The following is a 229,524-nucleotide window of genomic DNA, read 5'->3' as shown; positions in this document are numbered from 1 at the left end:
GTTCCGCGGTGCCGGCCCCCGCTGCCTCCGCGTCCCCCGCTGCGGCCGCGCTCTCCGCCACCGCGTTCCCCACCGCGGCGGGGGGAGGACGCTGCGGCAGCGCGGCGAAGGCCGCGCTGCCGATCCCGGCGATGTGCGCGCACGCGGCGCGCTCGTCCTCGAGCCGATCGGTCAGCACGGCCACGACGCACTCGGGTTCCTCCCTGCCGAGCAGGGCCACGTCGTGGCGGTGGCCGGCGATCTCGCCGGTCTTGTTCCAGCTGCGGGCGCACTCCGGCAGCTCGGCGGGCAGCCGGTCGCGCACGTGCTGGCGCGACAGCGTGCGCAGGGCGTGGCGGGAGGCTTCCGGACCGAGGGCCGCACCGGTGGCCACGCGGTCGAGCACGCGCGCCTGGTCGAGCGCGGTCGTTTCCAGCACGCCCGGTTCGTCGGTGGCCATCAGGTGCCGCTGCACGCGCGTGCCGGTGCAGCCGAGTTCGCGGGCGAGCTCGTCGACGGCGGTGAAGCCGACGAGGTCGAGCACGGCGTTGGCCGCCGTGTTGTCGCTGATCGCGATCATGAGCGTGAGCAGGTCGTCCAACGGCAGCCGCCGGCAGCGAAGGTCCTTGAGCACGCCGGAACCGCCGACGCGCGCGGTGGGCACGGGCATGTCGGCGGCCAGGTCGAGCTCGCCGCGCTCGACCGCGCGCAGCGCGGCGATCAGCGGCAGCACTTTGATCGTCGAGGCCGCGTGCACCGCCCGGTGCGCGTCCACCAGCACCGGTTCGCGCTCGTGCAGGTGCCAGGCCGCCAACGCGAGGTTGCCGGGGAACTCCCGCCACGGCGCCCGCCGCACCAGTGCTTCCGCGAAAGTCACGACGTACTCCGATGCTCGACTGCTCGTACGCGCCGCGGGGAGCACGTGTTTTACACGAACGAGTGACACCCGGTGGTGGGTATTCCCGCGCGACCGGCGCCCGCGCTCCGCCCGCGGCGGCACCCCGCGTGGCGGGAACGCGAAATCATGCTTCTGGTGCTCCGCGTAGGCGCCCGAAAGGCTATACGGTTCCCACGAGGAGACGCGCGAGGAGGCCGTCCCACGTTCGACAGGAAGAATGAGGTGCCCAGGTGCAGTCGACAGTACGCTCCGTGATCGGTGCCGAGCCGCCCGCCACCGGGCCGGTCGACCGCTACGTCTCGTACAACCCGGCGAACCTGCAGGACGCGGTGGCCGAAGTGCACCTGGACGGCCCCGCGGAGTTCGCCCGGGCCACCGAGGTCGCGCAGCGGGCGCAGCGCGACTGGGCGCGCACCCCCGCTCCTGTGCGCGGCCGCGCCATCGCCGCGTTCGGCCGGCTCGTGGAGTCCAACAAGCAGGCCCTGGCCGCCATCGTCACCCGCGAGATCGGCAAGCCCCGCACCGAGGCGCTCGGCGAGGTGCAGGAGATCATCGACACCTGCGACTTCTTCGTCGGCGAGGGCCGCCGGCTCTACGGCCACACCGTCCCCTCCGAAATGCCGGACAAGCAGCTGTTCACCTTCCGCACCCCGGTCGGCGTGGCCGCGGTGATCACCGCGGGCAACTTCCCCGTCGCGGTGCCGTCCTGGTACCTGGTGCCCGCGCTGCTGTCCGGCAACGCCGTGGTGTGGAAACCGGCGGAGTACGCCGCGGCGATCGCGCGGGCCCTGGCCGAGCTCGCCTGGCGCGCGGGCATCCCGCACGGTGCGCTGAACCTGGTCTACGCCGCGGGCCACGACGCCTACGAGGGCCTCGAGCAGGCGCTGCAGGCCGGCCACGTGCACAAGGTCGGCTTCACCGGTTCGACCGCGGTGGGCGCGCAGATCGGCGAGCTGTGCGGGCGCCACCTGCAGAGCCCGTGCCTGGAGCTCGGCGGGAAGAACCCCATGGTGGTGGCCCCGGACGCGGACGTCGACCTCGCGGTGCAGGGCGCGCTGTTCTCCGGCTGGGGCACCGCGGGCCAGCGCTGCACCTCGCTGGGCAACCTGATCGTGCACCGCGACGTCCACGACGAGTTCCTGGGCAAGCTGGACGCCGCCCTGCGCGCGTCGACGCTGGGCGATCCCACCGGCGACGTGCTCTACGGGCCGCTGCTGGAGCGCAAGTTCGCCGAGCGCTTCGAGAAGACGCTCGAGACCCTGGGCGAGCACCACGCGGTGCTCGGCTCGGAGTTCACCGGACGGATCACCGCCGAGGCCCCGCGCGCCGGGTTCCTCGGGGACCCCGCCGCCGGGCTGTACTACCACCCGGTGCTGCTGTCCGGGATGCGCACCTCCGATCCCGTCTTCCGGCAGGAGACCTTCGGACCGATCGTGGGCGCGATCAGCTACACCACGCTCGACGAGGCGATCGAGCTGGGCAACGCTCCCGGCTACGGGCTGTCGGCGGCCGTCTACACCAACGACCCGACCACCGTGTTCCGCTTCCGGGAGGGCATCAGCGCCGGGATGGTCAGCGTGAACAACTCGACCTCCGGCGCGGAGGTGCACCTGCCGTTCGGCGGCAACGGCGCCTCCGGCAACGGCAGCCGGCTGTCCGGCACGTGGGTGCTCGACCAGTTCACCCGGTGGCAGTCGCTGAACTGGGACTTCTCCGGCAAGCTGCAGAAGGCGCAGATGGACGTCTCCACCGTGGAACCGGAGTGGGACTACGAACTGCCCGCAGACTTCGGAGGTGCGCGATGATCCCGGCCAGGCGAGGAACCACTCCCCCGCTGCCCGAGCGGACCGATGTCGTGGTGATCGGCGGCGGCGTGGTGGGCGTGAGCGCCGCCTTCCACCTCGCCGAGGCCGGTGTCGGCGTCGTGCTGGTGGAACGCGACGAGCTCGGCGGCGGCAGCTCGAGCAAGGCCGCCGGCGGGGTGCGCGCGCAGTTCTCCGACCCGGTCAACATCGAGCTGGGCAGGCGCAGCCTGCACGCCTTCGAGCAGTTCCACCAGCGCCCCGGCGCGGAGATCGACCTGAAGCAGCCGGGGTACCTGTTCCTGCTGTCCACGGCCTCCGACACCGCCGCGTTCGAGCGCAACGTCCGGCTGCAGAACGAGTGCGGCGTGCCCAGCCGCATGCTCTCGGTGACCGAGGCCTGCGAGCTGTCGCCGTACATCTCCGCGGACGGGCTGCAGGCGGCGGCGTACTCGCCCACCGACGGGCACTGCACCCCGGAGGCGGTCGTGCAGGGCTACGCCCGCGGCGCCCGCGCGCACGGGGCGGTGCTGCTGCAGCGCTGCGCCGCCACCGGCATCGAACTGCACGGCGCGGAGATCACCGGAGTGCACACCGAGCACGGCACCGTCCGCACCTCCACGGTGGTCTGCGCCGCCGGCGCGTGGTCGGCCCGGGTGGGCGACTGGGTCGGCATCGACATCCCGGTCCGGCCGCTGCGGCGCCAAGTGCTGGTGAGCGAACCGATCCCCGAGCTGCCGGCGGACCTGCCGTTCACCGTCGACTTCGCCACGAGCTTCTACTTCCACGAGGAGGGCCGCGGGCTGCTGATCGGCATGTCCGATCCCACCGAGGAGTTCGGGTACAACGTGGACACCGACGACGGGTGGCTGACCGGGCTGTCCGCAGTGGTGTCCCATCGCGCACCGCTGCTGGCCGAGGTGGGCGTGGCGCACGGCTGGGCGGGCCTGTACGAGGTCACCCCGGACAACAACGCCGTGCTCGGCCGCTCGCCCGCGATCCACGGGTTCTGCTACGCCACCGGGTTCTCCGGGCACGGGTTCCTGCAGGCACCCGCCGTCGGCGAGGTCGTGCGCGACCTCGCCCTCGACCGCACCCCGGTGGTCGACGTCACCGGCTTCGACCTCAAGCGCTTCGACACCGCCGAGATCCGGCCCGAGCACAACCTCGTCTGAGCGGCACCGGCGGCGACCGCCCCGCCGCCGCGCCCCTCCGAGCGCGGTGGTCACACGGGCGGGCCGAAGACCTTGCCCGGGTTGAGCACGCCGTGCGGGTCGAGGGCGCTCTTCACCGCCTCGTGCATGTTCACGACCGGTTCGCTCAGCTCGGAGTGCACGCCCTTGAGCTTGAGCAGGCCGACCCCGTGCTCGCCGGTGACCGTGCCGCCGAGGTCGAGCGCACCGGCCACGATCTCGTCGAAGGCGCGCTGCGCGCGCTGCCGGGCGGGCTCGTCGTCGGGCGGGGCGATGATCAGCGGGTGGAGGTTGCCGTCCCCGGCGTGCGCGATGTTCGCGATCGTCGTCTCGTGCCGCCGGGCCGAGCTCTGGATCCGCCCGAGCATCTCCGGCACGGCCGCCCGCGGCACGCACACGTCCTCGGTGAGCACCGGGCCGAGGCGCTCCAGCGCCGGATACGCCAGGCGCCGGGCGGAGAACAGCATCTCGGACTCGTGCTCGTCGGTGGAACGGGTGGTCCAGGTGGCGCCGCCCGCACCGAAGCAGTCGAGCAGCGCCTGCGCCTCCGACTCCCCGGTCTCCCCCGGTGAATCGGTCCGCCCGAGCAGCAGCACCTCCGCCTCGTCGGAGAGCCCCATGTTCTTCCAGCCGTCGACCGCGCGCAGGCAGTGCCGGTCGAGCATCTCCAGGGCCGAGGGCACGATGCCGGCCGCGGCCACCTCGGCCACCGCGCGCCCGGCGTCCACGAGCGAGTCGAAGTAGCCGACGACGGTGCGCTCGGCGGCGCGCTCACCCGGCAGCAGCTTGACGGTGATCTCGGTGATCACGCCGAGCGTTCCCTCGGAACCGACGAGCAGCCCGCACAGGTCGTAGCCGGCCACGCCCTTGGCGGTGCGGCGGCCGAGCCGCACGATCTCGCCGGTTCCGGTCACCGCCTGCACCTCGAGCACGTAGTCGCGGGTGACGCCGTACTTGACGCAGCACACCCCGCCCGCGTTGGTGGCGGTGTTGCCGCCGATGGTCGACCAGGGCGAGCTGGCCGGATCCGGCGGGTACCACAGGCCGTGCTCGCGGCACGCCGCGCGGAGCTCGTCGTTGACGACCCCGGGCTGCACCACGGCCAGCTGCTCGCGCGGGTTGATCTCGAGGACGGAGTTCATCCGCTCGAACGACAGCACGACGCACCCGTCGAGCGCGTTCGCCCCGCCGGACAGGCCGGTGCCCGCGCCGCGCGGCACGACGGGTGCGCCGGCGCCGACCGCCGCCCGCACCACCTCGGCGACCTCCTCGGCCGTGGTGGGACGCACCACCGCGGCGGGGGTGCCGTGCGGGGCCCACTCGGCGTCGTCGTGGGCGTAGCGGGACGTCGAGTCGGGGTCGGTCAGCAACGCCGCGGCGTCCAGCCCCTCTTCGAGTGCTGCCAGCAACCCGGTGGATCCCGGCATCGCGCCCCTCCCGTCCGCGGTCTTCCCGGCGCCGCTCTTCCCCGACACCGTATCCCACGATCGGAGGCGTCCCGCTTCCCGCGCTCGCGCCGCCCGGACACCGCGAGCGGTTCCCCGGCGCGGCTCGCGCACGCGCTCCGCGGGCAGCGGGGGCGGCCGGATGCGGCTGAGCTGTCAGCCCTTCGCGAAGACGCCGTCGACCAGGCCGAGGTTGCCCACCACCTCCAACGTGGCGCGCGAGCGGTTGAGGCTGTGGAAGTGCAGGGCGGGCGCGCCTTCCGCGATCAGCTGCTCGCACAGCCGCGTGGCGATCTCGATGCCCGCTGCGCGGAAGTCCTCCGGCTGGTCGCGCAGCGGGTCGAGCCGGTCGGCCACCTCGGGCGGGATCGGCACCCCGGCGAGCCGGGTGAACGTGTCCAGCACGCGCGGTGTGGTGATCGGCATGATCCCGGGCAGGATCGGCACGTGGCAGCCGCGCTGGGCCAGCCGGTCGCGCAGGCGCAGGAAGTACTCCGGCTGCAGGAACAGCTGCGCCACGGCGTAGTCCGCCCCGGAGCGGATCTTGTCCAGGGTGCGCCGCGTCTCCGTCTCCACGTCCGGCGAGTCCGGGTGCACGTGCGGGGTCGCGGCCACGCCCGTGGAGAAGTCCCCGCACCCGCGCACGAGCCGCACGAGCTCGTCGGCGTGGCGCAGGCCGCCCGGGGTGGAGACCCACTCGGCCCCGGGTCCGCCGGGCGGGTCGCCGCGGACGGCGAGCAGGTTGTGCAGGCCTTCGGCGGCGAACGAGCCGAGCACGTGGCGCAGTTCGGCGACGGAGTGCCCCGCCGCCGTCAGGTGCGCCACCGGCAGCAGCGTCGTCTCCCGCGCGATGCGGCCGGTCGTGCGCAGCGTGCGCTCGCGGCCGTAGGCCTCGGAGGGGTAGGTCACCGACACGTAGGCCGGGTCGAGCGGTTCGAGCTCGCGGATGGCCCGCCACAGTCCGCTCTCCTCGACCGCGCTGCGCGGCGGGGAGAACTCGACCGCGAACGCGGTGCGTTCCGGGGTGAGCCGGTCGATCACGTTCGTCATGTGCGCTCCTCGACGCTGTCGTCGGCACGCGGTGCGGCGCCCCCGCCCGCGCACGGAGCGGCCGCCCGCACCCGCGTCCGCCGTGGCGGCTGCAGGGCACGAGCGGCCGGGAACGGGCGGGCGCGCCGCGGCGGGACCGCCGGGCGCCGCGGGAGCGCGGCTGCCGCAACGACCCCGCCGCCGGCACGCCGCACCGGCGCGTCGCGGCGAGCGCGCATCACTCGGCGGAGTGCGGGGACCAGTAGTCCAGCATCTCCGCGAAGGTGTCGAACGCCGGCTTGGAATAACCGTACGGCGCTTCCAGGTGCAGGCTCATGCCGAAGCCGAGTCCGTGCACGCCGTCGACGACCCGCTTGTACAGGTCGACCAGCTTCTTCTTGCGGTCCTCGAAGGACAGCTCGGCGAGCTCGGCGACGAACCGCTGCTCGGCCTCCACCGCGGGGTTGCCCGGGTCCTGGATGAGCCAGTCGATGAGCTTCTTGTTGGACTCGAAGCTCGGGACGAACCCGAACGAGAGCAGCACGTCCGGCCGGTGGTCGGTGTTCTTGGCGAACTCCTGCAGGAAGTCGACGATGGCTTCCGAGTACAGCAGCTGGGTCATGCCGAACGTGGCCCCGCTGTCGCACTTGAAGTTGAACCGCCCCTGTTCCCCCTCCCGGGTGGGGATGAGGATGCAGCCGCGGTTCGGCACCGTCTCGCGGTAGCGGCCGAGCGCGTCCGTGGGCGCGACGAGGCCTTCACCGTCCTGCATGGTGCGCGGCACACCGACGAAGATGATTCCTTCCATTCCGGCCGCGCGGAGGTTCCGCACGCGCTCGTCGAGCTGCTGCTCGTTGTGGAACGGGGTCACCTGCGTGCACAGCGCCCGCACGTCCCCGATTTCCGGCTGCACCGTGCGCCAGAAATCGATCACGTCCATTTTCTGCTTGATGTCGACCGGGCGGTCGTCGTCCTCCGGAATGATTCCGGGCATCATCAGGTGGTCGATCTGGCCCGCGAGACCAGCGGCAGCGCTGTTCTCGGCGACCTTGCGGCCTTCCTCCACGGCCCGCTGCGGACCGCCATCCAAATCAGGCGGAACCAATTCGAGTGCGATCGTGTCCATGTCGGCCTCAGGTTTTCCTTTTGTCGACGTCGGTCACTTCATGCAGGGACCGTCTTGCTCTCCCGCCCGGAATGGCCGCGCGGTCCGCGGCGGGCGGGATTCCTGCCAGTTGCGAAGAAAAAGTGCTTTCGAATGATTCTACCGGGAGCTCCCGGTGCGCTTCGAGCGCCGGTGGACGCGTTCCGCGTCGTGGGCTCGCCGTGGCGAGCGGGAGGTGGAGGGCCGTGGCCGCCGCCGGTGCGCCCGGGGCGGCCACGGCCACCGCTCGAGCACGCCGCTGAGGGGATCAGCAGCGCACGCGATCAGTAGCGGTAGTGCTCCGGCTTGTACGGGCCTTCCACGTCCACGCCGATGTACTCGGCCTGCTCCTTGGTGAGCTTGGTGAGGTTGACACCCAGGGCGTCGAGGTGCAGCCGCGCGACCTTCTCGTCGAGGATCTTCGGCAGCATGTAGACGTCCTTGCCGTACTCCCCGGGCTTGTTGAACAGCTCGATCTGGGCGATCGTCTGGTTCGTGAAGGAGTTCGACATCACGAAGCTCGGGTGGCCCGTGGCGTTGCCGAGGTTGAGCAGCCGGCCCTCGGACAGCACCAGGATGGAGTGACCGTCCGGGAAGGTGTACTCGTGGACCTGCGGTTTGATCTCCAACTTCTTGACGCCGGGGATCGCCTCGAGGCCGGCCATGTCGATCTCGTTGTCGAAGTGGCCGATGTTGCCCACGATGGCCTGGTGCTTCATGCGCTTCATGTGCTCAGCGGTGAAGACATCGAAGTTGCCGGTCGTGGTGATGAAGATGTCGGCGAAGTCGACGACCTCCTCCATCGTCTTGACCTCGTAGCCCTCCATCACGGCCTGCAGGGCGTTGATCGGGTCGATCTCGGTGACGATGACCCGGCAGCCCTGACCGCGCAGCGACTCGGCCGAACCCTTGCCGACGTCGCCGAAGCCGGCGACCACGGCGGTCTTGCCGCCGATGAGCACGTCGGTGGCGCGGTTGATGCCGTCGATGAGCGAGTGGCGGCAGCCGTACTTGTTGTCGAACTTCGACTTGGTGACCGAGTCGTTGACGTTGATCGCCGGGAAGAGCATGTCCCCGCTGCGCACCAGCTCGTAGAGCTTGTGCACACCGGTGGTGGTCTCCTCGCTGACGCCCTTGATCTCCTTGGCCGCCTTGGTGAACCGCTGCTTGTCGTTGGCCAGGCTCTGGCGCAGGGTCTCCAGCACGACCTTGAACTCGGCCGGGTCGTCCGCGGTCGGCTGCGGGACGGCGCCCGCGGCCTCGAACTCGACGCCCTTGTGCACCAGCATGGTGGCGTCGCCGCCGTCGTCCAGGATCATGTTCGCGCCCTGGCCACCGGAGAAGCCCTGGAACAGCTGGTTGGTGCACCACCAGTAGTCCTCGAGGGTCTCGCCCTTCCACGCGAACACGGACACGCCCTGCGGCTTCTCCGGGGTGCCGTTCGGGCCGACGACCACGGCGGCCGCGGCCTCGTCCTGCGTGGAGAAGATGTTGCAGGAAACCCAGCGCACCTCGGCACCGAGCGCCACGAGGGTTTCGATGAGCACCGCGGTCTGCACGGTCATGTGCAGCGAACCGGCGATCCGGGCACCCTTGAGGGGCTGCGACGCGGCGTACTCCTTGCGGGTTGCCATGAGGCCGGGCATCTCGTGTTCGGCCAGCCGGATCTGGTGCCGGCCCTGTTCGGCCAGGTTCAGGTCGGCGATGGCGAACTCGAGGCCGTTCACCTGTTGCAGCTTCGCGGTCATGATTTCCTTTCTCTGTTTCCCCAACCGCTTCTCGGCGATCTCGCGTCCTGGGAGGAAGGTGCGAGCGGTTTCGGTCAGGTGTTGAAGTACTTCGCCTCGGGGTGGTGCAGCACGAGCGCGTCCGTGGACTGCTCGGGGTGCAGCTGGAGCTCCTCGGACAGCTCGACGCCGATGCGCTCCGGCTCCAGCAGGTCGATGAACTTCTGCCGGTCCTCCAAGTTCGGGCACGCGCCGTAGCCCAGCGAGAACCGGGCACCGCGGTAACCGAGCTTGAAGTACTCCTCGACGTCGTCCGGGTCCTCCGCGGCCACCGACTGACCGGAGGAGAACTGCAGGTCCTGGCGGATGCGGCGGTGCCAGTACTCCGCCAGCGCCTCGGTCAGCTGCACGCTGAGGCCGTGGATCTCCAAGTAGTCGCGGTAGTTGTTGTTGGCGAACAGCGAATCGGCGTAGTCGGCGATCGGCTGTCCCATCGTCACCAGCTGCAGGGGCAGGACGTCGACCTGGCCGGTCTCCTCCGCCCTCTCCCGCGAGCTGAAGAAGTCGGCCAGGCACAGCCGCCGCTCCCGCTTCTGCCGCGGGAACAGGAACCGGGTCCGCTCCTGCGCGTCGGGCTCGTCCTTGTCGAGCACGATCAGGGAGTTGCCCTCGGAGACGACCGGGAAGTAGCCGTACACCAGGGCCGCGTGCTGCAGGATGCCCTTCGTGGACAGTTCGTCCATCCACGCGCGCAGCCGGGGACGCCCGTCGGACTCGACCAGCTCTTCGTAGGTCGGCCCGTCGCCCTTCTTGGTGCCGCGCAGGCCCCACTGGCCGAAGAAGGTCGCCCGCTCGTCCAGCAGCTGCAGGTAGTCGTTCGCCGACAGGCCCTTGACGACCTTCGAACCCCAGAACGGCGGGATCGGTGTCGGCAGGTCCGCGGCGACGTCCGAGCGGACGCTCTCGTCGTAGAGGTCCGGCTCCGGCCCCTGCTCGGCCTTGCGCTGCTCGGCGATGCGCTCGGAGCGCTTGCGCCGCTCCTTGCGCGCCTGCTTCTTCTCCTGCTCCTTCTCGGACTCCTCGACCGCCTCACCGCGCTTGATGGCCATCACCTGGTCCATCAAGGTCAGCCCCTCGAAGGCGTCCTTCGCGTAGCGGACGTCGCCCTGGTAGACCTCGTCGAGGTCGTTCTCCACGTAGGACCGGGTGAGCGCGGCACCGCCGAGCAGGACGGGGTACTTCTCGGAGATCCCCTTGGAGTTCATCTCCTCGAGGTTCTCCTTCATGATCACAGTGGACTTGACCAGCAGGCCGGACATGCCGATCGCGTCCACCTCGTTCTCCTCGGCGGCTTCGAGGATGTCGTTGATCGGCTGCTTGATGCCGATGTTGACGACGTCGTAGCCGTTGTTGGAGACGATGATGTCGACGAGGTTCTTGCCGATGTCGTGCACGTCGCCCTTGACCGTGGCCAGCAGCAGCTTGCCCTTGCCGCCGGAGTCGTCCTTCTCCATGTACGGCTCGAGGTGGGCCACCGCGGTCTTCATGATCTCGGCCGACTGGAGCACGAACGGCAGCTGCATCTGCCCCGACCCGAACAGGTCGCCGACGACCTTCATGCCCGCGAGCAGGTGGTCGTTGACGATCGTCAACGGCTTCTTCTCCTGCATCGCCTCGTCGAGGTCGGTCTCCAGACCGTTGCGGGCGCCGTCAACGATGCGCTTCTCCAGGCGCTCGAACAGCGGCAGCTGCGCCAGCTCCTCCTCGAGCGAAGCGCCCGAGGACGCGGCCGACTTGCCCTCGAACATGGTCATGAGCTTCTGCAGCGGGTCGTACTCCTCACCCCGCCGGTCGTAGACCACGTCGAGCGCCACCTGGCGCTGCTCCTCGTCGATCTTGTTCATCGGCAGGATCTTCGAGGAGTTCAGGATCGCCGAGTCCAGGCCCGCCTGCCGGCACTCGTTGAGGAACACCGAGTTGAGCACCTGGCGCGCGGCCGGGTTGAGGCCGAAGGAGACGTTGGACAGCCCCAGCGTGGTCTGCACGTCCGGGTGCCGGCGCTTGAGCTCGCGGATCGCCTCGATCGTCTCGATGCCGTCCTGGCGGACCTCCTCCTGACCCGTGGTGATCGGGAAGACGAGGCAGTCGATGATGATCGCCGACTCGTCCAGGCCCCACTTCTCGGTGACGTCGGAGATGATCCGCTCGGCCACCCGCAGCTTCCAGTCGCGGGTGCGGGCCTGGCCCTCCTCGTCGATGCACAGGCCGACGACGGTGGCGCCGTGCTCGGCGACCAGGTCCATCACCTGCTGGAAGCGCGAGCCCTCGCCGTCACCGTCCTCGTAGTTGATCGAGTTGACCGCGCAGCGCCCGCCGAGGTGCTCCAACCCGACCCGGAGCACGTCGTACTCGGTGGAGTCGACCATGACCGGCAGCGTCGACGAGGTCGCCAGCCGGCTGGCCAGCTCCCGCATGTCCGCGGTGCCGTCGCGCCCCACGTAGTCGACGCACAGGTCGATCAGGTGCGCGCCCTCGCGGGTCTGCGCCTTGGCGATCTCGACGCAGTCCTCGTAGCGCTCCTCGATCATCGCCTCGCGGAACGCCTTGGACCCGTTGGTGTTCGTCCGCTCGCCGACGTTGAGGACCGTGTTCTCCTGCTGGAACGGCACGGCCTGGTACATCGACGACACGGAGGGGACGACCTCCGGCTCGCGCTGCTTCGGCGGAAGCGCGGACACCGCCTCGACCGTCGCGCTGACGTGCTCCGGCGTGGTGCCGCAGCAGCCGCCGACCAGCCGGGCGCCGTAGCTGTTGACGAACCCGGCCAGGGCCTCGGCGAGCTCGCCCGCCTGCAGCGGGTACCAGGCGCCGTTCGGGCCCAGCTGCGGCAGGCCCGCGTTCGGCATGACCGAGATCGGCACGGTGGCGTGGTCGGCGAGCACGCGCAGGTGCTCGTGCATCTCGTCCGGACCCGTCGCGCAGTTCATGCCGATCATGTCGATGCCGAGCGGCTCGAGCGCGGTCAGCGCGGCGCCGATCTCGGAACCGACCAGCATGGTGCCGGTCTGCTCGACCGTCACCTGCGCGATGATCGGCAGGTGGCGACCGGTCTGCTCCATCGCCCGCTTCGCGGCGACGATCGAGGCCTTGGTCTGCAGCAGGTCCTGCGAGGTCTCGACCAGGAGGACGTCGGCACCGCCCTCGATCAGCCCGACCGAGGCCAGCTGGTACGCGTCGCGCAGGTCGGCGTAGGGCGCGTGGCCGAGCGTCGGCAGCTTCGTGCCGGGTCCCATCGAGCCGAGCACGAACCGGGGCTTGTCCGGCGTCGAGTACTCGTCCGCCTCCTCGCGCGCCAGCGCGGCGCCCTTGTGGGCGAGGTCCTGGATGCGGTCCTCGATGCCGTACTCGCCCAGGTTCGGCAGGTTCGTGCCGAAGGTGTTCGACTCGATCGCGTCCGAGCCCGCCTCGAGGAACCCGCGGTAGACCCCGCGCACCACGTCCGGACGAGTCTCGTTGAGGATCTCGTTGCAGCCTTCGAGCTGGTTGAAGTCGTCCAGCGACAGGTCGTAGGACTGCAAGGCCGTCCCCATGCCGCCGTCGGCGACAAGGACACGTTCGTCGAGCGCCTCGAGGAATCCGCTCGGATCGTTGTTCCGGTCTTTGTTGACCATGACGCTGTTTGCTCTCCCGTCTCAACGAAGCTTCGACTCGACCTCGGCCGCTGCCGCGTCGCCGTAGGCCTCGGCGAAGCGCGCCACGAACGACCCGCTCTCGACCTCGTACTCCTGCGGCCCGTCGGTCTCCAGCGAGACCGTGGCGAGGGTGCAGCCCAGCTGCAGCGAGCGCTCCAGGCCGAGCTCGTGGTGCAGACCGGCCAGGAAACCGGCGCGCAGCGCGTCGCCGACACCGGTCGGGTCGCCCTTCTGCTTCTCCTTCGGCGGCTGCACGCGGACCGTCCCGCTGGTCTTGGACTCCACCTGCACGCCCTCCGGGCCGAGGGAGGTCACCCAGATGCCGACGCGGTCGAGGACCTCGGCCTCGGACCAGCCGGTCTTCTGCAGCAGCAAGCTCCGCTCGTACTCGTTGGTGAACAGGTACCGGGCATCGTCCACCAGTTTACGGATGTTTTCGCCGTCCATGATCGCCAACTGCTGGCCCGGGTCGGCGAGGAACGGGTAGTTGCGCTGACGCGCTTCCTCGGTGTACTGGACCATCGCGCCCGGGTCGTTGGCGGAGACGACCACCAGGTCGACCCCACCGAGGCGCTCGGCGACCGTCTTCAGCTCGATCTGCGCGGCCTCGCTCATGGCACCCGGGTAGAACGAGGCGATCTGGTTGTTGTCCTGGTCGGTGGTGCACACGAAGCGCGCGGTGTGCTTGCGCTCGGACCAGTGCACCGACCCGGTGTCCACGCCGTGGCTCTCGAGCCACTTGCCGTAGTCGGCGAAGTCGCGGCCGACGGCGCCGACCAAGGTTCCGGAGATCCCCAGTTGCCCCAGGCCAAAGGTGATGTTGCCGGCAATTCCGCCTCGACGGACTTCCAGCTCGTCCACCAGGAACGACAGCGACACCGAGTCCAGCTGGTCGGCGAGGATCTCGTCCTTGATCCTGCCGGAGTAGGACATCAGGTGGTCGGTGGCGATCGAACCGGTCACCGCAATCCGCACTGTTCGACTCCTTCACATGGGGCGGGCGGCCTGCTCGGCGGCCCGTCGCGACCGCGCGAGGCGCGTGTGGCACTTCGCACGGGCCGTCCCCGCCGCGGTACTGGGTTGGTCTGCGTTGTCACATTGTCGGCGGCGGCGCCGGCCCAGGCCAGAGGGGCCGGGGCCGGCACCGCCCGCCGGCGTCGGGGCGTTACGTGCGGATCAGAGGCCCGCGGCGCTCTTCAGCGCGGCCACGCGGTCGGTGCGCTCCCACGGCAGGTCCACGTCGTCGCGGCCGAAGTGGCCGTAGGCGGCCGTCGACCGGTACAGCGGGCGCAGCAGGTCCAGGTCGCGCACGATCGCGGCCGGGCGCAGGTCGAAGACCTCGTTGATCGCGGCCTGGATCTTGACCGGGTCCACGTTCTCCGTGCCGAACGTCTCCACGAACAGCCCCACCGGCGCGGCCTTGCCGATCGCGTAGGCCACCTGCACCTCGATGCGGTCGGCCAGCCCCGCCGCCACGGCGTTCTTGGCCACCCAGCGCATCGCGTACGCCGCCGAGCGGTCCACCTTCGACGGGTCCTTGCCCGAGAAGGCACCGCCACCGTGCCGGGCCATACCGCCGTAGGTGTCCACGATGATCTTGCGGCCCGTGATGCCGCAGTCACCCATCGGACCACCCACGACGAAGCGACCGGTCGGGTTGACCAGGACGTTCATGTCGCCGTTGTCCAGGCCGACGCGGTCGAGCTCGGGGTTGATGACCTTCTCGCGGATGTCCTTGGCGAGCATGGTGTCGAGGTCGACGTCCTCGGCGTGCTGCGTGGACAGCACCACCGTGTCCAGGCGCACGGCCTGGTCACCGGCGTACTCGACGGTGACCTGGGTCTTGCCGTCCGGGCGCAGGTACGGCAGCACGCCGTCCTTGCGCACGTTGGTCAGCCGGCGGGACAGCCGGTGCGACAGGGCCAGCGGCAGCGGCATGAGCTCGTCGGTGTCGTTGCAGGCGTAGCCGAACATCAGGCCCTGGTCGCCCGCGCCCTGCTTCTCGATCTCGTCCTCGGAGCCCTCGACGCGCTGCTCGTGCGCCTCATCCACGCCCTGGGCGATGTCCGGCGACTGGGCGTCGATGGCCACGTTCACACCGCAGGAGTTGCCGTCGAAGCCCTTGCCGGAGGAGTCGTACCCGATCTCCAGGACGGTGTCGCGGACGATCTGCTGGAAGTCCACGTAGGCCTCGGTCGTGATCTCACCGGCGATCTGCACCTGGCCGGTGGTGATCATGGTCTCGGCAGCGACGCGGGACTTGGGGTCCTTGGCGAGCAGCGCGTCCAGGATGGAGTCGCTGATCGCGTCCGACATCTTGTCCGGGTGACCCTCGGTCACCGACTCGCTGGTGAACAGCCTACGGTTGATCTCACTCACGCCTACTCCTCATCTCGCAGCTGATTGCTGCTTCGATCCTTGCGTTCACGAACGTCCGTGTCGTTGCGGGTCGGCCGGTCCGGTCCCGCGGACCTCCCGGCCAGGTCCGGCACCCGGGTTCAGGCGCGGCCGTGGATGACGCCCCAGGCGAGGCTTCCGCTCTTGCCGCCGTCGACCCAGTTGCGCAGACCGACCTTCATCCGACTGCGATAGTCCTCCCCGATGCGGTCCGCGAGTTCGTCCTCGCGCTTCTCCAGCTCCTGCAGCACTCGGCCGTAGTGGAGGGTCAAGTAGTCCGTCAAGTCCTCGAACTCGACGTCGGTGAGTCCGAGCTTGGACAGCTCCCGCTTGTAGAAACCGGGCGAACCGAGGCTGTCCAGGTGCAGCCGGTCCAGGATCGGCTGCAGCGCCTTCGACCCCGCGGCGCCGTCCGCCGCCATCGGGTCGGTGAAGACGAAGTCGCCCTTCGGCTGCAGCACGCGGGTCACTTCCTCCAGCACGCGCTCGCGCTCGCCGCTGTGCAGGATCGCGTCCTGCGACCAGACGAGGTCGAAGGCGTTGTCCTGGAACGGGAGGTTCTCGAAGGAACCCTCGTGGACCTCGATCAGTTCGTCGAGCCCCTCCTGCCGGTTGAACTCCCGGTTGCGGTCGTTCTCGACCTCGCTGAGGTTCAGGCAGGTGACCTTGCACCCGTAGGTGCGGGCCAGGTGCCGAGCGGCACCACCATACCCGGCGCCGATGTCGAGCACACGGGTGTCCGGCGTGATCTTCGCCTTGCTCGCCATGTGCTCCACGGTGCGCTGCGACGCGACGTTGATCTCCTCGTCCTGCGTCTTGTACAGGCCCACGTGGAAGTGGTTGCCGCCCCACACGTGGAAGTAGAAGTTGTCCGCGTCCTCGGAGTTGTAGTAGTCGCGGGCGGTGTGCACCGCGCCCGAGTACATGCTGGACAGTTCATCGTCCGGTGTGTACTTCTTCTCCGCGATGTGGATGAAGAAGTCCGGCTCGTCGTCGGAGTAGGTCTCCTGGAAGTCCCCGTAGGTGTCGATGCGCTGGAAGCCCACCTCGCGCAGCAGCCGCCGCGTGTAGTTCTTCCGGAGCGGGAACATGTTCAGGTAGTACTCGGACTTGTCCGGGAACACGTACTTGAACCGCGCGAGGCCGTCGTCGATGTGGTCCGGGTCGGCGGACACGTCCTCGCCCGCGTAGTAGTACGTGTGCTTGCTGGAGAAGCCGGAGTCCAGGATGGAGTCGTAGTTGCGCTGGTCGATGATCAGCACACCGTCGTGGTTCAGCATCGCGTAGAACTCCGCGAGCGCCTTGCGCCGGTCCCGCTCCGAGAAGAGGTGGGTAAACGAGTTACCCAGGCAGATGATCGCGTCGTACGTGCCGTGGACGTCGCGGTTGAGCCAGCGCCAGTCCGCGTTCACGACGCGCAGGATGTGCCCGCCGTAGGAGAGCCCGTTGCTGAACGCCTGGGCCAGCATCTGCGGGCTGCCGTCCGCACTGACCGTCTCGAAGCCTTCCTCCAGGAGCCGCACGGAGTGGAAACCGGTACCGGTCGCCGCGTCCAGGACGGACTTCACCCCGCGGGCTTTGAGCTGGTCAATGAAGAAGCGGCCTTCGCTCTCAGTGCGCGCCTTCCAGTCGATCAGGTCGTCCCACTTGTCGACGAACCCGCCGACGTACTCGTGCGTGTAGTGATCCGACTCGCGCACTTCCAACGGGTTGTCGCCGAAGACCTGCTCCTCGCGATGCATCGGGTCGACGTCCGACCCAGTCTGATCACTCTGGGCAAGGTCGTTCACGCTCTTGGCCATGCTTCACTCCCACCACTCGCGTTGGTCATGCGCCTCCGCACAACTCGGGTTCGCACGATTCAGTGCCCGAGCTCGACTCGTGGCCGTGCGGGTCGCCGCTGCGAAATAAGGGCAACTCTCGACCGACCTGGGCGGCCCGAATCAACGGCCGCGCACCAAAGTCGATCCCCGTGCGGTCAGCTTCGTTGCCGACCTCGACGCGAAATCTGTGCGTCGAGTACCCAAACTAGATGAAAAAGTTCCTGAAGCAACCTTTTCCGCTTGTGACCCTGATCACAACGCTCCGGTGATTGCATGATTCGGATGGGCCGCCCCGGCGAAAAAACGCCCCACCACCTGCGAATTTCCGGAGCCTTTCCCCGCGGCGCAACGATCGCGTAAGTGCGCTTCGTAGCCATCCTGTGTACACGCGCGCGCACTTCTTAGCACATTGCGCGGGAGGGAATCAACCGCGCACCCGAGTGATTCTTCGCAGGCCCAACCCCGGTGCACCCCGCCGAACGGCGGGGATCTTCCCTGCTCACCCGGTACATCGCCGCGGGCGGCCGCGGCGTTACGGCTCCGCGACCCGCCGTTCGCGGCGATCGGGAGCACGGCTCCCCCTCGACAGTACTGAATCGCTTCATCCCAGCGCACGCACAATCGCGGGCGAAATTCAGCGCCGCGTCCGGGCCGCGCCGAACGCACGGGCGGACACCTCGCTCACCGCATCCCGCCGTGATCTAGTCGAACGGCTGTTGACACCGCTGTCAACCCCCGAAAATCCCACACGATTTCTGCGCGCCGCCCGGCGCCACGTCGGGTTGTCGACAAAACAACAAGGCTGGAATCCCGTCAGCAGAATCCTGAATACCGCGAAGATTCTCGTTATGCGGAAGGCATTCGCGGTGCCGACGCGGCGCGTTGCGCGATAGGCAAATCGCGCAGGAGGTGCCGCCCGCGCATTCGCCGGAATTCGGCGCGGCGGGGCGCTGCGGTGGGTACCGCCGTCCGACCCGTTGCGCGGCAAGTTACCCCGCTCGGCGCACCGGACGTCGACGTTTGATGTTGGACACGCCACGCTCGACCCGTCCGGCCCGCCGGTCAACCACTTCCCGGGGTGCCGCTGCTCACACTTCCCGCCCCCGCTGCCCGCGGGACCGCTCGTCCTGGCCACCCCCGCTCCCGGGTCTCCCTCCGCGCAACGGGCGCAACGCCCGTGCTGTGCAGCTAGGCTGAGCGCATGATCGATGAGCTCTCCCTCACCACCGGGGCCGGCGTCTTCGACGCCCGAGCGGCCGGCCCGCACGACGGGCGCGCGGTTCTGCTGCTGCACGGGTTCCCGGAGACCTCGCTGCAGTGGAGCGCGCAGCTCGAGGTCCTCGGCGGCGCTGCCGGGTGCCGCGCCGTCGCGCCCGACCAGCGCGGCTACTCCCCCGGCGCCCGCCCGGAGGAGGTGCGGGAGTACCGGCGCGAGGAACTCGTGGCCGACGTGTTCTCCCTGGCCGACGTCCTGGGGTGGGACCGCTTCGACCTCGTCGGCCACGACTGGGGCGCGATCGTCGCCTGGGCGTCGGCCGCGGCGCGCCCGGAGCGCGTGCGCACGTTGACCGCGGTGTCGGTGCCGCATCCCGATCCGTTCGCGGAGGCGATGCGCCACGACGAGGACCAGCAGCGGCGCTCGGCCTACATCAGCGACTTCCGCTCGGCCGGGGCCGAGCGGCGCCTGCTCGAGCAGGGCGCCCGGGCGCTGCGCCGCGTCTACGGCAGCGTCGTGCCCTCCGAGCACGTCGCCGAGTACGTCCGCCGCTTCGGCGAGGAGGGCGCGCTCACCGCGGCGCTGAACTGGTACCGGGCGATGCCCCGGGACGACGGGGCGGTCGGACCGGTCGCGGTGCCGACGCTGTACGCGTGGGGCACCGAGGACGTGGCCGTCGGCCCGACGGCGGCGCTGGCCACCGCCGAGCACGTCACCGGACCGTACCGCTTCGAGATGTTGCAGGACGTCTCGCACTGGGTCCCGGAGGAGGTCCCCGACGAGCTCAACCGCCTGCTGCTGCAGCACCTGCGCGCTCACCCGGAGTGACGGCTGCCGCGCGACCGCCGCTGCTGCCGCGTCAGCGCGGCAGGTGCGCGTCGAGGAAGCGCACCATGTCCGCGCCGACCACATTGAACACACTGCCGTCGTGCCCGCCGGGCAGGACCGAGAACACCGGCGTGTTGCGGTGTTCGGCGCGAAGTCGTCGCGCCCCGGGGAAGAACGCGTCCTCGTCGCCCACCCAGATGCCGACCGGGACCCGTTCGCCCAGCATGTGCATCCGCCCGATCGGTTCGGTCCGGCGCCACTCCTGCTCCGTCACGAACGCGTGCTTCTCCCGCATGTGCGCCCATGTCGTGGGAACCGCCGGTGACAGCGCCGCGAGCGCGCTCACCGGGTTCCCGCGCACGCTCCGGTCGATCGTGTAGTTGAAAGCTCCGAACCCACCGGTGGAAATCCCTGCGACAGCGGAAGGTTCGCCGAATCGACCACCGAGTCCACGGTGGACCATCCATTGCGGCAGCTCTTCGCGCAGCATGCTCGCGAGACGGCCGTTCGCCGAGTTGTCGCACCAGTACGCGTTGTACCCGCCGCCGGCGGAGACCAGACCGAACGGGGAGATCTCCCCGCTGCGCGCGAGGCTCCCCAGGGAGGACAGCGTGTCCCCCGGCACGGGACTGGGATTGATCCCGTCCCTGCCGTGCAGGTACAGCACCCACGGCAGCTCCCCCAGGTCCTTTTCATCCACAGTGGATGGGTGTGCCGTCCAGAGCTGGACGTTCGTGTGCCGGTACTCCGAGTACACCTCCTCGGTCCGCACCACCACGCCGTCCGCGGACTCCTGCTCCTGCGGCGCCTGCGAGGTCGCCCCGCCCGGCTCCGGTGGCGGCGCGGGCGTCGAGTCCGCCTCGGAGGTGCACCCGGCCGCCGCGGCCCCCGCCGCCAGCAGCCCCGCGTACCGCAGCAACCGCCGCCGATCGAGGAACCCGTCACGCATCTCGTCACCGAAAGTAGTCGTGGTCAGTGCCCGGGCAGGCGGCCCGCCCCACCGCAGCCGCACTGCCGGCCGACCACACTACCCACCCCCGTCCCCGCCCCGCGCGCAGGCCGTCCCGAACCCGGGGAACACCGGTGCGGTGCTTGCCCGGGCCCCCCGCACCCGGGAGCATGGGAGCGTTCCGCGCTGATCCCCTCGCGCAAAGGAGCGGCACGTGAAAGGTTCCGAGGCCCTGCTGGCGACGGCGCACGCGTCCGGTGTGCGCGCGTGCTTCGCCAATCCGGGAACGACGGAGATCCCCCTGGTCGAAGCCTTCGACGAATCCCCCGGTGTGCGCCCGGTCCTGGCCTTGGCGGAAGGAGTCGCCACCGGCGCCGCCGACGGGTACGCGCGGATGGCCGAGGCACCGGCGCTGACCCTGCTGCACCTCGGCCCGGGCCTCGCCAACGGGATCGCGAACCTGCACAACGCCCGCCGCGGCCTCTCCCCGGTGATCAACGTCATCGGCGAGCACGCCAGCTGGCACCTGGCCGCGGACCCGCCGCTGGCCAGCGACATCGACTCGCTCGCCGCCCCCGTTTCCGGCTGGGTGGGACGCACCTCCTCCCCCGCCGGGACCGCACGCGCCTTCCTGACCGCCCGCGAGCGGGCGCTGCGGCTGCGCCTCCCCGCCACCCTGATCGCCGCGGCCGACCACATGGCCGGCGAGGGCGGTGCCGTGCCGGACGTGCCGGCTCCACCCGTTCGCCCGGCGGTGGACGACGAGCGGATCACCGAGGTCGCCAAGCGGCTCACCGGAAACGGCGAAACCCGCCCGGCTCTGCTGCTCGGCGGTTCCGCTCTGCACCCCGCTGCGCTGACCGCCGCCGGGCGGATCGCGGCCGCGTGCGGCGGCGCCGTGTTCACCGAACGCGGCTCGGCGCGCGTCGACCGGACACCGAACCTCCCGGTCACCAGGGAACTGCCCTACTTCCCCGAAGACGTGCTCGCCGCGCTCGACGGCTGCACCGACCTCGTGCTCGTCGGGGCGCGCACCCCGGTGTCGTTCTTCGGGTACCAGGGGCAGCCGAGCTACCCGCTGCCGCCGGAGACGCGGATCCACACGTTGGCCGAGCCGACCGAGGACGCCACCGCGGCGGTGCACGGGCTGGCCGCCGCGACCGGCAGCGAGTCCACCGCTCCGGTGCGCGCCGACGCCCCGGAGCTCACCCCGCCGGAGGGGACGCTCACCGCCCAGGACGTGGCACGCGCGATCGCGTGCACGCAGCCGGAGAACGCGATCGTCGTCAACGAAGGGGTCTCGGGTGCCGCGGCCTACCCCGCCGTCGCCGCCTCCGCCCCGCCGCACACCGAACTGGGCCTCACCGGCGGTGCGATCGGCGGCGGTCCCCCGCTGGCGACGGGGGCAGCCGTGGCCTGCCCCGAGCGCCCGGTGATCACGTTCCAGGCCGACGGCAGCGCCGCCTACAGCGTCCAGGCACTGTGGACGCAGGCCCGGGAGGGGCTCAACGTCACCACGGTGGTGCTGGCCAACTCGCGCTACCGCATCCTGGAGACCGAACTCCACCGCCACGGGGTCGCCGAACCGGGTGCTTCGGCCCGCGATCTGACCGACCTCACCGGTCCCGCCGCGGACTGGACGAACGTGGCGCGCGGTTTCGGCGTCCCGGCCGTGCGCGTGACCACCGGTGCGGAACTGGTCGCCGAGCTGCGCAACGCGCAGCTCGGCGCCGGGCCGCGGCTGATCGAGGCCGTGCTGCGGTGACCTGCCGGTCCGCACGCGGGCGGGGCCGCGTCAGCGCGGACGCGGCCCCGCTGCGGTCGGGCCTTGCTCAGATGCTCCAGGTGTCGTTGCCGGTGAGCAGCTTCTGCAGGTCGGCCTGCTTGTTCTGCTTCGCCTCGGCCACCTGGGCGCGCGCCATGTCGTCGTAGGTATCGCGCGGCACGTTGCGGAAGATCCCGGTGACGGTCGGGTTGAGGTCCTGCCCGCCCAGCCGGGACAGCGCGAACGCGTACGACGGGTCGGGGTTGGCCGCGTCGTGCACCACGACCTCGTTCTCATCCACTTCGGACAGCTTGGCCACGCGGAGGCCGCCGGCACCGTCGGGGACGACGCCGCGGCGCTCGTCCTCCGGTCCGAAGACGACGGGTTCCCCCTGCCGCAGCGGGATGATCCGCCGCTGCTTCTCGTCGCCGTCCTTGAGCACGTCGAACGCACCGTCGTTGAAGATCGGGCAGTTCTGGTAGATCTCGACCAGGGAACTGCCGCGGTACTCGGCGGCGGCGCGGAGCGTCTCGGTCAGGTTCTGCCGGTCCGAGTCGATGACGCGGCCCACGAAACCGGCCTCGGCCCCCAGCGCCACGGACACCGGGTTGAACGGCTGATCCAGCGAACCGACCGGTGTGGACTTGGTGACCTTGCCGACCTCGCTCGTCGGCGAGTACTGGCCCTTGGTGAGCCCGTAGATCTGGTTGTTGAACAGCAGGATCGTCAGGTTCACGTTGCGCCGCAGCGCGTGGATGAGGTGGTTGCCGCCGATGGACAGCGCGTCGCCGTCACCGGTGACCACCCACACCGACAGGTCCGGGCGGCTGGTGGCCAGGCCGGTGGCGATGGCCGGCGCGCGGCCGTGGATGGAGTGCATCCCGTAGGTGTTCATGTAGTACGGGAACCGGGAGGAGCAGCCGATCCCCGAGACGAACACCATGTTCTCGCGCTTGAGGCCCAGCGACGGCAGGAAGCTCTGCACCGCGTTGAGCACGACGTAGTCGCCGCACCCGGGGCACCAGCGGACCTCCTGGTCGGACTTGAAGTCCTTCGCGGACTGCTTCTCGTCGGTGGTCGGAACCTCGGCCAGGCCGCCGAGCTCCGGCATTCCCAGATCCGTGGTAGTCACGCGGAAACCCCCTGCACGACATCGGTGAGCACGTTCTGCAGCTCCTCCGCCTGGAACGGCAGACCGGCCACCTTGGTGTAGGACTGCACGTCCACGAGGTAGCGCGAACGCAGCAGCATTGCCAACTGGCCGAGGTTCATCTCCGGCACCACGACCTTGTCGTAGGCGCGGAGGACCTCGCCCAGGTTGTCCGGCATCGGATTGAGGTAGCGCAGGTGCGCCTGGGCCACGGACATGCCCGCACCGCGCACGCGGCGGCAGGCCGCACCGATCGGACCGTACGAGGACCCCCAGCCCAGCACGAGCACGCGGGCCTGGCCGCTCGGATCGTCCACCTCGATGTCGGGCACCGCGACGCCGTCGGTCTTGTCCTGCCGCAACCTGACCATCCGGTCGTGGTTGTCCGGGTCGTAGGAGATGCTGCCCTTGCCGTCGGCCTTCTCCAGACCGCCGACCCGGTGCTCCAGGCCGGGCGTGCCCGGGATCGCCCACTCCCGCGCGAGCGTCTCGGGGTCGCGCTGGTAGGGCCAGAACTCCCCGGAGCCGTCGGAGGCGTTCGGTTCGGCGGCGAAGTCGACCCGCAGGTCGGGCAGCTCGTCCACGTCCGGGATCAGCCACGGCTCGGAGCCGTTGGCGACCGCGCCGTCGGACAGCAGCAGCACCGGCGTGCGGTAGGCCAGCGCGATCCGCGCCGCGTCCAGCGCGATGTCGAAGCAGTCGGCCGGCGAGCACGGCGCGATCACCGGCACCGGCGATTCACCGTTGCGGCCGTACAGCGCCTGCAGCAGGTCGGCCTGCTCGGTCTTCGTGGGCAGCCCGGTGGAGGGGCCGCCGCGCTGGATGTCGCACACCAGCAGCGGCAGTTCCAGCGCCACGGCCAGCCCGATCGTTTCGGACTTCAGCGCCAGGCCGGGCCCGGAGGTCGTGGTCACGCCCAGCGATCCGCCGAAGGAGGCGCCCAGCGCCGCGCCGATGCCGGCGATCTCGTCCTCGGCCTGGAAGGTGGTGACGCCGAAGTTCTTGTGCTTGGCGAGCTCGTGCAGCACGTCCGAGGCCGGTGTGATCGGGTAGCTGCCGAGGAACACCGGCAGTTCACTGCGCTGCCCCGCGGAGACGATGCCGCAGGCCAGCGCGGCGTTGCCGGTGATCTGCCGGTAGGTGCCCTGCGGCAGCTGCGCCGGGGCCACCTCGTAGGACACGGCGAAGGACTCGGTGGTCTCGCCGTAGTTCCAGCCCGCGTGGAAGGCGAGGAGGTTCGCCTCGGCGATCTCGGGCTTGTTGGCGAACTTCTCGCGCAGGAACTGCTCGGTGCTCTCGGTGGGCCGGTTGTACATCCAGGACAGCAGTCCCAGCGCGAACATGTTCTTGCACCGCGCCGCGTCCTTCTTGCCCAGCGAGGTCTCGGCCAGCGCCCCCTGGGTGAGGGTGTTCATCGCGACCTGGTGGACCGTGTACGGCTCCAGTTCCTCGGTCTCGAGGGGGCTCTGCTCGTAACCGACCTTCGACAGGTTGCGCTTGCCGAACTCGTCGATGTTGACGATGAGCGTCCCCCCGCGCGGCAGGTCGCCGATGTTCGCCTTCAGCGCCGCGGGGTTCATCGCCACCAGCACGTCCGGCCGGTCGCCCGGTGTGAGGATGTCGTAGTCGGCGAAGTGCAGCTGGAAGCTCGACACCCCGGGCAGCGTGCCCGCGGGAGCGCGGATCTCGGCGGGGAAGTTCGGCAGCGTCGCCAGGTCGTTGCCGAAGGAGGCCGCCTCGGAGGTGAACCGGTCACCCGTCAGCTGCATGCCGTCACCGGAGTCACCGGCGAACCGGATGACCACCCGGTTGAGCTGGCGGACCCCGTCCTGCGGGCCGTCACCCCGGTTCGTGGCCGTCGCTGTGGCCGGTGAGCCCGAGTCCGCAGCTGCGGACCGGTGCCCATTCGTCGTGCCCACGTTGCTCCGTTCCCTTTCCCTGCAGGTGTGTGCGTCCCACGGCGTACGATACTCCGCCTCGCGGTCGTTCTTACCCACAGTAGGGTTCGGGATCAACCGCTTCTTCGCCCCGCACACGGCCGCGTGCGCCCCGCTGGCGCCGCTGCCCGGTCGCACCTGCGCCCGCGGACACCGCTCGCGAATCGCCCGATCGCCCCAGGTCAGACGGGGCACGTGCGGTGAAAACCGGCGAACGGGCGGCGCGGTGCCGCACGGCCGCACCGCGCTCGGCGCCCCCGGGGAGCACCGGCGCCGGGGCACGGGTGCGCTACGACACATCCCAGCATGCGAGAGATCCCCGACCGGGTGAGGATCAGCGCTGCCGCTTCCGCTCGTACATGTCGAGGTCCGCGCTGTGCAGCAGCTCGGTGGCCGACCGCTGCGGATCGCGGGTGGTGGCCAGCCCCACGCTGGCGCAGGCCTCCATCACCTCTCCGGCGATGATCAGCTCCGTGTCCAGGTACGAGGCCACCCGTTCGCGCAGCGCCCCGGCGGCCTCCTCGTCGGGCACCAGGCTCAGCACCACGAACTCGTCCCCGCCGAGCCGCGCGACCGTGTCCCCGGAGCGCACCGCGCGCTGCAGCTGCTGCGCGGCGGTCATGAGCAACCGGTCCCCGTGCGCGTGGCCGTAGCGGTCGTTGATCGGTTTGAGCCGGTCCAGATCGGCGAGGAGCACGCCGAGCACCGCGCAGCCGCTGCCGATCTGCTTGAGGTACTGCTCCATGCGGTCCTCGAGCAGCACCCGGTTCGCCAGACCGGTCAGCGGGTCGTGCAGCGCCAGGTGCGCCAGGTGCGCGTCCACCAGGCGCCGCTCCCCGATGCTCTCGTACTGGCTGATGATGAAGGCCGGCGAGCCGTCGGCGTCGGGCACCGTCGTGGCGCGGAGGAACACCCAGATGGGGCGGCCGTTCTTGCGCCGGAAGCGCTTCTCGACCGTCACGGTGTCGGTCTGCCCCTTGACGAGCTCGTGGAACTCGTCGCGGCCGCGCTCGTCGTCGAGCTCGTAGGTGAGGTCCCAGACCGACTTGCCGAGCAGTTCCTCGCGCTCGTAGCCGAGGGTCGCGGCGAGTTCCTCGTTGACCGCGCTCCACCGCCCGTCCAGGTCGAGCACGGCCATGCCGATGGGGGCGTTGGCGAAGCTGCGCCGCCACTGCTCCTCCAGCTCGCGGCGCTCGGTGATGTCCTGGATCTGCGAGAGCAGGTGCGTCACCGTTCCGGTGGAGTCGCGGATGTAGGCGCGGGAGACCAGCGTCCAGATCACCGAGCCGTCGCTGCGGACGTAGCGCTTCTCCAGCGGCTCGTCCGCGGCGCGCGGACCACCCAAGTCGATGTCATCCGGATGGGTGACATCGCGGTAGTCGCGTCCGCACAGCTGCTCGGCCGGGTAGCCCAGCAGCTCGCACAGGGCCGGGTTGACGTACTCGTACCGGCCCTGCATGTCGATGATCGCCAGCGGAGCGGAGGCCTGGTCGAACACCTGGCGCCAGAACCCGTCCTCCACCGACATCCCCTCGGCCGCGGACATGGGAGGCCCAGAATAGCGCTGGCGCGTCCGCGCTCGCATCGCGCCACGCGCAGCACGCCCGCCGGAGGCCCGCGCCGGCGCACCGGTCGGCGGGCACCCACCGCCCCTTCCGGTGACGTTGGGCACACCGCGCTGGGCCGTCCGCGCGCGGAGCACCGAGGATTGCCGTTCATCCGCGATCACCCGCCGTCCCGCGGCGGCGTTGCCTGCGAGGAGGCCTCTTGACCACCGAACCCCGAGTCCGCTGCACCGTCGAGGACCACATCGCCGAGGTCCGGCTGGACCGGCCGGACAAGCTCAACGCCCTCGACGTGGACATGTTCCACGAGCTCCTGCGCACCGGGCGGGAGATCGCCGCGGAGCCCGCGGTGCGCGCCGTGGTGCTGCACGGCGGCGGACGCGGGTTCTGCGCCGGTCTCGACTTCGCCGAGTTCGCCCGGATGGCTGACCCCTCCGGCGGGGAGGACAACCGCCTCGCCGCCGCGGACGCGGAACCGGTCGGACCGGCGCGCGCGCTGGCCCAGCAGGTCGTGTGGGTGTGGGCGGCGCTGCAGGTGCCGGTGATCGCGGCGGTGCACGGCGTCGCCTTCGGCGGCGGGCTGCAACTGGCCCTGGGGGCCGACATCCGGTTCGCCACCGCGGACGCGCGCCTGTCGGTCATGGAGATCAACTGGGGCATCATCCCGGACATGACGGGAACGCAGGTGCTGCCCGAGCTCGTCGGCCGGGACGTGGCCAAGGAGCTCACGTTCACCGGCCGCGAGGTCACCGGTTCCGAGGCGGACGAGCTGGGACTGGTCACCCGCGTGAGCACCGACCCGCTCGCCGAGGCCCGCCGGGTGGCCGGTGAGATCGCGGGCAGGTCCCCGGACGCCGTCCGCCGCGCGAAGCGGCTGCTCGAGTTGGCAGGGCGCACCGACCTCGAGGAGGGTTTCGCCGCCGAGCAGCGCGCGATCGGCGAGCTCGTGGGCGGCGCCAACCAGCTCGAGGCCGTGTCCGCCAACTTCGCCGAGCGCGCGCCGCGGTTCAGCGATCCGGAGCGGCCCAGCGACCGGTGAACTCCGGTTCGGTGCCGCTGGTGAACGCCTCGCGCGCGTTGGCGGCGTCCTCGGTGGCGAAGTTGACCGCCTGCGCGCGCGCCTCACCGCCCAGAGCTTCGCCGAAGCTCTGCTGCGCTGCGGTGTGCAGCAGGTCCTTCGCCTGCGCCACGGCGGCCGGCGGCTTCCGGGCCAGCGACTCGGCGGTGGAGGCGGCGAACGCGTCGAGCTCGTCGTCCTCGCGCACCCAGGTCACCAGGCCGAGGTCCGCCGCCTCGGACGCGCCGACGAACTCGCCGAGCATCACCAGGCGCTTCGCCTGCTGCATGCCGACGATCCGCGGCAGCAGCCAGGACCCGCCGAAATCGGGCGAAAGCCCGCGGTTCGCGAAGATCTGGCTGAACCGCGCGTTCTCGGACGCGGCGACGACGTCGCAGCACAGCGCCAGGTTCCAGCCCGCTCCGACGCACGCGCCGCGCACTCGGGCCAGCACGGGCTTGGGCAGGTGGAACACCGCCTCGGCGACCGAGTTGACCAGCTCCATGCGGCGCAGCGGGTGCTGCCGGTCGGTCATCGCCGTCAGGTCGGCCCCGGCGCAGAAGTCACCGCCCGCACCGGTCAGCACGACGGCGCGCACCGCGTCGTCGGACGCGGCGCCGCGGAAGGCCTCCCGCAGCAGCCGCCACGCGTCCGGATCGAGCGCGTTCTTCTTCCGCGGGCGGTTGAGCGTCACGGTGAGCACGTTCCCGGAAAGCCGCGCGAGAACGGGGTCCTCGCCGGACCTCTCGCCCATTTCCTCCGTTGTGGACATCGTTGTTCCTCCTCCTGCACGGTGGCTTCCGCCACGGGGCGCCGTCCGGCCGCCGACGCGCCGACCGCTGGGGCGCCCCCGGTGGCACGCGGGAAGTGCTGGGCAGGGCGCTGCTGCGCCGCGGGTAGATTGGTGACGGGGTTCGCGCGCCGCCCCTGCAGTCCGCCCCGCCCGCGAGGAGAGCGAGCACGATGACCGAGTACCGCCAGGCCCGGTTCACCCTGCCGAGCGGAGCGACCGACCTGCTGCTCGTGCGGCACGGAGAGTCGGAACCCGCCCGCGCGGGCACGCCGTTCCCCCTGATCGACGGCCAGAGCGACCCCGCGTTGGCGGAGGCCGGGCACGAGCAGGCCGAACTGGTGGGGGCCCGGCTGGCCGGGCAGCACCCCGACGCGGTCTACGTGACACCGCTGCGGCGCACGAGCATGACGGCGCTTCCGCTGCTCACCCGCACGGGGCTGAGCTCGCAGGCGGAACCGGAGCTGCGGGAGGTGCACCTCGGCGACTGGGAAGGCGGGGTGTTCCGCCGCAAGGTCGCCGAGGACGACCCCGTGCTGCACCGGATGTACGCCGAGCAGCGCTGGGACGTGATCCCCGGTGCCGAATCGCCGGAGACCTTCGCCGAGCGGGTGCGGGCGGCGATCTCGCGGATCGCCGCGAAGCACCCGGACCAGCGGGTCGTCGCGTTCACCCACGGCGGCGTCATCGCCGAGGTGATGCGCCAGACCGCGGACGCGCGACCGCTGGCGTTCCTCGGCGCGGACAACGGCTCCGTCTCGCAGGTCGTCGTCGACGGCTCGTCGTGGATCCTCCGGCGCTTCAACGACACCGCGCACCTGCACTCCGCATCGGACCCCTCCGCGGCCCCGCTGAGCTGATCCGCCCGCGGCGCCGCGGCGCTGCCTCGCGGTCAGCGCCGCCCCAGCGCGCGCACCGCAGAGCTCGGATCGCCCGGGGCGATCAGCGCGATGACCGGCGTGGTCACACCGTTGTCCACATAGGACTGAATGCGCTCGCGGCAGTGCTCCGCCGGACCGTGGACCACGAGGTCGTCGACGACGCGGTCCGGGATCGCCTCCAGGGCGCCCCTGCGGTCCCCCCGCTCCCACGCCTGCCACATCGGCGCGAGCTCCTCGCGGCCGAGCCACTCGTGGAACTTCCGGTACACGGGCACGTTCAGGTACGCGGCCAGGTGGCGCTTGGCGATCCCGCGCGCCGTGTCCGCATCGGTGTCCGGCACGATGAAGATGCGGGCCACGATCTCCTTGTCCGCCCCGCCTTCGCGCACGTACGGCGCCACCGTGCGCACGTCCGCGGGGGAGAGCCAGTTCAGGATCGCACCGTCGCCCTCCCGGCCGGCCAGCCGCAGCATGCCGGGCCGCAGCGCAGCCACGAGCATCGGCGGCGGGACGTCCGGGACGAGGCCCGGGCGGAAGCCGTCGACGCCGAACGTGTCGTACTGCTCGGTGACCTTCTCCCCGGTGAACGCCGTGCGCAGGAAGCGCAGCGTGTCCCGCACCCGCTTGAACGGCTCGGTGAAGGCCATGTCGTTCCAGGACTGCACGATGACGTCCGAGGACGTGCCCATCCCGAGCGCGAACCGCCCCGGTGCGGCGGCGGCCATCGTCGCCGCGCTCATCGCCAGCGTCGCCGGCCCGCGCGTGAACACCGGGACGATCGCCGTGCCCAACCGCAGGCTCGGCGCCCACGTGGACGCGAGGGCCAGCGGCGTGAACGCGTCGGCCCCGTTGGCCTCCGCGGACCACACGTCGGTGTAGCCGAGGTCGGGCAACTCTGCGATGAGACTCCGCTGCTCCGCCAGCGGGATCTCGGCGAACGGCACGGTGATGCCCCAGCGTCGTGTCACGGGTACCTCTCCTCCTCATCGGGGGACTGCTTCGTCGGGGAACGCGGGCTGCGGCGTCACGACCGCTCGGCGTAGCGCTGCCGCAGCTGCTCGCGCAGGAGCTTGCCCGTGGGGGTGCGCGGCACCTCCTGCGCGAAATCGACGCCGCGGGGCGCTTTGTAGTGCGCCACGCGGGTGCGCACGTGGTCGATGACGTCGCGCTCCAGCTCCGGGCCGGCACGCTCCTGCGCCACCGGGGAGACCACCGCCCGCACGGACTCGCCCATCTCCGGGTCGGGGACACCGAACACGGCGGCGTCGAGCACCTCGGGGTGTCCGAGCAGGACGTTCTCCACCTCCTGCGGGTAGATGTTCACCCCGCCCGAGATGATCATGTTCCCCGCGCGGTCGGTGAGGTAGAGGAAGCCCTCCTCGTCGAGGTAGCCGAGATCGCCCACCGTGGCCCAGTTCCCGTGCTCCGGGTGCCTGCTCGCGCGGGTCTTCTCCGGATCCCCGAGGTACTCGAACGGGACCTCGTCCCGTTCGAAGTACACCGCGCCGATCTCGCCCGTTGCGAGCTCGGTGCCGTCCTCGTCGCACACGTGCGGCTCGCCCACGACCGCGCGCCCCACCGACCCGGGTCTGGCCAGCCACTGCTCGCTGTCGATGAGCGTCATCCCGATCGCCTCGGTCGAGGAGTAGTACTCGTGCAGGATCGGCCCCCACCAGTCGATCATGGCGCGTTTGACGTCGGGCGGGCACGGCGCGGCCGCGTGGATCGCCACCCGGTGCGCGGACAGGTCGTAGCGCTCGCGCACCCGCCGGTCGAGCCGGAGCATGCGCACGAACATCGTCGGCACCCACTGGCTGTGCGTGACGCCGTGGCGCTCGATCGAGGCCAGCGCCGCCTCCGCGTCGAACCGGTGCATGAGCACCACGGTCCCGCCGAGGGAGTGCACCGCCGTGCTGTAGCGCAGCGGCGCGGCGTGGTAGAAGGGCGCGGGCGAGAGGTAGACGCTCGAGGAGTCCACCCCGTACACGCCGCTGAGCAGATCCAGCAGCGCATCCGCGGCCTCCCCGAGCGCGCAGCCCGGCAGGGGCGGCTTGATGCCCTTGGGCAGCCCGGTCGTGCCGGAGGAGTACAGCAGCGCGGCCCCCTGCGGTTCGCGTTCGGGCCTGCGCGGCGAGACCTCCGCCAGGGCCTCGTCGAGGGGGCGGTACCCGGCGACCTCGCCGCCGTAGCTCAACAGCGCGGTCACCGCGGGCAACCGGTCGGCGACCGCTTCGGCCACCTCGCGCAGAGCCGCGGACACGACGAGCACGCGCGCCTGCGCGTCGTCGACCACGTAGGCGACCTCGTCCGCGGTCAGGTGGCTGTTCACCGCGCACACGTACAGCCCGGCGCGCACGCCGGCCCAGTACACCTCGTAACCGCGCGGATCGTTGTCGGTGAGCACGGCGACGGCGTCGCCCTCGACGAGGCCGCGCTCGCCAAAGACGTTGGCCAACCGGGCGGAGCGCTCCTCCAGTTCGCCGTAGGTGAGGACCGCCCCGGTCTCCGCCGCGACCACGGCGGGGCGTTCGGGGGTTTCGGCTGCGTGGACTCCTGGGTGCATCACGACCTCCGCGTCATCGCCGAGTTGGGACGTGCCGCCGGGCACGACCGGTTTCACCGGCCCGCGCGCCCCCTCCTCGGATCGCGGTCGGCGCCGAACAGCCGGCGGTTCTGCTCGGCGCTGGGGACGACGAACCTCCCCTCCGCCCGCACCGCGACCGTCCCCGGATCGGCCTCGGTCGCGATCGTCGCGGTCGACCGGGTCCAGCGCCCGCCTTCGTCCTCCTCGACCTCCCCGGTGAGGACGAGGGGTTCGCGCAGCGGGACCGGCCTGCGGTAGCGCAGCGAGAGCTGCACGGTCATGCCGGGTCGCCCGCGGGCCGCGTGGGCGTGCCCGAGGACCTGGTCCAGCAGCAGGGCGCTGACGCCGCCGTGCGCGTACCCCGGCGGTCCTTCGTGCATCGGGCCCAGGGTGCACCGCCCGACGGCGCGCCCGTCGACGATCTCCACCCGCAGCGGTGGGGCGAACGGGTTCCCCGGGCCGACCGCGGGGTTGAACGCGCGCGGTCGCTCGCCGTCCTCCGCGCTCCCCCGCTGCCCCGGATCGCGCGTGCGCGCCCGCAACCGCGCGGTGTGCTCGCGGACGTCCTCGGCCACGGCGCGCAGCTCGGCTTCGGTCACCTCGGTGGACACCGCAGCCGTGTTGAGCTCGCGCAGGGCCTCGCCCAGCACGCGCACGGCCTCGTGGCGTCGGCGCTCGCCGCTCATTCGCCCCGCCAGACCGGCGCGCGCTTCTCGGCGAAAGCGCGAGCGCCCTCCTGGGCGTCGGCGGAGGCGAACACGGGAGCGACGACGTCCCGCTGGCGGGAGAACGCCTCCGCGTCGGTCCACTGCACCGCGTCGGCGACGACGCGCTTGGTGGCGCGCACGGCCAGCGGTCCGTTGCTCGCGATGCGCGCGGCCAGGTCCTGCGCCTCCGACAAGGCCTCGCCGGATTCCGCCAGCGCGGCGACGAGACCGTGCTCCGCGGCGAACGGGGCGGTGAACGACTCCCCGGTCAGCGCGATGCGCATGGCCAGCTGGTACGGCAGCGCCTTCGGCAGCCGCAGCAGTCCGCCCGCGGCGGCGACGAGACCGCGCGCCACCTCGGGCAGGCCGAACCGGGCGTCGCGGGCGGCGACGACGAGGTCGCAGGCCAGGGCCATCTCGCAGCCGCCGGCGAGCGCCCAGCCCTCCACAGCGGCGATGAGCGGTTTCCCCGGCGGACGTTCGGTCAGGCCGCCGAAACCGCGCCCCGGCAGCGAGGGCCGCTCCCCGTCGCGGCTGAAGGCCTTGAGATCCATGCCCGCGCTGAACGTGCCGCCCGCGCCGGTGAGCACGCCCACGACCGCCTCCGGATCGGCGTCGAACGCGTCGAGCGCTGCGGCCAGCTCCTCGGCGGTGGTGCGGTCGACGGCGTTGCGGGCACGCGGGCGGTCGATGGTGATCACCGCGACGCCGGCGCTCGTCGTCGTGCGCACGTTCCCCGCTGCGTCCTGGGTCCGCCCCGCCTCGTCCACATCCCCTCCTCGGCCGGATCCCGATGCGGACCGGGCGAAGGCGGGCTCCCTGGCCGACCACCCGGACCGGACAGACCGACCGTCCGGTCTGTCGGTGTCAGCGTGCCACGCGGCCGCGGTGCGGTACAACACATCCCGCCGATCGACGAGCGCGCCGCGCCACCGCGCTGCCGGCGCGGGCGGGCGGAGAGCTCCCCCGCGGCACCCGGGCCGGGCGGGGCGCTGCGGCGAGCGCGGCCCGCGCACCGCGGGCCGGAGGGACCTGCGCGCGAAAACGGGTGCGCCGGAAGGAATCCGACGCACCCGGTGCGCTCACCGCGGGGAGCGCCTCACGTCAGCGGGCGGTCCGCCGGCCCGATGGGCGCCGGCAGCACGTCCCGACCGGTGAGGTAGCGGTCCACACCCGCCGCCGCCGCGCGCCCCTCGGAGATCGCCCACACGATCAGCGACTGGCCGCGACCCATGTCCCCGGCGCTGAACACGCCGTCGACCGAGGTCATGAACTGCTCGCTGCGCGCCACGTTGCCGCGCTCGTCCAGGTCCACGCCGAGCTCGTCGACCAGCCCCGCCCGCTCCGGGCCGGTGAAGCCCATCGCCAGCAGGGCCAGCTGCGCCGGCAGCTCGCGTTCCGTGCCCGGCACGGGCTGGAAACCGCCGTCGGCCCACTCCACGTCGACGACGCTCAAGCCCCGCAGACCGCCCCGCTCGTCACCCAGGAACCGCTGGGTGTTGATCGAGTACAGGCGCTGCCCGCCCTCCTCGTGCGCCGAGGAGACGCGGTAGACCATCGGGTAGGTCGGCCACGGCTGGCCGTCGGGGCGCGACGCCGGCGGCGTGGACATGATCTCCAGCTGGGTCACCGAGTTCGCCCCTTGGCGGTGCGCCGTGCCGAGGCAGTCCGCGCCGGTGTCACCGCCGCCGATGATGACCACGTCCTTGCCCGCGGCGCTGAGCGGCGGTTCGGCGAGATCGCCCTCCTGCACCCGGTTGGCCAGCGGGAGGAACTCCATCGCCTGGTGCACCCCGTCGAGCTCCCGCCCGGGCAGCGGGAGCTCGCGCGCCTGCGCGGCGCCGCCGGCGAGCACGACCGCGTCGTAGTCGGCCTCGAGCTGCTCGACGGTCACGTCCACCCCGACCTCGACGCCGGTGCGGAACTCGGTCCCCTCCGCGCGCATCTGCCCGAGCCGGCGGTCCAGCCGCCGCTTCTCCATCTTGAACTCGGGGATGCCGTAGCGCAGCAGACCGCCGATGCGGTCGGCCCGCTCGTACACCACGACGGTGTGCCCCGCGCGGGTGAGCTGCTGCGCGGCCGCCAGGCCGGCGGGCCCGGAGCCGATGACCGCCACCGACCTGCCGGTGCGCGTGCGCGGCAGCTGCGGGCGCACCCAGCCCTCCTGCCACGCGCGGTCGATGATCTCGATCTCGACCTGCTTGATCGACACCGGATCGTCGTTGATGCCGACGACGCAGGCCGCCTCGCACGGCGCGGGGCACAACGTCCCGGTGAACTCGGGGAAGTTGTTCGTGGCGTGCAGCCGTTCCGCCGCGGCGGCCCAGTCCTCGCGCCAGACGAGGTCGTTCCACTCCGGGATCAGGTTCCCGAGCGGGCAGCCCTGGTGGCAGAACGGGATGCCGCAGTCCATGCAGCGCCCCGCCTGCTTGGTGAGCTCGGAACCGTCGAGCTCGAGGTAGACCTCCCGCCAGTCCTTGATCCGCACGTCGACGGGCCGGCGCTGCGGGGTCCTGCGGGGAGTGGTGAGAAAGCCCTTGGGGTCAGCCATGTGCGGCCTCCATGATCGCCTCGTTGACGTCGCGGCCGTCGCGTTCGGCCTGCTGGCGCGCGGTCAGCACGCGCTTGAAGTCGCGCGGCATGATCTTGCCGAAGCGTTCGACCGCGAGGTCCCAGTCCGCCAGCAGCTCGCGGGCCACCGCGGACTCGGTCTGCTCGAAGTGGCGTCGAACCGCGTCGTGCAGGAACTCCCGGTCCGACCCGTCCAGCGGATCGATGTCCACCATGGCCGTGTTGACCCGGAACGGGTCCAGGTCGAGCACGTAAGCGGTCCCCCCGGACATGCCGGCGGCGAAGTTCCGCCCGATCTCGCCGAGCACGACGGCGCGCCCACCCGTCATGTACTCGCACCCGTGGTCGCCGACGCCCTCGACGACCGCTGTCGCGCCGGAGTTGCGCACGCAGAACCGCTCGCCGACCGTGCCGCGGACGAACAGCTCCCCGCCGGTGGCGCCGTAGAGGAGCACGTTGCCCGCGATCGTGTTGCGCTCCGCCGCGAACGCGGCGTTGTCGTCGGGCCGCACGACCAGCCGCCCGCCGGAGAGCCCCTTGCCGACGTAGTCGTTGGCATCGCCCTGCAGGCGCAGCGTGACGCCCGCCGGCAGGAACGCGCCGAACGACTGCCCGGCCGCACCGCTGAACGTCACGTCGATCGTGTCGTCCGGCAGGCCGGAACCGCCCCAGCAGCGGGTCACCTCGGCACCGAGCATGGTGCCCACGGTGCGGTTGACGTTGTGGATCGGCATGTCCAGCCGCACCGGGGTGCCGTCGCGCAGCGCCCCCTCGCACAGCTGGATGAGCGTGTTGTCCAGCGCGTGCCGCAGGCCGTGGTCCTGCTCGGTGGTGCGGTGCAGCGACGCGCCCTCCGGCAGTTCCGGCATGCGCGTGATCGCGCCGAGGTCGAGCCCCTCGGTCTTCCAGTGCCGCACCGCTTCGGAGGTGTCCAGCAGCTCGGAGCGGCCGATCGCCTCGTCCAGGGTCCGGAAACCCAGCTGCGCCAGGTACTCCCGCACCTCCTGGGCGATGAACTCGAAGAAGTTCACCACGTAGTCGGCCTTGCCGCTGAACTTCTCCCGCAGCTGCGGGTTCTGCGTGGCCACGCCCACCGGGCAGGTGTCCAGGTGGCACACCCGCATCATCACGCAGCCGGAGACCACCAGCGGCGCCGTGGCGAAGCCGTACTCCTCGGCGCCGAGCAGCGCGGCGACGACCACGTCGCGACCGGTCTTGAGCTGCCCGTCGGTCTGCACGGTGATCCGGTCGCGGAGCTGGTTGGCCAGCAGCGTCTGCTGCGTCTCGGCCAGACCCAGCTCCCACGGCGCGCCCGCGTGCTTGATCGAGGACAGCGGGGAGGCCCCGGTGCCGCCGTCGTGGCCGGAGACGAGCACCACGTCCGCGTGCGCCTTCGACACACCGGCCGCCACCGTGCCCACGCCCAACTCGCTGACGAGCTTGACGTGCACCCGCGCCCGATCGTTGGCGTTCTTCAGGTCGTGGACGAGCTGCGCCAGGTCCTCGATCGAGTAGATGTCGTGGTGCGGCGGCGGCGAGATCAACCCCACCCCCGGCGTGGAGTGCCGCGTCCCCGCGATCCACGGGTAGACCTTGCCCCCCGGCAACTGACCGCCCTCGCCCGGCTTGGCCCCCTGCGCCATCTTGATCTGCAGGTCATCGGCGTTGACCAGGTACTCGCTGGTCACCCCGAACCGCCCAGAAGCCACCTGCTTGATCGCCGAGCGGCGGGAGTCGCCGTTGCTGTCCGGGGTGAACCGGTCCGCGTCCTCACCGCCCTCGCCGGTGTTGGACTTGCCCCCGATGCGGTTCATCGCCACGGCCAGCACCTCGTGCATCTCCTGCGAGATCGAACCGTAGGAGATGGCGCCGGTGGCGAACCGCTGCACGATCGACGAGACCGGTTCGACCTCCTCGACCGGGACGGGCTCGCGCTCGCCGGTGCGGAAGCGGAACAACCCGCGCAGCGTCATCAGCTCGCGCGACTGCTCGTCGACGGCCCCGGTGTACTCCTTGAACGTCTCGTAGCGGCCGGCGCGGGTGGAGTGCTGCAGCTTGAACACCGTCTTCGGGTTGAACAAGTGCGGCTCGCCCTCGCGCCGCCACTGGTACTCCCCGCCGTCCGGCAGTTCGCGGTGCGGCGCCGCGACGCCGTCCTGCGGGTAGGCCAGCCGGTGCCGCTGGGCGACCTCCTCGGCGAGCACGTCGAAGTCCACACCGCCGAGCCGCGAGGTCGTTCCGGTGAAGCACCGCTGGACGACCTCCTCGCCCAGACCGACGGCCTCGAAGATCTGCGCCCCGGTGTAGGAGGACACCGTGGACACGCCCATCTTGGACATCGTCTTGCGGACACCCTTGCCCAGGGCCTTGATGAGGTTGCCCGTGGCCTGCTGCGCGTCCGGGCCGCGCAGCACGCCGTTGTTGACCCGGTCCTCGACCGCGGCCATCGCCAGGTACGGGTTGACCGCCGCCGCGCCGTAGCCCAGCAGCACCGCGACGTGATGCACCTCGCGGACGTCACCGGCCCGCACGACCAGCCCCATCCTGGTGCGCTTCTTCTCCCGCACCAGGTGGTGGTGCACCGCGCCGGTGGCCAGCAGCGAGGGGATCGGGGCCCGCTGCTCGTCGGCGCCCTCGTCGGACAGCACGAGGATCCGCGCGCCCTCCTCGACCGCGGCCGAGACCTCCTCGGCGATCTGGTCCAACCGGCTGCGCAGCGCCGCTCCCCCGCCGGCGACGGGATAGGTGATGTCCACGACGGCCGAGCGCAGGTGCGGGTACCGCTCGTCGTCGCGCAGCGCGGTGACCTTGGCCAGCTGGTCGTTGTCCAGCACCGGGTAGGGCAGCACGAGCTGCTGGCAGGACTCCGGCCGCTCGTCGAGCAGGTTGTGCTCCGGCCCGACGTGGGTCTGCAGCGAGGTCACCAGCTCTTCCCGGATGGCGTCCAGCGGCGGGTTCGTGACCTGCGCGAACAACTGCGTGAAGTAGTCGAACAGGGCACGCGGGCGCTGCGCGTAGCCGGCGAGCGGCACGTCGTTGCCCATCGACCCGACCGGTTCGGCCGCGTCGCGGGCCATCGGGTCGAGCAGCACCCCGAGCTCCTCCTGCGTGTAGCCGAACAGCTGCTGCCGCCGCACCAGCGAGTCGTGGCGCACCGGCTCGTGCTCCGGCTCGGGCAGCTCCTCCAGCCGCACCAGCCCGTCGTCCAGCCACCGCTGGTACGGCGCTTCGTCGGCGAGCCCGCCCTTGATCTCGTCGTCGTCGACGACGCGGCCCTGCTCGGTGTCGACCAGGAACATGCGGCCGGGCTGGAGCCTCCCCTTGCGGGCCACCCGCTCGGGCGCGATGTCCAGCACGCCGACCTCGCTGGCGAGCACCACCAGGCCGTCCTCGGTGATCCAGTACCGGCCCGGCCGCAGGCCGTTGCGGTCGAGCACGGCGCCGATCTGGGTGCCGTCGGTGAACGCGACCAGCGCCGGTCCGTCCCACGGCTCCATCAAGTAGTTGTGGTACTCGTAGAACGCCCGGCGGTGCGGATCCATCTCGTCGTGGTTCTCCCACGCCTCCGGGATCATCATGAGCACCGAGTGCGGCAGGCTGCGCCCGCCGAGGTGCAGCAGCTCGAGCACCTCGTCGAACGTCGCCGAGTCGCTGCCGCCCGGCGTGGCCACCGGGCAGACGCGCTGCAGGTCACCGGGGATGAGATCGGTGTCGAGCAGGCTCTCCCGCGCCCGCATCCAGTTGCGGTTGCCGCCCAGGGTGTTGATCTCGCCGTTGTGCGCGACGAACCGGTACGGGTGCGCCAGCGGCCACGACGGGAACGTGTTCGTGGAGAACCGCGAGTGCACCAGGCCGATGGCGCTGGTGAACCGCTCGTCGGTCAGGTCGGGGTAGAAGTCGGGCAGCTGCTGCTCGGTGAGCATGCCCTTGTAGACCAGCGTCCGCGCCGACAGGCTCGGGAAGTACACGTCGAGTTCGTGCTCGGCGCGTTTGCGGACGCAGAAGGCGCGCCGGTCGAGTTCCAGCGCGGTGCGGGGGAGCTCCCCCGCCTGCTCGTCGGCGCCGAGGAACAGTTGCCGGAAGCGCGGCATGGCACCGCGCGCCAGCTGCCCGGCGCGGTCCGCGCGGACCGGCAGCTCCCGCCAACCGAGGACGCGCATCCCCTCCTCGGCCGCGATGCGCTCCACGCCCGCGACCGCGCTGTCGGCTGCGTGCGCATCGTCCGGCAGGAACGCCGTGCCCACCGCGTACGACCCGGTGGGCGGCAGGGGGAAGTCGACGACGTCGCGGAGGAACGCGTCCGGGATCTGCGTCAGCAGACCCACGCCGTCACCGGTCCCCGGATCCGCGCCCTTGGCACCCCGGTGCTCCAGGTTCCGCAGGGCGGTCAGGGCTTGCTCGACGAGCTCGTGGCTGTGCCGTCCGCGCAGGTCAGCGACGAACGCGACACCGCACGCGTCGTGCTCCTGCCGGGGGTCGTGGAGACCTCCGGACGTGCGGGGGCGCACCGCGTGCTCCGAATGCTGCGAGTGGGGCATCGAACCTCCCGTAGTCAGGCCGTGCCGCGCGCGCTCGTAGCGCGCGGCAGCGAAATCCAAAGGGGGGCACTGACAAAAGGATGCGCCGTTGCACTCTTGGCCAGTTCCGGGAACTGTACAGATCACGTGCGGCGAACACTACGGGTCGCCGAGCTCCGAAAGGCCCAGCGCCGGATGCGCCCGATGCCGCCAAGACCCCGCCATCACCCGCTATGACCTGCGATTTCGGCCCACATGGCGGGGAACGCCGAAGCGCGGGCGCGCACGTGGGCTACGTCACCGTCCGGTGCGCCGCCTTCTCCCCGCGCAAAACCGCGCCGAATTCGCGCGGGACGCAATTCTTCCGCCGCGTTTCCGCACCGGCAACATCGGTTGTTCCTGCACCGACCCGCGGGGCAAAACAAATCCGGCCGCGCCGGAGATCCGCGCGGCGGGAACACCACGCGCAGTCGTCCGGCGCGGCCGGTCGGCAGCCGAACCGCGGACCGCTCAGGACACCTGGGCCTCCGCGGAGACCGAACTCCGCGGAGCCGCGGGGCCGCGGGAGCGCGGACCGGCGAACCAGGCCCGCAGCCCCAGCAGCGCCACCAGCACCGCCCCCCAGAGGAAGTAGGGGTTGCCCACCAGGTGCTGGGTCTTCGTCCACGGGTCCGTGAACGGGACGTACGTGAACGTCGCGGTCACCGTCACCGCCAGGGTGATCGCGGCGACCACCGACCAGCCGGCGCTGCGTCCGCGCACCGCGTGGCCGATCATGACCAGCAGCGCGGGAGCGCACCAGACCCAGTGGTCCGACCACGACGTCGGCGAGATCAGCAACGCCAGCAACCCCGTGGCCAGCACGCCCAGCACCGGATCGAGGCGGTGCACGGCGAAGGCGACGATCGCGACGCACACGATGCAGGCAGCGCCCCACAGCAGCAGCTCGGTGCTCTCCGGCATGCCGAGGCGGGCCAGCGCGCCGCGGATGGACTGGTTGGTGTGGAACGCCGAACCGTTCACACCGCTGGCCGGACCCGCGCCGAACCAGTACGCGACCGCGGCCTTCCAGTGCACGGCGAACCCGGCCAACGTACCGGCGGCGGCGGTCACCACGGTCACGACGGCGGCCCGGTAGCGCCGGTTGATCACGAAGAACAGCAGGAACGCCGCCGGGGTGAGCTTGATCGCCGCGGCGATGCCGACGAGCAGCCCGCGGGGCCAGCGGGGCGAGCGGGCGAGGCAGTCGACCGCGACCAGCCCCATGAGGACGATGTTGACCTGCCCCAGGCCGAACGAGGAGTAGACCGGCTCCAGGAAAGGGGTCAGCGACAGGGCGCTCATCGCCACGGCCGCGGCACCGCGCGCGCCGACGCTCGGCCACATGTGCCGGGTCACCAGGTACAGGGTGCTGCCGATCGCCAGCAGGTCGACGAGGAACAGCGCGGTGATGCCGGCCTCGAACGGCAGCAGCGCGAACGGGGCCAACGGCAGCAGCGCGAACGGCGGGTACACCCACGGCAGGGGTTGCCCCGTGCTCACCACGGGGGCGTTGCCCACGAGCTCCCCGCCGGACACCCAGGTCCCCACGGCCCACCGGTACACCTGGTAGTCGATCGCGTAGTCCTCGGAGATCCCGGCGCGCCCCCACGCCATCATGACGGCCATCGACCCCAGCAACACCGGGATGCTGGCGATGATGAGAGCGTTCGCGTACCGCGTCACGAATCCGCGAAGCCGGGTCCGAGCCCCGCCCCCGGGTTCGGGGACCGCGCGGCTCGGCTTGACGTCCACCGTGGCCACCTGTGTCGTCCTCTCGGTCGTCCGCCCGTCCAGGGACGTGAATCCGTTCTGGTTCATCGACCGGCGGGCCCTGGTCATCACCCGTAGAAGCCGACAAACTCTATCCCACGGGACGCCCGCGGACGCATCCGACCTGCCGCGTGTCCGCGCCGTTCCCGCGACCGGGCGGGACCGGCGCCGCCGTGCTCGGGCACGATCGGCCGCGGGCGCGGGTGAGCGGCGGGACCGCACCGGTCCCCGCCCGAGTGGCGGTGCTCACGTGGCGGCGCTCGTCCCCGGCCTGATCGTCCCGGGGCAGCGGTCACCAGGGGTCGACGGCGACCCGCGCGTGCGGATTGACCCACCCGGTGCGCGCGACCGCAGGCAGTGCGGACAGGACCCAGCTGCGCGTCTCGGCCGGGTCGACGACCTCGTCGATCTCCAGGTGCGTCGCCGCGTTCAACGCCCCGCCGAGCTCGTACAGCTCGGCGACGAGCTGGTCGTGGCGGCGCTGCCGCGCGTCCGGGTCGGCGATGGCCTCGAGCTCGCGGCGGTAGCCCAGGCGCACCGCGCCCTCCAGGCCCATCCCGCCGAACTCGCCGCTCGGCCACGAGACGGTCGCCGCGGGGTTCGCCAGCGACCCCCCGGCCATCGCCATGGCGCCCAGCCCGTAGCTCTTCCGCAGCACCACCGCGAGCACGGGCACGGTCAGCCGCGCCCCGCGGACGAACAGGCGTCCGAACCGGCGCACGGTGGCCTCCTCCTCGGAGCGCGGTCCGACCATGAACCCCGGGGTGTCGCACAGCGACACGATCGGCAGCCCGAAGACCTCGCACAGCTGCATCAGCCGCGCGATCTTGTCCGCCCCGTCCCCGTCGATCGCCCCGCCGGCGACCGCCGGGTTGTTGGCGAGCACCCCGACCGGCCGGCCGCCGATCCGGGCCAGTGCGGTGACCACGCACGGGCCGTAGTCCGGCCGCAGCGGCAGCACCGATCCGGTGTCGCACAGCAGGTCCACCGCCGCGCGCACGTCGTAGGCGCGGGTGCGGTCCTCCGGCACCACGTGCCGCAGGCGGCGCTGGTCCGGCTCGGCGAACTCCGCCAGCTCCCCCTGGAAGTAGGCGAGGTAGCGCCGGGCGGCCTCGGCCGCTTCGGCCTCGTCCTCGACCGCGATGTCGACCACGCCGTTGCGTTTCTGCACCCCGATCGGGCCGATCTCCTCCGGGGAGAAGGTGCCCAGCCCCGCCCCTTCGATCATGGCGGGACCGCTCATCCCGATGCTGGCGCCGCGCGTGGCGATCACGGTGTCGCACGTGCCCAGCAGCGCCGCGTTCCCGGCGAAGCAGCGCCCGGCGGCGATGCCCACCGTCGGCACGCGTCCGCTCAGCTCCCCCAGCGCGCTGAACGACCTCGTGTCGAGACCGGCCACTCCTGGTGCGTCCACATCACCCGGCCGGCCACCACCGCCCTCGGCGAACAGCACCACGGGAGTCCCGCGCCGCCGTGCGAGGTCGAGCACCCGGTCGGTCTTGCGGTGGTTGGCGTAGCCCTGGGTGCCGGCCAGCACGGTGTAGTCGTAGGCGAGCACGGCGCACGTGCTCGCACCGGCGCCGAACCACGCGCCGTTGACCTCGCCGAAGCCGGTCACCATCCCGTCGGCGGGGGTGTTGGCGACGAGGTCGTCGGTGTCGCGCCGGCTGCGCTGCGTCGCCACGGCGAAGCCGCCGAACTCCCGGAACGTGCCGCGGTCGACGAGGGCGTCGATGTTCTCCCGCGCCGTGCGCATGCCGCGGGCGTGCCGCTTGCCCGCAGCCTGCGGACGGGCCTCGTCGAACCGCAGGGCCCGCCGGTCGAGCACGCGGCGGAGGTCGCCGCGGACGTGCTCGGGGTCGGGCTCGTCGTCGACGGCGCCGTCCGCGGCCACCTCCCCGGTCGGCTCGAGCACCAGCAGCGGCTGACCGGTCTGCACGACGTCCCCGGGAGCGCACCGCAGCTCGGAGACCACGCCCGCGCGGTCGGCGGGCACGCCGTGGCGCATCTTCATCGCCTCGAGCGTGACGAGCTCCTGACCGGCTCGGACCTGATCGCCCGGCTGCACGGCGAGCGCGACCACCGATCCGCTCAGCGGTGCCGCGACCGCGTCCGGGAGATCCTCGTGCGCGGTGTTCCCGGCCGGACCGGGGCCCCCTGCCGGGGCGGTCCTCCCGACCTCCGCCTGTTCCTCGGCCGCCTGTTCCCCGGCCGCGTGCTCCTCGGCATCGGCGAGCAGCTGCGCGAGCTCGGAGTCGACGAAGTCCGTGCGGCACTCCCGCTGCCGGAACGCGCTGCTGCGCAGGATCGCGCGCTGCAGCGCGAGGTTGCACCCGATGCCGCTCACCGCGGTGTCCGCCAGCGCCCGCTGCGCCGACCGGACGGCCGCGTCGAACCCGGCCGGGTCGTGCACGACGACCTTGGCCAGCAGCGAGTCGAACCGCGGGTTGGTGCGCTGCCCGGTGCGCACCCCCGATTCCACGCGCACGCCCCGCCCGCTGGGCAGGCACAACCCGGTCAGCGTTCCCACCTGGACGGTCACACCGCCGTCGGGGTGCGGCGTCTCCCCGTTGATCCGCACCTGCAGCGCCGTCCCGCGCGGCTGGGGCGGCCCCGCGGCGTAGCCGAGCTCGTCCAGGCCCGCACCGCCGGCGAGGTCGAACTGGTGGCGCACGAGGTCGATGCCGAGGACCTCCTCGGTGACGGTGTGCTCGACCTGCAACCGCGGGTTGACCTCGCAGAAGACGAACCGCTCACCGGAGACGAGGAACTCGACCGTGGCCACGCCGCGCAGGCCGGCGTGCCGGGCCAGCCGGGTGGCGGCGTCGAACATCGCCTCCCGCACCTGTCCGGACAGGTGGTCGGCCGGCGCGGTCTCGAGCAGCTTCTGCTGCCGCCGCTGCACGCTGCAGTCCCGGTCCCACAGGTGGACGGCCTGCGCGCCGTCGCCGAGGACCTGCACTTCGACGTGCCGCGCGTCCGGCACGAGCCGTTCGGCGTAGAGCTGCGCGGAGCCGAACGCGGCCTGCGCCTCCGAGCGGCACGCGGTGAAGGCCGCGTCCACCTCCTCGGCGGAGGTGAGCACGCGCATGCCGCGCCCGCCCCCACCGGAGACCGCTTTGAGCATCGCGCCCGCCGGCGAACCCGCGACGAACTCCCGCAACTGCTCCGGTGAGACCGGTGCGGCCGTCCCCTCCGGCGTCGGAATTCCCAGTTCCGCCGCGATCTCGCGCGCGGCGGACTTGTCCCCGAACAGGTCGAGCACATCCGCGGAGGGGCCGATGAACACCAGCCCCCGCTTGCCGCACTCGCGGGCGAACTCCGCGCTCTCCGAGAGGAACCCGTAGCCGGGGTGGACCGCGTCGGCACCGCTGCTGACCGCCGCGTCGAGCAGCCCCGGGATGTCCAGGTACGCGCCCGGCCCGGCCTGCGGCAGCGCCGCGGAACCGTCACCGCTGCGCACGTGCGGAGCGTGGGCATCATCGGTGGAGTGCACGGTCACGGTCTCCAGCCCGGCGACCTCGGCCGCCCGGGCGATGCGCCGTGCCACCTCGCCGCGGTTGGCGATGAGCACCCGGCTGAACGTCTCCCCGGACATCGCGTCCCTCCTCGCGTCCCCGCGCACGTCACTCGCCCTCCGGTGCGGAGCGCTGCGTGCCCGACCGCTCGGCGCGCTCGAGCAGCTGCCCCTTCTTGATCTTCCCGGTCGCCGTCATGGGCAGCTCGGCCACGAGCTCGACGCGCGGCACTTTGTAGGCCGCCATGTTCTCCCCCGCCCATTCCGCCAACGCGGCAGCGCTGGTGGCGGAGTCCTGCCCGAGCTGGACGAACGCCACGGGCACCTGCCCGCAGCGGGGGTCCGGCGCGGGCACGACGGCCACGCCGAGCACGTCGGGGTGGCGGGCCACGAGGGTCTCCACTTCGGACGGGAAGACACTCATCCCGTTGACCTTGATCATCTCCTTGTTCCGGCCGAGGAAGTGCAGGCAGCCGTCCTCGTCGACCATGCCGATGTCCCCGGTGTGCAACCACCCGTCCCGCAGCACCTCCGCGGTGGCTTCCGGCCGGCCCCAGTACCCGGTCAGCAACGAGGGGGTGCGGATCGCGATCTCCCCGCGGCTGCCCAGCGGAAGCGGCTCGCCACCGGACGGGTCGACCACCATGAAGTCGGTGCCGGGAACCGGAAGCCCGCAGAACACCGGTTCGCTGTTGAGGTCGGCGTCCCCGCCCTGGAACCCGTGCGTGATGGTGTCGGCGGTGTGGGTCTCGGTCATGCCGTACGAGGCCTCGCGCAGCACGCTGTGCTCCCCCACGGCCTCCCGCCACTGGCGCCGCAGGTCCGGGGTCAGCTTCCGCACGAACGACATGGCCCGCGGGCAGTCGAGACTGGACAGGTCGTGCTCGGCGAACCGGGGGTGCCGCATCAGCTCGACGTAGTTGTCCGCGGTGCCGATCATGTCCGTGACGCGGTGGTGCTGCACCGCGGCCAGCACCGCGTCGGCGTCCCAGCGCGCGAACAGCACCACGGTGTGCCCGTGCACGAGGGGGACGAGGATGCCCAGGTCCTCCCCCGCGATCCAGAAGACGGGCACGTACACGGCGCAGACGTCCGGGCCGCTGTGCCGCCGCGGCGGGCGGGCGGCACCGGCCGTGGCCGCCGTGTAGAGCATGTTCCGCTGGGTGTGCACGCACCCCTTCGGCGTCCCGGTCGTGCCGCCGGTGTAGTTCAGCGCGGCGGGCGCGTCCAGGTCCACCCGCACCGGTTCGGCGCGCGGGGACCGGTGCACCCGCCACCACTCGTCCGCGCGGCCGTGCTCCGCCTCCTGGTTCCGCAGCGATGCCGGGACCGGCAAGTCCGGTCGTCCCGGCAGGAACGCACCCGGATCGGTCGGCAGGATCGTGCGCACGCTCGTGGCCCCCGCGACCTGCTCCACCGGACCGAGGCGGTCGAGCGCCGCGACGAGCACCGCCGCCGCGGAGTCGGCGAGTTCGTGCTCGAGCTCGTGGTGCTGGAACATGGGGTTGACCGGCACGTGCACCGCGCCGATCTTCAACGTCGCCACCATCGCGATGGTGAACTGCGGGCAGTTCGGCAGCAGGACCGCGACGCGGTCGCCGGAACGCACCCCCACCGAGCTCAGCCACGCGGCGAACCGGTCGGACAGCTCGTCGAGTTCCGCGTAGTCGATCGTCCTGCCGTAGAAGGTGATCGCCGCGCGGTCCGGGGCGTGCGCGGCCCAGTGGCGGAGGTGGTCCGGGAGCGAGACCTCACCGAGCGGGTAGTGCACCTGCTGCGGGATGTCCGGCGGCCAGACCCGGCGTTGCCGCGCGCGGACCTCGTCGAGATAGGCGGAAACGTCCATGCCACCCCTCCGCTTCATACCGACCAGTCGGTCGAGGCACAGCCTGCACACCGCGTCACGACGTGTCAACAACGCGTTCACCGGCAGAAGGGCCGCGTGGAGGGGGAGAACTGCTGCGCGCCACCGGAGCACCGCACCCGCCGCGGGTATGCTGCCCCCATGTCGACGAGCAGGCACCGGGCGCGGTCGTGATCGAGAAAGTGCTGCCGCCCGCCGTCGCGGCGGCCGAGACCACCACCGACGCCGACGAGGTGCACCTGTTCCCGGAGGAGGAAGCGCTCATCACCCGCGCCGTCGCGAAGCGGCGCCGCGAGTTCAGCACCGGCCGCTGGTGCGCCCGGCGGGCCATGGCGCGCCTGGGGCTCGCACCGCGCCCCGTGCCGCGCGGCGACCGGGGGATGCCGGTCTGGCCGGAGGGCGTGCTCGGCAGCATCACGCACTGCACCGGTTACCGGGCCGCGGTCGCCGCCCGCGGCGAGCAGCTCCCCGGCGTCCTCGGCCTCGGCATCGACGCCGAGCCGCACGAGCCCCTCCCCGACGGCGTGCTCGAGGTCATCACCACCGAACGCGACCGCTCCGCCCTGCACGAACTGTCCGCACAGGACGGATCCGTGCACTGGGGACGGGTGCTGTTCTGCGCCAAGGAGGCCGTCTTCAAGGCCTGGTACCCGGCGACGCACCGCTGGCTCGACTTCGAGGACGCCGACATCACCTTCCGCGGGGAGGAGTTCGCGGCGCACCTGCCGCGCGCACCGGAGGCCCCGGAGCACAGCACCCGGCTGGCTGGCCGGTGGCTGGTCGAGGACGGCCTCGTCCTCGCCGCGCTGCTGCTCCCCCGCACCGCGCTGCCCCCTCCGCGCGGCCGGGGACGTCCCGCTGAGGAGGCCTGAACACGCGCTCACCGCGCAGGAGCAACACCGCGGGGATCACCGGCGCAGGGCTCGGGCGGCGGCCGACGCTCCCAGGACGAGCACGAGCGTGGTCATCACCCACCGCCGCTTCTCCGTCAGCTCCTCCGCCTCGGAAGTGGAGTCCCGTTCCGGCGGTGGCAGCAGCGGCGCACCGGATACGGGAGGGACCGGCGGAACGGGGGATTCCGGAGCGGGGGGTCGGGAGCTCGCGGAAGCGCCGGGCGAAGCGGGAGCCGGGGCCGTGCTCGGCGGAGGACCCACCGGTTCGCCCGCAGGTCGATCCGGGGGCTCCGGGGGCTCAGGGGGAGCCGGTTCGCCCGGTTCCGTCGGTTCGGGCGGTGCCGGCGGTTCGGGGGGCTCGGGTGGTGCCGGGGGGTCGGGAGGAGCTGGGAGCTCGGGTGTTTCCGGCGGTGCCGGGGGCTGCGGTACCGGTGGTCTCGGTGGCGCCACCGGCGTCGACGGGCTCGGCGGCTCCGGCGTGCACGGCGCGGGCACCGGGAACTGCGGGTGCGACTCATGGGCAGCACGCGCGGGCGCGCTGACGTGCGCCTGCTCGGAGGCCTGCGCGACGGGGTCCGGACCGGTGGCCCCGAGCGCGCCGAGCACCGCGGCCAGGGCGGAGGCGGTGCGCGCGGGACCCATCACGCGGTTCCCAGCCGACCCAGCGCCCACCGGAAGGCCTCCGGCGGGATGCGGCTCCCGCCGAAGGGGTTCTGCAGCTGGAAGATGGCGAACAGCAGCAACGCCATGACACCGGCCAGTGTGGACACCAAGAGCACGTGCGGACCCAGGCGCGTTCCGCCGAAGAGGTTTGGCAGCAGCACGCATGCGAAGCTCCCCCCGATGAGCACGAACCACATCACCGCGACGACATCGCGGTCGGCGGCCCGGGTGATGCGCTGCTGCCGCTCCTCGTACACCGACGCGAGCCGGCCGGCCGCCTCACCTCGCCTGTTCGCCGCCCACTCCCCTTCGGCCGCCACCCGTCCCAGTGCGCGCCGGATCGCGTCGAGCTGCTGCCAGCCCCGATCACCGAGCGGCTCACCGGCGCGCATCCGGGGCCATTCCTCGTCGAGCACCGTTCTGGCATATTCCGCACTGCGCGTGCGGACTTCCGCACCGACGCCCGGGGACAGCGGTTCCACGGCCCACGACACCGCGACGAGGTTCTGCGCCTCGCGGTAAGCGCCCTGGCGGGCGTCATCGGCGGTGTCGAACAGGGTGACGAGGATGAAACCGAGCACCACCGCCTGCAGACCGCTCACGATGGTGAACACCTGTCCCGCGGCCTCGTTGTTGTTGAGCCGCCCCTCCTCGTTCCCCAGCCTGCGCACGAAGTAGGCGCAGAGCGCGCCGAACCCCGCGGCCGCGAGAACCCACACCACACCGATCACATAGGACTGCAACGCGCTCCTCCGTGCTCGCTCCGAGCGGACGGTGAACGGCGCGCGCCGGACGGACGCTTCCCGGCGCGCACTTCCCCGGAAACCGTTACCGAAACCGCGAAGGCACGACAAGGCCGCGTCACCGCACATTCGCAGAATTTCCCCGCGTGGAGCATTCCCCACACGGTCCAACTTCGCGAATTTCCCCGGCAGTACTGCACTCGAGGGAATCAACAGCAGTGGTAGCCAATGGCGAAGACCGAGCACAACCCCGACACGGGTGAAGCCTTCCGCATTCTGCTCCACTTTCGTGGGACTGTTGATTCCCGTTTCCCCGCTGCTAGCTTCTCCTCCGGCGCCGCACCACGGCGTTCCCCTTTTCCGCAGCGAATCGCAGCGATGCTGCGGCGTTCTCCACTGCGCACGTTCGACTGGAAAGGACGAGTGCCATGACCGCTGCCGGATCCGGCGACTCCCCGGACCCCTCCGCTCCGGAATCCTCCCAGCCCAGCAGTCTCACCACCACCGCGGCCCGAAACCTCGCCAGCACCACCAAGACACCACCGCAGATGCAGGGCATCACCTCGCGCTGGCTGCTGCGCGTGCTGCCCTGGGTGCACACCTCGGGCGGCGTGTACCGCGTGAACCGCCGCCTGACCTACACCGTCGGCGACGGCCGCATCACCTTCACCAACACCGGACGCGACGTGCGGATCATCCCGCAGGAACTGCGCGAACTGCCGCTGCTGCGCGACTTCGACGACGAGTCCGCGCTGTCGGCACTGGCCGATCGGTTCACGCAACGGGAGTTCTCCCCGGGGCAGATCATCGTCCAATCCGGGCAGTCGGCTGATCAGGTCGTGCTCATCGCCCACGGCAAGGTCACCGAGATCGGCACGGGCGAGTACGGCGACGAGTCGACCAACCGAGTGCTCGCCGACGGGCAGCACTTCGGCGCCGAGGTACTCGGCGGGAACGCCGGGGCGTGGCAGCACACCTACAAGGCCACCACCCCCTGCACGGTGCTCACGCTCACCACGCGTGATTTCGAGGCGATGGGCGAGCGCTCCGAAGCCCTGCGCGAGCACATCCGCGGCGCGCTGCAGCGCCGCGCGGAGCAGCGGAGCAACCAGCACGGCGAGGCCGAGATCGCCGTCGCCTCCGGACACCACGGCGAACCACCACTCCCCCACACCTACGTCGACTACGAAACACACCCCCGCGAATACGAACTCTCCCCCGCCCAAACCGTCCTCCACCTCCACACCCGCGTCGCCGACCTCTACAACAACCCCCACAACCAACTCCACCAACAACTCACCCTCACCATCCAAGCCCTCCGCGAACGCCAAGAACACGAACTCGTCAACAACCCCACCTTCGGACTCCTCAACAACACCGACCTCACCCAACGCACCCACACCCGCACCGGACCACCCACCCCCGACGACCTCGACGACCTGCTGTCCCTCGTGTGGAAGGACCCGGGCTACGTCCTCGCCCACCCCAAGGCGATCGCAGCCTTCGGCCACGAGTGCAACCGGCGCGGGCTCAGCCCGGACACCGTCGAGCTGCACGGCCACCACGTCCCCGCCTGGCGCGGTGTGCCGATCCTGCCGTGCAACAAGCTCGGCGTCAGCGATTCCGGGACGACCTCGATGATGGTGCTGCGCACCGGCGAGGAGAACCAGGGCGTGATCGGGCTGCACCAGACGGGGCTGCCCGACGAGTACGAACCCGGTCTGTCCGTGCGCTTCATGGGCATCAACGACCAGGCCGTCACCTCCTACCTCGTCACCACCTACTACTCCGCCGCCGTCCTCGTCCCCGACGCCGTGGGCCTGCTCGAGCACGTCGAGCTGGGGCGGGACGGGTGAGGTCGCGGCCGAGCGCCCTCCGGTCGCCGCGATCGGCTCCGGCGGAGCGCGCTCGGTCCGCCGCAGGAACCGTTCCCGCGGGACAACCGGCGAGTTGTTCCCCCCGCGCGAGGAGCTTTCGTGACGAGCACCGACGATGTCCGACTGCAGCAGAGCCTCGGCACCGGGGCGGCGCGCCGCCTGGCGTCCACGACGAAGACGACCCCGCACGTGCAGGGGCGGAGCCCGCGGTGGCTCATGCACGTGCTGCCGTGGGTCGACGTCTCCGGGGCGAGTTACCGCGTGAACCGCCGCCTGACCTACACCGTCGGCGACGGCCGCATCACCTTCACCAACACCGGAAGCGACGTGCGGATCATCCCGCAGGAGCTGCGGGAGATCGGCGTGTTGCGGGATTTCGAGGACGAGGAGGTGCTCCGCGCGCTCGCGGACCGCTTCGTCCAGCACGAGTACGCCCCCGGCGATCCCATCACCCGCGAGGGGGCGCCGATCGACCGCCTCGTGCTCGTCGCGCACGGCAAGATCGCCGCGACGGGGACCGGTGAGCACGGCGACGAGGTGGTGCGCCGGGTCCTCGCCGACGGCGAGCACTTCGGGGCCGACGTCCTCGGCGAGGAACCGGGGACCTGGCGGCACACGCACAGGGCGCGCACCGCCTGCACCGCGCTGGTGCTCGACCGCAACGACGCGGCAGCGCTCCGCCGCGGCTCGGAACGCCTCAGCGCGCACCTCGACGCCGTCGCCGGCACTCCGCCACCGCCGCGCAACAAGCACGGCGAGGCCGAGATCGCCGTCGCCTCCGGACACCACGGCGAACCACCACTCCCCCACACCTACGTCGACTACGAAACACACCCCCGCGAATACGAACTCTCCCCCGCCCAAACCGTCCTCCACCTCCACACCCGCGTCGCCGACCTCTACAACAACCCCCACAACCAACTCCACCAACAACTCACCCTCACCATCCAAGCCCTCCGCGAACGCCAAGAACACGAACTCGTCAACAACCCCACCTTCGGACTCCTCAACAACACCGACCTCACCCAACGCACCCACACCCGCACCGGACCACCCACCCCCGACGACCTCGACGACCTGCTGGCGCGCCGCCGCCGCACGGAGCTGTTCCTGGCGCATCCGCGCGCGATCGCCGCGTTCGGCCGGGAGTGCAACCACCGCGGCACCTACCCGCGTCCGACCGAAGTGGACGGGAAGCGGATGTGGGCCTGGCGCGGTGTGCCGATCCTCCCCTGCGACAAGATCCCCGTCACCGCGCGCGGCACGAGCTCGATCCTGGCGATGCGCACCGGGGAGGAGGCCGAAGGCGTCGTCGGCCTGCACCGGACGGGGCTGCCCGACGAGTACGAACCCGGCCTGTCCGTGCGCTTCACGGGCATCAACGACCAGGCCGTCACCACCTACCTCGTCACCACCTACTACTCCGCCGCCGTCCTCGTCCCCGACGCCGTCGGCCTGCTCGAGCACGTCGAAGTCGCGCGTTGAGAAAGGATCAGCATGTCCGCACCTTCAGCTTCCGGGATCACCACAGCCGAGGACGTGCTCGCCCGGAACCGCGACCTGGTACGCCCCTCGCTGCGCGACGCGGTGGACCGCATGCCGGCGACGATGCGGCACATCACCGGCTACCACCTGGGGTGGTGGGACGAGAGCGGTGGCACCGCCGCGCACGACCAGGGCAAAACCCTGCGCTCCACCCTCGTGCTGCTCAGCGCCACCGCCGTCGGCGGGTCCCCGGCAGCGGCCATGCCCGGTGCCGTGGCCGTGGAGCTCGCGCACAACTTCTCGCTGCTGCACGACGACGTCATGGACGGCGACACGACCCGCCGCCACCGGCCGACCGCGTGGCGGGTCTTCGGCACGGGGGCGGCGATCCTGGCCGGCGACGCGCTGCTCACGCGGGCGTCCCAAGTGCTCGGCGACAGCACCAACCCGGCCGCCGGCCGGGCGCTCGACGCGCTGCACGAAGCCGTCACCGGCCTGATCGACGGGCAGACGGCCGACCTCTCCTTCGAGGAGCGGATGGACGTCACGGTGGACGAATGCGTCGACATGGCGATGAAGAAGACGGCGGGACTCGCCGGGGCCGCCTGCGCGATCGGCGCCGTCCTCGGCGGCGCGAGCACGGAGCGGATCGCGCGCCTGGAGCGGTTCGGCCACCGCGTGGGTCTCGCCTTCCAGCACGTCGACGACCTGCTGGGCGTGTGGGGCGACCCCTCGGTCACCGGCAAACCCGTCTACTCGGACCTGCGCACGCGGAAGAAGACGCTGCCCGTCGTCGCCGCGCTGCGCTCGGAGCACCCGGCGGGTCGCCGGCTGCTCGAGCTGTACCGGGACCCGCAACCGCTCACGGGGGCGGATCTGGCGCACGCCGCTGACCTGATCACGCGGGCCGGCGGCCGGGCGTGGAGCCAGCGGCAGGCCGCGGAACTGCTCGGCGCGGCGCTGCGGGAACTGGACGCGGCGCGCCCCGAGGCCGAACCCGCGCGCGATCTGGGCGCGCTCGCGCGCCTGCTGGCCGATCGCCAGAGGTAACCGCCCCGCGCACCGGACGTGCCCCGCGGTGCGCGATCGGCCCGCCCGCGGCGAGATCGCTCGTCGCGGGCGGGCCGTTCCGCCGTCCGGGCCGACCCGCTCAGGCCGACCCGCTCAGGCCCGCAGCCGCACCACGTCGGCCATCCGCGCTTGCGACACGCCCGCCTCGACGAACTTCTCGCGGATCGCGCGGGCGATCTCCACGGCGTTGGGGCGGTCGCCGTGCAGGCAGATGGTGTCCGCGCTGACCGGGATGCTCGTCCCGTTGACCGAAGTCACCGTGCCGCTGAGGACGTCGAGCGCCTGCTGGGCGCACCGCTCGGCCGACTTCGGTTCCGGAACCGGTTCGATGATGATCTTGCCCGAGTCGTCGTAGTCCAGGTCGGCGAAGGCCTCCCGGATCACGGGGAATCCGCGCCCGGCCACGTGCTCGGCCGTGTCACCGGCGAGGAGGACGACGGGCACGTCCGGGGCCGCCGCCGCGAGCTCCTCCGCGATCGCGTCGGCCACCGAGTTGTCCCGGAGCGTGAGCCCGTAGAACGCGCCGTGCGGTTTCAGGTGCGTCAGCTCCACCCCGAGGCTGTTGGCGATCGTCCGCAGGGCGCCGAACTGGTACAGGCACGCGTCGGCCGCCTCCCGCGGTGTCATCGCCAGTGCCCGGCGTCCGAAACCGACCAGGTCCGGAAATCCGGGGTGCGCGCCGACGGCGACACCGGCGTCGCGGGCCAGCTCCACCGAGCGCCGCATCGTCGCCGGGTCACCCGCGTGCCACCCGCAGGCGACGTTGACGGAGTTCACCAACGGGATGAGGTTCGCGTCGTCCCCGAGTTTCCACCGACCGAAGCTCTCGCCCGCATCCGCGTTGAGATCAACCACTGTCTGCAACTCCGACACCTCCTGCTAGACGCACCTCTGCGATTGTCATCCTCCCGCCCCGGGCTTATGATCACACGACGTATTCCGAGTTCGAAGACTTTTCGTGGCATCCTGACTCGATAGGGCGGTTTCCGAGGCGCAGCTCCGACGCAATCCTGCGGTTCTCCGCCACACAGCGCATCCTCAGAAGGGGTACACCCACATTGCCGAGGAGGTCGACATGGCGGAATCGACGGTCGGGCTCCCTCCAGCGCGGTACACCTACGGGGGCGACGAGTTCGTCTCCGTCGAGTTGGACCAGGAAATGAGCCTGGAGGCCAATTTCAAAGCGATGGCGATCACCGGCGCGCTGCGCGAGCAGAATATCGACGGGCTGATCGACATCTGCCCGTCGAACGCGTCGTACATGGTCCGATTGGACCCGGATCGCCTCCATCCGGCGGAACTGGTCGAGGAGCTGCGCCGGTTGGAGGAGTCCGTAGGCGAACTGCCGCAGGACTACGTGATCTCCACGCGCATCGTCGACGTCCCCGTGCTGTTCCGGGACGACTGGACGCACGAGACGCTCATGCGCTTCCGCGACCGCCACCAGGACCCGGAAGCCAGCGATCTCGAGTACGCCGCCCGCATCAACGGGTTCTCCAGCGTGCAGGCGCTGGTCGACTCGATCGGATCGGCGCCGTTCATCGTCACCATGCTCGGATTCGTCGCGGGACTGCCGTTCTGCTACCAGATGGTGCCGCGGGAACAGCAGATCGAGGTGCCGAAGTACGTGCGCCCGCGCACCGACACGCCCGAACGCGCGTTCGGCTTCGGCGGAGCGTTCGCCGTGGTCTACCCGGTGCGCGGCGCCGGGGGTTACCAGCTGTTCGGGATCGCGCCCGCACCCGTGTTCGACGCCGGGCAGTCGCTGCCCGACTTCGCCGACGGCATCGCCTTCCCGAAACCGAGCGACATCCTGCGCTACCGGCCGATCGACCGCGGCGAGTACGACGCGGTGCGCGAGCAGGTGGAGGCCGGTACGTTCCGGTACCACCAGCGCCCGGTCGAGTTCTCGCCCACCCGGTTCCTGGCCGATCCGCACGGCACGAACCGCGAGCTGCTGGAGGTGTTGTACCGATGACCGACCTGATCGTGCGCTCCGGCGGCCTGTCCACGACGGTGCAGGATTCCGGGCGCCACGGCCACTACGCGATCGGCATGCCGCCGTCGGGCGCGATGGACGGGTTCGCCCGCGCCGTGGCGAACATGCTCGTCGGCAACGCGGACGGGGCGGCCGTGCTCGAAGCCACCTACCTGGGCCCGACGCTGGAGTTCACCGACTCCCGCGCGGTGGCGGTCACGGGGGCGCGCTGCACCCCGACGCTCAACGGCGAACCCGCCTCCCCGTGGGAAACCCTGCACGTGGAGGCCGGCGACGTGCTCGGGTTCGGCCCGCTGCAGGACGGAGCGCGTCCCTACATCGCGGTCAGCGGCGGGATCGCCGTACCCGAGTACCTCGGCTCCCGGTCGACCTACATGCTCACCGGCATCGGCGGTTTCGGCGGCCGCGCGATCACCGAGGGCGACCGCGTGCCGCTGGGCACCGCGCCCGGCGCCGCTCCCCCGCGGGGCACGGCCGTGCCCGAGGAGCTCCTTCCCGATTTCCCCGAGGTCACCGAACTGCGCGTGGTCGTCGGGCTGTGCTCCTACCGGATGACCGAACGCTCCCTGGAGGCGTTCTTCGACACCACGTGGAAGGTCACCAAGGACGCCGACCGCGTCGGCTACCGCCTGCGCGGCGGGGAGATCGAGTTCATCGAGCGGGAGCAGCCGTTCGGCGCGGGCAGCAACCCCGCCAACGTCGTGGATCTCGGCTACCCCGTCGGATCCATCCAGATCCCCGGCGGGGACGAGCCCATCATCCTGCTCAACGACGCCGTCACCGGAGGCGGGTACGCCACGATCGGCACCGTCATCTCGGTCGACCACGACCGCGTCGCGCAGACCCGCACCGGCAGCCACGTGTCGTTCCGTCCCGTCGACATCGAAACCGCGCTCACCGCCCGGCGGGAGCACCGCGACCGCATCCGGCGCGCCCGCGAAGCGCTGTCCGTCCAGCACGCGTGAGGAGGACGCTCATGTCCACAGTGAACTCCGAACTGCCCGGTCTGTTCTACCGGCGCCCCGCCCCCGACAAGGATCCCTACATCGAGGAGGGAACCGTGGTCGAGCCGGGGCAGACGCTCGCGCTGATCGAGGTCATGAAGACCTTCAACGAGGTCAGGGCGGACCGCTCGGGCCGCATCGCCAAGATCCTGCTCGAGGACGGGGCCGAAGTGGAAGCGGGTCAGGAGATGTTCGAGGTCGAGGAACTATGACGGAACTGCGTCGCGTGCTCATCGCCAACCGCGGCGAGATCGCTGTGCGGATCATCCGCGCCTGCCACCTGGCGGGGCTGGAAACGGTCGCCGTCTACTCCGACGCCGACAAGAACGCCCAGTGGGTGCGCATCGCCGACCACGCGGAGCACATCGGCAAATCACCGGCTGCCAAGTCCTACCTGGACCGCGAAGCGATCATCACGGCGGCGAAGGAGTCCGGTGCCGACGCGGTGCACCCGGGGTACGGCTTCCTGTCCGAGGACGCCGCCTTCGCCCGGGCCGTGACCGACGCCGGGTTCGCCTTCGTGGGACCTCCCGCCGAGGCGATCGAGCTCATGGGCGACAAGGCGCGAGCGCGCACCGCCGCCGACGAGGCGGGGGTGCCCGTGGTCCCCGGCAGCTACGCGGTGACCGGTCTGGAGGACGCGGAAAGCGCCGCGGCCGAGGTGGGTTACCCGATCCTCATCAAGGCGGCGGCGGGCGGCGGCGGCCGCGGCATCCGCCCGGTGCAGGACCGCGCGGAACTGGCCGAGGCGCTGCCGGCCGCGCAGGCGGAAGCGCGGTCGGCGTTCGGGGACGGCACCGCCTACATCGAACGCGCGATCCCCCGGGCGCGGCACATCGAGGTCCAGGTCCTGGCCGACGACCGGGGCAACGTGGTGCACCTGTTCGAGCGCGACTGCTCGATGCAGCGGCGGCGGCAGAAGCTGATCGAGGAAGCCCCCGCTCCCGGGTTGAAGCGCTCGACGCGGGCCGCGCTGAACGACGCCGCGGTGCGGTTGACCCGGCACGTCGGATACCGCAACGCGGGCACGGTCGAGTTCCTCGTCGACCTCGACGAGAACTTCTACTTCATCGAGATGAACACCCGGGTGCAGGTGGAACACCCGATCACCGAGGCGATCACGGGTGTGGACATCGTGGCCGAGCAGCTGCGGGTGGCCGCCGGCCGGCCGCTGTCGATCGCCCAGGACGACGTGGTGCCCGTGGGGGCGGCCGTCGAGCTGCGCATCAACGCCGAGGACCCCGCCAACGGCTTCGCCCCGACTCCGGGCGAAGTCGCGCGGTTCGACCTGCCCGGAGGTCCGGGTGTCCGGGTGGACACCTGGCTCACGCACGGGGACCGCATCACGCCGTTCTACGACTCCCTCGTGGCGAAACTCGTGTGCTGGGGCGCCGACCGGGCGCAGGCGTACGCCCGGGCGCGCCAGGCGTTGCGGGAGTTCCACGTGGAGGGGGTCGCCAGCACGGCACCGCTGCACCGCGAGCTCACCGACGACGCGGAACTGCTCGCCGGACCCGTGCACACCACGTGGCTGGAGCAGCGCCTCGGCTGACGCGGTGCCGGGCGGGCGCTCCCGCAGGACGAAAGGACCATCCGCCCGGCGCCCGAGCCGCGGTTCGCCGCCCCGCGGCTCGACATCCCCTCCGCGGCGCGGGCACGCGGTGCACTGGAGTCCGCAGTAGAACAGAACACCTCGCGCGCGGCTCCCGCCGAACGCTGCGGGAAGCAGCCGATTCCCGCCGGCGAGCCCCGCGCAGCGGTCCTTTCGACGCCGTCCTTCCGGCACACCGGGGACGGCGGTCGTGGCACGAAGAGATCATGGTGCCCCTCGCGCGCAGCGGCCTACCTTTCTCACTGAAAGCGACACCGCTCCACGCGAGGAGGTACACGGCATGTCGGCCCAGCCGACCCCACGCTGTGCCAGCACCGAACTCGGACACGGTCCCACGACTGCCATACCTGCCCAAGGCTGGGGCTCGGCTGCGACGCTCGGATTCATCCGCGACCACCTGCGCCACGACGTTCCGCCGGACCGCAATCTGGCCACGTTCCTGTCCACCTCGTTCGACGCCGAGACCCGGCAGCTCTACCAGGACTTCCTGGAGCACAACCTCGTCGACCGCGACCAGTACCCGGGCATCAGCGAGCTCGAGGAGAACTGCCTGCGGATCATCGCCGACCTCTGGAACGCCGACCCGCGCTCGGCCGTCGGTGACGCGACCACGGGCTCCAGCGAGGCCGCCCTGCTCGCCGGCGCGGCGATGCTGCGGAACTGGCTGCACCACCGCGGCCGCGGGGAGCCCGCCGATCGCCCCAACCTGGTCCTCGGATCCGACGCCCACGTCTGCTGGCGCAAGTTCTGCCGGTACTGGCAGGTCGAACCGCGGGTCGTGCCGGCGACCCCGGGGCGCATCGGGCTCACCCCGGACTCCGCCGCGCAGGAGTGCGACGAGAACACCATCGGCGTCGTGGCGATCCTCGGATCCACCATCGACGGCACCTACGATCCCGTCCACGACATCGCGGCGGCGCTGGACGCGGTGGCGCAGCGCCGCGGCATCGACGTACCGCTGCACGTGGACGCGGCCTCCGGCGGGTTCATCGCACCGTTCCTCGACCCCGAGCTGCCGTGGGACTTCCGGGTCCCGCGCGTGCGCTCGATCAACGCCTCGGGGCACAAGTACGGGCTCGTACCCCCGGGACTGGGCTGGGTGCTCTGGCGCGACCAGGGCGCGCGCACCGGATGGCTGCACTTCGACACGAACTACCTCGGACGCACCCGCACGCACCACGAGCTGAGCTTCTCCCGGTCCGCAGCCCCCGTCGTGGTGCAGTTCTACAACTTCCTGCGCCTCGGGTTCGACGGCTTCCGGCACAAGCACCGCGCCACCAGGGACAAGGCGATGCACCTGGCGCGCGAGCTGCGCGCCACGCACGCGTTCGAACTGCTCGGCGACGGCAGCCAGTTACCCGTGCTGGCCCTGACCCCGCGCGACGGGAGCAAGCTGCACGAGCTCTCGCTGCACCTGGCCGAGCGCGGCTGGTCGGTGCCGGTGTACACGCTGCCACCGGACTTGGAGGAGACCGAGGTCCTCCGCGTCGTGGTGCGCGAGGACATGACGTGGGACGACGTCGAGGCCTTCGTCCGCGCGGTGCGCGAGTTCACCGGCGTCGTCCGGTGACACGGCGTCGTCCGGTGACCGCTCGCCCAGTAGCAGGGCGCCCGGTGGCACCGGGCGAGGCCCCGACCGACCCGGCGCGGTGCGCGGGAGCTCCAGCCCCGGACCGCGCACCGCCCGAGAAACGCGGCGCACGAGCCGCGACCGGGAGCACGCATCACCGAATCCGCAACACCTGGGAGATGTCCATGCAACCTGTCCGCATCACCACCAACATCACGCGCCCCGCCCCGCCCGCGTCCGGATCGGGGGTGCGCCTGGCGCTGTTCCAGGCCGAGAACCCGGCGGGCACGGAGGAGGCCGTGCGGCACAACCTCGCGCGCATGCGCGAGGCCGTGCGCCTCGCCGCCCGGTACTCCAGCCACGTCTGCGCGTTCCCCGAGTGCTACAACACCGGTTACTCGCTCGGCCCCGCCGAGTGCCAGGAGCTGGCGGAGACCACCGACGGCCCCACAGTGCGAGCGGCCCGGGAGGCCTCCCGGGACCACGGGACGGCCATCGTGCTGCCCTACGTCGAACGCGACACCGAGCTGGCGACGGTGCACGACTCGATCGCGTTCGTCGTGGACGGCGAGCTCGTCGCGAACTACCGCAAGACCCACCTGTACGGCTCCGCCGAGCGGAAGAACTTCACCCCGGGTGACGCGCTGCCGCCGGTGGTCGACGTCAACGACTTCCCGGTGGGGATCCTGAACTGCTACGAGTGCGAGTTCCCGCCGCTGTACCAGAACCTGGTGCAGCGCGGTGCGCAGCTGATCATCGGACCGACGGCCGCCGATCACCACTTCGTCCTGCCCGACGGCAGCCCCACGACGGTCCCCTACCCGGACGCCACCGAGCACATCATCCCCGCCATGGCCGCGGTGTGGCGGACGTTCGTGGCCTACGCGAACCGCCGCGGCTGGGAGGTCTCCGAGCGCGGGCAGTGGGAGTACCGCGCCAACTCGGGCGTGTGGGGCCCGGACGGGCGGGCCGTGGTCCGCGCGGGCGAGGCGGAGCGCACCGCGGACAGCCTGCTGATCGGCGACTGCGTTCCGGAGCGCTCCGCACCGTTCAGCCCGGAGGGCAACCACCTCGCGGACCTGCGGCTGCGGCTGGACACCAGCGCGCTGGCGGGCTGACCCCCGCTCCGGTGCCGGCGCTCCTACCGGCACCGGAGCCCCCTCGCTGCGCGGCGCCCGCCTCCGCTGCGGGTGCTCCGGTGCCGCGGCACGCGGGAGCTGCGGACCGCCGCGGGTGCCGGCCGGTTCAGCTCGCGGGTTCGACGATGCCGTTGATGCGACGGACCAGCGCGAGGTCGCCCTCGGTCACGCCGCCGGCGTCGTGGGTGGTCGTCGTGACCGTCACCCGGTTGTAGTCGTGCACGGTGATGTCCGGGTGGTGGTTGAGCTCGTTCGCCGCGAAGGCGACGACGTTGGCCACCTGCACCGCCCCGTTGAATCCCTTGCGCTGCCAGGTGCGGGTCAGGCTCGAGCCCGTGTACTGCCACTCGCCCAGGTCGGCGAGGGCGCTGTGGATGGCGTCGGTGGACAGCAGCTCGGCCATCGTCTCCTCACAGTTCCGCGTCGGAGTCCTCTCCCCGCGAATCTACCTCCCGGCCGCGCGCACCGCGGCCGGTCGGCGTCCAGGAGCGCGGGCGCTCGCGGTCTCGGCTCGCTTCCGCCGACCCGGCGTGATCGATCCTTGACAGTGCGCGCGCACCGCGGCCTAGAGTAGGCGCTCGGAGCCCGCCGGGCAGGCAGGGACTCCAGGCACGCGACGAAGGAGCGGACGTGACCAGTTCGCCGTTGCAGCGGCTGCGGGACCGGATCGCCCGGGAGGACCGCCTCGTGGTGGCCTTCTCCGGCGGAGTCGACTCCGCGCTGCTGGCTGCCGTGACGCACGAGGTCCTGGGTTCGCGGATGCTGGCGGTCACGGCGGTGTCCCCGAGCCTGGCCACCTCCGAGCAGCGCCGGGCGCGCGCGTTCGCGCGCGACCGGGGGATGCCGCACGTCGAGGTGTGCACCGACGAGGCCGAGCGGCCGGAGTACCGGGCCAACGACGGCTCCCGCTGCTACCACTGCAAGACGGCGCTGTTCGACGCGCTCGAACCGCTGCTGAACGCGTTCGGCGACGCGCGCGTGGCCATGGGCACGAACAGCGACGACTTGGGCGACCACCGCCCCGGGCAGCAGGCGGCCGCCGAGCGCGGGGCCTGCACTCCGCTGGTCGACGCCGGCTTCTCCAAGCTCCTCGTGCGCGAGGCGAGCACCGAACTCGGTCTCTCCACTGCGGACGAACCCGCGGCGGCGTGCCTGGCTTCCCGGGTCGCCTACGGCGACCCGGTGACGCCCGAGCTGCTGGCGCGCGTCGAGCGGGCGGAATCGGCGGTGCGCGAGCTCGGTTTCCGCGAGTCCCGGGTGCGGGCGCACGCGCAGGGCACCGTCGCGCGCGTCGAGGTCCCCGAATCCGAGATCCCCCGCGCCGCCGCCGTGCACTCCGAACTGGACAGCGCGGTGCGCGCCGCCGGGTTCCGGTTCTGCTCGCTGGACATGGGCGGTTTCGCCAGCGGCCGGATGAACGTGCTGCTGGAGTTGTCCCCGTCCCGGACCGCCTCGTGACCGGCTACACCGACCTGGGGTACGCCCGGGTGGACACCGACCGGGAGGAGCGGCAGGGGCTCGCCGAGGTCATCTACGCCCCGGGCAAGCAGGACGAGGAGGTCGCCGGCATCGCCGCGCGGCTGCTGTCCGAGAGCAGCGGTCCGGTGCTGGCCACGCGCGTGCCGCGGGCGAGCGCGCAGCACGTGCTGCGCGAGGTCCCGGGCGGGGCCTACGACGAGGAGGCGGGACTGCTGGTGTGGCGTCCGCGCGCGGCGGCGGACTTCCGGGTGCTGGTGGTGACGGCCGGTACGGCCGACGGACCGGTGGCCGCCGAAGCGGCCGCGGTCTCCGGCGCGATCGGTCTGTCCACTGAGGTCGTCCGCGACGTGGGGGTGGCGGGGTTGCACCGGCTGCTCGCCGAGCGCGGGCGCTTGGAGGCGGCCGATGCCGTCATCGTCGTCGCCGGCATGGAGGGCGCGTTGGCCAGCGCCGTCGGCGGGCTCGTGCCCTGCCCGGTCGTCGCGGTGCCCACCTCGACCGGTTACGGGGCCGCGCTGGAGGGTGTCACGGCGCTGCTGGCGATGCTGTCCTCGTGCGCGTCGGGGGTCACGGTGGTCAACATCGACTCCGGTTTCGGCGCGGCGATGGCCGCGCAGCGCTTGGCCCACAGCCGCGGCCGGGAGTGAGCGGTGCTGCTGTGGCTCAACCCCACCACCGGCGTGTCGGGCGACATGCTGCTCGGGGCGCTGCTCGGCCTCGGAGCCCGGCTCGACGCGGTGCGCGCGGCCATCGCCTCGACGGGGCTCCCCGGCTGGCAGCTGGAGCACACGACCGCGGAAGTCGGCGGTTTCCTGGCCGACCGGGCCGCGGTCCACCTCGGGGAGGCCGGGCACGTCGGGGAGGCCGGGCACGTCCGGGAGGACGACACCGCGCGGACGGCCGCGGAGCTGGTGGAGCTCGTCCGCCGTGCCCGCCCCGAGCCGGTCGCCGACCTGGCCGCGCGGGCGGTGTCCGAACTCGGCCGGGCGGAGGCCCACCTGCACGGACGGCCGTTCGACGAGGTCCACCTGCACGAGGTCGGCGGCGCGGACACCGTCGTCGACGCGGTCGGCGTGGCCGCCGCGGTGCACGACCTCGGCGTCACCGCCGTGCACTCCGCCCCGATCGCCCTGGGCACCGGCACCGTGGAGTGCGAGCACGGAGTGCTGCCCGCCCCCGCTCCCGCGACGACGCGGCTGCTGCGGCAGGCCGCCGTGGTGGGCACCGATCTGCCCGGGGAGACGGTGACCCCGACGGGAGCGGCGCTGCTGGCGGCGATGGAGGCGGACTACCGGCCGCCACCGGCGATGACGCTGCGCGCCACGGCCTACGGCGCGGGCTCGCGCCGCTTCGCGCAGCGCCCCAACATGCTGCAGGCGAGCCTGGCCGCGCCGCTGCGCGGCACCCCCGAGCCGCCCGGCGGTGCGGTACCGCACACCCCCTCCGCGCAGCGCACGCCGTCACCCGCCGTCGCGGCGCACGAGGGTCCCTGCGCGGCGGGCGCTCCGGCACCCGCGGCGCAGCACGCCACCGCGGCGGAATCGGGCGCGGAGCCGATGGTGCTGCTCGAGTGCACGGTGGACGACGTCACCGGTGAGACGCTGGGGCACGTGCTGCAGCGCAGCCTCGATCACGGGGCCGCCGACGCGTGGGTCACCCCGGCGGTGATGAAGAAGACCCGCCCCGGGCACGTGCTCCACGTGCTGTGCGCTCCGGAGCACGAGGACGCTCTCGGCGAGCTGGTGCTGGCCGAGACGGGCAGCCTCGGGATGCGGCGCGTTCCGGTGCAGCGCCGGGCGGCACCGCGCGAAGTCGTCACCGTCACGCTCGAGGGGCACCCGGTTCGGGTGAAACGAGGTCCGTGGCAGGCGAAACCGGAGCACAGCGATCTCGTCACCGCGGCGGGCGCGCTCGGCCTCCCGGTCCGCACCGCCGCCCGCCGCGCGATGGCGCAGTTCGAGGCCGAGCACGGGGGCGACGACGGCTGAACGCCGACCGGACGTCCGAGCCCCCGTGCGCAACCGGCCCCGCGCCGGGCGGAACGCTCCGGCGGTGCCCCGCTATGGCCAGTCGCTCCCGGTCCCGCCGCCCGGCAGCTGGTCGGGCTCGGCCTCCGCGTCCGGATCGTCCGCCGCGGAGCGGCCGACGCGCTCGGCGTAGTCCTCCGGTGCGAGCTCCTCGGGCGATCCGGACATCTCCGCCTCGGCGCCGGCGGGCGCGTCCGGTCGTTCCTCGGCGAGCTCCTCGTCGAGGCTCTCCCCTTCCCGATCCGAGCGGGTCGTCGGGCGGTGGGCGGTGACGACCGTCCAGTCCTCGGGCGGGTCCACGCCCTCTTCGACGGGGTCGCCGCCGAGCTCGTCGGTGTCGAGGTCCTCCGCGGACTGCAGGTTCGCGGGGTCCTGCGGGGACTCGGGCGCAGCGCCCGTTTCGTCCGATGTCGGGGTGGTGGCGTCGGGATCGGTCATCGTGACTCCTTCCGGTGTCCTCCCTTCCGGGATGCGCGCGCGCGTTTCCTTCCCGATTCCGCGCTTACCCCACAGTCTCGGGGGAGAAACAGCATGCCGCGCCGGGTCCGACGCGTCGTCGCCGGACGATCTCTTGACTCCACCGTGGAGACTGCTAGGGGACGGTACGTACACGGTTTCCGCGGCTTTATTCATCCGATCGCGTGAAAGCTGGAACCGCGTCCTCTTCCTCGGAGTCACATCGGCAACGGACCGAAACGAACCTGGAGAGCAACGCCATGCAGCACCACGTGCACGTCGAACTCATCGGTGGCCCCGAGGACGGGCGCACCTTCGTCATGCCGACCGCCCCGGGCGGTGCCGGCGAGCAGCAAGGCCCCTTACCGTTCGCGACGTTCACCCTGCCCGGCCCGGTCCCCGACGAGGACTGCCCCGCCGTGCGCTACGACCTGGGAGAGTGCCGCCCGGACGGGGTGTGGTGCTACGACTTCGTCGGCGAGCAGCTCGCGGCCCGCACCGAGCGCTGAACCACGCGGCGCGGCGCCGCCTGGCGCGTGATCCCGCGGCGAACGGGTATGCCAGGCTGTCCGCATGCGGATCGCCACGTGGAACGTCAACTCGGTCAGCGCCCGCCTGCCACGGCTCGTGGACTGGCTGTCGACGCGCGAGCCGAACGTGCTCTGCTTGCAGGAGACCAAGTGCGCCGCGGATTCCTTCCCGGTCGACGAGATCTCCGAGCTCGGCTACGAGGTCGCCGCCCACGGGACGGGGCGCTGGAACGGGGTGGCGATCCTGTCCAACGTGGGGCTGGTGGACGTCCGGCGCGGCCTGCGGGACGAGCCCGGGTTCCAGGCGGACGACGCGCTGGTGCCCGCGACCGAGTCCCGGGCGATCGGCGCCACCTGCGGCCCGCTGCGCGTGTGGTCGGTGTACGTCCCGAACGGCCGTGAAGTCGGTCACGCGCACTACGACTACAAGCTCGAGTGGTTGCGCGCGCTGGGCGCGACCGCCGGGCACGAACTGGTGCCGGACGCGCCGCTGTCCGTGCTCGGCGACTTCAACGTCGCCCCCGCCGACGAGGACGTGTGGGACATCTCCGAGTTCGACGGCTACACGCACGTCACCCAGGACGAGCGGGACGCGCTGCGCTCCCTCGGCGAAGCGGGGTTGTCCGAGGTCTACCCGCGACCGCTGAAGTACGACGTGCCCTTCACCTACTGGGACTACCGCGGTGGCGCGTTCCCGCGCAACATGGGCATGCGCATCGATCTCGTCTACGGCAACGCGCCGTTCACCGGAGCCAGCAGCGACGCCTACGTGGACCGGGAGGCCCGCAAGGGCAAGGGCCCGTCCGACCACGCCCCGGTCGTCGTCGACCTCGACCTGTGACCTCCCCCCGGTGCGCCGGGTACCTCCCCGGCGCACCTCGCGGTCGCCTCAGGCGCTGAACACGTCCGGCAGCGACCGCCGCGCCGTGGCCTGCTCGGGAATGCCGGAGCGCGGGTAGCCCAGGCGCAGCAGGACCTGCGGCTCGCCCGCCAGCCCGAGCGCCCCGCGCAGCCCGTCGCGCACCTCGGACAGCCGCAGCGGCTGCGTCATCACCGAGCCGACCAGGCCCAACCGCGTGGCCTCGAGCCACACGCGCTGCAGCGCCTCACCCGCCTGGAAGTGCTCGCGGGGGCCGTCCCCCGGCGTGCTGAACACGAGCACGGTCTCCCGGCGCAGCCGGTCGACCAGCTGCTCCTCCGCGGGCACCGGGACCCCGCGGGTGGCCAGACCGGCGGCCGCCACGCCACCGGTGCCCAGCGCGCACCGCGGCATGCCCTCGACGGGAGCCCGGTCGGTGCGCGCGGAGATCCAGGTGGTGAGCTCCTGCTGGTACCGCGGATCGGTGCGGTGCTCGCGCGCAGCGCGCGCGAGCAGCGAGGCCGCGTTCTCGCGCGCGGCGTCGCCGACGCGCGCGACCGGCACCGTGGCGGCGGCGAGGAGCGACGAGCGGGTGGACTCCGGGACCGGCCGGTCGGCGAACTCGGCCCGGTGGCTGCTGCGGTGCGTGATCGCCCGCCACCGCCCTCCGTCCGCGCTGCTCGCGCGCTGCCGGTGCGTGGCGAACACGGTCGCCCCCGCGTCGGGTTGGTCCTCGTCGACGGACCAGCGCACGTCCGGCACCCACCCCATCCCGCGCATCGCGATCGCGAGGTTCGCCACCGCCGCCCCGCAGGAGATCCGCCGGTCGCGCCCGTGCGGGTCGTGCTCGGGCACGCGCACGGTCAACCGCTGGCGCAGCGAGACGCTGCGCGTGCGCACCCGGATCGTCCACGGCTGCGAGTTGTGCACCGACGGCGCGCGGCGGACGGCTTCGGCCAGCACGGCCGCCTCGTCCGGGGACCACGGCGGCTGGGTGGCCCAGCTGTGGGCGGATCGGAGCAGGGGGAACCACGTCATCGGCACACCTTTCGCTGGGAGCGGGTCGATGCTCCCGAGCGTGCCGAGCTCCCGGCATGCAGCGCAGAGGATTAAGTCCCAGTGTGAGCCGGTAGGTGGAGGTTGCGTTGCTCCCGAGCAGGCACTGGCGCAGCGGCCGGGGCCGGCGGTGCGCACGAGGAGGTTGCGATGTCGGAGGATCGGCAGGACGGCACGGCGCTGTGGCACCCGTTCGCGGACATGTTCGCCGTCGAGCAGGACCGGATGACCCTGGAGCGCGGCGAGGGCGTGTGGGTCCACGACGATCGCGGGCGGCGCTACCTCGACGGCACCGCGAGCCTGTGGTACTGCAACGTGGGGCACGGCAGGCAGGAGATCGTCGACGCCGTGGCGGAGCAGATGCGGCGGCTCGAGGCCTACAGCACGTTCGGCGACCTCACCAACGCACCGGCCGAGCGGCTGGCGCACCGCCTCGCCGAGCTGGCTCCGATGGACGGCGCGAAGATCTTCCTCACCTCGGGCGGCGGCGAGGCGATCGACACCGCGGCGAAGCTGGCGCGCCGGTACTGGGTGCAGCGCGGCGCGCCCGGGCGCACCCACCTGCTCAGCCGCGGTCAGGCCTACCACGGCACGAACGGGTTCGGCACCGCGCTGGGCGGCATCGCCCCGAACCGCGAGGGCTTCGGCGAGCTGATCCCCGGCGCCGAGCCGGTGGTCTTCGACGACGCCGCGGAGCTGCGGGCGGCGGTCGCCCGCATCGGCCCGGAGAACATCGCCGCGTTCTTCGCGGAACCGGTCATCGGCGCGGGCGGGGTGCACCCGCCCCCGGCCGGGTTCCTGGAGTCGGCGGCCGCGATCTGCCGGGAGAACGGCATCCTGTTCATCGCCGATGCGGTGATCTGCGGGTTCGGCCGCGTGGGCGACTGGTTCGGTGTCGAGAGGTGGGGCCTGCGACCGGACATGATCACGTTCGCGAAGGGGGTCACCAGCGGTTACCTGCCGCTCGGCGGGGTGGCGATCGCGGGCGAGGTCGCCGAACCGTTCTTCAGCCGGCCGGGGGTCGTGTTCCGGCACGGGCCGACCTACGCGGGGCACCCGGCCGCCGCGGCGGCCGCCCTGGCCAATGTGGACATCCTGCGGCGCGAGCAGCTGCCCGCGCGGGTGAAGGACCTCGAGGCGCCGCTGCACGAGATGCTCCGCGCGCTGCAGTCGCACCCCGCTGTGCGCGAGGTCCGCGGTGGCACGGGGCTGCTCGGGGCGGTGGAGTTGCAGCCCGACCTGCTCACCGCGGATTCCGCCGCGGTGAGCAGGCTGGTCCGGGCGGTGCGCGCGGAGGGCGTCCTCGTGCGCGGCCTGGGCAGCGGTGCGGCGGTGTCCCCGCCGCTGACCATCGACTCCGCGCAGATCGAGCTGATCGGCAGCGCGCTGCGCACCGGCCTGGACGCGCTCGGTAACTGAGAACCCGTTCCTCGAGCCGCTGCGTCGAGTGGAATTCCTCGCCCCCGGGGCGACACGCGGCGCTGTGCTTGACAGGATACGGGCCTCGAAGGCGAGAGCGGCCACGGACGGAGGACGAACCAGTTGAACACGAGCACCGCCCAGGTGGACGACCTGCGACTCATCGCGCTGCCGAGTGCCGTGAACTGCACGGACATGTTCGTACGGTTCTCGCTGTCCGAGTGGTCGCTGCCCTCCCTGTACGAAACGGCCACCCAGTTGGCGAGCCAGCTCGTCACCGCCGCGGTGGACAGCGCCGACCCGAAGAGCCCGGGTCTGATCACGGTCCGGCTGCAGCTCAGCGGTGAAGCGCTGCGGATCGAGGTGGAGGACGAGCAGGCGGCGGAACCGCCCGCGATGTCCCCCGAGCTGGCGGGCGGCCGGTGCGGTTCCCGGGTGCGCGACGAGGGCGGTTGCGTGGCCTGGTGCGAACTCGACCTGCCGACGGGGCTCTCGGCGAACTCCGTCCCCCTGCCCCGCCGCAACCCGAAGCGCTCCGACCAGGCCGAAACACCCGCCGAGGAGACCGCCGAGATCGACCCGGAGGTCATCCAGCGCCTGCTCACCGGCTTGAGCAAGTTCGACGGCTGATCGCCGGCGCGGCGCCGCTGCGCCGCACCGGGCGCACCGCTCGGCGCAGCCCGGGCCGGTGGCGTTCGAGAGCGCTGCCGCGGCAGCGGGTTTGGAACCCTGCCGGCCTGGGCACCACCGGACCATGGACCGCACACACTTCCGAAGCGAACTGGCCCAGCAGCTCCGGGTCGATTCCGTCCGGGCGGCCGCGGCGGCGGGGTCCGGCCACCCCACCTCGTCCATGTCCGCCGCGGACCTCATGGCCGGACTGCTCGACGGCCACCTGCGCATGGACTTCACGCGCGCCGAGGATCCGCGCAACGACCACCTGGTCTTCTCCAAGGGGCACGCCTCCCCGCTGCTGTACTCGTGCTTCAAGGCGGTCGGCGCGATCGACGACGAGGAACTGCTGACCTACCGCTCCTTCGGCAGTCGCCTCGAAGGGCACCCGACACCGGCCCTGCCCTGGGTGGACGTGGCGACGGGATCGCTGGGGCAGGGCCTGCCGACGGGCGTGGGGCTGGCCCTGGCCGCACGCGAGCTCGACCGGCTGCCCAGCCGGGTGTGGGTGCTCTGCGGCGACAGCGAACTCGCCGAGGGCTCGATCTGGGAAGCGCTCGAGCACGCCGGGCACGAGCAGCTGGACAACCTGATCGCGCTGCTCGACATCAACCGCCTGGGGCAGACGGGCGAGACCATGCACGGCTGGGACCTGGAGTCCTACGCCGCGCGCGCCCGCGCGGCCGGGTGGCGCGTGGAGACCATCGACGGCCACGACCCCGAGCAGGTGGAGAACGCGCTGGCCCTGGCGGGCCGGACGGACGGGAGGCCGCTGGCGGTCGTCGCGCGGACGAAGAAGGGCCGCGGGGTGAGCGCGGTCGAGGACCAGCTGGGCGCGCACGGCAAGCCGCTGCCGGACCGCGACGAGGCGGTCGAGGAGCTCGGCGGTCTGCGCGATCTGCACGTCAAGCCCTCCTCGCCCGAGGGCAACGGCACGCGGCACGCGTTCGAGGCCCCCGGCGCCGAGCTGCCCCGGTTCACCACGGGCGAGGAGGTGGCCACGCGGAAGGCCTACGGCCAGGCGCTGAGCGCCCTGGGCAGCAGTCGCGGCGACGTGGTCGCGCTGGACGGCGAGGTGTCCAACTCGACGTTCTCCGAGGTGTTCCGCACCGACCACCCGGACCGGTACTTCGAGATGTTCATCGCCGAGCAGCAGATGCTGGCGGCCGCGGTGGGCATGCAGGCGCGGGGGTGGGTCCCGTTCGCCTCGACGTTCGCCGCCTTCTTCACCCGCGCGTACGACTTCATCCGGATGGCGGCGGTCGGCCGGGCGGACCTGCGCCTGATGGGCTCGCACGCCGGTGTCGCGATCGGTGAGGACGGGCCCTCGCAGATGGGGCTGGAGGACCTGGCCATGATGCGCGCCGTGCACGGCAGCACCGTGCTCTACCCGTCCGACGCCAACCAGACCGCCGCGCTCGTGCGGCTCATGGCCGACCGCCCGGGCATCTGCTACATGCGGACCTCGCGCGGGGCCGCACCGGTGCGCTACGAACCCGGTGAGGAGTTCACCATCGGCGGCTCCCGCGTGGTGCGCGAGGGCGACGACGTGACGCTCGTGGGCGCGGGCGTGACCCTGACCGAGTCGGTCCGCGCCGCCGAGCGGCTCGCCGAGGACGGCATCTCGGCCCGCGTGATCGACCTGTACTCGATCAAGCCGCTGGACACGGGCACCGTGGCGAAGGCGGCGACGGAGACCCGCGCCCTGGTCACCGCCGAGGACCACTGGCCCGCCGGGGGGCTCGGCGAAGCCGTGCTGGCCGCGCTCGCCGACCGCGGCGTGTCGACGCGGACGCGCCGCCTCGCCGTCACCGGGATGCCGGGCTCGGGCAAGCCGGCGGAGCTGCTGCACGAGGCCGGCATCGACGCCGATGCCATCGCGGCCGCGGCCAAGGAGGTCCTCGGCAGCTGAGGTCCGCCGGTCGCCGCCGGGGCGACCGCCGATCCACCGGCCGGTCGGGTCACCGGTCGCCCGGGTCACCGGCCGCGGCCGGTGGTGAGGACACCGGTCAGCGCCACCGCCGCGGCCAGCACCCCGACGGGAACGGCGACCACGGCCATCCCCGCGACGAGGCTGGACAGGCTCAGCACGACGAGCACGGCGACGAGTCCGAACAGGACGGGGCGGCCGAGCGGCTCGCCCGCTTCCTCGCCGCGGAAGGTTTCGAAGCGTTCCACGAGATCCGGGTCCTCGGCCTGCAGGGCGGACTCGATCTCGGCCAGCCGTTCCCACTCGCGTCGACTCAACATAGGGCCGCTCCGTCGCGTCCTCGGGAATGGCTCCCTAGATTGGCATGCACGACGGCGGGAGCACGTACGTCAATTCGGGCGAAATCGAAACTACGGAACGTGTTGGCAGGTGGATCCCGCCCAGGCCGGACCCCTCAGGCCGGCGCGCAGTGCCGCACGCCGTCGATCACCTCGCAGAGGACCCGCTGCTGGTGGTGCAGCACGTCCAGGTGCGCCTGCGTCTCCAGCACGGCGAGCATCTGGTTGAACGGGTCGAGATCGTCGACCGCGTACTCGTGCCGGGTCCAGGTCAGCGCCCGCGCCGCCTCGTACGGCGTGTCGGCGCCGCGCTCGACGGCCGCGGCCGTGGCGCGCAACCGGTCGTCGTGGTGGTCGAGCAGCTCGTCGACGCGCCGGTGCGCGCTGTCGGCGACCGGGCCGTGCGCGGGCAGCAGCCGCATGTCGGGCATGGCGCGCACCCGCCGCAGCGAGGCGAGGTAGTCGCGCAGCGGCGACTCGCTCGGGGCCTGCTCCAGCCCGAGCGAGGGAGTGATGTGCGGCAGCACGTGGTCGCCGGCGAACAGCAGCCCGTTGCGGTCGTCGCAGAACACGAGGTGGCCGGTGGTGTGCCCGGGCGTGGACACCGCGCGCAGCGGGCGCTCGGCCGGGCCGACCTCGGCACCGTGCTCGATCCAGGCGTCCGGGTGCTCCCAGCCGGGCCGGGGGGCCTCGTCGTCGTACAGCGCCGCGAGCGCTTCGACGACCGGTTTGGCACCGCACTCGCGGAGCAGCTCGACCTGCCGCGCCAGCGGGACGTGGTCCGGGTCGGTGAGCCGCTGGACCGTCTCCCGCTCGCCCTCGCCGAGCAGGACGCTGCTGCCGAACTCGCGCCGGAGCGCCACGGCCTGGGTGTAGTGGTCCCGGTGCACGTGGGTGACGAGGAAGCGGCGGATGTCGCCGAGACCGGCGCCGAGCTCGCCGAGCGCCGCGGCGAGCGTCTCGCGCGATTCCTCGAGCGCCCAACCGCCGTCGATCAGCGTCAGCCCCGGCCCGTCGACGAGCGCGTACACGTTCACCGCGCGCAGCCCGTCGTTGGGCAGCGGCAGCGGGATCCGGTACACCCCGGCGCCGACTTCCTGGGCCCCAGGTCGCATCCACTCACGACGCGCGTCGCCCATGCTCACCTCCGTGACGTCTCGAATCAGCCCTACCACACGGGAGGGCCCGGCGTGCTGTGTTCCGCCGCACACCGGCCGGTCGGTCCCGTCGCCGTTGACCCGGCGCGGCGGACCCCCTAATCTCAAGACATCAGACGTCTGATGTCGAATGAGGTACCGATGCCCCTGTCCGCGGACCTGGCCGAGCGGCTCCTCGGCGCCGTCATCGACGGCACCCACCCGCCCGGCGCCGCCCTGCCGCCGGAGGCCGAGCTCGCCGAGCAGCACGGCGTCAGCCGGTTGACGGTGCGCGAGGCGGTCAGCTCCCTGCGGGCGCAGAACATCGTGCACATCCGGCGCGGCCTCGGCACCTACGTCAACGAGCCCGGCACCTGGACGGCGCTGGACCCGGTGATCCGCGCCGCCAACGCCGGACCCGCGCACGGCGCGCTGTCCGAGAGCCTGCTCGAGGCCCGGCGAGTGCTGGAGGAAGGCGCCGCCGAGCTCGCCGCGGCCAAGCGCACCGAGGAGGACCTCGCCCGGCTGCGCGAGCACCTCGCCGCGATGCGCGCCGCCCACGAGCAGTCCGATGTGGACGCCTTCGTGCGGGCGGACCTCGCCTTCCACGACGCGCTCGTGCGCGCCAGCGGCAACATCTTCGTCCCGCTGATGTTCGCCCCGTTCGGGAGGCTGCTGCCCGAGGGGCGGCACGAGACCTCCGCGGTCGCCGCCATCCGGGAGAACGCCACCGCCCAGCACGAGCACATCGTGCGGGCGCTCGAGTCCGGCGACCCCGCCCGCGCGCGCTCGGCGATGGCCGCGCACATGACGCAGACCGGCGAGGACCTGCGCCGCCACGTGCTGGGTCCGGCCGACGCCGGACCCCCCTGACCCCGCCCGCACCCCCGGACGACACGTCACCGGCCGTCGCGAAGGAGCACCATGCCACCGCACCCCGCGGACACCGCCGAGGCCGTGCCCACGGACAGGTTGCTCGCGGACCTGCCCGCTGACCGCGCCGTCGACCCGGACGAGCTCGCCGCCGCGATCGCCGGTGGGCCGCGCGTCGTCGCCCTCGACGACGACCCGACCGGATCGCAGACCATCGCCGACCTCCCGGTGCTGACCACGTGGTCCGTCGACGACCTGCGCTGGGCGCTGCGCGCCTCCGAGACCGGATTCTTCGTGCTGACGAACACCCGCAGCCTCGCCCCGGACGACGCGGCCGCGCGCAACCGCGAGGTCACCGCCGCCCTGCGCACCGCAGCCGCGGCCGAAGGCGTGCGCTGCTCGCTGGTCAGCCGCAGCGACTCCACGCTGCGGGGGCACTTCCCGCTGGAGACCGACGTGCTCGCGGACAGCGCCGCGCGGCAGGGCCACCCGGTCGACGGCGTGGTCCTCGTCCCGGCCTTCCCCGACGCCGGCCGGATCACCGTCGACGCGGTGCACTGGACCCGGAGCGCACCGGGGATGGTGCTGCCGGTCGGACGCACCGAGTTCGCCCGCGACGCCACGTTCGGCTTCAGCAGCTCCGACCTCCGCTCGTGGGTCGCCGAGAAGACCGGCGGCCGCCACGCCCCGGAGCAGGTCCGCGCGATCACCCTGACCGACCTGCGCACCGGCGGGGCCGACCACGTCGCCGACGTCCTCGCCGGGCTGCGCGACGGCGAGCCGGCGGTCGTCGACGCCGTGCACGACGAGGACCTGCGAGTGCTGGCGCTGGCCTCGCTGCGCGCCGAGGCCCGCGGCAGCCACCTGCTCTACCGCGCGGGTCCGTCGTTCATGCGCGCCCGCACCGGCCAGGCGAAGCAGCCGCCGCTGCCGACCGCGCGACTGGCCGAGCTCACCGGTCCCGGGCACGGTCTCGTCGCCATCGGCTCGCACGTCGGCCTGACGACCGCGCAGCTGGCGGAACTCCGCGCTCTCGGCGGGATCGAGGAGCACGAACTGCACGTGCCCAGCCTGCTCGACGACACCGTGCGGGACGAGCACGTCCGGCAGGTCGCCGAGCGGGCCGCCGCCGCGATGGCCGACCGCGACGTCGTCATCACCACCAGCCGCGACCTCGTCACCGGGGCCGGTGCGGACGAGAGCCTGGCCATCGCCCGCGCTGTCTCCGCCGGGCTCGTCGACGCCGTGCGCACCGCCGTCCGCGCCCGCCGCCCGGCGTTCGTCGTCGCCAAGGGCGGCATCACCTCCAGCGACGTCGCCACCGGCGGTCTCGACATCCGACGCGCGGTGGTCCGCGGTCAGATGCTGCCGGGCATCATCTCGCTGTGGGAACCGGTCTCCGGGCAGTTCTCCGGCGTCCCGTACGTGGTGTTCCCCGGCAACGTCGGCGACGCCGAGGCGCTGGCGCACGTGGTCGGCAACCTCCGCACCTGAACGTCCCCTCACCCCACGGAGTTGGCACATGGTCGAGAACCACCCGACGGTCGCGGTGATCGGGCTCGGCGCGATGGGCATGCCCATGGCGCGCCACCTGTCCGCCTCCTTCCCGGTCGCCGCGTTCGACGTCGCCGCCGACCTGCGCGCGCAGGCCGGCGAGTTCGCCGAGACCACCGCCACCAGCCCTGCCGGGGCGGTGCGCGGGGCCGACGTGGTCGTGCTGGCGGTGCGCGACCGCCAGCACGTCGACGCCGCCCTGTTCGGCGCCGACGGTCTCGCCGCAACGGCGCGCCGGGGCACCCCGGTCGTGCTCACCTCCACCGTCGGACCGGACGTCGTGCGCAGCGCGGCCGAGCGGCTGGCCGGACACGGACTAGCCACTGTGGACGCTCCGGTCAGCGGCGGGCCGGCGCGCGCGGGCACGGGAGAGCTGCTCGTCCTCGTCGGTGCCGAGGACGCGGCGCTGTCCACCGCCCGCCCCGTTCTCGACGCGCTGGCCTCCACGCTCACGGTCGTGGGGCCGAACCCGGGTGACGGTCAGGCGCTCAAGGCGATCAACCAGCTGCTCGCCGGTGTGCACATCGCCGCCGCCGGGGAGGCGGTCGCGCTCGCCCGCGAGCTCGGCCTCGACCCGGCCGTGGTGGTGGATGCGCTCGGCGACGGCGCCGCCGGGTCCTTCATGCTGCGCGACCGCGGACCGCGCATGCTCGAGTCCTACGCCGAGGAGGGAGCGCCGGTGCGGTCCCGCATGGACATCTTCGTCAAGGACATGGGCATCGTCACCGAACTCGCCCGGGACAACCGCGTTCCGGCACCGCTGTCGGCCGCCGCCCACCAGTTGTACCTGCTGGGCGAGCGCTCCGGCATGGGAGCTCGCGACGACTCGGAGGTCGTGCGCCTGCTGTCCCCGCGGAGTTCCGCGGAACGGGACGAGGGCTGAAGAACGGGGCGGGGGACGGGCCGCGCGCCGCTGCGCCGCGCGGACCCCCGCTCGTCCGTCCCGGGCAGGGGTTCACCGGCAGGGGTCACCGGCAGGGGGTCACGCGCCCCTGTCCGGAACCGCGCCGTTGAGCGCGCCCTCGTCGAGGATCTTGATCACGGCCGAGGTGCGGTCGGATACCCCCAGTTTGACGAAAACGGCGCGGAGGTGGTTCTTCACCGTCCGCTCGGTGATTCCCATCTGCCGCGCGATCTGCCGATTGGGCTTTCCGCTGAGCAGCAACGACAGGACCTGCCGCTCGCGTTCGGTCAGATCGGTGAAGCGCTCCTTCGGGATCGTGCGCGCGCCGGTCCCGAGCGCCTGCCCCGTTCCGGAGCGCGCCTCCGCACGCGCCGCACCGGCGCGCTCCGCGCCGGAATGCGTCGCATCGGAATGCACCTTCCTGGAATAAACCGAATCGTCACCGTCCTCGGCGTCCGCGCGGAGAAGACGCTCCACTTCGTCGAGCAACCGGTTCGCCCGGCACGTCTGATCGGCGGCCTCCCTGATCAGGGTGCGGATGACGGCCCGCACGGCCTCGTTCTCCGCCCGCTCATCATCGTTCATTCGTTCTCCGAATTTCGGTTGCGCCGCTTCTTGCGCACGAACACCGAGCAGCACCGACATCCTAGTCCACGAACGGCACCATTGGCCGCTGACCGCTCGATATTCCGCCATCCAGCCCACTCCGCGAAAGGAGAAAGCCCCGACGGGCGGACGGCCCGCGTCGCCGATCGAATGATCGGCAGGTGGAATTCCGCCCGCTTCCCGGCCGTTCGACGACGTCCGCCTCCGAGCCGGCCGGAGCCCTCGGCGGGCGCGGCCGACGCCGACGAGCGCACGGCCGGGGCCGCAGCGCTGTGCGACCCCGGCCGTGCAGCTCCTCCGTCACCCCCGTTCCTCGGAGGCCAGCAGCGGGATGAGCCCGCCGTACCGCACCGCGCGGACCTGGCGCGGCGACAGCGAGTGCCGCAGCGCGCAGTCCTCACCGCGGGTGAGGTTGTGCAGGGTCAGTTCCCGCCCCGCGTCGAGCGCCGCACCTGGCCGGTCGAGCGCGAGCACGTCGTCGCGCCGGATCCGGTCGTAGGCGCCCGGATCGGCGAACTCGAGCGCGAGGATGCCGAAGTTCGCCAGGTTCTGCCAGTGGATCCGGGCGAAGGACTTCGCCACGACCGCGCGCAGCCCCAAGTAGCGCGGGGTGATCGCGGCGTGCTCCCGCGAGGAGCCCTGCCCGTAGTTCTCGCCGCCGATGACGATGTGTCCGCTGCCGCCTTGGTGCTCCTTCGCCCGCGCGGGGTAGTCCGGGTCGAGACGGGTGAAGGTGAACTCCGCCAGCTGCGGGATGTTCGACCGGTACGGCAGGGCGCGCGCCCCCGCTGGGGAGATCTCGTCGGTGGAGACGTGGTCCCCGACCTTCAGCAGCACGGGCGCTTCGACGCGTTCCGGCAGCGGCGGGAAGTCCGGCAGCGCCGAGATGTTCGGGCCGCGCTCCAGCTGCTGCTGCCGCGCCTGCTCGTGCGGCAGCGGTTCGACGAGCATGGCGGTGTTGATCGAGGCCTTCTCCGGCAGCTGCGGGCGCGGCGCGCTCATGCCGTGGCTGTTCGCCAGGTCCCGCGGATCGGTGATCACCCCCGTCAGGGCCGAGGCGGCCGCGGTCTCCGGCGAGCACAACCACACCGAGTCCTCCTCGGTGCCCGAGCGGCCGGGGAAGTTGCGCGGGAAGGTCCGCAGCGAGTTGTGCCCCACCGCGGGGGCCTGCCCCATGCCGATGCAGCCCATGCACCCGGACTGGTGAATCCGCGCGCCCGCGGCGATCAGGTCGAACGTCGCGCCCATCCGGGTCATGTCCTCGAGGATCTCCCGCGAGGTGGGGTTGACGTCGAAGCTGACCGCGTCGTCGGTCTGCCGCCCCCGCACGACCTCCGCGGTGGCGGCGAAATCGCGCAGGCCCGGGTTCGCCGAGGAGCCCACGACGACCTGGCTGACCGGTTCTCCCGCCACCTCGCGCACCGGCACCACCTTGTCCGGCGCCGAGGGCTCGGCGATCAGCGGTTCCAGCGCGGACAGGTCGATCTCGTCGGTGACGTCGAAGGTGGCGTCCGGATCGGCGTGCAGCTCGGTGAAGTCCGCGGGCCTGCCCTGGGCCTCGAGGAACTCGCGCACCGCCTCGTCGGCCGGGAAGACCGTGGTGGTCGCCCCGAGCTCCGCCCCCATGTTGGCGATCACGTGCCGGTCCATCGCGGTGAGCTCGTCCAGGCCGGGACCGGAGTACTCGATGATGCGGTTGACGCCGCCCTGCACCGTGTGCCGGCGCAGCATCTCGAGCACGACGTCCTTGGCCGAGACCCAGTCGGGCAGCCGCCCGGTCAGCCGCACTCCCCAGATCTGCGGCATCCGGATGTGCAGCGGCCTCCCCGCGATGGCGACGGCGACTTCGAGCCCGCCGACGCCGATGGCCAGCATGCCCAGCGAGCCGGCCGCGCAGGTGTGCGAGTCGGAGCCCACCATCGTCCTGCCCGGTTTGCCGAAGCGCTGCATGTGCGTCGGGTGGGACACGCCGTTTCCGGGCTTGGAGTACCAGATCCCGTAGCGCTGCGCTGCCGTGCGCAGGAACTGGTGGTCCTCGGCGTTCTTCTCGTCGGCCTGCAGCAGGTTGTGGTCGACGTACTGGACGCTCACCTCGGCCCGCGTGCGGTCCAGCCCCAGGGCCTCGAGCTCCTGCATCACCAGGGTTCCCGTGGCGTCCTGGGTGAGCGTGTGGTCCACCGCCAGCCCGATCTCCGAGCCGGGAGTCATCTCCCCTTCGACCAGGTGATCGGCGATGAGCTTCTGAGCCACGGTGCGCGCCATGTCCACCTCCAGGAGATCGGCGTTCGCGCGGCCTGCCGCACGGCCGCTCCACCGCACTACCCCGCCGCGGGGGCGGCGAAACGATCAGCGGCCGGAACCCGCCGCCCCGGCCGGGGCCGCGACCGGCGGTGCATGCCCGCCCCTCCGGGCGGGTAGGCCGCGGGCGGATCGGCCCACCGCCCACCGCTGCGCACGACGAGGAACGATGAGCACCGCGACGATCAGCCGGCACACCGACTGGCGCAGCTACGTGCTGTGGTGCGAGGGTGCGCTGCTCGTGCTGCTCGCGGGTGCGGGGCTGGTCGCCAACGGCCTCGTGCCGCTGCTCGGCCGCCCCGAGCAGGTGGTCCTCGGCTTCCACGTCAACGGGCTGCACGGGCTGCTGCTGCTCGCCACCGGGCTGGGCGCCCTGAGCTGCTCGTCCCGCAGGTGGGGGCAGCGCCGCTTCCTCGGCGGGCAGGCCGTCGTCTACATCGTCGTGTTCCTGTTCACAGCCTCCCACATGGGGCCGTCCGCGGCCGAGACGATCGGGCTGAGCGTCCACGACGTGTTCCTGCACGCGGCGCTGGCCACCGCCGGGGCGGTGCTGTGGCTGTCGCTGTCGCTGGCGCCGCAGGGCGGGCAGGAGCGCAGCTGAACCGCCACCGCCCGCAGCTGCCGGCGCCGCGGACGTGGGCGGTTCCCCCGACGCACCGAGATCACTAGGATCACGACGTGGTTCGGGTCCAGGTGCAGGGGAGCTCGCGGATGACGGAAGACGCCCTGCCGGTGCGCCGGGTGGGTGCGGCCACCAGCGAACTGCCCCTCGACCCGGCGCGGCTGCCCCTCTTCCGCGGCGGCCGGCCCCGCAAGCTGTGGAGCTACCTCGGGGTGTTCGCACCCGGTGTCCGGCTGTGCGCGGGCGTGGTCCGCATCGCCGGGGCCGTCCAGTCGTTCTGGGCGGTGCACCTGCCCGAGCAGGGGGTCTTCCGCGAACGCACCGCGCTGCGCACCGCCGTCGCGTTCACCGACACCCGCGTGCGGTTCGACGGCCGCGGCGTGCGCGCCCGGCTCGGCCTCGTGCCGTGCGGCGACCGCGTGGACGTGGTCTCCCGCCACGGCCGGCACCCGGTGTGGACCCGCAAGACGCCGCTGCACGTGCGCGGCGCGGTGTCCGTCGACGGCGCGTCGGTGCCCGTCGACGCACCCGGCCTGCGCGACGACTCGGGAGGGCACCACGCCCGCACCACCCGCTGGTTCTGGTCGGCCGGGTGCGGTGTGTCGGCCGAGGACCGCGCCGTGACGTGGAACCTCGTGGACGGGTTGCACGACGACCCGGCCGCCTCCGAGCGCACTGTGTGGATCGACGGGGCCGCCCAGCACGTCGACCCCGTCACCTTCGCCCCGGACCTCACCGCGGTGCACCACGCGCGGGGCGCGCTCTCGCTGCAGCACGAGGCCGAGCGCTCCCGGCACGACCGGCTGGTCGTGCTCGACAGCCACTACCGCCAGCCCTTCGGCGCGGCCGGCGGTTCGCTGCCCGACGGCACCGCGCTGCGCCACGGGGACGGCGTCGTGGAGTGGCACGCCGCCCGCTGGTGAACCCGCCGCGGCGGGCGGGTTCCGCGGGCTCAACGCGGCGGCCGCGCGCCGAGCAGCGCGGCGCAGACGACCACCAGCGCGAGCAGCACGAGCACCGTCACGGCGAGTTCGACGAGGAGGCCCGCCACGACGCTCATTCCCTCGACACCGCGCTGCTGCGCTGGGTGCGGAAGCTGACCAGCGTGACCACGCCGAGCACGAGCACGATCACGCCCAGCGACAGCGGGGTCGGAACATCGGGCACGGCGGGCCACATCTCGTGCGCCCAGTGCAGCACCAGCTTGGCGCCGATGAACGCCAGGATGATGGCCAGGCCGTGGTTGAGGTAGGTCAGCTTGGCCAGGGCCGCGTGCAGGACGAAGTACAGCGCCCGCAGCCCCAGCAGGGCGAACGCGTTCGTGGTGAACACCAGGTACGGATCGGCGGTGATGCCGTACACCGCGGGCACCGAGTCGACGGCGAAGACCACGTCCGCGCCGAAGACCGCGACCACGACCACCGCCAGTGGGGTCAGCGCGCGCCGGCCGCCCTCGCGCACGGTCATCCGCGCGCCGCGGTACTCCTCGGTCACCGGCATGAGGCGGCGCACCAGCCGCACCGACCGCATCTGCGAAACGTCCTTCTCGAACGACTCGCCGCTGATCGCCTCCCGCAGGATCTTCACCGCGGTGACGAACAGGATCGCGCCGAACACGAGGAATGCCCACGTGCCCGCCTGCAGCAGCGCAGCGCCCGCCGCGATGAACGCGCCGCGGAGCACGAGCGCGCCGATGATGCCGTACAGCAGCACGCGCTGCTGCAGCGCCGCCGGCACGGCGAAGGCCGTGAGCAGCAGCATGAACACGAACAGGTTGTCCACCGACAGCGACTTCTCCACCAGGAAGCCGGTGGTGAACTCGAGAGCCTCGGCTCCGCCGTAGGTCGGCCACAGCCACAGGGCGAACAGCAGCGGCAGCGCCAGGTAGAACACGGACCAGCCCACGGCCTCGCGCAGCGACACCTCGTGCGGTCGGTGCGTCACCGCGAAATCCGCGGCGAGCAGCGCGACGAGCACGAGGATGCTGATCGCCCACAGCCAGGGCGTTCCGATCGACTCCGTTCCCGCGGCCGCGGTGAGCGGGGTGCTGAGCACGGTTCTCCTCCTCAAGCAGCGAACTGTCTTGAGGTCTCCTTCACCGCGGCGGGCGGCCGTCCGGGGACGTCGCGGGACGTCCGTACTGACCGGGGCGGCCTCGAGAAGTACTCCCCTCGCGGGGAGTATCTCCGATCAGCGCGCTCGCGGCAACCTCCGATCAGCCACGCCCCGCCACCAGCAGTCCGAGGTCGGAATCGGGAACCACCGCCCCTTCCCGCCACGCGCCGACCGGCTCGCAGTGCGCGCGATGCTCGGGGAGCGCCTCCTCACGCGCCGGCGCGCAGGTCCTCCTCCGCGCGCGCCGCCGCCGCGTGCAGCTCGGCGGCCCACTCCGGCACGCGCGCCGCTTCGAACCGCACGGCGGGGGCGGACACGGAGATCGCTCCCGCACCCGCACCGGACTCGTCGTGCACCGGCACGCCTATGGCGCACACGCCGGTTTCGCTGACCTCCCGGTTGAGCGCGTACCCCTGCTCGCGCACCGCGCGCAGCTCCCGCAGCAGGTTCCGCCACCGCTCCTCGTCGAGCGAGTGGCCCCGACCCTCGCGCCGGTACAGCTGCTCCAAGCGGTGGGTTTCCAGCTCCGCGAGCAGCGCCTTGCCGCCGGAGCAGGCGTGCGCGGGCAGGATCGTTCCGCGGCGGTCGCCCACCTGCAGCACCTGGGGCGATTCGACGCTGGCGAGGAACCGGCACTGGGTGCCCATGCGCACCATGAGGTTCGTCGTCTCCCCCACCCGTTCGCACAGCGCTTCGAGGTGCGGCTGCAGCACCTTGCGCAGGTGCTGGTTCGCCGGTCCGCCCAGTCGGCTCGCGGCCAGCGCCGGACCGGGCACGTAGTTGCGGTTGCCGTCCTGCACCGCGAAGTCCCGGTAGACGAGCATCGCCAGCAAGCGGTGTGCGGTGGAACGCGCGATGCCCAGCTCCTCGGCCGCGTCGGCCACGCGCACTCCCCCGTGGTCCCGCAGCATCTGCAGCAGCAGGAGCGCGTTGTCGACCGAGCTCAGCGCGTACGGGGGCTTGTTCTTCACCGCGGGATCCTGTTCTCCTCCGCCGAATCCTCCCCCACTCTCGCGCCCGCCCCGGTGGCACCGCAACGGGCGGAGCCGAGCGCAGCGGCACGCGGGTCCCCGCACCCGGAGGGCAAGCGGCGAACGCCTTACAACCACCCGGCGGTGAGGCCGTATCCTCGAAGGGTCCTGCCGACGTCGCGCACGGCGGGCGTGCTGCCGCCCGGACGTCGGACCTACCGCGTGTCCAGAGAGGTGGAGTGCATGCCCGCGCAGCCGTGTGTGCTGCTCAAGCACGGAGAGCTCGCGATCAAGGGCCGCAACCGCGGCGTCTTCGAGCGGCACCTGCTGCGGAACCTGGAGTGGGCGCTCGGCGAGGTCGACCCCCGAGCCCGCGTGGAACGGCGCGCGGGGGTGCTGGTGGTGACCTCCCCGAACGCGCAGGACCCGCAGCGGCAGGCCGCGCTGGTCGAGCGCGCCCGGGAAGTGGTCGGCATCAGCGTCGTGCAGCCCGGGGTGCGCACGTCGAAGGACCCGGAGGCGACCGCGCAGTCCGCGCTCGAGCTGCTGCGGCAGCAGCTGGGCGCGGCACCGCGCACGTTCGCCGTGCGGGCCCGCCGACGGGACAAGAACTTCCGCATGTCGTCCTCGGAGATGGCCGCCTACTTGGGCCAGCGCGTGGTCGACGAGCTGGGCTGGCCGGTGGACCTGGACAACCCGGATACCGAGATCACCGTCGAGGTGGACTGGCGCGAGACGTTCGTGTCCGTCCAGCACCTGCGCGGCCAAGGCGGCCTGCCGGTGGGCTCCAGCGGCAGGGCCCTGTCGCTGCTGTCGGGCGGGTACGACTCGCCGGTCGCGGCGTACCGGATGATGCGACGCGGGCTGCGCTGCGACTTCCTGCACTTCACCGGCGCCCCCTACACGGGACCGTCGTCGACGTACAAGGCCTACGCGCTGGTGCGGCAGCTCAACCGGTTCCAGGGCGGTTCGCGCCTGCACGTGGTGCCGATCGGCAAGGCGCAGCGCGCGCTGGCCACCGCCGGCGCCGGGGAGCTGCAGATCGTGGCCCAGCGGCGGCTCATCGTGCGCGTGGGCACCGCGCTGGCGCAGCGGCTCGGCGGCGAAGCCCTGGTGACCGGCGACAGCCTCGGCCAGGTCTCCAGTCAGACGCTGAGCAACATGGCCACCACCGAGCAGGCGGCGGGCCTGCCGGTGATGCGGCCGCTGCTGGCCTGGGACAAGCAGGAGATCATGGGCGAGGCCGCGAGCATCGGCACGGCCGACATCTCCAAGCTGCCGGACGAGGACTGCTGCAGCCTGATCATGCCGCCGAACGTGGCCACGCACAGCCAGGACACCCAGTTGAACAAGGTCGAGAACCGCGTCGGGTTCGACGACCTGATCGAGGAGGTCCTGGAGAACATCCAGGTGCTGGAGGTCGAGGGCGAGCGCGCCGCGAGCGCCAGCTGCGAGGCCGACGGTGCCGCGGCCGACCGGGCCCCGGCCGCCACGGTCTGACCGGCGCGGTGCCGGCGGGGCGCCGCCCGCACCCTCACCGCCGCCCGGTCGCGGCGGTGCTCGTCCCGCCGCACGCCGCGCGCGGCGTGCCGTAGGCTCGGCGCGAACGCCATCGAGAGCGCCAGGAGGTCGCGTGTCCACCACGGCCCCGGAGAGCATGCCCGCGGAACTGCTCGCCCGCGCCGAGAGCACCCCCGGCTTCATGCCGGTCGACGAGGGGCTCGCGCTGCACCGGGCGGCGATCGGACATCTCGGCGCGGGCACGGCGGTGGAGATCGGCACCTACTGCGGCAAGTCCACGCTGTACCTGGCCGCCGCCGCGCGGCACACCGGCGGCGTCGTCGTCACGGTGGACCACCACAGGGGCTCGGAGGAGCACCAGCCCGGCTGGGAGTACCACGACCCGGACCTGGTCGATCCGGAAGTGGGCCGGCTGGACACGCTCGGCGCGTTCCGCCGCACCGTGGCCACCGCGGGCCTGGAGGAGCACGTGCTGGCCGTCGTCGGCGACTCGGCCGGCATGGCGGCCCGCTGGAACACCCCGCTGGGCCTGCTGTTCCTCGACGGCGGGCACACCGAGCAGGCCGCGCGGACCGACTTCGACGGCTGGGCGCACTGGGTCGTGCCCGGTGGCGCGCTCGTCATCCACGACGTCTTCCCCGATCCCCGCGACGGGGGGCAGGCCCCCTACAACGTGTACCGGCGCGCGGTGGACTCCGGGCAGTTCCGGGAGGTTTCGGTGACGGGTTCGCTGCGGGTGCTGGAACGCGTCGCGGGCGAAGCGGGCGCCCGCATCGACACCGCATGACCGTCCGCGCAAGGGACTCCGCGGAGTGGCCGGCGCAGGCGGGGTGGCCGACGCAGGCGGGCGGCCGGGGCCAGTCGGGAAGGACCCGCACAGCGCGAGCGCCCGGACGAGAACGTCCACAGCGGACTCCCCGTGCCGGAACCCAGCGCTGCGCGGACGCGCGGACCGGGCGGCTCCGTCACCCCGCCACCGCGGCGACCCGCGCGCGCACCGGGCGCGCCGCTGCGGTGCCACCGCGGAAGATCCCGTTCGCCGGCGTGGTGCGCGACAGCGCGTCGGCGGCGAGGATCACCGCGGCCGACGTCCACGTGGTCCGCTCCCACGGCCACCGCTTGCCGTCGGCGAAGACGTGGCCGGTCCAGTACGACCCGTCCTCGTCGCGCAGGTGCTGCATCGCGGCGAACAGCTTGTGCGCCCACGCGCTCTCCCCGAGCGCGTCCAGGCTCAGCACGAGCTCGCAGGTCTCGGCTCCGGTCACCCACGGATGGTCGGTGACGCACCGCACGCCCAGACCGTCCACGACGAACTCGTCCCAGCGGGAGCGCAGCAGCGCCGCCGCCGCGGTGCCGCGCACCGCCCCGCCCAGAACCGGGTAGTACCAGTCCATCGAATAGCGGGGCTTCGGCGCGAACGCGCCCGGTTCCGCGCGCACCACCGCGCCCAGCCGGTCGGCCGCCTCCCGCCAGTGCGGCTGCGGACTGCCCACGTGCTCGGCCAGGGCGAGCGCGCACCGCAGGCTGTGGTGGATGCTGGAACAGCCGGACAGCAGCGCCTCGTCGAGCGGGACGCCGCGCGGGTCCACCGCCCAGCTGATCTGCCCGCGCTCGCGCTGGGCGCCGAGGACGAACTCGACGGCCGCGCGCACCGCGGGCCACATCTCGGCGGCGAAGTCCGCGTCCCCGGTCAGCAGCACGTGGTGCCACACGCCGACCGCGGGGTAGGCGCAGAAGTTCGTGTCCGCGGCGGCGTCCTCGACGCGTCCGGCGCGCACGCGCAGCGGCCAGGACCCGTCGGGGCGCTGCGTCGCGCGCAACCACCGGTAGGCGCGGGCGGCGCGGTCCCGCTCGCCCGCCGCTGCCAGTCCCATCGCGGCTTCCACGTGGTCCCACGGGTCCACGTGCCCGCCCGGATACCAGGGGATCGCCCCGGAGTCGAGCTGCACCATGCCGATCGTGCGCGCGGTGCGGCGCACCTGCTCGGCGGTGATGGTGCCGGGCACCGCCGGGACCTCAGGCGGCACCTGGCGCCCCCGGTTTGCCGAAGTAGGCGACCACGCTCTTGCCGAGCACCGGGTCGAGCAGCCGTTCGGCCGCGCGCGTGACCCGCGGGCGCCGCATCAGGTCCCACACGAGCATCCGGTGGTACGCCCGCACGGCCGGGTGCTCGTCGTCGTCCGGCCCCACCGCGCACTTCAGCCACCAGTACGGCGAGTGCAGCGCGTGCGCGTGGTGGTGGAACGCCGGCCGCAGCCCCGCCTCGCGGAGTTTGGCCTGCAGCTCCTCGGTGCGGTAGATGCGCACGTGCCCGCCTTCGACCTGGTGGTACTCGTCGGAGAAGGCCCAGCACACGCGTTCGGGGAACCAACGCGGCACGGTGACGACGACCCGCCCGCCGGGCTTGACCACGCGGACCAGCTCGTGCATCGCCTTCTCGTCCTCGGGCAGGTGCTCCAGGATCTCCGAGGCGATGACCCGGTCGAAGTGCTCGTCGGGGAACGGCAGCGACAGCGCGTCCCCGGCGACCGTGGTGGCGCTGGCCGCGGCGGGGACCTCGTCCCCCGCCTCCATCGCGGCGAACATCGTCGCCACGTTCTCCAGTTCGGCGGCGTCGTGGTCGAAGGCGACGACCTCCGCCCCGCGGCGGTACAGCTCGAAGGCGTGCCGCCCGGCGCCGCACCCCAGGTCGAGCGCGCGCATGCCCGGTGCCACGCCGAGCTTGTCGAAGTCCACCGTCAGCACCGGGCCGCTCCCTTCCGCGCCGCCTGCCGGCGCGTTCGCTCGATCGCTTCCGCGTAGCAGTCGACCGTGGCGGCGGCCACGGAAGTCCAGCTGTAGCGCTCCACCACCCGGCGCCGGCCGGCCTCGCCGAGCCGGTGCCGGTAGTCCGGGGAGTCCAGCACCGCGCCCAGCGCCGCCGCGAGCTCCTCGGCGTCGCCGGGGCGGACGAGTTCCACGGTTTCGCCGTGCTCGCCCGCGACCTCCGGGATGGCGCCGGCGCGGCTGGCCACCAGCGGGGTGCCGCAGGCCATGGCCTCCACCGTGGGCAGCGAGAAGCCCTCGTACAGCGAGGGGACGCAGGCCACCTCGGCCGAACCGAGCAGCTCGGCGATCCCGTCGTCGCTGAGCCCGCTCGCGGTGCGCACCACGTCGCCGATGGCGAGGTCCTCGATGCGGCGCTCGGTGGGCCCGCCGGGGATCGGTTGGGAGACGAGCACCAGTTCCACGTCGCGTTCGGTGCGCAGCTTCGCGACGGCCTCCAGCAGCGTGCCCACGCCTTTCATGGGGGTGTCGGCGCTGGCCATGGCGACGATCCGGCCGGGGACGCGCGGGGCTCGCGGCGGGTGGAACACCGCCGGGTCCACGCCGAGGGGGACGACGTTGAGCTGGTCGCGGCGCACGCCGAAGTCGCGCCGGATGTCGGCGGCGGAGGACTCGGACACGGTCATCAGGTGCGGGATGCGCCGGGCCACGCGGGCCTGCATCCGCAGGAAGCCGTACCAGCGGCGGAGGGTGATCCGCCGCCGCCCCCGCGCGTTCGCGAGGTCGACGCGGCGGTCGTGCGTGATCGGGTGGTGGATGGTCGCCGTCACCGGCAGCCCCGCCGCGGGCAGGCGGAGCAGGCCGTAGCCGAGGCTCTGGTTGTCGTGCACCACGTCGAACTCGTGCGCGCGGGCGCGCAGTTCCCCGGCCGCGCGCAGGGTGAACGTCAGCGGCTCGGGGAATCCCGCGGTCCACATGGTGCCGAGCTCGAGCAGGTCGACCCAGTCCCGGAGCTCGCGCCAGTGGGGCGTGCGGAAGGGGTCGGGATCGCGGTACAGGTCCAGGCTGGGCACGCGGGTGAGCCGCACCTCCGGGTCCAGCTCCGGGTAGGGCTGCCCGGAGAAGACCTCCACGTGGTGGCCGAGCTCGGCCAGACCCCGGCTGAGATGGCGCACGTACACACCTTGGCCGCCGCTGTGCGGCTTGCTGCGGTAGGACAGCAGCGCGATTCGCACGGGTTCACCTCGCAGGCCGGTCGCCCCCCGACCGGATCTGGAACCGGGTCGTTCCGGCCGGGCCTGAGCGATCACCTTAACCCGACCCGGCGAGCGGCGATCCCGTCAGGTGGTGTCCACCACGACACCGCAACCCCCGCTCGCCCCGGACAGGCACGTGGGCCGCCCGCGTGCGCGGACGGCCCACGTGCCGGAGGGGCGCCGCACCCCGCGCCGGGGGCTGCGGCGTTGTCGCACTGCTCGGGGCGGAGCCCCGGATCAGCGGGCCAGCTGCTCCAGCCGGGCCTGGCCCTCGCGGAACAGGTTGATGTCGGTGCTGCCGCTGATGCCGGGCACCGTGCCCTCGTCCGTGTACTGCCAGAAGTCCCAGTTGTCGAAGCCGGCGGGCACCGAGGGCTGATCGACCTCGTAGGCGGCGAGCCACAGCGGGTGGTCGTTGTAGCTGTCCGTGCCGCCCATGCACTGCTGCCAGAACGACGGGTTGGCGTAGATGATCGGTTTTTCGCCGGTGCGTTCCTTGACGGTGTTGTTGAAGCCGTCCACCCACTGGTGCATCTGGTCGACGGACTTGCCGTAGCAACCGCCGCTGTTCGGGTCGACCTCCAGGTCCAGCACGGGCGGCAGCGACTTGCCGTCCTGCTGGTAGTCGGCCACGTCGAGGAAGCGGTTGGCCTGCTCCTCCGGACCGGAGGATCCGGGGCGGGCGAAGTGGTAGGCGCCGGCGATCATCCCGGCGTCCTTGGCGCCGTGGTACTGCTGCGAGTACGTCGGGCTGGTGAAGCTCGTTCCATCCGTGGCCAGCACGAACGTGAACTTCTTGCCGGATCCGGCGACCTGCTTCCAGTCGATGGAGCCGTTGTGGTTGGACACGTCGATGCCCTCCACCGGCGGCCCGACCGGAGCGGGGGCCTCCTGCTCCTCGGCCTGCTGCCCGCCTGCCTGCTGCTGCGGGGAGTCCTCGGCCTTGGCCATCATCCGCTCGGCCGTCCCGGGCGACATCTCGCCGGTCTGGGCCGCTTCCTGCACGTCGCGCTGCTGCGTGCCGGGGCCGGCGAGGCTGGCGATGACGATGCCGACGAGGCCGACCGCGGCCACGGCACCTCCGGCCTGCATGGCCCGGGCGCGCGTCGGCACGCCCTCACCGCCGGGCAGGTTGGCCGACAGCCGGCTGAACAGCAGCGCCACCCTCTCCCGGAAGCGCTGCACGGCCGGGGCCTCCCATCCGCGCCGGAGCGTCGGCAGGACGGCGGCGACCGCGCGGTGCACCGCCGGTCGCACGCGATCCACGCCGGAGCGCAGCGTCGTGTCGACCGAGTGCGCGGCCGAGCGGACCGTGGACCACTGGCCGCGTGCCCCATCGTTCGGGTCCGACGGGGCACCGTTGACGTCTGAATCGGGGGATCGTGTTGCGTCGGGGTCTTCATGTGTCACGAGACCCCACACTCCAGCGCGGAGCGTAGCCGTGCATCACGGTTTCTACGGGGTTCGGTACCTAGATTGACCCCTCGGGGTGTACTTGCGTGCAGCTGCAAACACGCATCGTGGCGAATCTCCGGGAAAACCTCGCATCCCGGACCGCTGCGCGCCAGCCGCCCCTCCCCGGGTCCGCCGAGCACCGGGAGCAGCCCCTCCCGACCGCTCGCAGGTGCGCTCCGCACGGCCCCGCGGCGCACTGGACGCGCACCCTACGGGACGCCCGCGGCGCCGGGAGCACCCCGTCCCGCTGGCGGGCCGCACCAGCCCCGCCCGACACGCCGCCGCGACTGGCGCGCGAGCCGCGCGGAGCGTTCCGGCACAATGCGAGCGGAGTCAGCGGAGATCGCGAAAGCACAGCGTAGGAAGCAGGCAGCGAGGCATCGTGACCACAGCCGTTCACCAGAAGATCGCCGAGGAACTCGGAGTCCAGCAGCGCCAGGTCGAAGCCGTGGTCGAGCTGCTCGACGACGGCGCCACCGTGCCGTTCGTGGCTCGCTACCGCAAGGAGGTCACCGGCGGGCTCGACGACACCCAGCTGCGCACGCTCGAGGAGCGGCTGCAGTACCTGCGGGAGCTCGAGCAGCGCCGCGAGGCCGTCCTGGAGTCCGTCCGCTCCCAGGGCAAGCTCGACGAAGAGCTCGAAGCGCGCATCCGGGCCGCCGAGACCAAGGCCCGCCTGGAGGACATCTACCTCCCGTTCAAACCCAAGCGCCGCACGAAGGCGCAGATCGCGATCGAGTCCGGCCTGGAGCCGCTCGCGGACCGGTTGCTGACCGACCCGGCGCTCGACCCGGACACCACCGCCGCCGAGTACGTCGACCCCGACAACGGGGTGGCCGATGCCGACGCGGCGCTGACCGGTGCCCGCGCGATCCTGGTGGAGCGCTTCGCCGAGGACGCCGACCTCGTCGGCGAACTGCGCGAGCGGATGTGGCAGCGCGGCCGCCTCGTCTCCCGCGTGCGCGAGGGCAAGCAGGAGGAAGGCGCCAAGTACTCCGACTACTTCGAGTTCGACGAGGCCTTCACCGCGCTGCCAGCGCACCGCGTGCTCGCGCTGTTCCGCGGGGAGAAGGAGGAGGTGCTCGAGCTCACCCTCGAGGCCGACTCCGACGCGGAAGCCACGGGCGCGGACTACCAGCGGATCATCGCCGCGCACGTCGGGATCGCCGACGAGGGCCGCCCGGCCGACGAGTGGCTCGGCGGGGTGGTCCGGTGGGCCTGGCGCACCCGCGTGTTCACCCGCCTGTCGGTGGACCTGCGCACGCGGCTGCGGCAGCAGGCCGAGGACGAGGCCGTGCGGGTGTTCGCCGCGAACCTGCGCGACCTGCTGCTGGCCGCCCCCGCCGGGACCCGGCCGACGATCGGCCTCGACCCGGGGTACCGCACCGGCGTCAAGGTCGCCGTCGTCGACGGCACCGGCAAGCTCGTCGCCACCGACACGATCCACCCGCACAAACCGCAGCAGCGCTGGGACGCCGCGCGCGAGCGGCTGGCCGGGCTGGCGCGCGAGCACGGGGTCGGGCTCGTCGCGATCGGCAACGGCACCGCCTCCCGCGAGACCGAACGGCTCGCGGACGAGATCATCAAGACCCACCCGGACCTCGGGCTGACGAAGCTGACCGTCTCGGAGGCCGGTGCGTCGGTGTACTCGGCTTCCGAGTACGCCGCCCGGGAGCTGCCGGACCTGGACGTGTCGCTGCGCGGCGCCGTGTCCATCGCGCGGCGGCTGCAGGACCCGCTGGCCGAGCTGGTCAAGATCGACCCGAAGTCGATCGGCGTCGGCCAGTACCAGCACGACATGTCCGAGGCGAAGCTCTCCCGCTCGCTCGACGCGGTCGTCGAGGACTGCGTGAACGCGGTCGGTGTCGACGTGAACACCGCGTCGGTGCCGCTGCTCGCCCGCGTGTCCGGCATCGGGGCGGGGCTGGCCGACAACATCGTCCGCCACCGCGACGACCACGGCGCGTTCCACGACCGCGAGGCGCTCAAGGAGGTCACCCGGCTCGGCCCGAAGGCCTTCGAGCAGTGCGCCGGGTTCCTCCGCGTCCCGGACGGCGAGAACCCGCTGGACTCCTCGGCCGTGCACCCCGAGTCCTACCCGGTGGTGCGGCGCATCGCCGAGAGCACCAGCAGCGACCTGAGCACGCTCGTCGGCAACGAAGCGCTGCTGCACCAGCTGCGCCCGCAGGACTTCGTCGACGACGCCGTCGGCCTGCCCACGGTGACCGACATCCTGTCCGAACTGGAGAAACCCGGGCGGGATCCGCGCGGCGAGTTCCGCACCGCGAACTTCGCCGAAGGTGTGGAAACCCTGGCGGACCTGCGCTCCGGGATGCAGCTGGAAGGCGTGGTCACCAACGTCGCCGCGTTCGGCGCGTTCGTCGACGTCGGGGTGCACCAGGACGGCTTGGTGCACGTCTCGGCGATGTCGAAGAACTACGTCAGCGATCCCCGCGACGTCGCCAAACCCGGTGACGTGGTCCGGGTGAAGGTGCTCGACGTGGACGAGGAGCGCAAGCGCATCTCGCTGACGCTGCGGCTCGACGACGAGCCCGGTCGTGCGCAGGGCAAGCGCGAGTCCGCAGGCGGCGGCCGCCCGTCCGGCGGCAAGGGCAAGGACAACGGCGGCAAGAGCGGCGGCGGCAAGGGCGGCGGCAAGCGCCCCCGCGGCGGTCGTCAGCAGCAGGACGCGCCGAGCGGCGCGCTGGCCGACGCGCTGCGGCGCGCCGGCTTCTCCGGGTGAGCGCACGACGACGGAGCGCGGCCACCGGCCCCGCGCTGCAGGGGCCGGTGGCCGCGCTCCCGCTCGACCCGTTGCACCGGCGCCACCCGCGCCGATCCCCGCGCGGCGAGAGCACCGGCACTGCCGCGGAATCCACGGGTGAACGCGATGGCGTCAGCTGGGCGGCGGCGTCAGCGACGGAGCTCCCAGCGAGTTCCCAGCAGGCTCCCAGAGCGCATGAAGCCGACAAAGCCGGGGTTGGTAACGTACTTCGCGTGTCCGAGCAGACCACTCTGAACACCCGCACGTCCTCGGGCAAGAGCACGCGAAAGATCAGCTGGGACGTGGTGCGCACCGCGTGCGTGACGCTGGTGATGCTCTACCACGGCACCCACCTGAGCGTTCAGCTGCACCCCGAACTGGCGCCCCGCACCTTCGAGTTCCCGTTCCAGGTGGGGGCCAGCATGCTGCTGGTGATCTCCGCCTACTTCGCGTGCGTGACGATCGGCCGCGGAGCGGTCTCCCGGTACTGGTGGAACCGGGTGGCGCGGCTGTTCCCGCCGTTCGTCGGCGCGGTGCTCGTCATCTACTTCGCCATGCGCCTGGTGCCGATCGAGGGGTGGTTCTTCCCCGGACCGCAGCACCTCGTCGAGAACCTGCTCATGCTGTGGCACTGGGACGACGACGTGTTCTTCCTCGACGGCTCGCACTGGACCGTTCCGCTGCAGCTCATGGGCTTCACCGCGGCGGCGGTGCTGTACCGGGCGCGCCTCGGGCACGGACGTGCCGTCGTCGGGCTGCTGTGGGTTCTGGTCTTCCTCCCGATCGCGCAGTGGCCGCTGCGCGTGTCCGGTCCGCCGGAGGTGTACCGGGTGCTCGTCGACGGCCTCGGCGCGCACCGCTGGCACCTGTTCGTCGCCGGCATCGCGATCTGGCTGTGGTCGCAGCGGCGCATCGGGAACCGGCACTTCACCGCGCTGCTGGCCTCGTGCATGTTCGCCCAGGCCCTGCACAACCACGCGGTGATGCCGGACGGTTCGCTCGAAGCCGACTGGGGCTCGACGATCGCGGTGTGCATCGGGCTGGTCGTGATCGCGGCGACCGCCAACGGCCCGGACTGGAACCGGTTCGTCCCCGACTGGCTGGGGCGCCGGTTCACCTGGTTCGCCGGCATCTCCTACGGCGTGTTCCTCATGCACCAGACCCTCGGCTACGTCGTCTCCCGCAAGCTCCAGGACGCCGGGTTCGGGCCGACGACGCAGACGCTGGCGATGCTGATCACCGGCGTGCTGCTCGGGTGGGCGCTGACGCACGTCGTCGAGCGGCCGATCCACCGCACGCTCATGCGCGGCTACGACCGGTGGGCCCAGCGCCGCGGGCGGGCACCGGTCCTCCCCTGAGCGCGCGCTGCCCCTGACCACCCGCTGCGCGGTGCCGGCTCGCGGGCCGGCACCGCGCAGCGGGCGGCGTGCGGCACCCCGCCGGGTCGTGCTCAGCCGGGCGAGCGGGCGGGAGCTTCGGCCTCCGCCGCGGGGTCCCCGGCAGCCTCCTCCTGCTCGGCGTCGGCCTCCGGGGAGGTCTCGACGTGCCGGCCGGACTCGGCACCTGATCCCGGTTCCAGCGACGGCTCGGCGTCGCGCTGCCGCGGCACGCGCACCCGCTCGGAGGGCACCTGCCGGCCCGCGGCGACGTGCTGCACGTAGTTGTCGGCCTGCCCGCACTCGGCTCCGCTCTCCGTCGCGGCGAGGAACGGTTCCGCGCTGTCGAGCACGGCCTGGGCCGCGCGGACCTGCTCGCCGAGGTCGCGGCGCAACCGCAGCATCGTGTCCGCGTACTCGTCGGCGCGGCGGATGCGGCGCTGCGCCTCGTCCGTGGCCTCGCGCACCAGGCGCTCCGCCTCGGCACGGCTGGTGCGTTCCCGCTCGTCCAGCGCGCGCATCTCCTCGTCGCGGCGGGCGGCCATGGAGACCTCGAAGTCGTGCTCGACCTGACTGCGCCGCTGTTCGGCCTCGGCGTCGAGCCGGCGCCGGTGCTGCTCGGCCTCGTCGGCCATGCGCTGCACTTCCTCGCGGGTCCGCTGCAGCATCTCGGTGCGCTGCTGCTCCGACTGCCGCCGCCACTCGTCGGCCTCGGCGACGAGCTGCTCGTAGCGGTTGCGTAATTCCGCGGCGGACTGCTCCGAGCGGGCCCACTCGTGCTCGGCCGCGGCGCGGGCGGAGGCGGTGATCTCCTCGGCCTCGTCCTTGGCCAGTCGGACCATCCGGCGCAGCCGGTCGGACAGGGCGGTCTCGTCGACCGGCGTCCGGGCCTGCTCGTCGAGCTGCCGCTGCAGGGAGTCGATGTCGGCGCGTGCCTGCTCCAACTGCTGCGACAGGTCGGCGACCTGGCCCAGCGCCGAGTCCCGGTCCTCGGCGAGCATCCGGATCTCGTTCTCGGCTTGCTGGATGTAGAACTTGACCTGGGAACGCCGGTATCCCCACCAGACGGTGTCGAAATCCGCTTGCAGCGGCACGAGTTCGCGATCCTCTTGCTGGCCCACGGTCTCACCTCGCTCGGGACGGGCTGTCATTGCGCTTCGAGCGAAGCCGCACCCGGCGGCACATTCCGTTCTACGCCACGGACCGGCGTGAACGAATCACTCCGGGCGACTGAACCGGATAACACGCGCACCAGCGCCACCCGATCAGTCGAGCCATTGGCGCGGCGGGTCACTCTGTTGATCGATTCTCCGAGCGGGCGTTAGCCGATATCAACAGTCGTGATGCGATGTGCATCAACCTGCAACCCGGGCGCCGGCGCGACGCCACCGCCCGGCCTCCTCCGCATCCGGGCGCCTGCGGCGCCGCAGGGGACCACCGAGGCAGTGCTCCCCGGACCGCACCTCGGGCGCGGAGCCCCTCAGACCGAACGGACCGCGCCGGCGGAGTCGGCAGGCGCCTCCCCCGCTCCTCCGGGGCGGAGGATCCGCTGGAAGGTCGTGAGGATGTCGGCGCGCTCCGGCAGCGTCTCCCGCACGATCCCCTGCAGCAGCAGACCGCAGAACGCGACCGACAGGGCTCGGCCCGTGGTCGGGTCGGTGTAGCCGGCGAACAGCTCGGCCAGCGTCGAGTCCCACTCCTGGCTCACGTGCCGCAGCGCGGGCCGGTGCAGCGCCGCGATGTAGAGCTCGTGCTCCACGGCGGTACGGGTGCGCTCCGGCCCGAGGTAGTGCAGGACGAGCTCGGTCAGCGCTTCGGCCAGGTCCTGCTGCGGCTGCCGCGTCCGCGCCCACTCGCGCAGCTGCACGACGTCGTCGGCGGCCGCCTGCCGCAGCGCTTCGGCGAGGAGGTCGTCGAGCGTGGAGAAGTAGTAGGTCGTCGACCCCAGGGGCACGTTCGCCTGCGCGGCGACCGCCCGGTGCGTGAGCTTCTCCACGCCCCGCTCGGCCACGACGGCGATCGCGGCGCGCGCGATGCGCTCGCGCCGGTCCGGATCCTTCGCGCGCCGCTTGGCCGCACCGGTGGTCTCGGCGGTTCCCGTGATCGACATCCCGTTCGACACCACCCCTCGTGTCGGCTGCCACAGCCCTTCGCGCCCACCGGCAGCTCGACGCCCGGCGGGTGTTTGATCAGCGTCCGCCCAGCCTGCCACACGCGGCGGGGGCGGCGATGCGATCCAACTCACGAGCACCGCATCTCCGCAGTTCAACGGCATCATTCTACGCCGCGCGGACGCGCTTCTCGCGATCGTTCGCAGGGCCCCCGCACAGCGTCATGTACATCTGTACACACACGCTGCTAGGCTCAGTCCCGTTCGATTGCAGACGCCGAACTCGACGCGCACGGCAACCGCGGCGCGAACAACGACTACGGGAAATCACGCATGTCGCAAGCGGAAAACACGAACGCCACGCTGTTCATCGACGGCGTGTGGACGAACGCCGCGCAAGGCGGTAGCCGGGAGATCCGGTGCCCCGCCGACGGCGGTCTCGTCACCACCGTGGACGAGGCCGACCGCACCGACGCGGAACGCGCGATCGCCGCCGCGCGACGCGCCTTCGACACCGGCGACTGGCCCCGCACCCCCGCGTGGGAACGCGGTGACCTGCTGCTGAGGGTCAGCGACATCCTGGTGCGCGACACCGAGGAGTTCGCGATCGCCGAGTCGCGCGACACCGGCAAGCGGCTCGAGGAGAGCCGCATCGACATGGCCGACATCGCCGCGTGCTTCCGGTACTACGGCAAGATCGCCGGTACCGAGGCCGGGCGGGTCGTCGACACCGGCTCCGCCGACGCCATCAGCAGGGTGCAGCACGAACCGGTCGGCGTGTGCGGCCTGATCACGCCGTGGAACTACCCGCTGCTGCAGGTCGCGTGGAAGGTCGCCCCCGCGCTGGCCGCGGGCAACACCTTCGTGCTCAAGCCGAGCGAGCTCACCCCGAGCACCGCCGTGCTGCTCGTGCGCGCGCTCACCGAGGCCGGCCTGCCGGCAGGTGTGGGCAACCTCGTGCTGGGCACGGGCGCCGAGGCCGGTTCGGTGCTGTCCGAGCACGCCGACGTGGACCTGGTGTCGTTCACCGGCGGGCTGCACACCGGCCGGAAGATCGCCGCCGCGGCGGCCGGCACGGTGAAGAAGGTCGCGCTCGAACTCGGCGGCAAGAACCCCAACGTCGTCTTCGCCGACGCCGACTTCGACACCGCGGTCGACTACGCCATGCTCGCGATCTTCCTGCACTCCGGGCAGGTGTGCTCGGCCGGTGCCCGGCTGGTCGTGCAGGACGAGCTGCACGACGCGCTCGTCGACGAGATCGTGCGCCGCGCGCAGCGCATCCGCATCGGTGGCCCGTTCGACGAGGACGCCGAGACCGGCCCGCTGATCTCCGCGGAGCAGCTGCGCAAGGTCGAGGACTACGTGTCCAAGTCCCTCGGTGAGGGAGCTGTCCTGCGCACCGGCGGTGCCCGCCCGGAGGGCGAGCGCTACGCCTCCGGTCACTACTACCTGCCCACCGTGCTCGACGAGGTCCAGCAGGGCTCGTACGCGGTGACCGAGGAGTCGTTCGGCCCGGTGCTCACCGTCGAGCGGTTCACCGACGAGGACGATGCGGTCCGCATCGCCAACGACACGCACTACGGCCTCGCCGGCGCGGTGTTCACCTCCGACCCGGCGAAGGCGCAGCGGGTCGCCAACCGGATGCGGCACGGCACCATCTGGATCAACGACTTCCACCCGTACCTGCCGCAGGCGGAATGGGGTGGCATGAAGCAGTCCGGTGTGGGGCGTGAACTCGGCCGCGCCGGACTCGGCGAGTACCAGGAAACCAAGCACGTCTACCAGAACCTGCAGCCGCAGCCGCTGAACTGGCTGTTCACCGGGGAATAGCCCCCTGCAGAGCGCGTCCGCCCGCCGGTGGTCCGGCTCCGGCCGCCAGCAGCCGTGCCGCTGCCGGTGGGCGACCGCGCAGCACATCGCCGGCCGCGCCGGGCGGAGAGCCGCGCACGCGGCAGTACAGCGCCGTGCGCCGCGATTCCCCCGCATTCACGCACGGGGGCGCGTGTGTCCGCCCGGCGGTGGTCCGCGGAAAAACCGGAACGCCGCAACGAAGCGCACGAAACCACCCGGCCCGGGCCCTTTTTGCGAGGCGCGGGCGGGAAAGGAGTTGTCGGGGCATGAGTGCGCCCACGGGCGATACCGAGCTATCCGAGTTCGGATACACCAACAAGTTAAAAAGAACTCTCGGCGGATTCAGCACGTTCGCCGCGGGAATCAGCTACATCTCGGTGCTCACCGGCACCTTCCAACTGTCCTACTTCGGACTGTCCCACGGCGGGCCCGCCTACTGGTGGTCCTGGCCGATGGTCTTCCTCGGGCAGTTGCTCGTGGCGTTGAGTTTCGCCGAGTTGGCCTCCCGCTACCCGATCGCCGGATCCGTCTACAACTGGGCCAAGAAACTCGGCGGCCAGCACGTCGGCTGGCTCGCGGGATGGATGATGCTGGTCGCTTCCGTCGTGTCCATCGCGGCGACCGCACTGGCCTACCAGAACACGCTGCCGCAGATCTGGAGCGGTTTCCAGGTCGTCGGCGACGGCTCCACCCCCGCTGAGCACGCCGTCAACGGGATCCTGCTGGCCACGGCGCTCATCGTGTTCACCACGCTGGTCAACGCCTTCGGCGTCAAGCTGATGGCGCGGATCAACAGCATCGGCGTGTTCATCGAGCTGGCCGCCGCGGTGCTGCTGATCGTGGCACTGGCCGCCGTCGCGGTGCACAGTCCCTCCGTGGTGCTGCAGACGAACGACAGCGGTGCGGACAACCCGGCCGGCTACCTCGGCGCGTTCCTCGTGGCCGGCATCGCCTCCTCGTACGTGATGTACGGCTTCGACACGGCCGCCTCGCTCGGTGAGGAGTCGGTGGACCCGCACCGCAACGCCCCGCGGGCGATCCTGCGGGCGTTGCTCGCCTCGTTCCTGCTCGGCGGGCTGATCATCCTGTTCGGCCTCATGGCCGCGCGGGACCTGAGCGCACCGGCGCTGCTCAACGGCGGTCTGCAGTTCGTCCTCAACGACTCGCTCGGCCCGGTCGTCGGCCGGCTGTTCCTGCTGTCGATCTTCGTGGCGATCACGGTGTGCGTGCTCGCGGTGCACACGGCGGCGATCCGCATCGCCTTCGCCATGGCCCGGGACAACGCGCTGCCCGCGGGCTCGAAACTGGCCCGGGTGAGCCCGCGGTTCCAGACCCCGGTCGTGCCCGCCGTCGTCATCGGCGCGCTGGCGTTGGCGCTGCTGCTGGTCAACATCAACCAGCCGCAGATCTTCACCGCGGTCACCAGCCTGGCGATCATCCTGATCTACATCTCCTACCTGCTGGTGACCGTGCCGATGCTCGTGGCACGGCTGCGCGGCACGTGGTCCTCGGCCGAGCAGCGGGGCCGCTTCAGCCTGGGCAGGTTCGGCCTGCCGATCAACATCCTGGCCGTGCTGTGGGGCCTGGCCATGACGACCAACCTGGCCTGGCCGCGCCGGGCGGTGTACAACGCCGACCCGCCGTACCACTGGTACCTGCAGTACAGCTCGCTGCTGTTCATCGGACTCGCGGGCGCGGGCGGATTCGCCTACTACTGGTTCGTGCAGCGCCGCAAGATCGGCGTGCTGAGCGAACACGCCTCCGCCGCCGACACCGCCGAGGCCGGCACCGGGGCCGAGAGCAGTGCCGAGACCGGCAGCAGCTCGGAATCCGCACCGCGGGAACACGCGACGAGCACCCCTGTTTCCTGACCAGAAACGGAGAACACTGCCATGACCGACCAGTTCGACTACGTCGTCGTGGGTGGCGGCAGCGCCGGCGCCGCGGTCGCCGCCCGCCTGTCCGAGGACCCGGACGTGACGGTGTGCCTGCTGGAAGCCGGCCCGTCCGACGTCGGCGACAAGAACGTCCTGGAACTCGACCGCTGGATGGAACTGCTGGAGTCCGGCTACGACTGGGACTACCTCATCGAGCCGCAGGAGAACGGCAACTCGTTCATGCGGCACGCGCGCGCCCGCGTGCTCGGCGGCTGCTCCTCGCACAACTCCTGCATCGCGTTCTGGGCCCCGGCCGAGGACCTCGACGAGTGGGAGTCCCTCGGCGCCACCGGCTGGGGCTCCGCGGACATCTTCCCGCTGTACAAGCGGCTGGAGACCAACGACGCGCCGGGTGAGCACCACGGCCGCAGCGGCCCGGTGAACATCCGCACCGTCCAGCCGAACGACCCGTGCGGTTCGGCGCTGCTGGACGCCTGCGAGCAGGCGGGGGTTCCGCGGACCCAGTTCAACTCGGGCACGACCGTCACCAACGGGGCGAACTGGTTCCAGATTAACGCCCGCGAGGACAACACCCGCTCCTCCTCCTCGGTGTCCTACCTGCACCCGATCATGGGCGACCGCCCCAACCTCGAGGTGCGCACCGAGGTGCGGGCCAAGCAGGTCACCTTCGACGGCACGCGCGCCACGGGTGTGCAGTACCTGGACTCCGACCAGCTGCACACGCGCGCCGTGCGGGCCCGGCGGGAGGTCGTGCTGTCCACCGGTGCGATCGACACGCCGAAGCTGCTGATGCTGTCCGGCATCGGCCCGGCCGAGCACCTGCGCGAGGTCGGGGTCGACGTCCTCGTCGACTCCCCCGGCGTGGGCTCCACGCTGCAGGACCACCCGGAGGGCGTCATCAGCTGGGACGCCAAGCAGCCGATGGTCGGCGAGTCGACCCAGTGGTGGGAGATCGGCATCTTCCACACCACGCAGCCGGGGCTGGACCGCCCGGACCTGATGTTCCACTACGGCTCGGTGCCGTTCGACATGCACACCGTGCGGCAGGGCTACCCCACCTCGGAGAACAGCTTCTGCCTGACGCCGAACGTCACGCGCGCCCGCTCCTCGGGCACGGTGCGGCTGCAGAGCCGCGACTTCCGGGACAAGCCGAAGGTCGACCCGCAGTACTTCACCGACCCGCACGACATCCGGGTGATGACCGAGGGCATCAAGCTGGCGCGGCGCATCGTCGAGCAGCCCGCGATGCAGGAGTGGGCCGGCGCCGAGCTCTTCCCCGGGCCGGACGTGCGCACCGACGACGAGATCGCGGACTACCTCAAGCGCACGCACAACACCGTCTACCACCCGGCTGCCTCGGTGCCGATGGGCGCCGAGGAGGACCCGAGCACGCCGCTGGACCCGCGGCTGCGCGTCAAGGGCGTGCAGGGGCTGCGCGTGGCGGACGGTTCGGCGATGCCGTTCCTCGTGGCGGTCAACCCGAACATCACCACGATGGCCATCGGCGAGAAGTGCTCGGACATGCTCGCCGAGGACCACCGCTGACGACGGCGTTCTCCGACAACACAACAACGGCCCCGGCCGCCCCGGTACCGCTGCTCCCCGGCGGTACCGGGCGGCACGTCGGTGAACACCGCGTTGGCGCGGCGCGGGCGGAAACGGCGCTCCTCCCCCGGGCGCCGGGCGGAGGTGGTCCCTCCGCCGCTCCCCGACCGCCCGCCGTGCGATGTCGGCCCCCTCCGCACCCCGATGGCGGAGGGGGCCGACGCGTCAGCGCCGGTGCTCCCCCACCGCGGGCCGGAAAGGAATGCGCGTGCGCATCTTTCGCAACACCATGCTGCTCGTCTCCGCGCTGGCGGTCGTGGCGTTCACGACCGCGGTGACGCGCACCGGCGGGCACGCCGCGCCGGGACTGGCGGGATGGCCCGACGACCGGGGCGACCGCGTGGCCCGGGCCGCCGACGCGGCCGAGGAGGGCGACTACGCCGTCTTCGACGCGGACAACACGCTCTGGGAGCACGACCTCGAGGAAGCGCTGCTGCCGTACCTGGAGATGCGCGGGGTGCTCTCGCCGGAGCGACTCGACCCCTCGCTGCGGTTGATCCCCTTCCGGGACGGCGAGAGCCTGTACTCGTACTACCTGCGCCTGTGCGAGATCGACGACAAGGTCTGCTACCCCTGGATCGCCCAGGCGTTCTCCGGGCTGCGGCTCGGCGAGCTCAAGGGCCACGTCGACGACCTGCTCGCGCGGGACGAGCCGGTCCCGGTGACCTACTACGAGGGCGGGGAGCTCGTCCGCGGCGCAGTGGAGCCGCCGCGGATCTTCCCCGCGCAGCGCGAACTCCTCGACGCGCTGCGCGGCGAGGGCGTGCGGGTGTACGTGGTCAGCGCCGCGGCCGAGGAGCTGGTCCGCATGGTGGCCTCCGACCCGCGTTACGGGCTGGACGTCCCGCCGGAGCGGGTCATCGGTGCTTCCATGCTGCTCGAGGACCCGCAGACGGAGCGGTTGGGCACGGCGCGGCAGCGCATCGCCGCGGGCGGACGGGTCGGCGCCGACTACTCCCCGCGCGGGCGCGGGAGGTGGGAGCTCACGCCGTACCTGTGGGCCCCGCAGACGTGGTACGAGGGCAAGCCCGCCGCGATCCGCGACTACATCGACCCGCAGCGGCCCCCTGTGCTCGTCGCGGGCGACTCGGAGAGCGACTGGGCCATGCTGTTCCGCGCGGACGTCGCCTCCGGCGGGGTGCGCATCTGGGTCGACCGCGACGCGGAGACCACCGCGGAGCTGCACGGGGAAGCGGCTTCGCGGGCCGCTGCGGGCGACGAGGACGCCGACCGCGGCTGGGTGTCGGTCGCGCCGGAGCAGTTGCGCGGCTGAGCCGCGGGCGTCGTGCCGCCGCAGGTGCTCGGCGGCACGACGCCCCGGCCGGTCAGCCCCCGCCGAACCGGGTTCCGGTCGCGGAGGCCCGGTACAGGTCGCGCAGCAGGAGCACCTCGGCTCCGTGGTGGAACAGCTCGCGGTTGATGTGCAGCACGAGCGCCAGGTAGGAGCGCTCGGCGTAGGGGCCTTCGGCCGCGCCGACGGGGCTCAGCCAGCCGTCCTCGTCGAGCCCGCCGATGCCCTCCCGCCACAGCCGGTGCTGCTCGTCGAGGTAGTCCAGCGCCGCAGCCGCACTGCCCGGGTACGCGTCCGCGTCGATGCGGAATTCGCCACCGCCGAAGTGGCCGCTCACCCGCATGCCGAACAGGTGCGCCGCGATGTGCGACAGACGCCAGGCCAGCGTTGTGAACGGTGGTGGAACCGGCTCGGGGTGCTCGAAGTCCATCCGCCACCCTTCCGGCACGGGCCGGATCGACCAGCAGCCGTCGACGGGTTCCCAGAAGTACTCCGCGTCGGTGAGGCCGTCGAGCCGCGGCCGCCACCGCTGCCAGTAGAAGTCCAGTTGGTCCAGGGCTTCGTCGCGCCACACGCTCATGCCCGGAGAGTACGCGGCACCTCCCACGCGGGAGCGGAGCGCACCGCGAGCCACCTCCGTCGGGTGCACGTCCCGTGCCGTGCCGGCTGGAAGCGGCGCCCGCGCACCCTGGTCAACATACCGTCTAGTCGGTACGGTGCCGCGTATGAACGGTGGCGACACGGTGGCCGGCACCACGATCCGCGCGGTCGTGTTCGACTACGGCGGAGTGCTCACGACGCCGGGCCGCTCCGCGATCGCGGAGTGGACCGAGCACGAGCGCATCGACCCCGGTACGTTCTCCACCACGTTGAAAGCCTGGCTGTCCCGCAGCGCTCCCGCCGGTACACCCATCCACCGGCTGGAGACGGGCGAACTCGGCCTGGCGGAGTTCAACCGGGAGCTCGCCGCGCAGCTGCGCACCGTCGACGGCGGTCCGGTCCCACCCGAGGGGCTCATCGAGCGCATGTTCGCGCGCATGCGCCCCGTCCCCGCCATGCACGAGCTGGTCCGCGCCCTCCCGCGCTGCGGCGTCCGCACCGCGCTGCTGTCCAACAGCTGGGGAAACCGCTACCCGGAGGAGCTGCGGGAACTGTTCGAGGTGGCCGTCATCTCCGGCGAGGTCGGCCTGCGCAAGCCCGAGCCGGAGATCTACCACCGCACGCTGGAGCGGTTGGCGCTGCGCCCCGAGCGCACCGTCTTCGTCGACGACGCCGAGCCGAACACCGCAACGGCCCGGCAGCTCGGCATGCACACCATCACCCACGCCGACGCGGACGTCACGCGGCGCGAACTCGCCGAGTTCGTGCCGGAGATCGCCGACGCCACGTCGCCGGTGCCGCGGGAGCACCCACAGGAAACGGAGATCCGATGACCGAGGCGACCTCGCACCGGCTTCCCGGGCTCGACCTGGAGCGGCTGCGCGAGTACCTGGACGAGACGTGTCCCGGCCTCGTGCGGGGTCCGTTGAGCGGGAGCCTCGTCCAGGGTGGCCGGTCCAACCTGACCTACGTCGTCGACGACGGCGCCTGCCGGTACGTCGTCCGGCGCCCGCCGCTGGGCCACGTGCTGGCCACCGCGCACGACATGGGCCGCGAGCACCGCGTGCTCAGCGCGCTGGCCGGCACCGCCGTGCCCGTGCCGCGCACGCACGTGCTGTGCCAGGACGAGGAGGTCCTCGGCGCCCCCTTCTACGTCATGGAGCACGTCGACGGCACCGTCTACCGCTCCGAGGCGGAGACCACGCAGCTGTCCACGCCCCAACGCGCCGACCTCGCCCACCGGCTCGTGGACGTGCTCGCCGAGCTGCACGGCATCGAGCCCGCCTCCGTGGGGCTCGAGGACTTCGGTCGCCCGGAAGGCTTCCTGCAGCGGCAGCTGCGGCGCTGGAACAAGCAGCTCGCCGCCTCCCGCGACCGGGACATCCGCGGCATCGACGAGCTGTCCGGGAAGCTGGCCGACCGCGTGCCGCAGAGCGCGAACGCGGCGATCGTGCACGGCGACTACCGGCTGGACAACGTGCTCGTCGACGACGACCTGCGCATCAACGCCGTGCTGGACTGGGAGATGGCCACGCTCGGCGATCCGCTGACCGACCTCGGCCTGCTCGTCGTGTACTGGGAGGGGTTCAGCGGCCTCGAGGGGGAGCCGATCACCAAGGGCATCGGCCCGGACTACGGGTTCCCCGGCGCGCGCGAGCTGCTCGACCGCTACGCGGAGCGCAGTGCGCTCGACCTGACCGCGTTGGACTGGTACATCGCGTTCGGGTTCTTCAAGATCGCGGTGATCCTGGAAGGCATCCACTACCGCTACACGAACAACCAGACCGTCGGCGAAGGCTTCGAGCACGTCGGGGCCCAGGTCGAACCGCTCGTGGCGCAGGGACTCGCCACACTCGAGGAGGGCTGACATGGACTTCGCGCACGACGAGCGCACCGAGCACGTGCGCTCCGAGCTCACCCGGTTCCTGGACGAGTGCGTCCACCCGGCCGAGCCGGAGTACACCGCGTGGCTCGCCGACAACGACGACCCGTGGGCCCGGCCGCCCGTGCTGGAGGACCTCAAGGCCGAGGCCCGCCGCCGCGGCCTGTGGAACCTGTTCCTGCCGGGCGAGCACGGGGGCGGGTTGACCAACCTGCAGTACGCCCCGCTGGCCGAGCTCATGGGCCGGACGGGCCGGCTCGCCTCGGAGGCGACCAACTGCGCCGCGCCGGACACCGGGAACATGGAAGTGCTCGCCATGTTCGGCTCGCAGCAGCAGCAGCGGCAGTGGCTGACGCCCCTGCTGGAGGGCCGCATCCGCTCCGCGTTCTGCATGACCGAACCGGAGGTGGCCTCTTCGGACGCCACCAACATCGAAACCCGCATCGAGCGCGACGGCGACCACTACGTCATCAACGGCCGCAAGTGGTTCTCCTCCGGTGCGATGAGCCCGCAGTGCGCGGTCCTCGTCGTCATGGGCAAGACCGACCCGGACGCCGAGAGGCACCGGCAGCAGAGCCAGATCCTCGTCCCCTCCGACACCCCCGGTGTCGAGGTCAAGCGCAGCATGCGCATCTTCGGCTACACCGACGGCGACGAGGGGGGCCACGCCGAAGTCGTGTTCAACAACGTGCGCGTGCCCGCCGAGAACATCATCAGCGGGGAGGGCGAAGGATTCGCGATCGCGCAGGCCCGCCTCGGACCGGGCCGGGTGCACCACTGCATGCGCGCGATCGGCATGGCCGAGCGCGCGCTGGAGCTGATGTGCCGGCGCACCGAGGACCGCGTCGCGTTCGGACAGCCGCTGGCCGAGCAGGGCGTCGTCCAGAACTGGATCGCGCAGGCCCGCGTGCGCATCGAGCAGGCGCGCCTGCTCGTGCTCAAGACGGCCTGGCTGATGGACACGGTCGGCAACAAGGGCGCGCACACGGAGATCCAGGCGATCAAGGTGGCCGTGCCGGAGATGGCCACGTGGGTCATCGACCGCGCCATCCAGGCCCACGGCGGTGCGGGCGTCAGCCAGGACACACCGCTGGCCGCGCTGTACGCGCACGCGCGCACGCTGCACATCGTGGACGGACCGGACGAGGTCCACCTGCGTTCCCTCGCGCGGCGCGAGCTGAAGGAGTACCGCACCCGCTGATGCGGGATCACCAAGCTTTCCACCAGGTTTCGCCCAGCACGCAACGAGGAGGAGGCAACGGCATGGTCGAGAAGAGGACCGCGGTCGTCACCGGGGCGGCCCGCGGGATCGGAGCGGCGACGGCGCAGCGGCTCGCGGAGGACGGCTTCGACGTCGCCGTCGTGGACGTCGACGCCGACCAGTGCGCCGGCACCGTCGCCGCGATCGAGGAGGCGGGCGGCAAGGGCGTGGCCGTCGGCGCCGACGTCAGCGACTCCGCGCAGGTGGACGCGGCGGTCGAACGCGTGGCGAGCGAGCTCGGACCACCGGTCGTCCTGGTCAACAACGCCGGCGTCCTCCGGGACAACATGCTGTTCAAGATGTCCGAAGAGGACTGGGACACCGTGATGAACGTGCACCTGCGCGGTTCGTTCCTGATGAGCCGCGCGGTGCAGAAGCACATGGTGGACCAGGGGTGGGGCCGGATCGTGAGCCTGTCCAGCACCTCGGCGCTGGGCAACCGCGGCCAGGCGAACTACTCCACCGCCAAGGCGGGGCTGCAGGGCCTGACCAAGACCCTGTCGGTCGAGCTCGGCAAGTTCGGCGTCACCGCCAACGCCATCGCCCCCGGGTTCATCGCCACGGACATGACCAAGGCCACGGCCGAACGCGTCGGCATGTCCTTCGAGGACTTCCGCGACGCGGCCGTGTCGAGCATCCCGGTCGGCCGGGCCGGCGATCCCGCGGACATCGCCAACGCGGTGTCGTTCTTCGTCGACGAGCGCTCCGGTTTCGTCAACGGCCAGGTCATCTACGTCGCCGGCGGACCGAAGACCTGATCTCGGATTGGACGTGTGCCCATGGACACCGCACGGTTGACCGAACTCGTCACCGAGTTCCTCGCCGAGCACGACCCGGCGGCGGAGGAACCGCGGGAGTTCCTCCGCGCGCGCTTCGACGCGGGGCTGGCAGCGGTGCACCACCCTCCCGGCCTGGGCGGGCTGGACGCGCCGCAGGAGCTGCAGGAGCACGTCGACGCGCTGTTCGCGCAGGCGGGCGCGCCGGACAACGACTCGCGGCTGAACACGATCGGCCTCGGCATGGCCGCCCCGACGGTCCTGCAGTTCGGCGACGAGGAGCAGCGCAGTCGCTACCTCCGTCCGCTGTGGACCGGCGAGGAGATCTGGTGCCAGCTGTTCAGCGAGCCCGGAGCGGGATCGGACCTCGCGGCGGTCGCCACGCGGGCCACCCGCGACGGCGACGACTGGATCGTGGAGGGCCAGAAGGTGTGGACCTCGCTGGCCCACCACGCCCGGTGGGCGCTGCTGCTGGCCCGCACCGACCCGGACCGGCCCAAGCACGAGGGGCTTACCTACTTCATCTGCGACATGACCGCGCCGGAAGTGGACGTGCGCCCGCTGCGCCAGATCACCGGTGAGGCGGAGTTCAACGAGATCTTCCTCAACCGGGTGCGCATCCCCGATGCGCAGCGGATCGGCGAGGTCGGCCAGGGCTGGCAGGTCGCCCTCGGCACGCTGATGAACGAACGCGTCGCGATCGGCGGCAGCAACCACGAGCGCGAGTCCGGCATGATCGGCGCGCTTGCCGGGCTGTGGCGCGCGGATCCGGGCGTGCGCGGTGCGGCGCGGCAGGACCGGCTGCTGCGGTTGTGGGTCGAGGCCGAAGCCGCGCGGCTGACGAGCCAGCGGCTGCGGCAGCAGATCGCGGTCGGCGCACCCGGGCCGGAGGGATCGGCGGCGAAGCTCACCTTCGCTCGGCTGAACCAGGAGATCTCCGGCATGGAGGTGGAGATCCGGGGAGCGGACGGGTTGCACTACGACGACTGGACGTTCCGCCGGCCCGACCGCACCACGTTCACCGACCGTGGCCCCGGTTACCGGTACCTGCGGGCCAAGGGCAATTCCATCGAGGGCGGCACGTCCGAAGTGCTGCGCAACATCATCGCCGAACGCGTCCTCGGACTGCCCGGGGAGCAGCGCGTCGACAAGGACGTGCCGTGGAAGGAGCTGCCGCGATGAGCACTCCCGACCTGCTGTACACCGAGACCGAGGAGGACCTGCGCTCCGCCGTGCGCGGGCTGCTCGAGAAGCGGTGCGACTGGACCGACGTGCTCGCCCGCTGCGAGGGCGAGGAGCCCTACGACCTCGGCCTGTGGCGCACCCTCGCCGGCGAGCTCGGCCTGGCCGGACTGCTCGTCGACGAGGAGCACGGCGGTGCCGGGGCGGGGCCGCGGGAGCTCGGCGTGCTGGCCGAGGAGATCGGCCGGCACGTGGCCCCCGTTCCGTTCCTCGGGTCGGTGCTCACCACGGCACTGCTGCGCGAGCGCACCGGCGACGCACGCGTGCGCGAGCTCCTCGGCGAGATCTCCGCGGGCACGCGGTGCGCCACCCTGGCCGTCGGCATGGCCCGCTCGCCGTACGCGGAGTTCCCGCGGGACGTGACCGCCGAGGGCGGTGAGCTCTCCGGCCGCGTGCGGACCGTGGTGGACGTCGAGGTGGCCGACACCGTGGTCGTGCCGGCGGTCGAGAGCGGACGGCCCGCGCTGTACCTCGTGGACACCGCCGCAGCGGGGGTGGGCCGCGAGGCCGCGACCCCGCTGGACCTGACCAGGAGGTTCGGCACGCTGCGGCTCGACCGCGCTGCGGCCTCCCCGATCGGTTCCGGGGACGATGCGGCGGCGCTGCTGCGGCGCGCTCTGGTCGTGGCGGCGGGCGCCGTGGCCTGCGAACAGGTCGGTCTGGCGCAGCGCTGCCTCGACGCGACCGTGGAGTACGCCCTGACGCGGTACCAGTTCGGCCGCCCCATCGGTTCCTTCCAGGCGGTCAAGCACCGGCTCGCGGACCTGTGGACCACCGTGAGCAACGGGCGGGCCGTGGCGCGCAACGCCGTCGACGGCCTGGCCGGCGGTGCCGAACCGGAGCTGTCCGTGGCACTGGCGCGGAGCCACTGCTCGGACATGGTCGTGCTCGCCGCGGAGGAGCACCTGCAGCTGCACGGCGGTATCGGCATGACCTGGGAGCACCCCGCGCACCTGTACCTGGGGCGGGCGAAGTCCGGCCAGCTCACGCTCGGTTCGGGCGAGCAGCACCGGGCGCGCATCGGCGCTGCGGTCGACCTCCCACCGCAGTAGCGGTTTCCCGCAGCACCGCACCGAAGAGGAACCGGACACGGGACGTACTGCTCCGCACGACGGGACGGATGTCGAAAGGTGTTGTCATGCGCGTGTTCTCCGACAAGTCCGAGCTCATCGCCGCGGAGGGCGAGGAGCTCGGCCGCAGCGACTGGCTGACGATCAGCCAGGAGCAGGTGAACCAGTTCGCCGATGCGACGCTGGACCACCAGTGGATCCACGTGGACGTGGAACGCGCCGAGCAGGGGCCGTTCGGCGGCCCCGTGGCGCACGGGTACCTGACGTTGAGCCTGCTGCCCAAGCTCAACGCGGAGACCTACAGCGTGCAGGGCGCGCGCATGGGCATCAACTACGGCCTGGAGAAGGTGCGCTTCCCCAGCCCGGTGCTCGTGGGCTCGCGGGTGCGCGCGCGCACGGAACTCACCGGGGTGACCGAGATCAGCGGTGGCCTGCAGCTGGCGATCACCGCGACGATCGAGATCGAGGGCGACGACAAGCCCGCCTGCGTGGCCGAGACCCTCTCCCGCGTGATGTTCTGAGCCGCGCCCGGCCGCCGCGCAGCGCCGTTGCCCGCGCTGCGCGGTGGCCGCAGGGACCCGGCGCAGCTCCTCGGGAGCGGCGCCGCGGCCCCTCGCCCGCCGCGCTGCCTCCCTCCCGCGGGGCGCTGCGCGTTCGCCGGGTGCGCACCGGCACGTGGGGCCGCGCGATCAGACCGCTCCGGTCGGTTCTCACGGCCCCACGTGGATGCCCATACCGGGGCCGAGCGGCAGATCGGCGGCGTAGAACGCGGTCATGATCACCGCCCAGGTCAACCAGAACGGCACGACGAACGGTGTCATCCGGGACACCAGCGTGCCGATGCCGGCGCTCGGCTCGTACCGCCGCAGGTAGCCGAGGATGATGATCATGTAGGGGTTGAGCGGCGTCATGATCTGCGTGGCGGAGTCGCCCACGCGGAACACCGCCTGCGCGAAGCCCGGTTCGAATCCCAGCAGCAGGAACATCGGGACGAACACCGAGGCCATCAGCGTCCACAGGCTCGACCCGGAGATGATGACCAGGTTGAGCAGCGAGGCGAGCACCATGAACCCGACGAACGCCGGGTAGCCCGTCAGCCCCGCGGTGCGCAGCGCTTCGGCCCCGCCCACGGCCAGCGCCGTGCCCAGGTTCGTCCAGTCGAACAGGGCGATGAACTGCCCCAGCATGAACGCCAGCACGAGGAACCCGGTGAGGTTGCGCAGCGCCTCGCCCATCAGGCGCGGCACGTCGGAGGGCCGCGCGATCGTCGCCGCCCCGGTGCCGTAGGCGATGCCGGGGACCGCGAAAGCCAGCAGGATCAGCGTCGTCACCGAATCCAGCAGCGGCGATTCGGGCAGGAACGCGCCCTGCTCGTTGCGCAGCGGGGACTCCGGCCACAGCACCGCGGTCAGCACCGCGGCCGCGAGTGCGCCCAGGGCGATCCCCGCCCGCGCGAGGCCGCGGCGCTCCTCGGCGGCCAGGGCGATCCCCTCGGCCGAGAAGTCCTCCTCCACCGGCCGGCGCGGCACCTGCAGCCGGCGCATCCGCGGTTCGAGGACGCGGTCGATGAGCAGCCCCGCCAGCAGCCCGAGCACGAGCGCGGAGGTGAGGTTGAAGTAGTAGTTCGACACCGGTGTGACGGTGGTGGCCTGCTGCGGCAACGACTGCACGACGGAGTTGCTCACACCGGCGAACAGACCGTCCAAACTGGTCACCAGCGGCGAGGTGGAATACCCCGCACCGGTGGCGGCGAACGCGCCGAGCAGCCCGGCCACCGGGTGCCGCCCGGCGGCTTGGAACACCAGCGCCGCCAGCGGTGGGACGATGATCATCGACGAGTCGGCCATGACGCTGGCGGTGACCCCGACCAGCCCCACCGCGTACGGCAGGACCCAGCGCGGCGCGCTGCCGAAGGCGGCGCGGATCAGCGCGGTGAGCAGACCGCTGCGCTCGGCGAGACCGACGCCGAGCATGATGGTGATCACGGTGGTCAGCGGCGGGAAGCCGAGGAAGTTCTCCGGGATCGAGGTGAGCAGGAACTCCAGCCCCGGACCGCTGAGCACCGCCCGCACCGGGGTCTCGGCCTCGGCGCCGGGAACCTGCACGGTCACCCCGAACAGCGCGACCACTGTGGAGACCGCGGCGACGGCGGCCACGAGGAACCCGAAGAGGAGGAAGGGTTCCGGAAGCCGGTTCCCGACGCGCTCGATCAGGTCGAGCACCCGGTCGGTCCGCGTGCTCCCGGACGTCTCGCTCTCGCGCATCCCTGCTCCCCGCCGCCGTCGTTCCCCACCGCTGGTGCCGTGCCGCTCGCTGCGGTGCCCAGCCCCCGCTGCTTTCCCGGCCCCTGCCGCGGTTCTGGCCGCCGGTGCCCTCCACCGCTACCGCTTCGACCGCGCCCAGGACACCGCGTCCGCGGCCCGGAACACAACCATCGACGGGGCGACCCCCGCGGCACCCGGAACCGGACCCCCGCTCCTCCGGAGGACGCTCCGCACACCCTCGATGACCTGGTGTTGGAACATTCCTCGAGAAATGTTCAACCCCCTGGGGCATGCGCGGAGGTGTCGCTCAGCGCGGTGGCGCAGGGCGGAGCGCGCGGATCAGGCCGGGCGCAGCGCGGCGAGCAGCAGGTCGGCGAAGTGCTCCCCGACCTCCTCACCGGTGAGTTCGCCGTCCTGGCGGAACCACGTGCCCAGGTGGTGCACCGCGCCGAAGTAGAAGTCCACGACGAGTTCCGCGGGCTTGTCCCGCACGAACACGCCCGCGTCCTGCCCCTCGGCGATGAGTTCGCGCACGCGCTCGTGGTAGCGGCGGCGTTCCGCCCGCACTTCCGCCTGCTTGTCGGCGCTGAGCAGGTGCATGGAGCGGAAGAAGATGACGGTGTCGTCCAGGTTCGCCACCGTGGTGGCGACCACGTCCGCGGCGACCTGGTGCAACCGCTGGTCGATGGGCAGGTCGCTGTCCACGGCCTGCTCCATCCGCGCGGTCTGCACGCGGAGCACCCGGGCGTAGATCTCGTAGAGCAGGTCGTCCTTGGAACCGAAGTAGTGGTACATGGCCCCCTTGGTCACGCCCGCTGCGTCGACGATCTGCTGCACCGAGGTCGTCTCGAAGCCCTGCTCGGCGAAAAGCCGCGTGGCGACGGTCAGCAGCCGGCGGGGAACCGACTCCGCGTCCGAGCCGGCCGCTGCCGCGTCGTGATCACCCGTGCGATTTCCCGCGGCCCGCACCATGTCCACCTCCGTCGTCGGTCCACACTGGCGCCCGCGTCCGGTCCGCGCCAGGTGCTCGGAAACCTGCCGCGGCCGCGCGTGCCGTGCGCCCGCGCGACCGCGACTCACGATATCGACCGGGAGGGTTGCGCCCTGTGCGGCCGGTCGGCGCATCCACCGGCGTGGTCAATCGACTTCGCTGCGCAGTGCGCGTTGCAGTTTCCGCATCCCACTCTGCCACCGCTGGGGCTCGGTGGCGCGCCGCGCGTAGTAGTCGGCCACCTCCGGATGGGGCAGGACCAGGAACCGCCCGTCGTCGAGCGCCTCCACCACCTCGGCCGCCACCTGGTCGGGTTCGACCGCGTCCGCGGCCAGCAGGCGGTGCGCCTCCGAACTGGAATCGCCGAGCATGGACGTGCGCACGCCCTGCGGGCACAGCGCCTGCACGGTGATGCCCTGGTCGGCGTAGGTGATCGACAGCCACTCGGCGAAGGCCAGCGACGCGTGCTTGGTCACCGAGTACGGCGCCGAGCCGAGCATCGTCAGCAGCCCGGCCGCGGACACGGTCGCGAGGAAGTGCCCCCGCCCCCGGGACAACCAGTGCGGCAGCACGGCGCGCGCGGCGCGCACGTGGGCCATCACGTTGATCTCCCAGGAGCGCTCCCACAGCCACTCGTCGGCCTCGGGGCCGCCGGAATCGGCGACGCCGGCGTTCGCGCAGAACAGGTCGATGCGCCCGTGCTCGGTCAGCGCGCGGTCGACGAGCTGCTGCGCGCCGTCCACCGCGGCGACGTCGCCGACCACGGCAGTGCCGCCGATCTCGTCGGCCACCTGCCGCACCGCCGGCTCGTCCACGTCGCCGAGGACGACGCGGGTTCCGCGCGCGGCCAGCGCGCGGCTCAGCGCGGCACCGATGCCGTTTCCCGCACCAGTGACGATCGCGACCGTGCCCGTCCGGTCCATGTCACACCCCTCCGGTCAACGTTCCGCCGCCGTCGAGCACGAGCACCTGCCCGGTGACCCAGGAGGCGTCCGAGGACAGCAGGTAGGCCGCGGCACTGCCGATGTCACCGGGATCGCCGAGCCGCTTCATCGGGTACTGCTCGGCCACGTCCGACTCGTTGCCCTCGAACAGCGCGGTGGCGAACTGGGTCTTGACCACGGCCGGGGCGACCGCGTTGACCCGCACCGACGGCGCGAGCTCCACGGCCAGTTCCCGGGTGAGGTGGGTCAGCGCGGCCTTGGTCGTGCCGTAGAAGCCGATCCCCGGCGCGGGCCGCTCACCGGCCACTGAGGACACGTTGAGCACGGTGCCGCCGTTGTCGGACATCCACAGGCGGTGCACCTGCTGGGTCCAGGAGAGCGCGCCGAGCACGTTGACGTCGAAGATCTTCCGCGCGGCACCGAGGTCCAGGTCCACGAGATCGCCGTAGACGGGGTTGATGCCGGTGTTGTTGACCAGCACGTCCACCCTCCCCCACTGCCGCAGCACGCGGTCGACGGTGTCCGCGTGGTGCTCGGGGTCGTCGCCCTTGCCCGCCGCGGACATCGCGTGCTCCGGGCCGCCGAGCCCCTCGACCGCCTCGTCGAGCGCCTCCTGCTTGCGGGCCGTGACGCACACTTTCGCGCCCTCGGCCACGAGGCGTTCCGCGATGGCGTAGCCGATTCCCCGGCTGGCGCCGGTCACCAGTGCGACCTGTCCTTCGAAGCGCTTGCTCATCGGCGTTTCCCTTCCCGCGTTCAGCGTGTCGTCGCCGCACCGCTGCGGGCCTCGTCCCGCAGCTGCCGGCGCAGTATCTTGCCGGTGGCGGTCTTCGGCAGTTCGCCGACGACCACGACGGACCGGGGGTACTTGTAGGCGGCGAGGCGCTGCCGGCAGTGGTCGACGAGGTCCTGCTCGGCCACCTCGTGCCCGTCCCGCAGGGACACGTACGCCCGCACCGTCTCACCGCGGTACTCGTCGGGGACGCCGACGACGGCCACCTCCCGCACCGCTGGATGGCCGTAGAGGACGTCCTCGACCTCGCGCGGCCAGACCTTGAAGCCGGAGGCGCTGATCATGTCCTTCTTCCGGTCGACGACGTAGAACCAGCCCTGCTGGTCCATGAACCCGACGTCGCCGGTGTGCAACCGCCCCTGCGGGATCCCCCGGGCCGTTTCGTCCGGCTTGTTCCAGTACTGCGGCACCACCATGGGGCCTTCGATGACGATCTCGCCGACCTCCCCCGCGGGCAGGTCGGCACCGTCGTCGCCGACGATGCGCAGCACGCTGCTGAACGTCGGGATGCCGACGCTGAGCGTGCCGGAGGACTCGTCGACGGGCGCTTCCAGGTGCGCGGGCACCGAGGTGGCGGTGGCCGTGGTCTCGGTGAGCCCGTAGCCGTTGCGGATGTAGTGGCCGAAGCGCGCGCGGAAGTCCTCCACCACGGCCGAGGGAAGCGGAGCTCCTCCCGAGAAGAGCTGTTCGAGCGAGGAGAAGTGCTCGGCGCCGGCCTCGGGGTGGTTCATCAGCGCGACGTAGGCGGTCGAGGGGCCGATCATGTACTGCGGTCGGTGCTCGGCGAGCGCGTCGAGCACGACCCCCGGTTCGAAGCGGCGGACGAGGTCGAGCCTGCCTCCCACGGCGATCGCCGCGCCGAGCTGGCAGACCATGCCGGTGATGTGGAACAGCGGGGCGAGGCCGAAGATCCCGCACCCCTCGGAGAGCCGCTGCTGGATGCCGGCGGCGTTGAAGGCGAAGTTGCCGTGGGTGGTCGTCGCGCCCTTCGGCACGCCGCTGGTTCCCGAGGTGTACACCAGCAGCGCGGTGTCCGAGGCGCTGGGCCGCGGCCCCGCCGGCCGGCGGCCCGCGCGCTGCCGGGCGAGGGCGAGCAGGTCGGCGTCGGCGGGCGCGCGCTCGGCGGTGGAACCGCCGAACACCCGCTCGTCGTCGCGGCCCTGCAGGTCCTGCTCGCAGGTGGTCACCACGCGGCGGACACCGGCCGGGCCGACCAGTTCGGAGAGCACCTCGCGGTGACCGCGCTCGGAGCTGACGACCACGGCGGGTTCGCTGTCGGCCAGGATCGTCGTCAGCTCGTGGCTGCGGTACATCGGGTTGAGCGGAACGACGACCGCACCGGCCTTCCACCCGCCCAGCAGGGCGATGACGAACTGCGGTGTGTTCTGCAGGTACAGCGCGATCCGGGCGCCGGGCTCGACGCCCTGCTCGACGAGGTAGTCGGCGAACCCGTCGCTGAGCTCGTCGAGCTCGCGGTAGGTGAGGCGGCCGTCGAAGTAGGTGACCGCCACGCGGTCCGGACAGGTCCGGACGGCGAGGTCGAACATCTCGGTCACGGTGCCGTGCTCCGGCTCCAGCTCCGCCGGTGCGCCCTCCTCGTACAACGCCAGCCACGGGCGCTCGTCGTACACGCTGCCCACGTCACACCTCCTCGTGCCCCGACCACTGCGTCGACCGACCAGTCGGTACGCATCAGTCAACGTGCCACCGGCGGATCACGTCAAGAGCACCGGACGCGAACCCGGCACCGCCGCGACCGGGCGGCAGAACCCCGCGCACGCTGACGCACACCACGCCGCTTTCCGCGTTATGCTCAGACCATGACAGCCGCCCTGGAGACCGTGCTCGCGCGCGCCGGCCTGCGGATCACCGCCACCGAGTTCCTCTCCCTGGTCGAGGACGCCGCCAAGCGGCTCACCACCCCCCGGGCCGACCCCGCGGCGCACTTCACCGACGGCGAGCGCGCCGCGCTCGCCGAGGCGGGCCTCGACCTGGACCCGCTCGGCGAGGCGGAACCCGACCCGCGCGCCCGCACCGTGGCCGAGCAGGCGGTCCTGCGCGACACCGCCCTGTCGGTCGGCCAGGCCGCCGAACGCATCGGCGTCGACACCAGCCGCATCCGCCACCGCATCGCGGAGCACCGGCTGATCGGCTGGAAGGACCGCGGGGGCTGGCGGCTGCCCGCCTGGCAGTTCGGCGACCGCGACGTGCTGCCCGGGCTGGAGACCGTGCTCGCCGCGATGCCGCTGGACCAGCCCGCCCTCGTGCTGGCCAACTTCATGACCACCCCGCAGCAGGACCTCGAGCTGGGCGAGGCACCGGTGAGCCCGCACGAGTGGCTGCTCGCCGGCGGGGACCCGCGACCGGTGGCCGCGCTCGCCGCGCACCTGGGCCAGCCCGCCTGACGCCCCCGCAGCGATCCCGGACACGACGCCATGGCTCGGCTCCCCCAGCCGCCCCCGCCTGCCGCGTTGCAGGCCATGCTCCGCCGCACCGAAGACGTCATCGCCGTTCCCGCCGGTACGCGGCTGGTCCGCGTGTTCACGGCCACCGGCAACCACCCGCAGCAGTGGAACAGCTTCCGCTACGCGGGGCCGCTGCCGCACGCGCGGTTCGACCCGCACCAACCGGCCGCCCGCGGCGACCGCCCCGTAACCCGGGAGCACGGGGTGCTCTACTTCTCGCTGGCCGTGCGCACGTGCATCGCCGAAGTGTTCCAGGCGACCTCGACGGTGGACCGGCGCACGCGCGAACCGCACCTGGTGCTGTTCCGCCCGCGCCGCACGCTGCGGCTGCTCGACCTGTCCGGGCTCTGGCCCACGCGCGTCGGCGCGTCCCAGGCCATCAGCAACGGCCCCAAGGAGCGCGCGCAGGCCTGGGCCCGCGCGATCCGCGCGGCCTACCCGGAACTGGACGGCCTCTGGTACCGCTCGTCGATGGACGCGGGAAACCCGTCGATGTGCCTGTGGGACCCGCCCGCCGCGAACGCCGTGCCGGAGTCGCCGGACGTGCTGCTGCCGCTGAGCCACCCCGGTCTCGACGTGCCGCTCGGACGGGTGTGCTCCGAGCTCAGCTACACGCTGCTCGACTGAGCAGCGCTGCCCGGTGCTGCTGGCGCTGCTCGAACGGGGCGCCGTCCCGCCTCAGTGCTGGTGCTGCTGCTCGCGCTGCGCGTCGCGGCTCGACTTGGCCAGGCTCGCCCAGGTCGTCACGGCCAGCACGACCACGATGACCCCCAGGGACATCCAGTTCTGGATCTCCAGCCACGTCGGCACGAGGTGGTACTCGTGCAGCGCGTGGATGACGAGCTTGACACCGATGAAGGCGAGGATGACCGCCAGGCCGGTGGACAGGTAGACGAGCTTGCTCACCAGGCCGCCGACGAGGAAGTACAGCTGCCGCAGCCCCATCAGGGCGAAGGCGTTGGCGGCGAACACGAGGAACGGGTCCTGGGTGATGCCGAAGATCGCGGGGATCGAGTCGACGGCGAACAGCAGGTCGGCGCTGCCGATGGCCACGATGACCACGAACATCGGCGTCAGGTAGCGCTTGCCCTCGAGCCTCACGGTGGACTTGGCACCGTGGTACTCGGAGGTGATGGGAAAGACCTTCCGCGTCCAGCGGACGAGGGCGTTCTCCTTGTACTGCTCGTCCTCGTCCTTGTTGCGCAGCATGCTCGCCGCCGTCCACAGCAGGAAGGCGCCGAAGACGAAGAACACCCAGACGAACTTCGCGATCAGCGCGGCGCCGACGGCGATGAAGGCGCCGCGCATGATCAGCGCGAGCAGGATGCCGATGAGCAGCACGCGGTGCTGGTGGACGGAGGGCACCGCGAAGCTCGCCATGATGATCATGAAGATGAACAGGTTGTCCACGCTCAGCGAGTACTCGGTGATGTAGCCCGTGAAGTACTCGAGCGCGAAGTGCCCGCCGCCGAAGAACCAGACGCCGAGGCCGAAGGCGACCGCGCACGCGACGTAGAAGGCGACCCACTTGGCCGCTTCCCCGGTGCTGACCTCGTGCGGCTTGCGGTCGACGATGACGAGGTCGAGCAGCAGCAGCACGGCGAGCCCGCCGAGCGTCGCCAGCCAGACCCACCACGGCACGTGCATCGTGTCGTCACCAGCCGCCCGCTGCGCGAGCAGGCCCACTTCGGCACTCATCCAGAAACCTCCGGCTCAAGGGCGCACGCCAGCAACCGGAGGTCTCTTCCACCGACGCGGGTCGGCCGAGGGCGCCGGGCCCGCGCACGCACCCGCCCGCCGAGCACGGCGGTAGGCGGGTCGAGGACGAGCGGGTCCGTGATGACGACGCCGTCGCGAAAGGAATACTCCCCTCCACAGTCCGGGCGGGATTATCGCCGATCCAGGCTAGTCGCCGCCACATGACGTGACGATCAGCACCCGCGCGCTGCACGCGGCGTGCACCCCGGCGGCGGTGCGGATGCCTCAGGTCACAGCACCGCGCCGCGCGGATTGCTGTTTGGTCTCCGCTTCATAGCGTCTTCATTGTCTCCGGGCGGTGACGGCAACCCGGCGCGATCACGTCGCTTAGTGTCGGGCGCGTGTCCTCTCCCCGCGAGCCCCTCCGGTCCCGTCCGCGCTCCCGCAGCGACCGGCGCGCCCCGCGCCGGCGCCGCGCGGGTACCGGAGTGATCGCGCTCGCCCTGGTGGCGATCGTCGTGCTCGCCGCGTTCTGGTGGGCGGAGGAGGACCCGCGGCCCGCCGAGCTGCCGGCGCCGCGCGAGGCCCGGGTGGACGTGCTCGACGGGCCGGAGCGCGAGAACCGCGTGCAGCTCGACGTCACGCTCCACGCCCCCGCCGAGACGCCCGCCCCCGCCGTCCTGCTCGCGCACGGTTTCGGCGCGGACAAGACCAGCGTCGCGGACCAGGCCCGGGAGCTGGCCCGGCGCGGCTTCACCGTGCTCACCTACTCCGCGCGCGGGTTCGGCGCCAGCACCGGCAGGATCGCGCTGAACCACCCGGACTACGAGGTCGCCGACGCGCGCCAGCTCGTGGACTGGCTCGCCCGGCAGCCCGAAGTGCTCCGCGACGACGACAACGACCCGCGCATCGGCGTCACCGGCACCTCCTACGGCGGCGCGCTCGCGCTGTCGCTGGCGGGCACCGACCCGCGAGTGGACGCGCTGGCCCCGGTGATGGCCTACAACGACCTCGCCGCGGCGCTGCTGCCCAACCGCGCCTCGGCCGCCCCGCTGGACCGCAGCACCCCGGCCGCGGCCAGCGGGACCAGTACGCCCGGAGTGCTCAAGCAGGCGTGGGCGGGTCTGCTGTTCTCCGCAGGGGGCGAGCCCACGCCGCAGTCGCGCTCCGGCGGGGCCGGCGGTCCCGCCGGACAGCGCAGCAGCGCGCTGACCTGCGGCCGCCTCGCCCCCGCCGTGTGCCGCGCGTACACCCGCATCGCGCGCACCGGCGAGGCCGACCCGGCCGCCCGCGCCCTGCTGGAGCGCGCCTCACCGAAGCGGTTCACCGATCGCATCCACGCACCGACGCTGCTGGTCCAGGGCGAGCAGGACACGCTGTTCGGCCTGGACCAGGCCGACGCGAACGCGCGCCAAATCGCGCGCGCCGGCGGCGAGGTGCGCGTGCTCTGGTACGCGGGCGGGCACGGCGGAGGTGCTCCCGACGCCGAGGTGCGCCGCCGGATCGGCGACTGGTTCGCCGCACGGCTCGGCGGTGTGGACCCGCCCGAGGAACCGATCCCGGCCTTCCGCTACGACCTGGCCGGACGCCCCCAGCGCGACGGCCACCGCGCCGAGCGCACGGTGGTCGCCCCCGAGTACCCGGGGATGCGCGAGGGGCGCACGGCCCGCTTCGACATCGGGCTGCGCGGTGAACCGGCCCGCGTGGTCAACCCGCCCGGGGGAACACCGGCGGCGACCAGCACGCTGCCCGGCACCCGCGGAGCGCGCACCCCGGCGCGCGACCTGCCCGAGCAGACGGCCGTGTTCCGCTCAGAACCGCTGCGCAAGCCGCTGCTGATCTCCGGTGTGCCGCAGACGCGGCTGTCGGTGTCCGCCGTGCCCGGCCAGCCCGGCGGGGACGAGGCGGTGCTGTTCGCCAAGCTCTACGACGTCGGCCCCGGCGGGGAGCGCACCATGGTCGGCGACGCGGTGGCACCGCTGCGGATCACCGGACTGCCGCAGGACGGCAGCCCCGTCGACGTGCACGTGGCCCTGCCGGGCGTGGTGCACTCGGTGGAGCCGGGGCACCGCCTGGAGCTGGCGGTGACCACCACGGACAGGGCCTTCACCACCTCCCGGGAGCCGGCAGTGCACCGCGTCGGCCTGGCAGGCGGGGGCGCGTTGTCCGCGCCGTCGGTGCGCGGGACGGACCTCTCGGCAGGCAGCGTGCCGGTCGCCCCGCTCACCGGGATCGGAGTGATCATCGCGGCCGCCGCGCTGGTCTGGGGGGTTTCCCGGATCCGGCGCCGCGGCGACGGCGCGGTCGCCGAGCTGACCGACACGCCGCTGGCGATCGACCGGCTGTCCAAGTCGCACGCGGGCACCGCGGGCGGGGTGCGCGAGCTCTCGCTGCGCGTGGAGCGCGGGCAGATCGTCGGGCTGCTCGGACCGAACGGCGCGGGGAAGACGACCACGCTGCGCATGCTGCTCGGCCTGGTCCACCCCGACGCGGGCACCGTCCGGATCTTCGGCCACCTCGCGCGCCCGGGTGCGCCGGTGCTCTCGCGCGTGGGGGCGCTGGTGGAGAACCCGGGATTCCTGCCCCACCTGTCGGGCATCGACAACCTGCGCTCGTACTGGGCGGCCACGAGCAGGCCGATCCTGCAGGCGCGCTTCGACGAGGTGCTGCGCATCGCGGGCCTGGACGAGATCGCGCACAGCCCGGTGCGCACCTACAGCCAGGGCATGCGGCAGCGGCTGGCGATCGCCCAGGCGATGCTCGGCCTGCCGGACCTGCTGGTGCTGGACGAACCGGTGAACGGGCTCGACCCGCCGCAGATCCAGCAGCTGCGGGAGATGCTGCACCGCTACGCCGCCACCGGCCGGTCGGTGCTCATCTCCAGCCACCTGCTGTCCGAAGTGGAGCGCACCTGCACCCACGTGGTGGTGATGCACCAGGGGCGGCTGGTCACCTCGGGCGGAGTCGCCGAGGTGGTGGGCTCCGGCGATGAGCTGAGCATCCGGGTGGACGACCCGGCCGCGGCGGCCGAGGCGCTGCGCGCGATCACCGGGATCGGCCTGGTCCGCCGCGACACCGCCGACGGGCAGGTGCACGTGGACCTCGGGTCGGTCTCGGCCGGGATCGTGGTCAACGCGCTCGTCGCGGCCGAGGTGGCGGTGCACCAGGTCGGGCCGCGTCGCCGGCTGGAGGACGCCTTCCTCCAGCTCGTCGGAGAGGAACAGTGATGGTCGAGGAAGCGGACGTGCCCGAGCTCGCCGTGGTGCGATCGACGCAGCCGGCCCAACCGGACGGCGCCGCCGAGGGGTACCGGGCGCGGCGCACGCTGCCCGTGCGGGTGGAGTTCGCCCGGCAGCTGCGGCGGCGCCGCACGCGGATCACGCTCGGCGTCCTGGCAGCCACCCCGCTGGTGCTGCTGCTCGGGTTCGCCCTCAGCGGCGGCACCGGCCCGCCGGACGGGCCGACGTTGGCGGACAACGCCACCGGCGGCGGGTTGAACTTCACCGCGTTCACCCTGTTCGCCGCGACGAACCTGCTGCTGGTCGTGGTCGTCGCGCTGTTCTTCGGCGACACCGTCGCCAGCGAAGCCGTCTGGTCGAGCCTGCGGTACCTGCTGGCAGCACCGGTTCCGCGCACGCGGCTGCTGCGGCAGAAGGCCCTGGTCGCGGCACTGCTGTCGCTGCTCGCGCTCGCCCTGCTGCTGGTCGTGTCGCTGGCGGTGGGACTCGTCGCCTACGGGGCCGGTGAGATGATCACCCCGACCGGGGAGACCGTGCCGTTCACGGCGGGACTGCTCAGCCTGGTGCTGTCGGGGCTGTACCTGGCGCTGCACCTGTCGTGGATCGCCGGGCTGGCGCTGTGGCTGAGCGTGAGCACCGACGCCCCGCTGGGGGCCGTCGGCGGTGCGGTGCTCGTGTCGATCCTGTCGCAGATCCTCGACCGCACCCCCGTGCTGGGCGGCCTGCGCAGCTACCTGCCGACGCACCACTCCACCGCCTACGTCGACCTGCTGCGGGTCGAGCTGGACTGGTCGACGGTGCCCTACGGCGTGTTCTCCGGGCTCGCCTACGCAGCGGTGTTCTGCGCGCTGGCGGTGCACCAGTTCCGGCGCAAGGACATCACGAGCTGACCCCACCCGCGCGGGCCCGGTGTTCGGCCGCTGACTCCGCGGCTGCCGCCTCGATCACACCGCCGCAGGTGATCGGCGTGCCGCGGCGAGCGCGCGGCGTAGGCTCGCCGCCGATGGAGACGTTCCACCTGCGGTACTTCGTCGCGGTCGCGGAGAACCTGAGCTTCTCCCGGGCGGCTCGGCAGCTGCACATGGCCACCTCCCCGCTGAGCCGCCGCGTCCGGGACCTGGAGCACGAGCTGGACGTGACGCTGTTCGACCGGGATCCGCACCACGTGCAGCTGACCGGGGCGGGCAGCGCGCTGCTGCCGCTGGCCAAGGACGTGCTGAGCCGCTTCGACGACCTGCCGTGGCAGCTGCACCAGCAGCTCGGCGCGGTACCGCGCACGGCCTACGCCGGTGTCGCTCCGGGACTGCACCCGCAGCTGCGGGAGGCGTTGCGAACCGCCGAGCGGAGCTGCCCCGCCGGGGTGGAGCTCAAGCGCTGGCCGGGCAGCAGCGCGGACCTGCTCGCGGCGGTGCAGCGCGGCGAGCTCGCCGCGGCCCTGGTGCACCTGCCGGTGCACGCCGAGGGGATCGAGGTGCGGGAGGTGTTCCGGGAACCGCTCGGCGCCGTGGTGCCGGCGGCGGAGTTCGGGGGACGCTCCGCGGTGCGGTTGTCGGAACTCGTCGACCACACCTACGTGCGCCTGCCGGCGGGGATGCAGCCCACGTACTTCGAACAGGTCCAGGTCCGGCTGCAGGCCGCGGGAATTCACCGGAAAATTACCGCCAGCAGCGGCGATTACGGCGCCGTCGGGGAAATCGTCGCGAACGGATCTGCGTTCTCGCTCACTTTCCTCGACCCGAAAAGCGACATGGCCAAGCACCGCGGGGAGAACCTGGCGGTACTGCCGTTCGAGGACTTCGACCCGGAACTGACGACAGGTCTGATCTGGCACCGCGACCGCGCGGAGAACAACAGCGGCCTGCGTGAACTGGTAGAACACGTCGAGCGCACCCTGCTCGACGTGCTGGGCGAGCCTCCGCGAGCGGAGTGATCACCCCGGCCGCCGCGACGGGGAACGGCGTGACCGCTGCGGTCGCGCCAGTTTTCGCGAATCGGTTCCGCTGATCGTTTGCCCCTCCTCCTGCGCCCGCCCTAGCCTGAAACCAGAAAGCTAGTTAGCCAGACGAATTTCTCTGGTTCCGGCGCACTCGCACGGAGCGAAGGATGACCGCAACGACTCCCAACCGAACGGATGCGCACGACCCGACCGGCCCGCTCGCCGGAGTGCGCGTCATCGACCTGTCCACCGTCGTCATGGGCCCCTACGCCGCGCAGGTCCTCGGCGACCTCGGCGCCGACGTGGTCAAGATCGAGAACCCCCACGACACCGCCCGGCGCGGGACCGCCGCGCGCACGCCCGGCATGACCCCGCTGCACATGAACGTCAACCGCAACAAGCGCAGCGTCGACCTCAACCTCAAGGACCCCGACGACCGGCAGCGCGCCCTGCAGCTCATCCACGGCGCCGACATCGTCATCACGAACATGCGCATCGCCGCGCTGCAGCGCCTCGGGCTGGACCACGAGAGCCTGGCCGCCGACAACCCGCACCTCATCTACGCGCACGCCCAGGGCTTCCGCCCCGACTCCGAGCGCGCCGAGCTCGCCGCCTACGACGAGACGGTGCAGGCCGCCTCCGGACTGCTGGACATCGCCGAGCGCGCGGGCGACATCGGTTCCCCCGTGGTGCTGCCCAGCATCCTCGCCGACAAGGTCGCCGCACTGACCATCACCTACTCGGTGCTGGCCGCGCTGGTGCACCAGCGCTCCACCGGCCGGGGCCAGCTCGTCGAGGTCCCCATGGCCGACACGCTGCTGTCGTTCAACCTCGTCGAACACCTGCAGGGAAGGACGTTCGAGCCGCCGATCGGCGAGACCGGGTTCACCCTGTCCATGAACCGGGGGCACCGGGCCCGACCCACCAAGGACGGCCTGGTCATGATCATGCCCTACACGCCGAAGAACTGCCGGGACGTCTTCCAGGCCGCCGGACGCCCCGACCTGGCCGAAGACCCCCGCTTCAACGACGACGCCCTCGACAGCAAGCACGACGGCGAGACCATCGCCCAGCTCATCGAAGAGGTCACCCCGAACCTGACCACCGCCGAGTGGATCGAGGTGTGCACGAAGAACAGCGTGCCCGTCGGCCCCGTGCTGCGCCTCGACGAAGCCGACGAGGATCCCTACGTCCGCGACGGCGGGCTGCTCGAGCTCGAGCAGCACCCCACCGAAGGCCCCTACCGCGTGGTCGGCGTCCCGGTGAACTTCTCCGCGACGCCCCCGTCGGTCCGGCGGCACGCCGCGATCCCCGGCACGCACACCGACGAGGTCCTCGCCGAGCTGGACCGCTCCGACGAGGAGGAGAACTGATGTCCACACCGGACACCGCTGTGCACACCGAAAAGCACGGCGCCGCACAGCTGATCACGATCAACCGCCCGGACAGCCGCAACGCGGTCAACTCCGCCGTCGCCAACGGCATCGCCGCCGCGCTCGAAGAGCTGCACGGCGACGAGGACCTGCGCGTCGGTGTGATCACCGGCGCGGGCGGCACGTTCTCGGCCGGGATGGACCTCAAGGCCGCCGCGGCCGGCGAATCCGCCGCGGTCGCCGACGGCGGATTCGCCGGCATCACCGAGGCGCGCAACGACAAGCCGCTCATCGCGGCCGTGGAGGGCTACGCCCTCGGCGGCGGGTTCGAGATCGCGCTGTCCTGCGACCTCATCGTCGCCGCCGACGGCGCCACCTTCGCCCTGCCCGAGGTCAAGCGCGGCCTCATCGCCGGCGGTGGTGGCACCGTGCGGCTGCCGCGGCGCATCCCGCACCACCTGGCGATGGAACTGCTGCTCACCGGTGAGGCCATCCCCGCCCGGCACGCGGCCGAGATCGGCCTGGTCAACCGGGTCGTTCCGGACGGCTCGACCGCGTCCACCGCCCTCGAGCTCGCCGAGCGGATCGGGGCGAACGCCCCGCTGGCGCTGGCGGCGGTGAAGTCCGTGCTGCGCGCCGGGGACGGCGCACCCGAGCACACCGCGCTCACCGCCCAGCGCGAGGCGGTCGAACACCTCCGCAACTCCGCGGACTTCGCCGAAGGAGCACGCGCGTTCGCGGAGAAGCGCGCTCCGGAGTGGAGGGGCCGGTGACGCGCGACGAGGTCCTGCAGGCGGTCACCACACCGCTGACCGCACCCGCCTACCCGCCGGTCCGCCCCCGGTTCACCGACCGGGAGTACCTCAACATCGTCTACCGCACCGATCCGGACGCGCTGCGCGCCGCCGTGCCCGAACCGCTCGAGATCGACGAACCGCTGGTGCGCTTCGAGATCATGAAGATGGGCGATGTCACCGCGTTCGGGCCCTACGTCGAAGCGGGCCAGGCGATCCCGGTGCGCCTCGGCGAGGAGCGCGGCGAGTACCTGCACGCGATGTACCTGGACGACTTCGGCGCCACCGCCTCCGGGCGGGAGGTCAGCGCCTACCCCAAGGCGCTGGGCAGCCCGGCGCTGTACCCCGACCGCGGTGCGCTGGTGGGCACGCTCGACTACGGCGCGGTCCGGGTGGCCACGGCCACCATGGGCTACAAGCACGCGCCGCTGGACCCGGACGAGGCGCAGGCGCAGATCACCACGCCGGCGTTCATGCTCAAGATCGTCCCGGACTACGACGGCTCGCACCGGGTCTGCGAGCTGGTCCGCAGCCAGATCACCGACGTGGCGGTCAAGGAAGCGCACACCGGGCCGGCCCGGCTGGAGTTGCACGAGCACGTGCTCGCTCCGCTGGCCGACCTGCCCGTGCGGCGGGTGGTCTCGGCCAGCCACGTCCTGACCGACCTCACGCTCGCACCGGCCGCCCCCGTGCACGACTACCTCGCTTGAGCGGGAGGATCCGATGTCCCCGCAGAACGATCCGCAGTGGACGGAAGTGGCGGTGGTGGGAGCCGGCACCATCGGACTGTCCTGGGCTGCGCTGTACGCCGCGCGAGGAATGGCGGTGCGCCTGTCCGATCCCCGCGACGACCTGCAGCAGCAGCTCGACGAAGCCCTGCCCCAGCTCGCCGAGGGCCTGCCCGGTATCGAGACCGCGCAGTTGCGCGAACGGATCACCACCACCTCCGAGCTGTCCGAGGCCGTGTCCGGGGTCGACCTGGTGCAGGAGAACGGCCCGGAGCGGCTGCGGACGAAGCGGGAGCTGTTCGCCCAGCTCGTCGAGCTCGCACCGCCCGGGGCCGTGCTCGCCTCCTCCAGCTCCGGCCTGGTCGCCTCCGACATCGCCGCGGAACTGGCGGATCCGGCGGCGAGCCGCGTGCTCATCGCCCACCCGTTCAACCCGCCGCACGTGGTGCCACTGGTGGAGCTCGTCCCCGGAAGCGCGACCGCCGAGTCCACGGTGGCCGCGATGCAGGAGTTCTACGGCCGCATCGGCAAGGCACCGATCCGCGTGCACGGGGAAGTCCCCGGATTCGTCGCCAACCGGCTGCAGAGCAGCATCATGCGCGAGGCGATCTCGCTGGTGCTCGACGGTGTCGTCGACGTCGGTGAGCTCGACGCGGTGATGAAGAACTCGCTCGGCCAGCGCTACGCCACCGTCGGGCCGTTCGAGAGCTTCCACCTCGGCGGCGGCCCCGGCGGCATCCGGCACATGATGGAGCACCTCGGCGCAGGCATGGCCGAGCAGTGGGAGGAACTCGGCCGTCCGGAGATGAACGACGCCGCGGTCGCCGCGATCTCCGAGCAGACGGAGAACGCCTACGGGTCCGGCCCTGAGGAGCACCGGCGCCGCAGCGCCCTGCGCGACCGCAAGCACCTCGCACTCGACGCGGCGCTGCACAGCGCCGCGCAACGCTGAAACCAGGAGGAGACGATGCCCAAGCAGGCCAACACGACCCCGGACTTCTTCGGCTACGCCGAACACCTCGACGAGTCCGAGCGCGCCGAGCTCGCCGAACTGCGCGAGTACCTGGAGCGCGAGATCAAGCCGATCGCCGCGCGCGCCTGGGAGAACGCGCAGTTCCCCTTCGAGGTCGTCGAGAAGTTCGCCCACCTGCAGCTGGCCCGCTACCAGTACCCCGAGTACGGCGACGGCCGCAAGCGCAGTTCGCTGTTCAGCGGGTTCCTCAACCTCGAGCTCAACCGCATCGACCCCTCCCTGGCGGTGTTCTCGGGTGTCCACACCGGACTCGCCATGGGCAGCATCTACGGCGGCGGGGACCAGGAGCAGCGCGACCGGTGGATGCCGGACATGGTCGAGATGAACCGCATCGGCGCCTTCGCCCTGACCGAGCCCGAAGGCGGCTCGGACGTCGCCGGCGGCATGCGCACCACCGCGCGCCGCGAAGGGGACGAGTGGGTGCTCAACGGCGCGAAGCGGTGGATCGGCAACGGCACGTTCGCCGACCTCGTCGTCGTGTGGGCCCACGACGAGGCCGACGGGCAGATCAAGGGCTTCGTCGTGGAGAAGGGCACGCCCGGTTTCAGCGCCAGCAAGATCGAGGGCAAGATCGCCCTGCGCGCTGTGGAGAACGCCGACATCACGCTGGACGACGTGCGCGTGCCGGAGCACAACCGGCTGCAGAACATCAACAGCTTCCGCGACACGGCCAAGGTGCTCGCCTCCACGCGCGGCGGCGTGGCCTGGCAAGCCCTGGGCGTGGCCGTGCGCGCCTACGAGCTGGCTCGCGACTACGCGGTCGGGCGCCAGCAGTTCGGCAAACCCATCGGCTCGTTCCAGATGATCCAGGACCTGCTGGTGAAGATGCTCGGCAACATCACCAGCGTGTTCGGCATCGTCGTCCGGCTCAACGAGCTCACCGAGCAGAACCGCGCCGGGGCCGACCAGGCCGCGCTGGCCAAGGCCGTGGCCACCACGCGGATGCGCGAGGTCGTCGCCTGGGCCCGCGAGCTGTTCGGCGGCAACGGCATCGTCCTCGACTACGAGGTGGCGAAGCTGTTCGCCGACGCCGAGGCGATCTACTCCTTCGAGGGCTCGCGGGAGATGAACACCCTCATCGTCGGCAAGTCCGTGACCGGCCTGAGCGCCTTCGCCTGACACCGGGGGCCGCCGCGTCCCCGCGGCGGCCCCCGGCGACCGCCCCGCGACGGTCCCGTCGGCGCTGCAGCGTTCCCGCGACACGCTTCCGGAGGCACCCGACTCGCCGGGCGCTGTATCAGGTGCGCTCCCCCGAAATCCCCGGTGACCTGCAAATTCCTCTTTTGAACGATTCCAGTGTGCGCAATTTTCATGAAAATTGCGCACACTGGAACGAATCCAATGTGGCTGCGGATCACGCCGACCGGGCAGGCTGCGGAGCTTCGCCCCACCGCATCACTGCACGCAGAACTCGTTGCCCTCGGGATCGGTCATGACGACGCAGTACCCGTGCGGTTGGTCGTTCTCGTAGAGCACCGCGGCGCCCAGCTCCTCCAACGCTGTCACGTGCTCGCTGATGCGAGCCCGCGCCGCGGCGGCGTCGGACGGGGGCGAGCCGCGCCTGCTGATGTTGACGTCGAGGTGCATCCGGTTCTTCGCGCTCTTGCCCTCCGTAACGCGCTGGAAGAACACGCGCGGACCGGCACCGTCCGGGTCGACCACCGCGGAGAAGGCGTCCCACTGCTCCCGGGGCAGACCGAGGTGCTCACCGACCTGCTCCCACGAGGAGAAACCGGGCGGTGGTGGCTCGACCTCGTAGCCGAGCGCCGCCGCCCAGAACCCCGCCAACCGCGCCGGATCGTGCGCGTCGAACGTGACCTGCACCCCGATGCCCACCGCACTCCTCCTGATGACCACCCGTACCGACTGCTCGCGGCGAGGGCTCAGCCGGGAGGGGACCTCCGGCAGAGCCCAGCTGAGCCACGACCGCTACTGGATCCCGGCCTCGTCCATGCCGCGCAGCTCCTTCTTCAGGTCCTCGATCTCGTCGCGCAGCCGCGCGGCCAGCTCGAACTGCAGCTCGCGGGCCGCGTTCATCATCTGGTCGTTGAGCTGCTGGATCAGGTCGGCCAGCTCGGCGCGGGGCATCTGCTTGGGATCGCGGTCGGACACCAGCCCGGAGCTGGTGGCCACGTTCTCCCCGCTGGGCTTCTTCCCGCGCGACTGGTTGCGCCCGGAACCGCCGACCTCGACGCTCTCCTCGGTGTCCTCGGCCTCCTTGTAGACCCGGTCGAGGATGTCGTCGACCTCCTTGCGCAGCGGCTGCGGGTCGATGCCGTGCTCTTCGTTGTAGGCCATCTGCTTGGCGCGCCGCCGGTTGGTCTCGTCGATGGCGTTGCGCATCGAGTCGGTGATCTCGTCGGCGTACATGTGCACCTGGCCGGACACGCTGCGCGCCGCGCGGCCGATCGTCTGGATGAGGCTGGTCTCCGAGCGCAGGAATCCCTCCTTGTCGGCGTCCAGGATGGACACCAGCGAGACCTCCGGCAGGTCCAGCCCCTCGCGCAGCAGGTTGATGCCGACGAGCACGTCGTAGTCGCCGAGCCGCAGCTGCCGCAGCAGCTCCACCCGCCGCAACGTGTCCACCTCCGAGTGCAAGTAGCGCACGCGGATGCCGAGCTCCAGCAGGTAGTCGGTGAGGTCCTCGGCCATCTTCTTCGTCAGCGTGGTCACCAGCACCCGCTCGTCGGCCTCGGCGCGCCGGCGCACCTCGTGCACGAGGTCGTCGATCTGCCCCTCGGTCGGCTTGACCACGACCTCCGGGTCGACCAGGCCGGTCGGGCGGATCACCTGCTCGACGAACTCGCCACCGCTGCGCGCCATCTCGTACGGGCCGGGCGTGGCCGACATGTGCACCGCCTGGCCGATCCGATCGCTGAACTCCTCCCAAGTCAGCGGGCGGTTGTCCATGGCGCTGGGCAGGCGGAAACCGTGCTCGACGAGCGTGCGCTTGCGCGAGGCGTCGCCCTCGTACATGCCGCCGATCTGCGGCACGGTCACGTGCGACTCGTCGATGACGAGCAGGAAGTCCTCCGGGAAGTAGTCCAGCAGCGTCGCCGGCGCGGAGCCCGCCTCGCGGCCGTCGATGTGCCGCGAGTAGTTCTCGATGCCCGAGCAGAACCCGACCTGGCGCATCATCTCCACGTCGTACTGCGTGCGCATGCGCAGCCGCTGCGCCTCGAGCAGCTTGTTCTGCTGCTCGAGCGTGGACAGCCGCTCCTGCAGCTCCTCCTCGATGCCGCGGATGGCCTGCTCCATCCGCTCCGGGCTGGCCACGTAGTGCGTCGCGGGGAAGATGCGCAGGTCGGAGACCTCGCGGACCACGTCGCCGGTGAGCGGGTGCAGGTAGTGCAGCTTCTCCACCTCGTCGCCGAAGAACTCCACGCGCACGGCCAGCTCCTCGTAGGCGGGGATCACCTCGACCGTGTCGCCGCGCACGCGGAACGTGCCGCGCTGGAAGGCCACGTCGTTGCGCTGGTACTGCACGTCCACGAGCGCGCGGAGGAACACGTCGCGGTCGACCTCCGCTCCGGCCTCGAGGAAGATCGACCGGTCGAGGTACGACTGCGGCGTGCCCAGGCCGTAGATGCAGGACACGGAGGAGACGACCACGCAGTCGCGCCGGCTGAGCAGGTTGGACGTGGCCGAGTGCCGCAGCCGCTCCACGTCCTCGTTGACCGAGGAGTCCTTCTCGATGTAGGTGTCGGTCTGCGGGACGTAGGCCTCGGGCTGGTAGTAGTCGTAGTAGCTGACGAAGTACTCGACCGCGTTCTTCGGGAAGAACCCGCGCAGCTCGTTGGCGATCTGCGCGGCCAGGGTCTTGTTCGGTTCGAGCACGAGCGTGGGCCGCTGGACCCGCTCGATCAGCCAGGCCGCCGTCGCGGACTTGCCGGTGCCCGTGGCCCCGAGCAGCACCACGTTGGTCTCCCCGGTGTTGATCCGCCGTTCCAGGTCGTCGATCGCCTGGGGCTGGTCACCGGCGGGCTGGTAGTCGCTGACGACCTCGAAGGTCCCCCCGGACCGCGGGATGTCGCTGACCGGGCGGAACTCGGAGTGCGCCAGTACGGGGTGCTCAGTCGCGAATGCCACGGTTCCCAGCCTACGAGGTCGCACCGACATCGTGCGCCGCGCGGGCTCCCGCACGCCTGCGACACGCCGAGCGGCGGACCCGGTGGCGGCAGCACCTCCCCGTGATTCCGGAACCGGTCGTTTCCCCTCGTCGCACGCCTGCTCCCCAGCGCAGCGGAGCTGCTTACCGGCCCCGCCGCCGGGCGTCAAGGACTGCCCTGCGCAGGGTGCTGCGCCTACAGTTGTTGCCGTGACCACTCAGCGCGCGATCAGCGACCGGCCGGGCCCGGCCGTGCACCCGCCGAAGGTCGAGGTGTTCGACCTGCCCGCCCGGACCAACACCGATCCGAAACGGCAGGTGCGGCGGGTCCACGAGTACCGCCGCACCCCGTTCGGGCTGTACCTGGCCCGTTCCATGCCCGGGCACCCGCGGCTGGCCGGGCTGCGGTCCTGGCTGCTGCCCGATCTCGGGCTGCGGGTGACCCGCTGGTCCTGGCGTCCCGGGCACGAGCGGGACCTGGACTTCTACCTGGACGTGGTCGGCATCGAAACCGGTGAGATCCGGTGGCGCAGCACCGACTACTACCTGGACATCGAGGTCCGCCACCGCAGCGACGCGCAGGTGCTCGACTACGACGAGTTCGTCCTGGCGGTGCAGTCCGGCCTGCTGGACACGGAGACGGCGCAGCGCGCGCTGCACATCGCCTGCACCACGGTCGACGGGCTGGCCCGGTACGACTACGACCTGCCGCGCTGGTTGCAGGACCAGGGCATCGAGCTGTCCTGGCCGGAACAACCCACCGAGGCTTCCGTGTCACGCAAACCGCTGATACCGCCATCACGGTAGTCACGGATGGTGACACGGAATTGAGACCACCGGGCCGCGGAATGGTTATCGGAATGCAGGCTCGACGCCACCCGTACCACGTTCGAGAGCGTTACAGTCGCGTACTGTGACACCGCCGATTTCCCCTGAACTCGTGGAAGTGATCGACGTCCGCGACGCCCGGCGGCGGCACGCCAGCGGCGTCGACAGCCTGCAGCAGTGCCGCGTCGAGCAGTGGGGCTTGGAGGTCGAGTACGACACGCCCCACGCCAGCGAACACGCGGGCGAGCACGTCTGGCTGCTGCCCGAGGCCGGTGTCCGCCTGACCCGCTTCCGCCCGCGGCGGCGCCACTCGCGGCCGAGCGCCAGCCTGCTCACCGCCGCCCACATCGAAGCGGACACCTCCTCGTGGGCCTGCGCCGACCTGCTGCTCGGACTCGAACTGCCGGACCAGCGCCGCCCCCGGATCGTGCGCTCGGAGGAGTTCGGCAGCGCCGTGGCGAGCGGCAGGATCCGGCGGCACGAAGCCGACACCGCCCTGCGCACGATGCATCGCACCCTCACCGAGCTCGGCGCGCACGGCGGCCTGGACGGCTGGCTGGCCGCGCACGGCCTCGACGGGTCCGCAGCGCTGCCCGCTCCCCGCAGGCCGCTGGAGTCGCAGGCGCACCGCGTGCACCGGTGAGCGCCGTGCGGGGTCGGGCGCACCGGTCGCCGCACCCGGCGCACCCGCGGTGTGGGCCGTCCGATCGCTCCGGGTCAGCCGGTCACGTCGGACCAGCCGGTCATTCCGGGGCCGGCACGTCCCGCCCGGTCTCGGCCGTCCACCGTCGGACTTTGACCAAGGTCTCCGCGAACCAGGACTCCTTCGCCGCGGCGTAGCGCTCACCGTCGGCATCGGCGGCGTAGCGCTCGGCCAGCCGGCGCTTCAGCGCCGCGTACTGGGCGCGCTCGTCCGGGAACGCGCGCAGCCACTCCGGCAGCAGCAGCGCGAACCACCACTGCTCCGCGCCCCGAACTGCCACCCGCAGGTGCACCGGGCGCTGCGGGTCCGCGGCCGCGTGCAGGCGCGCGCCCGCGCCGGCCGCACCGACCGGCGGGAAGCCGGCGGCGGCCAAGGGATCGGCGAGCCGTTCGGCCTGCTCCGGCGAGCCCGCGGTCAGCTGCAGGTCGAGCACGTCCCGGGCGGGCAGCTCGCCGACCGGGGTGGAACCGACGTGGTCGACGCGCAGCGCGAGCTCCCCCGCGGCCTTCCGGATGCGGGCCGCCAGGCGCCGGGCCTGCTGCGGCCACGCGGGGTCCGGCTCCACCAGCCGCGGCGGGCCGGGGGCCGCACCGCGGTGCAGCCGCACGTTCCGCTCGAACGGCCGCAGCCGGTGCTCGTGCACCTCGTCGGCGGCGGTCCGGAGCTCCTCGGCGGTGCCCGTGTTGTCCAGCCACACGTCCGCGGCGGCGCGGCGCTGCTCGGTGGTGGCCTGCGCGCGGATGCGGGCCCGCGCGTCCGCGGCGTCCAGGCCGCGCTCGACCAGCCGCTGCACGCGCGTGCCCTCCGGCGCGTCCACGACGACCACGAGGTGGTAGTCCGCTTCGGTTCCGGATTCCACGAGCAGCGGCATGTCGTGCACCACCACGGCGTCGTCCGGGGCCTCGGCCATCCGCTGCCGGGTCAGCTCGCCGATGCGCGGATGGGTGATCGCGTTGAGGTCCGCCCGGGCCTCTTCGTCCCGGAAGGCCCTGGCGGCCAGCGCGGAGCGGTTCAGCGCCCCGCTGTCGTCGAGGACCTCCTCGCCGAACCGCTGCACGAGCGCCGCGAGCCCGTCGGTGCCCGGTGCGACCACCTCCCGGGCGAGCGCATCCGCGTCGATGACCACCGCACCGTGCTCGGCGAGCCGCCGCGCCACCGTCGACTTGCCCGAGCCGATGCCTCCGCTGAGTCCCACGCGCAACACGGCGATCATCCTGCCAGGGGTCGGGCGCACCGCGCGGAGCAGGGCGAGCGACCCAGAGCCGCTGATCCCGCGCCGCGGGCGGACGCGGCCCGTGCTGCGCGCACTCCCCGGAACCCGCCCGAGACGCAACGGGGCCCGTGTCCGAATCGCTCGAACACGGGCCCCGTGCAACCGTGCGGACCGTCAACCCACCGCGATGCGGAGGCTGCCACGACCGCTCAGCGGCTCACGCACCGCCGGAGAGCTTCTCCCGCAGCGCGGCCAGCTGGGCGTCGCTGGCCAGCGAACCGGAGGTGTCCTGCTGCTGGCCGCCACCACTCTGCTGCTGCTCCTCGGAGGCCGAGGAGTAGTCGCCGGAGGCCTGCTCCTCGTCGGCTTCCTCGGAAGCCGCGGCAGCACCGCCGCCGGCGGCCTCGGCGGCCGCCGCCTCGGCGTCGGCCTGGCGGGCCTTGGCCACCTGCGCCATGTGCTTCTCGTAGCGGGTGTAGGCCTCCGAGTACTGGCGCTCCCACTCCTCGCGGGCCTTCTCGTAGCCCGGCTTCCACTCGCCGGCCTCCGGGTCGAAGCCCTCGGGGTAGATGTAGTTGCCCTCGTTGTCGTACTCGGCCTCCATGCCGTACAGGCTCGGGTCGAAGTCCGAGTCCGGCACGAAGCCCTCGTTGGCCTGCTTCAGCGACAGCGAGATGCGGCGGCGCTCCAGGTCGATGTCGATGACCTTGATCATCACCTCGTCGCCGACCTGGACGACCTGCTCCGGGATCTCCACGTGGCGCTCGGCCAGCTCGGAGATGTGCACCAGGCCCTCGATGCCCTCGTCGACGCGGACGAACGCGCCGAACGGCACCAGCTTGGTGACGCGGCCCGGGACGATCTGGCCGATCGCGTGGGTCCGCGCGAACTGCCGCCAGGGGTCCTCCTGCGTGGCCTTCAGCGACAGCGAGACCCGCTCGCGGTCCATGTCCACGTCGAGCACCTCGACGGTGACCTCCTGGCCGACCTCGACGACCTCGCTCGGGTGGTCGATGTGCTTCCAGGAGAGCTCGGAGACGTGCACCAGTCCGTCAACGCCACCGAGGTCCACGAACGCACCGAAGTTGACGATGGAGGACACGACGCCCTTGCGGACCTGGCCCTTCTGCAGCTGGTTGAGGAACTCGCTGCGGACCTCGGACTGGGTCTGCTCCAGCCAGGCGCGGCGGGACAGCACCACGTTGTTGCGGTTCTTGTCCAGCTCGATGATCTTCGCCTCGAGCTCCCGGCCCACGTAGGGCTGCAGGTCGCGCACGCGGCGCATCTCCACCAGCGAGGCGGGGAGGAAGCCGCGCAGGCCGATGTCGAGGATGAGGCCGCCCTTGACGACCTCGATGACGGTGCCGCGCACCGGCTCGTCCTTCTCCTTGAGGTCCTCGATGGTGCCCCAGGCGCGCTCGTACTGCGCGCGCTTCTTGGACAGGATCAGGCGGCCTTCCTTGTCCTCCTTCTGCAGGACAAGGGCTTCGATGAAGTCGCCGACGGCGACGACTTCGGCGGGATCGACGTCGTGCTTGATCGACAGCTCGCGCGAGGGGATGACGCCCTCGGTCTTGTAGCCGATGTCAAGCAGCACCTCGTCGCGGTCGACCTTGACGATGGTGCCCTCCACGATGTCGCCATCGTTGAAGTACTTGATGGTCTGGTCGACGGCGGCGAGGAAGTCCTCCTCCGTCCCGACGTCGTTCACTGCGACCTGAGGGGCCTGGGCGGTTGCAGTCGGGACGGTGGTGGTGTCGGTGGACATCAGGTGGGTTGCTCCGGTACGGATAGGTTGGTCGCTGGTTTACAATTCCTTGCTCTGCGCTGGGCTTTCCGGTGGTGAGCACGGTACGTGCCCACCTCGCGGCGACCAGCAGTGCCGCGGGCCGCAGACCGCGGAGGTGAACCACTGGAGGATTTCCCACCCGGCGGCATCCGATGCGGAAGGAGCCCCAGGGGGATACCGAAAGGACCCGCGAAAGACCCATGGCGCGGCCGGTATAGTACGCGTCCCTCGATCGCCGGGCAAACCGCGGTCCACCCGACCACCAGTGCTTCTGCGCGTCCACGATACTCCACGAGGACCTGGTACCAACAATCGGTGGAGGACATCCGTGCCAGACCCCAGCGAGCGGGCCGCGGAGCGCGCGCTCGGCACCGCCGGCGTGGCCCAACGCACCGCCAGCGCGGCCGAGTCCCGCGCGGCGAACAAGCTGTGGTGGGACGCCGATGCGGACGAGTACCAGGCCGAGCACGGCGAGTTCCTCGGCAGCCGCGACTTCCTCTGGTGCCCGGAGGGCCTCCGCGAGCAGGACGCCGGGCTGCTCGGCGAGATCCGCGGCGAGCGCGTGCTCGAGATCGGGTGCGGCGCGGCCGCGTGCTCGCGCTGGCTGGCCGAGCGGGGGGCGCGTCCGGTGGGGATCGACATCTCCGCGGGCATGCTGCGGCACGCCGCCGCCGGCGCGGTGAGCACGGGCACAGCGGTGCCGCTGGTGCAGGCGAGCGCCGACTGCCTGCCGTTCGCCGCGGACTCCTTCGACGCGGCCTGCTCCGCCTTCGGCGGGGTGCCGTTCGTGGCCGACTCCGGTGCCGTGATGCGCGAGGTGGCCCGGGTGCTGCGCCCGCGCGGTCGCTGGGTGTTCGCCGTGACGCACCCGATGCGGTGGATCTTCCCGGACGACCCCGGACCGGTGGGGCTGACGGCGACGCAGTCCTATTTCGACCGCACGCCCTACGTCGAGGTGGACGCCGAGGACCGGCCGACGTACGTGGAGCACCACCGCACCCTCGGCGACTACGTGCGCCAGCTGCACGAGGCCGAGTTCGACCTGCTCGACCTCGTCGAGCCGGAGTGGCCCGAGGGCCACACCGAGGTGTGGGGGCAGTGGAGCCCGCTGCGCGGGAGGCTGTTCCCGGGCACGGCCATCTTCGTGTGCCGCCGCAAGGCTTAGGCTCGCCCCATCGCCAGCGGGGGCCGCGGCGGCCCGGCGCGGCGGATTCCCGGTGCTGTACAACGAAGCCCTGCCCCGGGCCGCACCACACCGCCGCGGGCGCGGCGGATCCCGCACGACCGTCCGCTCCCCGCACGCGGGAGCCCGGCCCGGTGAACCGCCAGCCGTCGACCGGAAAGGCATGTCGTTGAGCAGTGCGCGCGAGCTGTGGGACGCCCAGTGCCGGCGCTTCGCCGAGCTGGACCGGGCGCTGCCCGACCGCTACCTGCTGCCGGAGGGCGAGCCGCTGCTCGCGCGCACTCCGTCCGGTCGGGACGTGGCGGGCACGCTCACGCGCACCCTCAACGAGCCGGGTTCGTTCCGCAGCCTGTGGCAGGCCCGCGAGGTCTTCGAGCTGTACCCGCTCGTCGGCCGCGCCCCCCGGGAGGGGATGGACACGCTGCTGCGCGCCTGGCGGGAGCGCCTGTCCGAGCGGGAGCACATCGATCCGGATTCGGCCTGCGTCATCGCGTGGCCGTGCCGGGACATCGCCGCGACCAGGGCCTTCCTCGACCACGGGTGCACACCGCTGACGCAGGTGGCGATCCGCGTCACGGACCCCGCACGAGATACGGAACCAAGTGGTACCGTAAAAATGCGTCGGGCCGGCCCCGCCGATCTCGACGCCGTGGTCGACCTCGGACTCACCGAACTCGCCTACGCCGCGCTGGTCGGCGCCTCGGTGTACCGCCCGAACGCTCCGCACCTGAAGCGGGCCGCCGCGCAGATGCGGCTGCGCTCAGCCGACCCCGTCTGGCTCGCGGAGCGGGAGGACGGCACGCCGCTGGGGCTCGCCGAGTGCGGCTGGGTCGACGCCGCCACCTCGCCCGCGGGCAACCGGCTCCGCCCGGGCACCTGGGGCTACGTCAACTGCGTGGCGGTGCGCGAAACAGCCCGGGAGTCCGGCATCGGCCGGGAGCTGATGGCCGCGGCGCACGCGGAGTTCGCCCGCGCCGGGGCCGTCGGCAGCTTCCTGCACTACAACCCAGCCAATCCGCTGTCCTCGGTGTTCTGGCCCCGGCAGGGGTACCGCCCACTGTGGACGATATGGGAGGTGCGCCCGGCTTCCGCGTTGCGGTGACCACGCGCGGCCGGCGCACCCGGGGAAGGAGCCGGCGTGGAAATCGTCGCGGAGGGGGTCGGGGTCGTCGGGGCGCACGGCCCGCTGCTCGCCCCCACCTCGCTGCGCGTCCAGGAGGGGGAGCCGCTGCTGATCGCGGGGGACTCCGCCACCGCGCGCACCGCACTCGCCCTGGCGCTGTCCGGGCGGATCAAACCCGCCCGGGGAACCGTGCGCCTAGACGGGGCGCTCGACGCCCGCGCCCTGCGCCGCCGGGTGGACGTCGTGGACGCCCCCGGGATCACCGCGCCCGAGGAGGCGGTGCCCGTCCGGCAGGTAACCGCCGAAGGCCTCAGCCTCGCCGGCCGCAGGTCCGGGCGCCGGGCCGTCCGCGCCTGGCTCGCCGAGCACGATCTGCACGGGCACGCCGAGGAGCGCTTCGAGAACCTGCCCGGCGCGCACCGCACGCGACTGCTCGCCGAGCTCGCCCGCGCCGGGCGCCGGACCCGGGCGCTCCTCTTCGACGCGCCCGACCGGCACGGCGGCCCGCCCGAGCGCTGGTACGCGCTCGCCCGCGAGATGGCCGGGCGCGGGCTGACCGTCGCGGTGCTGTGCGCCCCGCACTCCGCGGAGAAGCTCGCTGCCCCCACCGCGTTCCTCGGCACCGACAACCGCACCACCACACCGTCCACTTCGGAAACCGGGGAAGGTACCGAATGAGCACGCTGCGCATCGCCGCGACCGAGCTGCGACGGCTGACCTCGGGCAAGCTGCCCACACTCGCCCTCGTGGCGGTCACGCTCGTCCCCCTGCTGTACGGCGCGCTGTACATCTACGCCAACTGGGACCCGTACGGGCGCCTGGACGGCGTGCCCGCCGCCGTCGTCATCAACGACGCCGGCGCGCAGCGCGACGACGGCAGCCGACTGCAAGCCGGGCAGAAGGTCTACGACGAGCTGACCTCCTCCGACGCGTTCAGCTGGGAGAAGACCACCGAGCAGCGGGCGCGCAACGGCGTCGCGCACGGCGACTACTCGTTCGCCCTCGTCGTGCCGCACGACTTCTCCGCGGCGCTGCTCTCCCCCGGCGATTTCGAACCGCGCCGGGCCCAGCTCGGCGTGATCACCAACGACGCCAACAACTACCTCGTCGGCACCATCGCCGATCGCGTCGCCTCCCAGGTGCAGCGCGCCGTCGCCACCGACGCGGGCAGCGAGGCCGCCGAGCAGCTGCTCATGGGCTTCGGCACCGTGCACGACAAGACCGCCCAGGCCGCCGGCGGCGCGGGGCAGCTCGCCGACGGCGCCCACCAGCTCGACGACGGCATCGACCAGGCGCGCCAGGGCTCCGGGGAGCTCTCCAGCGGTGCGCACGAACTGCTCGACGGGCAGCAGCAGCTCGCCGGCGGCGCCGACCAGCTCGCCGACGGCAGCGCCGAGCTGCACACCGGCCTCGGACAGCTGGCCGAGCGCACCTCCTCGCTGCCGCAGCAGACCCAGCAGCTCGCCGAGGGGTCGGAGAAGGTCGCCGAGGGGAACGAGGAGCTCGCCGCGCGCGCCGAGGAGCTCGGCTCCGCGTCGCAGCAGCTCGCCGCGCACACCGACGAGGTGCAGCAGCGCACGGCCGAGACGCTGCGCGAGGCCGGCGTGGACGAGGAGCAGGTCCAGCGCATCATCGCCGACCTCGACGACAACCCCGTGTCCAACGCCAACGACGAGGTGCAGCAGCAGGTCTCCCGGGTCCGCGCGCTCGCCGACGGCTCCCGGCAGGTCGCCGACGGCAACCAGGCCCTCGCCGAGGCCGCCCCGCAGATGACCAGCGCCATCCAGCAGGCCCACCGAGGAGCGGGACGGCTCGCCGACGGGGCGCAGGAACTGCAGCGGGGACAGCACGAGGCGCTGTCCGGAACGCGGGAGCTCGCCTCCGGCGCGGACCAGCTCCACAGCGGCGCCGGTCAGCTGGACGCCGGTTCCGACCGCCTCGTCGACGGATCCGACGAGCTCGCCTCGCAACTGCGCTCCGGCGTCGACGACATCCCCAACCCCGACGCGCGGACCCGAACCGCCACGGCGGACACGATCGGCGACCCGGTCGGCATCGACGAAGCGGCGCAGACCGAGGCGGGCACCTACGGGGCCGGGCTCGCGCCCTACTTCCTCGGGCTGGCGCTGTGGATCGGCGGGTTCGTGCTGTTCCTGCTGATGCGCCCGCTGTCGCAGCGCGCCCTCGCCGCGGGCACCCCCGCCTGGCGGGTCGCGCTCGGCGGCTGGCTGCCGGCGGCGGTCGTCGGCGTGGTGCAGGCGGTGCTGCTGTACGTCGTCGTGGCCCACGGGATCGGGGTCACCCCCGCACACCCCTGGTGGACGCTCGGCTTCCTGCTGCTGACCTCGTTCGCGTTCACCGCGGTGGTGCACGCGCTCAACGCCGCCTTCGGCCCCAAGGGCAAGTTCATCGCGCTGGTGGTCCTCGTGCTGCAGCTGGTCACCGCGGGCGGGACCTTCCCGTGGCAGACCACGCCGGAGGTGCTGCACCCGCTGCACGCGGTGCTGCCGCTGGGCTACGTCGTCGACGCGCTGCGGCAGCTGATCTACGGCGGGGTGCTGGGAGAAGCGGGCACCGCCGCACTCGTGCTCGGCGGGTACCTCGTCGCCGGGCTGCTGCTGAGCACCGTCGCCGCCTGGCGGCAGCGGGTGTGGAGCCCCCAGCGGCTCAAACCCGAGCTGGCCCTGTGAGGCGGCAGCACCGGGCGGGCTCGCGGGCGCGCACGGGCCCCGCCCGGCACGCGCAGCTGAACGCGCGGGATCCGCGCGGAACCGCCTGCGCCCGGGCCGCACGCCCCGCGGAACAGCGCCCGGCGGGACGAAACCGGCCGTGGCCCCGGACGACGTGCAGTCGTTCGTCCGGGACCACGGCCGCCGACGGCCCGCGCGGGCCGTGCTCTCCGCAGGAGCGCGGGGCGCTCACTCCGCCGGCTCGTCGTAGCGGGCGATCTCGAGCAGGTTCCCGTCCGGGTCGCGCACGTACAACGACGTGATGACACCGCGCGCGCCGATGCGGCTGACCGGCCCCTCCTCGATGCGCACGTCGTTGTTGCGCAGGTGCTCCTGCACCTCGCTGAGGGCGTTGGTGGTGATGAAGCACAGGTTCGCCGAGCCCGGCACGGGATGCGTCGCCGTCGGCGCCACCAACTCGTTGGCCGCGTGCAGCTTGATGGTCTGCTCACCGAAGCTCACGCCGCGCCGGCCCTCGGGGAAGCTCACCGGCGTCATCCCGAGCATCCGCTCGTAGAACTCGATCGCCCGATCGACATCCGCGACGGTGAGGACCAGATGGTCCACTCTGTCGATACTGATCATGCTCCTCCTCCGCGGGTCGCCCGGGCAGGCTATCCGGCGTCGTCCGCACCGGATCAGGCGGTCCGCAGTTCCGGGCCCCGCCCGGAACCGTTGTCGCCGGAACCGCTCAGTGCGCGGCGCTGTCCCAGGAACGCCCCACGCCGACGGAGACCTCCAGCGGCACGTCCAGCTCGTGGGCCGCGGCCATCTTCTCCCGCACGAGCCGCTCGACGTCCTCCCGCTCGCCCTCGGCGAGCTCGATGATGAGCTCGTCGTGCACCTGCAGCAGCATCCGCGAGCGGAAACCGCCCTCGCCCAGGGCGCGGTGCACCTCGAGCATCGCCACCTTGATGATGTCGGCGGCACTGCCCTGGATGGGCGCGTTCAGCGCCATGCGCTCGGCCATCTCCCGCCGCTGGCGGTTGTCGCTGAGCAGGTCGGGCAAGTACCGGCGCCGCCCGAGGATCGTCGAGGTGTAACCGTCCTTGCGCGCCCGGTCGACCACCTCCTCCAGGTAGTCCCGCACCCGGCCGAACCGCGCGAAGTAGGCGTCCATGTGCTCGCGCGCCTCCTCCGCGGAGATGCGCAGCTGCTGGCTCAGCCCGTAGGCCGACAACCCGTAGGCAAGCCCGTAGGACATCGCCTTGACGCGGCGGCGCAGCTCGTGCTCCACCTCCTCCATCGGCACGCCGAAGGCCTGCGAGGCCACGAAGTTGTGCAGGTCCTCACCGGACCGGAAGGCCTCGATCAGCCCGCTGTCACCGGAGAGGTGGGCCATGATCCGCATCTCGATCTGGCTGTAGTCGGCGGTCATCAGCTCCGCGTAGCCCCCGCCGACGACGAAGGCCTCGCGGATGCGCCGCCCCTCCTCCGTGCGGATCGGGATGTTCTGCAGGTTCGGCTCGGTCGAGGACAGCCGACCGGTGGCGGCGATCGTCTGGTTCAGCGTGGTGTGGATCCGGCCGTCATCGGCGATCTCCTTGATCAGCCCGTCCACAGTGGTCTTCAGCCGCGCGGCGTCGCGGTGTTCCAGCAGGTGCTGCAGGAACGGGTGCTCGGTCTTCTCGTACAGCGTCTGCAGCGCCTCGGCGTCGGTGGTGTAGCCGGTCTTGGTGCGCTTCGTCTTCGGCATGCCCAGCTTGTCGAACAGCACCGTCTGCAGCTGCTTGGGCGAACCGAGGTTGACCGCGCCCACCTCGGCACCGGCCTCGTCGAGCACCCGGTGCGCGTCCTGCTCGGCCTGCTTCACCCGCGCGGCGAAGTCGCCGCTGAGCTCGTCCAGCTGCGCGGTGTCCACCGCGATGCCGGCCTCCTCCAGTTCCCCGAGGACCTGCAGCAGCGGAAGCTCGAGATCGGTGAGCAGCCCGCGGGACTCCATCCGGTCGAGCTCGGCGTCCAAAGTGTCCGCCAGCTCGGCGATAGCCCGCGCCCGCACGATCTCGCCGTCGGCGATCCGCTCGCGCTCGGCGGAGGCGTCCTCCAGCAGCGACATCTGCCCGTCCCCGCCGGAGTCGTCCGAGCGCAGTTCCCGCTGCAGGTAGCGCACCACGAGGTCGGGCAGCGCGAAGGAGCGCTGCCCCGGCCGCACCAGGTAGGCCGCCAGGGCCGTGTCGCTGCTCAGGCCGGCGACGCTCCATCCGCGGTGGCGGATCGCGTGCAGCGGCCCCTTCACGTCGTGACCGGCCTTGAACACCTCGGGGTCGGCCAACCACCGGGCCAACGCCGCGTCGTCGTCCTCGGTCAGCTCCGCGACGTCGATATACACGCCCGTGCCGTCAGCGGTGGACAGCGCGATGCTCTGCAGGTCACCGCCGTGGCTGCTCCACCGGCCGGCGCAGGCCAGGCCGAGGCGACTGCCCGCGGGGGCGTTGCGGGTCAGCCAGTCGGCCAGCGCGCCCGGCTGCAGCGCGCCGCCGGAGACGCCGAACCCCGACTCCACCTCGGGCTCGGCGGTGGACAGCGACGCGAACAACCGGTCGCGCAGCACCCGGAACTCCAGGTCGTCGAACACCCGGTGCACCGCGTCCCGGTCCCACTGCTGCATCTCGAGCTGCTCCGGCTCCGCGTCCAGCGGGACGTCGCGGACCAGCTCGGTGAGCCGGCGGTTGGTCAGCACCTGCGAGATGTGGTCGCGCAGCGCGGCACCGGCCTTGCCCTTGACCTCGTCGGCGCGGTCGACCAGCTCCCCCAGCGAGCCGAACTGGCGGATCCACTTGGTCGCCGTCTTCTCCCCCACACCGTCGATCTTGGGCAGGTTGTCCGAGGGGTCGCCCCGGATGGCGGCGAAGTCCGGGTACTGCTCGGGCGTGAGACCGTACTTCTCCTCCACCGCTTCCGGCGTGAACCGCGTGAGCTCCGACACGCCCCTCGTGGGGTAGAGCACGGTGACGGCGCTGTTGACCAGCTGCAGCGCGTCGCGGTCGCCGGTGCAGATCGACACGGCGAAGTCCCGCTGCCGGGCCTGCGCGGCCAGCGTGGCGATCACGTCGTCGGCCTCGTAGCCCTCCACGCTGAGCACCGGGACGTTCAGCGCGCCGAGGATCTCCTGGATGAGGCTGACCTGCCCGCGGAACTCCTCCGGGGTCTCGCTGCGGTTGGCCTTGTACTCCGGGAAGGCCTCGCTGCGGAACGTCTGCCGGGAGACGTCGAAGGCCACGGCGAGATGTGTAGGTTGTTCATCGCGAAGAAGGTTGATCAGCATCGACGTGAAGCCGTACACGGCGTTCGTGTGCTGGCCCGTCGCCGTCTGGAAGTTCTCCCTCGGCAGGGCGTAGAACGCGCGGTAGGCCATCGAGTGGCCGTCGATGAGCAAGAGACGTCGCTGCGCGGAGTCCATCACGCGGTGAGTCTAGGCTGAACGTCCGACGGTGCGTGAACAGGTACGAAGGAGGAGCCACAGTGGCCGATACGACCTCGGAGGAAGTCATGCCCAGCGAAGAGGACTCGCTCAACCGGGTGCTGGCCTCCGCTGAGGAGCAGCTGAGCGACCGCCTGGGCATCACGCTCACCGAGTGGTCACCCGAACGTGTGGTGGGAACCATGCCCGTGGCGGGGAACCGCCAGCCGTACGGCCTGCTGCACGGCGGGGCCAACGCGGCGCTCGCGGAATCCCTCGGATCGATCGCGGCGGCCCTGCACGCCGGCAACGACCGGATCGCCGTCGGGCTGGAGCTGTCCTGCACCCACCACCGCGCGGCCACGGAGGGGAAGGTCACCGGCGTGGCCACCCCGGTGCACCGCGGGCGACGCACGGCGACCTACGAGATCGAGATCGTCGACGAGAACGACCGCCGCACCTGCACGGCGCGGCTGACGTGCCTCCTCCGCGACGCCCCACCCGCGTGACGGCCACCGCGCCGGCGCCCCGGCGGCCGCGCGCGGCGCCGTGCTCCACGGCAGCGCCGGCGCGGCCCGCGGGCGTTCGCGACGCCCGCGGTGGTCACTCCTGCGGCAGGTTGTCCAGCACCGCCTGGGCGACCTCCTTCATCGTGGTGCGCCGGTCCATGGCCGTGCGCTGCAGCCAGCGGAACGATTCCGGCTCGCTCATGTCGTGGTTCGTCATGAGCAGCCCCTTGGCCCGCTCGATCGTCTTGCGCGCTTCCAGCCGCTCGTTGAGGTCGGCGACCTCCGATTCCAGCGCCTGGACCTCGGTGAACCGGGAGACGGCCAGTTCGATGGCCGGCACCAGGTCGCGCTTGGCGAACGGCTTGACCAGGTAGGCCATCGCACCCGCGTCGCGGGCGCGCTCGACCAGGTCGCGCTGGCTGAACGCCGTGAGGATCACCACCGGGGCGATCCGCTCCCCCGCGATGTTGGACGCCGCCTCGATGCCGTCCATCTTCGGCATCTTCACGTCGAGGATCACCAGATCGGGGCGCAGCTCCTCGGCCTGCCGGACCGCTTCTTGGCCATCCCCGACCTCACCGACGACCTCGTAGCCTTCCTCCCGGAGCATCTCCACCAGATCAAGCCTGATCAACGCCTCGTCCTCGGCGACGAGGACGCGACGTTGCGTGGCCTGGGCCTCCTGTGGCTGGTCGGCAGCCGGCGTCGTCACCGGATTCCTCCTGGTCGGTCTCGGGGCTTCCCGATGTGTTTCTAGCACCGGAAACCGCAGCTTACCGTGCCTGCCCCGGCGTTGACCCGGACCGTGCACGTGACCGTGACGACATCGATCACGCCCGGGCGACACCGCGCGTCCGGATCGCCCCCGCTCGGCGGAGATGATCACGGATGTCGTACGATAGAAGCAGAGCCAGCCCACGTAGCCCAAATGGCAGAGGCAGCGGACTCAAAATCCGTACAGTGTGCGTTCGAATCGCACCGTGGGCACCCACGGTCAGCGCCCCCTCACCAGGCAAAATACGGCGAGGGGGCGTGCTGCGTCTACCCGGCCGCGGGCGGGTGTGTGCGGGTGTTCACGGCAAATACACGGCAAAGATCCGCCGGGGCCGCTCCCGTCAGCCCTCCCCGAGGAACTCCGCCACCCGCGAGCGAGCGGCCTCCTCCTGCCCGGCGCAGCGTAGATGAGCTTGCAGCCCAGTCTGCCTTCCCAAGCTGCGAGTTAAGGGTACTCGCGTGCCTCCTCACGGGACCCACCTGAACGATCGTGCCGCAACGCCATCATGCCGACCGTCACTCCCGCGGCGTTCAGCAACGCACCAGCCCAGTTATTGGTGCTTCGGGGCGATCGCAGGGCGGCGGCCAGGTGGTTGACCCCGAATAGTGTCGACAAGACCGCGAACCCCCGGGCCTGGGCCCGCTCCGCTTCCGCGCCAGAACTCGTGAGCCCGATCGCGGTGACCAGCGTTCCCAAGTTCCACACAGCGATCTCGCGTTGCCAACCGCCGTTGAATCCCCACTCAGTGCCTTCCCCGAATCGGCGCCTGAACACCCCCTGCGTAACCAACGCCACAACAAACCCCACCAGCCAAGCACGGACAGCACCTCGAACCGTGGGAACACGCATCACGTCCACCACCTCTTGCAAGAGTTCTCAGGTCTGGACCACTCAACCAACCGGATCATGCACCACCCAAGACATCCGCGATGCGGGAGCGGGCTGCCCCCTCCTGCCCGGCGAGGCACTCGGCGTAGGTCTGCAGCAGCACCTGCACGCTGTGCCCGGCCCACTCCGCCACCTGCGTCGCCGGCACCCCAGCCGACAGCCACCCCGACACCGCCGCGTGCCGCAAGTCGTAGGGCCGCTTCGCCAAGGGCGAGTCGACCTCCTCGGCGGTGAGCACCGCCCGAGGGGCCCGGTCCCAGGTGTGCACGTACGTGCTCTGCGACAGCTCGGTCCGACGCATGCTGTAGAACACCCGCCCGCTGCCCAGCGGGCGAAAGGTCCTGAGGTGTTCGCGCAGGATCCGCACCAGCGGCGGGGGCACGGCACCGGACGCGTATCCCCTTGCCCTCGGTGCTTGAGCTGCCTGCGGTCCCGTACTCGACCACCGGGACCCGGTCCCCGGAGCCGAGCCCGACAGCAGGAGTTCACCCAGGCGCCCTCGGGTTCGACCCACTCCCCCGCCTCGGCGTCCCACTGCAGCGGCGGCAGCGTGATGTCACCGCGGCGCCGAGGGCTGCACCGTTGGAAGCAAGCTGCCCTCCGCCCGAGAGCTGGCCGCCACGTTCGAAGCCGCGCAGAACACCGTCGCGGAGGCGCTCCACCTCCTCGCTGCCGAGGGACTTCTGCCGGTGCAGGACAAGGAGCGCGCCCTCGTTCGCCTCCCCGGTGGAGGCGCCACCGCCCCCGAAGAGCACTTGAACCGCCACGGCGCGGGCGAGGACTTGTGGCTCGACGTTCCCTCGGTGTCACCGTTGCCCCTTCAGGTGGCTTCTTCGCGACACCAAGAACTGCCCAACAACCACCGGGCGAAGCACGAACAACTGCGGGTCGTGCAACCCGCAGTTGTATCCGTCGCGATGTCAGGCGAGCAGTGCGGAGCGGTGCGTGCCGGCCAGGCCGAGCAGCGCAGCACCGGCGGCCTGCATCGGCTGGTGCCGGGCGAAGTGCTCGATCGTCGTTGAGTCGAAGGGGCGTGGTGGGAGGACGTGTCCCTCTTCGTTGTCGGTGACGAGATCGCCGAAGAGCTGGTCGAACAGCGGTGCATCGAAGACGACGGCCGTGAGCAGGTCCGTGGCCAGCGTCAGCGGATCCACGCCGAGGCCGAGGCAGTACGCCCGCACCGTTCCGGAGCCGAATCCTTCGTTGAGGGTGCGTGCGAACGGCCAGGCATCGTAGTCGATCGGCGCGGTCTCGCTGCCGTGGTCCTCGTCGACGCCGCGGAATTCCTCGGCGAACTCCCGGACCACGTTGCGCCACAGCGAGAAATCGTTGGACTCGTTCCACCGCGCCGCACCCGAGGGCTGGAAGATGCCCACCGGTAGCACTTGGAACAGGCCGCCGGCGTGGCCGACCTTGGCCGGGTCGCGCCAGTGCAACCAGAACGTGGCCTCGCCAGTGGCGCGGTCGTGGCGGATGGTCAGAGTGGAGATGGCGAGGTTCACCGGGCGTCGACTCGGAACGCACGGGTCCCCGATCGCCCTTCGCAGCGGACCCACGCCCTGCGCCACGTATTCGTGCGCACAGGCCTCACCGGTGTCGGTGCCGTCGAAGTACGTGCCACGGCCGAACACCAAGCGGCCGGTGGCCGCGGACAGCTCCGCCTCCACCAAGCGGTAAGTGGGCCGGTCCTCGAAGACCCGCGGTGCAGCGAGCTCTCCGACGACCTCGGAATAGCGCTCGTAGCGCGTGCCGTCCTGCCGTCGAGGCAGAGCGGAGGAGGCCGCCGGCTCGGTGCCGCTGATCCCGGAGAACCCCGCACCGGGGTCGAAGGCGAGCTCGACGTTCTCCAACGACAGCGGGCGCTCCAGTGCCCACGCAGAGGTCGACAACAACGGCTGGCCGGCCAACTTCGGTGTGTCCGGGTAGTCCTCCGCCGCGGAGAAGGACAGCTCGTAGCGGCGCTCGCGGAGCGCGTCCCTGACGCGGAGCCATTCCTGTTCGTCGCCGCTCAGTTCGCGCTCTGGCGCCATGCCCATGTTCCCTCCACCAGCACCCCGGCACGTGCTCCCGATGCTGCCACGCCAGCGAGGGGCAAGCCGCCCCCGGAGACGCCAGTGGTTCGCTCTCCAGGAGCCGATCGACCGACTCGACGGTGAACGGAACACCGTCAGCGGCCCGGACATCTCCGAGGCCGACGATCCCGCCTTCGTCGTTGTACTGCACGGTTTCGCCGAACACGTCGTCGTCGATGACCACGACCACGAGGAGCGTCGCGGCCAGACTCAGCGCATCCACCCTCGATCCCCAGCAGGAGCGGCGTGACCGCTCCCTCCGACTGAGCTTGCTCCAAGGCCTGGTGAGATCCCAGTGCTCGTAGTCGATCGGTCCGGGTGCCGTCGTGCTCGGGCGTCCCGAGCAGTTCCTCGGAGTACTCCGAACCGCGTTGCGCCAGATGTCGAAGTCGTTCCGCCGGTCCCGCAGAGCCACGCTCGACGGTTGGAACTCACCAGCGGGAACGACGTCGTAGATCCCCGCAGCGGTGGCGACCTTCGCGGGGTCGCGCCAGTGCAGGAGGAACGTCGGTGGCTGCGGATACCGGCGCAGCCGGATCGCAAGCGTCGTGATGGCCGGGGTGATCGCGCGCTGCTCCGGATCGAGCGGGTCCCCGATGGCGTCCCGGAACGGCAACTTGCCCGCCAGCTCCTTCGGTGACTCGGGCACGCCACCCGGAGCATCCATGCAGGTCAGCGCCATCTCATGCCCCAGCGCCTCGGACACGTCGAGCTTGTCGAAGTAGGCGACCAAGCCGAGGCGCAACGAACGGTCCGCGAATGAAGCGTCCAACAGCCGATAGCTGGGCCGGGATTCGAACAGCCTCGGCGGGTCCAGGTGCTTGATCGCCGCGGTGTAGGAGTCGTAGCGCGTTCCTGCCGTGCGCAGAGGGGATGTGGGAGCTGTGGCCTCCTCCTCGCCCGTGACCGCGTTGTTCTGCGGTTGCTCGTCCAGCTCCAGCGACAGCGACCGCAGGTCCACCGGCTCGCCGCGGAACCAGTCAGGCCGGGCGATCAGCGGTGTCCGCGGCACCCGGTACTCCTCCGGGGACAACTGCACCGCCAGTTCCGCCAGCTCGGGGCGGTAGGCATTCAGCCAGTTCCGCTGCGCACGCCACCGTCCCCGGCTCGCCGCGACTTCGGCATCCGCATCTCCGCCGCGGGGCACCCCCGGCCCGCGCTGGGCGAGCCCCGGGGTCTCCGGCGGAATGCTGAGAGCCTGGCTGGCTTGCGCCGCGGCTCGTGCGAGACCTGCTTCTTCCCTTCTCGATCTGGCTCAAGCGCTGCTGCGTCACCCCGACCGCTGCGGCGACCGGACCCTGCGTCTGCCCGCTTGCAAGTCTGTGCTCACGGATAACGCCACCGATCCCGGCGGCCCACTACCCGCACCGGCTTGCCTCGGCTTCGGCTCGGACATGTCCTCGCCGCTCACAGCGCACCTCCCGATCGCAGTCCGCGATCAGCACGGGAGCGACGTTCGCAGCGGTGGAAGATGGGCTCGCGAAAGACGCGCGCCGTCGACCGAGTGGGAGGTCCACTGATGCCACGCTGGCACACCGGCAACGCCGCCGAGGACGGTGCGGACTACCGCGGCTGGCTCCTCGGCCACTTCATCGAACCCGCCGATGATGTGCGGAACACGAAGGACGTCGAGGTCAAGTGGGGTGTGCACCCGGCCGGGCAAACGCGCGACCAGTGGGCCCCGGACTACGCCCGCACCACCCTCGTCATCCTCATCCACGGACGGTTCCGCATCGACCTCGCCGACGACAGCGCCCTGCTGACATCCGAAGGTGATTACCTCGTCTGGGGCCCGGGAGCCGAGCACCGCTGGGAGGCCGAGGAGGACTCGACCGTCATCACGGTCCGGTGGCCGTCGCCGCCGGCGCAGTGACGACGCGACGAAGCCTGCATGCAGCCGTCGTGGGCGCTCAGTGGAACCGCGAGGCGCGGTTTCGCAGTCCTCGGCGACTCCCTCTAGTGCAGCGAAACCACGCCGCTGCGGCCGCATGCGGCTGCGCGAACGCCACGCACGTTCGTCGCTGAGAGCTTCGCAGAGCGGCGATTGGACGGGTAGCCGGGACAACCCCCTCCAGCGAGGAACACCCGGACCGGCTGCGAGTGGATCACCGCCTGCTTTTGCGCGACTGGCCAACAACTGCGGCCAGCCCTTCTACCCGTCTCAGTCGGTGCTGGTGGTGCCTTGACCGGGGATGTCGCCGGGGTCGGCAACGTCATCGGCACGCCGACGGGCCCAGCCCACGAGAGAGGCAGCCACGCGCACCTCCACGTCGGGACGGACGTGGGCGAGTACGGCGGCGTCAGTGCGGTCCCAGACCACGTACAGCACGTCGTCGACGTGGCGGTGCTCGTTTGCGGCGAGCCACTGCTCGACGTCGACGATGTGCTGGGTGGCGCGGCGGTAGTACGGAGCCAGTGCGTTGGCCACGAGTTTGAGCTCGGCGGTGCGGTCGGTGCGGTGGCGGCTCATGAGATCACCTCGCCGGCCAGCACACCGCAGGTGATCACCAGTGGCGTACCGATGATCGGGTGCCAAGCCGCCGCCAGCCGGGTGTGATGCGACTGGCCTGCCGAGTCGGGACGAGATGAGGCCGCGCCCGCGGGGTGTTCACGGCAAATGCACGGCAAAGATCTGCCGGGGCCGCTCCCGCCAGCCCTCCGCGAGGAACTCCGCCACCGCGAGCGCGGCCTCCTCCTGCCCGGCGAGGCACTCGGCGTAGATCCGCAGCAGCACCTGCACGCTGCAGAACACCCGACCGTTCGCCAGCGGCGGGGAGCAGTTGTCAATACCTGCGGATCAAGCTTGTCCAAGCAGCTGCGGGGAGCGGGCTCGTCGGGTCGTTCGACGATCTGTCCGGCTTCGAAGCGGGCGCCGGCGCTGGTCATGACCTCCCGTGGCCGGCGCGGCCTCGTCGACCAACCCGGCCACCGGATTCCGCCCCTCGGCATCGCGGAGTGATCCGCCCTCGAACGGCCCCGCCGCGCTGCGCGCATGCGCCCGGACGCGGGCGTGGGTAAGTCGTTCGTCGACTCGCCGACGTCGAAAACTGGCCGCGATGTTCCCGACGCCTTGGATGATCGCCGCTGTGACTACGACATCGCTCGGCCCGCGGCCCGTGCGCTCTTGGCGCACGCACTACGGGATCGTGTTCCTGCTGACCGTCCTGACAGCGACGCTCACACCTCCCAGCGCGGCAGCGCCCGCACCGCTGCCGCTCGGCGATCCCGACCTCGCGGAGTCCCGCACCACCAAGACCCTGACGACCGGGGTCACCCTCACCGAGATCGTCCGCGGCAGCGAACCGGCGGCTCCCGAGGAGATCGGCACGACGAGCCGGGGCCCCTGGCGCGTGCACGTGTTGAGCATCGATCCCCGGGCCGCGCGCGGGCACTTGCGGGCGACGTACGGCCCCGACCTCGGCCAGACGGAGAAGACCACCGAGCTGGTCGGGTCCAGCGGTGCGCTGGCCGGCGTCAACGCGTCGTTCTTCACGTTCACCGACGACCGCCGCTACCCCGGCGACCCCGTCGGGCTCGGCGTCCACTCCGGACACCTGTTGAGCGAACCCACCGGAAGTCCGGCCGAGGCGAACTTCCTCGTCGACAGCGCCAGCGGCGAGGTCCTCATGGGCAGGCTCGAGTGGTCCGGCGTCGTCCGCAACCGGCACACCGGTCAGCGCCTCACCCCGGATCACATCAACCATCCGCCTGCGGTCCCCGAGGACTGCGGGGGGTCCTGCGACAAGCCTGGTGACCTCGTGCTGTTCACCCCCGAGTTCAGCAGCAGCACACCGGAGGGCAGGGGCATCGAGGTCGTCCTCGACCACCGTGGCTGCCCCCAGCGCACCCTGCCCGCACGTGGCACCGCCCTGGCCGAGGGTGAAACCTCCCTGCAGGCCACCGGCGCCAACGCGGCGAAGCTGCGGGCGGCAGCGGAGCAGGGCTGCTTCACCAGGCACTCTTCGCTGACCGACCAGGACGGCGACACGGTTCCGCTGCGCCGGAGCCTGTTCGGCGTGACCGGGCGCTACCGCCTCGTCGAGGGCGGCGAGATCGTCGTCCCCGACGGCGAGGACGGCGGCTTGTTCGCGCGCAACCCGCGCACCCTCGGGGGCACCACCGCCGACGGCACGATCAAGCTGGTCACCATCGACGGCAGGCAGACCACCAGCGTGGGCACCACGATGGACGAGACCGCCGCGGTGGCGCACGCGCTCGGGCTGACCGACGCCGTGAACCTGGACGGCGGTGGATCCACGAGCATGTCCACGGACAGAGGCCTGGTCAACCAGCCGAGCGGCAGTGCGGAGCGCGCCGTCGGCGACGCACTCGTCTACCGCGACACCCCGTTCCACCCCGAAACGCCCTGAGTCACCCGGCGGGATGTCCGTGTCGGCCGGCGAGGGGTGGTGCAGACAACGGTGCGGCCGGTGCCGAGCTCGTCGCGGCGTGGTGTCACCGCCGGGCTCCAGAGTTCACGGCGGCCGGGCCTGGTGCCGGGCATCCGTGCGTGCGGCGTGCCAGCGCTGGCTGGCCTGGAGCGGTGCCGTCCCGCCCTCGGCGACGAATCTCGCCGGTCAACTCGTGCTCGGCCAGCCGGGCACGGGTTCCACCGGAGTCGTACCAGGAAACGAGAGGCACCGTGATGACCTCCGGCAGTGGTTCGAGGGCCTCGAGCCCGTCACAGCCAACCCGCGCGGGAACTGAGAACTACGCCTACTGGCGCCGCTCACCGCCCCCGGATCCGGTCGATCCGTCCTGCTGCTCACCGCCCCCGGATCCGGTCGATCCGTCCTGCTGCTCGCTGCCCTGCTGCTCCCCGCTTTGCTCGCCCTGGGCGTCCACGTAACCGTGCGCCTTCTCGCTGAATTGGTTGATCTTGTCGCTGTACTTGCCGCCGGTCTTCTGGTCGGCGAACGACGCGGCCTTGTCGATCCCCTGCTTGGCCTTGTCCGGGCTCTTGCCGAGGAAGCCCTTCAGCTTGTCCATCATGCTCATGCCGTTCCTCCTCCCACGATGGTACGCCACCATTGTGGTACGCAGCTCGCTCATCGTGCAGGCAGGAACAACGGAGGTGGACCCGTCTGAGCCGGGCAGCCACGGGCCGCCAGCGCGGTTACCAGAGCAGCGATGCTTGTCCGCGCCGTTGCGCCCACCTCGGTCCTTGGGCCTCCCCTGTCGGCCGGACACGCGCCCCGGGGTAGTTCCTGCTGTTCCCACTGCTCGGGGCTGGCACTCGGGGGCGGCTCGTTCACCGGACGGCCCTTCGCGCTCCCGCGCTATTCGGACGGCGCTGCGGTCCGGGACGTGTCCGCACCGGTCTCCGCCGCGCCCCGGTCCACCCGGGAGAAGTGGCGCACCGTCGGGACGAAACCGGCCGCGGCCGGCACGAGGAAGCAGACCGAGGCGCGCCCTGCTGCGGAGCCAGGAGTGCAGCAGGTACCCGACCGTGGTCGCGGCCAACCACGGCGCGGTGCCCGGGAACCACAGCACCAGGAACGACCCGAGCACGAGCGAGTCGCGGAGGACTCGCCGGCGTCGTGCGCTCACCGCCTCGCTCAGCACCGTCGCCGGCTCGACGCCCGGCGAGGGCGGCACTGCTCGTCGCCTCTCGGACAGGCACTCCTCGAGCACCTCGTCGGCGAAGTCCTCATCGACGTGGACAGCGGCCGCGAGGTGCCGCGTCGTGTCATCGCCGGCGGCGGTGCTGCGCCGAGCCGCAGCATCCTCCGGGGACGGTGTCGTCACCGCCCGATCTCTCCCTCCACGAGAGACAACCACTGTTGCGCGGAGCGTCCAGTATCGGGAACGGGCGCGGACGGCGCGGCGTTTTGCGCATGATTAGCTCGAATGGAGCACGCACATGCTCGGCGCGGATCACTCCAGCGGGAGGGTGGCGGTGGGAGCGTCAGCCGCACCCGCGGCGACCTCCTCGAACTCGGAGATGTTGTCGATGTTGGTGCCCATCGAGATGTTCGTGACGCGCTCGAGGACCACCTCGACGACCACCGGGAGCTGGTGTTCGGCTGCCAACTTCCGGGCCTCGTCGAAAGCCAGCGGCAGGTCATCGGGCTCGTGCACCCGGAGGGCCTTGCACCCCAGCCCCTCGGCCACCTTGACGTGGTCCACCCCGTACCCGCCGATCCCGGGGGCGTTGACGTTGTCGAAGGAGAGCTGCACGCAGTAGTCCATGTCGAAACCGCGCTGGGCCTGGCGGATCAAGCCGAGGTACGAGTTGTTCACCACGACGTGGACGTAGGGCAGGTTGAACTGCGCCCCCGCGGCGAGCTCTTCGAGCATGAACTGGAAGTCGTAGTCGCCGGAGAGGGCGACCACGTTCGCGTCCGGATCCGCCACGCGCACGCCCAGGGCAGCGGGCACGGTCCAGCCGAGCGGGCCGGCCTGGCCGCAGTTGATCCAGTGCCGCGGACGGTAGACGTGCAGGAACTGGCCACCGGCGATCTGCGAGAGACCGATGGTGCTCACGTACCGGGTCTCCGGACCGAAAGCTCGGTTCATCTCCTCGTAGACGCGCTGGGGCTTCATCGGGACGTCGTCGAAGTGGGTGCGTCGCTGCATCGTCCGCTTGCGCGTCTGGCACGCCGAAACCCATTCGGAGCGGTCCGGGAACTTCCCGGCGGTCCGCCGCTCGCGGGCGGCCTCGGTGAAGAGTTCCAGCGCTGGTTTCGCGTCGGAGACGATCCCGTAGTCGGGGGTGAAGACCCGGCCGATCTGCGTGGGTTCGATGTCCACGTGGACGAAGGTGCGGTCCTGGATGTAGGTCTCCAGCCCACCGGTGTGGCGGTTCGCCCAGCGGTTGCCGATGCCCAGCACGAAATCGGACTCGAGCAGCGTCGCGTTGCCGTAGCGGTGCGCTGTCTGCAGGCCGACCATGCCCGCCATGAGCGGGTGGTCGTCGGGGATGGAGCCCCAGCCCATCAGCGTCGGGACCACGGGGACGTCGGTCAGTTCCGCGAACTCGACGAGCAGCTCGGCCGCGCCGGCGTTGATGACCCCTCCCCCGGCCACGAGCAGCGGGCGCTCGGCGGCGGAGAGCATCTCCAGCGCCTTGTCGATCTGCGCCCTGGTCGCCGCGGGTTTGTGCACGGGCAGGGGCTCGTAGGTGTCCGGATCGAACTCGATCTCGGCCTGCTGCACGTCGAGCGGCAGGTCGATGAGCACCGGGCCGGGACGGCCGGAGCGCATGAGGTGGAACGCCTGCTGGAAAGCACCCGGCACCTGCGCGGGTTCGAGGACCGTCATGGCCATCTTCGTGACCGGCTCGGCGATGTCGGCGATGTTCACCGCCTGGAAGTCCTCTTTGTGCAGACGCGCGACCGGCGCCTGGCCGGTGACGCACAGGATCGGGATGGAGTCCGCCGAGGCCGAGTACAGACCGGTGATCATGTCCGTGCCCGCCGGCCCCGAGGTGCCGATGCACACGCCGATGTTGTCCTGGCCGGTCCGCGTGTAGCCCTCGGCCATGTGCGATGCGCCCTCGACGTGGCGGGCGAGCGTGTGGTTGATCTCCCCGCTGGTGCGCAGGGCGGCGTAGAACGGGTTGATCGCCGCACCGGGGACGCCGAACGCTTCGGCCACCCCCTCGCGTCGCAGAACTTCGACGGCAGCTTCGGCAGCGGTCATGCGCGGCATGGGAGCTCCTCCAGGGATGGCACGGATCGGGGCGCCACGGATCAGCACCGCCGGGTGCTTCCGCAATACGAAATTTTGATTTCACTATATGAATAAATCATGCTCCTGCTTCGACGTGCCGTCAAGACGCGCACGCGACACCCCCGAGCTGGCGCGGCCCGCCGACGCGGACGAGGGCCGCCCCGCTGCGCCGCGCACGACGCGTCGACCTCTTCCGCCTCCCACCAGATAACGTCTCGATAACCTGTCTAGTCCACTGTTCCGGCCTTGTTCACCGCGAGTTGATCTCGGGGGAACAGCACATTCCCTCGGTTCGGTGACCGTGAACGTCGTGCGAACAGTGGTAGTGGGCGGCGGCGTGCTCGGCACCATGCACGCCTGGAAAGCCCTCAGCAGCGGTCACGACGTGGTGCACCTGGAACGGGAGACCGAGGCCCGCGGCGCCTCGGTCCGCAACTTCGGCCTGGTCTGGGTCAGCGGCCGCGCCGCGGGCGAGGACCTGCGGACCGCGCTGCGCGCGCGGCGCTCGTGGGAGCGCCTGGCGCAGGAGGTCCCGGGACTGGGCTTTCGCGCGAACGGTTCGCTCACCGTGCTGCGCACGGAAGCGGAGCTGGCTGTGGCCGAGGAACTGCTCGCGCAGCCCGAGACCGCCGAACGCGGCACGAAACTGCTCTCCCCGAACGAGGTGCGGGAACTCAACCCCGCCCTCCGCGGACGGATGCGCGGGGCGCTGTGGTGCGAGCAGGACGCCGCGGTGGAACCGCGCACTGCGCAACCGGCGATCCGGGAACACCTGACCGCGACCGGGCGCTACACCTGGCTGCCCGGCCGCGAGGTCCGGGAGGTCGCCGAGGGGGAGGTCCGCGACGACACCGGCGAGCGCCACGGCGCCGACGCCGTCGTCCTGTGCACGGGGGCCGCGCTCGGCGGGCTGGTGCGCGAGCTGGCCCCCGAAGCGCCGGTGCGCCGCGTGCGGCTGCAGATGATGCAGACCGAGCCCCTGGGCGAGTCGCTGCCGACCTCCGTGGCCGATGCCGACAGCCTGCGCTACTACCCGGCCTACCGGGGCAGTGCGCTGGACGCGCTCAACCGCGACGAGCCCCAGCCCCCGGTGGCCGGGGACAACGGGATGCAACTGCTGATGGTGCAGCGCGCCGACGGCGGGCTGACGATCGGCGACACCCACGGTTACGCCGAACCGTTCCCCTTCGACGTGCACGAGGCCCCGTACGAGCACCTGCGCGGGCGGGTCGAGGAGCTGCTCGACCGACCGCTGCCGCGCGTCGTGCGCCGGTGGGCGGGCGTCTACGCCCAGTGCACGGATTCAGCGACCGTCGTGCACCGCGAGCAGGTCCTGCCCGGGGTGTGGCTGGTCACCGGACCGGGCGGGCGGGGCATGACCGGCTCGCCCGCCATCGCCGAGGACACCGCCCGCGAGATCGGTTGGGAGGAGCGCTCGTGAAACCCGACATCCGACTGGCCGTGCTGGACATGGCCGGCACGACCGTGGCCGACGGCGGACTGGTGGAGCAGGCCTTCACCGCAGCCATCGCCGAGGTCGGCGTCACCGAGTCCGACGAGGCCTACCCCCGCATGCTGGACCACGTCCGCCGCACGATGGGCGAGTCCAAGATCACCGTTTTCCGCGCACTGCTCGACGGCGAGGAGGACCGGGCGCAGCGGGCCAACCGCGCGTTCGAGAACACCTACGGAGAGCTGGTCTCCGGCGGGCGCTGCGCCGGCATCGACGGCGCGGCCGAAGCCGTTGAGCAGCTGCGCAGCTCCGGCGTGCAGGTGGCGCTGACCACCGGCTTCGCCGCGACGACCCAGCAGCGGCTCCTCGATGCCCTCGGGTGGGGAGAACTCCCCGACCTCGCGCTCACCCCGGAACACGCCGGCCGCGGGCGGCCGTACCCGGACATGGTCCTCACCGCCCTGCTGCGGCTGGGCGTCGACGACGTGCGCCGGGTCGCCGTGGTCGGCGACACCAGCTACGACGTCCTCACCGGACTGCGCGCCGGCGCGGGAGTCGCGGCCGGCGTGCTCACCGGGGCGCACGACCGCCGCGCCCTCGTCGACGCCGGTGCCACCCACGTCCTCGAATCCGTCCGTGAACTCCCCGAACTCGTCCGGTCCTGATCGGACGGACTCGCCCTGAAGGAGAGTTGCGCCCGTCATGCTCACCAGGAACAGACGTACCGCGGGCCTCGCCGCCGCGGTGGCCGCGTTCGCGCTGCTGCTGTCGGCCTGCGGCCCCAGCGCCGCTGACCGGGGCGGAGGCTCCCCCGACGAGCTCGTTTTCGCCGCGGTGCCTTCGGAGGACTCGGCGAACCTGCAGCAGGACTACGCTCCCGTGATCAAGATGCTGGAGGAGGAAACCGGCAAGAAGGTCCGCTTCCAGCAGGCCACCGACTACGCGGCCATCATCGAGGGCCAGCGCGCCGGCAAGATCGACATCGCCAAGTACGGCCCGTTCTCCTACATGCTGGCCCGCAAGAAGGGAGTCGATGCCGAGGCGGTCGCCGCCCAGACCGAGCAGAAGGGCAAGGAGCCCGGCTACCGGTCCTACGGCATCACCCGGCCGGACACCGGGATCGACTCGTTGGCCGACTTCCGCGGCAAGAAGGTCTGCTTCGTCGACCCCACCTCCACCTCCGGCTACCTCTACCCCACGTCCGGGCTCATCGAGGCCGGCGTGAACCCGAAGACCGGCGTCCGGCCGATCATGGCCGGTGGTCACGACGCCGCAGCGCTGGGCGTGGCGAGCGGGCAGTGCGCGGCCGGGTTCGCCTTCGACACCATGGTCGACCGCCAGCTGATCCAGCAGGGCGAGCTCCGCCCCGGCCAGCTCAAAACCGTGTGGCGTTCCGAGGTCATCCCGGGCGACCCGGCTGCGGTCTCCACCGACCTCAGCCCCGAGCTGCGCGAGTCCATCACCCGGGCGCTGCGCACCAAGGCCAACAGCGACTACCTGCGCGACCACGGCTACTGCAGCGGGAAGTGCCGGGTCGGTGACACCGGCGGCTGGGGATTCACCGAGGTGACCGACGCCAAGTACGACAGCATCCGCCGCGTCTGCGAAACCACGAGGAACGAGCAATGCGAGTAGAGCACGGCGAGACCGTCGTGGACTTCGATGGCGTGAGCAAGTGTTTCGACGGCACGACCGCAGCCCTCGACGACGTCTCGCTGCAGGTGACCGCCGGCGAGTTCACCGTCCTGCTGGGACAGTCCGGATCGGGCAAGTCCACGCTGCTGCGCCACATCGACGGGCTGCAGCGCCCCACCGCGGGCACGGTCACCGTGCTGGGCAGCGACCTCGGCCGGGTGCGCGGGCGGGCGCTGCGGCAGCTGCGCCGCCGGATCGGGTTCGTGTTCCAGCAGTTCCACCTCGCCGGGGCGCTGACCGTGCTGGAGAACGTGTGCACCGGGGCGGTGGGCGGCCTGCGGGGTCCGCGCCTGGGGCTGGCCACGTACCCCAGGAGCGTCCGGCACGACGCGATGGACCAGCTCGACCGCGTCGGGCTGGCCGAGCAGGCCCTGCAACGGGCCGACACGCTCTCCGGCGGGCAGCAGCAGCGGGCCGCCATCGCCCGCGCGCTGCTGCAGCGACCGGACGTCCTGCTCGCCGACGAGCCGGTCGCCTCCCTGGACCCGGACTCGTCGGAACAGGTGATGAGCCTGCTCGCGGAGATCAGCCGGCAGGACCGGCTGACCGTGGTGTGCAGCCTGCACCAGCTGGAACTGGCCATGAGCTGGGGCGAGCGGGTCGTGGGACTGCGCGCCGGCGGCGTGGTGCTGGACACCCCGGTCGCCGGCCTCAGCCAGGAGTCGGCGATGGCGGTCTACACCGCGGGCAGCTCCGAGAAGCAGCAGCTGACGGCGGTCGGGTGAGTCGCGGTGCCCACAGCGGAGATGACTCGCACCTCGGCGGCGACACCGGCCGCCGGCGACCGGCGCACCCTTCCGCGTCCGAGCCCCGGTGGCGGCCTCGCCCTGCTCGTCGCGCTCGCGCTGGTGCTGACGGCGGTGTGGACGCTCGTCGACCTGCGCCTCAACGCAGCCACCGTCATCGACAGCTTCGGCAACGCAGCCGACTTCCTGTCGCGGACGCTGCCGCTGGACTTCCCGCCTGCCGGGCAACTGTTGACCTCGATCGGCACGACGCTGGCGATCGTGATCTGCGCGACGCTGCTGGCGGCTCTGCTGAGCGCGCCGATCGCCGTGCTCGGGGCGAGCAACACCACCCCGCACGCGCTCGGCAGGCACGGTGCGCGCGCGCTCATCGTGGCCTCGCGGGCGGTTCCGGACGTGGTGCTGGCGATCCTGTTCTTCCGGATCTTCGGCTTCGGCGGTCTGACCGGGGTGCTCGCGATGGGCCTGCACTCGATCGGCATGGTCGGCAAGCTCTACGCCGACGCGATCGAGCAGATCGACGAAGGTCCCCGCACGGCCATCCGGGCCGCTGGCGGCTCCCGCCTGCAGGAACTGCTCGGCGGGGTGCTCCCGCAGGTCCTGCCCTCGTTCGTGGCCACATCGCTGCACCGGCTGGACATCAACCTGCGGGTGTCGGTGGTGCTCGGCTTCGTCGGCGTGGCCGGGCTGGGCCAGGAGATCGCCAACGCACTGCGCACACTGGACTACCAGCGCGGAATCGCCCTGGCGCTGGTGGTGTTCGCGCTGTGCGTGCTCATGGAGCTGCTCTCCGGGTCGATCCGCAGGCGGTTGATGAACACCGGCGGTGAACGGTCGCGCAACCGCGCGCTCGATTTCGCCGCGAGGCGCTTCCGCCGCTCCCCGAGCACCGCGTCCGCGTCGGCCCCGCTGGGCGGGCGCACCGCGTCCGGCCTGCGTGCCACGGCGCGCACGGCGCGGATCAGCCATCCGTGGACACCCGCGCGGCTGCGCAAGTTCTCCTACTGGATCATCACGGCCGCGGTCATCGCGGCCTCGGTCCGGGGGTTGGGACTGACCCCGGAACAGTTCGCACGCGGATTCCGCGAACTCTGGCCGACCCTGGCGCAGTTCTGGCCACCCGAAACGGGCGCGGTGCTGCCGACCCTGCTGGCCGAACTGTGGGTGACGATCCAGATCGCCCTGGCCGCGACCCTGATCGGGGCCGTGCTGTCGGTGCCGATCGGCGCGCTGGCAGCCGCGAACGTCGCCCCCAACCCCGGCACCGCCCGGCTCTTCCGCGGCGTGGTGCTGGTGGTCCGCGGTATCCCCGAACTGGTGCTGGCCATCATCTTCGTGGTCGTCACCGGGCTCGGCCCCGTCGCGGGCGCGTGCGCGCTCGGCGTCGGCTCGGTCGGGCTGCTCGGCAAGCTGGTGGCCGACTCCCTGGAAGAGGTCGACCGGGGCGTCGAGCAGGCGCTGCGCGCCACCGGCGCGGGCGGGTGGCAGGTGTTCTTCTCCGCAACGCTGCCCCAGGTCGCACCGGCGGTCGTGGGCCACCTGCTGTACCAGCTCGACACCAACATCCGCTCGGCCACGCTGCTCGGGCTCGTCGGAGCTGGCGGCATCGGCTACTACCTGCTCAACGCCTCGCGGGTGCTGGAGTTCGGCGTCGTCACCACCGTGCTGCTGCTGACCTTCGCCGCGGTGATGGTCGTCGAACTGCTCGCCCTCTGGTGGCGCCGGGTGCTGCCCGGCGGTATCGCCGCGCGGTGACACGTCACTCAGGTGGCCGGCAGGTGCCCTCGGTGGTGGCGGGTTCCCCTCGCCGGCTCGGACGCTCGACCGCACACAGGACGCGCTGACCATTCTTCGTAACTTGGCAACCGAGACACGCCGGAGTCAGTAGCCGATTCCGCTGCAAGACAGGACTCTGGCTAACGCTAACGCGTCAGTTCGATGAGCCGGAGGTCGAGAACCCGACAGTGGCCGACCGCGATGGAGTAGACGATCGCCCCGAGGCCGTTGCCGTACATGGTGATCCACTGGTCGGTGAGCACACGACCCGCAAGGGACCACGGAGGCGAGAGTGGACATCAGACCGGCCCACGTGACAGACGCAGCGAACATCGAGTCGATCTACAGACACTACGTGGGAACCGTCGCTGCGGGGCGTGGACGCCGCCTACATCGCCTTCTACCCCGATGCGGGATTCCCCGGCGCGGCTCAGGCCGTGGGTTCCTTCGCCGACCTGGCGGCAGCTTGCGGTGTCCGCCACCTTGTCCTACTCGCCGACCGCGGTGCCGCCGAGGCCACACGCTGCGAGCAGGCTATCCAGGACTCGGGCACAGAGCGGACGATCGTGCGGACGGGATTCATCACACAGAACTTCAGCGAGGCCTTCCTCGTGGAACTGGTCCGAGCCGGCGTGGTCACGCTTCCCGCCGGCGACGTCGCCGAACCGTTCACCGATGCCGAGGACATCGCGGATGTCGCTGTGGCGGCGCTGACCGAGAACGGCCATACCGGCCGGATCCATGAAGTGACCGGACCACGCCTGCTCACTTTCGCCGATGCCGTCGGCGAGATCGCGACAACGGCCGGCAGGGAGGTTCGCTATCTGCCGATCACGCCCGAGCAGTTCGTCTCCTCGCTGACCGGGCGAGGCGTGCCTGCTGAGTACGCGACGCAACTGGCTGGCCTGCTGACCGAGGTCTTTGACGGCCGCCGGGCCGCGGTGACCGACACCGTCGAACGCGTGCTCGGCCGGCCGCCCCGCGACTTCGCCGAGTACGCCCGAGCGACCGCCCCGACAGGAGTCTGGGACGCCTACGCTGAGTCTTCCGGTTCACGCTGACATGTCGGCCTGGTGCTCCTGAACGTGCCCCAGAGTGCAAAGTACGACGTCGTTGCTGGTGAGGACCTTGCTGTCGACAGTCATGGGACTCGTGACCATGTTTGTGATCGCTGGAGCAACGACCCGCTGAACTGCAGAAACGCACCACTTTGCCCCTCAGAGCAGCTACAGGAGTACCAGGCCAAGACGCCCTGTTCGGGCAGCACGATGCCGCTGCGCTGCGGGATTCCGCCGGGGTGAGCATCATCGGAGGCTACGACGGCGGCAGCGCCAGCGACATCCGCGACCGGGCCGGCGACACCCCGGTGGTGACCCCGACTCGGGGCGAACGCTACGGCGACTCCGAGCACGTCGAGCACCAGGACGCGCTCACGATCGCCGACCAGCAAGAACTCCAGGACGGCGAATCCGTCGTCCTGGCTCGCGGGCTGGCGCCGTTTCTGGCCTACACCCCCGCGGTGTTCGAGCAGCGGTGTCTGCACCGCCGCATCAGTGCCGAGGAACGCGCCGTGACCACTACCGCGGCCGAAGCCCGGCCACGGTCCCGGGCGCGAGCGCGCGCCGCCGCGGCCGCCGACCAGCACGGACTGCCTACCACCAGCTCTGGAGATGCCCTGTGACCTCTCCGTTGACCAGCACCCTCGAGGACCTGATCCAGCTGCTGCAACCACCGGGCAAGGACGAGCAGCGGCAGCACCGGCCGCCGTGGAACTGGTCGCTGTTGACCCCGGCTGAGCAGGACGCCCTGGCCGGGCTCATCGACGATTGGGTCGCCACCTACAACCACGCCCTGGCCACAGCTCGGGCGGAGATCGTGCCCGCCTGCTGGCGTCAACACCCCGGACTCGCTATCGACCTGGCCGTGCAGGTGTGGCTGTACTACGCCAACCACCGCAGCAGCAACGCCACCCCGGGATTCGCCGCGGAGTACTACGGCCGGCACCTGCCCGGCTTCCGCGGCCGCGTGGCCAGCTACCTCGGCGAATCTGCCTCGGACTGCCGCGAAGGACGCCACCCCCACGACTGGCGCGCCGACCTCGAGGCCACCGCCCACGGAAGCACAGCACCCGACCCCGCCACCGCCGAAGAGTCGATCCGCCACCTCGGCGAACTCCACGCCGGATTCGACACCGGCACACCAGACCCCTGGTGACAGGGTTGGATACCCCGGGGAGATCGCTCCCCCGGGCACTCAACCTTGGGCTCCGGGCGGCCTCCCGTATGTACCGCCGGGTACTTGCGGCCCAGATCTGATTCAGCGAACTCCAACAGGGCTGGACCCGTTCCCAGCGTGGCGGACGCTCAATCACTACTCTCGGTTCTCTGCCAAAGCGGAAACGGTCCACCTCCGGCTTGTCGGCCTGCCGTGCCATCCTGGGGGGATGACGAGCGCGGTTGGTGAGGACTTTCAGGACGTGGTGCTGACGGACCAGGAGTGGACCGGGCGGAAGTTCGAGCGTTGCGACTTCACCGACGCCGACCTGACCGGCCTGCGCACCCGCAGCTGCGTGTTCACCGACTGCGTGTTCGTCGGGACTGATCTCAACGGCTCCCACCACGCCGTCACCGCGTTCCGGTCCTGCACGTTCGAGCGTACAGTGTTCGGGAAGTCCACTCTGGATGGGTGTAGCCTGCTGGGGTCGGAGTTCATCGACTGCCGGTTACGGGCATGGAAGCTGCGCGAGACGGACCTGACGCTGGTCGGCATGGGGCGGGCGGATCTGCGCGGGATGGATCTGCGGGGCATCCGGTTCCGCGAGGCGAACCTCAGCGATTGCGATCTCCGCAGATGCGACCTGCGCGAAGCCGACTTCACCGGAGCTCGGCTGCTGAGCGCCCGCCTGGACGAAGCGGACCTGCGCGACGTCAGGATCGACGCCGATGCCCTGGTCCAAGCGAACCTTCGCGGAGCCCGGATCGACACGGTGAACGCCCTGGCCTTCGCCGCCGCCCACGGACTCCGCGTCGATTGAGAGCACCCGCGAGGGACCGACCGTGGCCCACGCCGGCGAGCCAGAACTGAGGCGTCCTCCGGCCATAACGGCGAAGCAGCTCCGGTATGCCCGTGCCTGTTGGCCGAGCCGGACAGTGTCGTGTCCCCATCGCTCGTTCGTCTGGTGTGCTTCGCTCGACGATCCACAAGTATGTCCGTCACACCCGGGTGCGACCGGAGATTTACGGGAACAGCGAAGAAGTGCAGCCGGTGCCGTGTGGTGACTCGCGCCTGGACTATTTCTGCGGTTTCCAGGAAGTCGTCACCTTCAACGATGGCCCTACGTCTACCACTGCTCCGGGAAGCGGGTCGGCGTGGAACCCGAACCTGGGCGAGGGTCTGGACGCGTCACCGGGACTCGGGACGCCGGCCGCTCCCCGCCCGCTTGCGTTCAGACCGTCTTGAGCATGCCGCCGTCGACGAGTATGTCAGTGCCCATGATGTTGCTCGCATGCGGAGAGGCGAGAAAGGCCACCAGGGCGGCTACTTCGGCAGGTTCGGTGAAGCGTCCGGTGGTGCTTCCCACCGCATTGGGGACCTGCTTGAGGAAAACCTCCAGAGGAACCCGGCCAAACGATGCGGCCAGCCGCTCACCGAACCCGCCGGGCGACTCCCAGATAGCGGTGCGCGTCGGACCCGGCGAGATAGTGTTCACTCGTACGCCGCGCGGTCCGATTTCTTCAGCCAGCGCCTTGCCGAGGGCCGTCAGCGCTGCCTTGGCTGTGTTATAAGATACCGGGCTACCCGGTGAGCGTGCCCCGGCAGACGAGATGTTGACGACGGAACCCGCTGTGCTCCGTAGCAGCAGCGGGATCGCGGCGCGGGTGGTACGTACGGCGCTCATCAGGTTCAGCTCCCACGCCCGCGCCCAGGTGTCGTCCGTCTCCGCCTGGAACCCCTCCACCGTGAAATCGGCAGCGTCCCCACCGCCTGCGTTGTTAACCAGGAGATCGAGCGTATCCGTTTCGGCTGCCACTGTCTCTACGGCGTGCGCCGGCCCCTCGGCGGTGACCAGGTCTGTAGGGAGGAACCGGGCGTCGGAGAAGGTAAGTTCCGGAGACGGGTTGCGTGCAGCCCCGTATACCACCATCCCCTCGGCAAGCAGCGTGCGTGTTACTGCCAGGCCGATGCCTCGGCTAGCGCCCGTCACGAGCGCCACTTTTCCCGCAAGATTCATCTCCACACGATCCTCCTCGCGCTCATCAGTCTGCTCGATCCGTTCGTGCTGCTTGTTCCAATTGCCGTTCTGATCATGTGATGGCCTGGGGAAAACGGAAGAACTGTTCCGGGTCATAGCGCTGCCGGACGGCTGAGAGCCGACCGTAATTGTTGCCGTAGTACGCGTGGCGCCAGTTGGGCAGTGCGGGGTCGATGAAGTTCTGGTAGGCGCGTCGGGACGATACCCTCCACATCCGCTCCCAGGTGTTGTTCACCCAGAGCCGGGCGCGCTGACGCTCCTCCCGCGAGGCCGACGTGTCGAGTGTGTAGGTGGCGCCGAGGCTGAAGGCAGAGGACCTGTGTACATAGGCGGTGGCGACCGGGTGGACCCGAGCCGTGGCTCCGCCCATCGCCATCAGATTTAGCTGTCGGGTCTCGTGCCGCGCGCACTTGCCGTCGTGGAAGGCGTCCAAGAGGTGCCGCAGGCTGGCACTTGGGACTGGGTGATCAAAGAGAGCGCCACGCGTCCTAGATGGGCCGAAGCGTTGGATTTGGCCGTGGGGCGATTGATTGGTAGCCCTGCATTCTTGCAGGGTGAGCTCCTCGCAGCCGAACCAACTCATCTTTGCGACATGGTAGGGTTGTTCGCGGATCTGCGAGTTCTCCGGAGGCACGTCGACGTCGTCGACGAGGCGTTCCAGCGTCCGGTCCAGTTCCCTCCGGGGGCCCGTCCACGAGCCGTAGACCTCCAGCGCGGGCTGCCCCTGCACGGCGCCGCGGCGGAGGGTGACCAGCGGGGTCATGGCGTCCGGTGCGTCGGGTGCCCAGCGCTGCCAGGCGTCCAAGACCTCGACGGCCCGATCGTGGGGCCAGGACAGGGAGTAGCTGATCATCTGCGGCACCGTTCTGACTGGCCGGAGTGCAAAGGAGGTGGCGATGCCGAAGTTGCCGCCCCCACTTCCCCGTAGAGCCCAGAACAGGTCCGGGTAGTGGTGGGCATCGCAGTGGACGACGGCGCCGTCGGCCAGGACGAGTTCGACCGAGTCGAGCCGGTCGATGGTTAGACCGTGTGCGCGGGACTCCAGGCCGAATCCGCCGCCGAGCGTGAGTCCACCCATGCCTACCGTGGGGCACCAGCCGGTGGGCACCGTCAACCCCTGGGCCAGTAGTCCCTCGTGTAGGTCGATCACTCGGGCACCAGCCCCAACGTGGGCCAGTCCATGCTCCACGGAGATCCGGCGCATCCGTGAGGTGTCGATCACCATTCCTCTGGTCGTTGAGTACCCACCGAAACTATGCCGACCGCTGCGGGGAACGCAGTGGATCTCGTGGCGTCGGGCGAACAGCAGCGCCTCGCGCACATCCTCGGGGCAAGCGCACATTACGACGGCACGCGGGTAGATTTGGTCGAACTGCTGCGAGAAGAGCACCCGGGCGTTCTCATAGTCTTGGTCACTGGGCAGCACGACTTCACCATTTAGGCTCGAGTCGAGCGCGTTCCAGTCCGGCGCTGTGGTGGCCGACGATATTGTGTATCCGCTGAGGACGGTAGCAGCCGTGACAGCACTACCCGCGGCAAGAAAATTCCGGCGCTTCATGTCATGTCCCTTCTCGAGCCAGACAGCAGTGATGACAACCGTGTCCCGCCATTCGTGTCTTTGAGTTCACTTCGCTCATATATCGGGTCTCCGGGCGACGACCATGCGGTACCGGTCAGCTCGCAGGGGTCGGCACGGTAGGGCCTGCGTTGTTAGCCGGGCGCACCGTCCGAGGACGGGTCGTGTCGTGCTGGGACGGTCGTCGGGAATCGCGTTACGGCCTTGCACTCCGGGTCATGGCAAGGAGTACGCGGCCAACACTCGGCGTGTGATGTTCGAACAGATCCTGCTTGGTTCCGACAAGGTGCCGTGAATCATTTCCCCGGTCATATCCCGGACACCGGCTCCGCCTCGATGAGGGAGAACGGTGCGAGGTCCTGCGGTGATAGCACCTGGGTGGTACGGAATCCGGTGGCTGTCAGCAGTTCTTCCAGGTCCGCGGCGCTGCGCTCCCTGCCTCCCATGTTGACCAGCACATACAGATCGCTGAGGTAGGCGAGGGGATGCGCGTCTGCGGTGACTCGGTCGGGCAGCAGTACTTCGGTGACGAGCAGCCGGCCATGCGGCGGGACGGCTCTGCGGCAGGAGTTGAGGATTTCTTGGCACCTGGCATCGCTCCAGTCGTGCAGGATGCTCTTCAGTATGTATAGATCACCTCCTTGGGGAACTCGGCTGAAGAAGTCCCCGGTCTCCACGTGGCACCGGTCGGCGAGTCCGGCCTCGCGCAGCGTGGCCGGCGCGTCTCGACTACCGGCTGGCGAGTCGAAGACGATGCCGCGTACCTGCGGATGCGTGGCCAGTACGCTCGCCAACAATGAACCGTCGGCTCCGCCGACGTCTACGACGGTTCCGTGGTCCGAGAAGTTGTACTGCTGAGCCAGCGCGGTGCTCAGCGTGCGGGTGGCCTCTCGCATGGAGGTGGCGAACGTCTCCGACAGCTCGGGGTTTAGGGACAGATAGCCGAAGAAGTCGGTGCCGAAGACCTGGTCGAAAGCGGGCTCGCCAGTGCGGATGCTGTGCTCCAGCCTCGTCCAGGCTTGTCGGAAGACTCCGAAGTTTTGGCGGGCGAAGACGTGTAACGAATCGGGGACGTCGGGTCTCAGCCGGTCGCCTGCCGCGGTGAGTGTGAAATGGCCCGGGGCTGGTTCTTCGGCCAAACCAAGGGCGGCGAAGACCCGTAGAAAGCGCAACATCGCTACCGGATCAGTGTCGGTGGCCGCCGCTGTCTCCTCGGCCGTGTTGCCTTTTTCCCCGAGACGTTCGGGTATGTCCAGCCGAACAGCCAGTTCCACGATGTCACTCGACATGTAACCCCAGAGGAGACCGAGAATCCGCTCCTGCGAAGCGAAGTTCTCGGCGTGCTCGGCGCGTGCTTGTCCAGTGGTTTCCTGCTCTGGTGTCGGGTGTTCGACCACGGTGCGGTCCTTTCGTTCAGGGCGCTCAGGTCCCTTAGAGGCCCTAACACATTGATGATCTTGATGTGAGATGATCTTGGTGTGACTGCGCCATGGATCGTCTCGGACGCGTTGTGGGAGCGCATCGAGCCGTTGCTGCCGGTACGCCCGGCCGGTAAGACCGGTCCGAAGCCGTTGCCGGACCGGCAGGTGCTCCAAGGCATCTTGTTCGTGCTCATCACGGGCATTGGGTGGGAAGACCTTCCCCAGGAGCTGGGGTTCGGTTCGGGGATGACCTGCTGGCGCCGGTTACGGGACTGGCACGAGGCGGGCGTCTTCGCTGAACTCCACGAAGTGCTGCTCGCCGAGCTACACGCAGCCGGTCAGATCGACTGGTCACGAGCGATCGTGGATTCGTCCCATGTGCAGGCGAAAAAAGGGGGTCAGCGACCGGCCCCAGCCCGGTAGACCGCGGCAAGACCGGCTCCAAGCACCACCTCATCACCGAGGGCCGCGGGCTGCCGCTCGCGGCCATCCTCACCGGCGGCAACCGCAACGACATCACCCAACTCCTCCCACTGGTCGAAGCCATCCCGCCCGTGCGCGGCCGACCTGGCCGACCGCGACGCAAGCCCGACGTTCTGGTCGCTGACCGTGGCTACGACTATGATCATCACCGGATTCTGTTGCGACAGCGGGGAATCCGACCGCTGATCAGCCGCCGTGGTACCCGGGACAACAACCAACCCGTGCGCTGGGTGATCGAACAAACCCTCGCACTACTGCACCAGTTCCGACGCCTGGCCACCCGCTGGGAGCGCCGCACCGACATCCACAACGGCTTCCTCACCCTGGCCACCAGCCTCATCTGCTGGCGCCGACTCCCACAACCAATGCGTTAGGAGCTCTTATGGGCGGCTGGTCATGCACCAGGTGCGGGGGCCGTGAGGTAGCGGGATCTCGGTCTCCACGGTGAAGCCGAGCCGCCTGTAGAAAGGAAGGTTGCGCTCGTCGGAGGTTTCCAGATAGGCGGGTACCCCCGTATCGCGGGCTGTCTCGGTGCCGGGGCGAACCACGGCACTGCCCAGACCCTGGCCCTGCCGTTCGGGCGCCACTCCGACGGTGGCCAGAAACCAGACCGGCTCTGTGGGCCGGTGTGGTTGCAGGAGGCGTTCCATCTCCTCGTGTGCCGACGCTCGGGAGCCGGCCAGCTCAGCCAGTCGTGGGCCGATCTCGGTGAACACCGCCTTGGTGCCTGTGCTTTCGGGGGTGGTCCACACCGCCACGGCATCGCCGTCATCAGCGACCCACACCCGCCCAACGCCGAACCCGATCCGGGTGAGGAAGAGTTTCTGGAGCTCGGTAACCCGTTCCTGGTGCCGTTCGGGGTCGACGGTGTGTTGGGTCGCCGGATAGCTGGCGAATGCGGCACCGAGGGTGCGCACGGCGCGCGGTACATCGCTCTGGACGGCGGGACGGATTACGGGTGCGTCAGAGATCATCGGGCACTTCCCCTCTGGAAGTTGGGTTCAATTGGGATGCGCGGTCGCCGATGGTTAGCGTTCCGGGGCCATCAGAGCCTTGCAGGATACGCAACGTACGGGCATGCAGCCGGGGATTGGCGGACAGGGCTCCGGTGCCGTACTGAGGGTTGGCGCCGTGCAGGTCACTGCACACACCGCCGGCCTCCTCGACGAGGACCTGCAGAGCTGCAATGTCCCAGGCGCTGACCACGGGCTCGACGGCAATGTCGAGCGTGCCCTCAGCGACCATGCAATGCTGGAAGAAGTCCCCGAAACCGCGATCCTCCCAGCAAGCGTCGACGAGCCGAAGGTAGGCCTCGCGGGAGTGGAAGGTGCGCCAGGTGTGCACACTGGTGGTGGACAGATAGGCGTCAGCCAGGTCCTCGACCGCGGAGACGCGCAGCCGCTCGGGTGCGTTGCTGTCGAGGCCGTGACGCAGCCAGGCACCACATCCGGCTGCTGCCCACCAACGGCTGTGCAGCGCAGGCGCGCTAATCACACTCAGGACCGGCCGAGCATCCTGGAGCAAAGCGATCAGCGTGGCCCAGGCTGGCACGCCGCGCAGGAAGTTCTTGGTACCGTCGATAGGGTCGACGAGCCAGGTTCGTCCGGCACTGGCCGTCCCACCGGTCTCCTCTCCAGCGAAGGTGTCGTCAGGGCGATACCGTGCGACCGCGTGGCGCAGGGTGGTCTCAACGGCCGTGTCTGCGTCGGTGACCGGTGTCCGGTCAGGCTTGCTGTGCACGCGCAAGTCGCGCGAGCGATACCGGCTGCGCGTAATGTCATCGGCGATGTCGCCGAGTTCCAGGGCGAGTTCTAGGTCGGCGGACTGTCGCATGGGGCTCCCTGCACGGGTCGGAACCGGGTCGGAGGGGTGGGTGCGGGCTGGCCTCGTACCGCTAGTTGGAGTGCAGCTCCAACAGGCGGTACTCCATAAGATGTGCCTGTGAACCTGGATCACAGGCTGTGAGCGAACCGCAGATCGCGGCCGGCGAAATCGATCCGGCCCTGTCCCACGGCGTAGCAGCGCAACAGCATGGCGTGTCGATTCAGGGGTTGGGCGGTGGTGATGGTCAAACGGGCATCGGCGCTACTACCCGCCGGTATCTGTAGCGAGCCGGGATTCAGGTCGAAGCTGAAGCCGTGCGGCTTTCCACGAGTGATACGCGCGCCCAGGAGAACGTCCATGTCGTCGACCCCGAAATTGGTTAACCGGATGTCCAGTCGTGTTTCGTCGTTGGGCACGAGCACCGCATCCCCCTCAATGGTGATGGCGACCGTGTCGTCCTCGGTGTCCTGAGTAGCCCCGCACACAGGACAGCTGATCATCAATCGGCGCAGCCTAGGCCGTAGTACATGGGCGCTGGTATACCGGTAAGTGGCTTCCCCGCAGTAGCCACAGGCGGCGTAGGGACTCTCTATCTGCTGAACGGCATAAGTGGGCCGGTAGGCCTCGACGAAGTGATACTCGCGGGTCTCGGTGAGTCGTAGCAGGGTGGACAACAGGTGCTGGTCGAGCCGAGCACAGTTGGCTAGGATTCGCTCGGTGGCCTTGTGCAGTGGCTCGGACTGGCTGAGTTCGCTTGCCGCCGTCTTGGTCCTGCGGGCCACGGTCGGCAGGTTATTGGCGGTGTCGGTGAGCACCGAGCGTGCTTTGTCGAGCTTGATGTCGAGAGAGGCAAGATTCTCGTAGCGTTCTACGGCTCGCACCATCCGGTCGACCGTGCTGGTCTGTCGGGGCGCTACTGCCAGGGAACGGGAGGTCTCGGTGCCGATGAGTCGTCGCTCCCGGAAACCGAAAACCAGCGCATTGAGTGCACCATCCTCGCCCTCGGTAACGGCGCCGTAGACGGGCAGCTTGCCACCGAACGGTACGATGGGCGTCAGGGTGAGTTCGCCCTGGCGGTGGGCCTCTCGCAGCTTCGAGTCCTTTAGCCGGATACGGGTGAAGGCCGGCATCTTCTCTTCGAAGGTAATCTCTGCCCGGCCCGGGGCCTCCTGGTAACTCACCGTCTCCGGGAGGGTGCGAGTCCGCTCGACCGCATAGCGTGCCTCCGGATCGCCGACGACGAGCACTTCGGGCGCGTCGATGCCCCACTGGTGCAGGCTCTCGTTGACCTGGCGCACTGCGGCGCCGACAGTGTGCCCGTCTTCCAACAGATAGTGGAAGAGCAGGTTCTCACCGTGCGTGCCGTCCTTAAGTAGGGGGCTGGCGATGTAACTGCCGGCCCAGGCTTCGAGGAAGCGCTGCGCAATGGTGAAGCTGCCCCGTCCTCCGAACAGCTGGGTGCCGAGCTTGGAGCTCAGGCAGGCGTTGGCAAATACCAACTGCGCCGGAACGGAAGCTGGATCCCATCGGCGGGCCTCGGGATAGACGCAGCTGCCCCCTTGCATGCAGGCTGGGAGGGTGGCGCCCGGCTCCTGTCGCGCTGCGGCCAGCTCCTCCTGGTCATCGGTCCGCCCGCACAGCAGATCCTGTGAGGTTAGCCGTAGATAGTCCTCGCTGCCGTGGGTGATCACGCTGAATTGCCGTAACAGCCCTGTGAGTTCACCCGCCGAACCACCCTCAGTCGGTGCGTCGGCATCCTCGACAGGGCGTGCGAGGGCCGCAGGATCGACGGCATCCTGTGGATAGACGGTCAACCGCCCGTTACGCCATGGTTCGTCGCCCTTGAGTAGCGGCGAGATCAGTACGTCATCGTCGGCTGGCAGTCGCGCGTAGAGCACAGTCTTAAGGATCAGCTCACTCAGCTTGGCGGGCGTGTACCCATGAAGCATGCCTAGTTCGACGTGCGGAAAACGGGCTCGTATCCGGGTGGTTAGGCCGAAGCCGAGCAGCTCGGTGGGACCAACGAGGGTGACGAAGCGCGGCTCGGCGACGTCCACGGCACGCAACACCGCATCCTCGTCGTGGACGAGCCGTAGTTGGGCGTGTTTGGCCAGCGCGAACGCAGCCGCCGGGTACCCGAAGTCCTCGGCTGGTGCTCGGTATTCGCCACCACCGGACCGCGCCGCCCTGCTCGCGCCCTGAGGCATCATCGCGACGACGAGGTGCTCGGAGCGTGCATCGTGTAGAGCCGCAACGGCATCCTCGGGGGTAGCTTCACCAGCCTCGACAGGCCTGTCGCAGGGGGTGGTGGCCACGCCTAGGCGGGCAGCGATTCGGCGTGGCCACAGATGACGTCCGCACGGATCGAGGGCGCCGGGCAGGCGATCTCCGGGGTCCACAGTCAAGTCGGCGAGCGCGGCGGCGAGATAATCTTTGGGCGTTTCCGCCAGGGTGATGGTTAGCGTCACGTTTTCTCCAGGTGCGGCTCAAGGGGAGCGCAGGGCAGGCGCACCGGTCAGCAAGCGCGCTGGGCTCGGTAGATCGCTTCGATGGTGCGGAGGATGGACAGTTGATACGGAGAGGGGCATGACGGAGCGTCCGGAGGTTCAGGTACGTGAGGTAGGGGCCGAACATGGCGCGAATCGCTTCGCCTTGGTGACAGTTCGCTCGTGACGGTTCACGGTCAGCCCATCCATGGAGTGCAGGGATGGGGTCTGTGAAGTGGCGTTGAGCGCACCTGACGTGCCGAGGATCGACAGGAGCTTGGTCTTCTCGGTTGTGCCGCGAGATCCGTAAAGACTCGGTCGGTGAAGGGCAGGATCGGCCTGCCACCTCTCGCGAGGCACCGAGTCCTAGCGTGTCCGACCACCTCCTGTGCAGCGCAGGCGCGCTGAGCACACCGACCGTCGGCTGACCACCCACGAACAGGGCGATCAGCGTCGCCCACAACGGGACGCCCCGCAGGAAGTTGCGGGTCCCGCCGAGCGAGTCGATCGCCCAGGCGCGTTCGGCGTCCAGGCTGCCCCCGTTCTCCTCACCGGGGCGCTCAATGGCGAGCCGCTCCCGCAGGGCCGCCTCGACCACGAGGTCAGCCCCGCTCACCGGCGTACGATCGGACTTGGTGTCCGCCCATAGCTGCGAGGAAAGAAAGTGCGGAACGGACAGCGCATTAGGCTCTTCCGCCAGCACCTGGGCCAGCCTGAGATCGTCCTCAAGCGTACTCGCGGACGTCCTTACGGCCATCTACGTACCGACCGGGGTCAGCTCGAGCAGGTGGTACTCCATCACCCGTACCACCTCGATACGGCGGACGCGCTGGGCGAGCCGGACCTGCAGCCCGGCCTCCGCGGCCGCCGCGTCGATCACCTCGCGCTCGCCTAGGTCGGCTGTGCCTATGAGCACACGGCCGTTCTCGGTGATTCGGTTCGCCGCCTCGGCGATGTAGCGGCGGTGACCGGCGTACTCCGGGTCGAACACGGCGGAGTGCAGGTCAGACCGAAGCGAGAAGGTCTCGTCGGTCCAGGTCCATGGCACGTTCCAGAAGATCGTGTCGAACCGGCGCTGCGGGGCGATCGCATCGAACAGGTCACTCGGTACGGCCTCGACCAAGTGGGAGACGCCGAACCGGCGAGCGTTTTCCATCGTGTTGGATACAGCTTTCGGGCTGATATCGACGGCGGTGACGTTCGCACAGCCGGAGAGCGCCGCAGTCACCGCGATGACCCCGCTGCCGCAGCCGACCTCCAAGAACGACCCGCCGCGCGGGTAGGGTACGACCGAGGCCATCACTTCGGTTGCCCCGGTCAGGGTGCCAGGGAAAACGCCCGGGTGCAGGCTCCATTCCCGGCCCAGCAGCGAGAACGAGTCGGGGAGGTCGGTGGAGTCCAGGATCCGGTCCAGGACGGCCTCGGCGGCCTCCGGTGGCTCCTGCATGGCGGTACGGTCAGTCTGCTGATCGGTCATGATTCGGTCTCCGTTTCCGGGGTCTTTGTCGTGGTCTTACGCGGCGATCGAGCGGGCCAGCTCGTCTCGGTGCTCGCCAACTTTCGCGAACGCGGCGGCGTACTCGTCGATGATGGGCCGGTCGCGTTCCCAATCGGTGAACGTCGGCAACGACAGGGCGCGACGTTCGAGCGTGACGGCGTTCGGTGTGTGTTCGGTGGTGTTGGCGTGCTGGGCGACCTCGGGGAACAGCGCGTTGCGCTCGGAGTGGTAGAGCGGCAGCGACGCCAGGTGCGGGGCCGAAGGGGCCCCGACCTCGACACCCTCCGCACGTAACGCCTCGATGAGCGTGGCTCGGTCCACACCAGGCATGCGTTCCGGGCGGAACAGCGGTTTGTAGCCGTACCAGGCGCCCATGTCGACTTCCGGCGCGGGCACGACGGGTTCAATGTAGTCGATCTCCGAGAGGCGCTCGGAAAAATACTGCAGGCAGCGGTGCCGCTCGGTCTTGCGCTCGTCGAACGCGCGCAGCGAGTGGCGCGCAACGATGGCGTTGAACGGCGACATGCGCAGCTTGAGCCCGAGGCCAGTCACCCAGTAGCGGCGCTGATCGTCGTCGACGACGTTGTCGCGCGAACGATCCCGATAGTGCCCGAGCAGGACTGCGCGGTCATGCACGTCGGCCCGGTCGGTGACCAGGACGCCGCCCTCCCCGGCGAACACGGCCTTGTTCGCCTGCAACGAGAACACCGCCGCGTCGGAGAATGTTCCGACCGGACGGCCCCGGTACCGGCTGCCGTGCGCATGCGAGCAGTCCTCCAGCACTTTCAGGTTGTATTTATTCGCGAGCCGTTCGACCTGGTCCATATCGCAGGGGTGGCCCCATTGGTGGACCGCGACGAGTACTCGGGTCCGGTCGGTGATCAGACGCTCGGCGCTATCTATGTCGAGGCAGCGGGTGCGCACGTCGACGTCGGCGAGCCGGACATCGCCGCGCAACGCGTACGCCGGGCTGAGCGCGGCGTGGTAGGTCAGTGCCGGGCCGACCACCTCCACGCCCTCGGTAACGCCGAGGGCGAAGTAGGCGGCCAGCAGTGCGCTGGTCCCCGAGTTGAACGTGATGGCGTATCGGCTGCGTCGGTCGACGAGGTCGAGGAACTCGTCCTCGAGCGCCTCAACTGGACCGGAGCTGCCCCGGATCGAGATGTCAGTGTCGCGTTGGGCGGCGAGCTCGGCACGCTCCTGCTCCGTCGACGGTGGTGGCCAGATCTCGTGCGGCAACGGCGTGCGCACCGTGGCGGGGCCGCCGCGTATGGCCAGTGCGTTGTCGTTGCTCATCGTCGGGTTCCCTCCTCAAGAGTGGGACCGTCGGCTAGCGGTCCGGTGCGGTGCGCTAGTACGTCGTGCTCGGCGCCGTAGGCACGCCGCAGCAGCGTGACCACGGACTTCTGCTGGCGCAGGTGCGCGGCCCGACTGCGGGGCTCGTCCAGGTCGCGCAGGTAGCTCGCTACCATGCGGTCCTGGATCGCGGTCTTCGGCTCCGTGACCTGAATGTCTGCTACTGGCTTGCCCCCGGATGAGAACAGCATCGCCGCCGCCGGGGTGACCTCCAGCGAACCCGCGCTACCCAGCACGGTCAGCCGCTCGGTCTTCGCGTGGTGATGGCGGGAGACGTTGAGTGTCCCGGCCAGGGTGGGCGGCTCGTAGCCGAGTGACACGGCTGCGAAGTCTTCCAGCCGGCGGCGGCGCATCGTCTCGTGGCAGTGGAGAAATGTCGAGCGCACGGTCGCAGGCTTCGGCAACAGCTCGGTCAACACGTCGAGTGCGTGGTAGCCCATGTCCAGTAGCACCCCGCCGCGCGCGGTGTCGGTGACACCGCGCCAGCCGGTCGTCTCACCGGCATGGTTTGCGTGGTACTCGTAGGAGAACCAGTAGGGAGCGCCGATCCGGGCGATGTACTCGCGCGCGAACGTGAACGCTGGGTGGAAGCGGCGCTGGACGAGCGTGTAGACACTGACATCGCGCGCTCCGGCGAGCTGGACGAGGTCGTCGGCCTCATCGATCTCTGCGGCGAATGGCTTTTCCTTGAGCACGTGCTTGCCGGCCTCGAGCAGCGTCCGGCACGCGGAGATGTGTTCACTGTGCGGGATCGTGACCAGAGCGACGTCGAACGGGACGTCACGGATAGCCCGCGCGATGCCGTCGAGAACTGGGAAGCCAGCCCGCTCAGCGATCACCGGGGCGTCTGGGTGCGGGTCGACACCGCCGACGACGTCGGCGTGGCGAGTCATCGGGTCGAGGAACTCCCGGCCCTGCTTGCCAGCGAACCCAACGAGCAGCGCGCGGGGGCGCGTGCCGGTCATGTCGCTACCCCCTTTTCTAAACATCGCTCGACGACCCGTCCGACGAAGTCGGTGCCACCGTGCTTCCGGTTCTCCTCGAGCACCCGCGCGTCCTGCGGGCCGTCGATCCAGCGGTGCTCGACGACCTTGCCCGTCTCCAGCTCCGGTCGAGACAGGTCGCCGTCGACCTCAACCAGGAACACGACCTCGCGGTGAGTCGTGTCGCCGAAGGTCCAGGTCTCGTCGCACACCTGCCTGATGACCGAGCGCAAGTGCCAGCCGGTCTCCTCGCGGATCTCCCGCTGCAGCGCCCCTCGGGCATCTTCGCCAGGCTCGATCGCGCCTCCGACGATGTCCCAGCAGTTCGGGAACAAGTGTCGGTGTGCGGCCCGGCGCTGCACGAACAGGCGCCCCACCGGGTCCCGCACCACGGCTCCAGCCATTGTCGGTGAATTCACCGTGACGACCTCCGAAATCGGGAAAAGTGTGTTCTCATCATTGGGAGTTCATCTTTGCGTCGGAAAGCTTCGCTATGGTTCGCTTGAACGCTTTCGTGTGCAGCAACAAGGCCTCCCGATCGACATTGGACGGGATGTCGCACTTTTTGTGGTAACAAGGGGCGAACGCTGCGCCGGCTGTTCCACCCCACCGCTGGGCCTGTTCGGCCGTCTTCGTCTCGAACGAGCCACCCCAGATCCCCCCGGCGGGAATTCCGGCGTCGAGGAAAGGTCCATAGTCCGAACGGCGATCCAACGGCCAGGGATCGGGGGAACCGCCAAGGTCAGCAATCGCGTTTTCCAGATTTCTGGCGATCACAGCCGAGCCTGGGGGTGCGGCTGGTGCCTGACCGTTGAGAAAAAAGGACCCGTAGTTCGAGCCCGCGATCATCTCGAGGTTGACATACATGTCGACGGCACCAGGTGACTGCTCCGCCACGTATTTCCGGGAACCGACGAGATCGAACTCCTCTGCCCCCCAAAAAGCGAAAACGAGCTTATTGCGCGGTGGGTCAGCCTGACGTCCGGTCTCGACAGCGGTGTCCAGCAGCGCGGCGACGGCGGCGCCATTGTCGTTTGCGCCCGGCGAGTCCGGTACGGAATCGAGGTGGGCTCCGCTGACAATCCTCGTGTCCGGGTCACCGCCCGGCGTCTCGGCGATGATGTTCACCGTACGCCTGACCTCGGTGATCGTGTCCACAGTCATCGTGACAGGCCGCCCGGCTGCGGCGTCGGCGACCAGTCGGTCTGCCGTCGAAGCCGAAACACCGCCCACCGGCACGGACGTGCCCAGATCACGCAACCCACCGAAGTAAGGCACCTCGGGATCCGAGCTCGCGACGAGCACTGCGACGGCACCGGCGCGTGCGGCGTTTCGCGCCTGAGCGTCGAGGCCGCAGTCTGCGGCGTCAAGTAGGGCGATGCGGCCGGCCAGCGCGGCACGGTCAAGCAAGGCGGGATCGCACCCAGTGCGCGCGGCGGGCGGCCCCGGCGGAACTGCGACAAGCCTGCGGATCCCACCGGGTGGAGTCGATGGCGAGTAGGTCGCCGCCTCCATTTTCACCGGACCGGACGCGGACACCAGACGCGCGTCTCGGGTGTGGGTGTAGCGGAAGTAGAACGGCTGTCGGGTCACCTTCAGTCCGGTCGACTCCAATGTCCGCTGGACCCACGACGCGGCCTCTGCGTAGCCGGGCGTCCCGGATGCTCGGAACTGTGGATGCCGCGCGGTGATGGTATGGAGTTTGTCGAGGTATCGCGACACCGCGGCTCCGGTGTTCACCGGGGTATTCTCCGGTACACCAGCTAAAGTGCACCCCACGAGAAGGGGGAGGATCGCAACGACGAGCACGGCCAGATGAAGCATCGAGAAAATTCGTGGTCGCCCACTCGATCGTGCCAAGAAAACACTTGGCCGGGATCGACTACGCATAGATACCGGGCACCCCTTCTTTCAGTGTAAATGAGTAAATGAAACTAACAGGTTGCTCATACAACACCAAGAAGTCTTGGGCATCTATACCAAGAAGCCGAAGCGAAGTGCAGCTGAGGCGTACTTAGCAACCCAAAGATAAACCCCGTGGCCACGAGACCCGTTGCCGTCAATCTGGCACACGAACATCCTGTCTTCGCCCGCGACACGGGAGGCCTCTCAGATCACCGACGTGTTCACAAATGGTCACCCCAGTGCAAACTCCAGCTGTTTTCCCCTCAGATTTCCCCATCGCGGACGACTCTATCCTAGGGATTCACAAAAGACACCCCCATATAGAGTAAAAATAAACAGTTATTAATGCTCTTAATGCTACTGCTAGAAGCTCTAAAGAGAGCATCAAGTGAACCGATCACAGTGCCGATCAGGCTGTCGCCGCAGCACTGTCCGGCGAGCCATCCGGATGAGAGGGTCGGGCTAATACTGCAGCCGTAGTTCAGTGTTCACGGCGGTGTTGTCGCTGGTAGTGGGCTTTGCAGGCGCGGTGTTGGTGGCGTCGTCGCCAGGTGGACCAGGCCAGGATGTGTGCGGCCTGTTCGGGCGAGACGTCTGTGAGGGCGTGCAGCAGATGGGCGATCTCCGGCAGGGTCAGGGGGATCAGTCCTGGTGGTGCTGATGTCGAGTGGGCGGTGGCGGTGGTGATCGCGAGGAAGGCGTGGGCCAGCAACACGAGTGTTGTCCGGTACCAGGAGTGCCAGCGGCGCAGCTGGTGCTGATCCAGTCCGGTCTGTCCTTTGGCGGTTTGGAAGGATTCCTCGACGGTCCAGCGGCGTCCGGCGATGGTGACCAGTGTGGATAGCGGCACCGGATGAGGTGCATGGCAGCGATAGTAGGCGAGTTCGCCCGTGGTGCGGTTGCGGCGGACCAGCAGCCGCCGTTGTCTGGCGGGGTCGGGTTCGTTCAGCTCGACGAATGCCCAGTCGTCGTAGCATTGTCCGTGTGCTCCAGCGCCGGCGGACACGCGTTGCCACGCCCGTTTTCCAGTCTGACGAGCGTAGTGTCGGCTCGGGTTGTTCCTGCGCCGGTGCGCACCCGGTGATCGCAGTACACAGCGAGTACGTAGCCGAGCTGCTGGGTTTCCAGCTCGCGGCGCAGGCTCGTGTTGCCGCCGTAGACTTCATCGGCGGCCGCACACCCGGCGGGCACGCCAGCGGCTACGGCTCGAGTGATCATGGCCGCGGTCAGCTGTGGTTTCGTCGCGAACTCCACGTCCTCGGGTATCCCTGCCCGCCTGGCGTCGGTCCGGGTCGTCGGCCCAGCAGCGAGGCAGGTATAGCTCCCGGTCGATGAGTGTGTCCGGCGGCGGTGGCGTAGGTGGCAAACACCGCGACCTGGGCGTTCTCGATGCGTCTGGTGGTGCCGGTGTACTGCTGTTGCACGCCGCCCGTGTGGCTGCCCTTCTTCAGGTCGCCGGTCTCATCGAACACCAGCACCGCCTGCCGGTCGCCGAGATGTTCCACAGCGAGGTCACGAACGTCATCGCGGACCGCATCGGCGCCCCAGACGGCTTGACGCAGCAAGTGCTGCATCATCCCGCCGGCATGACGTCACCGGAGTGCTCGGCCGATGTCCAGCAGTTCTTGTTGCCTACGTCCGAGACCAGCCCCTGCGCCAGCGCACGCGCCCGCTGCCGCGTCTCGACACGGGCGAACCGGCCAGCCACTCGCTGCATCAGCGCGTCCAGTTCCGTCTGCCATCCGGCAGGATCTATGCTGTGACCTGCTGCCACCACGTGATCGTCAGTTGCCTCCACAGCACTGCATGATCACGCGGTGGCCGCCCTTCATTGCAAGCCCCCTCACCAGCAACGATCACACAACTCCGGCTGCAGTACTAGGAACTCGACGCCGGAAGACTCCTCCTTCGACGCAGCGATGGCCAGTTGCTGACTCACAGGGTTGAGCGGTGATGATGGTGCGGCGGGCATGGCTCCTCGCAGTGATCGGATGGCCGCAACACCCTTCATTGATCATCACGCGGGTCATGCCCGCTTTGCTACCCCGCACCCCACGGACTCCGCCTACCATTACCGCAGGGCACAACATCACACCAACGGCCTCGCCGGGGCATTGGATTTACGCCGTGCTTGCTAACCAGTTTGGAGCGCGGGTAGCCCAGCTACCAGATTAGCTCGTCGTTGATCTCTTGTTGCCGGTCGTCGATGTCGAAAAAGTTCACGCCCATCGGGTCATTGTGTCTCGTTCTCTACCGGTCGACCGTGGCCGGCAGGCTGCGTATGGCCACGGCGTGTCCCGGGCATGAGGGTCCCGGTGAGTGCAGCGGTCGCCAGCAGAAGAATCGTGGCGACAGTGAGCGCGACCGTGAAGCCGTGCACCGTGCCAGCGGCGTCGACACCGGGTGAGGAGGCGTGGCTGGCGAGATAGGAGGCGGTGGCGGTGGTGGCGATGGTGTTGAGCAACGCGGTGCCCAGGGAACCGCCGATTTGTTGAGCGGCGTTGACCGTGGCGGAGGCGGCTCCGGAATCATGTTCGTCCACGCCGGCGGTAGCGGTGCTCATCGCCGGCATCATGACCCCGCCCAGCCCGAGGCCGATCAGGATCTGCGCAGGCAACAGGAGCGTGGTGAACACGTTGGAGGTGTCAGCGCCGAGTTGGGTGAGCAGGCCCATGCCGAGCGCGGCCACTAGCAGTGCCGCGACCATCAGGACCCGGGGACCTGTGCGCGGCAGCAGCCGACCGGCGATCAGCGTGGAACCGACGACGATGCCGGCCGTCAACGGCAGGAACGCCACCCCGGTCAGCACCGGCGAGTAGCCCAGGATGGTCTGCAGGTAGTAGGTCATGAACAAAAACAGACCGAACATCGCTACCTGCGAGAGCGCTACGGCCAGAAACGAGCCCCCACGAGCGCGGTCGACCAGGATCCGCAGCGGCAACAGCGGAGAGGTGCGGCGGCCCGCAAGCAGGGTGAACACCGCCAACAGCAGCACACTGGCGCCCAGCAAGCCCAGCACCCGCGGGTCGTCCCAGCCGAACGCCTCGGCGGCGGCGAACCCGCCGACTGCGGCGGTCAGCCCACCACAGCTGGTCAGCGCGCTGGCCACGTCAAGCCTGGCCTCGCGCGTGCCCGCCGGGTTGCGCAGCAGCCAGATACCGCCGAGCAGGGCGGCTGCGGCGATGGGGATGTTGACGTACAAGCACCAGCGCCAGTCGAGGTACTCGGTCAACACCCCGCCAGCCAGCAGCCCAACTGCGGCCCCACCGCCGGACAACGCCCCGTAGACGCCGAAGGCAGTGCCTCGCTCTCCTGGCTCGGTAAACGTCGTCGACAACAGCGACAACGCCGCCGGGGCCAGTACCGCCGCACTGGCCCCCTGCAGCGCCCGGCCGGCGAACAACATTCCCGAGTCCAGGGCGGCACCCGCCACCAATGAAGCCAGTGCGAACCCAACCAGCCCGACCAGGAACACCCTCTTGGCCCCGAACCGGTCAGCCACGCGGCCTCCCAGGAGCAACAGCCCACCGAAAGCCAGCGTGTAGGCGGTGATCACCCACTGGCGGCTCGCATCCGTCAACCCCAACTCGCGCTGGGCCGAGGGCAACGCGATGTTGACGATCGTGGCATCCAGCACCACCAACAACTGCGCCAGACCGATCACCACCAACGCCCACCAGCGTGTGGAAGCCTTACCCGTCACCTCGGTGCCCTGTGAGGGCGCCGCACCTACCTGCTTGCTCCGCACAGTTTGCCTCTTCCTCATCCCTGAACACTGACTCGTTCATTGTACTATAACTAGAACATTGGTCTAGTAGTCGCTCACCGTACTAGGATGTGGTCATGGAGTACGGCACCGGGCAGAACCCGGCCCCCCAGCAGCCCCACGAGGACGCACGCACGGTGGCGCCAGCGCAGCACGGCGACGAAGAAGCAGGCAGCGTGTGGTTGCGTTCGCGTCAGGTCACACCACGGCAGACAGCGCCGCTGAGTCGCGAGCGCATCGCGGCCGAAGCCGTAGACCTGCTCGACAGCGACGGCACACAGCGGTTGACCATGCGGCGCCTGGCCGACCGGCTGGGCACAGGGGCCACCACGCTGTACTGGCACGTCGACACCAAAGACGACGTCCTTGACCTGGCTCTCGATGAGATTTTTGGCGAGGTCCCCCTACCCGCACCGCCGACCAACGACAGTTGGCATGCCCCCCTCAACGCCTTCCTGCACCAGTGGCGCACCGTGCTGCTCCAGCACCCGTGGTCGGCCCCACTGCTAGGCACGCGCCCGTTGATGGGACCGAACGCGTTGGCCCGCTCGGAGTTCCTGCATGCCACATTGCTCACGGCCGGTATCCCCCAGCCGCATCTCACTGCGGCGGCCTACGCCCTGTCCAACTACGTCATCGGCTCAGTCGCGACCCGAGCAGCCTGGCACGTCCGCGGCAATGAGAGCGCCGTTCGTCATGCTGCCCAGAACCACCTGCAGATCCATCACGCCAGTTACCCCGTACAGGCCGAGTACCTGATCATGACCGACCAAGACTGGGACGCCAGTTTTACCCACGGACTGGCCTACCTCCTCGACGGACTCCACACCCACACCGAAAACCCCCACCGCGGCGACCAAGCTGACTGAGCGGGCAGACTACTTCGCGGGCAGAGTCCGTCAGATCGTTGGCTCTGGCCCACTTGCAGTGATGACGAATCGTTGAGTGGCGATCACAAAAAGTCACGGCGAGATTGGTTGGTGCTCTGACCTCGACGCTTCACGAACGGACAGCGCTGCAGCGAGGATGCGGCCCGGACACCGGGCTCACCTCGGAGGCCATGTCAGCTCTCACGGAGGACCACTTCAGCTTCGTGGCCTGCGGATGCTTGCTTGCCGGACTCCCATCGCCGCCGTTACTGTCTGTTATCACTGCAAGTAGGTCAAAGCAGTTCAGACGATAGTCCCTGCTGCCATAGCCGCAGTCCCTCTCCGCAACACAACGGGCTGAATCAGAGCGCTTCTAGCGTCCTGATCAGTCGAGGAACCCTGTCGTACGTACGGAAGGGGCCCTGTCGAACGTTCGGAAGCGGATCGAGTTGTCAGACGGAGCCGACGTGGCTGGGGCGTTGCTCGCCGAGGTGGGTGTGCAGATCGTCGAGGAAGACACGGAGCAGCTCGGTCAGGGCGGCCTGCTGCTCGGTGGTGAGGCCGGAGAGGAGTTCGTTCTCGCGCACGAGGACACGATCGACGAGGCGTTCGACGAGGTCGTGTCCCGCTGGGGTCAGCGTGACGACGACAGCGCGGGAACCGTCGGCCGCGGGAGCTCGTTCGACCAGGCCCTCGTGTTCGGCGCGGGCGACCCGCTGCGAGATGGCCCCGGCGGTGACCAGGGTGCGCTCGGTGAGTTCGCGTGTGGTCAACCGGTAGGGCGAGCCACTACGACGCAGAACGCTGAGCAGATCGAGGATGGCCGCGTCGGCTCCCGCATCGGCGAGCACCCGACGACGCTCCTCGCCCAGCAACTTGGCGCACTGCCACACGCGAGTGACGATCCCGATGCCGTCGACCGGCGTGTCCGGGCGTTCCCGCAACCAGGCCAGCGCGATGGCATCCACCGGATCGTTGGCATCCCACTGCTTGCTCACCGCTTCTCCCTCGCGTACTTCTCACGGCTGCTATGTTTAGGTCTAAATGTACCCCAGGGGGTGCTGCGGCTGCTGGCCGCGTGCCCCTGCGGTCACGACCTGAACACGAGCGTGGAGGAGTACTTCGTGAGCCGAACTGTGCTGGTGACCGGTGGAGGAACGGGCTTCGGGTTGGCCGTTGCCACCCGATTCGCCAAGGACGAGGACCGCGTGTACATCACCGGGCGTCGGATGACTGTGTTGGACCAGGCGTGCCGATCCCTGGGTGATCAGGTTCGGGCGCTGCCGTGCGATGGCACGGATCCCGAGGCCGTCGAGCGGGCGGTCGCCGCTATCGAGGGCGATGTGGACGTCCTGGTGAACAACGCCGGTGGCAACACCGACTTTCGCATGCCTGCCGGTGGTGGGCTACGCGGAATGCTGGAGCGGTGGCGGGCCAACGTGGATGCCAACGTCATCAGTGCGGCGTTGATGACCGAGGCGCTCGACGACAAGCTCGCGCGCGGCGGGGCACTGATCCACATCGGCTCGATCGGTGCCGATCAAGGTGGCGGATCCTACGGCCCCGCCAAGGCGGCGCTGGCCTCGTGGAGCGCCGGACTGGCCGGCGAGCTGGGCCCGCGTGACATCACCTCGAACGTGGTGGCACCCGGCTACTTTCCCGGAACGGAATTTTTCGGCACCGGCCTGCCCACCGACGTCCACGACCAGCTGGTCTCGCTGACGGCGTTGGGCAGGCACGGCCACCCCGAGGAAGTCGCTGACACCGTGCACTTCCTCGCCTCCGCCGGCGCACGCTTCATCACCGGCCAAGTGATCAACGTCAACGGCGGCGCACGCACCACCCGATGAGCAGCCCCCAGCACACCTGAACCGTTCCCGCTCTGCACGCCGGGGTAGCGCCGCACTGCCGCCCCTACCCCGACACGGCGCCACTATCCGCAAGGGAGCCCCTGCCGTACGTCCGCAGCGGGATCCGCTTGCGGACGTGCGGATGGGTTCGGTCGGCGGCTGCGTAAAGCGACAGAAAGGCGCCTCTACTCGCTCCTGTGCACAGTGTCGCTACGATCACGAACATGCTATCGGCTGACCACCGCGACCTCGTTCGTGCGGCTGTGGCCCACGCGGAAGCTGTCAACGACGATGGAGACCACACGGTCGCGGCCGCGCTGCAGTTGCACAGCGGCGCGGTTGTCCTCGGGGTCAATACATACCACTTCCTCGGTGGGCCTTGCGGCGAGGTCAGCGCCCTGTCCAATCGCGCCGCGACCCACTCCGACGACCCGATCGTTGCGGTCGCCGCCGCCTACGGCCCGACCGGAGATGTCATCCCGCCGTGCGGCAAATGCCGCCAGATCCTGTTCGACATCGACCCCGCGATCCGCTGCATCGTCCGCGAGGCCAACGGGCTCACCGCTGTACCGGTGCGTGACCTGCTCCCGCATGCCTTCGACTGGCGGGACGCCGAGCGACCCCAGCGGCTGTACATGTGGGAAGGCTACGAAGACAGTATCCGCAACGGCAGCAAGCGCCAGACGATCCGGGTGGACGACCCGTTCTGTCCTGGCGAGGCCCGCATCGTCTTCGAGAAGGAGTCCGGCGACGTAGTGGACCTTGCCGTCGACATCGTCTCAGTGCGAACTGCAGCACGCGCAGAACTCACCGAGCAGGACGCACAACGCGACGGCTTCACCGACCTCGCAGAACTCCACGCAGCCCTCAACCAGCACTACCCCGGACTGGGCCCTGAAGATCCCATCGACATCGTGGCGTTTGCGCTCCACACCGAGAAGTAGCAGCGCAACGTCTATCCCTGCCGACGGTGCACCACCAATGTCCGTTGATGGATCCTTCAGCGAGACGGGTTGGTGATCAGGTGATGTTCGCTTGTGGCTAACCCGTCTCGACAGCACTTCCTTACCTGGGCAACGTGGCAGCCGGGTACCACGAGCAGCGCCTCTGAGATGTACGACGTGTTCGATGCATCCGAGCAGGGCGGGCGAGGAAGAATTCATGAGCAGCGAAAAGACCAAAGTGATAGAGTCGACGATGCTGCCGTTGGGCGAGGTCAACCTCGTCGATCGCGGTGCCGGTCCGGCGCTGTTGTTGCTGCACGGCAACGGCCGCACGTGGGAGGACTGGCGGTCTCAGCTCCAGACGCTGACCGATCGGCTGCGGCTGATCACGTACGACCAGCGTGGTTTTGGCCAGTCGACGCTCAACGGGGACCTGTTCTCGCTCGTCCAGCTCGCCGACGATGCCGCTGAGGTTCTCCATCAGCTCGACATCGAGCATGCCTACGTCGCAGGGATATCGATGGGTGCCCAGGTCGCCCAAATCCTGGCACGCCGCCATCCCCACCGCGTCGACGGAATCATCCTCGGCGGATCACCGTATCTGGCCGCGAACTCCCAGGCCCTGCACGACCACGCGGCGATCGGCGATCTCGAGTCCATGACCGACGAGCAACTGCTCGAGTATATCGACGCATCGTTCGCACAGCTCGAGCAGGACAGTCCGCCTTCAGAGGCGGAGCGGAATGCCCTGTTCACGCAGCTCAAGCGTCAGTCGCAACGTCGATTCTGCCTGGAAGACCTCACCATCCTGCAGGAATACGAGAAGATCGACGTCCCCACCCTGGTCCTGCACGGCGAAGCAGACCCGCTCCTGCCCGAGGAGGGAGCGACCAGGATGAGCGAGCGCATTCCCACAGCCCGACTCGTCGTAGTTCCGAGTGGCGGGCACATCGCCAACATGGAACCAACATCTGAGGGTCCCCCGTTTTGTCGGAGGCTTCTGAGTTTGGTCCCCTGGGGCCAGGAAAGGAGTCTTCGTGGCGGCACCACGCAAGTACCCACCCGAGCTGCGGGAGCGGGCGGTGCGACTGTGGCGCTCGGACGAGTCACGGCCGATTGCCCATATCGCTCGGGAGCTGGGCATTAACGCCGAGACGTTGCGCAACTGGATCCGGCAGGACGAGGCTGACCGGGGCCAGCGCTCGGATCGGCCCACCAGTGATGAGCAGGTCGAGTTGGCCCGACTGCGGAAGGAAAACGCCGAATTGCAGCGGGCCAACGAGATCCTGAAGGCCGCCAGTGCCTATTTTGCCCGGGAGCTCGACCCGCAACCCCGGCGGAGGTGATCGGCTTCGTGGAGGAACACAAGCCTGTCTTCGGGGTCGAGCCCCTGCTCCGGGTACTGGACGTGCCGACGTCGACCTACTACGGCTGGCTGGAGCAACGGCGCCACCCTGCCGAGCGGCACCACCGAGATGCGGCGCTGGCCGAGCGCATCGAGGCCATCCACGTCCGTTCCAGCGGCACCTACGGTGCCCCGCGGGTGCATGCCCAGCTGGCCCGTGAGGGCATCCACACCGGGCGCAAACGTGTCGAGCGGCTCATGCGACAGGCCGGGCTGCAGGGGGCCTACCTGCGTCAACGCACTCGGTCGACGACCACACCGGATCCGGGTGCCGAGCGGGCCGCAGACTGGGTGCAGCGGGAGTTCACGGCCTCGGCGCCGAACCGGTTGTGGGTGGCCGATATCTCGCATATCCCCACCGGCGAGGGCCCGTTGTGGCTGGCTACCGTCCGGGATGCCTACTCGCGACGCATCGTCGGGTGGAAGACCTCCGATCGCCAAGACACCGAGCTGGTACTCGGGGCGCTGGAGTACGCCTTCTGGGGTCGCGACACCGACGGGCAGCTGATCCACCACAGCGATCGTGGCAGTCAATACACCGCGATCCGCTTCACCCAGCACCTGGCCGACCTGGGTGTTCAGCCGTCGGTGGGCTCGGTCGGCGATTCCTACGACAATGCCCTGGCCGAGAACTTCTTCGCCACGCTCAAGGTTGAGCTGGTGTATCGCTGCTCATGGCGCACCCGTGACGAGGCCGAGCTGGCGCTGTTTCGCTATATCGACGGCTGGTACAACCCGCAGCGCATCCAACGCGGCCTGGGCTGGCGCAGCCCCGACGAGTACGAAGCTAACCACCTCGATCGTGAACCGGTCGAAGCCACATAACCAACCCTCCGAACAACCGGGGGAAGCTCAATCAGCCCTACCGCCAGGGCCAGGAAGACCAGCTCGGCGCTCTCGGGCTGGTGCTGAACATGGTGTGCTCTGGAACAGCGTCTACCTCGACGCCATCATCAAGCACCTCCGCAGCCAGGGCTATCCCGTCAGCGACGAAGACGTGGCCCGCCTGTCCCCGCTGGGCTGGCACCACATCAACATGTAAGGCCGCTACGCCTTCACCAGCAGCCCACCCAGCGAGCTCCGCCCGTTGCGCGATCCCAGCGCCCCCAACAACGAACTCTGAACCTCTGTACGGAGGGAATCCATATGCGCGTGTGGCCGGAGTACGGCCGATATCGGCCGTGCTCCGGCCACACGCGCTGTAGAACCGTTGCTCCGTTCCAGTGCATCTCCGCAAATCGGTTGCACATTTTCCGTTTCATGCCGATACTTCGGATTCTCGGGGGATCAGTAACCGAAGGATGGGGAGTATGCGTGCACGACGATCGTCCGTGGGCCAGGCCTTATTGGCCGGCTCTACGGCACTGTTGCTGACCGGGAGCATGGGGGCGACGGCCCTGGCCAGCCAACCTGGGGAAGATGCGCCACCGAACCGGGAGACCAGCCCCGTCACCCCGGAGGCAGAGGTATCACCACACGTCACCCGGATCATGTTTGAACAGCCGCAAACGGCGGATGAACTGCGAGAGAAATTGGCCGGTAGCGAGGTGCTGCAGTTGCGCTACACCGGGGAGGTCAGCGGCGTGTCCCAACCCGGTCCGGGAGTACCAGCGACGCAAGCTGTTGATCAGTTCGAACGGACCACGACCGCGGAGTACCAGGCCGCTCCCCTGGTTTTCATGGCCGTCGTGGACGGGCAGCGTGACCCTGCGTCGCTACCAGGGGCGCAAGTGGACACATTCGATTCGCAGTCTTCTGCAGTCAATCAGCTTCCTCAACACACGTTAAAGCAGGCGAGCCAGGCCACGCGCGACCGGCGGGCGAGCCTGACTGGCCAGGGGGTTGCGGTGGCGGACCCCCAGCGCAACGCGGAACCGGTTGCGCCGGGTCCGCAGGCACCGCCGAAGGAGTACCGGTGGTCGCCGATCCAGGGGCAGATGCAAACCTGGGACACGGAAAGCGGTCCGGAACCCGAGCACCCGCGCAAATTCCGCTACAACATGACCTGGGCCTCACAGGCCGACATCAATGCCTTCGGTGATGATTTCGGCCTCGAGCACGGGGCAACGCTGTACAACACCGACGACATCTCCGACTGGACACGGCCGTACTGCAACCCCTTCGACTTCAACGAGCCCTACAACAACTTCTGGGCTGCATGGGATAGCGGCTTCAAGTGGAACGCGGTGGAGTGGGGCACCAACGTGCCGGGCGAGGCAGCACCCTATTGGGACTGGGACGACGCCACCGACTCATGCCAGGAACTGGGTTTCCAGATCGGTGTAGGCTATCCAACCAACCTGCAACCACGCCAGGGCTACAGCATGTGGATCCATGCCTCTCGCGGTGACCAGTCCAACTCGGAGTTCACGCTGAACACCCAGAAGATCTCCAATGACTGCAACGACGTCGGGCTGGATCCGGGCGGCTCCTGCATGGGGCTCAACTACAACCGGCCAGGTTCGGGTACCGAAGACTTGGTCACCCTCGAAGATCAGCAAGGCTGGACGGTGCCAGGCTGCGTGAACTGGAATCCGACCCGTCAGCCCACGCGACTCGACAACGGCCAGGCCAGTTGCCCGGCCAATGGATAATGCGTAGCCATGGCTGCCAACGATGAATCCGCACGGCCAGCTGCCGCCTCCCAGCCCCGCTGGGGCCGGCAGCTGGCCCTGACTCTGACGATGTCGGCAGCGTTCTTGCTGCTGGCCGGTCTGCTTTTCGTCGGCACGAGTGCGAAGGTCGCCAACGACTGCCTCGACACAGGATTTCACATCCCCGGACGCAGTGGTGTCGCGATGACCGAGGAAGGCTGTCGGGTGTTGGTCAACCACCAACGCTCGGCTCCACTGCCCGACCTCACCAGCGGGGGTGCTCTCGCTGCGCTCGGATTCGCCGCGCTCGCCGCGCTACCTCCCTACGTACTCGCGATCCGCGTTCACCGTCGCCGAACAAGGTGTGCCGAGTGAAGCTGTCGAAATCTCGTCTGCCGGGGCATGTTCACCGAGCAGACCTGACCGCAACAAGGATCGCTCCATGGTTGGTCTATCCGGGAGCATGGGATGGATGACGTATTCGATCGTGGTCTGTGATCGGGCGAATGGTCAGATGGGCGTGGCGATGCAGTCGTGCCTGCCCGCCGTGGGCGCCACAGCGGTGTGGGCTCGGCCCGGGGTCGGGGCGGTCGCCACCCAGGGGTTCGCCGAGCCTGCCTATGGCCCGCGCTGCCTGGATGCCCTCGCCGACGGCGCGGCGGCCACGGAGGCCCTGACCACGGCCAGCGACCTCGATTCGGGGGTAGTGCTGCGCCAGGTCGGCGTCGTGGGCGTGGACGGGTCGGTGGCTGGCCACACCGGGGCTGCATCGCCCACGCCGGTCACCAGCTCGGTGACGCGTGTGCGGTGCAGGCGAACATGGCCGCCAGCGCAGGGGTGTGGCCGGCCATGGCCGAGACCTTTCACGCGGCATCGGGGTCGTTGTCGCAGCGGCTGCTCGCGGCGCTCGAGGCCGCCCAAGCCGCTGGTGGCGATGCGCGGGGGTGATGGCCGCCCTGCTGGTTGTCGATGCCACGCCCCAGGACACCCCGGGAGCCGGGCGAGTGGTCGACCTGCGCGTGGATCGCAGCGACGACCCGCTGGGGGAACTGCGGCGACTACTGGAGGTCTCCGAGGCCTACACGCACTCCGGGTACGCGGTCGAAGCCCTGGCCAGTGGCGACCTCGACACCGCGCTGACCACGGTCGACCACGCTCTGGCCCAGCTTCCCGATGAACAGAGCCTGCGCCTGGTCCGCGCGAGTGTGCTGCTTGCCCGCGGCGACATCAGCCAGGCCCGGCATGAGCTGCAGGGCCTCACCGCAGCACGGTCCAGCTGGGAGACCATCATCCGCGGCTTCGCCGCACAAGGATTGCTCACCGTCCCCACCAGCACCACCCTCGACGAGCTCCTCAAAGGAGGATGGCTAACCGTTACACTGCTGATCATGTCCGGCACCCTGGTTGGCTACGCCGCTGCTCCACCGACGAACAAGACCTCACCGCCCAACGCGACCGGCTGGTCGAACTCGGCGTGGACACCGAGCGGATGTATCTCGACCACGGCCTGACCGGCACCAAGAGAACACGGCCCGGGCTCGACCAGGCGCTGGCAGCCGTCCGCGACGGCGACACCCTCGTGGTGCCGAAACTCGACCGGCTGGCCGCTCGGTGCCGGACGCGCGCCATCGGCGATGATCTCGCCGAGCGGGGCATCGCCCTGTCACTGGGTGGGCAGGTCTACGACCCGGGCGACCCCATGGGAAAGATGTTCTTCAACATCCTAGTAGGGCTTTGTTAAGTTCTTCTTCGTTGCTGGTGAAGGGGTTGCCAGTTGTCTGGAGGGGGTTGGTGGCAGGTGGGGCAGGCGCCGGTCCAGACGGCCAGCAGGGTCTGGAGTTCGCGGACGACGGCGTACAGGGTCAGGCCGGCGCAGGGGCTTGTGGGTCGTAGCGCAGCTGGGTGCAGATCGCTTGGGCGAGGCTGACCAGGGTGACGTGGCGATACCAGCCTTGCAGGTTGCGGCCTTCGAAGTGGTCGAGGCCGAGGCCGGTTTTGAGTTCGCGGTAGTCGTGTTCGACACGCCAGCGCAGCTTGGCGAGTTGCACCAGCTCACGCAGAGGCGTGTCGGTGGGCAGGTTGGACAGCCAGTAGTCGGTGGGCTCGGGCTCGTGTGGGGGCCATTCAGCGATGAGCCAGCAGGCGGGCAGGCTGCCGTCGGCACCGCGGGGGATCTGGCGGTTCGCCGGGCGCACCCGTAGTGCCAGGAACCGCGAGCGCATCGCCCCGGTGCGATTGTCTGGGGTCTTCTTGCTGCCGTGGCGCCAGGTCACGTGATGCAGGCTGGCCCGTCCGGCGGCCACGGCGAGCTCGCGCAGAGTCGTCGGTTTGCTCGGATAGCCCGGCTGCGGCGGGCGCCCGGCACCGGACCACTCCGGTGTCACCGGCACCGCGTCATGCGGCTGGGCACTGGTGGTGGCCTTGACCGCGACCACGTAGCTCAAACTCCGTTGGTCCAGGCCGAGCCGGAAGGCGGTGGCATCGCCGTAACCGCTATCGGCAATCACCGGATGCGCGGACAACTGCCACGTGTCGGTGGCTTCGTCGAGCATGTCCAGCGCCAGCCGCCACTTCTCCCGATGCCGCACCTGCTCGCCAATGCCGGCCCGCTTACGCCGACCGCGGATCGCTGCAGCCGTGGCGGCATCCTCGGCAGCCGCATCGTCCCAACTGGCCGGCAGGAACAGCCGCCAGTTCACCGCCGCCGAGGCCCAATCCGTGGCGGCGTGCAGGCTGACCCCGATCTGGCAGTTGGCCGTCTTGCCCAGCGTGCCCGAGTACTGCCGGGTCACGCCAGGAGAGTCGTGCCCGTCCTTGACGAACCCGGTGTCATCGACCACGAACGCGCGCGGGCCGAGGAACTGCTCGGCCCAGCCGGCCAGCCGCCGCCGCACCTGCCCGTCGTCCCAGGTCGACGAGGAGATGAACTGCTGCAACCTCTGGTGATCCACTCCGAGCCGCTCGGCCATGGGCTGCATCGACTTGCGCTGCCCGTCCAGCAGCAGCCCGCGCAGATATAACTCGCCCTTGGCCCGCTGATCTCGCCGCGGCACTCCCGCGAGCATCTGGGCCGCGAAGGCCTCCACACGCGGGGCCACCGTCTGCATCTCCTCCGGAGTCACACCAAGATCATCACATACAAGATCAACACTTAACAAAGCCCTACTAGTCGCCGAGTTCGAGGTTGACCTCCTGCGGGCCAGGACCAAGGAAGGCATGGCCGTGGCGAAAGCCAAGGGCAAGCTACGCGGCAAACAGCCCAAGCTCTCCCCGAAACAGCAAGCCGAGCTGCGACGGATGCACGCCAGCGGCGACTACACGATCACCGACCTCACCGAGCTGTTCTCCGTCTCCCGGCCGACCGTCTACCGCACCCTGCAGCGCGGCCACCATTCTCAGGCAGAGTGATACTCGTCCCCCGAAATCCCAGATCAGCAGCCTAGCGAGGCATATCCGCCCGATTTTCGGCGAGTTCTACGGCGACCCCTGATAGCCCACTGCAGCGAATCGCACACAGTCGAATGCCACTGGCTACCAGTAGGCACCACCGGTGTCACCCGAAGGCGCCGCTGTAGGCGTTGAGGGCGGGCTGTCCGCCGAGGTGGACGTAGAGGACGTTGGAGTCCGGGGGGATGTCGCCGTCCCGGACGAGGTCGAGGAGCCCGGCCATCGATTTGCCCTCGTAGACGGGGTCGAGGAGCACGCCTTCGAGCTGGGCCGTCAGGCGGATGGCATCGATGGTCGACGGCGCGGGAACGCCGTACGCGTCACCGGCCCAGCCCTCGAGCAGGGTGATCTCGTCGGCGCGCAGTTCCCGGTCGAGGCCGAGGGTCCGCGCGGTGTCGCGGGCGATCTTCTCGACCTGCGCGCGCGTGTCGGCGATCCTGGCCGAGGCGTCGATCCCGATGACCCGGCGGGGGTGTTCCTGACCGGCGAACCCGGCGATCATGCCGGCGTGCGTGCTGCCGGTGACGCTGCACACCACGATCGTGTCGAAGAAGACCCCCAGTTCCCGTTCCTGCTGCTGCACCTCGTGGGCCCAGTTGGCGAACCCCAGTCCGCCCAGCGGGTGGTCGGAGGCCCCGGCCGGGATCGCGTAGGGCGTGCCGCCGGCGGCGCGGACCTCGTCGAGGGCTCGCTGCCAGCTGTCCTTGAAACCGATCCCGAACCCGGCCTGGACCAGCCGGACGTCGGCTCCGAGGATGCGGGAGAGCAGGATGTTGCCCACCTTGTCGTTGACCGCGTCCGGCCAGTCCACCCAGCTCTCCTGCACCAGCACGGCCTTCAGGCCGAGCCGCGCGGCGACCGCGGCCACCTGCCGGGTGTGGTTGGACTGCACCCCGCCGATGCTGACCAGGGTGTCCGCGCCCCGCCGGAGGGCGTCGGGGACCAGGTACTCCAGCTTGCGGGTCTTGTTGCCGCCGAAGGCGAGCCCGCTGTTGCAGTCCTCCCGCTTGACCCACACGCGAGCGCCGCCGAGGTGCTCGCTGAGCCGGTCCAGCGGATGGATCGGGCTGGGGCCGAACAGCAGGGGGTGGCGTTCGAAGTCCGCGAGGGTCATCGCATCTCCTCGGTGTCGTGGTGGGTTGCTCCGGGCCGAGGCAGCGGGCGTTCCGCACTGGCACCGCGGCCGGAGCCGCGCAGCGGAGCCGGGCGCTGGCCGTCGAGCGGGCGGCCGGCACCTCGGCTCATCCCGCCCCGAACACCCTGGCGGATCGGACCGCGCTGAGCCAGGTCCGACGCGCGCCGCCGCTCTCGCGCGGTGGTCAGCGGGCCCGCCACCGGCTTCGGCCCGGTGCCCGGGACTGCGCGGAGGACCGGACCTCCCCCGCCACGTAGTGGCTGCCGTTCAGGCCGTCGACGAGCACCTGCACCGCTCGTCCGCGGTGCACGACGGTGAGCACCCAGTTGGGTTTCCACACGCGGTCGACGATCCGGGCTTCGCGGAGGGACCCCGGATCGAGCAGGCGCCGGGTCCGGAGGAGCTGGGCCGACACGGCCTCCGTGGCGCGGCGGACGGCTTCCGCGGTGGTGATGACTCCCTCGGGCCCGCGGATGGTGGCGTGGCTCTCGAGTTCCGGCCAGGGATCGGTGAGGTGGGCGCGGCCTCCGACGGCGTCGACGAGGGTGTGCACCCGCGTTCGCTGCGCAGGAGCGGTCCTTCGACGTCGCCGCGGGGAGCTCCGCCGGACCACGTCGAAGGCGACGGCGACGAACGGGTGGTGGTGCAGCTCGGCGGGCCCGACCTGCGCGCGCGGTGCTCGCCGCGCGCACAGGTCCACCGCCTCCGCCGCGGCGATGCGGGCGGGGAGGGCGTACGTCGTCATCGGGGTGGCACCTGCCCAGCCAGCTCGTCGTTCTGCCCGGCCAGCATCCCGGTCGGGACCGGTCCCACCCTGGCCGCTTCCGCCACGGCAGCGCGCACGTGCCGCGGCACCGGGTGGGATCGGGCGGTGGCCAGGCTGCCGACGACCATGGCCGCCGTGGAGGCCAGCACCCCGACGGCCATCGCGTCAACACCGAGGGCGTCCTCGAGACCGGCCGCGAGCCAGGCGATCACGGTCGCGGTGCCGACCAGCATCGAGCTGATCGCTCCGACGGTGTTGGCCCGCGGCCACCACGCGGCGGCCACGTAGGCGGGCACGAACGCCGCCCCGAGGATGGTGGTGGCGAAGATGACCACCGCGGCGACCGCGGGAGGTTCGTTCACCGCGACGAGGTAGCCGATCGCTCCCAGCACCAGCACGGTGGTGCGCGAGACCCACACCCGCTGCCGCTGGGTGAGGTCAGCCTTGACGAACCGCGCGAGGAGGTCGTGGCTGGCGATCGTGCCGCCCTGCAGCAGCAGCGCGTCGGCGGTGGACATGATCGCGGCCATGATCGCTGCCATGACAATGCCCACGGCGAAGTCGGGCAGCACCGCGTCCGCCGTCGCGAAGATCGCCATCTCCGGGTTCGCCAGTCCGGGCACCACGACCAGGGCGAGCACGCCGACGATGTAGGGGGCCGGGATGAACAGCAGGTTGAAGGCCGTGGAGTAGACGCCGGCCATCCGCGCCTCGCTGGGTCGCCGCATGGCCATGTGGCTCACCACGACGTGGGGCCACCCCATGTAGCCGATGGAGAACACCAGCAGCGCCCCGAGGACCAGGCCCCACTGGCCCTGGTTCTGCAGACCCCGCCCCCACATCGTCAGCAGGGTCTCGTCGATCCGCGCGACCTTCTGGTGGCCCTCGGTCGGCCCGCCCACCGCCATCAGGGTCGCGATGAGGATCCACAGCACGCCGATGAACATGACGATGGCTTGCACGAAGTCGGTGTAGGCCACCGCGAGGTAGCCGCCGAGGAAGGTGTAGAGCGCGATGACCCCGATGGCGGCCAGCAACGCCGCCGGGTACGGCACGCCCGTGACCATCGCGAGGCCGCGCCCGCCGGCGATGAACTGCGAGAGCACGTAGAAGAACAAGCAGAACAGGGCGATGGAGGAGGCGATGATCCGGGTCCACCGGGACGGGTACCGGTGCTCGAGGTACTCGATCGACGTGATCGACCCCAGGAGCTGGGACAGCTTGCGCATCCGCCGGCCGAGGACCGACAGGTTGAGGATGCCGCCTCCCAGGTCGCCGAGGGCGTACCACATCCCGAAGTAGCCCTGCGTGTACGCGAGCGAACCGGCGCCCAGGAACATGTACCCCGACATCGAGGAGCTCTGCAGGCGCAGCGCCGTGACGGGTGCTCCCAGCGTGCGCCCGCCGAGCAGGTAGTCCTCCGCTCCGCCGGACCCCATCCGCGCGGTGGCGAAGCCGATCCCCGCCATCGCGATGAAGTACAGGACGAGGAAGACGAGTTCGGTGCTCATCGGCCGCTCCTCTCGTCCTCGTTCTTCCAGTTCCTGCTGCGCCACGCGAAGACGGCGGTGTAGACCACCCAGAACAGGGCGACCCCGGCGATCACGGCGACCGTGGTGGTCGGCAGTCCGAACAAGCTCCCAGTCCTCCTTCGAGTGGCCGTCGACGACGGCGCCCAGCAGGTCGGTTCGGGACTCAGCAGGCCGCTGCGCCTGCTTTCCCGGTCACACCACGGTCACCTCGTCGCGGACGCGCAGTCGGCCACCGAGCCAACCCCCCAGCCCGGTGAGAGCCGCCAGCGCCACCACCAGCAGGGCCACGGACCAGGACTGCTCCCCGCTCGCGGCCAGCCCCGCGGTCGCCAGGAGCGGGACGAAACCGCTGACCACACCGCCGAGGTTGTAGGCGACCGAAACTCCGCTGTAGCGGAGGTGCGGCGGGAAGAGCTCCGTGAGCAACGCGCCCGAGACCGCGTAGGAGATCGACAGGCAGGCCACTCCGAGGGTGACGCCGAGGACCACGAGAACGGGGTTCTTCGTCTCCAGCAACCAGAACACGGGGAACGCCGCGGCCGCGGAAGCGATGCTGCCCGCCACGCAGACGTTCCCCGGTCCCCACCGCTCGGCGATCCGGCCGAAAGCGATCAGGATCCCGATCTCGAAGGCCGCCGCCACGAGCGTGGCGCCGAGCATCAAGGACTTCGGCAGGCCGAGAGTTCCGGTGCCGTAGCTGATGATGAACGTGGTCAGCAGGTAGAAGCCGCCGACGCCGAGGAGGGAGGCGCACAGTCCCACGAGGACGCGACCGAACGAGCGGCGCAGCACCTCGAGGACCGGTACCGGGGTGCGTTCCCGCCGCTCGAGGAGTTCGGCGAACAGCGGTGATTCCTCGACCCTGCGGCGGAGGTACAGGGCGACCAGCAGCAGCGGGATCGCGGCGAGGAACGGCAGGCGCCACCCCCAGGAGTCGAACTCCCCGGGCGGCAGCAGCGAGACCAGTGCGAAGGCGCCCGAGGAGAGCAGGGTCCCGATCGGGGAACCGAGTTGCGGCATGGCGGCGTAGCGCCCCCGGTGCTGCGGGGGTGCGTGCTCCACGGCCAGCGTGACCGCACCACCCCACTCGCCGCCGACAGCGATGCCCTGCAGGATGCGGAGCAACGTCAGCAGGATCGGCGCGGCGAGTCCGATCGCCGCGTAGTTCGGCAGCAGCCCGATCGCTCCCGTGGCCGCGCCGATCAGGGTCACCGTGAGGATCAGGGTCGTCCGGCGGCCGCAGCGGTCGCCGAGGTGCCCGAAGACCACCGCTCCCAGCGGACGCGCGAGGAACCCCACGGCGAACGAGGCGAACGCCGCCATGGTGGCCACCAGCGGATCACCGGTGGCGAAGTACAGGCGGTTGAACACGATGGACGCGGCGGTGCCGTAGAGGAAGTAGTCGTACCACTCCAGGGCCGTTCCGACGAACGCGGCGAAGGCGACCTTCCGCGCTTCGCTCTCGGTCACCGTCGGGCGTTCCGGTCTGACGGGGTGGGTGGTCATGGCTCGGTTCCTCCCTCGGAGTCTGGGCCCGTCCGCACCCCGTCGTGCGCACGAGCGCGTTGCGCGGGAGCAAGTCCGGCACCGGACTCCCCTTCACGCCAGGTTCTGCACCTGCGTCAACGGCAGCGATCCGGCGCGGTGGACGTCGACGGCTGTTCCGTCCACGTGGACGGGAGCGGGCGTGCCGGGCACGTCGACGCGGGGGGTGGCGGTGTTCGCCGTCATGTCCCCGCGGCTCAACCCCCTGCTGCCGCGGACCGCGGCGTACCGGACGCCGGAGGGCAGAGCCGATCGCGATCGGGCGTCGTCCAGGCACTGCTCGGAGACGAAGACGCACGACGAACTCCGCGGAGCACCGCCCAGCGCACCGAAGAAGGCTCCCATCGCCCGCGGTTCCGTGATCCTCGTCGATCCCGCCCCCGAGCCGCTCGCCCCCCAGGCGACGAACCCGGACTTGAGGACCAGCTCCGGCTGGGCGCCGAACCAGGCGGGGTGCCACAGCACGATGTCGGCCATCCGCCCCGGGGCCAGGGAGCCGACTTCGTGCTGCATCCCGTGCGCGATCGCCGGGTTCTCGGTGATCTTGGCCAGGTACCGCAGGACCCGCGCGTTGCACGGGCGCTCCGGACCGGCCTCCCCCGCCAGCCGCGCCTGCACGTGCGCGAGCTGCCAGGTGCGCCGCGCCGTTTCCGCGATCCTCCCCATGCCCATGGAATCCGAGTTGACGATGCTGATCGCCCCCTGGTCGTGCAGCGCGTTCTCCGCGGCGATGGCGTGCTCGCGCAGGCGGCTGCCGGCGATGGCGACATCGCTCTCCAGCCCTCCGTGACCTTTGTGGACGGTCATCGTCATCGGGAGCAGTTCCGACAGGGTGGCCGGGGTCAGCGGGAGCGTCGGCGTGGTGGACGAGGTCAGCACGTGCGGGCAGGAGACGATCTCCAGCAGGTCCGGATGTCCGCCGCCGCCTTCCACGTGGTAGGCGTGCACGGTGCGTCCGGAGGTCGCGTCCAGCGTGTCGGCGAGGAATCCCGACTCGTTGAGCGTGTCGGTGTGCAGGGCGACGGGGAGATCGGCGTCCTCGGCGACGCCCAGGCACGTGTCGACGATCTGCGGGGTGGCTCCCCAGTCCTCGTGGATCTTGAAGCCGCCCGCGCCCGACAGCACGGCCTGCTCCAGCAGATCCGCCGAGGACGACGAGCCGCGCGCCAGGAAGGCCACGTTGACGGGCACATCACGCCAGGCCTCGATGAGCCTGTGCAGGTTGTGCCCGGGGTTCGCCCCGACGTCCCACACGCCTCCCAGGCCCATGCCGACCATCGACGTCACACCGGCGCTCAACGCGGCGGGGACGACTTCGGGGCTGGACAGGTGCACGTGCGAGTCCACGACGCCGGGGGTGGCGATCAGGCCGTCGCCGGTGACCATCGCGGTGTGCGAGTCGACGACGAGCTCCACGCCGTCCGCGCTGTCCGGGTTCCCGGCGCGTCCGGTACCGACGATGCGGCCGTCCTTCACGCCGATGTTCGTCTTGCGCACCCCCAGCGAGGGGTCCAGGACGAGCACGCCGAGAACCACCAGGTCCAGCGCGCTCTCCCGCGGAGCCTTCCCGGCCACCAGCAGCCCGTCCCGGGCGGTCTTGCCGCAACCGCCCAGCAGCTCTTCCCCCGGCTCGGTGTCGTCGCCCTCGACCTCGACCCACAGGTCCGTGTCCGCGAGCCGCACCCGGTCGCCGGTCGTGGGGCCGTACAACTCCGCGTAGCGCTCGCGGCCGACGCGTGCGCTCATCGCTGACCACCCCTGCTGACCACCGTCACCGTGCGGGAAACCCCCGGCGGGAACTCCAGCGACGTCCCGGTGAGCACGTCCAGCCGGTGCCCCGCGACCGCTTCCCTGTCCATCTCCAGCGCCGGGTTGGCCTGCTCCAGCGGGAAGTGCGAGGACAACCAGACAGCCCGGGAACCGCCGTTGCGCACGTCGACCTGCTTGCGCGGACGACCCGGGGCCAGCTCGACCTCGCCGGCCGCGGCGCGCACCGCACCCGCGGCGTCCTCCCCCGCGGGACCGAACGGCCCGTCGACGTGCACCAGCGCGGTCCCGTGCGGGAACAGCGCTTCGACCTGGATCTTCGGCACGGCAGCCGCGACTCCCGGCAGGACCTGATCGGGCCGCACGAGCCGCTCGGCCCGGGCGACGACGTCGTCGATGTGGTGGCCGTCCCAGGCCATCTCCAGGACTTCGTCGCAGACCAGCGCGCACGCTTCGCTCGATCCCAGGGGCGCACCGCGGCCGAGTCGGCGGCGGGCCAGTTCCGCGGCGGTGAACAGCGTCAGGCGCTCCTGCTCGCGCGGGCTCAGATGCATGGGTCTCCCTGTAACACACATCATGTCCGAGGGGTTTGACACACCCTGAATGCTGTATCCGCACAGGACAATGGTGAATTGTCGCCGATCGAGGCCGGAAGATTGGGCACATGCACACTCCCCACCCGCAGCCCGGATCCCTGCAGGTGCTCGCGCACGCCTGCCTCGAGGACCTGGGGGAGCTCGTCGACGCGTTCCTGGCGGAGCTCGCGAGCATGCCTCCGTACCAGGGAGGGATGATCCCCTGGACCGAGCTGCGCCAGGACGCCGAGGCCAGCTTCGAGATGCTGCTGCGATCGATCGGCGGTCTGCCCTCGCCCGAGCGGCTCTCGACGACCTCCGAGCAGATCGGACGACGACGCGCCCAGGCCGGGGTCCCGCTGGAGGTGCTCCTCCGGGCCGTCCGGCTGGACTTCCGCATCCTGTGGGCCGCGCTGCTGCACCGCGCCGCACCGGACGACCTCGAACAGCTCGTCGAAGGGGCGGTGACGGTCTGGGAAGCCGTCGAGCAGCACACGCTCAGCGTCCACGTCAACTACCTGGACGAAGCCGCGGTCCTGTCCCGGGAGCGCGAGCAGGAGCGCAGCCGGATCATCGGGCAGCTGCTCAACACCGGCGGCCGCGACCCGCAGGTGCTCGCCCAGGTAGCGACGGCGCTGGAAGTCGCGCCTGACGCGCACTTCGCCGTCGCCGTCGGCGACCCGGAGCACGAGCGCACCGTGCGGGAGGCCGTGAAGCGGCTGCACTCCAGCGGCATCACCGCGCACATCCACATCGAGGACCGGCGCCCCCTGCTGATCGCGGAAATGCCGCCCGGCACCAGGGAGGTACCCGCGCACTGGCTGCGGGACGTCCCCTGCGGCCTCGGCCCGGCCGCGCGCGGGCTGGCCGCGATCCCGCGCTCCGTCCGCATCGCCACCGAGGTGTCCCGAGCGGCCGGGCCGGAGACCGACGGGCCGAAGCACCTCCGCCAGGTGTGGCGGGAGGTGGTGTCCGGCAGGCTGTCCGAGACCGGAACGGCCCTGGCCGACGAGGTCCTGGCCGAGCTGGAGACCACCACCGAGCACGAGCGCTCCCGGCTGGTCGAAACGGCAACCGCCTACTTCGCGTCCGGGTCGGTCACCACCACCGCCAAGGCCCTCTTCTGCCACCGCAACACCGTGCTCAACCGGCTGCACCGGCTCGGCGAGATGACCGGCGGTGACCTCAACCACCCCGGCCATGCCGCGCTCGTGCAGCTGGCCCTGCACATCCGCGGTCTCGGCACCTCCGGTGGAGGTCGGGAGGGAGGCGCTGCGGCGAAGTCCGCGCGGGAACCCCGCGAACGGAGCTGATCCCCTGCCCAGCAGCACCGCCGCGGCGGGCGCCGCAGGCAGCGCACGGACGTGGGCCCTCCCGCGGTTGCCGGGCAGTTCCGCGATCGCGGGCACGAGCGCCCCGGACGCGCGCTCGAAGCAGGCATACTCGTCGTATCAGCCTCCGCCCCCGAGCTGCCGCCGAAAGATGTCGCCATGTCCAAGAGACCCGTTTTCGCCGTGCTCGCCGCGTCGGTCCTCGCGCTGTCCGGCTGCGCCACCGGCCAGTCACCTCCGGCCGACCACAGCCCCGGCGCCACCGAAACTCCGACGGAGGTGCGCCACTGGGGCGAAACGGTCGACAACGACCAGGGCCTGACCTTCCGCGTCGCCGAACCGCGGTGGGAGAGGAACGCCGTCGGCGACCCCGTGCTGCGCGTCACCACCACCGCCACCAACCAGGGCCAGCTGGAGCTGTCCGGTGTCGGGGCGCACGCCTACCGCACCGATCGGGGCCCGGCGACCGTGCGGCTGACCAGCCGCGGGGAGAACGAGGCCACCCTGGTGCCCGGGGAGTCCGCGCGGGACGAGACGTCCCTGTCCGTGCCCCCGGGAGCGCAGACCCTGCGGGTCGTGATCGCGCAGGGCACGGCACCGACGGCGACACCACCTGCGGTGAACATCCACTTCACCGGCCCGATCCCGCGCAAGGCTCCCGCGCCCGGCGGGCACGCCGCGGAGTTCACCCGAGGCTGATGCCGCAGGCCTCCAGCACGCCGTGGACCCCGAGCGCGGTGACCGCGGCGCTGCTGACCACCAGCGCCGCGGTCGACCAGGGATTGGCCCGGAACCGCGCGTCCACTTCGGTCGTGCGCTGCCGCGAACGGGTGTCGTCCCAGTCGATGACGCCCAGCAGGCCGAGCGAGTCGGCCCACAACCGCGGCACGCTCGCGGTGGATCCAATCGCCGTCGAGCACAGCACGGCGAGCGCGCCGACGAGGAACAGGTGCTGCGCCCACGTGCCCATCGCGCCGGTGCAGATCCGGGACAGCGTGCTGATCATGCCGCTGCCCTCGGGCACCAGGTTCTGCGGGTGCAGCACGCCCGCACCGATCACGTAGAACGAGAGGGTGCACACCAGCCAGGAGGCGAACACGTCCAAGCGCATCACCGCCAGCCAGCCCTCGGCGCGCCGAACGCGTTCTTCGGTGCCGTCGTCCGGGCCGGTCCAGCGGGCGTACCCCTTCTCCAGGCACCAGTAGGTGTAGGTGGCCATCTCGTCCGCGCCGACGCCGGTGAGCCCGAACATGGAGACGGCGATGCCGAGGGGCCCGCCGGGACCGCGAAGCTGTCCGGGGACGAGCAGTTCCGCCAGGGCCGCCTCGTCGACGAGATCGCCGCGCGCGGTGTTGACCAGCACAGCTCCCGGGCGCATCGACAGCAGAGCAGCGCGGTCCAGCAGCGGCGCACCGCCCGGACTTCCGGGCAGGTGCAGGCTCAGGATAGTCCACCTCGGACACGCACTCGTGGAACGAGGCCTCGCGCGCCCCGCGCGCGGGCGAGGCCCGCCCGCCCCGTCGGGCCCGGCGACCTGCCCGCGCGGTTTCACTCGGTTGCGGCGTTGAGGTGCGCGGCGGCGGCCTGTTCGAGGTGCACGACGTCGGAGGCGACGCTGGCGAAGGTGAAGCCCTGGCCGAGGCGTCGCGCGGCCTGCTCCCCGCCCGGTGTGTGGATACCGGCGGCGATGCCGGCCTCCGCGGCCGCGGTGCGCACGGTTGCCACGGCGTCCTCGAAGGCCTCCTCGACCTCAGGATCGCCGGGATGGGCGCCACCGACGGCCAGGCGCAGGTCGGAAGGCCCCACGTAGACGCCGTCGAGCCCCGGTGTCGCGCAGATCTCGTCGACGTTGGCCAGCCCCCGCGCAGTTTCGACCATGGCGAGCACGACCGTCGCCGCTGCCGCGTCGGCGGGTTTCGGCCCGATCCGCAGGCCCGAACGCATCGGACCGTACGAGCGGTCGCCGTGCGGCGGGTACCGCACGGCGCGCACCGCGCGCGCCGCGTCCTCCGCGGTGTCGACGAGCGGCACGATCACGCCTCCGGCCCCGGCGTCCAGGGCTCGTCCGATCGCGGTGAGGTCGTTGGCCTCGACGCGCACCAGGCCGACCGAGACGCCGCCGGCGTCGACGGCCAGCAGGCCGTTGAGGAGGCCGGAGTAGCCGACGAGCCCGTGCTGGCCGTCGATGGCCACGTAGTCGTAGCCGAGGCGCGCGATGCGCTCGGTCGCCATGGGCGCGTCCAGCACGGACCAGTAGCCGACGAGCTTCTCCCCGTTGCGCAGTTTGGCGGCGAAATCGGTAGCGACCACGGTGCGCTCCCCTTCGTTGCGGAGTTTTCGGTGCGCGTCCCCGCGCTGCGCGCGTCGGTCCGCGGTGGATGCGGTGGCCCGGAGCCGGACGGGGTCAGCGGTTGTACGCGGGCATCGGGCCGCCGAGACGTGTTCCCACCGCGTCGCAGGCCTCGACGACGTCAGGGGGCAGCGACCCGCGAGCTGCGGCGTCGATGTTGGACCGCAGGTGCTCGACCTTCGATCCGCCGAGCAGCAGCGCGCCGGTGACGGGTTTGCTCAGCAACCACCGCAGGGACAGCTCGGTCAGCCCCAGGCCGGCGTCCCGGGCGATCGCGGTGAGCTCGTCGACGGCACCGAAGAGCCCGGCGTCCCAGTACCGCTTCCGGTACGTCTCGGCCAGGCGCGAATCGCCGAACCTGCCGCCCGCCGGGTCGCTCTCGAAGCGGTGCCGCCCGGTGAGCAGCCCACCGCCGAGCGGGTTGTAGACCATGGTGAGCAGTCCGGTGGTCTGGGCGAACTCGGTGTACTCGGATTCGATGCGACGCGCCAGCAGGTTGTACAGCTGCTGGGCCACGACGGGCCGCGGTGCCCCGACCTCGTCGGCGGTGTGGTTGATCTCCGCGATCTGCCAGGCGGCGAAGTTGGACGTGCCGAGCGCACCGATCTTGCCCTCGTCGACGAGTTCGGCGACGGCGCTCAGCGTTTCGTCCAAGGGAGCCGCGCGGTCGGGTTGGTGCAGGTAGAGCAGGTCGACGTGGTCGACGCCGAGGCGCCGCAGGCTGCCGTCGAGGGCGGCTCGCAGCCCGGTCGCCGACAGCGGGGAGCGCTCCCCGGCGTCCGGGTGCGGCATGCCCGCCTTCGTCGCCAGCACGACGTGGTCGCGCCGGTTCGGCAGCAGTTCCCGCAGGATCTCCTCGGTCCGCCCTCCCGCGTAGGCGTTGGCGGTGTCCACACCGGTGATGCCGGCTTCCAGGGCCGTGTCGAGCATGCGGGCCGCACCGGCCGCGTCGACCGTGTCGCCGAAGGTCATCGTGCCGAGCACGAGGCGGGACAGCGGTTGTCCGGTTCCGGGGATCATGCGGCGCTCCTTCGCGTGCGATCTCGGCTGCGGTGCGGTTCCCGCGCGTCGCCGGGCCCCACCCGGCCGGTGTGCCACGCGGCGCTCGCGCGGGTGGCGCCGTGCTGCGGGAGCACCCGCGCGGTCGGACTCGGGTACCTGCGGCGCAGCGGGCCGGAACGCAACCGGTGTTGTGCGCAGCACCCCGTCACGAGCTGTGAGCCTGCCACGAATTGCGCGTTGTGCGCAACTACAGTAGCGTGATTCGCGCATTGATCGTCAGGTGCACCGAGCTGCGCCGCCGACGGGCGGCGTCCGACCGGGAAGAGCAGCGGAGCCGAAAGGGGCGGCATGGACGACGGATCCCGCAGCCGCACGCCCGCGCCTGCCCGCTCCGCGGGAACCGGGCCCGCCGCGTCCCGCGCGACACCGGAGGACCACCCCGGTTTCCACGTGGTCGCCGACGACCTCTCGGGAGCCGCCGAGACCGCCGCCGCCCTGCTGCCCGGATTCAGCGGGGCGCGCATCGAGCTGTCCGGCACCAGCAGCACCGCCCCCCGTCGCACCGGCCCGGGTGCTGCGCGGAGCGCGCACCCGCCTCCGCCGCTGTGCGTGACCGATGTGGACTGCCGCTACGCCTCGGCCGCCGCTGCAGAGCGCGCGGTGCGCGCCGAACTCGGAACGCACCCGCAGCGGCGGGCGTTCGTCAAGATCGACTCGCTGTTGCGGGGCAACGTGGCCGCCGTGCTGGCCGCGCTCGACGCTCCCGTCGTGCTCGCACCCGCGCTGCCGGGCGGTGGACGCACCGTGCGCGCCGGGGTGCTGCACGTGGGCGGCGTGCCGCTGCACCGCTCGGAGGCCTGGGAGGCCGAGGACACCGCACCACCCACCTCCGTGGCCGCGGCGGCCGCACCGGAGCGCTGCCGGACCGTCCCGCTCTCGACGGTCCGCTCCGCGAGGTTGCCGCAGGTGCTGCGCGAGTGCGCCGCGTCCGGCGAGATCCCCGTCTGCGACGGCGAAACCGAATCCGATGTGGACGCCGCGGCAGCTGCGGCGCTCGACGTGCCCGGGGTGCGGCTCGTCGGGTCCGGGGGGCTGGCCGCGGCCGTCGGGCGCCACCTCCCCCCAGCGCGAACCCGCCCGCGGAGCACGCCGAACCCCGCGCACGCCCTGCTGTTCGTCATCGGCACGGCGCACGCGGGGGCCTCCGAGCAGATCCGCCGGCTCGACGCGCGCGTGCAGCGGTTCCCGCTGGAGGTCTCCGATCTGCTCGCCGGATCCGAGCCCGCCGAGCAGATCGCGCGGGCCCTGCGGCACCGCCCGGTCGCGCTCGTGCTGCGCTCCTCCAGCGGCCCCGACCCGGCGCGCTCCCGCGAGATCGTGCGGCGGCTCGCCGCCGCTGCGGGCCGCGCGGTGCGCGCCGCCGCGATCCCGGTGGACCTGGTGCTCACCGGTGGCGAGACCGCGCGGAGGGTGCTCGACGCGCTCGGCGTCACCGCGCTCACCCCCGTCGGGGAAGTCCACCACGGTGCTGTGCACAGCCGCACGACAGCGGGCACGTCCGTGGTGACCCGCCCCGGCGGTTTCGGCGGTGCGGACAGCCTCGCGCGCATCGCCGCTGCACTGCGTCCCGCGATGAAAGGCTGAACATGACCGCTCCCCTCATCGCCGTCACCATGGGCGACGGCGCGGGCGTCGGCCCGGAGGTCACCGTCGGCGCGCTGCTCGAGCCCGCGACGGCCGCGCAGTGCCGCCCCGTCGTCATCGGCGACGCCCGGCGGCTGCGCGCCGCTGCGCGGACCACCGGCCGCGAGGCGGAGGTGGTCGCCGTCGACTCGATCGCCGAGGCGGTGTTCGCCCCCGGCCGGATCAACGTGCTCGACCTCGCCCTGCTGCCCGAGGACCTGCCGTGGGGCGAGGTCTCCGCCGACGCCGGCGAGGCCGCCTACCAGTACGTCCGCGTCGCCGCGGGGCTGGCGCTCGAGCACGAGGTGCAGGGCATCTGCACCGCGCCGCTGAACAAGGCGGCCCTGCACGCAGCGGGGCACCGGTTCCCCGGCCACACCGAACTGCTGGCGCAGCTGACCGGCACCGAGGAGGTGTCGATGATGCTGTCCACGCCTTCGGTCAAGGTCGTGCACGTGACCACGCACGTCGGGCTGCTCGACGCGGTCGAGCGGATCGAACCGGGCCTGGTCGAGCGGACGGTCCGCCGCGGCCACCGGGCCCTCCGCGGCTCCGGCGTCGACCGGCCCCGCATCGGGGTGTGCGGGATCAACCCGCACGCCGGGGAGGACGGCCTGTTCGGCCGCGGCGAGGAGGACGCCAAGATCGTTCCGGCGCTCGAGCGGCTGCGCGCCGACGGCGTCGACGCGCGCGGTCCGCTGCCGGCGGACACCGCGTTCTTCCTCGCCTCCCGCGGCGAGTACGACCTGATCGCGGCGATGTACCACGACCAGGGGCACGGGCCGGTGAAGGTGCTGGGCATCGACGCCGGTGTGAACATCACCGTGGGCCTGCCGGTGATCCGCACCTCGGTGGACCACGGCACGGCCTTCGACATCGCCGGAACCGGAGAGGCCGACGTGCGCAGCATGGTCGAGGCGTTGCGCCAGGCCGCCGAGCTCTCCGCCGCGGCCTGACCCCCTCCGGGTGGGCACCCGCTCGCGCACCCCGCCCTCGGGCCGGGGGTGCGGTTGCGCGATCCTGCTGCACGCCCCGAGGAACGCACACGAGGAGACCGAGGATGTCCCGCGGAGCGCAGGAACGCCGCGATGCCGTCGTGCGGCTGGCCCACACTTCCGGGCTGGCCAGTGTGGAGGAGTTGTCGGCGACGTTCGGCGTCACCGCCTCGACCATCCGCCGCGATCTCGCGCAGTTGGAGTCCGCGGGGAAGCTCGCCCGCACCTACGGCGGCGCGATCGCGCCCGCCCCGCACCAGGAGAGCTCGCTGCGGCAGCGCAGCGGCGAGGCCTTCGCCGCCAAGCACGCGATCGCGGCGTGGGCGGCCGGGCAGGTCCGCACCGGCGAGACGGTGCTGCTGGACGCCGGCACCACCACCGGCGCGCTGGCGCGGGCGCTGCGCGGCCGTTCGGACCTGACCGTGGTGACGACCGGCATGACGGTGCTGCAGGAACTGGCCTCCGAGGAGGGCGTGCACGTCGAGTGCCTCGGCGGCACGCTGCGCCACCTCAGCCAGGGGTTCGTCGGACCGCTCGCGGAAGCGGCGCTGGACCGGATGACCTTCGACCGCGCGTTCCTCGGCGCCGACGGCGTGACCGCCGAGCACGGCATCTGCGAGGCCGACCTGCAGCAGACCCGGTTGAAGGAGCTCATGGCCGAGCGGGCCGAGCACGTCTACGTGCTGGTGCACGCGGCGAAGCTCGGCCGCAGCCCGTTCCACGCGTGGGCGCGGCTACCGGAGCGCTGGACCCTGGTCACCGACGAGGAGGCCGACCCCGCCGCGACCGCGCCGTTCCGCAACCGCGGCGTCGACGTGGTCCTCGCCGAGCGGCCCGAGCGGTGACCGGTCAGTCCACGGTGGACGTGCGGGGAGTCACCCGCCCGGCGCGTACCGGACGTGCTCGTACTCGACCGGGTGCTGCTCGTCCGGGCCGTGGACGGCCTGCGTGGCGCTCTGGCCGATCCACGCCAGCGCCCCCAGCACGATGAACACGATGACCAGCGCACGGCCGCCCTTGCCGAGCACGAGCGGGCGGGTGCCCCGCGCCCGCGGCCCGGGGGCGGACACGGCCGGTGCGTCGCCGAACAACCGCCGCGGGTAGGTGCCGGTCAGCAGGAACGTGTACGCCTGCAGCCGGAACTGGAACCGCAACACCGCCGCGCCGGCGTCGAAGATCGGCCGCGGCGTGCGCCCCGCGACGAGCACGATCAGCCAGAAGAAGAACCCCAGAACCGCCCAGCCGTAGTTGAGCAGGGACGCCAGGAGACCCGCGGGGATGGCGAGGATCGCGCGGAAGAACACGGTCCACCGGTTCAGCCGACCCGGGCGGACGTCGAAGCGCACCGGGTAGTCAGGCTCGTCGATGACGAACGGCGGGTAGGTGTCCACCAGCAGCATCGAGGAGGCGCTGATCCGGGCCTGGTAGGTGACGAACAGCTCGAGGAACCCGGAGATCCAGTGCGGCATCCGCCCCAGGAACAGCGCGGCGAACCAGCCGATGACGACCGTGACGAACGCGGCGAAGCCGAGCACCCCCGCGACGACGAAGTGCGGCAGGAGCAGCAGCAGTCGCAGCAGGACGGTCCAGCGCCGCTGCCGCTCCGGTTGGTGGACGTCCACCTCCGGACGAAACATGCCCTGTTTGGGCTGCTCCGGTTCGGGAGGCTGTCCAGCGGGGACAGACTGCTCGCTCATGCCGCCTCCGGTCTCTCGCGGTACTGGCTCGCCGGTTCGAACGTAGCACCGCAGCAACCGCACCGCGGGGCGCACGCCCGGCGGTGCGGGTGCGCTCACGCGGAGCCGCCGGTGTCGAGCCCTTCGTGGAACCACCGCCGGTAGCGCTGCCAGCGCTCGACGAGTTCGGGGAGCTCCGCCTGCAGGAACGACAGGTAGGCCAGGGTCTCCTGCACCCGCCGCCTGCCGGGTCCGTCCGGCACCTGGTCGACGACCTCGCCCAGCACCTTCTCCCAGCGCTGCAGGCTCGGGATGCGCTGACGCGTGATGGCCGACCACACGTCCTCGTCGTCGATGCGGTACTGGTCGCTGCGCTGGCCCGGCTCGCGCACCTTGTCCAGGAACCCGGCGTGCACGAGCTGGCGCACCGCGTTGGACACCGCGGCCTGGCTGACCTGCAGACCGGCGGCGAGTTCACCGGCGGTGTAGCGGTCCGCGTCGTCCACGAGCACGTAGGCGAACACGCGCGCGGTCATGCGCGGCAGGCCGTTCTCGGCGAGCACGAGCCCCACCCGCTCCACAACGTCGCGGAGCGCCGCCTGCTCCTCCCCCGCGCGGTCTCCGCCGGTCCGGTCGTTCCTCGGGCCTGCGGCCACGGCGCCCTCCCTTCTGCTCCTCTGAACCTACATCATGATGTTATTTCACAAATTCATAATATCCATTAAGCTCGGATGCCATGAGCGAGGCGATCGAAGCCACCGGCCTGGTCAAGGACTTCGGCCGCACGCGGGCGCTGGACGGGCTCGACCTCCAGGTCGGCCCGGGCGAGGTCCACGGGTTCCTCGGCCCCAACGGCGCGGGCAAGACCACGACGATCCGCATCCTGCTCGGCCTGCTCGGCGCCGACGGCGGCCGGGTGCGCCTGCTCGGCGGCGATCCCTGGCGCGATGCGGTGGCGCTGCACCGGCGCCTGGCCTACGTCCCCGGGGACGTGACGCTCTGGCCGAACCTCACCGGCGGGGAGGCCATCGACCTGCTGGGGCGGCTCAGCGGCGGCCTCGACGAGCGCCGCCGCAGCAGCCTCGTCGAGCGCTTCGACCTCGACCCGACGAAGAAGGCCCGGACCTACTCCAAGGGCAACCGGCAGAAGGTCGCGATCATCGCCGCGCTGGCCGCCCGGTGCGAGCTACTGGTCCTCGACGAACCCACCTCCGGTCTCGACCCGTTGCTGGAGGCGGTCTTCCAGGAGTGCATCCGCGAGCAGACCGCCGAGGGGCGGACGGTGCTGCTGTCCAGCCACATCCTGGCGCAGGTCGAAGCGCTGTGCGACCGGGTCAGCATCGTCCGCGCCGGGCGCACCGTCGAAGCGGGCACGCTGGGCGAGCTGCGGCACCTCACCCGCACCACCGTCGAGGTCGAAACGCGAACACCGCTCGAAGGGCTCGCGCGGCTCGACGGCGTGCACGGGATCGAGGCGGACGGCGCGCGCGCCCGGTTCGACGTGGACGGCGAGCACCTCGACGCCGCGATGCGGCACCTCACCGGTTTCGGCGTGCGCAGCCTCGTGAGCCGACCGCCCACGCTGGAGCAGCTGTTCCTGCGCCACTACGGCGAGGAGCTCGCCGAGCGCAACGGCACCCGTCCCGACGAAGCCGCGGAGGACGACCGGTGATGGGCCCGGGGATGAGCACGAACACCGCGAGCGCGGAGCGCGCCGCCGCGCCACGCGGTCCCCGCGCCCTGGCGGGGACCGGCGCGCTGCTGCGCCTGGCGCTGCGGCGCGACCGCCTCCGCATCCCGGTGTGGCTGGTCGCCGTGATCGGCACCGTCGTCGGCAGCGCGGCGAGCTTCGGCGACATCTTCCGCACCGACGCCGAGGTCGCGACGCGCGTCGCGCTGATCCAGGGCAACCCGGCCGGTGTCGCGCTGACCGGTCCCGGCTACGGCCTGGAGCGGGCCACGCTGGAGCACCTGGGGCCGATGATCGCCAGCGAGCTGAGCACGACCACGCTGGTCCTGGTGGCCCTGCTGAACATCTTCCTGCTCGTCCGGCACACCCGTGCCGAGGAGGAGAACGGGCGCGCCGAACTGCTGCGCGCCGCCGCCGTGGGCAGGCACGCGCCGCTGACCGCGAGCGCGCTGCTGGCGTTCGCCACCGACGCCGTCCTCGGCGCGGGGATCGCCGGGGGCCTGGGCGCGGTCGGCTTCCCGTGGCCGGGTTCCGCCGCCTTCGGCGCCGGCGCGGCCGCGCTGGGGTTGGTCTTCGCCGGGGTCGCCGCCGCGGCCGCCCAGGTGACCGAGTACGCGCGGGCGGCCGTGTCGCTGGCCGCGACGGTGTTCGGGCTCGCCTTCGCCGTCCGCGCGGTCGGGGACGCGCGCGGCAACGCCCTGTCGTGGTTCTCCCCGCTGGGTTGGGCGCAGGGGATGCGGCCGTACGCGGACGAGCGGTGGTGGCCGCTGGTGCTGCTGCTCGCGGCGGCGCTGCTGCTGGCCGCGCTCGCCTACGCCCTGTCCGCGCGGCGCGACCTCGGCGCCGGCCTGCGCCGCGCCCGTCCCGGGCGCAGCGCGGCGAGCCCCGCGCTGACGACACCGTTCGGCCTGGCCTTCCGGCAGCAGCGCGCGAGCCTGCTCGGCTGGGGCGCGGGTCTGCTCGCCGGCGGCGCCACCGGCGGGATGATCGCGGGCCAGGCCGGCGCGCTCACCGACATCCGGATCTACCGGCAGCTGTTCGGCGGGGGAGATCTCACCGACAGCGTGTTCGGCTTCTACTTCCTGTTCCTGGCGGTCCTGGCGGGCGGTTACGCGCTGCAGACGATCCTGCGCACGCGCGGTGAAGAAGCGAGCGGCCTGCTCGAACCGGTGCTGGCCGCCGCGGTTCCCCGGTGGCGGTGGACGGCCGCCCACCTGGGCACGGCGCTGCTCGGCTCCGCGATCGTGCTGCTGGCCGGCGGTCTCGGGGCCGGTGCCGCGCACGCGGCGAACACCGGTGAGTTCACCTACGCGGGTGGTCTGGTGCTCGCGCCGCTGGCGTACCTCCCTGCGCTGGCCGTGCTCGTCGGGCTGGCGTTCGCCCTGTTCGGACTCGCCCCGCGGGCGGTGGCCGCGGTCTGGATCGTGCTGGGCCACGCGTTCTTCGCCGCGATGTTCGGCCAACTGCTGGGGCTGCCCGACTGGGTGCGGGGCCTCTCCCCGTTCGCGCACGTGCCGGAAGTGCCCTCGGAGCAGCTCGCCGCCGCGCCGCTGACCGCGCTGACCGGACTCGCCGCCGCACTGGGCGCGCTGGGACTACTCGCGTTCCGCCGGCGCGACCTGGCTGCTTGAGGGGCTCGGGGCGGCCGCGCAGCGTTCCGGGCACCGCGCACGCCCCGAACCGGCGGAGCACGCGCGCTCGCCCGGCCGCACCCCCGGTCAGCACCGCCGCATACCCGGTCAGCGCCCCAGCTCACGTTCGAAGTCGAGGATCTCCGCGGCGAAGGCGCGGGGGTTGTCCTCCGGGGAGAAGTGCCCGGCTTCCGGGATGAACCTGAGTTCCGCCCCGTCGAGCGCGGCAGCGAGCTCGCGGGCCTTCTCCGGCGGGATCCAGGCGTCGAACTCGCCCCACAGCAGCCGTGTCGGCACGGTGAGCTGGCCGAGGCGGGACACGAGCGGTGCCGCCAGGTCCTCGTCGTAGCGGGCGACAGCGCGCCAGTACGCGGCCACGCCGTCTTCACCGCGCCAGGGCGACATGTACTCCTCGAACACCTCCGGTGGCATCGGCCGGTGCGTCGTCCGCGCGAGGTGCGCGGCGATCATGCCCTCGGCGATGTGCGCCGGCAAGCGGCGCATGGTGCCGATGTCCTCCCGCGCGACGCGGGAGAAGTCCGACACGAAGGGCGGGATGACGGCCGCGTCGGCGAAGACGAAGGCCCCCGCATCGAGCCCCTCGAAGAAGTGGGCGCGCAGGGCGAAGATCGGGGCGAAGTCGAAGGCCACGACGGTGGGTGCGGCAAGCTCCCAGTGCGCGAAGAGCTCGGGCAGCCGGCGGGCTTGCTCGTCCCACGAGATGTTCTGGCCCGCGAACCGGGCCGACCGGCCGAACCCGGGCCAGTCGAACACGTAGACGCAGTGCCGCGCGGACAGCTGCTCGACCACCCCGCGCCAGAGGAACGACCAGTTCGGCGTGCCGTGCAGCAGAACGACCGGCGGCCCAGCGCCGAAGGCATCCCAGCGAACCACGCCCTGCGGCGAGTCGAACGTGCGCGACAACGACCAGTCGGCCATGGCGAACCCCGTGCTCCGCGAGCGCCCCTGCGGCGGTCGGGACCCGGCCGTCGAACGAACCGCCTCCCCGCAGGAGGGGGTCTACGTCGCGGCGCGTACACCGGACCCGCGGCCTACGAAAACGCGCGTAGCAGCGGATCCGCGCGGCAGCGGATGACGGCCGCCAGTCCGCGCCACGAGCATCGACGGCATGGATCCTCCAGACACCAGGCTAGCGCCCCGCAATCCCGCGGCCTTGACAGGCCTGCTCTGCGCGGCGGTCTTCATCGGCGGCCTCGTGTTCGCCGGTTTCCTCGTCCCGGCCTCGGCACCGGAGAACCTGCCGGACACGGATCCGCTCGAAGTGCAGCGCCACTTCCTCGAACACACTGACGCGGCGCGGTTGCGGGGGTTCCTGCAGGCGCTCGCCGCGGTGCTGCTCGCCGCGTTCACCGGGCCCTACGCGAACCTGGCCCGCCGGGCCGACCCGGAGTCCGCGGGGCTGTCCGCGGCCGCCGTCGTGGGCGGCGCGCTCGCCTCCGCCTTCCTGGCCGTGTCCGCGCTGGTCGGCACCACTCTGGCCGTCGAGCAGATCACGGACAGCCCTGCGCTGGTCGGCGCGCTGCGCCAGGTGAACTTCTTCACCGGCGGCGCCGCGCACACGGCCTGGCTCGGCCTCCTGGTGGGCGCGGTCTCAGCGGCCGCGCGTCGGGGACGGGCCCTGCCCGGCTGGCTGACGACAGCGGGGCTGGTCTCCGCGGCGCTGTCGCTGCTCTCACTGCTGTCCCTGCTCACCGACGCGGCCGCGCTGTTCATCCCGCTCGGGCGGTTCTCCGGGCTGCTGGTGATCGCCGCGGCCAGCGTCTTCATGGCGCTCGGACGTGCCGGTGCGAAGCTGCACGCCCCGCCCTCGCCGGGGGCCTCGCTCGGCGGTGGGGTGTCGGTCGTGCTCCTCGCGTTCGCGCTCACCGTCGTCGTCTAGTCGTAGCGCCCACGGGGCTGCGCGCTCTTCGCCGAGCCGCCTCGGAGCACTAGGATCGTGCCGCTGCGCGGTCCCCGCCGCGCGGCGGCACGATCCGCGCTGCGAGAGGAAGTTCCGAGGTGGAGGCGTTCTACGAACTCCTCGGTGGGGAGCACGTGCGCTCCACCGAGCACACCGCCGGCCCGTGGTCCCCGGAGGCGCAGCACTTCGGTCCTCCCGCGGCCCTGCTCACCCGCGCGCTGGAGGGCTGCGAGCCGCAGGACGGCGCCCTGCTGGGGCGCATCACCGTGGAGATCCTCGGCCCGGTGCCGATCGCGGACCTGCGGGTCGCGGCCGAGGTCTCCCGCCCCGGCCGGTCGGTTCAGCTGCTCACCGCCACGCTGAGCACCGCCGAGCGCCCGGTGGCGCGGGCGAGCGCGTGGCGGTTCGCGCGCACGGACACGAGCGCGCAGAGCGCGGGCGCGGCCGCACCGCTGCCGGCCGGGGCGCGCCCGCGCGCGCAGGAGCCGCTCACCGGGTACCTGGGGGCGATGGAGTGGGCCCACCTCTCCGGCGGGTTCGAGCAACCGGGACCGGCGCAGGTGTGGATGCGGCAGCGGGTCCCGCTCGTCGCCGGCGAGGACCCCACACCGCTGCAGCGGCTGATGGCGGTCGCGGACTCCGCCAGCGGGGTGTCCAGCAGGCTCGACATGCGCAGCTGGCTGTTCATCAACACCGAGCTCACCGTGCACGTCCAGCGCCCACCCGCCGGGGAGTGGATCGGGCTGGACGCGGACACCGTGATCGGACCGGACGGCGCCGGCACGGCGATGTCGGTGCTGCACGACGAGCGCGGCCAGGTCGGCAACAGCGCGCAGGCGCTGCTGGTGCGGCCGCGGTGACCGCCCCGGTCATCGCGGCTCCTCGAAGGTGAACCGGACCTTGCCGATCCAGAGCTCGTCGCGGTCGTGCAGTTCCGCGCTGGTGACCGGTCTGCGGTTGAGGAACACGCCGTTGAGCGATCCCGCGTCGAGGATCCGGTGCCGCCCGTCCGCCTCGCGGCGGATCTCGGCGTGCCGGTCCGACACGGTCGTGTCCTCGAGCACGAGGTCGCAGTCGTGGTGGCGGCCGAGCAGGACGCGCTCGCCGGCCAGGTCGAGGGCTCTGCCCGCCTCGGGGCCCCGCGTGATCACCAGCCGCGCCGGGGTGTGCGCCCCCGCCGTGCGCTGCTCGGGCAGGGCGGTCGCCGCGTCGGGGACTTCGACGCCGCGTGCGTCCCCGCCGGGCGTTTCGGCGTGCGGGTGCGCGTGCTGCGCGTCCGCGGGAAACGGAAATCCAGGCATGGTGCACTCCGAGGGGAACGTGAAGTCCGAAATCGCCGGTTACTTCTCCAGGAAACCCGGCGTTCGGTGGTCTGTCCAGGAACTCGCGCGCCACCGGCCGATCCCGGGGCCGCTGCGGGGCTGCGCTGCGCAGTTCGCACGGCTGGCCCCCCGGGACGAGCCCGGGTCGCAGGTGGTGCGACCACTCCGGTTACTGTCACCCCGACACACCCCGTGTTACTCCGTTGGTGGGATCGCTCCCGGAGGTCGTTCGATGCGCGTCGTGCTCGCCCGCCGCAGGCGGCCCACGAACGGTGGGCGTCCTCCCGCCGTGCACGCCTACCGGGTGCCGGAGCAGGACGGCCCGGCGGTGCCGCTCTGGCGCGCCGCCTGCGGGGACGAGATCGCGCCGCACGACGCGGAAGTGGTGCCGCGGTTCGTCGGCGCCCCGTGCTCGACCTGCATGCTCGCCGCGCTCGGGGAGGACGGCGCGGACGCCGCCGTGGGCACCTCGACGCGCTCCAAGCTGACCACCTACCCGGCCCGCGCGCGCATCTCCCCGACCGGCCGCTACGCCACCGCGTTATGGGGGGAGCACACGATCCACTTCGTCGCTCCGGACGCACCCGAGGGCCAGCTCGACGGCTACCGCGTGGTGCAGGCGCTGTGCGGGCACCTGGGGTGGGGTCCGCTGGCCCCGGACTCGGTGCCGCGCGGCTGGCCCACGTGCGAGGAGTGCCTGCACGCCGCACCCCGCTCACCGCGGGTGCTGCCGACCTCGTGAGCGCGCTCCTCGGCGGTCGGTTCACCGGCTGCCCCAGCGAGCCCGACAAATCACCCTCGCGGATGAATCTTTACGCCGGAACTCACCTGTCCGGGGAACTTCGAGTGGCTGAGCGCCTCCGTTCGTGATGTGAAGCGCCTGCAACCGATCAACGATCTCGCGGACGACTCGGGGTGGTTTCGTGTCCAAGCCGAAGCACCGGGCGCCCTCCGCCGGCAGGCGGCAGTGGCTCCTGTGGACGATCACCGCCGTCGGAATACCGGTGGTGTGCACTGCGCTCACCGGCGGCGGACTCCCGCTGTTCACAGTGCTGGCTGCGTGTTTCACCGCCGGCACGTTCGCCGCCGACGTCCTCCTCGGCCGCCCGATGCGGCGGTTGCCGGTCTCCGGCCCCGCAGCACGGGTGGCGCCCGCGCCGCCGGCGGTGCGTCCCCGCGCCCTGCCGGCGAGGGCATCGGACGGGAACACCTCCGCACCGGTGGCCCCGCCGCGCCGGCGCGGCGGCGAGGACGCGGTCACGCTGCTGCGCACGAGCGACCACGTCCCGGAGATCACGCTGGTGCCCGCCGCGCACCCGCGCGTTCCGGACCCGGCCGAGACCGCCGCCGCCCGCACCGGGGCGCACGAGCGCGGACGCGAGGACCCCGGCGAGGACGACGGCCGGGTGGCGGGCACCGGCGAGTGGCCGCGCACCGCGCCTCCCGCTCCCCGCGAGCCCGACTCCGGCGGGCAGCGCACGCTCCCCCGGGAGTCCGCCCCGTCGCACCCCGCCGCACCGCAGGCCGAACCGGACGAGGACGACCAGCCCCCCTTCCCCGGGGCGGTGTGGGCCAAACCCGACGGGCGGTCCCCGGACAAGGAGCACCGGATCAAAGGCAATGTGCGCTCCAAGCGCTACCACACCATGCAGTCGCCGTACTACGAGCGCACCAAGGCCACCGTGTGGTTCCGGAGCGCCGCCGAGGCCGAGCAGGCCGGGTTCTCGCCCTGGAACAGGCGGCTGCAGAACAACAACTGACCCGGTGACCGGACACCGGTTGCGAACGCTCCCCGAGCACCGGCAGCCCGCAACCGCACCGCCCCCGGGCGGCGGCACGGGTCGTTCCCGTGCCGCTGCCACCGAACGGCAGCCGCGCCCGACCTCCGGGCGCGGCGCTTCCCTCCGATCCCTCCGAGACGGCTCACTCGCCCGGGCGCACGCCCGCCTCCGCGGCATCGGCGCGCTGCGGGAGGTCGGGCTCCGCCGCGAGGAACGCGTCCCGCGCTTCCGAAGAGGTGTGCTGCGACCAGAGCGCGTGCAGCGGGACGAACGCGGGCGGCTCCACCTCGAGCACGCGGACCTCCCCCTGCGCCGCGGGTCCGGGCGCGGCCGTGACGAAGGCGGCGTACCGCGTTCCGAGCACCGCTGTGACCGGCGGTGTCCCCTGGACCGGGTTGCGTTGCAGCCGCGGTTCGAAACCGGCGCGGCGGCAGTGCTCGGCGAGCAGCTCCGTGTAGCCTGAGCGCCCCGGCTGCCCCCACACCACGATGGTCTCCTCGGCGAGCTCGTCGATCCCCACGGCGCTGCGCCCGGCCAACCGGTGGTCCGCTGCCACGGCCACCCGCAGCCGGTGGTGCGCCACGGTGCTGCGGCGCAGACCGCGCGGCGGGGAGAGCGCGCGGCACAGCCCGAGGTCGAGCTCCCCGGCGAGCAGCTGCTCGGTCAACTCCCCGGGGTAGCGCTGGTTGACCTGGGTGGTGAACGTTGCAGGTCCACTGCGGATGGACGCGAGCAGGGCGGTGATCTCGTCCCCGGTGACCGCCGGGGTGTGCCCGATGCGGAGGCTCTCGCCCTCCCCCCGGCCGATGCGCCGGGCGCGTTGGACCGCAGCACCCGCCACTCCCCGCAGCACGCGCGCGTCGGCGATCAGCGCCTGGCCGGCCGGGAGCACGGTGACCGCGTTACCGCTGCGGTCCAGCAGATCCACGCCGATCTCGCGCTCCAGCGCGCGGATCGAGGTGGACAGCGCCTGCTGCGACAGGTGCAACCGCTTGGCCGCGCGGGTGAACCCGCCCTCCTCGGCCACCGCGATGAGATGTTCCAGCTTGTGCAGGTCCACTGCCATTCGACGCACCACTCGCCTGCTGATCGCGCCTTCAGTCTCACGGTCCGCCCCCTCCCGGAGGGCGCGTGCGCCAGCGCGGGCGACCGGCGGAAGCGGAGCACCGCGAGCGGCGCCGGCCCCCCGCACCGCGCGGTCACCGGGTGGTGTAGCCGCCGTTCGGGAACAGCGTCTGCCCGGTGAACCACCAGCCGTCGGTGGCCAGGAACTCGATGACCGGGGCGATGTCCTCGATCTGCGTGAGCTGGTCACCCAGGGCCTGCGACTTGTGGAACTCCACCCGCTCCGGCGTTTCCTGCGGGTAGAAGAACGGGGTGTCCATCGGGCCGGGCGCCACCGTGTTCACCGAGATGCCGCGGTCGGCGAACTCCTTGGCCGCGGCGCGGGTGAAGTGCTCCAGCGGCGCCTTGCCGCCAGCGTAGGTCGAGTACCCGTCGGTGAACGCGGCGAGCAGCGACGTGCCCATGCTGATGATCTTGCCGTTGTCGTTGAGCCGCCGCCCGGCTTCCTGGATGAAGAAGTACGCCGCCTTGGCGTTGATCGCGAACATCGCGTCGAACTCGTCCTCCGTGGTCTCCGCGATCGGTTTGCGCAGCACCATGCCCGTGGTGTTCACCGCGATGTCGACACCGCCGAAGGTGTCCACCGCAGCGTCGAAAAGACGGCGCACGTCCGCCACGCGCGTGAGGTCGCCCTGCACCGACACGGCCTGACCGCCGGCGTTCTCGACCGCTTCGACGGTCTTCCCGGCATCGGCGGCCGAGGCGTCGCCGTGGTAGTGCACCACGACCTTCGCACCGGAGGAGCCGAACCGCGTCGCCAGCAGCCCGCCGAGGTTCTTCGCGCCGCCGCCGATCACGACGACCGCGTCCCGCACCGTTGTGTCCACCATGTGCAACCCCTCTCGTCGTCCCGGCCCGGTACTCCGGACCGTGCCACCGACGCTAGGGGCGAGCGCGGGAACGCGGGAAACGCGGCTTTCCTGTGCCCCGACAAGAGCACCCGATACCGCGAGGCCGCGCACGACTCCCGGGACCGGGCGCAGGGCTCACCGGAACAGCTCCGCGAGGCTCTCCGGCAGCTGCGCGATCGTGTCGTCGATCTCGCCCTCCGGCGCCCAGTCGCGCACCACCTGCAGCGCGCTGCGCACTTCCCGCCGGACCTCGTCACCGTCCACAGTGGCGATCTCACCGCTGATCCGGTCGAGGAAACCCGTGATGTCGAACCGCTCGGCCTGCGCGGTGCTGGCGCCCAGCTCGAAGTGGAGCTCCTCCGGCAACCCGGCCCCCAGCTCGTTCACCTGCCCCGAAGTCACCGCTTCGGACAGCGCGGAGATCGTCGCCCGCGCGAGGCGCTCGGCCTCCTGCGCCGAGGACAGGCCCGCTTCCTCGCGCACCTGCTGCAGGAAGCGCTGCATGTCCTCGCTGTGCTCGTTCGGCAGAGTCATACCGGCCTCCGTTGACCGCGACGGAACACGTTCCCGCTCGGCGCACCGGCCGAGTCCACCAGCTGTTACCCGCTGCCGCGCTCTGCCACACCTGCCCCGGTCGTCACCCGAGGAGATCGTCGAGCGCCGCCTCCACGGCCCGGTGGAACGTCGGGTAGGCGAAGATCAGCCGCCGCAGGTGCTGCAGGGGCTCCTCGGCGTGGATCGCCAGGGCCAGCAGCCCCAGCACCTCCCCCGCAGCCGGGGCGACGGCGGTGGCACCGACGAGCACCCCGCGGTCGGCATCGGCGACGAGCTTGACGACCCCCTGGTTGCCGGTCTTGTGGATCCACCCCCGCGCGGAGGCGGGAACGGCGGTCACGGCGGTGCGGATGCGCGGCCAGCGCTGCCGGGCGTGCTCCTCGGTCGTTCCCACCGCGCCGACCTCCGGGTCGGTGAAGGTCACCGCGGGCGCCGCGCGGTAGTCCGCGCCCTCCGGTTCCTCCCCGAGGATGTCGGCGGCGGCGATGCGGGCCTGGTAGGTCGAGATGTGCGTGAACGCGCCCTTGCCCGTGGCGTCGCCGATGGCCCACACGCCGTCGGCGACGCGCATCCGCGGGTCGACGTCGAGGGAGGTCGCGGACTCGTCGAGGCCGAGCGCGGCGACGCCGAGCTCGGCCAGGTCCGTGCGGCGACCGGTGGCCACCAGCAGCTGGTCGGCCCACAGCGCGTACCCCGATTCGAGGTCGAGGCCGAACCTTCCGTCGCGGTGGTGGACGTGGTTCACGGTTTCGCCCGTGTGCACGGCGATGCCTTCGCCGTCGAACACCTCGGTGATCGACTCCGAGGCCTCCGGTTCCCCCGCGGCCAGCAGCCGCGGCGCGGCCTCCAGCACCGTCACGGCGGTGCCGAACCGCGCGAAGACCTGGGCGAACTCGGCGCCGACCGGTCCGCCGCCGAGCACGGCCAGCGACCCGGGCGCGGCGGACGCCCGCACCGCCTCGCGGTTGGTCCAGTACGGCGTGCCCGCCAGCCCGGGGACCGGGGGAACGGCGGGCTCGCTGCCCGGGTTGAGCACGATCGCGCGCTCCGCGCGCAGCACCGTCGTCGTCTCCGGCCCGGACACGGTGACCTCCCCCGGCGCGGTGATCCGCCCGGTCCCGCGCAGGAACCGCCCGCCGGTGCCTTCGAAGCGCTCCACGGCGGCGCGGTCGTCCCAGTCCGTGGTGGCCTCGTCGCGGATGCGGTCGGCGACGGGGGTCCAGTCGGGCACCACGTCGGCGCTGCCCGCCAGATCGGCCACGCGCCGCGCCTCGGCCAGCGCGTCCGCGGCGCGGACCATCATCTTCGTGGGGATGCAGGCGAAGTAGGGGCACTCCCCGCCCACGAGCCGGCGGTCCACCCCGACCACGCGCAACCCGGCCCGAGCCAGCCGCGCGGCGACCTCCTCGCCGCCCGGACCCATCCCGACGACCACGACATCGACCTGCTCCGCGGGCATCGCAGCACCTCCGGCTGCTCGACGGCGGCCACCCGGGTCAGCTCACCACCTCCGACCCTCCCTCGCACGGCGAGCGCCGCGGCCGGTCACCGCCCGCGGGCCACCCCCGAAGGGGTCGACGACCGATCTGCGGCCCCTCAGCCCTGGCCGGGGCGCTGCTCCGCGTCGAGCAGGTGCGGGGCGTTCTCGCGCACGGCGTCCTCGACCTGCTGCAGGCTCGGGTTGACCAGCGCCCGGGCGCCGACGAAGACGGTGGGGACGATCTCGTCCCCACCGGTGGCCTCGCGCACCCGCGCGGCTGCCTGCGGGTCCTCCCAGATGTTGACCTCCTGCCGCGGCAGCCCGCTGCTGCGCAGCGAGCTCTCCAGCGCCATGCAGAAGGGGCACCCGGGGCGCCAGTAGTACTCGATCGCGGTTACCTGCTCACCGGTCTCCGTGCTCATCGCTCTCCAAACCATCGCCCGGGCCCTGCCACCGCCCGGGGCCGGGCGGTGGCAGGGCCCGGGCACGTCGTCGGTCCGTTCGATGGTCCCGCCGCACCGGGACGAACCGCCCCCGGGTGTGCGGCAGCACACTCCTCACGGCAGCGGCAGCAGCAGGCGGAACACGCTGCCGCCGTGCTCACCGCCGTGCAGTTCGACCCGACCGCTGTGCGCCTCGACCAGGGCCGCCGTGATCGCCAGACCGAGACCGGTGCTGCCCGGGCGGCCGGTGTCCACGCGGTAGAAGCGGTCGAAGACGCGCCCCGCCTCCTCGGGCGGGATGCCGGGACCGCTGTCGGCGACTTCGAGCACGCCCACCGGTTCGCCCGCCGCGAGGTCGGCTCCGGCGGCGGCGAGCGCCGACGGGTCGGCCGCGCCCTGCCGCACCGCCAGGCGCACGGGCGTGCCGGGCGCGGTGTGCACCAGGGCGTTGGTGACCAGGTTGGTGGCGATCTGGCGGACGCGCCCCCGTCGCCGAGCACGCGGACCGAGCCCTCGGCGTCGACGTCGACCGCGCGGTCCGGGTCGCGGGCCCGGGCGTCGTCCGCGGCGTCGCGCGCCACGCCGAGCAGGTCGAGTTCGGCGAGTTCGAGCGAGCGCTCCCGGTCGAGCCGCGCCAGCAGCAGCAGGTCCTCGACGAGGTCGCTCATGCGCTGCGCCTGGTGCTCGATCCGGGACATCATCTGCCGCGCGTCGTCGGGACCGGGTTCGCTGCGCCGGTGCAGCTCGGCGAAACCGCGGATCGACGTCCCCGTCCGCCGCTCATGCGCCGTCCCGCGGCAGGCGCAGCACGTACCCGACCCCGCGGACCGTGTGGATCAGCGGCGGTTCGCCGGTGTCGACCTTGCGGCGCAGGTAGCTGATGTAGGACTCGACGATGCGCCCGTCGCCGCCGAACTCGTAGCTCCACACGCGGTCGAGGATCTGGATCTTGCTGACCACCTCCTCCGCGTTGACCAGCAGGTAGCGCAGGAGCTTGAACTCGGTCGGCGAGAGGTCCACCGGGCGCCCGCCGCGGCGCACCTCGCAGGTGTCCTCGTCGAGCTCCAGGTCGTGGTAGCGCAGCCGCCCTTTGACGTCGTCGAACGCGGTTCTGGCGACTTCCACGCGGGAGTCGAGGTCCTCGACCCAGTCCACCGGTACCTCGTGCACGCGCAACCCGTTGTGCTCGGCGAGCAGCAGCAGTTCCGTGTCGAAGAACCACGAGTCGTCGACGACCCGCTCCAGCACGGGCCGCACCGCCGCGGTCCGCGCGGCCTTGAAACCGCACTGCGCGTCGGTGAACCGCGCGCCGTGAGTCCACCGGAGCAACGCGTTGTAGCCGCGCGAGACGATTTCCCGCTTGCCACCGCGCACGGTGCGCGCCCCGGGCGCGAGGCGCGACCCGACCGCCACGTCGGAGTGGCCGTTGACCAGCGGGGCGACCAGCGGCAGCAGCGCGTCGAGCCCGGTGGACAGGTCGACGTCCATGTAGGCGACGACGTCGGCGTCGCTGTAGCCCCAGGCGGTGCGCAGCGCGAGTCCGCGCCCTTTCCGGTCGAGGCGCAGCACGCGCACGTTCGCCAGCGAGGCGGCCAGGTCGTGCGCCACGTGCGCCGTGCGGTCGGTGCTGGCGTTGTCGGCGATCGTGATGCTCCAGCGGAACGGGAACCGCTCGCCCAGGTGGGCGCTCAGGGTCCGCACGCTGCCGGGCAGCGCCCGTTCCTCGTTGTGGACCGGGATCACCACGTCGACGGTCGCCGTTCGCCGGTCAGCCCGCTCGGTGGTGCTCCCGCTGGTTTCCGCTCTCGCGCGATCCATCCCCTCACCTCGTTCCTGTTGCGGTCCGACACCGCCCAGCAGGCCGGATGGAGGTGCGAGGACTGTGCGAACCACCTGGGAACGCGCTGAAAGCTCCGCCCGCGGAACCGCTGAGCTGCGCAGACGGGATCAGGTGAGGTGCACCACGGGGATGCGGGGATGCGGGGACGCGGCGCCCGGGCCGCGGGAGGGCTACTGCGCCTCGTGGGCGCGCAGCTCCTCGGCCAGCGCTGCGGCGAATTCGTCCACAGCGGACTCAGTGGTGTCGAACGTCGTCATCCAGCGGACTTCGCCGGTGCGCTCGTCCCACGTGTAGAAGCGGAAGCGCTTCTGCAGGCGTTCGGTCACCTCCCGCGGCAGCACGGCGAACACCGAGTTCACCTCGGGTTCGCGCACCAGGCGCACGCCGGGGAGCGCGCGCACCGCGTCGGCGAGCCTGCGGGCCATGGCGTTGGCGTGGCGGGCGTTGCGCAACCACAGGTCGCCGGCGAGCAACGCCTCGAACTGCACCGACAGGAACCGCATCTTCGAGGCCAGCTGCATCGAGGACTTCCGCAGGTACTCGATCCCGCGCACTGCCCCGGGAGCGAGCACGACCACCGCGTCGCCGCACATGGTCCCGTTCTTCGTGCCGCCGAACGACACGACGTCCACGCCCGCGTCAGCGGTCAGCGCGGCCAGGTCCGCGCCGAGCGCTGCGGCGGCGTTCGGCAACCGCGCGCCGTCCACGTGCACCGCCATGCCCCGCTCGTGCGCGCGGGTGCACAGGGCGCGCAGTTCCTCCGGTGAGTAGCAGGCACCGCCCTCGGTGGGTTGGGTGAGGGACACGACCGCCGGCTGGGCCCGGTGCGCGTCGCCGATCCCGGCGGCGCACCGGTCGACGTCCTCCGGGCGGAGCTTGCCGTCCCCGGTCGGGACGGGCAGCAGTTTCACCCCGCCGATCCGCTCGGGCGCACCGCACTCGTCGGTGTTGATGTGCGCGCCCTCGGCGCACAGCACCGACTGCCAGCGCTCCGTCATGGCCTGCAGCGCGACGACGTTCGCCCCGGTGCCGTTGAACACGCAGTACGCCTCGGCGGTCGCCCCGAAGCGGGCGCGGAAGACCTCGCCCAGGTGCGCGCTGTAGACGTCCTCGCCGTAGGCGACCTGGTGCCCCCCGTTGGCCCGCTGGATCGCCTCCAGCACCTCGGGGTGGATCCCGGAGTAGTTGTCGCTGGCGAACTCGCACCGCTGCGGGTCGTGGCGCCCCGCGGGTGACGGGCGGGCCGAGGTCACGCGGTCTCCTTCCGGCGTGCTGCGCTGCCCTCCCATCCTAGGTGACCGCGGATCGGTGACCGCGTGCTCGGCCGCACCGGTCCGCCGGCAAGCGGCGCAGCCGCTTCCTCCCCGCGTGCGCGGCACGCCCCGCTGGGGGTTCTCCGGCGCCGCCTCGCGAGGACGGCCCCCGACCACGCTGCTCCCGCCCCTGTGCGGGGCGGGAGGTCGGGGCAGCAGGCGTCAGCGGCGCGCCGAGGCGCAGGAGACGCACACGCGCGCGGCCGGCAGCGCCTCGAGGCGCTGCGGACCGATCGCGCCGGAGCAGCGTTCGCACGTGCCGTACGTGCCCGCCTGCAGGCGCCGCTCGGCCTCGTCGAGCTCCCGCAGCTCGCGGCGCGCGTCCTCGAGCAACCCCTGCAGCTGCGCGCGCTCGAAGGCCAACGTGCTGCCCTCGGGGTCGTGCTCGTCGTCGTGGCTGGTCCACTCGGACGTCTCGAGGATCGAGGCCACGTGGCGCTGCAGCGCGTCGATCCGCGCGCCGGTCTCCGCGCGCTGCTCGGACAGGCGGGCGCGGGCCGTCTCCGGATCGACGGCGCCGAGCCGGTCACCGGGTGTCATGCACGGACAACGAACCGACCGGGCGCCGAGTTCCCGCACCGCCGTGCTCGTCCGCGCGTCACAGCCCTTCGAACAGGAAGCTGCCGGTGGTGGAGTCGGGGAACCGGCGGGCCGCGAACTCCAGCACGCGGCTGAGCGCGCCGCGCCAGAAGTCCCAGTCGTGCGCACCCGGGTGGGTCGCGAACTCGTGGTCGACGCGCTGGTCGGTGAAGGCTTCGCGCAGCTCGGCGTTGGCGGCGAGCGCGGGCTCGTCGCTGCTGCCCACGTCGAGGTAGAAACCGGTGGTGCGCAGCCGCTCCGGCGGGGTGCGGTGGATGATGTCGACGAGGTTGTAGTGCTGCTCGTGCTCGTTGAGCCGCTCCTCACCTTCGAGGCCGTAGCCCCACGCCTCGCCGAACAGCTGCTCGTACTGCTCCTGCGACATCTCCACGAGCTGCTCGTCGGTGCGGTGCGAGGAGCTCAAGCCCGCCGCAGCGACGAACGTCGAGGGGTACAGGGTGGCGTACAGCAGGGCGCCGTAGCCGCCCATGGAATACCCCGAGATCGCACGCTTGGCCTGCTGCCCGCCGACGCCGTAGTGCTCCTCCAGCTTCGGGATGAACTCCCGGACGAACATGTCCTCCCAGCGGAACTGCCCGTCCAGGTCGTTCATGTAGTAGGTGCGGGGCTGCCGGTCGGCGAGCGCGCTGGGGTCGCGCCGGGCGTCGGGGCAGAGCACGGCCACCGGTGGGATGCGGCGGGCCGAGATCATCGTGTCCAGCGTGGCCTTCAGGTCACCGGAGCGCGCCCAGGTGGTGTTGTCGTCGGTGGTGCCGCCGTGCAGCAGGTAGAGCACGGGCGGGGCGTCCTCGGGGGAGTGATCGGGCGGCAGGTACACGGTGTGCAGCACGTCCATGCCCAGGATCTCGCTGCGCATGGGAACGTTCATGCGCAGCGTTCCGCTGGTCTCGGCGGACGTGCGGTTCAAGCCCAGCGCCACGCCGCCGCCCACGACGGCCGCGGACGCGGCGAGCAGAAAACCCCGCCGATTCACCCAGGACCTCCCGTTCTCGGTGTCCGCCGGCGATGCCCTGCTCCGCCTCGTCGGCGCTTCCCGACTCGCGCGGCGACCGGCACCGGATCACGCATACTACGAGACGGCGCCGCGCCCTCTTCCGGGGACGGGCCTCCCGCCGGGGACGGTCGGACCGGGCGGCGCGTCGCCGGACACAGCCGCCTCGTCGTCCGCCTCGCGGAAACACCACAATACCGAATGCGATTCAGGAAAAACCGGACCCCGCGGAGTGCTCCATTCCGGTGGAAAACCCGGAACGGGAGGAACACCCTCCTGCGTGATCACACCGCGCCGCCCGGACCGTATGCTGATCGCTGACGCTGCGCGTCGTTTCGGACACGAAACGGTAACGACCGCGCGGCGGAAGCAACCCCGGCGATCTCGATCCCGTCTCGACGGGTGAGAGCAGACGAGAGCGACGACCGGGGCGCCGGTCGAAGGAGGAGCAGCATGCGTTTCCGCGCATTCGCCACGAGCGTGGGGTTGGTCATGGCCGGAACGCTGACGACGGTGTGCGCGCCGGTCGCGAGCGCGGTCGGGACCGCCCCCGCCCCGGCGGAGCCGGCGGTCGGGACC

Annotated in this window: 195 protein-coding genes, 1 tRNA gene and 7 pseudogenes (2 of these 203 cut by a window edge); 101 read left to right on the top strand and 102 right to left on the bottom strand. The window is 71.2% G+C overall.

Going from position 1 to position 229,524, the window contains the following annotated elements:
• Positions 1 to 856, bottom strand: the 5' portion of a protein-coding gene (locus ACVGV0_RS08265) for a serine hydrolase (RefSeq protein WP_459159276.1). The gene continues 53 nt to the left of window position 1, outside the view; 856 of the gene's 909 nt are visible here — the first part of the coding sequence; it begins with the start codon at positions 854 to 856; its stop codon lies off the left edge, out of view.
• Positions 857 to 1,107: 251 nt separating this feature from the next.
• Between ACVGV0_RS08265 and ACVGV0_RS08260 the strand changes: the two genes are divergently transcribed.
• Entirely contained in the window at positions 1,108 to 2,682 is a 1,575-nt protein-coding gene (locus tag ACVGV0_RS08260; RefSeq protein ID WP_459159275.1) for an aldehyde dehydrogenase family protein, read from the top strand.
• Positions 2,679 to 3,854, top strand: a complete 1,176-nt coding sequence (locus ACVGV0_RS08255) for an NAD(P)/FAD-dependent oxidoreductase (protein WP_459159274.1) — start codon at positions 2,679 to 2,681, stop codon at positions 3,852 to 3,854. Before ACVGV0_RS08260 ends, ACVGV0_RS08255 begins: the two co-directional genes overlap by 4 nt.
• A gap of 50 nt (positions 3,855 to 3,904) precedes the next feature.
• On the opposite strand, the gene ACVGV0_RS08250 is transcribed toward ACVGV0_RS08255, so the two are convergent.
• The 8 genes from ACVGV0_RS08250 to ACVGV0_RS08215 form a co-directional block, all read right to left on the bottom strand.
• Positions 3,905 to 5,299 carry an FAD-binding oxidoreductase gene (locus ACVGV0_RS08250; protein WP_459159273.1) on the bottom strand — a complete coding sequence of 465 codons (1,395 nt, stop codon included), beginning with the start codon at positions 5,297 to 5,299 and terminating at the stop codon, positions 3,905 to 3,907.
• A 174-nt stretch (positions 5,300 to 5,473) separates the two neighbouring features.
• The gene (locus ACVGV0_RS08245; RefSeq protein ID WP_459159272.1) at positions 5,474 to 6,367 is read right to left on the bottom strand and encodes a methylenetetrahydrofolate reductase; all 894 of its coding nucleotides are present in this window, start codon (positions 6,365 to 6,367) and stop codon (positions 5,474 to 5,476) included.
• Positions 6,368 to 6,584: 217 nt separating this feature from the next.
• Positions 6,585 to 7,472: a mycobacterial-type methylenetetrahydrofolate reductase gene (locus ACVGV0_RS08240; RefSeq protein ID WP_459159271.1), complete on the bottom strand. Its 888-nt coding sequence runs from the start codon at positions 7,470 to 7,472 to the stop codon at positions 6,585 to 6,587.
• A 302-nt stretch (positions 7,473 to 7,774) separates the two neighbouring features.
• Entirely contained in the window at positions 7,775 to 9,238 is a 1,464-nt protein-coding gene (ahcY, locus tag ACVGV0_RS08235) for an adenosylhomocysteinase (protein ID WP_459159270.1), read from the bottom strand.
• Positions 9,239 to 9,312: 74 nt separating this feature from the next.
• Positions 9,313 to 12,888: a methionine synthase gene (gene metH, locus ACVGV0_RS08230; RefSeq protein ID WP_459159269.1), complete on the bottom strand. Its 3,576-nt coding sequence runs from the start codon at positions 12,886 to 12,888 to the stop codon at positions 9,313 to 9,315.
• A gap of 21 nt (positions 12,889 to 12,909) precedes the next feature.
• Entirely contained in the window at positions 12,910 to 13,884 is a 975-nt protein-coding gene (locus ACVGV0_RS08225; protein WP_459159268.1) for a carbohydrate kinase family protein, read from the bottom strand.
• A 201-nt stretch (positions 13,885 to 14,085) separates the two neighbouring features.
• Positions 14,086 to 15,288 (bottom strand): methionine adenosyltransferase, encoded by a 1,203-nt coding sequence (gene metK / locus ACVGV0_RS08220; RefSeq protein WP_459159267.1) that lies wholly within the window; start codon positions 15,286 to 15,288, stop codon positions 14,086 to 14,088.
• A gap of 119 nt (positions 15,289 to 15,407) precedes the next feature.
• On the bottom strand, positions 15,408 to 17,108 hold the full coding sequence (locus ACVGV0_RS08215) for a glycine/sarcosine N-methyltransferase (protein WP_459159266.1): 1,701 nt from the start codon (positions 17,106 to 17,108) through the stop codon (positions 15,408 to 15,410).
• A gap of 1,222 nt (positions 17,109 to 18,330) precedes the next feature.
• Between ACVGV0_RS08215 and ACVGV0_RS08210 the strand changes: the two genes are divergently transcribed.
• Entirely contained in the window at positions 18,331 to 19,173 is an 843-nt protein-coding gene (locus ACVGV0_RS08210) for an alpha/beta fold hydrolase (protein WP_459159265.1), read from the top strand.
• Positions 19,174 to 19,204: 31 nt separating this feature from the next.
• Here ACVGV0_RS08210 and ACVGV0_RS08205 read toward each other — a convergent pair whose 3' ends face one another.
• Positions 19,205 to 20,122, bottom strand: coding sequence for an alpha/beta hydrolase (locus ACVGV0_RS08205; protein WP_459159264.1), 918 nt, complete (start codon positions 20,120 to 20,122; stop codon positions 19,205 to 19,207).
• Positions 20,123 to 20,336: 214 nt separating this feature from the next.
• On the opposite strand from ACVGV0_RS08205, the gene ACVGV0_RS08200 reads away from it, so the two are divergent.
• On the top strand, positions 20,337 to 21,887 hold the full coding sequence (locus ACVGV0_RS08200; protein WP_459159263.1) for an acetolactate synthase large subunit: 1,551 nt from the start codon (positions 20,337 to 20,339) through the stop codon (positions 21,885 to 21,887).
• Between the two features lie 67 nt (positions 21,888 to 21,954).
• Here the strand turns inward: ACVGV0_RS08200 and ACVGV0_RS08195 are convergent, their stop codons facing one another.
• The 3 genes from ACVGV0_RS08195 to ACVGV0_RS08185 all read right to left on the bottom strand — a co-directional run bounded on the left by ACVGV0_RS08195 (position 21,955) and on the right by ACVGV0_RS08185 (position 26,520).
• The gene (locus ACVGV0_RS08195) at positions 21,955 to 23,019 is read right to left on the bottom strand and encodes a 2-oxoacid:ferredoxin oxidoreductase subunit beta (protein ID WP_459159262.1); all 1,065 of its coding nucleotides are present in this window, start codon (positions 23,017 to 23,019) and stop codon (positions 21,955 to 21,957) included.
• Positions 23,016 to 24,956 carry a 2-oxoacid:acceptor oxidoreductase subunit alpha gene (locus tag ACVGV0_RS08190; protein WP_459159261.1) on the bottom strand — a complete coding sequence of 647 codons (1,941 nt, stop codon included), beginning with the start codon at positions 24,954 to 24,956 and terminating at the stop codon, positions 23,016 to 23,018. The genes ACVGV0_RS08195 and ACVGV0_RS08190 overlap by 4 nt, the downstream gene beginning before the upstream one ends.
• Positions 24,957 to 25,308: 352 nt before the next feature.
• On the bottom strand, positions 25,309 to 26,520 hold the full coding sequence (locus ACVGV0_RS08185) for a PAS domain S-box protein (RefSeq protein WP_459159260.1): 1,212 nt from the start codon (positions 26,518 to 26,520) through the stop codon (positions 25,309 to 25,311).
• Between the two features lie 221 nt (positions 26,521 to 26,741).
• Between ACVGV0_RS08185 and ACVGV0_RS08180 the strand changes: the two genes are divergently transcribed.
• Complete coding sequence (locus tag ACVGV0_RS08180) at positions 26,742 to 27,578, top strand: crotonase/enoyl-CoA hydratase family protein (protein WP_459159259.1); 837 nt, start codon at positions 26,742 to 26,744, stop codon at positions 27,576 to 27,578.
• Here the strand turns inward: ACVGV0_RS08180 and ACVGV0_RS08175 are convergent.
• Positions 27,547 to 28,368, bottom strand: coding sequence for an enoyl-CoA hydratase/isomerase family protein (locus ACVGV0_RS08175; RefSeq protein WP_459159258.1), 822 nt, complete (start codon positions 28,366 to 28,368; stop codon positions 27,547 to 27,549). The genes ACVGV0_RS08180 and ACVGV0_RS08175 overlap by 32 nt on opposite strands.
• A gap of 191 nt (positions 28,369 to 28,559) precedes the next feature.
• Between ACVGV0_RS08175 and ACVGV0_RS08170 the strand changes: the two genes are divergently transcribed.
• Positions 28,560 to 29,246, top strand: coding sequence for a histidine phosphatase family protein (locus ACVGV0_RS08170; RefSeq protein ID WP_459159257.1), 687 nt, complete (start codon positions 28,560 to 28,562; stop codon positions 29,244 to 29,246).
• A gap of 32 nt (positions 29,247 to 29,278) precedes the next feature.
• Here ACVGV0_RS08170 and ACVGV0_RS08165 read toward each other — a convergent pair whose 3' ends face one another.
• The 9 genes from ACVGV0_RS08165 to ACVGV0_RS08125 all read right to left on the bottom strand — a co-directional run bounded on the left by ACVGV0_RS08165 (position 29,279) and on the right by ACVGV0_RS08125 (position 46,821).
• Positions 29,279 to 30,235, bottom strand: coding sequence for an LLM class F420-dependent oxidoreductase (locus ACVGV0_RS08165; RefSeq protein WP_459159256.1), 957 nt, complete (start codon positions 30,233 to 30,235; stop codon positions 29,279 to 29,281).
• 56 nt (positions 30,236 to 30,291) lie between these two features.
• Positions 30,292 to 31,830 (bottom strand): acyl-CoA synthetase, encoded by a 1,539-nt coding sequence (locus tag ACVGV0_RS08160; protein WP_459159255.1) that lies wholly within the window; start codon positions 31,828 to 31,830, stop codon positions 30,292 to 30,294.
• Between the two features lie 53 nt (positions 31,831 to 31,883).
• On the bottom strand, positions 31,884 to 32,537 hold the full coding sequence (locus ACVGV0_RS08155; protein WP_459159254.1) for a PaaI family thioesterase: 654 nt from the start codon (positions 32,535 to 32,537) through the stop codon (positions 31,884 to 31,886).
• Positions 32,534 to 33,289, bottom strand: coding sequence for a crotonase/enoyl-CoA hydratase family protein (locus ACVGV0_RS08150; RefSeq protein ID WP_459159956.1), 756 nt, complete (start codon positions 33,287 to 33,289; stop codon positions 32,534 to 32,536). Before ACVGV0_RS08150 ends, ACVGV0_RS08155 begins: the two co-directional genes overlap by 4 nt.
• Before the next feature lie 368 nt (positions 33,290 to 33,657).
• Positions 33,658 to 35,109: a glutamate synthase subunit beta gene (locus tag ACVGV0_RS08145; RefSeq protein WP_459159253.1), complete on the bottom strand. Its 1,452-nt coding sequence runs from the start codon at positions 35,107 to 35,109 to the stop codon at positions 33,658 to 33,660.
• On the bottom strand, positions 35,102 to 39,667 hold the full coding sequence (gltB, locus tag ACVGV0_RS08140; RefSeq protein WP_459159252.1) for a glutamate synthase large subunit: 4,566 nt from the start codon (positions 39,665 to 39,667) through the stop codon (positions 35,102 to 35,104). Before gltB ends, ACVGV0_RS08145 begins: the two co-directional genes overlap by 8 nt.
• A 489-nt stretch (positions 39,668 to 40,156) precedes the next feature.
• On the bottom strand, positions 40,157 to 41,449 hold the full coding sequence (locus tag ACVGV0_RS08135; protein ID WP_459159251.1) for a glycosyltransferase family 87 protein: 1,293 nt from the start codon (positions 41,447 to 41,449) through the stop codon (positions 40,157 to 40,159).
• A gap of 301 nt (positions 41,450 to 41,750) precedes the next feature.
• Complete coding sequence (locus ACVGV0_RS08130) at positions 41,751 to 45,056, bottom strand: acetyl-CoA carboxylase family protein (RefSeq protein WP_459159250.1); 3,306 nt, start codon at positions 45,054 to 45,056, stop codon at positions 41,751 to 41,753.
• A 28-nt stretch (positions 45,057 to 45,084) separates the two neighbouring features.
• A complete protein-coding gene (locus ACVGV0_RS08125; protein ID WP_459159249.1) occupies positions 45,085 to 46,821 on the bottom strand; it encodes an AMP-binding protein in 1,737 nt (578 codons plus the stop codon).
• A gap of 188 nt (positions 46,822 to 47,009) precedes the next feature.
• On the opposite strand from ACVGV0_RS08125, the gene ACVGV0_RS08120 reads away from it, so the two are divergent.
• A complete protein-coding gene (locus tag ACVGV0_RS08120; protein ID WP_459159248.1) occupies positions 47,010 to 47,711 on the top strand; it encodes a 4'-phosphopantetheinyl transferase family protein in 702 nt (233 codons plus the stop codon).
• A gap of 662 nt (positions 47,712 to 48,373) precedes the next feature.
• Here the strand turns inward: ACVGV0_RS08120 and ACVGV0_RS08115 are convergent.
• A complete protein-coding gene (locus ACVGV0_RS08115; RefSeq protein ID WP_459159247.1) occupies positions 48,374 to 49,138 on the bottom strand; it encodes a bestrophin-like domain in 765 nt (254 codons plus the stop codon).
• Between the two features lie 428 nt (positions 49,139 to 49,566).
• Here ACVGV0_RS08115 and ACVGV0_RS08110 point away from each other — a divergent pair, with 428 nt between their 5' ends.
• The 3 genes from ACVGV0_RS08110 to ACVGV0_RS08100 all read left to right on the top strand — a co-directional run bounded on the left by ACVGV0_RS08110 (position 49,567) and on the right by ACVGV0_RS08100 (position 53,550).
• Positions 49,567 to 50,994, top strand: coding sequence for a family 2B encapsulin nanocompartment shell protein (locus tag ACVGV0_RS08110; protein ID WP_459159246.1), 1,428 nt, complete (start codon positions 49,567 to 49,569; stop codon positions 50,992 to 50,994).
• A 120-nt stretch (positions 50,995 to 51,114) separates the two neighbouring features.
• A complete protein-coding gene (locus ACVGV0_RS08105) occupies positions 51,115 to 52,500 on the top strand; it encodes a family 2B encapsulin nanocompartment shell protein (RefSeq protein ID WP_459159245.1) in 1,386 nt (461 codons plus the stop codon).
• Positions 52,501 to 52,512: 12 nt separating this feature from the next.
• Positions 52,513 to 53,550 (top strand): family 2 encapsulin nanocompartment cargo protein polyprenyl transferase, encoded by a 1,038-nt coding sequence (locus tag ACVGV0_RS08100; protein ID WP_459159244.1) that lies wholly within the window; start codon positions 52,513 to 52,515, stop codon positions 53,548 to 53,550.
• Between the two features lie 114 nt (positions 53,551 to 53,664).
• Here ACVGV0_RS08100 and ACVGV0_RS08095 read toward each other — a convergent pair whose 3' ends face one another.
• Positions 53,665 to 54,426 (bottom strand): LamB/YcsF family protein, encoded by a 762-nt coding sequence (locus ACVGV0_RS08095; RefSeq protein WP_459159955.1) that lies wholly within the window; start codon positions 54,424 to 54,426, stop codon positions 53,665 to 53,667.
• Between the two features lie 220 nt (positions 54,427 to 54,646).
• On the opposite strand from ACVGV0_RS08095, the gene ACVGV0_RS08090 reads away from it, so the two are divergent.
• From ACVGV0_RS08090 to ACVGV0_RS08065, 6 genes are all read left to right on the top strand, one after another.
• Positions 54,647 to 55,549 carry a 5-oxoprolinase subunit B family protein gene (locus tag ACVGV0_RS08090; RefSeq protein WP_459159243.1) on the top strand — a complete coding sequence of 301 codons (903 nt, stop codon included), beginning with the start codon at positions 54,647 to 54,649 and terminating at the stop codon, positions 55,547 to 55,549.
• Positions 55,546 to 56,535 (top strand): 5-oxoprolinase subunit C family protein, encoded by a 990-nt coding sequence (locus tag ACVGV0_RS08085; RefSeq protein WP_459159242.1) that lies wholly within the window; start codon positions 55,546 to 55,548, stop codon positions 56,533 to 56,535. The genes ACVGV0_RS08090 and ACVGV0_RS08085 overlap by 4 nt, the downstream gene beginning before the upstream one ends.
• A gap of 11 nt (positions 56,536 to 56,546) precedes the next feature.
• Complete coding sequence (locus tag ACVGV0_RS08080; RefSeq protein WP_459159241.1) at positions 56,547 to 56,786, top strand: acetyl-CoA carboxylase; 240 nt, start codon at positions 56,547 to 56,549, stop codon at positions 56,784 to 56,786.
• Positions 56,783 to 58,126 carry an acetyl-CoA carboxylase biotin carboxylase subunit gene (locus ACVGV0_RS08075; protein ID WP_459159240.1) on the top strand — a complete coding sequence of 448 codons (1,344 nt, stop codon included), beginning with the start codon at positions 56,783 to 56,785 and terminating at the stop codon, positions 58,124 to 58,126. Before ACVGV0_RS08080 ends, ACVGV0_RS08075 begins: the two co-directional genes overlap by 4 nt.
• 340 nt (positions 58,127 to 58,466) lie before the next feature.
• Positions 58,467 to 59,756 (top strand): glutamate decarboxylase, encoded by a 1,290-nt coding sequence (locus tag ACVGV0_RS08070; RefSeq protein WP_459159239.1) that lies wholly within the window; start codon positions 58,467 to 58,469, stop codon positions 59,754 to 59,756.
• Positions 59,757 to 59,935: 179 nt separating this feature from the next.
• Positions 59,936 to 60,874, top strand: coding sequence for a nitrilase-related carbon-nitrogen hydrolase (locus ACVGV0_RS08065; protein ID WP_459159238.1), 939 nt, complete (start codon positions 59,936 to 59,938; stop codon positions 60,872 to 60,874).
• Between the two features lie 127 nt (positions 60,875 to 61,001).
• Here the strand turns inward: ACVGV0_RS08065 and ACVGV0_RS08060 are convergent, their stop codons facing one another.
• Positions 61,002 to 61,298: a 4a-hydroxytetrahydrobiopterin dehydratase gene (locus ACVGV0_RS08060; RefSeq protein ID WP_459159237.1), complete on the bottom strand. Its 297-nt coding sequence runs from the start codon at positions 61,296 to 61,298 to the stop codon at positions 61,002 to 61,004.
• Positions 61,299 to 61,525: 227 nt separating this feature from the next.
• Between ACVGV0_RS08060 and larE the strand changes: the two genes are divergently transcribed.
• From larE to larC, 3 genes are read left to right on the top strand one after another with little or no spacing between them, the layout of a single operon-like run.
• Entirely contained in the window at positions 61,526 to 62,353 is an 828-nt protein-coding gene (larE, locus tag ACVGV0_RS08055; RefSeq protein WP_459159236.1) for an ATP-dependent sacrificial sulfur transferase LarE, read from the top strand.
• The gene (gene larB, locus ACVGV0_RS08050; protein ID WP_459159235.1) at positions 62,350 to 63,021 is read left to right on the top strand and encodes a nickel pincer cofactor biosynthesis protein LarB; all 672 of its coding nucleotides are present in this window, start codon (positions 62,350 to 62,352) and stop codon (positions 63,019 to 63,021) included. The genes larE and larB overlap by 4 nt, the downstream gene beginning before the upstream one ends.
• 3 nt (positions 63,022 to 63,024) lie before the next feature.
• Entirely contained in the window at positions 63,025 to 64,362 is a 1,338-nt protein-coding gene (larC, locus tag ACVGV0_RS08045; protein ID WP_459159234.1) for a nickel pincer cofactor biosynthesis protein LarC, read from the top strand.
• A 72-nt stretch (positions 64,363 to 64,434) separates the two neighbouring features.
• On the opposite strand, the gene ACVGV0_RS08040 is transcribed toward larC, so the two are convergent.
• Positions 64,435 to 64,839: a hypothetical protein gene (locus tag ACVGV0_RS08040; protein ID WP_459159233.1), complete on the bottom strand. Its 405-nt coding sequence runs from the start codon at positions 64,837 to 64,839 to the stop codon at positions 64,435 to 64,437.
• A gap of 278 nt (positions 64,840 to 65,117) precedes the next feature.
• Here ACVGV0_RS08040 and ACVGV0_RS08035 point away from each other — a divergent pair, with 278 nt between their 5' ends.
• Both ACVGV0_RS08035 and ACVGV0_RS08030 read left to right on the top strand, forming a co-directional pair.
• A complete protein-coding gene (locus ACVGV0_RS08035) occupies positions 65,118 to 65,366 on the top strand; it encodes a hypothetical protein (protein WP_459159232.1) in 249 nt (82 codons plus the stop codon).
• A gap of 64 nt (positions 65,367 to 65,430) precedes the next feature.
• The gene (locus ACVGV0_RS08030; RefSeq protein ID WP_459159231.1) at positions 65,431 to 66,228 is read left to right on the top strand and encodes an exodeoxyribonuclease III; all 798 of its coding nucleotides are present in this window, start codon (positions 65,431 to 65,433) and stop codon (positions 66,226 to 66,228) included.
• Positions 66,229 to 66,276: 48 nt separating this feature from the next.
• Here the strand turns inward: ACVGV0_RS08030 and ACVGV0_RS08025 are convergent, their stop codons facing one another.
• Positions 66,277 to 67,284, bottom strand: a complete 1,008-nt coding sequence (locus ACVGV0_RS08025) for an Acg family FMN-binding oxidoreductase (RefSeq protein WP_459159230.1) — start codon at positions 67,282 to 67,284, stop codon at positions 66,277 to 66,279.
• 168 nt (positions 67,285 to 67,452) lie between these two features.
• On the opposite strand from ACVGV0_RS08025, the gene ACVGV0_RS08020 reads away from it, so the two are divergent.
• From ACVGV0_RS08020 to ACVGV0_RS08010, 3 genes are all read left to right on the top strand, one after another.
• Entirely contained in the window at positions 67,453 to 68,721 is a 1,269-nt protein-coding gene (locus ACVGV0_RS08020; RefSeq protein WP_459159229.1) for an aminotransferase family protein, read from the top strand.
• A 123-nt stretch (positions 68,722 to 68,844) separates the two neighbouring features.
• The gene (locus ACVGV0_RS08015) at positions 68,845 to 69,351 is read left to right on the top strand and encodes an ATP-binding protein (RefSeq protein ID WP_459159228.1); all 507 of its coding nucleotides are present in this window, start codon (positions 68,845 to 68,847) and stop codon (positions 69,349 to 69,351) included.
• Positions 69,352 to 69,475: 124 nt separating this feature from the next.
• Entirely contained in the window at positions 69,476 to 71,305 is a 1,830-nt protein-coding gene (locus ACVGV0_RS08010; RefSeq protein ID WP_459159227.1) for a transketolase, read from the top strand.
• 65 nt (positions 71,306 to 71,370) lie between these two features.
• Here ACVGV0_RS08010 and ACVGV0_RS08005 read toward each other — a convergent pair whose 3' ends face one another.
• Together ACVGV0_RS08005 and ACVGV0_RS08000 are read right to left on the bottom strand one after the other, a co-directional pair.
• Complete coding sequence (locus ACVGV0_RS08005) at positions 71,371 to 71,643, bottom strand: DUF3040 domain-containing protein (RefSeq protein ID WP_459159226.1); 273 nt, start codon at positions 71,641 to 71,643, stop codon at positions 71,371 to 71,373.
• 134 nt (positions 71,644 to 71,777) lie between these two features.
• Positions 71,778 to 72,800 carry an MBL fold metallo-hydrolase gene (locus tag ACVGV0_RS08000; protein ID WP_459159225.1) on the bottom strand — a complete coding sequence of 341 codons (1,023 nt, stop codon included), beginning with the start codon at positions 72,798 to 72,800 and terminating at the stop codon, positions 71,778 to 71,780.
• Between the two features lie 159 nt (positions 72,801 to 72,959).
• Here ACVGV0_RS08000 and ACVGV0_RS07995 point away from each other — a divergent pair, with 159 nt between their 5' ends.
• Genes ACVGV0_RS07995 through ACVGV0_RS07985 form a run of 3 tightly spaced genes read left to right on the top strand, consistent with a single transcriptional unit; the run spans position 72,960 to position 76,107 of the window.
• Entirely contained in the window at positions 72,960 to 73,670 is a 711-nt protein-coding gene (locus ACVGV0_RS07995) for a FadR/GntR family transcriptional regulator (protein WP_459159224.1), read from the top strand.
• 51 nt (positions 73,671 to 73,721) lie between these two features.
• Complete coding sequence (locus ACVGV0_RS07990; RefSeq protein WP_459159223.1) at positions 73,722 to 75,164, top strand: four-carbon acid sugar kinase family protein; 1,443 nt, start codon at positions 73,722 to 73,724, stop codon at positions 75,162 to 75,164.
• A 28-nt stretch (positions 75,165 to 75,192) separates the two neighbouring features.
• Positions 75,193 to 76,107, top strand: a complete 915-nt coding sequence (locus ACVGV0_RS07985) for an NAD(P)-dependent oxidoreductase (RefSeq protein WP_459159222.1) — start codon at positions 75,193 to 75,195, stop codon at positions 76,105 to 76,107.
• A gap of 99 nt (positions 76,108 to 76,206) precedes the next feature.
• Here ACVGV0_RS07985 and ACVGV0_RS07980 read toward each other — a convergent pair whose 3' ends face one another.
• Entirely contained in the window at positions 76,207 to 76,773 is a 567-nt protein-coding gene (locus ACVGV0_RS07980) for a helix-turn-helix transcriptional regulator (protein ID WP_459159221.1), read from the bottom strand.
• A gap of 261 nt (positions 76,774 to 77,034) precedes the next feature.
• Positions 77,035 to 78,996, bottom strand: coding sequence for an aconitate hydratase (locus ACVGV0_RS07975; RefSeq protein ID WP_459159220.1), 1,962 nt, complete (start codon positions 78,994 to 78,996; stop codon positions 77,035 to 77,037).
• A gap of 205 nt (positions 78,997 to 79,201) precedes the next feature.
• On the opposite strand from ACVGV0_RS07975, the gene ACVGV0_RS07970 reads away from it, so the two are divergent.
• A complete protein-coding gene (locus ACVGV0_RS07970; protein ID WP_459159219.1) occupies positions 79,202 to 79,633 on the top strand; it encodes a DUF4383 domain-containing protein in 432 nt (143 codons plus the stop codon).
• Positions 79,634 to 79,743: 110 nt separating this feature from the next.
• On the top strand, positions 79,744 to 80,577 hold the full coding sequence (locus ACVGV0_RS07965; RefSeq protein ID WP_459159218.1) for a DUF2804 family protein: 834 nt from the start codon (positions 79,744 to 79,746) through the stop codon (positions 80,575 to 80,577).
• Between the two features lie 133 nt (positions 80,578 to 80,710).
• Here ACVGV0_RS07965 and ACVGV0_RS07960 read toward each other — a convergent pair whose 3' ends face one another.
• Together ACVGV0_RS07960 and ACVGV0_RS07955 are read right to left on the bottom strand one after the other, a co-directional pair.
• On the bottom strand, positions 80,711 to 81,709 hold the full coding sequence (locus ACVGV0_RS07960) for a TerC/Alx family metal homeostasis membrane protein (protein WP_459159217.1): 999 nt from the start codon (positions 81,707 to 81,709) through the stop codon (positions 80,711 to 80,713).
• Between the two features lie 269 nt (positions 81,710 to 81,978).
• A complete protein-coding gene (locus tag ACVGV0_RS07955; RefSeq protein ID WP_459159216.1) occupies positions 81,979 to 82,740 on the bottom strand; it encodes an IclR family transcriptional regulator in 762 nt (253 codons plus the stop codon).
• Positions 82,741 to 82,983: 243 nt separating this feature from the next.
• Here ACVGV0_RS07955 and thiI point away from each other — a divergent pair, with 243 nt between their 5' ends.
• Together thiI and ACVGV0_RS07945 are read left to right on the top strand one after the other, a co-directional pair.
• Positions 82,984 to 84,240, top strand: a complete 1,257-nt coding sequence (gene thiI, locus ACVGV0_RS07950; RefSeq protein WP_459159215.1) for a tRNA uracil 4-sulfurtransferase ThiI — start codon at positions 82,984 to 82,986, stop codon at positions 84,238 to 84,240.
• Positions 84,241 to 84,373: 133 nt separating this feature from the next.
• Positions 84,374 to 85,048, top strand: a complete 675-nt coding sequence (locus ACVGV0_RS07945) for a class I SAM-dependent methyltransferase (protein WP_459159214.1) — start codon at positions 84,374 to 84,376, stop codon at positions 85,046 to 85,048.
• A gap of 178 nt (positions 85,049 to 85,226) precedes the next feature.
• On the opposite strand, the gene ACVGV0_RS07940 is transcribed toward ACVGV0_RS07945, so the two are convergent.
• From ACVGV0_RS07940 to ACVGV0_RS07925, 4 genes are all read right to left on the bottom strand, one after another.
• On the bottom strand, positions 85,227 to 86,267 hold the full coding sequence (locus ACVGV0_RS07940) for a prenyltransferase (protein ID WP_459159213.1): 1,041 nt from the start codon (positions 86,265 to 86,267) through the stop codon (positions 85,227 to 85,229).
• 10 nt (positions 86,268 to 86,277) lie between these two features.
• The gene (locus ACVGV0_RS07935; protein WP_459159212.1) at positions 86,278 to 87,006 is read right to left on the bottom strand and encodes a class I SAM-dependent methyltransferase; all 729 of its coding nucleotides are present in this window, start codon (positions 87,004 to 87,006) and stop codon (positions 86,278 to 86,280) included.
• Entirely contained in the window at positions 87,000 to 88,262 is a 1,263-nt protein-coding gene (locus ACVGV0_RS07930) for a glycosyltransferase family 4 protein (RefSeq protein ID WP_459159211.1), read from the bottom strand. Before ACVGV0_RS07930 ends, ACVGV0_RS07935 begins: the two co-directional genes overlap by 7 nt.
• 258 nt (positions 88,263 to 88,520) lie before the next feature.
• Complete coding sequence (locus ACVGV0_RS07925; RefSeq protein WP_459159210.1) at positions 88,521 to 89,549, bottom strand: GH25 family lysozyme; 1,029 nt, start codon at positions 89,547 to 89,549, stop codon at positions 88,521 to 88,523.
• Positions 89,550 to 90,120: 571 nt separating this feature from the next.
• Here ACVGV0_RS07925 and ACVGV0_RS07920 point away from each other — a divergent pair.
• Together ACVGV0_RS07920 and ACVGV0_RS07915 are read left to right on the top strand one after the other, a co-directional pair.
• Positions 90,121 to 92,481: a Tex family protein gene (locus ACVGV0_RS07920; RefSeq protein WP_459159209.1), complete on the top strand. Its 2,361-nt coding sequence runs from the start codon at positions 90,121 to 90,123 to the stop codon at positions 92,479 to 92,481.
• 254 nt (positions 92,482 to 92,735) lie between these two features.
• On the top strand, positions 92,736 to 93,860 hold the full coding sequence (locus ACVGV0_RS07915) for an acyltransferase family protein (RefSeq protein ID WP_459159208.1): 1,125 nt from the start codon (positions 92,736 to 92,738) through the stop codon (positions 93,858 to 93,860).
• A 92-nt stretch (positions 93,861 to 93,952) separates the two neighbouring features.
• Here ACVGV0_RS07915 and ACVGV0_RS07910 read toward each other — a convergent pair whose 3' ends face one another.
• Together ACVGV0_RS07910 and ACVGV0_RS07905 are read right to left on the bottom strand one after the other, a co-directional pair.
• On the bottom strand, positions 93,953 to 94,999 hold the full coding sequence (locus ACVGV0_RS07910) for a cellulose-binding protein (RefSeq protein WP_459159207.1): 1,047 nt from the start codon (positions 94,997 to 94,999) through the stop codon (positions 93,953 to 93,955).
• A gap of 359 nt (positions 95,000 to 95,358) precedes the next feature.
• A complete protein-coding gene (locus ACVGV0_RS07905; protein ID WP_459159206.1) occupies positions 95,359 to 95,988 on the bottom strand; it encodes a TetR/AcrR family transcriptional regulator in 630 nt (209 codons plus the stop codon).
• Positions 95,989 to 96,321: 333 nt separating this feature from the next.
• Here ACVGV0_RS07905 and ACVGV0_RS07900 point away from each other — a divergent pair, with 333 nt between their 5' ends.
• The 4 genes from ACVGV0_RS07900 (at position 96,322) to ACVGV0_RS07885 (ending at position 102,615) form a co-directional block, all read left to right on the top strand.
• Positions 96,322 to 97,818, top strand: a complete 1,497-nt coding sequence (locus tag ACVGV0_RS07900) for an aldehyde dehydrogenase family protein (RefSeq protein WP_459159205.1) — start codon at positions 96,322 to 96,324, stop codon at positions 97,816 to 97,818.
• A 287-nt stretch (positions 97,819 to 98,105) separates the two neighbouring features.
• The gene (locus ACVGV0_RS07895) at positions 98,106 to 99,710 is read left to right on the top strand and encodes an APC family permease (RefSeq protein WP_459159204.1); all 1,605 of its coding nucleotides are present in this window, start codon (positions 98,106 to 98,108) and stop codon (positions 99,708 to 99,710) included.
• A gap of 21 nt (positions 99,711 to 99,731) precedes the next feature.
• Positions 99,732 to 101,282 carry a GMC family oxidoreductase gene (locus ACVGV0_RS07890; protein ID WP_459159203.1) on the top strand — a complete coding sequence of 517 codons (1,551 nt, stop codon included), beginning with the start codon at positions 99,732 to 99,734 and terminating at the stop codon, positions 101,280 to 101,282.
• A gap of 268 nt (positions 101,283 to 101,550) precedes the next feature.
• Entirely contained in the window at positions 101,551 to 102,615 is a 1,065-nt protein-coding gene (locus ACVGV0_RS07885; protein ID WP_459159202.1) for an HAD family hydrolase, read from the top strand.
• A 52-nt stretch (positions 102,616 to 102,667) separates the two neighbouring features.
• On the opposite strand, the gene ACVGV0_RS07880 is transcribed toward ACVGV0_RS07885, so the two are convergent.
• Positions 102,668 to 103,213 (bottom strand): DinB family protein, encoded by a 546-nt coding sequence (locus ACVGV0_RS07880; protein ID WP_459159201.1) that lies wholly within the window; start codon positions 103,211 to 103,213, stop codon positions 102,668 to 102,670.
• A 145-nt stretch (positions 103,214 to 103,358) separates the two neighbouring features.
• Here ACVGV0_RS07880 and ACVGV0_RS07875 point away from each other — a divergent pair, with 145 nt between their 5' ends.
• From ACVGV0_RS07875 to ACVGV0_RS07845, 7 genes are all read left to right on the top strand, one after another.
• Positions 103,359 to 104,066, top strand: coding sequence for an HAD family hydrolase (locus ACVGV0_RS07875; protein WP_459159200.1), 708 nt, complete (start codon positions 103,359 to 103,361; stop codon positions 104,064 to 104,066).
• Entirely contained in the window at positions 104,063 to 105,100 is a 1,038-nt protein-coding gene (locus ACVGV0_RS07870; RefSeq protein WP_459159199.1) for a phosphotransferase family protein, read from the top strand. Before ACVGV0_RS07875 ends, ACVGV0_RS07870 begins: the two co-directional genes overlap by 4 nt.
• Before the next feature lies 1 nt (position 105,101).
• Positions 105,102 to 106,316: an acyl-CoA dehydrogenase family protein gene (locus ACVGV0_RS07865; protein WP_459159198.1), complete on the top strand. Its 1,215-nt coding sequence runs from the start codon at positions 105,102 to 105,104 to the stop codon at positions 106,314 to 106,316.
• A 62-nt stretch (positions 106,317 to 106,378) separates the two neighbouring features.
• Positions 106,379 to 107,134: a 3-oxoacyl-ACP reductase FabG gene (gene fabG, locus ACVGV0_RS07860; protein WP_459159197.1), complete on the top strand. Its 756-nt coding sequence runs from the start codon at positions 106,379 to 106,381 to the stop codon at positions 107,132 to 107,134.
• A gap of 21 nt (positions 107,135 to 107,155) precedes the next feature.
• Complete coding sequence (locus ACVGV0_RS07855; RefSeq protein WP_459159196.1) at positions 107,156 to 108,334, top strand: acyl-CoA dehydrogenase family protein; 1,179 nt, start codon at positions 107,156 to 107,158, stop codon at positions 108,332 to 108,334.
• Positions 108,331 to 109,446: an acyl-CoA dehydrogenase family protein gene (locus ACVGV0_RS07850; protein ID WP_459159195.1), complete on the top strand. Its 1,116-nt coding sequence runs from the start codon at positions 108,331 to 108,333 to the stop codon at positions 109,444 to 109,446. Before ACVGV0_RS07855 ends, ACVGV0_RS07850 begins: the two co-directional genes overlap by 4 nt.
• An 86-nt stretch (positions 109,447 to 109,532) precedes the next feature.
• Positions 109,533 to 109,985, top strand: coding sequence for a MaoC family dehydratase (locus ACVGV0_RS07845; RefSeq protein ID WP_459159194.1), 453 nt, complete (start codon positions 109,533 to 109,535; stop codon positions 109,983 to 109,985).
• Positions 109,986 to 110,174: 189 nt separating this feature from the next.
• On the opposite strand, the gene ACVGV0_RS07840 is transcribed toward ACVGV0_RS07845, so the two are convergent.
• The 5 genes from ACVGV0_RS07840 to ACVGV0_RS07820 all read right to left on the bottom strand — a co-directional run bounded on the left by ACVGV0_RS07840 (position 110,175) and on the right by ACVGV0_RS07820 (position 116,096).
• Entirely contained in the window at positions 110,175 to 111,728 is a 1,554-nt protein-coding gene (locus tag ACVGV0_RS07840) for an AbgT family transporter (protein WP_459159193.1), read from the bottom strand.
• A gap of 339 nt (positions 111,729 to 112,067) precedes the next feature.
• Positions 112,068 to 112,700 carry a TetR/AcrR family transcriptional regulator gene (locus ACVGV0_RS07835; protein WP_459159192.1) on the bottom strand — a complete coding sequence of 211 codons (633 nt, stop codon included), beginning with the start codon at positions 112,698 to 112,700 and terminating at the stop codon, positions 112,068 to 112,070.
• 165 nt (positions 112,701 to 112,865) lie between these two features.
• Entirely contained in the window at positions 112,866 to 113,642 is a 777-nt protein-coding gene (locus tag ACVGV0_RS07830; RefSeq protein ID WP_459159191.1) for an SDR family oxidoreductase, read from the bottom strand.
• Between the two features lies 1 nt (position 113,643).
• A complete protein-coding gene (locus ACVGV0_RS07825) occupies positions 113,644 to 114,399 on the bottom strand; it encodes an SDR family oxidoreductase (RefSeq protein WP_459159190.1) in 756 nt (251 codons plus the stop codon).
• 20 nt (positions 114,400 to 114,419) lie between these two features.
• On the bottom strand, positions 114,420 to 116,096 hold the full coding sequence (locus ACVGV0_RS07820) for a class I adenylate-forming enzyme family protein (protein WP_459159189.1): 1,677 nt from the start codon (positions 116,094 to 116,096) through the stop codon (positions 114,420 to 114,422).
• Positions 116,097 to 116,276: 180 nt separating this feature from the next.
• Here ACVGV0_RS07820 and ACVGV0_RS07815 point away from each other — a divergent pair, with 180 nt between their 5' ends.
• Positions 116,277 to 116,861 carry a DNA-binding protein gene (locus ACVGV0_RS07815; RefSeq protein ID WP_459159188.1) on the top strand — a complete coding sequence of 195 codons (585 nt, stop codon included), beginning with the start codon at positions 116,277 to 116,279 and terminating at the stop codon, positions 116,859 to 116,861.
• Between the two features lie 30 nt (positions 116,862 to 116,891).
• Positions 116,892 to 117,548 carry an RES family NAD+ phosphorylase gene (locus ACVGV0_RS07810; RefSeq protein WP_459159187.1) on the top strand — a complete coding sequence of 219 codons (657 nt, stop codon included), beginning with the start codon at positions 116,892 to 116,894 and terminating at the stop codon, positions 117,546 to 117,548.
• A gap of 51 nt (positions 117,549 to 117,599) precedes the next feature.
• Here the strand turns inward: ACVGV0_RS07810 and ACVGV0_RS07805 are convergent, their stop codons facing one another.
• The gene (locus ACVGV0_RS07805; protein WP_459159954.1) at positions 117,600 to 118,568 is read right to left on the bottom strand and encodes a TerC family protein; all 969 of its coding nucleotides are present in this window, start codon (positions 118,566 to 118,568) and stop codon (positions 117,600 to 117,602) included.
• A gap of 539 nt (positions 118,569 to 119,107) precedes the next feature.
• On the opposite strand from ACVGV0_RS07805, the gene ACVGV0_RS07800 reads away from it, so the two are divergent.
• The 8 genes from ACVGV0_RS07800 to ACVGV0_RS07765 all read left to right on the top strand — a co-directional run bounded on the left by ACVGV0_RS07800 (position 119,108) and on the right by ACVGV0_RS07765 (position 128,841).
• The gene (locus ACVGV0_RS07800; protein WP_459159186.1) at positions 119,108 to 121,846 is read left to right on the top strand and encodes an alpha/beta fold hydrolase; all 2,739 of its coding nucleotides are present in this window, start codon (positions 119,108 to 119,110) and stop codon (positions 121,844 to 121,846) included.
• The gene (locus ACVGV0_RS07795) at positions 121,846 to 122,748 is read left to right on the top strand and encodes an ABC transporter permease subunit (protein WP_459159185.1); all 903 of its coding nucleotides are present in this window, start codon (positions 121,846 to 121,848) and stop codon (positions 122,746 to 122,748) included. The genes ACVGV0_RS07800 and ACVGV0_RS07795 overlap by 1 nt, the downstream gene beginning before the upstream one ends.
• Positions 122,749 to 122,861: 113 nt before the next feature.
• A complete protein-coding gene (locus ACVGV0_RS07790; RefSeq protein WP_459159184.1) occupies positions 122,862 to 123,788 on the top strand; it encodes a LysR family transcriptional regulator in 927 nt (308 codons plus the stop codon).
• A 173-nt stretch (positions 123,789 to 123,961) separates the two neighbouring features.
• Positions 123,962 to 125,167 carry a CaiB/BaiF CoA transferase family protein gene (locus tag ACVGV0_RS07785; RefSeq protein ID WP_459159183.1) on the top strand — a complete coding sequence of 402 codons (1,206 nt, stop codon included), beginning with the start codon at positions 123,962 to 123,964 and terminating at the stop codon, positions 125,165 to 125,167.
• Positions 125,167 to 125,940, top strand: coding sequence for a crotonase/enoyl-CoA hydratase family protein (locus ACVGV0_RS07780; protein WP_459159182.1), 774 nt, complete (start codon positions 125,167 to 125,169; stop codon positions 125,938 to 125,940). The genes ACVGV0_RS07785 and ACVGV0_RS07780 overlap by 1 nt, the downstream gene beginning before the upstream one ends.
• A complete protein-coding gene (locus tag ACVGV0_RS07775) occupies positions 125,937 to 126,671 on the top strand; it encodes an acetoacetate decarboxylase (RefSeq protein ID WP_459159181.1) in 735 nt (244 codons plus the stop codon). Before ACVGV0_RS07780 ends, ACVGV0_RS07775 begins: the two co-directional genes overlap by 4 nt.
• Before the next feature lie 13 nt (positions 126,672 to 126,684).
• A complete protein-coding gene (locus ACVGV0_RS07770) occupies positions 126,685 to 127,641 on the top strand; it encodes a 3-hydroxyacyl-CoA dehydrogenase NAD-binding domain-containing protein (protein ID WP_459159180.1) in 957 nt (318 codons plus the stop codon).
• Between the two features lie 15 nt (positions 127,642 to 127,656).
• Positions 127,657 to 128,841, top strand: a complete 1,185-nt coding sequence (locus tag ACVGV0_RS07765) for an acyl-CoA dehydrogenase family protein (RefSeq protein WP_459159179.1) — start codon at positions 127,657 to 127,659, stop codon at positions 128,839 to 128,841.
• 276 nt (positions 128,842 to 129,117) lie between these two features.
• Here the strand turns inward: ACVGV0_RS07765 and ACVGV0_RS07760 are convergent, their stop codons facing one another.
• Together ACVGV0_RS07760 and uvrB are read right to left on the bottom strand one after the other, a co-directional pair.
• Positions 129,118 to 129,558: a VOC family protein gene (locus ACVGV0_RS07760; RefSeq protein ID WP_459159178.1), complete on the bottom strand. Its 441-nt coding sequence runs from the start codon at positions 129,556 to 129,558 to the stop codon at positions 129,118 to 129,120.
• Between the two features lie 93 nt (positions 129,559 to 129,651).
• Positions 129,652 to 131,811 carry an excinuclease ABC subunit UvrB gene (gene uvrB, locus ACVGV0_RS07755; protein ID WP_459159177.1) on the bottom strand — a complete coding sequence of 720 codons (2,160 nt, stop codon included), beginning with the start codon at positions 131,809 to 131,811 and terminating at the stop codon, positions 129,652 to 129,654.
• 229 nt (positions 131,812 to 132,040) lie between these two features.
• Here uvrB and ACVGV0_RS07750 point away from each other — a divergent pair, with 229 nt between their 5' ends.
• On the top strand, positions 132,041 to 132,637 hold the full coding sequence (locus ACVGV0_RS07750) for a DUF402 domain-containing protein (protein ID WP_459159176.1): 597 nt from the start codon (positions 132,041 to 132,043) through the stop codon (positions 132,635 to 132,637).
• Between the two features lie 106 nt (positions 132,638 to 132,743).
• Positions 132,744 to 133,301 (top strand): hypothetical protein, encoded by a 558-nt coding sequence (locus ACVGV0_RS07745; RefSeq protein WP_459159175.1) that lies wholly within the window; start codon positions 132,744 to 132,746, stop codon positions 133,299 to 133,301.
• 100 nt (positions 133,302 to 133,401) lie between these two features.
• On the opposite strand, the gene coaE is transcribed toward ACVGV0_RS07745, so the two are convergent.
• Positions 133,402 to 134,565: a dephospho-CoA kinase gene (gene coaE, locus ACVGV0_RS07740; RefSeq protein WP_459159953.1), complete on the bottom strand. Its 1,164-nt coding sequence runs from the start codon at positions 134,563 to 134,565 to the stop codon at positions 133,402 to 133,404.
• A gap of 226 nt (positions 134,566 to 134,791) precedes the next feature.
• Positions 134,792 to 136,342 (bottom strand): 30S ribosomal protein S1, encoded by a 1,551-nt coding sequence (gene rpsA / locus ACVGV0_RS07735; protein ID WP_459159174.1) that lies wholly within the window; start codon positions 136,340 to 136,342, stop codon positions 134,792 to 134,794.
• Between the two features lie 349 nt (positions 136,343 to 136,691).
• Here rpsA and ACVGV0_RS07730 point away from each other — a divergent pair, with 349 nt between their 5' ends.
• From ACVGV0_RS07730 to ACVGV0_RS07715, 4 genes are all read left to right on the top strand, one after another.
• A complete protein-coding gene (locus ACVGV0_RS07730) occupies positions 136,692 to 137,528 on the top strand; it encodes a class I SAM-dependent methyltransferase (protein ID WP_459159173.1) in 837 nt (278 codons plus the stop codon).
• Between the two features lie 181 nt (positions 137,529 to 137,709).
• Positions 137,710 to 138,648 (top strand): GNAT family N-acetyltransferase, encoded by a 939-nt coding sequence (locus ACVGV0_RS07725; protein WP_459159172.1) that lies wholly within the window; start codon positions 137,710 to 137,712, stop codon positions 138,646 to 138,648.
• Between the two features lie 36 nt (positions 138,649 to 138,684).
• A complete protein-coding gene (locus ACVGV0_RS07720; protein WP_459159171.1) occupies positions 138,685 to 139,347 on the top strand; it encodes a hypothetical protein in 663 nt (220 codons plus the stop codon).
• Complete coding sequence (locus ACVGV0_RS07715; protein ID WP_459159170.1) at positions 139,344 to 141,359, top strand: YhgE/Pip family protein; 2,016 nt, start codon at positions 139,344 to 139,346, stop codon at positions 141,357 to 141,359. The genes ACVGV0_RS07720 and ACVGV0_RS07715 overlap by 4 nt, the downstream gene beginning before the upstream one ends.
• Positions 141,360 to 141,587: 228 nt before the next feature.
• Here ACVGV0_RS07715 and ACVGV0_RS07710 read toward each other — a convergent pair whose 3' ends face one another.
• A complete protein-coding gene (locus ACVGV0_RS07710) occupies positions 141,588 to 141,983 on the bottom strand; it encodes a VOC family protein (RefSeq protein WP_459159169.1) in 396 nt (131 codons plus the stop codon).
• Between the two features lie 106 nt (positions 141,984 to 142,089).
• Complete coding sequence (gene polA, locus ACVGV0_RS07705; RefSeq protein ID WP_459159952.1) at positions 142,090 to 144,798, bottom strand: DNA polymerase I; 2,709 nt, start codon at positions 144,796 to 144,798, stop codon at positions 142,090 to 142,092.
• Positions 144,799 to 144,887: 89 nt separating this feature from the next.
• On the opposite strand from polA, the gene ACVGV0_RS07700 reads away from it, so the two are divergent.
• Positions 144,888 to 145,307 carry a PaaI family thioesterase gene (locus ACVGV0_RS07700; protein WP_459159951.1) on the top strand — a complete coding sequence of 140 codons (420 nt, stop codon included), beginning with the start codon at positions 144,888 to 144,890 and terminating at the stop codon, positions 145,305 to 145,307.
• 94 nt (positions 145,308 to 145,401) lie between these two features.
• Here ACVGV0_RS07700 and ACVGV0_RS07695 read toward each other — a convergent pair whose 3' ends face one another.
• On the bottom strand, positions 145,402 to 146,019 hold the full coding sequence (locus ACVGV0_RS07695; RefSeq protein WP_459159168.1) for an ANTAR domain-containing response regulator: 618 nt from the start codon (positions 146,017 to 146,019) through the stop codon (positions 145,402 to 145,404).
• A 201-nt stretch (positions 146,020 to 146,220) separates the two neighbouring features.
• Here ACVGV0_RS07695 and ACVGV0_RS07690 point away from each other — a divergent pair.
• Positions 146,221 to 146,294, top strand: a tRNA-Leu gene (locus ACVGV0_RS07690).
• A 692-nt stretch (positions 146,295 to 146,986) separates the two neighbouring features.
• Here the strand turns inward: ACVGV0_RS07690 and ACVGV0_RS07685 are convergent.
• Positions 146,987 to 147,271 (bottom strand): hypothetical protein, encoded by a 285-nt coding sequence (locus tag ACVGV0_RS07685; RefSeq protein ID WP_459159167.1) that lies wholly within the window; start codon positions 147,269 to 147,271, stop codon positions 146,987 to 146,989.
• A 289-nt stretch (positions 147,272 to 147,560) separates the two neighbouring features.
• Between ACVGV0_RS07685 and ACVGV0_RS07680 the strand changes: the two are divergent.
• Positions 147,561 to 147,992, top strand: a pseudogene (locus ACVGV0_RS07680) (GntR family transcriptional regulator); the annotation flags it as partial.
• Here the strand turns inward: ACVGV0_RS07680 and ACVGV0_RS07675 are convergent.
• Complete coding sequence (locus ACVGV0_RS07675) at positions 147,891 to 149,006, bottom strand: helix-turn-helix domain-containing protein (RefSeq protein WP_459159166.1); 1,116 nt, start codon at positions 149,004 to 149,006, stop codon at positions 147,891 to 147,893. The pseudogene ACVGV0_RS07680 and the gene ACVGV0_RS07675 overlap by 102 nt on opposite strands.
• A gap of 1,016 nt (positions 149,007 to 150,022) precedes the next feature.
• A complete protein-coding gene (locus ACVGV0_RS07670; protein WP_459159950.1) occupies positions 150,023 to 150,376 on the bottom strand; it encodes a helix-turn-helix domain-containing protein in 354 nt (117 codons plus the stop codon).
• Positions 150,377 to 150,561: 185 nt separating this feature from the next.
• Here ACVGV0_RS07670 and ACVGV0_RS07665 point away from each other — a divergent pair, with 185 nt between their 5' ends.
• Positions 150,562 to 150,915, top strand: coding sequence for a signal peptidase I (locus ACVGV0_RS07665; RefSeq protein WP_459159165.1), 354 nt, complete (start codon positions 150,562 to 150,564; stop codon positions 150,913 to 150,915).
• A 288-nt stretch (positions 150,916 to 151,203) separates the two neighbouring features.
• On the opposite strand, the gene ACVGV0_RS07660 is transcribed toward ACVGV0_RS07665, so the two are convergent.
• Positions 151,204 to 151,512 (bottom strand): hypothetical protein, encoded by a 309-nt coding sequence (locus ACVGV0_RS07660; RefSeq protein ID WP_459159164.1) that lies wholly within the window; start codon positions 151,510 to 151,512, stop codon positions 151,204 to 151,206.
• Positions 151,513 to 151,650: 138 nt separating this feature from the next.
• A complete protein-coding gene (locus ACVGV0_RS07655) occupies positions 151,651 to 151,782 on the bottom strand; it encodes a hypothetical protein (RefSeq protein ID WP_459159163.1) in 132 nt (43 codons plus the stop codon).
• Positions 151,783 to 152,128: 346 nt separating this feature from the next.
• Here ACVGV0_RS07655 and ACVGV0_RS07650 point away from each other — a divergent pair, with 346 nt between their 5' ends.
• The gene (locus tag ACVGV0_RS07650; protein WP_459159162.1) at positions 152,129 to 153,412 is read left to right on the top strand and encodes a phosphodiester glycosidase family protein; all 1,284 of its coding nucleotides are present in this window, start codon (positions 152,129 to 152,131) and stop codon (positions 153,410 to 153,412) included.
• 346 nt (positions 153,413 to 153,758) lie between these two features.
• On the opposite strand, the gene ACVGV0_RS07645 is transcribed toward ACVGV0_RS07650, so the two are convergent.
• Positions 153,759 to 154,040 carry an antitoxin gene (locus tag ACVGV0_RS07645; RefSeq protein WP_459159161.1) on the bottom strand — a complete coding sequence of 94 codons (282 nt, stop codon included), beginning with the start codon at positions 154,038 to 154,040 and terminating at the stop codon, positions 153,759 to 153,761.
• Positions 154,041 to 154,919: 879 nt separating this feature from the next.
• Positions 154,920 to 156,695: a glyoxylate carboligase gene (gene gcl / locus ACVGV0_RS07640; RefSeq protein ID WP_459159160.1), complete on the bottom strand. Its 1,776-nt coding sequence runs from the start codon at positions 156,693 to 156,695 to the stop codon at positions 154,920 to 154,922.
• A gap of 331 nt (positions 156,696 to 157,026) precedes the next feature.
• Here gcl and ACVGV0_RS07635 point away from each other — a divergent pair, with 331 nt between their 5' ends.
• The 9 genes from ACVGV0_RS07635 (at position 157,027) to ACVGV0_RS07595 (ending at position 165,420) form a co-directional block, all read left to right on the top strand.
• On the top strand, positions 157,027 to 158,157 hold the full coding sequence (locus tag ACVGV0_RS07635) for a TIGR03364 family FAD-dependent oxidoreductase (protein WP_459159159.1): 1,131 nt from the start codon (positions 157,027 to 157,029) through the stop codon (positions 158,155 to 158,157).
• A complete protein-coding gene (locus tag ACVGV0_RS07630; protein WP_459159158.1) occupies positions 158,154 to 158,834 on the top strand; it encodes a phosphonatase-like hydrolase in 681 nt (226 codons plus the stop codon). Before ACVGV0_RS07635 ends, ACVGV0_RS07630 begins: the two co-directional genes overlap by 4 nt.
• A gap of 37 nt (positions 158,835 to 158,871) precedes the next feature.
• On the top strand, positions 158,872 to 159,804 hold the full coding sequence (locus ACVGV0_RS07625) for a phosphate/phosphite/phosphonate ABC transporter substrate-binding protein (protein WP_459159157.1): 933 nt from the start codon (positions 158,872 to 158,874) through the stop codon (positions 159,802 to 159,804).
• Positions 159,795 to 160,589 (top strand): phosphonate ABC transporter ATP-binding protein, encoded by a 795-nt coding sequence (gene phnC / locus ACVGV0_RS07620; RefSeq protein ID WP_459159156.1) that lies wholly within the window; start codon positions 159,795 to 159,797, stop codon positions 160,587 to 160,589. The genes ACVGV0_RS07625 and phnC overlap by 10 nt, the downstream gene beginning before the upstream one ends.
• Before the next feature lie 21 nt (positions 160,590 to 160,610).
• Entirely contained in the window at positions 160,611 to 162,365 is a 1,755-nt protein-coding gene (gene phnE, locus ACVGV0_RS07615) for a phosphonate ABC transporter, permease protein PhnE (protein ID WP_459159155.1), read from the top strand.
• Positions 162,366 to 162,763: 398 nt separating this feature from the next.
• The gene (locus ACVGV0_RS07610) at positions 162,764 to 163,447 is read left to right on the top strand and encodes an NmrA family NAD(P)-binding protein (protein WP_459159154.1); all 684 of its coding nucleotides are present in this window, start codon (positions 162,764 to 162,766) and stop codon (positions 163,445 to 163,447) included.
• 236 nt (positions 163,448 to 163,683) lie between these two features.
• A complete protein-coding gene (locus ACVGV0_RS07605) occupies positions 163,684 to 164,067 on the top strand; it encodes a hypothetical protein (RefSeq protein WP_459159153.1) in 384 nt (127 codons plus the stop codon).
• Entirely contained in the window at positions 164,064 to 164,600 is a 537-nt protein-coding gene (locus ACVGV0_RS07600) for a hypothetical protein (RefSeq protein WP_459159152.1), read from the top strand. Before ACVGV0_RS07605 ends, ACVGV0_RS07600 begins: the two co-directional genes overlap by 4 nt.
• A 229-nt stretch (positions 164,601 to 164,829) precedes the next feature.
• On the top strand, positions 164,830 to 165,420 hold the full coding sequence (locus ACVGV0_RS07595; RefSeq protein ID WP_459159151.1) for a pentapeptide repeat-containing protein: 591 nt from the start codon (positions 164,830 to 164,832) through the stop codon (positions 165,418 to 165,420).
• Between the two features lie 411 nt (positions 165,421 to 165,831).
• Here ACVGV0_RS07595 and ACVGV0_RS07590 read toward each other — a convergent pair whose 3' ends face one another.
• The 3 genes from ACVGV0_RS07590 to ACVGV0_RS07580 form a co-directional block, all read right to left on the bottom strand.
• Complete coding sequence (locus ACVGV0_RS07590) at positions 165,832 to 166,734, bottom strand: SDR family NAD(P)-dependent oxidoreductase (protein WP_459159150.1); 903 nt, start codon at positions 166,732 to 166,734, stop codon at positions 165,832 to 165,834.
• Positions 166,691 to 168,064 (bottom strand): FAD-binding oxidoreductase, encoded by a 1,374-nt coding sequence (locus ACVGV0_RS07585; protein ID WP_459159149.1) that lies wholly within the window; start codon positions 168,062 to 168,064, stop codon positions 166,691 to 166,693. Before ACVGV0_RS07585 ends, ACVGV0_RS07590 begins: the two co-directional genes overlap by 44 nt.
• Positions 168,065 to 168,522: 458 nt before the next feature.
• A complete protein-coding gene (locus ACVGV0_RS07580) occupies positions 168,523 to 169,611 on the bottom strand; it encodes a methyltransferase (protein WP_459159148.1) in 1,089 nt (362 codons plus the stop codon).
• An 81-nt stretch (positions 169,612 to 169,692) separates the two neighbouring features.
• On the opposite strand from ACVGV0_RS07580, the gene ACVGV0_RS07575 reads away from it, so the two are divergent.
• A protein-coding gene (locus ACVGV0_RS07575) for an IS5 family transposase (protein WP_459156287.1) occupies positions 169,693 to 170,492 on the top strand; the annotation gives its coding sequence in 2 pieces (ribosomal slippage) (positions 169,693 to 170,038 and positions 170,038 to 170,492; 801 coding nt in all).
• A 6-nt stretch (positions 170,493 to 170,498) separates the two neighbouring features.
• Here the strand turns inward: ACVGV0_RS07575 and ACVGV0_RS07570 are convergent.
• The 11 genes and pseudogenes from ACVGV0_RS07570 to ACVGV0_RS07520 all read right to left on the bottom strand — a co-directional run bounded on the left by ACVGV0_RS07570 (position 170,499) and on the right by ACVGV0_RS07520 (position 183,918).
• Positions 170,499 to 171,092, bottom strand: coding sequence for a GNAT family N-acetyltransferase (locus ACVGV0_RS07570; protein ID WP_459159147.1), 594 nt, complete (start codon positions 171,090 to 171,092; stop codon positions 170,499 to 170,501).
• Positions 171,082 to 171,951 carry a histidinol-phosphatase gene (gene hisN / locus ACVGV0_RS07565; protein ID WP_459159146.1) on the bottom strand — a complete coding sequence of 290 codons (870 nt, stop codon included), beginning with the start codon at positions 171,949 to 171,951 and terminating at the stop codon, positions 171,082 to 171,084. Before hisN ends, ACVGV0_RS07570 begins: the two co-directional genes overlap by 11 nt.
• 119 nt (positions 171,952 to 172,070) lie before the next feature.
• On the bottom strand, positions 172,071 to 174,410 hold the full coding sequence (locus ACVGV0_RS07560; RefSeq protein WP_459160128.1) for a hypothetical protein: 2,340 nt from the start codon (positions 174,408 to 174,410) through the stop codon (positions 172,071 to 172,073).
• Positions 174,411 to 174,783: 373 nt separating this feature from the next.
• Positions 174,784 to 175,185, bottom strand: a pseudogene (locus tag ACVGV0_RS07555) (inositol monophosphatase family protein); the annotation flags it as partial.
• A complete protein-coding gene (locus ACVGV0_RS07550; RefSeq protein ID WP_459159145.1) occupies positions 175,186 to 175,905 on the bottom strand; it encodes a methyltransferase in 720 nt (239 codons plus the stop codon). It lies immediately after the preceding pseudogene.
• Between the two features lie 36 nt (positions 175,906 to 175,941).
• Positions 175,942 to 177,222: a DegT/DnrJ/EryC1/StrS aminotransferase family protein gene (locus ACVGV0_RS07545; RefSeq protein WP_459159144.1), complete on the bottom strand. Its 1,281-nt coding sequence runs from the start codon at positions 177,220 to 177,222 to the stop codon at positions 175,942 to 175,944.
• Entirely contained in the window at positions 177,219 to 178,247 is a 1,029-nt protein-coding gene (locus tag ACVGV0_RS07540; RefSeq protein ID WP_459159143.1) for a Gfo/Idh/MocA family protein, read from the bottom strand. Before ACVGV0_RS07540 ends, ACVGV0_RS07545 begins: the two co-directional genes overlap by 4 nt.
• Positions 178,244 to 178,669: an NUDIX hydrolase gene (locus ACVGV0_RS07535; RefSeq protein ID WP_459159142.1), complete on the bottom strand. Its 426-nt coding sequence runs from the start codon at positions 178,667 to 178,669 to the stop codon at positions 178,244 to 178,246. The genes ACVGV0_RS07540 and ACVGV0_RS07535 overlap by 4 nt, the downstream gene beginning before the upstream one ends.
• Positions 178,670 to 178,721: 52 nt before the next feature.
• A complete protein-coding gene (locus ACVGV0_RS07530; protein WP_459159141.1) occupies positions 178,722 to 180,005 on the bottom strand; it encodes a M28 family peptidase in 1,284 nt (427 codons plus the stop codon).
• 646 nt (positions 180,006 to 180,651) lie between these two features.
• A pseudogene (locus ACVGV0_RS07525) lies at positions 180,652 to 181,887 on the bottom strand (IS701 family transposase).
• A 516-nt stretch (positions 181,888 to 182,403) separates the two neighbouring features.
• Complete coding sequence (locus ACVGV0_RS07520) at positions 182,404 to 183,918, bottom strand: MFS transporter (RefSeq protein WP_459159140.1); 1,515 nt, start codon at positions 183,916 to 183,918, stop codon at positions 182,404 to 182,406.
• 95 nt (positions 183,919 to 184,013) lie between these two features.
• On the opposite strand from ACVGV0_RS07520, the gene ACVGV0_RS07515 reads away from it, so the two are divergent.
• Entirely contained in the window at positions 184,014 to 184,805 is a 792-nt protein-coding gene (locus ACVGV0_RS07515; RefSeq protein WP_459159139.1) for a TetR/AcrR family transcriptional regulator, read from the top strand.
• Between the two features lie 452 nt (positions 184,806 to 185,257).
• Here ACVGV0_RS07515 and ACVGV0_RS07510 read toward each other — a convergent pair whose 3' ends face one another.
• Positions 185,258 to 185,803, bottom strand: a complete 546-nt coding sequence (locus ACVGV0_RS07510) for a MarR family winged helix-turn-helix transcriptional regulator (protein ID WP_459159138.1) — start codon at positions 185,801 to 185,803, stop codon at positions 185,258 to 185,260.
• 60 nt (positions 185,804 to 185,863) lie between these two features.
• Here ACVGV0_RS07510 and ACVGV0_RS07505 point away from each other — a divergent pair, with 60 nt between their 5' ends.
• The 11 genes and pseudogenes from ACVGV0_RS07505 (at position 185,864) to ACVGV0_RS07455 (ending at position 193,339) form a co-directional block, all read left to right on the top strand.
• Positions 185,864 to 186,655, top strand: a complete 792-nt coding sequence (locus ACVGV0_RS07505) for an SDR family NAD(P)-dependent oxidoreductase (RefSeq protein ID WP_459159137.1) — start codon at positions 185,864 to 185,866, stop codon at positions 186,653 to 186,655.
• Positions 186,656 to 186,879: 224 nt separating this feature from the next.
• The gene (locus tag ACVGV0_RS07500; RefSeq protein WP_459159136.1) at positions 186,880 to 187,599 is read left to right on the top strand and encodes an ASCH domain-containing protein; all 720 of its coding nucleotides are present in this window, start codon (positions 186,880 to 186,882) and stop codon (positions 187,597 to 187,599) included.
• 217 nt (positions 187,600 to 187,816) lie between these two features.
• Complete coding sequence (locus tag ACVGV0_RS07495; protein ID WP_459159135.1) at positions 187,817 to 188,746, top strand: alpha/beta fold hydrolase; 930 nt, start codon at positions 187,817 to 187,819, stop codon at positions 188,744 to 188,746.
• Complete coding sequence (locus ACVGV0_RS07490; RefSeq protein WP_459159134.1) at positions 188,637 to 188,945, top strand: transposase; 309 nt, start codon at positions 188,637 to 188,639, stop codon at positions 188,943 to 188,945. Before ACVGV0_RS07495 ends, ACVGV0_RS07490 begins: the two co-directional genes overlap by 110 nt.
• Entirely contained in the window at positions 188,942 to 189,829 is an 888-nt protein-coding gene (locus tag ACVGV0_RS07485; protein WP_459159133.1) for an IS3 family transposase, read from the top strand. Before ACVGV0_RS07490 ends, ACVGV0_RS07485 begins: the two co-directional genes overlap by 4 nt.
• A gap of 17 nt (positions 189,830 to 189,846) precedes the next feature.
• A pseudogene (locus ACVGV0_RS07480) lies at positions 189,847 to 190,127 on the top strand (Tn3 family transposase); the annotation flags it as partial.
• Positions 190,128 to 190,335: 208 nt separating this feature from the next.
• Positions 190,336 to 191,598 carry a hypothetical protein gene (locus ACVGV0_RS07475; protein WP_459159132.1) on the top strand — a complete coding sequence of 421 codons (1,263 nt, stop codon included), beginning with the start codon at positions 190,336 to 190,338 and terminating at the stop codon, positions 191,596 to 191,598.
• Positions 191,599 to 191,607: 9 nt separating this feature from the next.
• Positions 191,608 to 191,973 carry a hypothetical protein gene (locus ACVGV0_RS07470; RefSeq protein WP_459159131.1) on the top strand — a complete coding sequence of 122 codons (366 nt, stop codon included), beginning with the start codon at positions 191,608 to 191,610 and terminating at the stop codon, positions 191,971 to 191,973.
• Between the two features lie 67 nt (positions 191,974 to 192,040).
• Positions 192,041 to 192,546, top strand: a pseudogene (locus ACVGV0_RS07465) (DUF1028 domain-containing protein).
• A complete protein-coding gene (locus tag ACVGV0_RS07460) occupies positions 192,546 to 193,109 on the top strand; it encodes a tetratricopeptide repeat protein (protein ID WP_459159130.1) in 564 nt (187 codons plus the stop codon). The pseudogene ACVGV0_RS07465 and the gene ACVGV0_RS07460 overlap by 1 nt, the downstream one beginning before the upstream one ends.
• Positions 193,073 to 193,339 (top strand): recombinase family protein, encoded by a 267-nt coding sequence (locus ACVGV0_RS07455; RefSeq protein WP_459159129.1) that lies wholly within the window; start codon positions 193,073 to 193,075, stop codon positions 193,337 to 193,339. Before ACVGV0_RS07460 ends, ACVGV0_RS07455 begins: the two co-directional genes overlap by 37 nt.
• A gap of 121 nt (positions 193,340 to 193,460) precedes the next feature.
• Here the strand turns inward: ACVGV0_RS07455 and ACVGV0_RS07450 are convergent, their stop codons facing one another.
• Positions 193,461 to 194,720 carry an IS701 family transposase gene (locus tag ACVGV0_RS07450; RefSeq protein WP_459159128.1) on the bottom strand — a complete coding sequence of 420 codons (1,260 nt, stop codon included), beginning with the start codon at positions 194,718 to 194,720 and terminating at the stop codon, positions 193,461 to 193,463.
• Here ACVGV0_RS07450 and ACVGV0_RS07445 point away from each other — a divergent pair.
• Positions 194,662 to 194,781, top strand: a pseudogene (locus ACVGV0_RS07445) (hypothetical protein); the annotation flags it as partial. The gene ACVGV0_RS07450 and the pseudogene ACVGV0_RS07445 overlap by 59 nt on opposite strands.
• Positions 194,782 to 194,814: 33 nt before the next feature.
• Positions 194,815 to 195,006, top strand: coding sequence for a helix-turn-helix domain-containing protein (locus ACVGV0_RS07440; RefSeq protein WP_459159127.1), 192 nt, complete (start codon positions 194,815 to 194,817; stop codon positions 195,004 to 195,006).
• Positions 195,007 to 195,151: 145 nt separating this feature from the next.
• Here the strand turns inward: ACVGV0_RS07440 and ACVGV0_RS07435 are convergent, their stop codons facing one another.
• From ACVGV0_RS07435 to ACVGV0_RS07405, 7 genes are all read right to left on the bottom strand, one after another.
• Positions 195,152 to 196,159 (bottom strand): 1-aminocyclopropane-1-carboxylate deaminase, encoded by a 1,008-nt coding sequence (locus tag ACVGV0_RS07435; protein WP_459159126.1) that lies wholly within the window; start codon positions 196,157 to 196,159, stop codon positions 195,152 to 195,154.
• A gap of 205 nt (positions 196,160 to 196,364) precedes the next feature.
• Complete coding sequence (locus tag ACVGV0_RS07430; RefSeq protein ID WP_459159125.1) at positions 196,365 to 196,925, bottom strand: hypothetical protein; 561 nt, start codon at positions 196,923 to 196,925, stop codon at positions 196,365 to 196,367.
• Positions 196,922 to 198,457 carry a sodium/proline symporter gene (locus tag ACVGV0_RS07425; RefSeq protein WP_459159124.1) on the bottom strand — a complete coding sequence of 512 codons (1,536 nt, stop codon included), beginning with the start codon at positions 198,455 to 198,457 and terminating at the stop codon, positions 196,922 to 196,924. Before ACVGV0_RS07425 ends, ACVGV0_RS07430 begins: the two co-directional genes overlap by 4 nt.
• A complete protein-coding gene (locus ACVGV0_RS07420; RefSeq protein WP_459159123.1) occupies positions 198,454 to 198,582 on the bottom strand; it encodes a hypothetical protein in 129 nt (42 codons plus the stop codon). Before ACVGV0_RS07420 ends, ACVGV0_RS07425 begins: the two co-directional genes overlap by 4 nt.
• 88 nt (positions 198,583 to 198,670) lie before the next feature.
• The gene (locus ACVGV0_RS07415) at positions 198,671 to 199,984 is read right to left on the bottom strand and encodes an MFS transporter (RefSeq protein WP_459159122.1); all 1,314 of its coding nucleotides are present in this window, start codon (positions 199,982 to 199,984) and stop codon (positions 198,671 to 198,673) included.
• 93 nt (positions 199,985 to 200,077) lie between these two features.
• Positions 200,078 to 201,769 carry an urease subunit alpha gene (locus ACVGV0_RS07410; RefSeq protein WP_459159121.1) on the bottom strand — a complete coding sequence of 564 codons (1,692 nt, stop codon included), beginning with the start codon at positions 201,767 to 201,769 and terminating at the stop codon, positions 200,078 to 200,080.
• Positions 201,766 to 202,344 carry an urease subunit gamma gene (locus tag ACVGV0_RS07405; protein ID WP_459159120.1) on the bottom strand — a complete coding sequence of 193 codons (579 nt, stop codon included), beginning with the start codon at positions 202,342 to 202,344 and terminating at the stop codon, positions 201,766 to 201,768. Before ACVGV0_RS07405 ends, ACVGV0_RS07410 begins: the two co-directional genes overlap by 4 nt.
• Positions 202,345 to 202,454: 110 nt before the next feature.
• Between ACVGV0_RS07405 and ACVGV0_RS07400 the strand changes: the two genes are divergently transcribed.
• Both ACVGV0_RS07400 and ACVGV0_RS07395 read left to right on the top strand, forming a co-directional pair.
• The gene (locus tag ACVGV0_RS07400; RefSeq protein ID WP_459159119.1) at positions 202,455 to 203,678 is read left to right on the top strand and encodes a PucR family transcriptional regulator; all 1,224 of its coding nucleotides are present in this window, start codon (positions 202,455 to 202,457) and stop codon (positions 203,676 to 203,678) included.
• Between the two features lie 177 nt (positions 203,679 to 203,855).
• Complete coding sequence (locus ACVGV0_RS07395; protein ID WP_459159118.1) at positions 203,856 to 204,395, top strand: hypothetical protein; 540 nt, start codon at positions 203,856 to 203,858, stop codon at positions 204,393 to 204,395.
• Here ACVGV0_RS07395 and ACVGV0_RS07390 read toward each other — a convergent pair.
• From ACVGV0_RS07390 to ACVGV0_RS07380, 3 genes are all read right to left on the bottom strand, one after another.
• The gene (locus ACVGV0_RS07390; RefSeq protein WP_459159117.1) at positions 204,382 to 205,248 is read right to left on the bottom strand and encodes an NAD(P)-dependent oxidoreductase; all 867 of its coding nucleotides are present in this window, start codon (positions 205,246 to 205,248) and stop codon (positions 204,382 to 204,384) included. The two genes, ACVGV0_RS07395 and ACVGV0_RS07390, sit on opposite strands and share 14 nt — an antisense overlap.
• On the bottom strand, positions 205,245 to 206,006 hold the full coding sequence (locus ACVGV0_RS07385) for an HpcH/HpaI aldolase family protein (protein WP_459159116.1): 762 nt from the start codon (positions 206,004 to 206,006) through the stop codon (positions 205,245 to 205,247). Before ACVGV0_RS07385 ends, ACVGV0_RS07390 begins: the two co-directional genes overlap by 4 nt.
• Positions 206,007 to 206,100: 94 nt before the next feature.
• A complete protein-coding gene (locus ACVGV0_RS07380) occupies positions 206,101 to 207,066 on the bottom strand; it encodes an aldo/keto reductase (RefSeq protein ID WP_459159115.1) in 966 nt (321 codons plus the stop codon).
• 330 nt (positions 207,067 to 207,396) lie between these two features.
• Between ACVGV0_RS07380 and ACVGV0_RS07375 the strand changes: the two genes are divergently transcribed.
• The 3 genes from ACVGV0_RS07375 to ACVGV0_RS07365 all read left to right on the top strand — a co-directional run bounded on the left by ACVGV0_RS07375 (position 207,397) and on the right by ACVGV0_RS07365 (position 210,571).
• Positions 207,397 to 208,692 (top strand): four-carbon acid sugar kinase family protein, encoded by a 1,296-nt coding sequence (locus ACVGV0_RS07375; protein ID WP_459159114.1) that lies wholly within the window; start codon positions 207,397 to 207,399, stop codon positions 208,690 to 208,692.
• A 2-nt stretch (positions 208,693 to 208,694) separates the two neighbouring features.
• On the top strand, positions 208,695 to 209,687 hold the full coding sequence (gene pdxA / locus ACVGV0_RS07370; protein WP_459159113.1) for a 4-hydroxythreonine-4-phosphate dehydrogenase PdxA: 993 nt from the start codon (positions 208,695 to 208,697) through the stop codon (positions 209,685 to 209,687).
• Between the two features lie 104 nt (positions 209,688 to 209,791).
• Complete coding sequence (locus tag ACVGV0_RS07365; protein ID WP_459159112.1) at positions 209,792 to 210,571, top strand: DeoR/GlpR family DNA-binding transcription regulator; 780 nt, start codon at positions 209,792 to 209,794, stop codon at positions 210,569 to 210,571.
• Positions 210,572 to 210,601: 30 nt separating this feature from the next.
• On the opposite strand, the gene ACVGV0_RS07360 is transcribed toward ACVGV0_RS07365, so the two are convergent.
• Both ACVGV0_RS07360 and ACVGV0_RS07355 read right to left on the bottom strand, forming a co-directional pair.
• The gene (locus ACVGV0_RS07360; RefSeq protein WP_459159111.1) at positions 210,602 to 211,423 is read right to left on the bottom strand and encodes a DUF4389 domain-containing protein; all 822 of its coding nucleotides are present in this window, start codon (positions 211,421 to 211,423) and stop codon (positions 210,602 to 210,604) included.
• Positions 211,424 to 211,518: 95 nt separating this feature from the next.
• Positions 211,519 to 212,058: a GbsR/MarR family transcriptional regulator gene (locus ACVGV0_RS07355; protein ID WP_459159110.1), complete on the bottom strand. Its 540-nt coding sequence runs from the start codon at positions 212,056 to 212,058 to the stop codon at positions 211,519 to 211,521.
• Positions 212,059 to 212,138: 80 nt separating this feature from the next.
• Between ACVGV0_RS07355 and ACVGV0_RS07350 the strand changes: the two genes are divergently transcribed.
• Together ACVGV0_RS07350 and ACVGV0_RS07345 are read left to right on the top strand one after the other, a co-directional pair.
• Positions 212,139 to 213,074, top strand: coding sequence for an ABC transporter ATP-binding protein (locus ACVGV0_RS07350; RefSeq protein WP_459159109.1), 936 nt, complete (start codon positions 212,139 to 212,141; stop codon positions 213,072 to 213,074).
• 11 nt (positions 213,075 to 213,085) lie between these two features.
• The gene (locus ACVGV0_RS07345) at positions 213,086 to 214,723 is read left to right on the top strand and encodes an ABC transporter permease (RefSeq protein WP_459159108.1); all 1,638 of its coding nucleotides are present in this window, start codon (positions 213,086 to 213,088) and stop codon (positions 214,721 to 214,723) included.
• 108 nt (positions 214,724 to 214,831) lie between these two features.
• On the opposite strand, the gene ACVGV0_RS07340 is transcribed toward ACVGV0_RS07345, so the two are convergent.
• On the bottom strand, positions 214,832 to 215,662 hold the full coding sequence (locus ACVGV0_RS07340) for an alpha/beta fold hydrolase (RefSeq protein WP_459159107.1): 831 nt from the start codon (positions 215,660 to 215,662) through the stop codon (positions 214,832 to 214,834).
• Positions 215,663 to 215,897: 235 nt separating this feature from the next.
• Between ACVGV0_RS07340 and ACVGV0_RS07335 the strand changes: the two genes are divergently transcribed.
• Positions 215,898 to 216,623, top strand: coding sequence for a hypothetical protein (locus ACVGV0_RS07335; protein ID WP_459159106.1), 726 nt, complete (start codon positions 215,898 to 215,900; stop codon positions 216,621 to 216,623).
• A gap of 119 nt (positions 216,624 to 216,742) precedes the next feature.
• A complete protein-coding gene (locus ACVGV0_RS07330; RefSeq protein WP_459159105.1) occupies positions 216,743 to 217,504 on the top strand; it encodes a thioesterase family protein in 762 nt (253 codons plus the stop codon).
• Between the two features lie 9 nt (positions 217,505 to 217,513).
• Here the strand turns inward: ACVGV0_RS07330 and ACVGV0_RS07325 are convergent, their stop codons facing one another.
• Positions 217,514 to 217,945, bottom strand: coding sequence for an FHA domain-containing protein (locus tag ACVGV0_RS07325; RefSeq protein WP_459159104.1), 432 nt, complete (start codon positions 217,943 to 217,945; stop codon positions 217,514 to 217,516).
• A gap of 253 nt (positions 217,946 to 218,198) precedes the next feature.
• On the opposite strand from ACVGV0_RS07325, the gene ACVGV0_RS07320 reads away from it, so the two are divergent.
• Together ACVGV0_RS07320 and ACVGV0_RS07315 are read left to right on the top strand one after the other, a co-directional pair.
• Positions 218,199 to 218,708, top strand: coding sequence for a hypothetical protein (locus tag ACVGV0_RS07320; RefSeq protein ID WP_459159103.1), 510 nt, complete (start codon positions 218,199 to 218,201; stop codon positions 218,706 to 218,708).
• Positions 218,709 to 218,889: 181 nt separating this feature from the next.
• Entirely contained in the window at positions 218,890 to 219,726 is an 837-nt protein-coding gene (locus ACVGV0_RS07315; RefSeq protein ID WP_459159102.1) for a sunset domain-containing protein, read from the top strand.
• 163 nt (positions 219,727 to 219,889) lie between these two features.
• Here ACVGV0_RS07315 and ACVGV0_RS07310 read toward each other — a convergent pair whose 3' ends face one another.
• From ACVGV0_RS07310 to ACVGV0_RS07260, 11 genes and pseudogenes are all read right to left on the bottom strand, one after another.
• A complete protein-coding gene (locus ACVGV0_RS07310; RefSeq protein ID WP_459159101.1) occupies positions 219,890 to 220,813 on the bottom strand; it encodes a LysR family transcriptional regulator in 924 nt (307 codons plus the stop codon).
• Positions 220,814 to 220,946: 133 nt separating this feature from the next.
• Entirely contained in the window at positions 220,947 to 221,702 is a 756-nt protein-coding gene (locus ACVGV0_RS07305; protein WP_459159100.1) for an SDR family oxidoreductase, read from the bottom strand.
• Positions 221,703 to 221,858: 156 nt separating this feature from the next.
• On the bottom strand, positions 221,859 to 222,257 hold the full coding sequence (locus ACVGV0_RS07300) for a DUF2267 domain-containing protein (protein WP_459159099.1): 399 nt from the start codon (positions 222,255 to 222,257) through the stop codon (positions 221,859 to 221,861).
• Positions 222,258 to 222,360: 103 nt separating this feature from the next.
• On the bottom strand, positions 222,361 to 223,737 hold the full coding sequence (locus ACVGV0_RS07295) for a dihydrolipoyl dehydrogenase family protein (RefSeq protein WP_459159098.1): 1,377 nt from the start codon (positions 223,735 to 223,737) through the stop codon (positions 222,361 to 222,363).
• A gap of 137 nt (positions 223,738 to 223,874) precedes the next feature.
• The gene (locus ACVGV0_RS07290) at positions 223,875 to 224,180 is read right to left on the bottom strand and encodes a glutaredoxin domain-containing protein (protein WP_459159097.1); all 306 of its coding nucleotides are present in this window, start codon (positions 224,178 to 224,180) and stop codon (positions 223,875 to 223,877) included.
• 135 nt (positions 224,181 to 224,315) lie between these two features.
• Positions 224,316 to 224,642: an ATP-binding protein gene (locus ACVGV0_RS07285; protein ID WP_459159096.1), complete on the bottom strand. Its 327-nt coding sequence runs from the start codon at positions 224,640 to 224,642 to the stop codon at positions 224,316 to 224,318.
• A gap of 239 nt (positions 224,643 to 224,881) precedes the next feature.
• Positions 224,882 to 224,944, bottom strand: a pseudogene (locus tag ACVGV0_RS07280) (hypothetical protein); the annotation flags it as partial.
• A 37-nt stretch (positions 224,945 to 224,981) separates the two neighbouring features.
• A complete protein-coding gene (locus ACVGV0_RS07275) occupies positions 224,982 to 226,019 on the bottom strand; it encodes a winged helix-turn-helix domain-containing protein (protein WP_459159095.1) in 1,038 nt (345 codons plus the stop codon).
• A gap of 192 nt (positions 226,020 to 226,211) precedes the next feature.
• Complete coding sequence (locus ACVGV0_RS07270) at positions 226,212 to 227,294, bottom strand: threonine aldolase family protein (RefSeq protein ID WP_459159094.1); 1,083 nt, start codon at positions 227,292 to 227,294, stop codon at positions 226,212 to 226,214.
• Between the two features lie 222 nt (positions 227,295 to 227,516).
• On the bottom strand, positions 227,517 to 227,894 hold the full coding sequence (locus ACVGV0_RS07265) for a TraR/DksA family transcriptional regulator (RefSeq protein ID WP_459159093.1): 378 nt from the start codon (positions 227,892 to 227,894) through the stop codon (positions 227,517 to 227,519).
• Between the two features lie 58 nt (positions 227,895 to 227,952).
• Positions 227,953 to 228,927, bottom strand: coding sequence for an alpha/beta hydrolase (locus tag ACVGV0_RS07260; RefSeq protein ID WP_459159092.1), 975 nt, complete (start codon positions 228,925 to 228,927; stop codon positions 227,953 to 227,955).
• Between the two features lie 471 nt (positions 228,928 to 229,398).
• On the opposite strand from ACVGV0_RS07260, the gene ACVGV0_RS07255 reads away from it, so the two are divergent.
• Positions 229,399 to 229,524, top strand: partial view of a hypothetical protein gene (locus tag ACVGV0_RS07255; protein ID WP_459159091.1) — the 5' end (the start) only. It continues 558 nt past the right edge of the window; 126 of the gene's 684 nt are visible here — the first part of the coding sequence; the start codon lies at positions 229,399 to 229,401; its stop codon lies beyond the right edge, outside the window.

The organism is Salinifilum ghardaiensis (assembly GCF_054491345.1).
The sequence above is the reverse complement of the archived record's forward strand: the minus strand, read 5'-3'. Positions and strand labels throughout refer to the sequence as shown.

Coding starts and splice junctions, on each gene's coding strand:
- ACVGV0_RS08255 (WP_459159274.1), top strand. CDS start 2,679: ATGATCCCGGCCAGGCGAGGAACCACTCCCCCGCTGCCCGAGCGGACC.
- ACVGV0_RS08250 (WP_459159273.1), bottom strand. CDS start 5,299: ATGCCGGGATCCACCGGGTTGCTGGCAGCACTCGAAGAGGGGCTGGAC.
- ACVGV0_RS08245 (WP_459159272.1), bottom strand. CDS start 6,367: ATGACGAACGTGATCGACCGGCTCACCCCGGAACGCACCGCGTTCGCG.
- ACVGV0_RS08240 (WP_459159271.1), bottom strand. CDS start 7,472: ATGGACACGATCGCACTCGAATTGGTTCCGCCTGATTTGGATGGCGGT.
- ahcY (WP_459159270.1), bottom strand. CDS start 9,238: ATGACCGCGAAGCTGCAACAGGTGAACGGCCTCGAGTTCGCCATCGCC.
- metH (WP_459159269.1), bottom strand. CDS start 12,888: ATGGTCAACAAAGACCGGAACAACGATCCGAGCGGATTCCTCGAGGCG.
- ACVGV0_RS08215 (WP_459159266.1), bottom strand. CDS start 17,108: ATGGCCAAGAGCGTGAACGACCTTGCCCAGAGTGATCAGACTGGGTCG.
- ACVGV0_RS08210 (WP_459159265.1), top strand. CDS start 18,331: ATGATCGATGAGCTCTCCCTCACCACCGGGGCCGGCGTCTTCGACGCC.
- ACVGV0_RS08205 (WP_459159264.1), bottom strand. CDS start 20,122: ATGCGTGACGGGTTCCTCGATCGGCGGCGGTTGCTGCGGTACGCGGGG.
- ACVGV0_RS08185 (WP_459159260.1), bottom strand. CDS start 26,520: ATGTCCGCGGCCGAGGGGATGTCGGTGGAGGACGGGTTCTGGCGCCAG.
- ACVGV0_RS08175 (WP_459159258.1), bottom strand. CDS start 28,368: ATGTCCACAACGGAGGAAATGGGCGAGAGGTCCGGCGAGGACCCCGTT.
- ACVGV0_RS08170 (WP_459159257.1), top strand. CDS start 28,560: ATGACCGAGTACCGCCAGGCCCGGTTCACCCTGCCGAGCGGAGCGACC.
- ACVGV0_RS08160 (WP_459159255.1), bottom strand. CDS start 31,830: ATGCACCCAGGAGTCCACGCAGCCGAAACCCCCGAACGCCCCGCCGTG.
- ACVGV0_RS08155 (WP_459159254.1), bottom strand. CDS start 32,537: ATGAGCGGCGAGCGCCGACGCCACGAGGCCGTGCGCGTGCTGGGCGAG.
- ACVGV0_RS08145 (WP_459159253.1), bottom strand. CDS start 35,109: ATGGCTGACCCCAAGGGCTTTCTCACCACTCCCCGCAGGACCCCGCAG.
- gltB (WP_459159252.1), bottom strand. CDS start 39,667: ATGCCCCACTCGCAGCATTCGGAGCACGCGGTGCGCCCCCGCACGTCC.
- ACVGV0_RS08130 (WP_459159250.1), bottom strand. CDS start 45,056: ATGTCCGGGGAGACGTTCAGCCGGGTGCTCATCGCCAACCGCGGCGAG.
- ACVGV0_RS08125 (WP_459159249.1), bottom strand. CDS start 46,821: ATGGACGTTTCCGCCTATCTCGACGAGGTCCGCGCGCGGCAACGCCGG.
- ACVGV0_RS08110 (WP_459159246.1), top strand. CDS start 49,567: ATGACCGCTGCCGGATCCGGCGACTCCCCGGACCCCTCCGCTCCGGAA.
- ACVGV0_RS08100 (WP_459159244.1), top strand. CDS start 52,513: ATGTCCGCACCTTCAGCTTCCGGGATCACCACAGCCGAGGACGTGCTC.
- ACVGV0_RS08090 (WP_459159243.1), top strand. CDS start 54,647: ATGGCGGAATCGACGGTCGGGCTCCCTCCAGCGCGGTACACCTACGGG.
- ACVGV0_RS08085 (WP_459159242.1), top strand. CDS start 55,546: ATGACCGACCTGATCGTGCGCTCCGGCGGCCTGTCCACGACGGTGCAG.
- ACVGV0_RS08080 (WP_459159241.1), top strand. CDS start 56,547: ATGTCCACAGTGAACTCCGAACTGCCCGGTCTGTTCTACCGGCGCCCC.
- ACVGV0_RS08075 (WP_459159240.1), top strand. CDS start 56,783: ATGACGGAACTGCGTCGCGTGCTCATCGCCAACCGCGGCGAGATCGCT.
- ACVGV0_RS08070 (WP_459159239.1), top strand. CDS start 58,467: ATGTCGGCCCAGCCGACCCCACGCTGTGCCAGCACCGAACTCGGACAC.
- ACVGV0_RS08065 (WP_459159238.1), top strand. CDS start 59,936: ATGTCCATGCAACCTGTCCGCATCACCACCAACATCACGCGCCCCGCC.
- ACVGV0_RS08060 (WP_459159237.1), bottom strand. CDS start 61,298: ATGGCCGAGCTGCTGTCCACCGACGCCATCCACAGCGCCCTCGCCGAC.
- ACVGV0_RS08040 (WP_459159233.1), bottom strand. CDS start 64,839: ATGACCGATCCCGACGCCACCACCCCGACATCGGACGAAACGGGCGCT.
- ACVGV0_RS08035 (WP_459159232.1), top strand. CDS start 65,118: ATGCAGCACCACGTGCACGTCGAACTCATCGGTGGCCCCGAGGACGGG.
- ACVGV0_RS08030 (WP_459159231.1), top strand. CDS start 65,431: ATGCGGATCGCCACGTGGAACGTCAACTCGGTCAGCGCCCGCCTGCCA.
- ACVGV0_RS08025 (WP_459159230.1), bottom strand. CDS start 67,284: ATGACGTGGTTCCCCCTGCTCCGATCCGCCCACAGCTGGGCCACCCAG.
- ACVGV0_RS08020 (WP_459159229.1), top strand. CDS start 67,453: ATGTCGGAGGATCGGCAGGACGGCACGGCGCTGTGGCACCCGTTCGCG.
- ACVGV0_RS08010 (WP_459159227.1), top strand. CDS start 69,476: ATGGACCGCACACACTTCCGAAGCGAACTGGCCCAGCAGCTCCGGGTC.
- ACVGV0_RS08005 (WP_459159226.1), bottom strand. CDS start 71,643: ATGTTGAGTCGACGCGAGTGGGAACGGCTGGCCGAGATCGAGTCCGCC.
- ACVGV0_RS08000 (WP_459159225.1), bottom strand. CDS start 72,800: ATGGGCGACGCGCGTCGTGAGTGGATGCGACCTGGGGCCCAGGAAGTC.
- ACVGV0_RS07995 (WP_459159224.1), top strand. CDS start 72,960: ATGCCCCTGTCCGCGGACCTGGCCGAGCGGCTCCTCGGCGCCGTCATC.
- ACVGV0_RS07990 (WP_459159223.1), top strand. CDS start 73,722: ATGCCACCGCACCCCGCGGACACCGCCGAGGCCGTGCCCACGGACAGG.
- ACVGV0_RS07985 (WP_459159222.1), top strand. CDS start 75,193: ATGGTCGAGAACCACCCGACGGTCGCGGTGATCGGGCTCGGCGCGATG.
- ACVGV0_RS07980 (WP_459159221.1), bottom strand. CDS start 76,773: ATGTCGGTGCTGCTCGGTGTTCGTGCGCAAGAAGCGGCGCAACCGAAA.
- ACVGV0_RS07975 (WP_459159220.1), bottom strand. CDS start 78,996: ATGGCGCGCACCGTGGCTCAGAAGCTCATCGCCGATCACCTGGTCGAA.
- ACVGV0_RS07970 (WP_459159219.1), top strand. CDS start 79,202: ATGAGCACCGCGACGATCAGCCGGCACACCGACTGGCGCAGCTACGTG.
- ACVGV0_RS07965 (WP_459159218.1), top strand. CDS start 79,744: ATGACGGAAGACGCCCTGCCGGTGCGCCGGGTGGGTGCGGCCACCAGC.
- thiI (WP_459159215.1), top strand. CDS start 82,984: ATGCCCGCGCAGCCGTGTGTGCTGCTCAAGCACGGAGAGCTCGCGATC.
- ACVGV0_RS07905 (WP_459159206.1), bottom strand. CDS start 95,988: ATGTCGATCACGGGAACCGCCGAGACCACCGGTGCGGCCAAGCGGCGC.
- ACVGV0_RS07900 (WP_459159205.1), top strand. CDS start 96,322: ATGTCGCAAGCGGAAAACACGAACGCCACGCTGTTCATCGACGGCGTG.
- ACVGV0_RS07895 (WP_459159204.1), top strand. CDS start 98,106: ATGAGTGCGCCCACGGGCGATACCGAGCTATCCGAGTTCGGATACACC.
- ACVGV0_RS07890 (WP_459159203.1), top strand. CDS start 99,732: ATGACCGACCAGTTCGACTACGTCGTCGTGGGTGGCGGCAGCGCCGGC.
- ACVGV0_RS07880 (WP_459159201.1), bottom strand. CDS start 103,213: ATGAGCGTGTGGCGCGACGAAGCCCTGGACCAACTGGACTTCTACTGG.
- ACVGV0_RS07875 (WP_459159200.1), top strand. CDS start 103,359: ATGAACGGTGGCGACACGGTGGCCGGCACCACGATCCGCGCGGTCGTG.
- ACVGV0_RS07870 (WP_459159199.1), top strand. CDS start 104,063: ATGACCGAGGCGACCTCGCACCGGCTTCCCGGGCTCGACCTGGAGCGG.
- ACVGV0_RS07865 (WP_459159198.1), top strand. CDS start 105,102: ATGGACTTCGCGCACGACGAGCGCACCGAGCACGTGCGCTCCGAGCTC.
- fabG (WP_459159197.1), top strand. CDS start 106,379: ATGGTCGAGAAGAGGACCGCGGTCGTCACCGGGGCGGCCCGCGGGATC.
- ACVGV0_RS07855 (WP_459159196.1), top strand. CDS start 107,156: ATGGACACCGCACGGTTGACCGAACTCGTCACCGAGTTCCTCGCCGAG.
- ACVGV0_RS07850 (WP_459159195.1), top strand. CDS start 108,331: ATGAGCACTCCCGACCTGCTGTACACCGAGACCGAGGAGGACCTGCGC.
- ACVGV0_RS07845 (WP_459159194.1), top strand. CDS start 109,533: ATGCGCGTGTTCTCCGACAAGTCCGAGCTCATCGCCGCGGAGGGCGAG.
- ACVGV0_RS07840 (WP_459159193.1), bottom strand. CDS start 111,728: ATGCGCGAGAGCGAGACGTCCGGGAGCACGCGGACCGACCGGGTGCTC.
- ACVGV0_RS07835 (WP_459159192.1), bottom strand. CDS start 112,700: ATGGTGCGGGCCGCGGGAAATCGCACGGGTGATCACGACGCGGCAGCG.
- ACVGV0_RS07830 (WP_459159191.1), bottom strand. CDS start 113,642: ATGGACCGGACGGGCACGGTCGCGATCGTCACTGGTGCGGGAAACGGC.
- ACVGV0_RS07825 (WP_459159190.1), bottom strand. CDS start 114,399: ATGAGCAAGCGCTTCGAAGGACAGGTCGCACTGGTGACCGGCGCCAGC.
- ACVGV0_RS07815 (WP_459159188.1), top strand. CDS start 116,277: ATGACAGCCGCCCTGGAGACCGTGCTCGCGCGCGCCGGCCTGCGGATC.
- ACVGV0_RS07810 (WP_459159187.1), top strand. CDS start 116,892: ATGGCTCGGCTCCCCCAGCCGCCCCCGCCTGCCGCGTTGCAGGCCATG.
- ACVGV0_RS07805 (WP_459159954.1), bottom strand. CDS start 118,568: ATGCACGTGCCGTGGTGGGTCTGGCTGGCGACGCTCGGCGGGCTCGCC.
- ACVGV0_RS07795 (WP_459159185.1), top strand. CDS start 121,846: ATGGTCGAGGAAGCGGACGTGCCCGAGCTCGCCGTGGTGCGATCGACG.
- ACVGV0_RS07790 (WP_459159184.1), top strand. CDS start 122,862: ATGGAGACGTTCCACCTGCGGTACTTCGTCGCGGTCGCGGAGAACCTG.
- ACVGV0_RS07785 (WP_459159183.1), top strand. CDS start 123,962: ATGACCGCAACGACTCCCAACCGAACGGATGCGCACGACCCGACCGGC.
- ACVGV0_RS07780 (WP_459159182.1), top strand. CDS start 125,167: ATGTCCACACCGGACACCGCTGTGCACACCGAAAAGCACGGCGCCGCA.
- ACVGV0_RS07770 (WP_459159180.1), top strand. CDS start 126,685: ATGTCCCCGCAGAACGATCCGCAGTGGACGGAAGTGGCGGTGGTGGGA.
- ACVGV0_RS07765 (WP_459159179.1), top strand. CDS start 127,657: ATGCCCAAGCAGGCCAACACGACCCCGGACTTCTTCGGCTACGCCGAA.
- rpsA (WP_459159174.1), bottom strand. CDS start 136,342: ATGTCCACCGACACCACCACCGTCCCGACTGCAACCGCCCAGGCCCCT.
- ACVGV0_RS07725 (WP_459159172.1), top strand. CDS start 137,710: ATGTCGTTGAGCAGTGCGCGCGAGCTGTGGGACGCCCAGTGCCGGCGC.
- ACVGV0_RS07715 (WP_459159170.1), top strand. CDS start 139,344: ATGAGCACGCTGCGCATCGCCGCGACCGAGCTGCGACGGCTGACCTCG.
- ACVGV0_RS07710 (WP_459159169.1), bottom strand. CDS start 141,983: ATGATCAGTATCGACAGAGTGGACCATCTGGTCCTCACCGTCGCGGAT.
- polA (WP_459159952.1), bottom strand. CDS start 144,798: ATGGACTCCGCGCAGCGACGTCTCTTGCTCATCGACGGCCACTCGATG.
- ACVGV0_RS07700 (WP_459159951.1), top strand. CDS start 144,888: ATGCCCAGCGAAGAGGACTCGCTCAACCGGGTGCTGGCCTCCGCTGAG.
- ACVGV0_RS07685 (WP_459159167.1), bottom strand. CDS start 147,271: ATGCGTCGGACCGAGCTGTCGCAGAGCACGTACGTGCACACCTGGGAC.
- ACVGV0_RS07675 (WP_459159166.1), bottom strand. CDS start 149,006: ATGGGCATGGCGCCAGAGCGCGAACTGAGCGGCGACGAACAGGAATGG.
- ACVGV0_RS07665 (WP_459159165.1), top strand. CDS start 150,562: ATGCCACGCTGGCACACCGGCAACGCCGCCGAGGACGGTGCGGACTAC.
- ACVGV0_RS07660 (WP_459159164.1), bottom strand. CDS start 151,512: ATGAGCCGCCACCGCACCGACCGCACCGCCGAGCTCAAACTCGTGGCC.
- ACVGV0_RS07645 (WP_459159161.1), bottom strand. CDS start 154,040: ATGAGCATGATGGACAAGCTGAAGGGCTTCCTCGGCAAGAGCCCGGAC.
- gcl (WP_459159160.1), bottom strand. CDS start 156,695: ATGCCGCGCATGACCGCTGCCGAAGCTGCCGTCGAAGTTCTGCGACGC.
- ACVGV0_RS07625 (WP_459159157.1), top strand. CDS start 158,872: ATGCTCACCAGGAACAGACGTACCGCGGGCCTCGCCGCCGCGGTGGCC.
- phnC (WP_459159156.1), top strand. CDS start 159,795: ATGCGAGTAGAGCACGGCGAGACCGTCGTGGACTTCGATGGCGTGAGC.
- phnE (WP_459159155.1), top strand. CDS start 160,611: ATGACTCGCACCTCGGCGGCGACACCGGCCGCCGGCGACCGGCGCACC.
- ACVGV0_RS07595 (WP_459159151.1), top strand. CDS start 164,830: ATGACGAGCGCGGTTGGTGAGGACTTTCAGGACGTGGTGCTGACGGAC.
- ACVGV0_RS07590 (WP_459159150.1), bottom strand. CDS start 166,734: ATGACCCGGAACAGTTCTTCCGTTTTCCCCAGGCCATCACATGATCAG.
- ACVGV0_RS07570 (WP_459159147.1), bottom strand. CDS start 171,092: ATGATCTCTGACGCACCCGTAATCCGTCCCGCCGTCCAGAGCGATGTA.
- hisN (WP_459159146.1), bottom strand. CDS start 171,951: ATGCGACAGTCCGCCGACCTAGAACTCGCCCTGGAACTCGGCGACATC.
- ACVGV0_RS07550 (WP_459159145.1), bottom strand. CDS start 175,905: ATGACCGATCAGCAGACTGACCGTACCGCCATGCAGGAGCCACCGGAG.
- ACVGV0_RS07545 (WP_459159144.1), bottom strand. CDS start 177,222: ATGAGCAACGACAACGCACTGGCCATACGCGGCGGCCCCGCCACGGTG.
- ACVGV0_RS07540 (WP_459159143.1), bottom strand. CDS start 178,247: ATGACCGGCACGCGCCCCCGCGCGCTGCTCGTTGGGTTCGCTGGCAAG.
- ACVGV0_RS07535 (WP_459159142.1), bottom strand. CDS start 178,669: ATGGCTGGAGCCGTGGTGCGGGACCCGGTGGGGCGCCTGTTCGTGCAG.
- ACVGV0_RS07515 (WP_459159139.1), top strand. CDS start 184,014: ATGGAGTACGGCACCGGGCAGAACCCGGCCCCCCAGCAGCCCCACGAG.
- ACVGV0_RS07500 (WP_459159136.1), top strand. CDS start 186,880: ATGCTATCGGCTGACCACCGCGACCTCGTTCGTGCGGCTGTGGCCCAC.
- ACVGV0_RS07495 (WP_459159135.1), top strand. CDS start 187,817: ATGAGCAGCGAAAAGACCAAAGTGATAGAGTCGACGATGCTGCCGTTG.
- ACVGV0_RS07470 (WP_459159131.1), top strand. CDS start 191,608: ATGGCTGCCAACGATGAATCCGCACGGCCAGCTGCCGCCTCCCAGCCC.
- ACVGV0_RS07460 (WP_459159130.1), top strand. CDS start 192,546: ATGGCCGCCCTGCTGGTTGTCGATGCCACGCCCCAGGACACCCCGGGA.
- ACVGV0_RS07440 (WP_459159127.1), top strand. CDS start 194,815: ATGGCCGTGGCGAAAGCCAAGGGCAAGCTACGCGGCAAACAGCCCAAG.
- ACVGV0_RS07435 (WP_459159126.1), bottom strand. CDS start 196,159: ATGACCCTCGCGGACTTCGAACGCCACCCCCTGCTGTTCGGCCCCAGC.
- ACVGV0_RS07430 (WP_459159125.1), bottom strand. CDS start 196,925: ATGACGACGTACGCCCTCCCCGCCCGCATCGCCGCGGCGGAGGCGGTG.
- ACVGV0_RS07425 (WP_459159124.1), bottom strand. CDS start 198,457: ATGAGCACCGAACTCGTCTTCCTCGTCCTGTACTTCATCGCGATGGCG.
- ACVGV0_RS07415 (WP_459159122.1), bottom strand. CDS start 199,984: ATGACCACCCACCCCGTCAGACCGGAACGCCCGACGGTGACCGAGAGC.
- ACVGV0_RS07410 (WP_459159121.1), bottom strand. CDS start 201,769: ATGAGCGCACGCGTCGGCCGCGAGCGCTACGCGGAGTTGTACGGCCCC.
- ACVGV0_RS07405 (WP_459159120.1), bottom strand. CDS start 202,344: ATGCATCTGAGCCCGCGCGAGCAGGAGCGCCTGACGCTGTTCACCGCC.
- ACVGV0_RS07400 (WP_459159119.1), top strand. CDS start 202,455: ATGCACACTCCCCACCCGCAGCCCGGATCCCTGCAGGTGCTCGCGCAC.
- ACVGV0_RS07395 (WP_459159118.1), top strand. CDS start 203,856: ATGTCCAAGAGACCCGTTTTCGCCGTGCTCGCCGCGTCGGTCCTCGCG.
- ACVGV0_RS07380 (WP_459159115.1), bottom strand. CDS start 207,066: ATGATCCCCGGAACCGGACAACCGCTGTCCCGCCTCGTGCTCGGCACG.
- ACVGV0_RS07375 (WP_459159114.1), top strand. CDS start 207,397: ATGGACGACGGATCCCGCAGCCGCACGCCCGCGCCTGCCCGCTCCGCG.
- pdxA (WP_459159113.1), top strand. CDS start 208,695: ATGACCGCTCCCCTCATCGCCGTCACCATGGGCGACGGCGCGGGCGTC.
- ACVGV0_RS07365 (WP_459159112.1), top strand. CDS start 209,792: ATGTCCCGCGGAGCGCAGGAACGCCGCGATGCCGTCGTGCGGCTGGCC.
- ACVGV0_RS07360 (WP_459159111.1), bottom strand. CDS start 211,423: ATGAGCGAGCAGTCTGTCCCCGCTGGACAGCCTCCCGAACCGGAGCAG.
- ACVGV0_RS07350 (WP_459159109.1), top strand. CDS start 212,139: ATGAGCGAGGCGATCGAAGCCACCGGCCTGGTCAAGGACTTCGGCCGC.
- ACVGV0_RS07345 (WP_459159108.1), top strand. CDS start 213,086: ATGAGCACGAACACCGCGAGCGCGGAGCGCGCCGCCGCGCCACGCGGT.
- ACVGV0_RS07340 (WP_459159107.1), bottom strand. CDS start 215,662: ATGGCCGACTGGTCGTTGTCGCGCACGTTCGACTCGCCGCAGGGCGTG.
- ACVGV0_RS07325 (WP_459159104.1), bottom strand. CDS start 217,945: ATGCCTGGATTTCCGTTTCCCGCGGACGCGCAGCACGCGCACCCGCAC.
- ACVGV0_RS07320 (WP_459159103.1), top strand. CDS start 218,199: ATGCGCGTCGTGCTCGCCCGCCGCAGGCGGCCCACGAACGGTGGGCGT.
- ACVGV0_RS07310 (WP_459159101.1), bottom strand. CDS start 220,813: ATGGCAGTGGACCTGCACAAGCTGGAACATCTCATCGCGGTGGCCGAG.
- ACVGV0_RS07305 (WP_459159100.1), bottom strand. CDS start 221,702: ATGGTGGACACAACGGTGCGGGACGCGGTCGTCGTGATCGGCGGCGGC.
- ACVGV0_RS07300 (WP_459159099.1), bottom strand. CDS start 222,257: ATGACTCTGCCGAACGAGCACAGCGAGGACATGCAGCGCTTCCTGCAG.
- ACVGV0_RS07295 (WP_459159098.1), bottom strand. CDS start 223,737: ATGCCCGCGGAGCAGGTCGATGTCGTGGTCGTCGGGATGGGTCCGGGC.
- ACVGV0_RS07290 (WP_459159097.1), bottom strand. CDS start 224,180: ATGAGCACGGAGACCGGTGAGCAGGTAACCGCGATCGAGTACTACTGG.
- ACVGV0_RS07275 (WP_459159095.1), bottom strand. CDS start 226,019: ATGGATCGCGCGAGAGCGGAAACCAGCGGGAGCACCACCGAGCGGGCT.
- ACVGV0_RS07265 (WP_459159093.1), bottom strand. CDS start 227,894: ATGACACCCGGTGACCGGCTCGGCGCCGTCGATCCGGAGACGGCCCGC.